This is a genomic window from Burkholderia humptydooensis, assembly GCF_001513745.1.
GTDB classification, from domain to species: Bacteria; Pseudomonadota; Gammaproteobacteria; order Burkholderiales; family Burkholderiaceae; genus Burkholderia; species Burkholderia humptydooensis.
The window spans coordinates 2,226,798-2,454,920 of sequence record NZ_CP013380.1 but is presented as its reverse complement, the minus strand read 5'-3'; the positions used below and the strand labels follow the sequence as shown (position 1 = coordinate 2,454,920).

Below are 228,123 nucleotides of genomic sequence, written 5' to 3'. Positions count from 1 at the left end.
GGCCGCCGGTTCTTCCATTGGTTCTTCCGTCGATTCGACGCCGGCGTCGCCCGGCCAGTCCACCTGGATCAAGCCCTTGAAATCGAGCATCACGCGCTCGCACGCGGCGATCGAATGCGAGAGCGCCGCCGCGTCGCTGCCGAACAGCTCGAAGTCGCTCCAGAGCGTCGTGCCGAGCACGCGAAAACGCCCGGCCGGATCGACGTAGACGTCGTTGTTCAGGTAATGGACGTGGTCGAGCGCGGCGGCGGCGTCGCGCATCGCGGCTTCGAGCGCGCCGAACTCGCCGTCGTAGTACTCGTGATTGCCGGGCACGTAGACGACGGGCACGGCCGGATCGAACGTCTGCGCCGCCCAGCGCAAGCCCTCCGCATGATTGTGGATGTCGCCCGCGAGCACGACGAGATCCGCCTGCGCGTGCGGGATCGCATCGGGCTCGTTGCATTCGAGATGCAGGTCGGACAGCACGCGAATCCTCACGGGCGGCTCCTCCTCCTTCATGTCTCGGTCATCGGCGTCAGTGCAGCACCTTGCCGGGGTTCATCAGGTTGAGCGGATCGAGCGCCGTCTTCAGCGCGCGCATCAGCCCGATTTCGACGGCGGCCTTGTAGCGCTGCGCATCGTCGATTTTCAACTGGCCGATGCCGTGCTCGGCGCTGATCGTGCCGCGATGCTTGTGGACGCTGTCGTAGACGATCCGGTTGATGGGCGCCTGGTGCGCGGCGAGGAACGCCTTCGGATCGCCGCCTTCGGGCATCTGCACGTTGTAGTGCAGGTTGCCGTCGCCGAGATGCCCGAACGTCACCATCCGCGCGCCGGGCGCGGCCGCCTGGATCGCCGCGTCGGTCTCGTCGATGAAGTGCGCGATCGACGAGATCGGCACCGCGATGTCGTGCTTGATGTTGAGCCCTTCGTCCGCCTGCGCGAGCGGGATGTGCTCGCGCAGATCCCAGAACGCGCGCGACTGCGCGAGGTTCCCGGCGACGACCGCATCGACGACGAGCCCCGCCTCGAACGCTTCCTCCATCATCTTTTCGAAGAGCGCGCGCGCGTGCGCCTCGCTTTCGTTGTCCGACAATTCGAGCAGCACGGTCTGCGCGTGCGCGGCGTCGAACGGGTAGCGCAATTGCGGATAGTGCTTGCCGACGAGCTTCATGCAGAAATCCGACATCAGCTCGAAGCCGGTCAGCAGCGGGCCGGCCGCGCGCTGCGCGAGCGCGAGGAAATCGAGCGCCGCGTGCGGCGATTCGAGCGCGGCGAGCGCCGTGACCTTCGCGGCGGGACGCGGATGCAGCTTCATGACCGCGGCCGTGATGATGCCGAGCGTGCCTTCGGCGCCGATGAAGAGGTCGCGCAGGTCGTAGCCGGTGTTGTCCTTGCGCAGCCCGCGCAGGCCGTCCCAGATCTCGCCTTGCGGCGTGACGACCTCGAGCCCGAGACACAGCTCGCGCGCATTGCCGTAGCGCAGCACCGCGGTGCCGCCAGCGTTCGTCGCGAGATTGCCGCCGATCGTGCAACTGCCTTCGGCGGCGAGGCTGAGCGGGAAGAGCCGGTCGGCTTCCAGCGCGCGCGCCTGCACGTCGGCGAGGATCACGCCCGCCTCGACGGTGATCGTGTTGTTGTGCGGATCGAGCGCGCGCACGCGGTTCAGGCGCGCGAGGCTCAGCACTGCCTGCGCGCCGCTCGCGTCGGGCGTCGCGCCGCCCGCGAGGCCCGTGTTGCCGCCTTGCGGCACGAGCGCGACGCGATGCTCGAGCGCGAGCTTCACGAGCACCGCGACCTCTTCGGTGTTCGCGGGCCTGAGCACGGCGCACGCGGCGCCCTGGTAGCGGCGGCGCCAGTCGGTCAGGAACGGGGCGGTATCGTGGGGATCGGTCAGCACGTGGTCGGCGCCGATCGCTTGGCGGCACGCGTCGACGAAAGCGGAAGAGGATGTCATGGCGTTCGTTCGGAGGTCAGGCAATCGAAATAATCAGGAGCGGGAGCGCTCGGATGCGCTCGCGCGGTCTTGCGGGTGCTTTGTCGCCTGCTTCGCCGCTTGTTTCGCCGCTTGTTTCGCGGCGCGCTTGTACGGCGCGACATAGGCGAGCGCGGCGCAGAAGAAGCCGAGCGCGAGCGCGGCCTCGATCCAGCCGAGCCGCGCGGACGGCCCGCCGTCCGTCATGCCGCGCACGATGCCTTCTGCAAGATAAATCAAAATCAGCATCGACGCCCACTGCAGCGTGTACACGCTGCGCCGCCATACGCCGGGCAGCGCGAGCGCGAGCGGCACGGCCTTCAGGATCAGCGCGGAGCCGCCCGGCCGCAGCGGCGCGAGCCAGGTCTCCCACGCGGCGCACAGCGCGATCAGCGCGACGAGGCAAAGCGCGGCCGCGCGCGCGGCGAGCGGCTTCGCGGCAACGGGTGCGCTCATGCGGATGCGGCGCCGAGCAGCGACGCGGTGTGCGCGAGCCGCGCGCCGAGCGCGTGCGCGAGCATCTTCTCGTCGGCGGAAATGCGCTCGTGCGCGGCGTCGGCCGTGCGCGCGAAGTGCGACGCGCCGTATGGCGTGCCGCCCGTCTGCGTGACGGACAGCGCGGTCTCGGTGTAAGGAATGCCGACGATCAGCATGCCGTGGTGCAGCAGCGGCAGCATCATCGACAGCAACGTCGACTCCTGGCCGCCGTGCAGGCTGCCCGTCGACGTGAACACGCACGCGGGCTTGCCGGCGAGCGCGCCCGACAGCCATTGCGGCGTCGTGCCGTCGAGGAAGTACTTGAGCGGCGCGGCCATGTTGCCGAAACGGGTGGGCGAGCCGAGCGCGAGCCCCGCGCATTCGTCGAGGTCGCGCGGCTCCGCGTACGGCGGGCCGTCGTCGGGGATGTCGGGCTGCGTCGCCTCGCAGACGGTGGACACGGGCGGCACCGTGCGGATGCGCGCCTGCATGCCGGGCACGCTGTCGACGCCCGCCGCGATCGCGAGCGCGAGTTCGCGCGTCGCGCCGTGGCGGCTGTAGTAGAGCACGAGGATGTCTTTCATAGGCCTCTTGAGTGAGCGGCTATTATAGGGGCTGAAGCCGCCGCGAAGCGTCGCGGCTCGGCCCGTCGCGCCGCGCCGCGCGCGCGGCGCGCGCAGCAAAAGGAGAAAGCCGTTGCCGAAGTTGAGCGTCGATCTCGACACCATCAAGCGCCTCGCGCGCTTCGCCGCGAAGCGCAGCGCGGAAGACCGCATCCCGCAGGTCGCGGGCAGCCTCACGTTCACGACGATGCTCGCGCTCGTGCCGCTCGTGACGGTCGCCTTCGCGCTTTTCACCGCGTTCCCGATGTTCGCTTCGTTCCAGAACTCGCTGCAGGGTTTTCTCGCCGATCACCTGATGCCCGCGCAGTTCAACAGCCAGATCTTCAAGTACCTGAACCAGTTCGCGTCGAAGGCGAAGGGACTGACCACGGCGGGCCTCATCGTGCTCGTCGTCACCGCGGTGATGATGATGATGACGATCGAATCCGCGTTCAACCTGATCTGGCGCGTGCGCAAGCCGCGCCCGTTCGCGCAGCGCGTGCTCGCGTACTGGGCGCTCATCACGCTCGGGCCGCTGCTGTTCGGCGTGAGCCTGTCGATTTCGTCGTATCTGTTCACGAAATCGCTCGCGTTCACCGGGTCGACGAGCATGCCGCCGATCTTCGAATGGCTGCTCGCGGCCGCATCGCTGCCGCTCACGGTGCTCGCGTTCACGCTGCTCTACGTGTATCTGCCGAATTGCACGGTTGCGTGGCGCGACGCGGTGGTGGGCGGCGTGTGCGCGGCGGTCGCGTTCGAGCTCGCAAAGCGCGGCTTCGGCTATTACGTGCGGCGCATTCCGACCTATACGGCGGTGTACGGCGCGTTCGCGACCGTGCCGATGTTCCTGCTGTGGCTGTATCTGAGCTGGTTCGTCACGCTCGCGGGCGCGATGATCGCGTCGGCGCTGCCGGCGATCCGGGTCGGGCAGTTCCACAGGATCCACTATCCGGGCAGCGACCTGCTCGATTCGCTCGAACTGCTCGCGCGGCTCGCCGACGCGCAGCAGGCGGGCAAGCCGGGCCATACGGCCGCGCGGCTCGCGCTGATGGCGCGCTGCGACATGGAGACCGCGCAGCGGCTCCTGTCGACGCTCGAGGAGCGCGAATGGGTCGCGCGGCTGCAAAGCGGCAGCGACGCCGCGCCGCGCTACGTGATGCTCGCGAACCCGGAGCGCCTGACGGTCGCGAATCTGTTCGACGTGCTCGTGATCGACCGCTCGGAGCTCGTCTACCAGGCGCAGCGCGGCAAGACCGAGGTCGACTGCGCGGCGCTCCTCGACGCGTTCGTGAGCGAGAAGCTCGATCTGTCGCTCGCGGAGCTGATCGCGCGCGGCAGGAAGCGCACGTCGCGCGGCGCGCAGGACGCGGCGCGTTCGACGTCCGCGCTGCCGCCGCGCACCGCGTGACGCGAGGACGAGGCGGACGAGGGCCGTGCCGTCACGGCGTTACGCGCGAGAAGGGCGCGGGCCTTGCCTGCGGCGCTCATTCTGCGCCCCGCCCGAGCGGGTCAGATCGAAATCTTGCCGGTGCAGATGTCCTTGAACATCACCCAGTCGCCCATCAGGCTGTAGATCGGGTGCCGGAACGTTGCGGGCCGGTTCTTCTCGAAGAAGAAGTGCCCGGTCCACGCGAAGCCGTAGCCGCAGACGACGGCGGCGGGCAGCCACCACCAGAGGCCGGTGGCGAGCGCCATCGCGATGCAGCCGATCACGCCGAGCGAGCCGACGAAATGCAGCCGCCGCGACACGAGGTTGCGGTGCTCTTCCAGATAGAATGGGTAGAACTCGGCGAAGCTCGCGAAATGCTCGGTGTGCGCGGAATGTGCCATGACAGTCTCCTTGAGCGCCGGCGGCGGCCGCGCGGCGCGTCACGCCCTTCATTGTGCGGCGGGCCGCCGCCCGCCGCAACCGCGGCAGCCGCCGTCACCGCAGGCCGCCGCGCGCTTTCCTTTTGCGGGGCTTTCCGTTAGGATCGAAAGCCGATTATGCACAGGTTGCAATAGGGGACAACGATGCGCGTCAGCGATATTCTGAAAGTCAAAGGCAATACGCTGTTCACCGTGACGCCCGATACGCCGCTGCGCAGTGCGGTCGACACGATGGCGGAACACGACATCGGCTCGCTCGTCGTGATGGAGTACGGCGATCTCGTCGGGATCCTGACGTTCCGCGAGATCATCCTGCGCCTGAAGGCGAACGGCGGCAGCATCGGCGATGTGCTCGTGCGCACCGTGATGGACGAGCCGCTCACGTGCACGCCGGAGACCGACATCGACGAAGTGCGCCGGATGATGCTCGAGCGGCACGCGCGCTACATGCCGGTGCTCGACAAGAAGGTGCTGATGGGCGTCATTTCGTTCTACGACGTCGCGAAGACGGTCGTCGAGGCGCAAAGCTTCGAGAACCGGATGCTGAAGGCGTACATCCGAGACTGGCCGGAACCCGACAGCGAAGAACGCAAGCCGCTCGCAAGCTGAGCCCGCGCGCGGCTGCGCGCACGCCGCCGGGCGTGCCGCGTCCGTCACGGCGCTCTCCGTCAACTCTTCCTTCGCCTGCGTGCGCGATCGTGCCGACGCGACACGCGGGCGCACTCACGCATGAGCGACCCATCCATTACGTCGACCTCGCGGCGCGAGAAGCGCCACGCCCATCCGTCGCAGTTCGATCTGCTGCGCGAGCGCCGCTTCGCGCCGTTCTTCGCGACGCAGTTCATGGGCGCGCTGAACGACAACGTCTTCAAGATCGGCTTCACGTCGCTCGTCACCTACCAGACGGCGAAATTCAGCGGCGTCGATCCGAAGACGGCGGCGTTCCTGATCTCGGCGATCTTCATCCTGCCGTTCGTGCTGTTCTCGGCGACGGCCGGACAGATCGCCGACAAGTACGACAAGGCGCGCCTCACGCGCTTCGTGAAGAGCTTCGAGATCGCGCTGATGGCGGTCGGCGCGGCGGGCTTCGTCACGCACGGCGCGCCGCTGCTCTATCTGTGCACGTTCATGATGGGCATGCACTCGACCCTCTTCGGGCCCGTCAAGTATTCGTACCTGCCGCAGCATCTGAACGACCATGAGCTCGTCGGCGGCAACGGGCTCGTCGAGATGGGCACGTTCGTCGCGATCCTGATCGGCACGATCGTCGGCGGCGCGGCGGCGGGCATCTCGGGGCGCGGCGAGCTGCTGCTCGCCGTCTGCTGCGTCGGCATCGCGCTCGTCGGGCGCGTCGCCGCGGCGGGCGTGCCGGCGACGCCCGCGCCGCAGCCGAATCTCGCGATCAACTGGAATCCGTTTTCCGAGACGCGGCGCAACCTGAAGCTCGCGCGCGAGAACCGGACGGTGTTCCTGAGCCTCCTCGGCATTTCGTGGCTGTGGTTCGTCGGCGCGACGTTCCTCACGTCGTTCTTCGGTTTCGCGAAGGACGTGCTGTCGGCGAATCCGGACGTCGTTACCGTGCTGCTCGCGACGTTCTCGTTCGGCATCGGCCTCGGGTCGCTGCTGTGCGAGCGGCTGTCGCGGCGGCGCGTCGAGATCGGGCTCGTGCCGCTCGGCTCGCTCGGCATCAGCGCATTCGCGATCGAGCTGTACTTCGCGAGCCACGCGCTGCCCGCGCAGACGCATCTGCTGACGGTCGGCGAATTCCTCGGCCATGCGGCGCACTGGCGGATCCTTGCCGACCTGTTCCTGCTCGCCATGTTCGGCGGCTTCTACAGCGTACCGCTCTACGCCCTGATCCAGAGCCGCAGCGCGCCCACGCACCGCGCGCGGATCATCGCCGCGAACAACATCCTGAACGCGCTCTTCATGATCGTGTCAGCGCTGATGGCGATGCTGCTCACGAAGACGGGCGTCAGCATTCCGGGGATCTTCCTCGTGACGGCGCTGCTGAACGCCGTCGTCGCGACGTACATCTACTCGCTCGTGCCCGAGTTCCTGCTGCGCTTCATCGCATGGGCGCTCGTGCACACGCTCTACCGGGTCCGCCTCGTGCACGCGGAGCGGATTCCGGACGAGGGCGCGGCGCTCCTCGTCTGCAACCACGTGAGCTATGTCGATGCGCTCGTGCTCGCGGCGGCGAGCCCGCGGCCGATCCGCTTCGTGATGGATCATCGGATCTTCAACACGCGCTTCGCGAGCTGGGCGTTCCGCCACGCGAAGGCGATCCCGATCGCGCCGCGCCACGAAGATCCCGAGATGCTCGCGCGCGCGTACGACGCGTGCGAGGCCGCGCTGCGCGAAGGCGAGCTCGTCTGCATCTTCCCGGAAGGCAAGCTGACGAAGACGGGCGACGTCAACACGTTCCATCACGGCGTCACCGAGATCCTCACGCGCGCAAGCGTGCCCGTCGTGCCGATGGCGCTGCGCGGACTGTGGGGCAGCGTGTTCTCGCGGCACGAGGATGCGCGCTGGCCGCGCCCCGTGAAGCGCGGCGTGATGAGCCGCCTGACGCTCGCGGTCGGCGAGCCGATCCCGGCCGTGGCGGCGACGCCGGAGGCACTGCAGGCCGTCGTCACCGAGCTGCGCGGCGCGCGCAAGTAGGCGGCGCGGGCAGAGTGGCGCGCTCCGACCCTGCGGCATCGGACGGAGCATGGGGCGGCCCGCTTGCCGGCGAGCTGGATCTGCGCCGATCGTCTCGCGCGCCGCATCGCCGCATCGCCCGAAACGGGCTGGCATAATGTCGGTTTCCCCCGACTGACTTCTCTTTTGGACGGCCCTATGTCCGGCAACACCCTCGGCACGCTTTTCACTGTCACGACCTTCGGCGAATCGCACGGCCCCGCGATCGGCTGCGTGATCGACGGCTGCCCGCCGGGCATGGCGCTCACGGAGGCGGACGTCCAGCTCGAGCTCGACCGCCGCAAGCCCGGCACGTCGCGCCACGTCACGCAGCGTCAGGAGCCCGACCAGGTCGAGATCCTGTCCGGCGTGTTCGAGGGCGTGACGACGGGCGCGCCGATCGCGCTCCTGATCCGCAACACCGATCAGCGCAGCAAGGACTACGGCAACATCGCCGAAACCTTCCGTCCGGGCCACGCCGACTACACGTACTGGCAGAAGTACGGCGTGCGCGACTATCGGGGCGGCGGCCGGTCGTCGGCGCGGCTGACGGCGCCCGTCGTGGGCGCCGGCGCGATCGCGAAGAAGTGGTTGCGCGAGCGCTTCGGCGTCGAGGTGCGCGGCTACATGAGCGCGCTCGGCGAAATCGAAATTCCGTTCGTCGACTGGTCGCACGTGCGCGAGAACCCGTTCTTCGCGCCGAACGCCGACATCGTGCCGCAGCTCGAGGGCTACATGGACGCGCTGCGCAAGGACGGCGATTCGATCGGCGCGCGGATCGACGTCGTCGCGTCGGGCGTGCCGGTCGGCTGGGGCGAGCCGCTCTTCGACCGTCTCGACGCGGACATCGCGCACGCGATGATGGGGATCAACGCGGTGAAGGGCGTCGAGATCGGCGCGGGCTTCGCCAGCGTCGCGCAGCGCGGTTCGGTGCACGGCGACGAGCTGACGCCGGACGGCTTCGTCGGCAACCACGCGGGCGGCGTGCTCGGCGGCATCTCGACGGGGCAGGACATCACGGTGTCGATCGCGATCAAGCCGACGTCGAGCATCCGCACCCCGCGCCGCTCGATCACGACGGCGGGCGCGCCCGCCGTCGTCGAAACGTTCGGCCGTCACGACCCATGCGTCGGGATTCGCGCGACGCCGATCGCCGAATCGATGCTCGCGCTCGTCCTGATCGATCACGCGTTGCGGCATCGCGCGCAGTGCGGCGACGTGTCGACCGCGACGCCGAAGATCGCCGCGCGCGCGCCGGGAGCGGAATGAGCCCTGCCTGAGGGCGTCGCGCGGCCGATACTCAGGCGGGCGCGACGCGCCGAAATCGAAACGGGATCGAAACGGAAACGGGCGCCGAGGCGCCCGTTTCGCTTTGTCGCGCGGCAGTGCGTCGCGCGGCGCGACTGGTCCGCGCGATGCGCGGATGCCCGGTCACATGTTCGGATAGTTCGGCCCGCCGCCGCCTTCCGGCGTGATCCACACGATGTTCTGGGTCGGGTCCTTGATGTCGCAGGTCTTGCAGTGCACGCAGTTCTGCGCGTTGATCACGAGGCGGTCGCTGCCGTCGTCGTTCTTCACGAACTCGTAGACGGCGGCCGGGCAGAAGCGCGCTTCCGGCCCCGCATACGTGCGCAGATTGACGTTCACCGGCACGCTCGCGTCCTTCAGCGTCAGGTGCGCGGGCTGGTTCTCCTCGTGGTTCGTGTTCGAGATGAACACCGACGACAGACGGTCGAACGTCAGCTTGCCGTCCGGCTTCGGATAGTCGATGGGCTGGCACTGCGACGCGGGCTTCAGCATCTCGTGGTCGCCGTGCTGATGATGCAGCGTCCACGGCACGTTGCCGTTCATCAGCTTCTGCTCGACGCCGACCATCAGCGTGCCGAGATACAGCCCCTTGCTCATCCACTGCTTGAAGTTGCGCGCGCGGTAGAGCTCGGTGTGCAGCCACGACGTCTTGAACGCGTCCGGGTACGCGGTCAGCTCGTCGGCCTGGCGGCCCGCCTGCACCGCATCGAACGCGGCTTCGGCGGCGAGCATGCCGGTCTTGATCGCCGCATGGCTGCCCTTGATCCGCGACGCATTCAGGAAGCCCGCGTCGTCGCCGACGAGCGCGCCGCCCGGGAACACGGTCTTCGGCAGCGACAGCAGGCCGCCCGCCGCGATCGCGCGCGCGCCGTACGACACGCGCTTGCCGCCTTCGAGGAACGGCCGGATCGCCGGATGCGTCTTGTAGCGCTGGAACTCCTCGAACGGCGACAGGTACGGGTTCGAGTACGCGAGGCCGACGACGAAGCCGACGACGACCTGGTTGTTGTCCATGTGATACAGGAACGAGCCGCCGTACGTGTCCGACGACAGCGGCCAGCCGGCCGTGTGGATCACGAGGCCCGGCTTGTGCTTGACGGGATCGATCTCCCACAGCTCCTTGATGCCGATCCCGTACGTCTGCGGATCGCTGTTCGCGGCGAGCTTGAACTTGTCCATCAACTGGCGGCCGAGGTGGCCGCGCGCGCCTTCGCAGAAGAGCGTGTACTTCGCGTGCAACTCCATGCCGAGCTGAAAGTTCTCGGTCGGCTCGCCGTCGCGGCCGATGCCCATGTTGCCCGTCGCGACGCCCTTGACCGAGCCGTCGTCGTTGTAGAGGATTTCGGCGGCCGGGAAGCCGGGGAAGATCTCGACGCCCAGGGCTTCCGCCTGCTGGCCGAGCCAGCGCGTGACGTTGCCGAGGCTGATCACGTAGTTGCCGTGGTTCTTGAAGTTGTCCGGCAGCGCCCAGTTCGGCACCTGGAACGCGCTCTTCTCGGTCAGGAACAGGAAGCGGTCTTCGGTGACGCCGACGGTGAGCGGCGCTCCCTTTTCCTTCCAGTCGGGGAACAGTTCGGTGATCGCGCGCGGGTCCATCACGGCGCCCGACAGGATGTGCGCGCCGATCTCCGAGCCCTTCTCGAGCACGCAGACGCCGATTTCCGTGCCTTTCTCGGCGGCGAGCTGCTTGAGCCGGATGGCCGCCGACAGGCCTGCAGGGCCGCCGCCGACGATCACGACGTCGTATTCCATCGATTCGCGCGGGCCGTATTGCTCGATGAGGCTTGCGGGGGTCATGGACGCTCCTCTAACCATTAGAATGCTTATATTCGGGACCGTATTGTCGGCGAAATAAAACGCTTGCCGCAACTGCGGGACCCTAGATTAGCACGATCGTTCTATTTTTGGGATTGGGTCGCACGCGGGAACGGTTCATACTGGTGCGGCATGTTGCCATCGGAATAAAGAGGAGTCGGCATGGGCCGTTCGATCAATCTGGAGGGCAAGGTCGCGTTCGTCACGGGCGCGTCGAGCGGTCTCGGGCAGCGCTTCGCGCAGGTGCTGTCGCAGGCGGGCGCGAAGGTCGTGCTCGCGAGCCGGCGCGTCGAGCGCCTGAAGGAACTGCGCGCGGAAATCGAGGCGGCGGGCGGCGCCGCGCACGTGGTGTCGCTCGACGTCACCGATTATCAGAGCATCAAGGCGGCCGTCGCGCACGCGGAAACGGAAGCGGGCACGATCGACATCCTGGTCAACAATTCGGGCGTGTCGACGATGCAGAAGCTCGTCGACGTGACGCCCGCCGATTTCGAATACGTATTCGATACGAACACGCGCGGCGCGTTCTTCGTCGCGCAGGAAGTCGCGAAGCGGATGATGATGCGTGCGGGCAACGGCAACGCGAAGCCGGCCTGCCGGATCATCAACATCGCGTCGGTCGCCGGGCTGCGGCCGTTCTCGCAGATCGGCCTCTACGCGATGAGCAAGGCGGCCGTCGTCCACATGACGCGGGCGATGGCGCTCGAATGGGGCCGCCACGGCATCAATGTCAATGCGATCTGCCCCGGCTACATCGATACCGAGATCAATCACTATCTATGGGAAACCGAGCAGGGCCAGAAGCTGCAGGCGATGTTGCCGCGCCGGCGCGTCGGCAAGCCGCAGGATCTCGACGGGCTGCTGCTGCTCCTTGCCGCCGACGAGTCGCAGTTCATCAACGGCTCGGTCGTGTCGGCCGACGACGGCCTCGGCCTCGCGTGAGCGGCCGCGCCGAACGGTTTCACCTTGCAGAAAAGATGAGTGCGATGAGCGATTACACCCCTGTTTTCGAAATGTCGATGCCGATCCGCTGGGGCGACATGGATGCGTTCGGCCACGTGAACAACACCGTCTACTTCCGCTACATGGAGGAAGCACGCGTCACGTGGTTCGGCAAGCTCGGCATCGCGGGCGGCAACGGCGAGGGGCAGGGGCCCGTCGTCGTCAACGCGTCGATGGAATTCCTGCGCCAGTTGCACTATCCGGGCGACGTGATCGCGCGTCTGTCGGCCGCGAAGCCGGGCCGCAGCAGCTTCGACACGGCGTTCGAGCTGACCCGCTCGGACGACCCCGAGCACGTGTACGCGCGCGGCGCCGCGCGCTGCGTGTGGGTCGACTACGCGCTCGGCAAGTCGGCGCCGCTGCCGGACCTGCTTCGGAGCACGATCGAAAGCGCGCTGCAAGCGAAGATCGATTAAGTGGCGACACGCGTCACGAACGTCCCTGATTCCATCCCTTTTTGCGCAGACTGATGGTTTTTTGCGGAAGTAGGCAATGCAGTGCTTGACGGACACTGCATTGCCGGATTTCGTCTTGAGAAATTGATCAAGTATTCAGGCCGTTTTTTCTCTGCGCCTTCGTATGGCCGACCGAAGTCGCATCGGTCGGCCGTTCCTGGACGCGTCTCATCTTGCGAGAACCCGGCCCGGATGCGGTCATCATCCAATTGAAATCGGCCCGTTCCAGTTGCCGGCGCCGACCACCCAGGCAACGTGCAGGATGCCGTCGCTGTCGACGACAAACACGTCGGTCTGATTCGGAATGCCGAACTGGTTCGACGCTGCGACCGCCGCGCCGGGAGGGAAAAGGTTGGTCGAGCTGATCGACGCGGGTCCGTTCCAATTGCCGGCGCTGACCACCCACGCTACGCGCAGGGCGCCGTCGCGGCCGACGGCAAACACGTCGGTCTGATTCGGAATGCCGAACTGGTTCGACGTGGCGATTGCCGCGCCGGGAGGGAAGAGCCCAGGGGGGCTGATCGGAACCGGTCCGTTCCAGCGATCCGCGCTGACGACCCACGCGACGTTCAACGCGCCATCGTTGCCGACGACAAACACGTCGGTCTGATTCGGGATGCCGAACTGGTTCGACGTGGCGATCGCCGCACCTGGAGGGAACAGGCCGGCCGCGCTGATCGGAGTCGGGCCGTTCCAACTGCCGGCGCTGACGACCCACGCGACGTTCAACGCGCCGTCGTTGCCGACGACAAACACGTCGGTCTGATTCGGGATGCCGAACTGGTTCGATGTGGCAATCGGCGCGCCCGCAGGGAAAAGGCCCGTCGCGCTGATCGGAATCGGTCCGTTCCAACGATCGGCGCTGACGACCCACGCAACATTCAAGGCGCCGCTGTTGCTGACGGCAAATACGTCGGTCTGGTTCGGGATGCCGAACTGGTTTGACGTCGCGACCGCCGCACCCGCAGGGAACAGGCCCGCCGCGCTGATCGGGGTCGGTCCGTTCCAGCGATCGGCGCTGACGACCCAAGCAACGTTCAACGCGCCGTTGCTGCCGACGGCAAACACGTCGGTCTGATTCGGGATGCCGAATTGGTTCGACGCCGCAACGGCCGCGCGGGGAGGAAAGAGCGCGGCCGGGCTGATCTGAGCGGGGCCGTTCCAGGCTCCGGCGCTGACTACCCAGGAAACGCGCAGCGAGCCGCCGCCGTCGACGGAAAATACATCAGTCTGATTGGGAATGCCGAATTGATTTGAAGTTGCTAATTTTGCCATTTTGTTTCACCTTTTCAATGGATGGAAAGGATTTTCTTGAAACCGGAAGCATGGTTCTTATTAAATGATTGGCGATTTGGCCTCCTTTGTAATGTTCGATGAACAAGGAGCCGAATATCAACGGCCTGTAATCTTGATGTGGCGGAATTCGCGGGTCGAGAACATGTTCCTGCTTTCAAAGGGTGCTGAAAGTCGTTCAGTCACGGCGGGCGCCGCCATGACAATGTGGTTATGTCCGGCAACCCGGCAGCCGCATGAACCCGTTCCGCAGGGCGATCGAATGCGCGCGTGCGCGTTGCATGTGCGGTGCGTGCGTGGCCATCTTCCACTCTTCCAGTGACGGCGGAGATGCGCGTGATGTTTATTCCGCCTGACTGGAATCGGTTTCTCGATCGAGGTTTGTTGCTTTAGGGCAGCCTTGGTATGTCTCGTTTGATTCCATTTATACAAGCAGCATAGTAGGTAAACAGGTTGGAAATTGGCTGAAAACTCGATGAATTATTTTTGATGCGCTCGCCGGGCATCGCGATGTCGGGTAGTCAGTGTTTTGTTCACGACAAGTGACTTCATCGCTGCTTGCGACGCAAGTTTTGATTCGCTGAGCGAAACCGTTGCCGGATTTTGAATTTGCAGGGGTGTGGCTCAGGGCAAGCTCTGGATTCGCCGCGGGCATCCCGCGCCGAATCGGCTCCTCTTGCGACTGAGCCGCCACAGTCGGGCTGTTTCCGTCAAGAAAGTCCCCGCGTTGTTCGACGCAACGGCTGCGGTGCTTCCCGGCTGCTTGCCCGATGCGTCACCAGCCGGGGCCGACGGGCGCATAGCCTGGCGTCTGATTGGCCGCCGCGGCGGCGGCCACGCCGAAGTTGGGCCAGGCCGGGTAGTACTGCCCCGACGGGGCCTGATACGTGCCGGCGATCTTGGGCGCGCCCACCGTGCCGGAGGATCCCGTCGACGCGGTGATCGTCACCAGGCCGAAGTACGGCTCGTAGATGTTCGCGCTATACGGCGACGCCAGCGCCATGTCCGAGTAACAGTACGCGTAAACCGGTCCGTATTGGCCATAGGGCTGGTTGGCGATCCATGCGATCAGCGCCTTGTACTCACGTTCCTGATTCGCCTGCGTCAGGTACGCTGGCGCGATCGTCTGAAAATTGGCGTTCGCGTACTGCTGCGCGCTGCCGCCCAACTGGCCAGTGAAATCGGTTGCGCCGTCCGACGTGGTCGTCGCGACGCCGAACTCGGTGATCACGATCGGCTTTCCTCCGTCGCCGTTCGCGTTCATCTGGTCGCGCAGGCTCGTTCCCGTGTAGCTGGCGAATGTCTTGCCGGTCGGGGACGGCCAGCCGTACGAAGGCGACGCAAACGTGTGCCACATGATGTTGAACGGATTCGAGTAATCCGGGTATGCGGAGTTGACTGTCGTGCTCGGGCATTGGTCGCCTGGCAGTTGCCAGTCGTCGCTGTGGCAGTGGGGGTGGTGCGCGAGGCCGTCGAAATATCCCCGTGCGCCGTTCGCGTACATCACGGCCAGCCAGTCGCGCGGCTCCCATTGCGTGGGCGCGGGGTATCGGGCGTCCGTCGAATTCACGAGGCCGGCCACGCCGGTCGTCGGGAGCGCGCCGGTTCCATTGTTCGGGGACGTGAGGCACCCCGAACTGCCGCCCGCATAGACGAGCGCCGACGGATTGGCCTGCTTGATCGCCGGATAGGCGCTCTTCAGGAGCCGCGTATAAAGGACCGGATCGTGAGGCATGAAGTTCGGGCCGCAATTCGGCTCGTTCCAGATTTCCCACGCGTCGATTTTCCCGCCGTAGCTGTCGTTGCCGTAATGCTTGGCGGCGGCTCGCGCGAAGTTCGTGTATGACGTGAGATTCGGCGCGCACAGCGTGTAGGCGTCGCCATTCGATTGCCGGTAGTTGCTCGGGCATTGCGAATTGACCGCCCAGCGCGGCGTCGACGTGATCACGCCGAGAATTCGTATTCCATAATTTCTGGCCGCCCGAACGACGATGTCCGTCGCGCCCCAGGTGAGGCCGCTGCTCTGGCCGGGATTGGGGTCGCTCGTGAAGATCCACGTCGACGCCGGCTGGATGGCCGACCAGTCGAGATGAATGCGCACCCAGCGCACGTTCATCGCGGCGACGCCCGACATGTAGTTGTTGATCGCTTGTGTCGGATTTTGCGGATTCTGCTTGATGATTTCGATGATTTCTCCGCCCAGATCGATGCCGGTTACCGGTGTATTGGTTTGAGCGAATGTCGGCCGGCATCCGGTCAGGCCGATCATGAAAATGAAAAATAAAAATCCTGCTCTTGCGTTAATCATGATTCAACTTGGCCTGATGGATTGAATGGGCGATTTGACAGGCTGACGGCGCAGCCGGCGCGGGGCGGGCTGCGCGACGGCCCGCCGTCAGATCTTTCGGATTCCTGATGCATGTGCCGGAAACGGCTGCGTTCTCGTAGTCGGTTTCATGAAGCTGTCGCGATACGGCGTCGATCGATCGAGGCGCGGCGCGAAATCGCGCGATCATCCCGATTCGATCAGGGCGACATGGGGGCGTCCGGACGAGATGCCGATATTCTCGTTGCGGAGGTGAGTTTTATTGCTTGGTAAAATGCGGATGTACTGCTTTTTGCGCGATATTGCCGATTTCCTGAATTGAGTTGGATGGTGTTGCTCAAGGGTAAATAATTTTCCCGAAAAAGTGTAGGGCTGAAATTCGATCTAATCGGTATCGGGAAATGGAATTTGTTGAGTTTTGGGCGGCAATGATTCGGCTTGGGCGGCAAGCGCCCGGTTCATTGTCGTGCCCGGTTTCCCTGCTGCCGCCGCGATGCGCGTTTTCACTGCCCGAGCAGGCGCTGCAGCAGTTCGGCCGTGTTGCCCGTCCCGTATTTGCGCATCAGTCGCGCGCGGTAGATATCGACCGTGCGCGAGCTGATGTCGAGCACGCGGCCGATCTGCTTGCTCGTCTTGCCCGTCACGAGCTGCGCGGCGATTTCGCGTTCGCGCGGCGTCAGCTCGACCGCGACGCGCCGCGTCGCGCTCAGGTCCTCGAACGTCCACACGCCCGCCGCGAGCGGTGCCGTGCGGTCGAGCGCGCGGCCCGTCACGTGGCACCAGAACAGCTCGCCGCCCGCGCGCTTCATGATGCGGTCGTCCGCATAGCTGCCGTGCGCGATCATCACGGGCGAGATCCGCTCGCCGATCCTCTCGAATTCGTCCGACGACGGATAGAGCACCTCGAAAGACCGGCCGATCAGATCGATGCGCGCGCAGCGGAAGATCGCGGCGAGCTCGTCGTTGCAATCCTCGATGACGCGGTCGCGCGACAGCACGAGGCCGATCGGCGCGAGATGGAAGGCGGTCTTGTAGTCGATGGCGGGCATGGATGCTGGCGGGCGGTGATCGGGCGCCGCGCAAGCGGCGGCGAATGCTTATGTAGTTTTGCGTATTGTGCCGCATTCGGCGCGCATCGTACCCTTTCGCACGTGTCGCGGCTCATGCCGCGAACGGACAATAGAAAAAAGTGCGGCGTCGCGGCAGCATTCGCGGCGCGTGCTTAGAATGGTGCGACGGGTTCGTCGCGCGCGCGAGCCGCGCGGACCGTCGAGCCGGTTTCCATTGAGGAAGGGACATTCAGATGAACAAAGTCTACCCAAGCGCGGCTGCCGCGCTCGAGGGCGTCGTCCATGACGGACAGACCTTCGCGGTCGGCGGCTTCGGCCTGTGCGGCATTCCGGAAGCGCTCATCGCGGCGCTGCGCGACTCGGGCGTGAAGGACATCACCTGCATCAGCAACAACGCGGGCGTCGACGGCTTCGGCCTCGGCCTTCTGCTCGAATCCCGGCAGATCAAGAAGATGATTTCGTCGTACGTCGGCGAGAACAAGGAGTTCGAGCGCCAGTATCTGTCGGGCGAGCTCGAGCTCGAGTTTACGCCGCAAGGCACGCTCGCCGAAAAGCTGCGCGCGGGCGGCGCGGGCATTCCGGCGTTCTTCACGCAGACGGGCTACGGCACCGTGATCGCCGAAGGCAAGGAGACGCGCGAGTTCGACGGCAAGCATTACGTGCTCGAGCCGTCGCTCACGGCCGACGTCGCGCTCGTGAAGGCGTGGAAGGCCGACAAGTCCGGCAACCTGATCTACCGCCGCACCGCGCGCAACTTCAATCCGATGTGCGCGATGGCGGGCCGGATCACGGTCGCCGAGGTCGAGGAGATCGTCGAGAACGGCGAGCTCGATCCGGATGCGATCCACACGCCCGGCATCTTCGTGCAGCGGCTCGTGCTCAATGCGACGCCGGAGAAACGCATCGAACAACGCGTCGTGCGCGCGAAAGGAGACTGAGATGGCTTGGAATCGTGACCAGATGGCCGCGCGCGCGGCGAAGGAATTGCAGGATGGCTTCTACGTGAACCTCGGCATCGGGCTGCCGACGCTCGTCGCGAATCACGTGCCGGAGGGCATCGAAGTGTGGCTGCAATCGGAGAACGGCCTGCTCGGGATTGGCCCGTCGCCGACCGAGGACGAAGTCGACGCGGATCTCATCAACGCCGGCAAGCAAACTGTGACGACGCTGCCGGGCTCGTCGATCTTCTCGTCGGCCGATTCGTTCGCGATGATCCGCGGCGGGCACATCAATCTCGCGATCCTCGGCGCGATGCAGGTCAGCAAGAACGGCGACCTCGCGAACTGGATGATCCCCGGCAAGATGATCAAGGGGATGGGCGGCGCGATGGATCTCGTCGCGGGCGTGAAGCGCGTCGTCGTGCTGATGGAGCACGTCGCGAAGGGCGATCAGCACAAGATCCTCGAAGAATGCGCGCTGCCGCTGACGGGCGTCGGCGTCGTCGACCTGATCATCACCGATCTCGGCGTGATCGAAGTGACGCCGGAAGGCCTGAAGGTGCTCGAGCTTGCCGATGGCGTCACCGTCGACGAGATCAAGGCGAAGACGGGCGCGCCGCTCGACGTGAGCGCGGTCGTGTAACGCGGCGCGAAGGCGCGCGGGCGGCGGGGCGCACGGCTGCCGCGCTGCGTCGGCTGGGGGAATCCGATGCGGGTTCCGCGCGCGATGCGCATGCGGCAGTGAAAGAGAATGCCCCGCGTTTGCGAAGACGCGGGGCGTTTTGATTGGTTGTGTCGGGCATCGGGGCGAGATGCGTCGCGCGAGCGGAAAGGGCGGCGATTCGTCGAACGCACGCAACGCCGATCGATCTGGTGCGAATCTGACTTTCCTGGCGTGCGATTGCCGGAACGGATCGATCGACCGTTTCTGTCTTGACATAGATCGCACGGGCCGTCTTGCGTCGCGCGACCGTCCGTTTGGCCGACCGGCCGCCTGTAACAAAGCGGTTTACAATCGCTTCATCTGTTCGGCGCGTCGTCGCAACCGGAGCGCCGAGCGCTCGACCGTGCCGATCGATCGTTCGTCAGGAGCGCCGATGTCATCGAACCTTGCCACTTCCGTCTCCCCGCGCGAGCGTCGCGTGCAATGCGCGAGTCCGCTGGGCCTGCATCACGTCGCGTACACCGAATGGGGCGATCCCGCGAATCCGCGCGTGCTCGTCTGCGTGCATGGCTTGACGCGCTCGGGCCGCGATTTCGACCGTCTCGCGGCCGCGCTGTCCGACGTCTATCGCGTCGTCTGCCCCGACGTGGCCGGACGCGGCCGGTCGGACTGGCTGCTGGATCCGAAGTTCTACGGGGTGCCGCAATACGTTTCCGACGTCGTCACGCTGATTGCGCGTCTTGACGTCGAGCGCGTCGACTGGTTCGGCACGTCGATGGGCGGCCTGATCGGCCTCGCGCTCGGCGGGCTGCCGGGCACGCCGATCGGCAGGATGCTCGTCAACGACGTCGGGCCGCGCATCGAGCCCGCCGCGCTCGAGCGCATCGGCGAGTACGTCGGGCTCGACAAGCGCTTCGCGACCGAGCAGGAGGGCGTCGATTACCTGACGTCGCTGTCGCTGTCGTTCGGCCCACTCACGCCGGACGAGTGGCGCGCGTTGAACCGGCCGCTCCTCGTGCAGGATGCGGACGGCTCGTGGCGCGCACGCTACGACCCGCGGATCGCGGAGCCGTTCAAGGCTGCCACGCCGGAGACGAACGCGCAGGGCGAGGCGTGGCTTTGGCATGCGCTCGAGGCGTTCTCGGGGCCGTTGCTTGTCGTGCGCGGTGCGCAGTCGGACCTGCTGTCGCGCGAAACGCTCGATGCGATGAAGGCGCGCGGGCGGGCGGTGTCGAGCGTCGAGATCCCCGAGGCCGGCCACGCGCCCGCGTTCGTGAGCGTCGAGCAGATCGCGATCGCTCGCCAATTTTTCGTCAGGGATGCGCCGCTCGCGTCATAATACGCGGTTCGGCACCGTGCGTTCGCCGCGTGCGGCGCCGCCCACCGATCAACCATTCAACCGGGAATTCTCATGGCAGTTACTCGTCACCACGTCGGTCCCCGCCTTTCCGAAATCGCGATTCACAACGGCACCGTCTACCTCGCGGGCCAGATCGCCGAGGACACGGCGCAGGACATCAAGGGCCAGACGCGCGAAGTGCTCGCCCACATCGACCGCCTGCTCGGCGAGGCGGGCAGCGACAAGTCGCATCTGCTGTCGGTGCAGATCTTCATCTCCGACATGGCGAACTTCCCGGGCATGAACGAAGTGTGGGACACATGGGTCGCACAGGGCGCTACGCCGCCGCGCGCGACCGTTGAGGCGAAGCTCGCGAATCCCGCTTGCCTCGTCGAAGTGGTGGTGGTCGCCGCGCAACGCAACTGAGCCGACGCACGACACGTTTTTTCAGGCAGCCTGCAATACCCGACGATGACAGCCGGTTCCGCATCCTCCGCTACCGCCGCGGCGCCGTCGCTCGACGACGTCCTCGCGTTCGTGCGCGAGCACGCGGGCGACGCGCGCTTGTCGTCGGGAGAATTGCTCGCCGATCATGCGACGGGCACGTCGGCGATCATGCAGCGGCTGAACGTCGATCCGCCCGCGACGCAGGCGGCGGCGCTGTTCGCACTCGCGCCGTATCTGAGCGACCCCGAAAAGCAGATCGCCGGGCGCTTCGGCGACGAGGTCGCGCGCCTCGTCACCGACGTGCGCAAGCTGCTGCGTCTCGGCACCGTGAGCCTGCGCGCCGCGCAGAGCGCGCCCGCCGATGCGAGCCGCGACGCGCAGGCGGAGCGGCGCGCGCAGATCGAGGCGCTGCGCAAGATGCTGCTCGCGTTCGCGCAGGACATCCGCGTCGTGCTGATCAGGCTTGCGTCGCGGCTGCAATCGTTGCGCTACTATGCGGCCGCGAAAATCGAGCCGCCGCCCGATGTCGCGCGCGAGACGCTCGAAATCTACGCGCCGCTCGCGAACCGGCTCGGCATCTGGCAACTGAAGTGGGAACTCGAGGATCTCGCGTTCCGCTTCGAGGATCCCGTCACCTACAAGCGCATCGCGAAGCTGCTCGACGAGAAGCGCGTCGAGCGCGAGGCTTACGTCGCCGACGCGATCGAGCGGCTGCAACGCGAGCTGGCGGCCGTGCACATCCCGGCCGAAGTGAGCGGCCGGCCGAAGCACATCTACAGCATCTGGCGCAAGATGCGCGGCAAGGAGCTCGACTTTTCCGAGCTCTACGACGTGCGCGCGTTTCGCGTGATCGTGCCGGACATCAGGGATTGCTACACGGTGCTCGGCATCGTTCACCACCTATGGCAGCCGGTGCCGAAGGAATTCGACGATTACATCTCGCGGCCGAAGCCGAACGGCTACAAGTCGCTGCATACGGTCGTGATCGGCGACGACGGCCGCGCGTTCGAAGTGCAGATCCGCACGCAGGAAATGCACCGCTTCGCCGAATACGGCGTCGCCGCGCACTGGCGGTACAAGGAGGCGGGCGCGCGCGGCTACGGCGGCCAGTTCGCCGCGAGCGAGAAATACGACGAGAAGATCGCGTGGCTGCGTCAGTTGCTCGCGTGGAAGGACGAGATCGCGGACAGCGGCGGCTCGGACGTGAGCGGCCATGAAGCGTGGGCGCAATTGCGCGAGACGACGCTCGACGACGATCACATCTACGTGCTGACGCCGCAGGCGCGCGTGATCGCGCTGCCGCAGGGCGCGACGCCAGTCGATTTCGCGTACCACCTGCACAGCGAACTCGGCCATCGCTGCCGGGGGGCGCGCGTCGACGGCGCGATGGTGCCGCTCAACACGCCGCTCGCGAACGGTCAGACGGTGGAGATCGTCGCGGTGAAGGAGGGCGGCCCGTCGCGCGACTGGCTCAATCCGCAGCTCGGCTATCTGCGCAGCTCGCGCGCGCGCCAGAAGGTGCGCGCGTGGTTCAACGCGGTCGATCAGCAGGAGAACGTCGCGCACGGCCGCGCGCTCGTCGAAAAGACGCTGCAGCGCGAAGGCAAGACGTCGGTGAATCTCGAGCACCTCGCGGCGAAGCTCGGCTTCAAGTCGCCGGACGATCTGTTTTCGGTCGTCGGCAAGGAAGAGTTCAGCCTGCGCAACGTCGAGCAGGCGTTATCCGACGCGCCGGCGCCCGAGCCCGAGCCGGAGGCGCCCGCGAACTTCGAGAAGCGCGCGAGCGGCGCGAACGTCGCGCGCGGCGCGTCGACGGGTGTGCTCGTCGTCGGCGTCGACGCGCTCCTCACGCAACTCGCCCGCTGCTGCCGCCCGGCGCCGCCCGATCCGATCAGCGGCTTCGTCACGCGCGGCAAGGGGATGTCGATCCACCGCAGCGATTGCGCGACATTCCGCCGGATGGCCGAGCGCGCGCCCGAGCGCGTGCTGCAAACCACCTGGTCCGCCGACGTGCTGGGCGGGCGGGGCGCGTCCGTCTATCCGGTCGATCTGATGATCGAGGCGTCCGACAGGCAGGGGCTGTTGCGCGACATCTCCGAAGTATTCGCGCGCGAGAAGATGAATGTGATCGGCGTGAAGACGCAAAGTCGCCGCAACGCGGCCTTCATGCAATTCACGGTCGAGGTGTCGAGCGCGTCGCAGGTGCAGCGCGCGTGCACGCTGCTCGGCGAGGTTCAGGGCGTCGTCCGGGCGGCCCGCAAGGCGTGAGCGCCGCCTGCGGGCGGCGATGCGGCAACGGCTTGCGAACTTCCCCGAACAATATGCACGAAAACACTTGCCAAGACGAAAAGAGCTCCATATAATTTCAGCTTCTTCAGGCTCGTAGCTCAGTTGGTTAGAGCACCACCTTGACATGGTGGGGGTCGTTGGTTCGAATCCAATCGAGCCTACCAACGACATTCGGCTGAATGCCTGGTTCGCCGGGCATCGGCGGCAGTAGAAAATTTCTACGCAAAAGGCGAATACGGTTATGACACCGCGAACGTTGACCGAAACCTATTCGGAGCGACGCTAGTCGAGGAACGTTTTCGCCTTGTGGTTTTGGAGTATCGGAATGCGGCCCCTCGAAAGCGGGGCCGCATTTTTTTTGTCGCGCGTTTTCATTGCCGCGTTCGCGCGTTGATAGTCTGCCGGTCACTGACGGCATCACGGAGATTGCTATATGGTTTCGATACGCTTGCCCGACGGCTCGGTTCGCCAATACGAGCATCCGGTGACGGTCGCCGAAGTGGCGGCGTCGATCGGCCCCGGTCTTGCGAAGGCTGCGCTCGGCGGCAAGCTCGACGGCGAACTCGTCGATACGTCCGCGCTGATCGATCGCGATGCGTCGCTTGCGATCGTCACCGACAAGGACGCCGACGGTCTCGACATCATTCGCCACTCGACCGCCCACCTGCTCGCCTACGCCGTGAAGGAACTGCATCCGGACGCGCAGGTGACGATCGGGCCTGTGATCGACAACGGCTTCTATTACGATTTCTCCTACCATCGCCCGTTTACGCCCGAGGATCTGGAGCAGATCGAAAAGCGCATGCAGGAGCTCGCGAAGCGGGACGAGCCCGTCACGCGCCGCGTCGTGTCGCGCGACGAGGCCGTGTCGTACTTCCGCAGCATCGGCGAGAAGTACAAGGCGGAGATCATCGAATCGATTCCCGTGAGCGACGAGATCAAGCTGTATTCGCACGGCGGCTTCACTGATCTGTGCCGCGGCCCGCACGTGCCGTCGACGGGCAAGCTGAAGGTCTTCAAGCTGATGAAGGTCGCGGGTGCGTACTGGCGCGGCGACTCGAAGAACGAGCAACTGCAGCGGATCTATGGCACCGCCTGGACGAAGAAGGAAGACCAGGACGCGTATCTGCACATGCTCGAAGAGGCGGAGAAGCGCGATCACCGCAAGCTCGGCAAGCAGCTCGACCTGTTCCACCTTCAGGAAGAGTCGCCCGGCATGGTGTTCTGGCATCCGAAGGGCTGGACGCTCTGGCAGCAGGTCGAGCAGTACATGCGCCGACGTCTCGATGCGGCCGGCTATCTCGAGATCAAGACGCCGATGATCATGGATCGTTCGCTGTGGGAAGCGTCCGGTCACTGGCAGAACTATCGCGAGAACATGTTCACGACGGAATCGGAGAAGCGCGACTACGCGATCAAGCCGATGAACTGTCCGGGCCATGTGCAGGTGTTCAAGCACGGGCTGCGCTCGTATCGCGACCTGCCGCTGCGGTACGCCGAATTCGGCTCGTGCCACCGCAACGAGGCGTCGGGTGCGCTGCACGGGCTGATGCGCGTGCGCGGCTTCGTGCAGGACGACGCGCACATCTTCTGCACGGAAGACCAGATCAACTCCGAGGCGATCGCGTTCAACAAGCTCGCGATGAGCGTCTACGCGGATTTCGGCTTCGATCGCATCGACATTAAGCTGTCGCTGCGTCCCGAGCAGCGGATGGGTTCGGACGAGACGTGGGATCACGCGGAGGAAGGGCTGCGCAACGCGTTGAAGGCATGCGGCCTCGAGTGGGAGGAGTTGCCGGGTGAGGGTGCGTTCTACGGTCCGAAGATCGAATACCACATCAAGGATGCGCTCGGCCGCTCGTGGCAGTGCGGCACGCTGCAGCTCGACATGATGCTGCCGGAGCGGCTCGGCGCCGAGTACGTCGCCGAGGACAACAGCCGCCGCCGGCCGGTGATGCTTCACCGGGCGATCGTCGGTTCGATGGAGCGTTTCCTCGGGATTCTGATCGAGCACCACGCTGGTGCAATGCCGGTCTGGCTCGCGCCGGCGCACGCGGTTGTGCTGAATATCGCCGAAAGTCAGGCTGAATATGCTCAGACTGTTGCTCAATCGTTGCAAAAACAAGGGCTTAGAGTATCGGCCGATTTGCGCAACGAGAAAATTAGCTATAAAATACGCGAGCACACGCTCGAAAAAGTTCCCTACCTGCTCGTCGTAGGCGACAAGGAGCGTGAAGCACAAACGGTAGCCGTGCGTGCCCGTGGCGGCGTCGATCTGGGTGTCATGCCCGTCGAAGCCTTCGTTGAGCGTCTGCGTGAGGACATCCAGGCGTTCAAGTAACCGCCCTGGCAGCGCGGCTCGTTTTTTTAATTTTTAGAGGAAACGTAACATCGCTACTGATAAGTCGTCGCATCGCATCAACGGTGAAATCACTGCGCCGGAAGTGCGTCTGGTCGGGGTCGATGGTGAGCCCATCGGCATCGTGAAACTCGCCGAGGCTTTCCGTAAATCGGAAGAACTGGATGTTGACCTGGTGGAAATCGCGCCGCAGGCGTCTCCGCCGGTTTGCCGTCTGATGGATTACGGCAAGTTCAAATACCAGGAAGCCAAGAAGCAGCACGAGGCGAAGCTCAAGCAAAAGGTCATCCAGGTCAAGGAAGTGAAATTCCGCCCGGGGACCGATGACGGCGATTACAACGTCAAGCTTCGCAATCTGATGCGCTTCCTCGAGGAAGGCGACAAGACGAAGATCACGTTGCGTTTCCGCGGCCGTGAAATGGCTCACCAGGAAATCGGCATGCGGATGCTCGAGCGTCTGCGCGGCGATCTCGACGAAGTCGGTCAGGTCGAGCAGATGCCGAAGATGGAAGGGCGCCAGATGATCATGGTGCTCTCGCCGAAGAAAAAGAAGTAACGAGCGTGCCGCGCGAGCGCGGCGGTTCGATGAAGTGGTTCGGCGCGTCGCCCGGTCAGGGCGGCCGCCCGAAACAGCGGCGGTCGCGCGAGCGCACGCGCCGTACACAAGTGGACTGGGTTCCGAAGGGCGGGTTGAGGGCGCAAGCCAACCGCACACCCACCTCCATCAAATAAACTGGAGTTGTTCGTCATGCCTAAGATGAAGACCAAGAAGAGCGCTGCGAAGCGCTTCGTGGTGCGTCCGGGCGGCACCGTCAAGCGCGGTCAAGCCTTCAAGCGCCACATCCTGACCAAGAAAACCACGAAGAACAAGCGTCACCTGCGCGGCGCCACGGCAGTTCATGATTCCGATCTGAACTCCGTCCGCGCGATGCTCCCGTTCGCGTAACCCCTCAACCGATACTCACAGGAGAGAAACATGCCTCGAGTCAAACGTGGGGTAACCGCACGGGCCCGTCACAAGAAGATCATCAACCTGGCCAAGGGTTATCGCGGCCGTCGCAATAACGTCTACCGCATCGCCAAGCAGGCGGTGATGCGCGCCGGTCAGTATGCGTACCGCGACCGCCGCAACAAGAAGCGTGTGTTCCGCGCATTGTGGATCACGCGTATCAACGCGGCCGTGCGTCAGCACGACATGACCTACAGCGTGTTCATCAACGGCCTGAAGAAGGCGTCGATCGAACTCGACCGCAAGGTGCTGGCCGACATGGCGGTGTTCGACAAGGCAGCCTTTGCCGCGATCGTGAAGCAGGTGAAGGCCGCCGTTGCAGCCTAATTGCGAAATTAGCACTGCGTGGTGAGCTGCAGCGATGTTCCGGTAGTCGCGGCCGCTGCAGCGAAAACGGGGCTCTTCCGAGCCCCTTTTTTGTTGGGTCGGGCGTTTCGCCCGACGTGCACAACTGACGTTGGAAGTGATGGGATCAATGGATCTGGACCAGATTGTCGCCGACGCGCAGCAGTCGTTCGAAGGGGCTGCGGATATCACCACGCTCGAGAACGAGAAGGCGCGGTTTCTCGGTAAGTCGGGCGCACTGACCGAGCTGCTGAAGGGCCTCGGCAAGCTCGATCCCGAAGCGCGCAAGACGGAAGGCGCGCGCATCAATGTCGCGAAGCAGCAGGTCGAAGCCGCGCTCAGCGCGCGCCGTCAGGCGCTCGCCGACGCGCTCCTGAACCAGCGTCTCGCCGCCGAGGCGATCGACGTCACGCTGCCCGGCCGCGGAGCGGGGACAGGCAGCCTCCATCCCGTGATGCGCACGTGGGAGCGCGTCGAACAGATTTTCCGCTCGATCGGCTTCGACGTGGCCGACGGCCCGGAGATCGAAACCGACTGGTACAACTTCACCGCATTGAACAGCCCGGAGAACCATCCGGCGCGCTCGATGCAGGATACGTTCTACGTCGACGGCAAGGACGCGGACGGCCGTCCGCTGTTGCTGCGCACGCATACGAGCCCGATGCAGGTTCGCTACGCGCGGATGAACCGGCCACCCATCAAGGTGATCGCCCCCGGCCGCACGTACCGCGTCGACAGCGACGCGACGCACTCGCCGATGTTCAACCAGGTCGAAGGCCTGTGGATCGACGAGAACGTGAGCTTCGCGGATCTGAAGGGCGTCTATACCGATTTCCTGAAGAAATTCTTCGAGCGCGACGACATCCTCGTGCGCTTCCGTCCGTCGTATTTCCCGTTCACCGAGCCGTCGGCGGAAATCGACATGATGTTCGAGCACGGCAAGAACGCCGGCAAGTGGCTCGAGATTTCCGGCTCCGGCCAGGTGCACCCGACCGTGATCCGCAACATGGGGCTCGATCCCGAGCGCTATATCGGCTTCGCGTTCGGCAGCGGCCTCGAGCGGCTGACGATGCTGCGCTACGGCGTGCAGGACCTGCGTCTGTTCTTCGAGAACGACCTGCGCTTCCTGCGGCAGTTCGCGTAACGGCGCGACCGTCTCGCTCCGCGCCCGGCCGGCCCGTCGAGGCGGCGCGCCGGGCCTCGATCTAACCTGTTTCGAACGTGGATATCCATGCAATTCCCTGAATCCTGGTTGAGAACCTTTGTCGATCCGCAACTGACGACGGACGAGCTGTCGCACGCGCTGACGATGGCGGGGCTCGAGGTCGAGTCGCTGCGCCCGGCCGCGCCGCCGACCGAGAAGATCGTCGTCGGCCGCGTGCTCGAGGTGGTCAAGCATCCGGATGCCGACAAGCTCAACGTCTGCCAGGTCGACGCCGGCACCGGCGCGACGCTGCAGATCGTCTGCGGCGCGCCGAATGTCGCGCCGGGCATCAAGGTGCCGGTCGCGCTCGTCGGCGCGAAGCTGCCGCCCGCCGAAGAAGGCGGCGCGCCGTTCGCGATCAAGCTCTCGAAGCTGCGCGGCGTCGAGAGCCAGGGGATGCTCTGCTCGGCGCGCGAGCTGAAGCTTTCCGAAGATCACAGCGGCCTCATGATCCTGCCGGAAGACACGCCCGTCGGCCAGGACATCCGTGACGCGCTGAATCTCGACGACACGGTCTTCGAAATCAAGCTGACGCCGAACAAGGCCGATTGCCTGTCCGTGTTCGGCATCGCGCGCGAGACGGCCGCGATCACGGGCGCGCCGCTTGTCGCGCCCGACATCCGGCCGGTCCTTGCCGAACTCACCGAGACGCTGCCCGTGAGGATTTCCGCGCCCGATCTGTGCGGGCGCTTTTCCGGCCGCGTGATCCGCGGCGTGAACGCGCGCGCGAAGGCGCCGCGATGGATGGTCGAGCGCCTCGAGCGCGCGGGCCAGCGCAGCGTGTCGGCGCTCGTCGACATCTCGAACTACGTGATGTTCGAGCTGGGCCGCCCGTCGCACGTGTTCGATCTCGACAAGATCCACGGCGGCATCGACGTGCGCTGGGGCAAGCGCGGCGAGTCGCTCAAGCTCCTGAACGGCAACACGGTCGAGCTCGACGAGACGGTGGGCGTGATTTCCGACGATGCCCAGGTCGAGAGTCTCGCGGGCATCATGGGCGGCGACAGCACGGCCGTGACCCTCGACACGACCAACATCTATCTCGAAGCGGCGTTCTGGTGGCCGGACAGCATCCGCGGCCGCGCGCGCCAGTACAACTTCTCGACCGACGCGGCGCATCGCTTCGAGCGCGGCGTCGATTATTCGACGACGGTCGAGCACGTCGAGCGGATCACGCAGTTGATCCTCGACATCTGCGGCGGCCAGGCGGGCCCCGTCGACGATCAGGTCGTGAACCTGCCGCAGCGCGCGGCGGTCACGATGCGCGTGTCGCGCGCGAACCGGATCATCGGTGTCGAGATCGGCGAGGACGAAGTCGCGCAGATCTTCACGCGGCTCGGCCTCGCGTTCGAGCGCGACGGCGACGTGTTCCGCGTGACGCCGCCGCCGCATCGCTTCGACATCGAGATCGAAGAGGATCTGATCGAGGAAGTCGCGCGGATTCACGGCTTCGAGAAGATTCCCGCGCGTCCGCCCGTTGCGAAAAGCGAGATGCGCGCGACCGACGAGACGCGCCGCTCGATTCACGCGATCCGTCACGCGCTCGCCGCGCGCGACTACGCGGAAACGGTCAACTTCAGTTTCGTCGATGCCGAGTGGGAGCGCGATTTCGCCGGCAACGACAACCCGGTGCGCCTGCTGAACCCGATCGCGAGCCAGTTGTCGGTGATGCGCACGACGCTGTTCGGCAGCCTCGTCGGCGTGCTGCGCCATAACCTGAACCGCCGCGCCGATCGCGTGCGCGTATTCGAGACGGGGCGCGTGTTCATCGCCGACCCGGCGGTGAAGGCGGGCGAGCTCGCGGTCGAGGGCTATGCGCAGCCGAAGCGCGTCGGCGCGCTCGCGTACGGGCCCGCCGTCGACGAGCAATGGGCGGCGGCGACGCGCCAGGTCGATTATTTCGACGTGAAGGGCGACCTCGAGGCGCTGCTCGCGCCCGTCGTCGCGCGCTTCGTGAAGGCCGAGCATCCGGCGCTGCACCCGGGCCGCAGTGCGCAGATCGAGGTCGACGGCCGCGCGGTCGGCTGGATCGGCGAGCTGCATCCGCGCCTGATGCAGCAGTACGAACTGCCGCACGCGCCCGTGATGTTCGAGATCGACGCGGATGCGCTCGTCGCGCGCGCGCTGCCTGCGCCGTCGGAGGTGTCGAAGTTCCCGCCGGTGCGTCGCGACATCGCGGTTGTCGTCGATCAGAAGGTCGAAGTGCAGGCGCTTTTCGACGAAATGAAGAAGGCGCTCGCCGAGGACGCGTGCAAATTCGTCCAGAAAGTTGCGCTCTTCGACGAATTTCGTGCAAAATCAAATACTTCCGGTGGGTTGTCAGCCCACGAGAAAAGCCTTGCGTTCCGCGTCACGCTGCAGGATGCGGCCGGAACCTTGCAGGACGAGACGGTCGATCAGGCGATTCAGACCCTCGTGGACCGCATGGCTCGAGTCTATGGCGCGCGTTTGCGCGGATAGGGCGCAAAAGCGGTGGAAGCCGCCGCTTTTGTCAGTGTTTTTGTCCAAGTTTGACGCGCTGGTTTTGCAGATATGAACGACATGAACTCGAGTGAATTTGAAGCCCTTCTGACGGCGCAGCGCAGCGCCATGTCCCGCGACGTTCCGGCGTCGTCGCCCGCCGGCGATACGCCGACGCTCACGAAGGCCGAATTGGCCGAACTGCTGTTCGACAGTGTCGGCCTCAACAAGCGCGAGGCGAAGGACATGGTCGAGGCGTTTTTCGAGGTGATCCGGGACGCGCTCGAAAATGGCGAGAGCGTGAAGCTCTCGGGCTTCGGCAATTTCCAGCTACGCGACAAGCCGCAGCGGCCGGGGCGCAATCCGAAGACGGGCGAGGCGATTCCGATCGCCGCGCGCCGTGTCGTGACGTTCCATGCGAGCCAGAAGCTGAAGGCGCTCGTCGAAAACGGCGCCGAGCAGGATCTCGTGCGTTAAGCCGGCGCTTCGCTTCTGCGCGCAGCGCCCGCGCCCCTTACCGACGGTTAACTGACGATGGCGTCGACGGTTGAGAAAGTCGTGTTGCCCCCGATTCCCGCGAAGCGCTATTTCACGATCGGGGAAGTGAGCGAACTGTGTGGCGTGAAACCTCACGTGCTGCGGTATTGGGAGCAGGAGTTCACGCAGTTGCGCCCGGTGAAGCGGCGGGGGAACCGCCGCTACTATCAGCACCACGAGGTGCTGCTGATCCGGCGGATCCGCGAGCTGCTGTACGAGCAGGGGTTCACGATCAACGGCGCCCGCAACCGGCTCGACGCAGTCGGCAGCGAGCGGAGCGCGCCTCCCGAGCCCCATGAGCTCGAGCAGCAAGCGGCCGAGCCGGCCGCACGCGAGACGGTCGATGTCGCGCAATTGCGCCAGGCGCTGATCGACGTGATCGACGGACTCAAGCGCGGCTGAGCGCCGGGCCGGGCCGAGTGCTGTTCGACTGGCAGGCAGGCTGAAAAGCGTGGACAAAGCCGGGCGAACCCTTGGTTCGCCCGGGCTTTTTTCGGACTGCTCCGCCCTTCGCTGCGGGGCGGCCGTGCGCGCGCGGCGAGGATCACGGCGCGAGCGGGTCCTTCTTGCCGACGTCGACGTACAGCGTGCCGTCATGCACCATCCGCACCGAGCCGCGCGAGACCACGTCGCGGTAGTCGTAGAGGTCGAAGCGCACCCGTTGCTTCGCCGTGTCCAGAACGAGAATGCGCATGTTCAGCACGAGTACGTTGAACATCTTCGTGTCGCCGCCTTCGAGCCACAGGTAGCTGTCCGGGAGGTTCGCGGGCGGCCGCGGCGCGGGCGAATTCGGCGCGGGACGGAACGTCAGGCGCAGACCGTCCGGTTCGACCGTCGCCTGCGACATGTGGCCGATCAGCACAGGCGGCGGGAACACTGTGTGCTGGTCGAGCACGAGCGAATCGCCGCGCAACTCGGCGCCGCGGCGCTTGAGCGGCGCGAGCGACGACAGCTCGATGCCGAGCGCGCGCAGCAGCTTCGCCTGCGGTATGCCGAGCACCGATACCTGCGTCGGCGTGAACGCGAGATGGCGGTCGTCCAGCAGCGTGAGCGAACCCTTCATGTCGGCCGGCAGCCAGACGCCGGGCGGCACCTGGTTCCACAGCTTGATGCCGCCCTGCACGCGCAGCGCGTTGCCGTCGGGGCTCAGCTTCAGATCGTTCAGCGAGCGCGGCGAATAGTCGAGCAGATGGCGATTGAAGAGGTCGGACATCGCGTTCCAGGGCGCGAGCACCGAGCCGCTCAGGATGCGGATGTCGTACTGGTTCGGATCGTCGAGATCGACGGGCTCGCCCGCGCGCTTCGAGACGAGCTGGACGACGAGATCGTCGACGCGAAAGCCGATGTTGCCCGCGATGTAGAAGTCCGCGTTGTGCAGGTGGATCGTCGTCGTGCCGTTCGAAATATGGCGCGGGCTGAACGCCGATACGTCGCCGCCACGCTTGGCGGCCACCTTGCGGAAGTTCGACTGCGGCATGCCGTTGTTCGGCACGATCGCGAACGCCTCCCACTGGCGGCGCGCTTCGTTGAGGCTCGACTGCTGCGCGTCGATCAGGCTGTCGTTCAAGCGCGCGGATGCGCTGCCGACGCTCGCCGCGACGGGGCGGGCGACCTGCCGATACGACGGCATCAGGATCGACAGCGCGCCGCTCGGCTCGAAGTTGAAATAGCCGGCGACGAGCTGATCGCGATAGTGATACATGTCGAATATGAACGCGTCGTCCGGGGACGCCTCGCGCGGCGGATAGATCACGATGTCCGCGTTCATCGGCATCGTCCGCATGAATTTCACGTCGCCGCCGCGCAGATACATCGCATGCTTCGGCGCGCTCTCCGGCATCGTGAAACCCGCCTTCGTGCCGTCGTCGAGCACGAGATCGAGCCCGGCGGGCGTCAGCTTCAGCGAGACGATGCTGATCTTCAGATGGGGCGGCGGCAGCAGCTTGTCGACGTTGAGCACGAGATCGTTGCCGTTCAGCCGCACGATCGGCGTGTCGATCTTCAGCAGATCCGACACCTGCACCTTCGCGGCCCGCATCACGGGGCCCGCGTCGATGCCCGATACGTGCACGTCGGTCGGGCGGAACACGAGCGTCGAGCCGCCGCGGATCTCCAGCTTGCCCCTCAGCGAGAACGGCACCCAGCCGTCGCGCTGCATCTCGCCGCGGATGTCGAGGACGCCGTCGCCCGCCGTCACGCGCACGTTGCGCAGCGGCGCGTTGCGATAGCCGAAGATGTAGCCGCCGAACAGCGCGTTGAGCTTCGTGTTGTCGAGCGTCACGGTGCCGTGGTGCACGGCGATGTCGAAGCTCGTCGGGTCGTCGAACACGGCGGGGGCGCCGGGATGCGTCGGCACGAGCGTCGCCGACAGCTCGTGGACGAGGAAACCGAGATCGCCGACGATGCGGAAATCGACTTCACGCAGGAACGCGAGCGTGCCGCTCTGGCCGGAATCGCGCAGCGTGAGCGGGCGCGGCTGGTCGACCTTGATCGACGCGAGCGTCGGCACGGTCCGCGCGATCTGCTGTTCGCGCGCGAGGCGCTCGGCTTTCGTGCGCTCGATCGTCGTCGATGCGCCGCCGCCGGTGTCGGATTGGGGTGTCGATTCCGCGCATCCCGCGCTCAGAACGGCGAGCGTGACCGCCATTCCCGCGCACGAGCGCAAGAACCAGCGCGAAGCCGAAACGGCCGTGCGCATGGCGCGCCATGCGCCGGGCGCGCGATGAGATGGCGTGCAATGGACGCGCTGGACCGGTGTCCACATCGTTGATGTCTCCCTATCTTTGTCGTGACTGGCGCGCGAGCGCGCGCGTCGGCTGGCGCCGATGTTTGGGGGCAGTGTGGCATAGCCGCGCTAGAGGGACGGCACCAAACGTCGGCACATCGTGCTGCGGTGCGAGAACGCATATCGCAGTGCGGATGTCGCGATGTCGATGATACGAATCAAACGCCTGTATGACGGGGCGCGGCGAGCCGGGAGGCGGAAAATTGGCGGATGGTTTCGTCCTGGCGCGGTGCTCGTCGATATCGGAGGCGATTCATGTGGACGCCGTGTGCTGCATGGGGCGGCCGCCGGGGGGGCCACGTCGTGGCTGAAAGATCGCGTCGTATGTCAACGCTCGGGAGGTGCGATGAATTCGGGATGCGATCGACGCAGGAGCGTTCGTATCGACGTCGATGGGGGCTCGCCGCCGCGCGGGATGGCGTCGCTCGCCGGCACGTACGAGCGGCCGGCTAAGCAGGACCATCGTACTGCCGGTCGCGGCATCGGTTGCGCGGACGGCGGGCGACTTTGTCGAGGCGTTTGCGGACGGGGCCGGTTGCAGTCGACGCGGGATGCCGACGCGGAGGCCACGTCGATACCAGCCCGTGGCGCGGGCTGGCATCGGTGATCGGGCACGGTTGCGACGAAGACGCCTTAGCAGAACGGGCACGGCGCCGATTCGCAAGCGATCGGCGATTCGATCATGTGGGCGATGCGCGATGCGGCGATCGGCAAGACGAAGATCGAACGTGTTTCCTGTCGACTCGTCGCTTCGCGCGAATTCAAGAAAACAGCTTCTTGATCGATCCAAACAAGCCATTACGCTGCGTCGCGTTTTTCGCCTCTTTTGCGCTTTGAAATGCACTGACCGGGAACGATTCCTTGTGCGCAAAGTTGACTTCGTCATGGATTACGCGATATGCACCGTCAACTTTTTCGTACCGCCACGGTGCGTCGATCGCTGCTTCACCGCGAGGGTTGAAGAATTTGTCCTGGTGATATACCGGAACGCCGACTGGCGTGGTGTGCATCACGAAACTGAAACGGCTTTTCGAGATGTCCGCGATCGGCCCACCGCCGTGTGGCAGTTGCGGGTGCCAGATTACCGTGTCGCCTGCCTCGACGCACAGGGACTGCAATGTCAGTCCTGCTTCCTTGCATTGACGTTCGACTTCGTTCTGGTAGTCGATCCAAAGATCGTTGGACGTGGGTGGGATATCGTCGAGCGAGCCAAACCGCTTGAGCGCGATGCTTTCACGGTCCAGTTCCGGAAATTTGTGGCCTCCCGGGTAAACCTGAAGTGCGCCGTTTTGCAAATTGGCATTTTCGAGGGCAACCCATACCCCAAAGTAGAAATACTCAGGGCGCGTGGAAAACACTGGAGTATCTCGATGCGGTGTTTGTGCCGATCCTCGCTCGTAAAACAATGATGTATAGAGGCAAGGCGTGGCCTCGAAGAGGGTCTACTGTACGCGGTGGCCGATATGGTTTTTCGAGAATAAGTCGAAAAGATCGGTAAATGCAGCGTGCAGATTGACGATGCGAGGATAATGTCCATCAGCATCGATGAATCTCTTGAATTTGTCGGAATTCTTGTCGGCGAATTGCTCGAATTTTTCAATTAAATTTGAGCAATGCGATTTTGGTATCGAGTTTTTGATGACGGTGAATCCGTTTTCGATGATGTTATGGGCATGAATTCTTATGTCATCATCCAGTGCAGCCAGTTTGCTCGGAATTCGAGCGTCATCCATGAACCACGGGCGAGGTTGTTTTTTACGGAGTTCTCGATTTTCATGATGTATGATTGAGTGAATTGCGGCTTACAGTTGATGGTATTGGGCGGCGGCGATGTGAGGTAGTTGTGACTATATCAAATCATCGTCTGGACTGTGGTAGGAAATTTCTATTAAACAAAGCTTCGTCGCAGCGGGAGAGAATGGAGAGCAATCTTTTCGTGGCGCTTAGGCAACCGACTGGCGCTCATGGGAGGACTCGAAGTCGATCGATCGTGATTTCAATTGTCTAAGGAAATGGCAGCCGCTGCCAATCTGCGTGCGCACATGCCGTTCGGTCGGACATCGAGTGGCGAGGTGTGGCGGCGGGAGGCAGTGACGAACTGCTACATGGCACCTGACTGGTTAGGTGAGACGGCGATCTTTTATCCTGGGGGTTGCCATCGCACCTGAAGTCATGCGAGCACGCAACACGTCGAAAATGCGTGCCTTACCATGAGTGATCGTATGCCGGCCTGCCGACGACCAATACGTCTTGATGATCCGCCCAACCTCTTTCACGGTAAGAGAAAATGCGAATTCCTTTGACTGACTCAATGTCTTTTAATATCTCGGATGCGGTTGTTAACGACACGCCATAGCTTCCGGATATATAGTCATGATTCTCGGATGGATTGTAATCATGATAACCGTACCCAGTTTCCTGATATTCACGAAGGATTTTTTTCCAGGATTCTACATTGATGTAGGGGGATTTCTTGGCAACTGTTTCGCACCATCTGCCATGTACCGTTGCGACGATGATCCCGTTTTCTGTCAAGAATTTTGCGAGATGTTCCAGCCACTTTCTCGTTACTGTGCGCGATGTGTGAGTGAAAAGTGAGCCAACCCATATCAGATCGAACGTTGTGTCGAAATCTACGGCTGTCATATCTTCATTTGAATATATGCCAATTGCTCCGAGTGTATCTCGGCAAAAATCCACGCCGGATCTGTCTATGTCGGATGCGTAAATTTCGGCATCGGGGAAGAGGTTGACTAGATGACGAAGCACTCGACCGTGCCCGCAAGGAATATCGAGCACGCGTTCGATTCTGCCGGTCCAGCTATTGTGTAGCGATTGAATGATGACGTCCGCTGCGCTACATCCGACGTCCATATACCACTGATCGGCCATCGTCTCGTATGGAGAAATTGTGGAATTGAGTGGGGTCGAATAATAATGATCCAGACACTTCGTTAGATATTGTATGCGACTACTTTTTTCTTTCCAGGAACGATATTCTTTGCGCTCCAGCATGTCCATGTTGCATATTTTCATATGTTGCTCCAGAATGGATTATTTTGATGCGGCTGGGCTTCATGATGCTGGTGCAGTTGGTCCGGGGCATTGTACTGTTTCTGGGGTGGATTTGAGAGGGTGGGGCCGAATTATTGGCGGATATGTGTGCATCAACCGGCATGTATTGTTTTGTCTGATGAATGCGAACGAGAATCATATGTGAGTCGATGGCGGTGAGATGATGCGTTGGCGTTGGGTTTTTTTGCGACTAAATAAACGATAGGGTTTTGCGATTTGAATTTGTTTTCAATGTGGCACATAATTTCAAAAAATGAATTCGTAATCGTAAGTGTTTGCCTCGCGATTCAGCGATGCCCTGAAGTCTTTCAGTCCGGGCCGGCAGCGTGCGTACGCTTTCTGCGCGAAAGTCGCGGGGAGGACGGCGGCATGTCGGATCGCAGACGGGTTGGCCCTGGTCGCCTTCGCCGTTGGGGTGGTGGCCGTTGCATGGGCGCTTCTGCATTATTCGGGAGAGTGGTTCTTCCCTGTTGCGGCGCTGATCGCGCCCCGCGTTACTCGCCATGCAGAACGGGAAGTTGAAGAAGCGCCTGAAGGAGCGCGGCGACGGCGGCGGCCGACAGAAATAGGTGGAAGGCGTGCAGGGCGCGCGAAGGTCAATTTTTGGATGGGATCGCCGAATAGGCCCCACGAGTTTTCGCACTCGCGGGGCTTTTCTTTTTCAGCATGCGGGGAAGAATGCATATGCTGACGTTACGCCGAATTCCGCGTGCGTCCGGAGTCAAATATTGGACAGTGTCTAATATGGTGTCCAATTTGCCCAAAAAATGAGCGCCAGTTAAAAAACCCGCACAGCCTCACGCCATGCGGGTTTTGATCTGGTCGGGGCGAGAGGATTTGAACCTCCGACCACCTGCACCCCATGCAGGTACGCTACCAGGCTGCGCTACGCCCCGAAAGCGTGAAAGTATAACAGACACTTTTCGTAAATAGAACTGCCCCGATGCAAATTCTGTTCGGCGCTCATGTGCCGCTCGTTTCGGCGGGACGCTGTCCGCCGCGGATCGACACCGTCGAAACGCGGATCAACGCGAATCAGTCAACGCAGATCAACACGAGTCAACACGAGTCAACACTTCGCGCGCCGCCGAACTTTGCGCTGCCTCCTTCACCGGGTCATCACACATTCCGCTCGTTCGTTTAGTAGTCGGCCCTGAACAATTCGTTTTGCTCAGCGAGGCGTTATGCCGTCGCTAGCGCGACCATCCCGCGATTGAGCAGCGCGGCAAGAATCGGGGCGTAAAAGCGCCGCAGTTTCCGGAGGATCATCCGCAGGTTATGCCCGGCGCCGCACAGCACTGCGTGGATGGCATCGCCCAGCGCACCCTTGAGCCAGTTGCGATCCAGTTTGCCGTCCGCCTTCATGTGACCGATGGCCGGCTCGATTGCGCTGCGGCGCCGGATCATCGCGCGCAGTCCTCGCGTGATGCCGCGTCGCAACCCTGGGTGATAGACCTTTACGCCGTCGATGGCGACACCCTTGTAGCCGCGATCGACGACGGCTATCTCTGGTTGAACGTCGCTCAGGATCGCCGCCTGCTCCAACGCTTCGGCCAACGTGTGACCGTCGTACGGGCTGCCCGGCATCGAGCGCGCACCCACCACCAGGCCTTCCTTGTGCGTCGTCGTAATCGACACCTTCACTCCCAACTCGTACGGCTTGCGCGCCTTGCCCTTGGCCAGGCATTCGACTTCCGGCGCGTGCAGTGCGTACAGCTTGTTCTTGTCCTTTTGCTTCTGCGACAGAATTCGTTTCGTGCGGCCAATCAGGTCTTCCAACGCCACGCGACTTTGCTGAGCGACGCCGTCAAGCTGCCGCTCGACGTCACGCATCACGCGACCTACGCGCGAACGCAAGGTCCGCAACGCCTTCCTCATCCGCTTGTATTGCTTTGCATGCGCGTAACGACCGATCTGATTCGCCAGCCTCGGCGCTTCGCGGTTGTAGTTCTGCCGCAGCTTCAGGCCGTGCCGGGCCGCCGCCTTCACCAGATGCTCCCGACAGCGTTCGAGCAGGCGCGAATCGGTGGGATGCGCAATTGCCTTTTCCATCACCGTCGTATCGACGATCACCCGCTTCAGGCTCGCGCGCTTGATGACGTTGGCACGCTTGGCCGCTTCGATCGTCTCGGCCAGCAGTTCTTCAACGCCGGCTTCGCCCAGCCGCTTGCGCCAACGCGTCAGGCTCGACGGATCGATCGGCGGCTCCGTCTGCAAGTACGTCTCGCCGGTGAAGACCTGCCAGTACGGATTCTCGAGCCATTGCCAGACCACGTCTTCGTCCGACAGGTCGAAGGCGTGCTGCAAGTACAGCAGCCCCGCGATCAGCCGCGGCGAGGTCGCCGGCCGGCCTCTGTTCGACACGAAGCTCGCGCTCATCGCCGCGTCCAACCGATCCCAGTCGATCAGATCGGCCAACCGCACCAGTGGATGCTTCAAGTTGATCTGCTCACGCAGCGGTTGGCGGAAGAAATCTCCCTCTGGCGCCGGTGTCTTCGGTCCCATCCAGACCTCATCGAAATTTGCAGGAAACTCGCACCAATATGCCTGTGCCTTGCAAATCCCACAACACCATTTCGACCTCACAGCCTTGCTGCACAAGCTACTCCGGATTGTTCAGGGCCGACTTAGTACGCATAGTATGGTCCCGGTCCCAGCGGCGTCGCTCTTCCTTCGATCGCGGTATAGACGCTGCGTCCATAGAAGAACGGCAGTCCGAGATCGACGACGTTGCCGATCGGGCCGGCAAGGTCGTTGAATGCAAAGTTGAACGTCGAGAACAGCACTTGCGAACTCGCGACCTGGAACGTCGTCGCTTTTGTCGATGCGCCGTCGCCGCCGCTCAGCGAGAGGCCGAACGTCTGTGTGCTCGCCGGGCAGAACCACGAGCCGCACTGCGGCAGCGACGCATCAGCGAAGAAGATTCCGTTCGAGCCGCTGTCGAAGAACGTGCGCGCGTTGGTGTTGCCGTTGAGCACGCTCGTCACGTAGGCGCCCGATGCGATCGTTGCGAGCGGCGTCGCGGCGCCGAGCCCGTTGTTCGCCTGTGTGCCGATGCCGAAGACCAGCGAGCCGTTGACCGTCGCAGAACCCGTTGCCGGAATCGCGGGCAGCATGATTGCCGCGCCGTTGTTGTCGCTAGAGAATGCGCCGACCGGATTCGCGATCTGTTGCGCGATCGGCTGCGATGTGCTCGCGCACGCCCCGCCCGCCGTGCATCCGTAATACCAGCCGGGCAGCGCGTTGTTCGCGCACGCGGCGCCGCAGTCGGTGACGAAGAGGCCGATGCCGAGAATGCCGTTCGCGCGCAGCGCCCCTTGCGTTTGCATCGGCCCGGCGCTCTGCGTGCAGCCGGCGGGCGCGCTCGGCGTGCTGGGATCGGCGATCACCTGGATCGGGATGTTCGCCGCCACTTCGCCTGCGATCTTCACGTCGGCGCGACGCACCGCGCCCCATGTGAAGCCCGTGCCGAATATCGCGCAGGCGCCCGTGATCGGCGCATTCGCGGCCGGCACGACGGGCAGCGCGACGCTCGACGGCAGCGCGGCCGCGAGGATGCGCAAGCCGTCCGAGCCGGTATCGACCTGCACGTTGTCGATCGTCTGGCATTGGCTCGTATTCGGGGCGCAGACAGTGACGGTCGTCATCAGCATGTTCGCGGCGCCGGTGATGCCCTCGGATACCGTAACGGACTGCACGTTCGCCGCATTGGACGGTGTGACGCCAGTGCCGTTCGAGTTCGATGTCGTCGAGCCGCCGCCGCCGCATGCGGCGAGCGTCGCGGCGAGCGCGGCGACACACCACGCGATCTTGAGGGTCATGGCCGCCTCCTTACCGCAAGTCGTCGATCGACACGCCGGACGGCACCGCGCCGGGCAGCCATGCGCGGCCGACATACGCGCGCATGCGACCGCCGGCATCGACGACGAAGTCGGATTGCGCGACGCGTCCGGCATGGAGTCCCGCGCGGGTGCGCGCGTCCGTCGAGACAGCGTGGCTCTGGTAGGTCGAGAAGCGTTCGCCGAGCAACTGCCGCAGGTTGGGCGATGTCGGGCCGTCCCACGTGTAAGCGAAGACGAGTCCGGCGCGTGTCGCGTACTCGCGAATCGTCGTGCCGCCCGCATCGATATAGCTTCGCATCGTGACGGCGCCGTCGAGCAGCGTGGCCGACGTTTGCGCGAGCGCGCGCGCCGGCGAATTCGTGACGGTGCCGCCGAGCTGCGAGTGTGCGGTAACGGGGGCGAGGGTGACGGCGGCGGCAACGAGAAGGGCGTGCGCCGGGCGGCGCCGTGTCAGGGGGAATGATTTCTTGTCGTTCATGCGACTGCCCTCCGCAGGTGGATACGGGTGGGGTCACTGTTCAATCAATGATAGTGAGTCCCGGTGCGTGCCGCGCCCGAAATCGAGGGAAGCGGATGCTCGTTATCCCTTATCCCTAGTCGGCGGCGCGGGGGCGCGGGGCATCGCGCTGACGTTTCGGGCGCAGCGCGGCCCGCGCGCGAACAAACGGGAATGCGGGCGGGCAAACGAGCGCGAATGAGACTGTGCGCTTTTTGCACGGTCTGCCGCCGGACCGGTAAAATAGAAAGTTGACTCACGGAAAAGTCGCCGTGACCTAGTCTAGTGGAAGGATTCCCAGAACATGACTGATCTTCGTCTTACCAAGCGGTTCGCAGCACTGCTTGCAACCGGCGCGTTCGTGGCCGGCTGCAGTTCGCCGTCGCCTACGAAAATCGACTACAAGAGCGATTCGAAATCGAAGGGGGTGTCGCTCGCGGTGCCGCCCAACATGCTCGACGAGACGCCGGATCAACGTTCGCTGCCGCCGCAGGGCGGTGCGACGTCGCTTTCCAGCCTGCAGCAGGTGCAGCAGGCCGCGCCGCCCACCGATGCGGTCGCGCCCGCCGTGCCGGGCATGCGCATCCAGCGCGACGGCACCGAGAGCTGGCTCGTGATCGACGACAAGGCGCCCGCGCAAATCTGGCCCCAGGTGCGCCGCTTCTGGCAGGAGCAGGGCTTCCTGCTCGTCGTCGAGCAGCGTGACAAGGGCGTGATGGAAACCGACTGGAACGAAACCCATCCGCAGATCAACGATGGCCTGATTCGCGGGGTGATCTCGAAGGCGATGGGCAACTCGTACGTGACGGCGGAGCGCAACAAGTACCGCACGCGCCTCGACACCGCGCCGAATGGCGGCACGTACGTGTTCATCAGTCAGAAGGGGATGCGCGAGGCGCTGACGGGCGCGAACAACGATTCGAGCAAGTGGGAGCCGAAGCCGAACGATCCCGGTCTCGAAACCGAATACCTGAAGCGCCTGATGGCCGTGATCGCACAGAACGACGCGCGCGTGAAGGCGGGCGGCGTGCCGATCGTCGACGATGCGGCGCCGTCGCGCGCGAAGGCGTCGAGCAGCAAGAGCAAGGAGGCGGCCGCGGCGATCGCTGCGAAGAACGTCGCGAGCGCGTCGACGTCGAGCACTCCGAGCGAAGCGGCCGTGCCGGACGTGCCGCCTGAAGTGACGCTTGCCGAGCCGTACGATCGTTCGTGGCTGCATGTCGGCCTGGCGCTCGATCGCGCGAACTTCACGGTCGACGATCGCGATCGCACGAAGGGGCTGTACTACGTCCGCTACGTCGATCCGAAGGACCTGAGCGTCGAGGAGCAGGGCTTCTGGAGCCAGCTTTTCCACGGCAAGAAGGAAAAGAAGGCGAAGCAATACGTCGTCAACGTGAAGGCGGTGACGGAAGGTGAGACGCGCATCGCGGTCGTCGACGACAAGGGCAACGTCGATGCGTCGGCGCCCGCGCGGCAGATCATGTCGCTTCTCGTCAATCAGTTGCGCTGAGGTTGCTGCGCGCGGCACTTCGCCGCCGAACCAGCGAAGCCCGCCTTTCGGCGGGCTTTTTTTATCTGCGTCGGACGTCAATGCCGGCCCGGGCGCACGCGCGTGCGCCCGTCACACGCCCGTCGTGTTACGTAACGTCACCTCGTAACGACTGGAATGAATGCGCATTTCTGCCCGCCATTTGAGAATTAATCGTTAAAAATCAATCGCTTGATAATTCACTTCTGGCTGGCACGGAAGCTGCTCCTTCTATCGTCAACAAGCAATCAGGGAGGACGCCCAAAAACAGCCAGGTTCGATTACGCGTGCCTCCCGCCTAGTGTGGATATCGACGTTTCGGGCAGTCGCCGTTGCCGGCGAAGCTGCCGTACTGGACGATGACCCGCGCGTTCGCGCGGGTCTCGGTGGCCCCGTCGCCTATCCTCGTAGGGCGACGGTTTTGCCCGCGCTTCCCGTGAAGCGCGGGCTATTTTTTTGAGGCGGGTGAGCGTCGAAACGCGAAAGCCTGCTTGCTTCGATTCGCGTATGCTGACCCCTTTGTCACGAAGCAAAGGAGATCTGCATGTCCGAAGTCGCCGTGGTCGCGCTCATCGTCGCCAAGCCTGGCGCAGAAGCGGAACTGTTGGAACAACTCGAGGGGATTGTCGGGCCGACGCGCAACGAAGAGGGCGCGCTGCAATACGATCTGCATCGCGACTTACAGGAGCCGCGCCGTTTCATTTTCATCGAGCGGTGGGCCAGCGAAGCCGCGCTTGCCGCCCATGCGCGCTCCGCGCATATCGACGCGTACAAGCGCGCCGCAGCGGATTGGATCGAGCATTCGGAAATTCGCGTCGCGTCGAAGATCGCGTAGCGAAGCGAGGGGCCGTGCGCGGCCCGGCCCAGCCCAGTAAGTGCAACGACGGTCAGTGCGATGCGTTCGGAACGTCGAGGATCAGGATGATCGTCCAGTCGGCGTCGCCGTCGTGGTGGTATTGCCGCTCCGCGACGATGAACGGCTGCTGTTTGCCTTGCGGGCCGAGGAAAAGCACGTCGCCTTCCATCGGCAGGCATTCGATCGGCGGCAGCGCGAGGAACGCGTCATCGGAGCCGCGCGGCATCAATTGCTTGATCTTGCGCGTCGCGGCTTCGGTCCATTCGATGTCCAGTTGGATGTTGCTCATTCAGTCCTCCGCACCGGAGTGCGCACGGTTGGAAAAGTCGGTGCGCGACTTTAGCACAATGCGCTGCGTGCTCATTCGGGCGCGCCAATGAAAAAGCCGAACCCGGCAGGCCGGATTCGGCTTTCGCGCAAGCGGGACGTGCCGTGCTTTATTGGCTGGCGGCGTCTGCCGGAGCCGCCTTGGCTGCCTTCTTCGCGCCCTTGTGAGCCTTCTTCATGTGATGCTTGTGCTGCTCGTGCATCGGCTTCGCCTCGGCGGCCGGTTCGGCTGCCTGCTGTTGTTGCAGCGCTTGCGCGCGTTGCTCGATTTCAGCGATCTTCGCCGGATCGGTGATCGTCTTGATTTCCGTGCTCTCTTGCGCATGGGCCGCGCCAGCCAGAGCCGACATCGAAACCAGGATGGCCATGGTCATCTTCTTCATTGCTTACCTCCGCTAAGTGGTGATGGACCCGAGTGTTGCCGATTTGTCTGGCGTCTGCAATCGAGTGAGCCGAGTTTATCAAAAGTGACGGATCAGTGCATTCGATTGCGTCTTGGCGCTGCGTCGCGTGGATCGAGCGCAACAGTGGAGCAATCCGTCATCGCTGCGCCATTCGCGCGGTTGCGGCGACCATCGGCGGCACCGAGGCCGCGACGATCCGGCGCGGACAAAGTGGCGTGCGCCGCTAAAACCAGCCGAGGCGGCGGTACACATGAAATTGCGCGACACCGACGATCTCGTGCAGCGCCAGCTCGGCGTTGACGAGGTTGGCCGCGCGCGGCAGCCAGCCGAGCTGCGCGTCCCTGCGGTTCGCGTAGACGGGTTGCGGCACGATCCCGAACCGCTCGAAATCGAGGAGCGCGCGTTTCATCTGATATGACGAAGTGACGAGAATCAGATCATCGTAATGTTGGGCGCGTAATATGGGAACGGTGAAGCGCGCGTTTTCATAGGTCGTGTGGCTGCTTCTCTCGCGGATCAGGTCGGCGTGCGCAACGCCGCGCGCGAGTAGATAGGGCGCATACGTGTCCGCTTCGGTGATGCCGCGCATCTGCGGATCGCCGCCCGACACGACGACCGTGCAGCGCTTCGCCGTTCGTTGGCATGCCGAATAGAGTTCGGCGGTCTTGTCGATGCGGGCGAGTGCGTCGCGCGGCGGCACTGCGGCGCCGTCGCGGCGCCTGATGCCCGCGCCGAGCATCACGATCGTCGTGTCGCCCGTCATCGCCGGATGCGCGACCGGCCGCACGCCGGCTTCCGCGAGCGCGACGAGCGGCGCGGCGAGCCAGCCGGAAGCGATCAGCCACAAGAGTGCGGCGCCGGCCGCGAGTATCGCGAACGCGGCGCGCCTTTTGCGGCAGAGCAGGAAAACGACGAAGAGAAGTCCAAATGAGTTAAACAGAATCAATTTGATTGGGGTAAGGTAGCTTTTTGCGGAAGCGATTGTTGATCTGTCCCCGTAAGGCGCGAACGAAGCGCCAGGGATCGGGTCGGATGGGGTGGAGGGATTATAAGGACCCCTCTTGAGCTGCGTGGCGGCGCCGGTGGGCGGAGACCTCGCTCGGCGGGGCTGCTTTGCAATGTCGCCGCACTTTAAGAAAGAATCGAGATGGCCACGTATTCCAACGAAGCAGTGCTCGACGCGCTCAGGCGCGTCCAGTACCGTCAGGTTCCGTGGGCGAGGCGTCCGGGTGTATTCGAATACCTGCGTGCGCTCGGCTTGATGGATACGGTTCGGCAGAAGACTGTCGCGCCCGCGCCCGGTTTCCACGCGCCCGTCGATATTGCCGTTTTGACGGATAACGGGCGAGTCGAATTCGCTCGGCTCGAACGAGACGAGAGGCAGCCCGATTGGGAGGCTCGCCGAATCGAAGACTACGCGCTCAGCGAAGCGAGCGCCGTGTCGATTCTCGAAAGCCGCTTATAGCACTGCCGCGCACCGCCTCTTTCGCGCGAAAAAAAGCCCGTATCGCGAGGATACGGGCGGTACCGGGTACATTGCTGCTGCCACGCTGTGCTCATGGCAACCATCTGACTCGGCGTGCGTCGCGCAGTTCCCGGGCGCGCGGATTTTTCCTGGCGCGGCGTCAGTGATGGTTCGAATCGTTGGGCGGGCGTTGCGCGTCGTTGTGCGCGCGTGCGTTGCTCACGATGTCACCGCGCAGATCGCCGCGCGGCGCATTGGGTCGCGCACTTGGCGCGGCCGCACGGGCCTGCGAGCGGGTGACTTGCTCCTGCTGACCGTGTTGTCTGGGTGGAAATGAGTCGGCGCGTGAAGGAGCGGCGAGCGCCAGCGAAACGACAACGCCGCATGCCGTGAGCAGTGACATGGGTTTCATCGTTGGAAGCTCCCTTTCAAGCCGTCGAACGGCTCGTTCATATATCGCTAAGTTAAGCGGGGGAGCGAAGGCGCGCTGTAAATATTAGTAAATAGATGTTTCGCAGGATCGCGTCGTCAGGAGTCCGAGCGAACAGGCGGCCGTGTGCCGAAGGGGCGCCGAAAACGATTCTGGGCGGCCAGTGCCGCCCAGAAATAGAATTCATGCCATCTTGACGGGAGCGCGCCAGGATTCCGGATTGGTCCAGAAGGCGCCGCGCAGTCGATCGCGGCTCGGCGGCGCGGGCGGCTTGACCGCGCTTGCGCCGATGCGTCCGCGCAGCGAGATCTGGCGGCCGCTCGTCCCGAGGCGCTTCACCACTTCGGCGAGCGTGCCGTCGGCCTGCCATTCGTCGAAGCGTCGACGGCAAGTCGGCGGCGACGGATAGCGGCCGGGCAGCTTCGACCAGCCTTCGCCCGTCGACAGCACCCAGAGAACGGCGTTCACCACCGAGCGGGCTTCCACGCGGGGACGACCGCGGCGCTCACTGCGTGCGGGCTCGGAGCAGAACAGTCCCTCGAGCAGCGCCCATTCGTTGTCTCTCAAATCGTCGAACAGCATCATGTCCTCACCTCAGCGAAGCTAACTCCGGTGCGCCGCCCTGCGCCGCGCACTCGTCGAGCACTCGTCCAGCGAGTGCCGGGTGAGGGCATCGGCTCCATGAGGCGGCGGATGTTGCGCGATCCGCCGCGAGAAGTCCGAACGCCCGCAGCCCTGTGCGCCTGCTAATGCAGGAAGCGTGCCATGTTGGCGACGACCGTCCCAAAGCCGCCTGGCAGCTAGCTGACAGCCGCGTCAGCTAGGGGCGTATAAGACGCCAAAATGACCGTCGAGCAAATAAGGACAATCACCAATCTTGTGCAGTCCGGCCCGTGAGACGTGCGTTTCAGCCGAGTGCTGCACCGCACCGACACACGGCACGAGATAGTCAGGACGCAATACAATCGCGCATCGATGCGTCCGATTGATGAGGGAATCCCATGAATATCACGCTCAGGCAGTTGCGCGTGTTCATCGAGGTCGCGCGGCTCAAGAGCTTCAGCCGGGCGGGCGACGAGATCGGTCTCACGCAGTCGGCCGTGAGCCGCTCGGTGCGCGAGCTGGAAGGCGAGATCGGACTCAAGCTGATCGACCGAACCACGCGCGACGTGCAACTGACCGACGTCGGCGCCAATCTGATCGCGAGCGTGTCGCGTCTGCTCGGCGACCTCGACGATACGCTGCGCGAGATCCGCGAGATCGGCGAGCAGCGTCGCGGGCGCGTGATCGTCGCGGCAAGCCCGACGATAGCGTGCCGGCTGATGCCGCGCATCGTCGCCGCGTGCGAGCGACGCTTTCCGTTCGTCACGCTCGGTCTGCGCGACGACGTGCAGAGCGACGTGCTGCGCAAGGTGAAATCGGGCGAGGTCGATTTCGGCGTCGTGATCGGGCCGCTCGCGACGAACGATTTGATCAGCGAGCCGTTGATGACCGATTCGTTTTGCCTCGTCGCGCGCGCCGATCATCCGCTCGCCGCGCGCGATCGCGTGCCGTGGACGGCGCTCGCGGGCGAGCGGCTCGTATTGCTCGACTACGCATCGGGCAGCCGGCCGCTGATCGACGCGGCGCTCGCGGCGCATCGGGTTGCGGCGAGCGTCGTGCAGGAGCTCGGCCATTCGGCGACGGTGTTCGGCCTCATCGAGGCGGGCGTCGGCGTGAGCGTGCTGCCGTGGCTGTCGCTGCCGCTGCCGGCCGGCTCGTCGCTCGTCGCGCGGCCGCTGACGCCTCGCGCCGAGCGCACCGTCGAGCTCGTTCGGCGGCGCGACCGCTCGCTGTCGCCGGCGGCGGACGCGGTCTGGGGGCTCGTGAAGGAAATGCCGGCGCGTGTCGAGGATCTGGGCTGACGATGTGTCGCACACAGACTTTCCGGCGTCTCGACGCGTCGTTCGCGCGGGGCGCCCGGTTTCGGGGCGGATCGCCGTTTGCCGGCGTGGAGCGGCGATTCGCGGGCGCGGCAAAGGCGGCGCCCGCGGCCGTTTTCGTGGCCGGCGGCGCGCCGGGGATATGTCTTTTGCCGTACGTTCTTTGTCTTTACGCACCGGTCAATTTTGCGTAAGATGGCGCTCAGTCACGCGGTTCCGGCATGGTTCCGCGCTGTTCCGTCCGGTTCGGGTTGGGCTTGAGAGTTGGTTCGCCGCCCCCGGTTCGTGCTCCCATCAATATGACCGATCAGAATCGGGCGAGCGCGTCTTCCGTTCCTTTCGTCTGTTCGATTGATCCGGTTCGTTTGACCACAGGGTCTGACCTAGCTGCATGAATACCCAAGAGGCGAAAATCGTCCTCGAGACTGCTTTGATCTGCGCGCAGGAGCCGCTGAAACTCGGCGATTTGCGCAAGCTCTTTGCCGACGGCGTGTCGGCGGACACAGTCCGAACACTGCTCGAAGATCTGAAACAGGAATGGACCGGACGTGGGGTCGAACTCGTCGCGCTCGCTTCGGGCTGGCGCTTCCAGAGCAAGCCGGCGATGCGCGCGTATCTCGACCGGCTGCATCCGGAGAAGCCGCCGAAATATTCGCGGGCCGTGCTGGAGACGCTTGCGATCATTGCGTACCGGCAGCCGGTCACGCGCGGTGACATCGAGGAAATTCGCGGCGTCACGGTGAACACGCAGGTCGTCAAGCAGCTCGAGGACCGCGGCTGGATCGAGGTGATCGGTCATCGCGACGTGCCGGGCCGTCCGGCGCTCTATGCAACGACGAAGCAGTTTCTCGACGACCTCGGCCTGAAGGCGCTCGACGATCTGCCGGCGCTCGAGGAGCCGGCCGCGCATCTGGAGGCGAGCCTCCTCGCGCAGCAGGCGATCGACTTTCCCGATGATGTGCGCGGCGTCGGCGAGGTGCTTGCCGACGTGCCCGGCGCGGAAGCGGGCGAGCTCGCTGGGCTGGCAGCCGATCCGACGGTTTCGCCGCGCGAAGGCGCGACGCGGGCCGGCGATGAGCCGGCGCAAGCGGATGCCGCATCGACGAGCGCGGGCGCTGCGCGATCCGGAGGGATGGACGGTTCGGCAGCACGGATCGTCGATCCGGCCGATAATGACGACCGAGCCGGCGCCGATGCGGACGTCGATGCGCCGTGCGGCGACAGCGCATCCGGGCAGGCGGCCGGCCACGCCGCTCGCGAGATCGAATCGGGCGGAATGACCGAGCCGGCGTCGGCGGGCAGTGAAGCAGCCGACACGACTGCGTCGCACGAGCACGCGGTCGCACAGGATGATGCGCAGGATGCAGCGGACGCCGTCATGGCGCCGCATGCCGAAGAAGCGGCCGGCGTTGCCGCCGGCGGCGGCGAGCGCACCGAATCGCCCGCACGGGCGAACGAAAGCGCAAACCCCGTCGCGCGGCCGGGCGCGGAGCTTGCCGACGCGGCACACGCAGCAACCCGCGAGGCGGCCGCCGACCCGGCGGCGGGCCGAGCGACGAAGGAAGACCACGGCGCGATCGGCGGCATCCCGCACGATGCCGAGCCGGTCCGGGCGCACGCGGAGGAGGCGTTGGACGACACGTCCGGCAGTCTCGCCGACGCCGTGCGCAGTGCAAGCGAGGCGATCCCCGAGCGCGCGCAGCAGGACGAAGAAGAAGAGCCTGCGAAGCGTCGCGCCTGAGACGGGCGGCCGAACCCCAGCCGTGCCCGCGACGGGCGCGAGACCTGACATTTTGAGGTTGTTTTGACTGATACCCACGACATCGATTCGTCCGAATCTGCGCATGCCGTTGCGACGGCGCGCGCCGACGGCGCACCCGAGCAGTCCGCTGCGGACGGGGGCGGCGAAGACCGCCCGCGCCGCGGCTTGCGGCGCGGGCCGCGCAGCTTGATCGCGCGCCGCCGAGCGGCCGCGAAGTCGAAGAATACCGACGCGGCGGAAAGCGCTGAAGCGGCGCCGGCGGCCGACGCCGGCGCGGGCGCGGGCGTCGACGCAGCGAAAGCGCCGGCTCGCGCGCCGCGCAGCAAGGACGCCGCGGCGAAGGCGCCGCGCAAGGCGGCAGGCAAGCGCGAAGGCGCGGCGCGGCAAGGCGGCCAGGCGAAGCGGGGCGCGCCGGCTGCGCCGGCCCCGTCGTCCGCCGAGGCGGCCCAGGACGATGTATTTGCCTACGTGATTTCACCCGCGTTCGACGCCGACAACAACGCGTCGGGCGGTGGCGTGCGCGCGCCGATGCTGCGCCGGGGCCGCCAGAATCAGCCGAAGCGCGTGCTGTCGCCGGAAGACGACGCGCCGAAGCTGCACAAGGTGCTCGCGGAAGCCGGCATGGGCTCGCGCCGCGAGATGGAAGAGCTCATCGTCGCCGGCCGCGTGTCGGTGAACGGCGAGCCGGCGCACATCGGCCAGCGGATCATGCCGACCGATCAGGTCCGGATCAACGGCAAGCCGGTCAAGCGCAAGCTGCCGAACAAGCCGCCGCGCGTGCTGCTGTACCACAAGCCGACGGGCGAGATCGTGAGCCACGCGGATCCGGAGGGCCGCCCGTCGGTGTTCGACCGGCTGCCGCCGATGAAGACCGCGAAATGGCTCGCGGTCGGCCGCCTCGACTTCAATACCGAGGGCCTGCTGATGCTGACGACGTCGGGCGACCTCGCGAACCGCTTCATGCACCCGCGCTACAGCGTCGAGCGCGAGTATGCGGTGCGCGTCGTCGGCGAGCTGTCCGAGGCGTCGCGCCAGAAGCTGCTGCACGGCGTCGAGCTCGATGACGGCCCGGCGAACTTCCTGCGCATCCGCGACGGCGGCGGCGAAGGCACGAATCACTGGTATCACGTCGCGCTCGCCGAAGGCCGCAACCGCGAGGTGCGGCGGATGTTCGATGCGGTCGGCTTGATGGTGAGCCGCCTGATCCGCACGCGCCACGGCCCGATTCCGCTGCCGCGCGGGCTGAAGCGCGGCCGCTGGGAGGAGCTCGACGAGGCGCAGGTGCGGCGCCTGATGTCGACGGTCGGCCTGAAAGCGCCGACCGAGGAGAAGGGCAAGCGCGGCGGCGCGACCGAGCGCCGCCAGCCCGATCCGATGCAGACGTCGATGGGCTTCATCAATCGCGAACCCGTGCTGACGACTCACGGCCAGCTCGACCAGCCGCGGCGCGGCCGCCGCGGCCCGGCGGGCGGCGGCTTCGGCGCGGGGCTGGGCGGCTACGCGGGCCTGCCGGGCTACGGCGGCGGCGCGCCGCGCCAGGGCGGCCGCGACGTCGACGGCAACCGCGCGTCCTACGGCGGCGCGGGCGCCAACAAGCGCGGCGCCGGCAAGGGCGGCCGCAACCCGAACGGCAATCGCGCCGAAGGCGGCGCACGCGGCGGCCAGCGTACGCCGCAGCAGCGCAATCGTTCGCGCAGCCGCTGAGCGGGTGAGAACGGCATTCGCAACCGCGGCGAGCGTTGCGAGTGCCCCGCCAAATCGCCGTTTTCGGCTGATTTTGCGGGGCCGAGCTTTGCGTTCGGGCCAAAAATCGCTATAATCGCGGAGTCGCTGGGCGTACGGATTCGATGTGTAGCTCAGGTGCGACCACCGGTAACAAGATGGGCGTTGCGCCCATTTTTTTTTGCCGAAACGGTTGGGCATCTCGGGTAGCGCTTCCTGCGCCGGCTAAGGCGCGCGTTCAGCGGGTGAATCGCGAGGGGCGGGCGCGGACACCTGAGAGGACACTGTGCAACTGACGGAACTGATAGAAACTACGGTCACGGGGCTCGGCTACGAGCTCGTCGATCTCGAGCGCACCGGGCGCGGCATGGTCTGCGTCTACATCGATCAGCCCGCCGGCATTACGATCGACGATTGCGAAAAGGTCACGCGTCAGCTCCAGCACGTACTGACGGTCGAAAACATCGATTACGAACGGCTCGAGGTCTCGTCACCGGGGCTCGACCGGCCGTTGAAGAAGCTGGCTGACTTCACGCGTTTCGCGGGCAGCGAGGCCGTCATCACCTTGAAAAAGCCGTTGGACGGGCGCAAGACGTACCGGGGCATTCTGCACGCGCCGAACGGCGAGACGATCGGTTTGGAATTTGAGAGGAAGAAGGGCGAGGCGGCCATGCTGGATTTCACGCTGGCGGACATCGACAAAGCCCGCCTGATTCCGCACGTTGACTTTAGGAGCCGCAAACAATGAGTCGCGAAGTGTTGATGTTGGTGGATGCGCTGGCGCGCGAGAAGAACGTCGACAAGGACGTCGTGCTGGGCGCGCTCGAAGCGGCCCTCGCGTCGGCTTCCAAGAAACTGTTCGACGAAGGCGCCGAGATCCGCGTGCATATCGATCGCGAGAGCGGTGAACACGAGACGTTCCGTCGCTGGCTCGTCGTGCCAGACGAGGCGGGCCTGCAGGAGCCGGATCGCGAGATCCTGCTGTTCGAGGCGCGCGAGCAGAAGCCCGAAGTCGAGGTGGGCGACTACATCGAGGAGCCGGTGCCGTCGATCGAGTTCGGCCGGATCGGCGCGCAGGCCGCGAAGCAGGTGATCCTGCAGAAGGTGCGCGACGCGGAGCGCGAGCAGATCCTGAACGACTACCTCGAGCGCGGCGAGAAGATCATGACGGGCACGGTGAAGCGCCTCGACAAGGGCAACTTCATCGTCGAGTCGGGCCGCGTCGAGGCGCTGTTGCGCCGCGACCAGCTCATTCCGAAGGAAAACCTGCGCGTGGGTGACCGCGTGCGCGCGTACATCGCGAAGGTCGACCGCACCGCCCGCGGCCCGCAGATCGAGCTGTCGCGCACCGCGCCCGAATTCCTGATGAAGCTCTTCGAGATGGAAGTGCCGGAAATCGAGCAGGGGCTTCTGGAGATCAAGGCGGCGGCCCGCGATCCGGGCGTGCGCGCGAAGATCGGCGTCGTCGCGTACGACAAGCGGATCGATCCGATCGGCACGTGCGTCGGCATCCGCGGCTCGCGCGTGCAGGCCGTGCGCAACGAGCTCGGTGGCGAAAACATCGACATCGTGCTATGGTCGGAGGATCCTGCCCAGTTCGTGATCGGCGCGCTCGCGCCGGCGGCCGTCCAGTCGATCGTCGTCGATGAAGAAAAGCATTCGATGGACGTCGTCGTCGACGAGAACGAACTGGCTGTCGCGATCGGCCGCAGCGGCCAGAACGTGCGTCTTGCCAGCGAACTGACCGGCTGGCAGATCAACATCATGACGCCGGACGAATCCGCCCAGAAGCAGAATGAAGAGCGCGACGCGCTGCGCGGCCTGTTCATGGCGCGCCTCGACGTCGACGAGGAAGTCGCGGACATCCTCGTCGACGAAGGCTTCACGAGCCTCGAAGAGATCGCCTACGTGCCGCTCAACGAAATGCTCGAAATCGAGGCATTCGACGAGGATACCGTCCACGAGCTGCGCAACCGCTCGCGCGACGCGCTGCTCACGATGGCGATCGCGAACGAGGAGAAGGTCGAGACGGCTGCCCTCGATCTGAAGAGCCTCGACGGCGTCACGGCCGAACTGCTCACGAAGCTGGCCGAGCAGGGCGTGCAGACGCGCGACGATCTCGCGGAGCTCGCCGTGGACGAGCTGGTCGACATGACCGGCATGGAAGAGGAAGCCGCGAAGGCGCTGATCATGAAGGCGCGCGAACACTGGTTCCAGTGAGAAATGACCATGGCGCACTGATTTGCTGGCGGCCGGAAGGCCTGACCCGATGCTAACCGCAAGGAATCGGTCCTTGCACTAAGAGGAATGAATGGCGAGTAACAACGTAGCCCAATTTGCCGCGGAACTGAAAATGCCTGCTGGTGTGCTGCTCGAACAACTGCAGGCAGCGGGCGTCCAGAAAGCGAGCGAGGACGATGCGCTGTCGGAGACGGACAAGGCGCGTCTGCTCGATCATTTGCGCAAGTCGCACGGTGCGTCCGATGGCGACAAGCGCAAGATCACGCTGACTCGCCGGCACACGTCGGAGATCAAGCAGGCCGACGCAACGGGTAAGGCTCGTACCATTCAGGTCGAGGTGCGCAAGAAGCGCACGTTCGTCAAGCGCGACGACGTGAGCGAGACGGGCGCCGACCAGGCTCAGGCGCAGACCGACGAGCAGGCGGAAGCCGAGCTGAAGCGCCGCGAGGAAGAAGCGCGCCGCGAGGCCGAGCTGCTCACGAAGCAGGCGCAGGAACTGCGCGAGCGCCAGGAGCGTCTCGAGCGCGAGGAAGCCGAGCGCCGCGCGCGCGAGGAAGCGGCCGAGGCTGAGCGCCGCCGCGCGGAAGAAGAGGCTGCGGCGAAGCGCGCGGCGGCAGCGCAGGCGGAAGCCGCGCAGCAGGCCGCGGCGGCTCGCGAGGAAGCGCAGCGCGAGCAGAGCGAGCAGACCGCTCAGGACGAAGCGCGCGCGGCTGCCGAGCGCGCTGCACAGCGCGAAGCGGCGAAGAAGGCCGAGGACGCTGCGCGCGAAGCGGCCGACAAGGCGCGCGCCGAGCAGGAAGAGATTCGCAAGCGCCGCGAAGCTGCCGAGGCCGAAGCGCGCGCGATCCGCGAAATGATGAACACGCCGCGCCGCGCGCAGGTCAAGGCGGTCGAGCCGCCGAAGCCGGCCGAGCAGCCGGCTGCGAAGGCGGCCGAGGCGAAGGGCACGCTGCACAAGCCGGCGAAGCCCGCCGGCGAGGCGGCTGCGGCCCGTCCTGCGGCGAAGAAGCCGGCAAGCGGCGCGGCGGCGCCCGCCACCGCGCCCGCGGGCGACCGCAACAAGAAGCCGGGCGCAGGCAAGGGCCCCTGGCAGGACGACGCTGCGAAGCGCCGCGGCATCAAGACGCGCGGCGATTCGAGCGGCGGCGTCGACCGTGGCTGGCGCGGCGGCCCGAAGGGGCGCGGCAAGCATCAGGACAACGGGTCGTCGTTCCAGGCGCCGACCGAGCCGATCGTGCGTGAAGTGCACGTGCCGGAGACCATCTCCGTCGCGGATCTCGCGCACAAGATGGCGATCAAGGCATCGGAAGTCATCAAGGTGATGATGAAGATGGGCCAGATGGTCACGATCAACCAGGTGCTGGACCAGGAAACGGCGATGATCGTCGTCGAGGAACTGGGCCACCGCGCGCTCGCCGCGAAGCTCGACGATCCGGAGGCGCTGCTCGTCGAAGGCGAAGTCGGCAGCGATGCGGAGCAACTGCCGCGGCCGCCCGTCGTCACCGTCATGGGTCACGTCGACCACGGCAAGACGTCGCTGCTCGACTACATCCGCCGCGCGAAGGTCGCGGCGGGCGAAGCGGGCGGAATCACGCAGCACATCGGCGCGTATCACGTCGAAACGCCGCGCGGCGTCGTCACGTTCCTCGATACGCCGGGTCACGAAGCGTTCACGGCCATGCGTGCGCGCGGCGCGAAGGCGACCGACATCGTCATTCTGGTGGTGGCGGCCGACGACGGCGTGATGCCGCAGACGAAGGAAGCGATCTCGCACGCGAAGGCGGGCGGGGTGCCGATCGTCGTCGCGATCAACAAGATCGACAAGCCGGACGCGAACCCCGATCGCGTCAAGCAGGAACTCGTCGCGGAAGGCGTCGTGCCGGAAGAGTACGGCGGCGATTCGCCGTTCGTGCCGGTGTCGGCGAAGACGGGCGCGGGCATCGACGAGCTGCTCGAGAACGTGCTGCTGCAAGCGGAAGTGCTGGAGCTGAAGGCGCCCGTCGATTCGCCGGCGAAGGGCATCGTGATCGAAGCGAAGCTCGACAAGGGCAAGGGCCCGGTCGCGACGGTGCTCGTGCAGTCCGGCACGCTGAACCGCGGCGACGTCGTGCTCGCTGGCACGGCCTACGGCCGCGTGCGCGCGATGCTCGACGAAAACGGCAAGCCGACGAAGGAAGCCGGCCCGTCGATTCCGGTCGAGATCCAGGGCCTGTCCGAAGTGCCGGGCGCGGGCGAGGAAGTCATCGTGCTGCCGGACGAGCGCAAGGCGCGCGAAATCGCGCTGTTCCGTCAGGGCAAGTTCCGCGACGTCAAGCTCGCGAAGCAGCAGGCGGCGAAGCTCGAAAGCATGCTCGAGCAGATGGGCGAAGGCGAAGTGCAGAACCTGCCGCTCATCATCAAGGCGGACGTACAGGGCTCGCAGGAAGCGCTCGTGCAATCGTTGCTCAAGCTGTCGACCAGCGAAGTGCGCGTGCAGATCGTGCACAGCGCGGTGGGCGGCATCAGCGAAAGCGACGTCAATCTCGCGACCGCGTCGAAGGCCGTCATCATCGGCTTCAACACGCGTGCGGACGCCCAGGCGCGCAAGCTCGCCGAGGCGAACGGCATCGACATCCGCTACTACAACATCATCTACGACGCGGTGGATGAGGTGAAGGCGGCGATGTCGGGCATGCTCGCGCCGGAGAAGCGCGAAGTCGTGACGGGCATGGTCGAGGTGCGCCAGGTGTTCAAGGTGCCGAAGGTCGGCGCGGTCGCCGGCTGTATGGTCACGGACGGCATCGTCAAGCGCTCGTCGTCGGTGCGCGTGCTGCGCAACAACGTCGTGATCTTCACGGGCGAGCTCGATTCGCTGAAGCGCTTCAAGGACGACGTCAAGGAAGTGAAGCAGGGTTTCGAATGCGGTATGTCGATCAAGAACTTCAACGATATTGTCGAAGGCGACCAGTTCGAGGTGTTCGAAGTCACGGAAGTCGCGCGTACGCTGTAACGCCGGCGTGACGGCTTGAATGGGCGGGTCGGGCTTGGGCCCGCCCCGCCCATTTTCATGAACGGTGTCGCGCGCTTCGCCGATCAACCGGATGACGGATTTATCATGTCGAAAAAACGCAGTTCTCCCAATCGCAACGTGCAGATCGCCGATCAGATCCAGCGGGATCTGTCCGAGCTCATCATGCGCGAGGTCAAGGACCCGCGCATCGGGATCGTGACGATCCAGTCGGTCGAGCTCACGCCCGACTACGCGCACGCCAAGGTCTACTTCACCGCGCTCACGGGCAATCCCGCGGACACGCAGGAAGCGCTCAACCATGCGGCCGGCCATCTGCACAATCTGCTTTTCAAGCGCCTGCACATTCATACGGTGCCGACGCTGCATTTCCACTACGACCAGACGATCGAGAAGGCCGTCGCGATGTCGCGCCTCATCGACGAGGCGAACGCGACGCGCGCGAAGGACGACTGAGCATCGCACGAGCCATTGCGCGCTGACCATGACGACTGTTTCGCCCCGCCCCCGGATTGCCCGCCGCGCGCTCGACGGCGTGCTGCTGCTCGACAAGCCGGTCGGGCTTTCGAGCAACGACGCGCTGATGCGCGCGAAGCGTTTGTATCTTGCGAAGAAGGCGGGCCATACGGGCACGCTCGACCCGCTCGCATCGGGGCTGCTGCCGCTTTGCTTCGGTGAAGCGACGAAGTTCTCGCAGGATCTGCTCGACGCCGACAAGACCTATGAAGCGACGATGCGGCTCGGCGTGCGCACGACGACGGGCGACGCCGAAGGCGACGTGCTCGACACGCGCGACATCACCTGCGACGAAGCAGCGGTCGGCGCGGCGCTCGCGCGCTTCGTCGGCGACATCGTGCAGGTGCCGCCGATGTATTCGGCGCTCAAACGCGACGGCAAGCCGCTTTACGAATACGCGCGCGCCGGCCAGACGGTCGAGCGCGAAGGGCGCACGGTGACGATCCGCTCGCTCGAGCTCCTGTCGTGCGCGCTGCCCGACGTCACGTTTCGCGTGACGTGCAGCAAGGGCACATACGTGCGCACGCTCGCGGAGGACATCGGCGCGGCGCTCGGTTGCGGCGCGCATCTGACGATGTTGCGGCGGACGGGCGTCGGCTCGCTGACGCTCGAGCATGCGGTGACGCTCGATGCGCTCGACGCCGCGACGCAGGACGAGCGCGACGCGCGGCTCGCGCCCGTCGACGCGCTGCTGTCGACGTTCCCGTTCGTGACGCTCGACGCGGCGCTCGCGAAGCGTTTTCTGCACGGCCAGCGGCTGAAGCTCTCCGAGCTCGCGGCGCGACCCGAGGCGAACGAAGGCGAGCGCGTGCGCGTCTATGATGCCGATGACCGGCTGCTCGGCGTCGCGCGCGCGTCGGAAGGCGTGCTTGCGCCGGAGCGGCTCGTCGTGACGGGCGCGTAGCCGCGCATTCGCGCCGCGTATCGCATCGCGTCGCATCGCGTCGACACAACGAAAACGCCCGGCTCGAAAGCCGGGCGTTTCGCTTCGCGCGCCGCGAACGGCGCGGGACGCTGCTCAGTGCGCGGCCGACGCCGCCGCGCTCGAGTTGCCGCCGCCCGCGCGCTCGGGCTTCGTGATCCAGATGAGCGCGATCAGCAGCACGAAGATCGCGGCCGAGATGTAGAACAGATCGTTCACGCCCAGTTGCGCGGCCTGCTGCGTCGCCATGTTGTTGATGAGCCCGTGCGCCTGGTCCCGCGTGAGCCCGAGCTGCCCCATCTGCGTGACCGCCTGGTTGAAGGTCGGGTTGTACGGGGTCGCCTGCTCGACGAGCTGCGCGTGGTGGAAGTTGTTCCGATGGTCCCACGCGGTCTGGAAGATCGACGTCCCGATGCCGCCGCACATGATCCGCACGAAGTTCGACAGGCCCGACGCCGCCGGAATCCGGTGGCCTGGGAGGCCGGACAGCGTGATCGACACGAGCGGGATGAAGAAGCCCGCCATCGCGATCCCCTGCACGAAGGTCGGCGCCATCAGCGACCATTCGTCGACGCCCGTCGTATAGCGCGAGCGCATCCAGAAGCACAGCGCGAACGTGAGGAACGCGGCCGTGGCGATGTAGCGCGGATCGGTGCGCGACAGGTACTTGCCCGTGAGCGGCGACAGCAGGATCGCGAAGAAGCCGACGGGCGCCATCACGAGCCCCGCGTCGGTGGCCGTGTAGCCGATCTGCGTCTGCAGCCAGAGCGGCAGCAGCACGAGGTTGCCGAAGTAGAGGCCGTAGCCGACCGACAGCGCGATCGTGCCGCCGGAGAAGTTGCGCATCCGGAACAGCGACAGGTCGACGACCGGGTGCTCGGCCGTCAATTCCCAGACGACGAAGAACGCGAACGCGATCAGCGCGGTGAGCGCGAGCACGACGATCGTCGTCGACGCGAACCAGTCGAGGTCCTTGCCCTTGTCGAGCATGATCTGCAGCGAGCCGACCCAGATCACGAGGAGCGCGAGCCCGACGCCGTCGATCGGCGCGCGGCGCACGGCCGACTCGCGGCTGCGATAGATCATCCACGTGACGGCCGCGGCGGCGATGCCGACCGGAATGTTCACGTAGAAGATCCACGGCCACGAGTAATTGTCCGAGATCCAGCCGCCGAGAATCGGGCCTGCCACGGGCGCGATCAGCGTCGTCATCGACCAGAGCGCGAGCGCCATCGGCGCTTTCGCGCGCGGATAGCTCGACAGCAGCAGCGCTTGCGACAGCGGGATCATCGGTCCGGCGACTGCGCCCTGCAGCACGCGCGATGCTAGCAGGAACGGCAGCGTCGGCGCGAGGCCGCACATCCACGACGAGATCACGAACAGCATGATCGACGCGAGGAAGAGGCGCACCTGGCCGATGCGATCGGTGAGCCAGCCCGTGAGCGGCACCGAGATCGCGTTGGCGACCGCGAACGACGTGATGACCCAGGTGCCCTGGTCGGACGATACGCCGAGGTCGCCCGAGATCGTCGGGATAGCGACGTTGGCGATCGACGTATCGAGCACGTTCATGAACACGGCGAGCGATACCGCGATCGTGCCGAGTATCAGTTGTCCGCCCTTGAGCGGAGGAAGGGGAGCGTGTGGCTGTGCCATGCTGGTTCGGCCGGGGGGCGCTTACATCAGGTTCGATGCGCGGCCGCTGACGACCTTCGCCGCCGGCGTCGGCGCAACTGCGCCGGCCGGCGCGCCGCTGCCCGCGTTCTGCGCGATGATGCGCGCGATCTCCGCGTTCGCATCGTCGCCGTACTTCGCGAACACGTCGGTCTCGTAGACGGTGTTCTGCACGTTGCCGAGCTGGTTGCCGCTTTCGTCCTTGATGTCGACGTCGACCTGCATCGACAGGCCGATGCGCAGCGGATGCTCCTTCAGCTCCTTCGGATCGAGCTCGACGCGCACCGGCAGGCGCTGGACGACCTTGATCCAGTTGCCCGTCGCGTTCTGCGCCGGCAGCAGCGAGAACGCCGCGCCCGTGCCCGCCGAGAAGCCGACGACCTTGCCGTGGTACTTGACCGACGAGCCGTAGATGTCGGCCGTCAGCTCGACCGGCTGGCCGATCCGCATGTGCTTCAGTTGCACTTCCTTGAAGTTCGCGTCGACCCACACGGCGGAGAGCGGCACGACCGACATCAGCGGCGTGCCCGGCGACACGCGCTGGCCGACCTGCACCGAGCGCTTCGCGACGTAGCCCGTGACGGGCGCGGGCAGCATGTTGCGCGCGTTGTTCAGGTACGCGTCGCGGACCTTCGCGGCGGCGGCGAGCACGTTCGGGTGATCGGCGACAGTCGTGTTCGCGGTGAGCGCGCGGTTCGACGCGAGCTGCTGGTCGGCGGCGTCGAGCGATGCCTGCGCGGCCTTCACCGCGTCGCGCGCGTGCGAGATTTCCTCCTGCGACACGGCGCCCGTCTGCGCGACGGCGAGCCGGCGGCGCAAGTCGTCCTGCGCCTTCGACAGATCCGACTGGCGCAGCGCGACCTGCGCGCGGTACTGGTCGTCGTTCACGTAGAGGCCGCGCACCTGGCGCACCGTCTGCGCGAGATTCGCCTCGGCCTGCTGCAACGCGACCTGCGAATCGGCCGGATCGAGCACGACGAGCGGATCGCCCGCCTTCACGGTCTGCGTGTCGTCCGCCTTCACCGCGATCACGGTGCCCGTCACCTGCGGCGTGATCTGCACGACGTTGCCGTTCACGTATGCGTCATCGGTGGTTTCGTGGAAGCGCGCGACGAGCAGGTAATAGAGGCCGTACGCGATCGCGGCGATCGCGATCACCACGAAGAGCAGCGTCATCATTCGCTTGCGCTTGCCGTTGTTCTGCGGCTGCGCGGGCGCTGCGTTTTGTTGAGGGTCGCTCATGGCGAGTTTCTCCGTCTTGTATCTAGGCGATTAAAGCGATATCCGGCGGCGTGCCGGGAATGATTCGGTTCAGTTCGACGCGTGCTGCGCGGCCGCGGCCGGCGCCGATGCGGGCGCGGGCGCGGCGAGCGGCGTGCCGGTGGCGTCGAAGCCGCCGCCGAGCGCCTTCACGAGGCCGATCTGCAGGTCGCGGCGGCGCATCTTCAGGTTCGTCACCGTCTGCTCGGCGGCGAGCCGGTTGCTGTCCGCGTTCAGCACCTGCAACTGCGGCGACAGGCCCGCCTTGTAGCGGATCACCGCGAGCTCGTATGCGCGCGTCGATGCGTCGAGCGCGCGCTGCGCGTCGCCCATCTGCGTGTCGACCGAGCGGATCGACGCGACTTGCGTCGCGACGTCGTTCAGCGCATTGACGAGCGTCTGGTTGTAGTTCGCGACCGACAGATCGAAGTCCGCGTAGCGGCCCTTCAACTGCGCGCGCAGCGCGCCGCCGTCGAAGATCGGCAGATGGATCGCCGGGCCGAACTGCGCCTGGCGGCTCGCGAAGTTCAGGAATCGCCCCCAGCCGAACGCGTCGAAGCCAAAGCCCGCCGCGAGGTTGATGTCCGGGAAGAACTCGGCTTTCGCTTCCTTCACGTCGTGCATCGCCGCCTCGACCTGCCAGCGCGCGGCGACGAGGTCCGGGCGGCGCGACACGAGATCGGCGGGCAGGCTGTCCGGCAGCGCGACGGCGCCGCCCGGGCTCAGCACGGGCGCGGCGATCTGCAGCCCGCGGTCCGGGCCCTTGCCGAGCAGCGCGGCGAGCTGATAACGGACGTTCGTGATCTGGCCGTCGAGATCGGACAGCGTCGACTGGCTCGTCGCGATGTTGCCGCGCGCGGTCTGGCGCTCGACATTCGTGTCGAGACCCGCGCCGACGCGGCCGTCGGTGATCTTGCCGACCGTCTGCCGGTTCGAGATCTCGTGCTCGGCGATGTCGCGCAGCGCGTATAGCTGCGCGAGCTGGTTGTACGTGCGCGCGACCGACGTCGCGAGGGTCACGCGCGCCTGCTGCATGTCGGCTTCGGCGGCCTTTTCCTGCGACACGGCCGCATGGAGGCGCGCGCGGTTCTTGCCCCACAGGTCAAGTTCCCACGACGCGCTCGCGAGCGCGTTGTTCTCGCTGTACCACTGGCCGCCAAAGGGCGGCGGAACGAGGGCGTTGCCGGAATACAGCTCGCGGGTCCACGAGTATTGAGCGTCCGCCTTCGGCAGGAGCGTCGAGCGCGACGACTCGATGTACGACGACGCCTTCGCGAGGCGCGCCTGCGCCTGCGCGATCGTCGGATTGCCTTCGAGCGCCTCGTCGATCAGCTTCGGCAACTGCGGATCGCCGAACTGGCTCGCCCAGTCGAGCGACGGCCACTGGCCGCCCTGCGCGGGCAGGCTCTGCGCGCTTTCGAACTGCGCCGCGGGCGCGATCGTCTTGTCGCTCTTGATGCCGAAATAGTTCGCGCATCCCGCGAGCGCCAGCGCGGCGACCGCGACGGCCGTGGCGGTCCGGCAAGCGGATAACGGGAAGGTTTTCATCGCTGGGTTTCCTGACTCGGAATCTGACTCGGAATGAATAATGGACACTGCAAGGATTTCCTTACATTTATCTGTCTAAATTGATTGTTGCGGCAATATTTATGACGGGCTTCCGGTCGCGCCAGGGCATTCGCCCGAATTCACGAGAATGCGGCGCAGCATGCTCTTGAGGAAGCCGACTTCCTCGGGCGTGAGGCCGTCGAGCACCTGATCGAGCACGCTGCGGAAGATCACCGGCATGCGCTTCGTGAGTTCGCGTCCCTCGTCGGTCAGCTCGAGCCGCACGACGCGCCGGTCTTCGCTGCTGCGCACTCGCTGCAGCAAGCCGCGCTTCTCGACGCGATCGAGCAGCCGCGTGATCGCGCTCGCGTCGATGCCGTACTCGCGCGCCAGCTCGGCCGCCGTCGAGCATTTGCCGACGGCAAGCATGAACAGCATCGTCGCCTGCGTGCCGGTGATGCCGAGCTCGGTTTGCGTGCGCTGCGTGACCATGTTCGTCATCAGCGATTTCACGCGCGACATCAGGTAGCCGACGCTGTCGTTGATCTGGTACAGGGCCAGATCCTGATCGGGCCGCGGGGAAGAGGGATCCGACATAAATTCTCTGAGGCTGCAATAGTTGACTAGGCAGCAGTATAACGCGAATAGTTGCTGCGGCAAATGTTAATTGAAGCGCGATTTGGTTGCAGAGTTGCAAAAATGGCCCTGACGCGAGTGGGCTCATCGATGGCCTCGCGCGCAGGGTGGCGTCGATGCCGCGCTGCAACGGAGTGCGCCGCTCGCGACATCTTGGCGTGCTATAATTTCAGGCTTTCCAAGCTGCAAATCGCGCGCGCATCGGGCAAAACGGTGCGCGCGCGCTTGCGCGTTCCATCCGTTTTCAGGTTTCTATGACCCGCGCCCTTCGCAACATCGCCATCATCGCCCACGTCGACCACGGCAAGACGACGCTCGTCGACCAACTGCTTCGCCAGTCCGGCACCTTCCGCGAGAACCAGCAGGTCGCAGAACGGGTGATGGACTCGAACGACATCGAAAAGGAGCGCGGGATCACGATCCTCGCGAAGAACTGCGCGGTCGAGTACGAAGGCACGCACATCAACATCGTCGACACGCCCGGGCACGCGGACTTCGGCGGCGAAGTGGAGCGCGTGCTGTCGATGGTCGACTCGGTGCTGCTGCTCGTCGACGCGGTCGAGGGCCCGATGCCGCAGACCCGCTTCGTGACGAAGAAGGCGCTCGCGCTCGGCCTGAAGCCGATCGTCGTCGTCAACAAGGTCGACCGCCCGGGCGCGCGGATCGACTGGGTGATCAACCAGACCTTCGACCTGTTCGACAAGCTCGGCGCAACCGAGGAGCAGCTCGACTTCCCCGTAGTCTACGCGTCGGGCCTGAACGGCTACGCGTCGCTCGATCCGGCCGCGCGCGACGGCGACATGCGTCCGCTGTTCGAGGCGATCCTCCAGCACGTGCCGGTGCGTCCGGCCGATCCGGAGGCGCCGCTGCAACTGCAGATCACGTCGCTCGACTATTCGACGTACGTCGGCCGGATCGGCGTCGGCCGCATCACGCGCGGGCGCATCAAGCCGGGCCAGCCGGTCGTGATGCGCTTCGGCCCGGAAGGCGAGGTGCTCAACCGCAAGATCAACCAGGTGCTGTCGTTCAAGGGGCTCGAGCGCGTGCAGGTCGAGTCGGCCGAGGCGGGCGACATCGTTCTCATCAACGGGATCGAGGACGTCGGCATTGGCGCGACGATCTGCGCGGTCGAAGCGCCTGAAGCGCTGCCGATGATCACGGTCGACGAGCCGACGCTGACGATGAACTTCCTCGTCAATTCGTCGCCGCTCGCCGGCCGCGAAGGCAAATTCGTGACGAGCCGCCAGATCCGCGATCGCCTGATGAAGGAGCTGAACCACAACGTCGCGCTGCGCGTGAAGGATACGGGCGACGAAACCGTGTTCGAAGTGTCGGGCCGCGGCGAGCTGCACCTGACGATCCTCGTCGAGAACATGCGCCGCGAAGGCTACGAGCTCGCGGTGTCGCGTCCGCGCGTCGTGATGCAGGAGGTCGACGGCGTCAAGCACGAGCCGTACGAGCTGCTGACGGTCGACCTCGAGGACGAGCATCAGGGCGGCGTGATGGAGGAGTTGGGGCGCCGCAAGGGTGAAATGCTCGACATGGTGTCGGACGGGCGCGGCCGCACGCGTCTCGAGTACCGGATTCCGGCGCGCGGCCTGATTGGCTTCCAGAGCGAATTCCTGACGCTTACGCGCGGCACGGGCCTGATGAGCCATATCTTCGATTCGTACGCGCCTGTCAGGGAAGGCTCGGTCGGCGAGCGCCGCAACGGCGTGCTGATCTCGCAGGACGACGGCGCGGCGGTGGCGTACGCGCTCTGGAAGCTGCAGGATCGCGGCCGCATGTTCGTGAAGCCGGGCGACGCGCTTTACGAGGGCATGATCATCGGCATTCACAGCCGCGACAACGACCTCGTCGTGAACCCGATCAAGGGCAAGCAACTGACCAACGTGCGCGCGTCGGGCACCGATGAAGCGGTGCGTCTCGTGCCGCCGATCCAGATGTCGCTCGAATACGCGGTCGAATTCATCGATGACGACGAGCTCGTCGAAGTGACGCCGCAGTCGATCCGCCTGCGCAAGCGCCACCTGAAGGAGCACGAGCGCCGCCGCGCGAGCCGCGAGGCCGAGGCCGGCTGAGCGTGCGCCGGGCATCGTCCGGGCGTCGCGCCGCATTCGCCGCGCATCTCGAAAGCCGCCTTCGGGCGGCTTTTTTGCATGCGCCGACGGGTGGCGGGCGCGCCGGTTGAAAAACTGTGTTTCATGCGTGCTCGGGAATGCGCGCGATGCCCGCGAAAGCCCGTCGCAGCGGGCTTTCAGGGCGCTATCGCCGCGCTCGCCGCAGGGTTTTCTGTGCTATGCTGCGCGCACGCAAGTTTTAGGTCCTTCCAAGCAAGACTTGATTCGCGCAATCCGCTAAACGGTCAGGCCGTGTCGCGGAAGGTTGAGTAACCCGCTATTTCTCGAGAAGCTCGAAGAAAGGTGAGCGTCAAATGTCAGATGTAATGAAGCAATTCCAGCTGAACTCGTATCTGTTCGGCGGCAATGCTTCGTATGTTGAAGAACTGTACGAAGCCTATTTGGATAACCCGGCGTCGGTGCCGGACAACTGGCGCGAATATTTCGACGCGCTGCAAAACGTCCCCGCAACCGATGGTTCGAGCGCGAGCGACGTGGCCCACAACCCGATCGTAGAGTCGTTCGCCCAGCGCGCGAAAGCCAACGCTTTCATCCCGCGCGAAAGCGGCGGCAACCTCGCCACCGCCCGCAAGCAAGTCCACGTTCAGTCCCTCATCAGCGCGTATCGCTTCCTCGGCTCGCAATGGGCCAACCTCGATCCCCTGAAGCGCCGCGAACGCCCCGCGATTCCCGAGCTGGAACCCGCGTTCTACGATTTCTCCGAAGCCGACCTCGACCAGACGTTCAGCGCGAGCAACCTGTATTTCGGGTTCGAGCAGGCGTCGCTGCGCGACATCGTCAAGGGGCTGCGCGACACGTACTGCGGCACGATCGGCGTCGAATTCATGTACATCAGCGATCCCGAGCAGAAGCGCTGGTGGCAGGAGCGCCTCGAGTCGAGCCGCGCGACGCCGAACTTCTCGGCCGACAAGAAGAAGCACATCCTGAACCGCCTGACGGCCGCCGAAGGCCTCGAGCGCTATCTGCACACGAAGTACGTCGGCCAGAAGCGCTTCTCGCTCGAAGGCGGCGAGAGCTTCATCGCGTCGATGGACGAAGTCGTCCAGCGCGCAGGCTCGAAGGGCGTGCAGGAAATCGTCATCGGCATGGCGCACCGCGGCCGTCTGAACGTGCTCGTGAACACGCTCGGCAAGATGCCGGCGGATCTCTTCGCCGAATTCGAGGGCAAGCACGTCGACGACCTGCCGGCAGGCGACGTGAAGTACCACAAGGGCTTCTCGTCCGACATCGCGACGGAAGGCGGCCCGGTCCACCTGTCGCTCGCGTTCAACCCGTCGCACCTCGAAATCGTGAACCCGGTGGTCGAGGGCTCCGCGAAGGCGCGGATGGACCGCCGCGGCGACGCCGACGGCCTGCAGGTGCTGCCCGTGCAGATCCACGGCGACGCGGCGTTCGCCGGCCAGGGCGTCGTGATGGAAACGCTGAACCTCGCGCAGACGCGCGGCTACGGCACGCACGGCACGCTGCACATCGTCATCAACAACCAGATCGGCTTCACGACGTCGGACCCGCGCGACGCGCGCTCGACGCTGTACTGCACGGACGTCGTCAAGATGATCGAGGCGCCGGTGCTGCACGTGAACGGCGACGATCCGGAAGCGGTCGTGCTCGCGACGCAGATCGCGATCGACTACCGGATGCAGTTCCACAAGGATGTCGTGATCGACATCGTCTGCTTCCGCAAGCTCGGGCACAACGAGCAGGACACGCCGGCCGTCACGCAGCCGCTGATGTACAAGAAGATCGCTCAGCACCCAGGCACCCGCGCGCTGTACGCGGAGAAGCTTGCGCAGCAGGGCGTGATCAGCGCCGAGGACGCCGACGGCTTCGTGAAGGCGTACCGCAAGGCGATGGACGACGGCCACCACACGGTCGATCCGGTGCTGTCGAACTACAAGAGCAAGTACGCGGTCGACTGGATGCCGTTCCTGAACCGCAAGTGGACGGACGCCGCCGACACCGCGGTGCCGCTCGCCGAGCTGAAGCGCCTCGGCGAACGCATCACGACGGTGCCGCAAAACTTCAAGGTCCACCCGCTCGTCGAGCGCGTGATCAACGACCGCCGCAACATGGCGCGCGGCGATCAGCCCCTCGACTGGGGCATGGGCGAGCACCTCGCGTACGCATCGCTCGTCGCGTCCGGCTACGCCGTGCGCCTGACGGGCCAGGATTCGGGCCGCGGCACGTTCACGCACCGTCATGCGGTGCTGCACGACCAGAACCGCGAGCGCTGGAACGACGGCACGTACGTGCCGCTGCAGAACATCTCGGAAGGCCAAGCGAAGTTCAACGTGATCGACTCGGTGCTGTCCGAAGAGGCGGTGCTCGGCTTCGAATACGGCTACTCGACCGCCGAGCCGAACACGCTCGTGCTGTGGGAAGCGCAGTTCGGCGATTTCGCGAACGGCGCGCAGGTGGTGATCGACCAGTTCATCTCGTCGGGCGAAGTGAAGTGGGGCCGCGTGTCGGGCCTCACGATGCTGCTGCCGCACGGCTATGAAGGCCAGGGTCCGGAGCACTCGTCGGCGCGCATCGAGCGCTATCTGCAGTTGTGCGCGGAGCACAACATGCAGGTCGTCCAGCCGACGACGCCCGCGCAGATCTTCCACCTGCTGCGCCGCCAGATGATCCGCCTGTTCCGCAAGCCGCTCATCGTCGCGACGCCGAAGTCGCTGCTGCGCCACAAGGAAGCTGTGTCGGATCTGTCGGAGCTCGCGAAGGGTTCGTTCCAGCCGGTGCTCGGCGAAGTCGACGGCGGCATCGACGCGAAGAAGGTCAAGCGCGTGATCGCGTGCTCGGGCCGCGTGTACTACGACCTCGTCGCGCATCGCCGTGAAGCGAAGGCGAACGACGCCGCGATCGTGCGGATCGAGCAGCTCTATCCGTTCGCGCACAAGCAGTTCGAAGCGGAAATGAAGAAGTACGAGAACGCGACGGAAGTGGTCTGGGTGCAGGACGAGCCGCAAAATCAGGGGCCGTGGTTCTATGTCGAACACCACCTGAAGGAAGGCATGAAGGAAGGGCAGAAGCTCGCGTACAGCGGCCGCCCGGCTTCCGCCTCGCCGGCCGTCGGCTATTACGCGAAGCACTACGAGCAGCAGAAGGCCCTCATCGAAGGCGCATTCGGCCGCTTGAAGAGCGCATCGGTCGCGAAATAAAGAGACGTAGCGAAGCGGGAAGGCGCGGCGCGCTTTCCTGCGCACGACGCGCGCCGCAATACCCGGCAGCGCATGCGGACGTCTCGTCATTACCCAGATTAAGCATCCAGGAAATTCACATGGCTATCGTAGAAGTCAAAGTCCCCCAGCTTTCGGAGTCGGTTTCGGAAGCGACCATGCTGCAGTGGAAGAAGAAGCCCGGCGAAGCCGTCGCGCAAGACGAAATCCTGATCGAGCTCGAGACCGACAAGGTCGTCCTCGAAGTGCCGGCGCCCGCCGCGGGCGTGCTCGCGCAAGTGCTGCAGAACGACGGTGACACGGTCGTCGCCGACCAGGTGATCGCGACGATCGACACCGAAGCGAAGGCGGGCGCGGCCGAAGCCGCGGCAGGCGCCGCCGAAGTCAAGCCGGCCGCCGCTCCCGCCGCCGCGCCGGCGCCCGCCGCGCAGCCGGCTGCCGCCGCCGCATCGCCCGCCGCATCGAAGCTGATGGCCGAGAAGGGCATCGGCGCGGCCGACGTCGCAGGCTCGGGCCGCGACGGCCGCATCACGAAGGGCGACGTGCTGTCCGCGGGCAGCGCGCCGAAGGCCGCGGCGGCCCCCGCGCAGGCGTTGGCCGCGGCGAAGCCGTCGCTGCCGGAAGTGAAGGTGCCGGCGTCGGCGACGACGTGGCTCAACGACCGTCCGGAGCAGCGCGTGCCGATGTCGCGCCTGCGCGCGCGTATCGCCGAGCGTCTGCTCGAATCGCAGCAGACCAACGCGATCCTGACGACGTTCAACGAAGTGAACATGCAGCCCGTGATGGATCTGCGCGCGAAGTACAAGGACAAGTTCGAGAAGGAACACGGCGTGAAGCTCGGCTTCATGTCGTTCTTCGTGAAGGCGGCCGTCCACGCGCTGAAGAAGTTCCCGCTCGTGAACGCGTCGATCGACGGCAACGACATCGTCTATCACGGCTATTTCGACATCGGCATCGCGGTCGGTTCGCCGCGCGGCCTCGTCGTGCCGATCCTGCGCAACGCGGATCAGATGAGCCTCGCCGACATCGAGAAGAAGATCGCCGAATTCGGCCAGAAGGCGAAGGACGGCAAGCTGTCGATCGAGGAAATGACGGGCGGCACGTTCTCGATCTCGAACGGCGGCGTGTTCGGCTCGATGCTGTCGACCCCGATCATCAACCCGCCGCAGTCGGCCATCCTCGGCGTGCATGCGACGAAGGAACGTCCGGTCGTCGAGAACGGCCAGATCGTGATCCGTCCGATCAACTATCTCGCGCTGTCGTATGACCACCGGATCATCGACGGCCGCGAAGCGGTGCTGTCGCTCGTCGCGATGAAGGACGCGCTCGAAGATCCGGCGCGCCTGCTGCTCGACCTGTAAGCACGCTTTTCTCACCGTATCGAACCGCTTCGGCGGGCCGCGCGGGCGCCCATCGCGAGGCGCCTGCTCGGCTTGCCGGAGCCAAATCAAAGGATTGTCATGTCGAAGGAATTTGACGTCGTCGTGATCGGCGCGGGCCCGGGCGGCTATATCGCCGCGATCCGCGCCGCTCAACTGGGCAAAACGGTTGCCTGCATCGAAAAATGGAAGAACCCGGCCGGCGCGCTGAAGCTGGGCGGCACGTGCCTGAACGTCGGCTGCATCCCGTCGAAGGCGCTGCTCGCGTCGTCGGAGGAATTCGAGAACGCGCAGCACCATCTCGCCGACCACGGCATCAGCGTCGACGGCGTGAAGATGGACGTCGCGAAGATGCTCGCGCGCAAGGACGGGATCGTCGAGAAGATGACGGGCGGGATCGAGTTCCTGTTCAAGAAGAACAAGATCACGTGGCTCAAGGGCCACGGCAAGTTCACCGGCAAGACCGACGCCGGCGTCACGATCGAAGTGAGCGGCGAAGGCGAGACCGAAGTCGTCACCGCGAAGAACGTGATCATCGCGACGGGCTCGAAGGCGCGTCACCTGCCGAACGTGCCGGTCGACAACAAGATCGTCGCGGACAACGAAGGCGCGCTGACGTTCGACACGGTGCCGAAGAAGCTCGCCGTGATCGGCGCGGGCGTGATCGGCCTGGAGCTCGGCTCGGTGTGGCGGCGCCTCGGCGCCGAAGTGACGGTGCTCGAAGCGCTGCCGGCGTTCCTCGGCGCGGCCGACGAGGCGCTCGCGAAGGAAGCGGCGAAGCTGTTCAAGAAGCAGGGCCTCGACATCCACCTCGGCGTGAAGATCGACGAAGTGAAGACGGGCGCGAACGGCGTGTCGATCGCTTACACGGACAAGGACGGCAACGCGAAGACGCTCGACGCCGACCGCCTGATCGTGTCGGTCGGCCGCGTGCCGAACACCGAGAACCTCGGCCTCGAGGCGATCGGCCTGAAGGCGAACGAGCGCGGCTTCATCGACGTCGACGATCACTGCCGCACCGCGGTGACGAACGTGTACGCGATCGGCGACGTCGTGCGCGGCCCGATGCTCGCGCACAAGGCGGAAGACGAAGGCGTGCTGGTCGCGGAAGTGATCGACGGCCAGAAGCCGCACATCGACTACAACTGCATTCCGTGGGTGATCTACACGTATCCGGAAATCGCGTGGGTCGGCAAGACGGAGCAGCAACTGAAGGCCGAGGGCCGCGAGATCAAGTCGGGCCGGTTCCCGTTCTCGATCAACGGCCGCGCGCTCGGCATGAACGCGCCGGACGGCTTCGTGAAGATGATCGCGGACGTGAAGACGGACGAGCTGCTCGGCGTGCACGTGATCGCCGCGAACGCGTCGGATCTGATCGCCGAAGCCGTCGTCGCGATGGAGTTCAAGGCGGCGTCGGAAGACGTTGCCCGCATCTGCCATCCGCACCCGTCGATGTCCGAAGTGATGCGCGAAGCGGCGCTCGCCGTCGACAAGCGCTCGCTCAACAGCTAAGCGCGACGGCGCAGCACCGCGCGCCGGCCTTCGCGGCCGGCCGCGCAGTTTCTCGGCGAAGGCGGGCGGGATTTTCCGCTCGCCTTCGTTTTTTGCCGGCTTGCATGATGAATGTCACCGAATACTACGAGCACGAGCTGAAGACGCGCGGCTATCAGTCCGATGCCGCGCAGCGCGCCGCGGTCGAACGCCTGCAGCGCTGCTACGGCGAATGGGTCGCCTACAAGGCGCGCCGCTCGAACGCGTTCAAGAAACTCGTCATCCGCCCGGATCTGCCGCGCGGCGTCTACATGTGGGGCGGCGTCGGGCGCGGCAAGAGCTTCCTGATGGACAGCTTCTACGCGGTCGTGCCGGTGCAGCGCAAGACGCGGCTGCACTTCCACGAGTTCATGCGCGAAGTGCATCGCGAGCTCGAGGAGCTGAAAGGGCAGGCCGATCCGCTCGACGAACTCGCGCGCCGGATCGCGAAACGCTACCGGCTCATCTGCTTCGACGAATTCCATGTGTCGGACATCGCCGACGCGATGATCCTGTACCGGCTGCTCGACCGGCTGTTCTCGAACGGCGTGCAGTTCGTGATGACGTCCAACTACGATCCGGACGATCTGTATCCGGACGGCCTGCATCGCGACCGGATGCTGCCCGCGATCGCGCTTCTGAAGGAGCGGCTCGACGTGCTGAACGTCGACGCGGGCGTCGACTATCGGCAGCGCACGCTCACGCAGGTGCGGATGTATCACACGCCGCTCGGCGCGCAAGCCGACCGCGAGTTGCGCCACGCGTTCGCGCAGCTCGCCGCGGTGCCGGACGAGAACCCGATCCTGCACATCGAGAAGCGCGAGATCAAGGCGCTGCGCCGTGCGGACGGTGTCGTCTGGTTCGATTTCGCGACGCTCTGCGGCGGTCCGCGCTCGCAGAACGACTATCTCGAGCTCGCGAGCCGCTTCCATGCGATCGTGCTGTCCGACGTGCCGCAGATGTCGCCGCGGATGGCGTCCGAGGCGCGCCGCTTCACGTGGCTCATCGACGTGCTGTACGACCACAAGGTGAAGCTGCTGATGTCGGCCGCGGTGGCGGCCGATGATCTGTACGTCGAAGGACCGATGGCGAACGAATTCAGCCGCACGGTCTCGCGGATCGTCGAGATGCAGTCGAAGGAATATCTCGAGGCGCCGCGGCGCCTGATCGATACGTCGCTGACCTGATCCGGTTCGCGCGCCATGCGCCGCGAACGACCCGACCCGAATTCGAAAACGCGCGCAGACGGTTAACTTCGGTTAATTCGGTATTAACTATTCTTAAATCGGCGCGCGTCGTGTATCCAATGCCGGTTCGTCTCGATATCGTTGCGGTCATGTTCTTCATGAACGGAGAAGCACATGACGCCGTATCGCGATATTACCGATGAGGAGTGGCAGCGCGTCGCTCCATTGCTGCCCGAGCTGCGTCCGCGCAAGGAATTGCGCGGCAGGCCGCTCGCGGACACGCGCGCGGTGCTGAATGGCGTGCTGTGGGTGATCTACAGCGGTGCGAACTGGTCGGCGATGCCGCGCCGCTTTCCCGCGTATCAGACTTGCCATCGCCGCTTCAAGGCGTGGCACGAATCCGGCGCGTTGAAGCGCGTGCTCGTCGAGCTGTTCGGCACGCAGAGCGATGATCTGTGCGAGCTGATGGCGATGCGCATGCGCACGCATGCGCGCTCGAAGGCCGCGCAGGCGCGCAGCGGCGCGGCATCGACGGCGACCTCGCCCGCGCCGCGTCACGAACACTCGCTCGAGCACGTCGCCTGACACGGCGCGCGGCGTCTCGCACGCATGAAAAAACCGGCCTCGCGCAGATGCGCGAGGCCGGTTTTGTTTTTGCCGCTTTTGCCGCCTGGCGTTCGCGGGACGCGGCGCGCAAGCGGCGACCGGTGCATCGGGAGACGGGCGCTTGGCTTATTGAGCGCGCATCCACGTCTGCGAGCGGCCGAGCAGCGATACGCCGATGTAGCCGCGCACGATGAGCTTCTGGCCGCCTTCCTCGAGCTTCATCTTGCACTTGTAGACCTTGCCGTTTTCCGGGTCGAGGATGTTGCCGCCGTCCCAGCCTTCGCCGTCCTTCTTCATCGCCTTGATGATCGTCATGCCCTTGATGAGCTGATCCTTGCGCTCGTCGGTGCACGCGGTGCAGCGGCGGTCCGGCGTGTCGTTCTCGCCGAGGCCCTTGAGGACCTTGCCGGACAACTCGCCGGCCGAGTCTGCGGTGATCTGCACGAGCGCCTTCGGCTTGCCCGTGTGATCGTCGATCGTCTGCCACGTGCCGATCGGGCTGTCCGCCTGAGCGAACGCGCTCGCGGCGCATGCGAGAAGTGCGCCTGCCACGGTGATCGAGCGCAGTGAACGAGTCATTTGAAACATGTCTTCCTCCTTGGATCGCACGATGTCGTTTTCGTCAGCCCGCGGGCCGTCTGCGTCGGACGGCGGTGGATGCGAGCTTTGCGCAGAATACGTGAATCCGCGCGCGGCGTTTGATACAAGTGCTTCTAATCGAAGTGGCGACGTGCGATGCAAAAATGAAAAAATGCAAACGCGCGCGGCCCGGCGTGCGACGGGCCGCGAAGCGCAAACGAGCGGGGCGGGCGGACGTCAGTAGAGCTGATACGAGAACGATGCGTTCACGCGCGGGCTGCGCGACGCGCTTTCGATCGGCGCGTCGCCGACGGGTTTCGCGATCGACACGTCGAGATTGTAGAAACGGCTATCGGTCAGGCGCACGCCGAGCCCGACCGACGACAGGCGGCGCGGCACCGGCGTGCCCGAATGCAGATACACGCGGGCCATGTCGTACGCGATGTACGGCGTGATGTTCTTCAGGTACGTGAAGCCCGGCGTGAATGCGCGATTGAGTTCGAACGACGCGCCCCATCCCGAATCGCCCGACGTCTCGCCCGGCTGATAGCCGAGCGCGAAACGCTGCGCGCCGAACGAGATCTGCTCGGTGGTCGGCAGCGAATCGGGGCTGTACTGGCCCGTGAGCTGCACGGTCGAGCCGATCTTGAACGGCCACTCGTTCGTCTGCGCGAACGTCGCGCCCGTGCGCACGAACGTCGTCGAGGCGGGGTTCGTCGTGGTGACGCCCGGCAGGTTCGTGAAGCCCGACTTCGACGCGCCGAGAATGTCGAACGCCTTCGCCACATTGAAGCTCAGCTTCTGCACCTGCTTCGGCTGCACGCTCGTGTAGTCGAGCTGCATCTGCAGCACGCGCACCTGCGAGCGCAGGCCGATCATCGCGCCCGTGCTCCGGTTCTGGTAGCGGTCTTCGTTGTGCGACGCGTAGCCCGACACCGTGCCGAGCAGGCTGCGCTGGTTGCTCAGCATCAGCGGATACGACGCGGACAGGCCGAGCTTGTCGTTGATCACGGTGCGCTGCACGTTGGGCAGCACGGTCTGGTCGACGGACGGATTACCGCGGTAGTGGCTCGCGTCGAGGCGCGTGACGAGGCCGTTGCTGCCGATCGGCACGGCACCGCTGAACGATACGTACGTCTGATTGTTCGGCCCCTTCGGGAACAGCGCGGAGATGCTCATCTGCTCGCCGAGCGACGTGAGGCCGTTCTCGGTCACGGTGAAAAGCCCTTGCACGCCCGGGTTGTTCGTATTGAGGCCCGCGCTCACGTTGATCGGCTTGCGATCGACGTTGAGCTCAAGCGTCGTCGCGCCGTCGGTGTTCTGCGGCGGCGGCACGTTCGCCTTCACCGTCACGCCGGGCAGCAGGCCGAACGTGTTCACGTAGCGCTCGAACGTCGCGCGGCGCAGCGGGCGGTCGTCCATGATGTGCGCGGCGATCGCGCGCACCTTCGGCTCCATCGCGCCGGGCCGGCCGGTGATCTTCAGGTTCGCGACATAGCCCTCGACGACCGTCACGCGCACGACGCCGCCTTCGAACGTCTGCGCGGGAACGAACGCGAACGACAGCGCATAGCCGCGCTCCTGATACAGCTTCGTCACGCCGTTCGCCGTCTCGATCAACTGGCCGATCGTGATGTCCTTGCCGACGAGCGGCGTGAAGCGCTGCGAGATCTCTTCGAACGGAATCGACTTGACGCCCTCGACCTGGAACGAGGTCGGCGTCAGATGGCGCGCGAGGAGCGCCTGCACCTGGACTTCCTGCGGCGCGACCTGCACGGTCACGCTCGGCTTGCTCGGCGTGTTGATCTGCGGCAGCGCTTCGAGCGGATTGCCGCCCGAGCGGCTTTGCGCATGCGCGGCACCGGCGGCCGCGACGAGCGCGAGCAGCAGCATCCAAGAATCGTGTCTGGATTTCATTGTGATTCCTCGTGGGCCTCTTTGTGCTTGTGATCTTCTAATGCCGTTGCGCGGCGCCTGGCGGGCCGCGCAACGTGGTCTTCCGTTGTTCTATGCGACTGCCACTGCGCCGCGCGCTCCTTGCCGGAAGGCGCGCGCGGTATTTCGCATCACTTGCCGAAACTGCCCAGCGTGCCGAGCGTACCCGTCACAGGGGCGAGGAGCCCCGTCGCGCCGCCCGTTGACGACGTCGAACCGGACAGCGTGCCCGTGAGAGGATTGAGCAAACCGGTGACGGGCGCGAGCGGGTTCGCACCAGCGCTCGTGCCGCCGCTCGCGAGGCTCGTGATCGGCGCGAGCGGGTTGCTCGCGCCGCCCGACACCGCGCTGCCGCCGAGTGAGCCGGTCGGCAGCGCGCCGCCGCCGAGGCTCGACAGCAGGCCGCTCAGCGGGCTGCCGAGCGTGGAGCCCGAGCTCGTGCCCGAGCCGGTTGCGACCGTTGCCGTCGAGCCGCCGACGAGGCTCGTGATGAGGCCCGGGATCGGCGCCGCGCCGTTCGGTGCGGCCGGGTTCACGAGGCCGCCCGCGTTCGTCACGGTGTTGCCGACCGCCGACACGAGCTGGCCGACGTCGCCGACGAGCGGCTGCGACGGGGACGTGCCCGCGATCTGCTTGCCGGCCGAGCTGATCGCGCCGCCGACTTGCTGCAGCAGGCCCGACACCGGCTGGCCGACGCCCGTCGTCGTGCCGACCGTCTGCGTGACCTGGCCCGCCGTGATGACGAGCGGCGTGACCGCGGAGCTGATCGGCTGCGTGATCTGCTGGACAGGCCCCGTCGACAGCGCGTTGCCGAGCATCGTGCCGGCCGCGTTCACGCCGTTCGCGGCCGTCGCGAGCGCGCCCGCGACAGGCGTCGTGACGGGCGAGAGCGGGGCGAGCGGGCCCGTGCCGAGCGCCTGCACGGTCTGGCTGAGGCCCTGCACGGTGTTGCTCGCCGCGCTCACGACGTTGCCGAGGCCCGCGACTGTCGTGCCGACCGGATTCTGCGTGGAGCCGATCTGGCCGAGGCCGTTGCTGAGCGCATCCGCCGCGGCGTTGACGATGCCGCCCGTGCTGCCGACCGTCGCGCCGACGCCCTGGGTGACGCCGCTGCCGAGGCCCGGCACGCTCGTCGAGCCGATCGTGTTGCCGAGATCGGTCGCGGTCTTGCCGAGCGTGTTGACGACGCCCGACGTGCCCGCCGTGCCGCTGGTGCCGCTCGTACCACTGGTTCCGCTCGTGCCGCTGGTCCCGCTGGTGCCGCCGCCGGCGGACGGCGGCGCGGTGACGTCGCTGCCGCCGCACGCGGCGAGCACGCACGCGGTTGCGAGCGCGGTGAGCGGAACGCGCCAGGCCGCGAGCGCGAATGACGGGACGAAACGTTGCTGGTTCATGATGCTGCTCCTCGCTGTCTTCTCTGATGCTGGATGGGCGCCGGCCCTTTTACTTCTTGATGCCGCCGAGCAGGCCGCCGACGAGCGACGTGACGGGCGACAGCAGGTTGGTCGAGCCGCCCGTGCCGCTGCTCGCGCCGGTCAGCGGCGCGGTGAGGCTCGCGACCGGGTTCGTCGCGGTCGTCGTCGAACCCGTCGCCGGCGCGGCGGTTGCACCGCCGAGCGCGCCCGTCGCGGTCGAGACGAGGTTCGTGACGGGGGCGAGCGGGCTCGTCGACGTCGCGCCGCCGGTGGCGCCCGAGAGTGCGCCCGTGACGGTCGACACGAGGCCCGTGACGGGCGCGAGCGGGCTGCTGCCGCCTGTACTGCCCGCGGCGCTCGTGAGCGCGCCCGTGACCGTCGACACGATGTTCGTGAGCGGCGCGAGCGGCGAGCTCGAGCCTGCGCTGCCCGCGGCGCCCGAGAGCGCACCCGTGACCGTCGACACGACGTTCGTGAGCGGCGCGAGCGGGGTGCCCGAGGTTGCGCCGCCGACGCCGCTCAGCGTGCCCGTCAGGCCGCCGACGGCGGCCGTGATCGGCGCGAGCGGATTCGTGGAGCCGGTGCCGCCCGTCAGCAGGCCGCCGACCGACGTGATCGTGTTGCCGGTTGCCGACACCGTCTGGCCGAGGCCCGTCGTGACCGGGTTGTTGCCCGTCTTCGTGATCAGCGCGCCGGCCTGGTTCAGGCCTCCGCCGATCGTGCCGAGCAGCGTGTTGGCGGGCGCACCGAGGCCCGTCACGTTGCCGACCGTCTGCGTCGTGCCCGTGACCATCGACGTGATCGGCGTGATCGCCGAGCTGACCGTCTGCGTCAGTTGCTGGACGGGGCCCGTCGACAGCGCGGTGGTGAGCGTCGTGCCGCCCGCGGTGATCGTGTTGCCGAGCGTGCTGACCGCGCCGCCGAGCGGCGACGTGAGCGCCGACAGCGGCGCGAGCGGGCCGCTGCCGAGGCTCGTCACGAGGTTGCCCGTCTGCGTGACGGCGCCGCCCAACTGGCTGACCACGCCGCCCGTGCTTGCGACGGTCGTGCCGATCGGGTTGGTTGACGAGCCGAGCTGGCCGATGCCGCTCGTCACGCCGGAGCCGAGCGCGCTGACCGCGCCGCCGAGGCTCTGAACGACGCCGCCGAGCGCCTGCGTCGTCTGCGGGTTCACGCCGGGCAGCGTCTGGCTGCCGACGACGGTGCCGAGACCCGACACGGTCGAGCCGGCGCCGCTGACGATGCCGCCCGTGTTGCCGGCGATCGTGCCGAGCGCGTTGATGCTCGACGTCGTCGAGCCGCCGCCTGACGTGGAGCCGCCGCCCGAGGTCGAACCGCCGCCCGACGTGGAGCCGCCGCCGGAGGTCGAGCCGCCGCCGCCCGACAGGCCGCCCGTCGAGCCGGAACCGCCGGAGCCGCCGGAGCCGCCCGAACCCGAGCCGCTCGTGCCGCCCGAGCCGGAGCCGCCGTCCCCCGTCGTGGAAATCGCGTTGCCGCTGCTGCTGCCCGAGCCCGAGCCGTCGAGCCCCTTGCTGATCGAGCCGGAGCCGCCGCACGCGGAAAGGGAGAGCATGGCTGCCACGGTGGCCGCGATCAAAGTCGTCCGGAGCGTGCCATGGGAAATCGTGCTGATGTTCATCATCGTCCTCGCATTGGTGTGTTGTCTGTTGCTTGATTTGCCGCACTTGCGCACGACTACTCTGCAACTGGCGTGCCATTTCGTTGGACGATCTTTTCGGTGTGCGCGGCGAGATCCGGCAAACCCTTGTCAGACAAGGGTTTTGGCGGAGCGGGATGGCGCGGGAAAAACGATGGGGCGGGTGCGGCGAGGGCGTGTTTTTATGCGTTCGTAACGTAACGCCGCATGGCGCGCGTTACGGATGCGGCGTAACGTGCGACAGAAACGCGTCGCGCGCCGTCGACATTTGAACTCTGCGTTTTACTGATGAATTAGGTATGTAGATCTAACCTATCGTAAGTCCTTATGTGTAAGGACTACCGACAGATCGTAAAAATAAGCGTGCGCACGGTCATAGTGTCTGATCAAAATCGATGAAAAATGTGGAACAAAAAAGGGTTCGGATATAAGATGCGCTCGTGCGCTATTTGTACGACCTGGTACATCAGGGAATACGAGGGGGACGCCGCCGACATAAATGTTAACTTGTATCAAATTGTTAGAAACTCTTGAAAAAAGGAGTTATAACGAAACCGCCCGAGCCGGCATTAAAGTCGGACTGGCGGGGGCAAGGTCGGCCGATAGCGAAACGCAAGGCCAATGAAGACTCAAGGCACGAGGATCAACATGAAACAACTGATGCATCGCTTCTTCAAGGAAGAGGCCGGGGTGACCGCGATCGAATACGGGTTGATCGCAGGTCTTATCGCGGTGGCCATCGCGACGACGGTCGGCACGGTCGGTACCGATCTGAGCTCGCTCTTCAGCACGATCGCCAGCAAATTGCCGGCGGCCTGACTTTCACATCCAATTACGCATGACCACGAATTGCGGATTGCTTCGGCAATCCGCAAACGTCGCTGGGCGGCTGGGGCTGAGATGATTCGTCTCTTCAGTATTGGATTCTTTTTCGCCTGGGCTGCGGCCGTTGCAATTGCAGATTGTCGCAATCGCCGTATTCCCAACGAATTGGTGTTCGCCGGTTTCGCCGCCGTTATCATTTTTACATTCTGCCGACAAAATCCGTTCGAAACGACATTGACCGGCGCATTGGTCGGCGCAACAGTCGGTCTCGTTTCCCTTTTTCCGTTTTTCGCGCTGCGCGTGATGGGTGCCGCCGACGTGAAGGTATTCGCGGTGCTCGGCGCGTGGTGCGGGCTGCCGGCGTTGCCGCGGCTATGGATCGTCGCGAGCGTCGCGGCGGGCATCCACGCGCTCGGCCTGATGCTCGTGACCCGCACGCCGCTCGGCTCGCTCGGGCGCAACGGCGCGCCCGCGTTCGCGTTCGCGCTCGGCGCGCGCCGCTCCGCGCCTTATGCGGCGTTTCTCGTCGCGCCCGCCGCCGCGTGGCTCGCCTATCTGATTCATACCGGAGGCACGCGATGATGCGCGCGCTCGGCCGATTCCGCTCGCCGCGCCGCCAGCGCGGCGCGACCGCGATCGAATTCGCGATCCTGTTTCCGCTGTTCTTTCTGATCCTCTACGGGATCGTGACATACGGCATGATCTTCGCCGCGCAGCAGAGCCTGACGCTCGCCGCGACGGAGGGCGCGCGCGCCGCGCTCAACTATCAGGTCGCGCAGACCCAGGCGGCGGCGCTCGGCCTGCGCGCGGCGGCCGCGTGCACGGCCGCGAACAATCTGACGGGCTGGCTGTCGGGCGCGACGTGCACGACTTCGTCGAACTACACGTGCTCGTACGATTCGACGATGTTCTGCATCCAGGTCACGGTCACGTATCCGTACGCGGCCAATCCGCTCGTGCCGGCGGTCGCGCTGTTCGACGCGGTGCTGCCGACCACGCTGACGAGCCGGGCGACGGTGCAGATCAATCCGACGAACATCATATGAAGAACACGATCGACTAGGCCGGACCGACGCGCCGCGCGCCACCGGTTTTCTCCAACGTTTTTCCTTGCCGCTGCACTGATAACAATCATGGCCAACCATCTGACCAAGATAATCGCGGTGTTGCTGATCGGGATCGCGATCCTGCTCGGCCTATACGCGTGGGTGCTCGGGCGCAAGCCGGCGCCCGTCGCGCCTGCCGCCGCGCCCGCTGCCGCGACGGCGATGGTGCCCGTCGTCGTCGCGGCGCGCGCGCTGCCCGCCGGGCAGCCCATTCCCGCCGATGCGCTGAAAGTGCAGCAGACGCCGACGCCGATCGCCGGCGCCTTCCCGAATCCGACGCTCGTCACGGGGCGCATCCCGGCGAGCGACATCGTCGCGCAGGCGCCGGTGCTCGAGAGCGAGCTGATGTCGGGCCTCGCCGATCAGATCGCGCCCGGCGAGCGCGCGGTCGCGATCAAGGTCGACGACACGAACGCGGTCGGCAACCGGCTGCGTCCCGGCAATTTCGTCGATGTATTCGTGAACCTGAAGCGCGAAGGCGGCTTCGGCGCGACCGGCGCCGAGATCGCGCAAACGCAGGCGCGGCTGCTGCTGTCGCGGGTGCGCGTGCTGTCGTTCGGCGACGCGACGGCCGATCGCGACGGCACGCCGGGCCCGACGGGCGCGGGCGCGCGCACCGCGGTGCTCGCCGTGCCGACCGCGCAGGTCGACGCGCTGACGCTCGCCGAGGCGAGCGGCCGGCTCGTGCTCGCGCTGCGCAGCCCGCGCGACGAGGATGTCGCCGCCCAGACGGTGGCGATCCGCGCGCCGGGCGGCGCGGGGGCATCGAACCAGGCGGCGGCGGGGCTCGTGCTAAGCGCGCTGTCGGGCGGCGGCGCGTCGGCGCAGACGGCGCGCGCGGCGCCCGCGCCCGCGCGGGTGACGGCGGCGGCCGCGCCGCGTGCGGGAGGCGGCATCGAGGTAATCCGGGGTGGGCGGGCCGAGACGGTCGCCTATTGATCGACGAGCAGTTTCGAACAGTGACGGCAGGGGGAAGGCCGGCTCGCGCCGGTCTCCGACACGATGAAAAATAAACTGATTGCATGGGCGATGGCGTTTGGCGTGTTGCTGTCGTTCGCCGCGCAGGCGGCCGAGATGGGGGCGATCGAGCTCACGACGGGCGCGCAGCGGCAGATTGCCGTCGGGCGCGGCGTGCAGCGGGTCGCGATCGGCGATCCGAACGTCGCCGACGTGCTCGTCATCAAGGGCGGGCGCGGCGGCGTGCTGCTCGTCGCGAAGGCGGCCGGCTCGACGAGCCTGATGGTGTGGGAGCGCGGCCGCGACGAGCCCGCGGTCTACACGGTCGACGTCGTGAGCGGCGCGGCGCGCGCGCTCCTCGACGGCGGCGCGCCGGGCGTGAGGGCGTATGACGGCACGGCGGTCGTGTCCGGCTCGGCCGCGACGCTCGATGCGCATGCGCGCGCGCTCGCCGTCGGCAAGGGAATGGCGGGCAAGGGCGGCGGCGTCGTCGACGCATCGACGGTCGGCGGCAAGAACGTCGTGCAGGTCGACGTGCGCGTCGTCGAGTTCAGCCGCTCGGTGCTCAAGCAGGCGGGCCTGAACTTCTTCAAGCAGAACAACGGCTTCACGTTCGGCTCGTTCGCGCCCGCCGGCCTCGCGTCGGTGACGGGCGGCGGCACGTCGTCGATGTCGGTGTCGGCGAACATTCCGATCGCGTCCGCGTTCAATCTCGTCGTCGGCTCTGCGACGCGCGGCCTCTTCGCCGATCTGTCGATCCTCGAGGCGAACAACCTCGCGCGCGTGCTCGCGCAGCCGACGCTCGTCGCGCTGTCCGGGCAGAGCGCGAGCTTCCTCGCGGGCGGCGAGATCCCGGTGCCGGTGCCGCAGTCGCTCGGCACGATCTCGATCGACTGGAAGCCGTACGGCGTCGGCCTCACGCTCACGCCGACCGTGCTGAGCCCGCGCCGGATCGCGCTGAAGGTCGCGCCGGAATCGAGCCAGCTCGACTTCGTCCATTCGATCACGATCAACGGCGTGACGGTGCCCGCGCTCACGACGCGCCGCGCGGACACGACGGTCGAGCTCGGCGACGGCGAGAGCTTCGTGATCGGCGGCCTGATCGACCGCGAGACGACGTCGAACGTCGACAAGGTGCCGTTCCTCGGCGATCTGCCGATCATCGGCACGTTCTTCAAGCACCTCAGTTATCAGCAGAACGACAAGGAGCTCGTGATCATCGTGACGCCGCATCTCGTCGCGCCGATCGCGAAGAACGCGTCGCTGCCCGCGACGCCCGGTGAACTGTCCGAGCAGCGCGACGGGCCGGTGTGGCGGTCGTATCTCGGCGGCGCGCTGTCGCCGGACGCAGGGCCGGGGTTCTCGAAATGAGCGCGCGACGCCACGACAGCGCACGCGCGAGCGCCGCGATGCGGCGCGCAACCGGGATGCATCACCATGAACGCGAGAACACAATCCTTGGCTGAGCCCGCCGTCACCGACTACTTCGTCTGCGCGTCGCCTCACGGCGAGCACGTGCGCTGGCTCGCGCAGACGCTCGTCTCGGCGGGCGCGGTCGAGTCCGCGCCGCTCGAGCCGGCGGCGCTCGCGCAGCGGATCGCCGGGCTCAACCCGGTGCTCGTCTTCGTCGATTTCTCGGGCGGCCGCGCGCAGGCGGCGAGCGCCGCGGCGGCCGCGGTGCGGGTGTCGCATCCGGGGCTGCCGGTCGTCGCGCTCGGCTCGCTCGGCGAGCCGGAAAGCGCGCTCGCCGCGCTGCGCGCGGGCGTGCGCGACTTCATCGATTTCTCCGCGCCCGCCGAGGACGCGCTCAGGATCACGCGCGGGCTGCTCGATCACGTCGGCGATCAGCCGAGCCGCCATGGCCGGCTGATCGCGCTGCTCGGCGCGCGCGCCGGAATGGGCGCGAGCACGCTCGCCGCGAACCTGTCGGTGCTGGTGCAAAAGCGCTCGGCCGCGCTCGGCCGCCAGACGGCGCTCGTCGATCTCGGGCTGCCGGCGGGCGACGGCGCGCTGTTCCTGAACACGCGCTGCGAATTCGATTTCGTCGAGGCGGTGCGCAACCTGCGCCGCTTCGACCGGACCTTCGTGAACACGGCGCTCGCGCGCCATGCGAGCGGCGTCGCGCTGACGTCGCTGCCGCCGAACCTGGCCGGGCTGCGCGATGTGTCGTACGCGTCGTGCGTCGGCCTGCTGAACCGCCTGCGCGCGTTCTTCGACTGCCAGATCGTCGACCTGGGCGGCTTCTCGAACCGCGACTTCGTCGCGCAGACCGCGAACGCGGCCGACGAATCGTGGCTCTTGTGCGACCAGGGCGTCGCGTCCGTCGTGTCGGCCGCCGAGCTGCTGGAATCGCTGCGCGACGCGGGCGTCGACACGGACAACGTGCGCCTCGTCGTGAACCAGTACGATCCGGCGCTCGGTCTCGCGCCCGCGCAGATCGCCGAGCGCCTCGGCCTCGCGCTCGCCGCGACGCTGCCGTCGCGGCGCGTGCCGATCGGGCATGCGGCCAATCAAGGCAAGCTGATCGTCGACGCGGCCGAGCGCGATCCCTACGTGCGCGCGCTCGAGCCGCTCGTCGAACGCGCGACGGGCGGCACGGGGGCCGCCGCGCCGCGCCCGGCGGGCGGCTTTTCCGCGCTCAGGCGCTTCATTCAACCCACCTCCAAGCGGTCGTAAGAGATGGCACACGACATTCAATTTGCCGACGGGGCGACGCCGTTCTCGCAAACGCAGCAGTTTCACGACATCAAGAACGCCGCGCACGAGCACCTTCTGACGCGCATCGAGGAGCTGGGCGCGGAGTTCGGGCGCTGGTCGCGGCAGGCGATCAACCAGTTCGTCGATCTCGAGATCGACAGCTTCGTGCGGCTGCGCCGCATTCCGCTCAACGAGAACGAAGTGCGTGCGGTCGCGCAGGCGCTGACGAAGGAGCTCGCGGGCTTCGGCCCGATCGAGGACCTGCTCGCCGATCCGCACGTCGAGGACATCCTGATCAACGGCTACAGCGACGTCTACGTGTCGAAGCACGGAATCCTGACGAAGCTGCCCGTGCGCTTCACCGACAACGCACACCTGCTGCGCATCGTGCGGCGCATTCTCGCGCCGATCGGCCGCCGGCTCGACGAGTCGAATCCGATGGTCGACGCGCGGCTGCCGGACGGCGGGCGCGTGAACGTCGTGATCGAGCCGCTGTCGATCGACGGCCCGGTCGTGTCGATCCGCAAGTTCCGCAAGGACCCGCTGAAGCCCGCCGATCTGCTCGCGAACGGCACGTTCAACGACGAGATCGGCGCGCTGCTCGAAGCCGCGGTCGCCGCGCGCTGCAACATCCTCGTGTCGGGCGGCACGAGCTCCGGCAAGACGTCGCTTCTGAACGCGCTCGCGTTCCACATTCCCGAAGTCGAGCGCGTCGTGACGATCGAGGACACGGCCGAGCTGTCGCTCAACCACCCGCATGTGGTGCGGCTCGAGAGCCGGCCGGGCGGCTTCGACGGCACGGGCGTCGTGTCGATCCGCGACCTGCTGCGCAACACGCTGCGGATGCGCCCGGACCGGATCATCGTCGGCGAAGTGCGCGGCGGCGAAGTGCTCGAGATGATGCAGGCGATGAATACCGGTCACGACGGCTCGATGGGCACGATCCACGCGAGCTCGCCGCGCGAGTGCCTGTACCGCCTCGAGATGCTCGCCGGCTTCGCGGGCTTCCAGGGCACCGAATCGAGCCTGCGCCGGCAGATCGCGAACGCGGTCGATTTCATCGTGCAGATCGGGCGGCTGTCGAACGGGCGGCGGCGCATCCTGTCGGTCACCGAGGTGACGGGGCTGTCCGACAACATCATCGCGACGCAGGAGCTCTATCGCTACGAGCCGCGCGTGAACGCGGACGGCGACGAGACCGACGCGTGGGAATCGCTCGGCATCCATCCGCATTCGCCGAAGCTCGCGCGCTTCAGGCAGGCGCTCGCGGGCGGCGGCTTCGGCGGCGAGCCGTACGGCCGCGGCGGGGGCTTCAATGTCTAGCGCGGCGCTCTGGGCGCTCGCGCTCGCGCTGCTGTGCGTCGCCGGGGCGCTCGCACTGTGGCGGCGCGGCGCGGCGAACAAGGGGCGCGCGCACGCGGCGCGCTACATCGACAGCCGGCTCGAGCCCGGCGCGCGCCCGGGCGCGCCGCCGAAGATGCCGGCCGCAGCCGAGCCGAAGCGCGCGGCGGCGGTGCCGGCGGCGGGCGCGCCCGCGGCGAAGCCCGCCGAGGGCCTCGCGCGCTGGCGCGAACGCGCGGCCGATGCGTGGCTGAACGTGTCGAACCGCGCGGGCGTGTCCGAGATTCGCACGCCGCTCATCGCGCTCGTTGCGGCGACGGCCGTCGCGACGCTGTGGGCGGGCCTGCGCGGCGGGCTGCTCGCCGCCGTCGCGGCGTTCGTCGCGGGCGCGACGCTCGTGGTCTTCTGGCTCGTGTCGCGGATGCAGAAGCGGCGGCTGCGGATCGTTCGCCAGTTGCCGTCGTTCCTCGACGGCATCGTGCGCCTCGTCACGCTCGGCAACAGCGTGCCTGCGGCGTTCCAGGCGACGCTGCAGACGACCGAGGCGCCGCTGCGCGGCTGCCTCGACCACGTGTCGCGGATGCTGCGCTCGGGCGTCGAGATCGATCGCGCGATGGTCTATGTCGCAACGCTCTACCGGATCAAGGAGTTCGAGCTCGTCGGTTCGGTGCTGCGGCTGTCCGTCAAGTACGGCGGCCGCGCCGACGTGATGCTCGACCGGATGGCCGTCTTCATGCGCGACCTCGAGCAGGCAGAGCGTGAGCTCGTCGCGATGTCGGCGGAGACGCGGCTGTCGGCGTGGGTGCTCGGCGCGCTGCCCGTGGGCATCGGCAGCTTCGTGATCGCGACGAATCCGAAGTATTTCAGCGCGATGTGGCTCGATCCGATGGGCCGCCAGCTCGTGTATCTCGCGTTCATCCTGCAAGTCGCCGGCGGCTACTGGCTGTACCGGCTCGCCCGATTGAGGTGATCACGATGGACCCCAGCCGTCTTGGCGCAATCGCGCTCGTCCTCGGCTCAATCGGCGTGCTGATGCTCGCCGGGCTCGCGATCATGCAGGCCGTGCTCGCGCGGCGCACCGGCCGCACGCTCGCGGACGCGCTCGACCAGCGCGCCGCTGCGCTCGAGGCGGCCGCCGCGCGTGCGGCGGCGGGTGCGGCGTCGGCTGTCGGCGCGGCGCGCGCGAGCGCCGCGGACGCGGCGCCGGACGAGTGCCGTCCGCGCTTCGCGACGCTGCTCGATCGCGCCGGCAAGTTCGGGATGCGCCTGCTCGACACGCGGCTCGGCAAGCAGATCGTCGCCGAAGAAGACCGGATGCTGCTCGAGCAGTGCGGCTACGTCGACGCGCACACGCGCGGCGTCTTCCTGAGCGCGCGGATCGCGTGCGCGATCGCGCTGCCCGCCGCCGTCGCGCTCGCCGGCGGCGAGACGGTCCGCACGCATCTGACCGCCTGGGTCGCGCTCTGCGTCATCGCCGGCTTCATGCTGCCGAAGATCTACGTGCGCCGCCGCGCGGCGGCGCGCCGCCAGTCCGTCGTCGACGAGATGCCGCTGCTCGTCGACATGCTGCGGCTGTTGCAGGGCGTCGGGCTGTCGCTCGACCAGAGCATCCAGGTCGTCACGAACGACTTCAAGGGGATGCTGCCCGTGCTGTCGTCGGAGCTCGGGATCGCGCAGCGGCAGTTCGTCGCGGGGCGCACGCGCGAGCAGTCGCTGCAGCGCCTCGCGACGAGCTTTGACAACGAGGATCTGCGCGCGATCGTGCGCCTGCTGATCCAGGTCGACAAGCACGGCGGCGCGGTGCAGGAGCCGCTCAAGCAGTTCGGCGACCGGCTGCGCGAAGTGCGTCGCGCGATGCTGCGCGAGCGGATCGGCCGCCTCACGGTGAAGATGACGGGCGTGATGATTCTCACGCTGCTGCCCGCGCTCTTCATCGTGACCGCGGGGCCGGGGATGCTCGCCGTCACGCACGCGCTCACGGCCGCGCGCCGCTAGCCGCGTTTGCCGCCGCGCAACGAAGGAAGGAACGACATGAGACGAAGCAGCTTTTCACCGATGACGACGGCGGCGCTCGCGGCGCTTGCGCTGTCGCTCGCCGCGTGCGGGGCGTTCAAGGAGTCGGGCTACGGGATCGGCGCGCAGGCCGAGCGCGCGGCGCTGATGCAGGCCGCGGCCGACAGGAACGCGACGCCCGACACGCCCGGCATGTATCTCGGCCTCATCGGCCGGATGCAGTCGCAGGGGCTCCATTACGCGTCGCTCGCGCACATCGACGCTTACGAGAAGCAGTACGGCGCGTCGCCGGACACGATCCTGCTGCGCGCGGACGCGCTGCGCGCAACCGACCAGCCGGCCGCGAGCACGGTCGCGTACAGGCAGTTGCTCGGCACGCCGCTTGCCGCGCGCGGCTATCGCGGGCTCGGTTTGCTGGCCGGCGCGTCGGGCGATTTCGACGCCGCGTCGCAGGCGCTCGCGCAGGCGAGCGCGCTCGCGCCGACCGATTCGCTGACGCTGTCCGATCTCGCGTATGCGCGGATGCGCAGCGGCGATGTCGGGGGCGCGCGCGTGCCGTTGATGAAGGCGGCGGAGCTCGACCAGAACAATCCGAAGATCCTCAGCAATCTCGCGCTCTTTCTGCTCGCGACGGGGCAGACGCGCGACGCGCTCGGCCTGATGAACCAACTGAAGCTCGCGCCCGCGGTACGCACGGAAATTCGCAACGACGCGACGAAGATCGCGGCCGCGTCGCGCGCGCGGCAGCGGGCGCTCGCGCGCCCGGGCGCGCCGGGCGCGGCCGCTGCCGCGGGCATGGCGATCGCCGCGAACGCGGCGGCGGGCGGCGCGGCGGGTTCGAGCGGCGAGGCGGCGGCCAGCAGGGGCGCCGTGGCCGTCGCGGCCGCGCCCGCGCCCGTCGCGGCCGCCACGGCGCCGGCGTTCGAGCCGACGGTGCCGCTCTTGCAGCGATTTTCGCAATGACAGACGTGATACGGAGTCGACATGACGACGCATGACCATACCCAGACCGCCGCTGCCCGCTCCGGGCGCGGCCGCGCGCTTTGCGCGGCGACGCTCGCGCTCGCGGCCGTGCTCGCGTGCGCGGCGGGCGCCGCCCGCGCGCAATCGTCGCAGCCGCAGCCGCAACACGACGCGCCGCCCGCATCGGAAATCGGCCACGCGTCACAGACATGGTTTGCGTTGCAGGCCAGCAACCGCGAGGCGGCGCCGGCGCAGCCGATGATCGGCGAGGCGGCGTCGCTCGCGTACGCGCGCTATCTCGAGTCGTTCAAGACGAAGATCCCGGCGTTCTACGGATCGGCCGCGGGCATGAGCGGAGGAGGAGGTGGTGGCGCGGACTATCTCCTCACGCCGGCGTCGCGTTCGCAGTGAGCGATCGCATGCCATTGGCCCGCCGTCGCGCCGAGCATCGGCCTTCCGCCCGCGGACGCGCGGCGATCGCGCGCGAGCGCGGCTCGTTCGCGGTCGTCGCGGCGATCTGGATGCTCGTCGCGATCGCCGCGCTCGGCGCGGTCGACATCGGCAACGTGTTCTTCGTGCGCCGCGACTTGCAGCGGGTCGCCGACGTGGCCGCGCTCGCCGGCGCGCAGAGAATGGACGATCGATGCGCGCAGCCGAACGCGGCCGCCGCCGCGAACGCGAGCTCGAACGGCTTCGATCCGTCGGCGGGCGGCAACACGCTGACGGTCGCGTGCGGGCGCTGGGACACGCAAAGCAACGCGGGGCCGAGCTACTTCAACACGGCGTCGACGCCGCTCAACGCGGTGCAGGTGACGGCGACGCAGACCGTGCCGTATTTCTTCCTCGGCCCGTCGCGCACGGTGAGCGCGACGTCGACCGCGAAGGCGACCAACGTCGACCAGTTCACGATCGGCACGACGCTCGCGAGCTTGCAGGGCGGCCTCGTGAACGGCGTGCTCAATGCGCTGCTCGGCACGAATCTGGGCCTGAGCGCGCTGTCGTACCAGGCGCTCGCGTCGACGCAGATCAAGGTCGGCGACCTGATGGCGGCCGCGAACGTGCTGACCGTCAACGAACTGCTCGCGACGCGGGTGACGGCGGGGCAGTTCGTCGATCTGATGCTGACCGCGCTGTCGCGCACGCAAGTCGTGAACGCGAACCTGCAGGCGAGCGTCGCCGCGCTGCAGGCGATCGCCGGCGCGAATCCCGGCGGCGGGAAATTCAGCCTCGGCGGCCAGTCGGGCGGGCCCGGCGTGTTCGCGCTCGGGCTGTCCGACACGCAGGCGGCCGCCGACGCGAAGATCGACGTGCTCGATGCGCTGATGGTCGCGGCCGAGGTGGCGGCGGCGGGCAAGCCGGCCGTCGACGTCGCGACGAAGCTGCAGCTCGCGGCGGGCCAGGGTGCGACGCTGAAGCTGCAGGTCATCGAGCCGCCGACGATCGTGATCGGCGAGGCGGGAACGGACCCGAAGACGGGGGCGTGGCGCACGCAGGCGAACAATGCGCAGATCCGGTTGTATGTGAAAGTGAGTCTCGGCACCACGGGGCTGTCGCCCACCGGCGCGCTGTTGCCGCTTGCGCCGCTCGTGAGCCTCGTGCAGAACCTGATACAGGTCGATCTGAGCCTGCCGATCGCGCTGCAGGTCGCGACGGGCTCCGCGTGGCTGCAGTCGACGAGTTGCGCTGCAACCGCCGCAGCGAGCCGCGCGACGATCGTCGTGCAGCCGGGCCTCGCGAACCTGTGCGTGGGCAACCCGCCGACGGATCTTTCCGCGCAGCAGACGTTCGCCTGCGACGCGCCTGCGACGATTGCATCGATCGGCCTGGCGAACGCGCCGCTCCTGCAGGTCAAGTCGGCCGTCGCGCTGCCGGCGGTCGTGCCGAAGGCCAGCGCCGCGACGCTCACGTTCAACGGCGTGACGGGCGACGCCGACGATTATCAGACGACGAATTCGAACGCGGTGGGCTCGGTGATCTCGAACGCGCTGTCGGGCGCCGCGCAATCGCTGACGGGGCCGAACGGCCTCACGCTCTATGTGCTGCAAATGCCGGTGCCCGTCGGCGATGCGCTGGGGCCGGTGGTCTCCGTGCTGCTGAACCTGCTCGGCCCCGTGCTGGGCTCGCTCGACCAGGTCGTCGTGCCGCTTTTGAACCTGCTCGGCGTGCAGCTCGGCGCGGCGACGGTTCACAACCTGGCGCTGACCTGCGGCGCCGCGCAAACGGTTTATTGAAGATTCACGCATAACGATGAGAAACACGAACGCAATCGAAGGACTCGACCTGTACGTCTGGGAGGGCAAGGCCGACATCGTCGACCGGGTCGCGCGCTGCATGTCGAGCTTCGACGTCGAAGTGATCCGCGCGGACAACGAGGCGCTGTCGCCCGATCGAACCGCGATGCGGCCGTCGCTCGCGATCATCAGCGTGTCGATGATCGAGAGCGGCGCGGCGTTCCTGCGCACCTGGCAGGCGGACATCGGCATGCCGGTGGTCTGGGTCGGCGCGGCGCGCGATCACGATCCGTCGCAGTATCCGCCCGAGTATTCGCACATCCTGCCGCTCGATTTCACGTGCGCGGAACTGCGCGGCATGATCTCGAAGCTCGCGGTGCAACTGCGCGCGCATGCGGCGAAAACGCTCGAGCCGAGCACGCTCGTCGCGCATTCGGACTGCATGCAGGCGCTGCTGCAGGAAGTCGACACGTTTGCCGACTGCGACACGAACGTGCTGCTGCACGGCGAGACGGGCGTCGGCAAGGAGCGGGTCGCGCAACTGCTGCACGAGAAGCACTCGCGCTATTGCATGGGGGAGTTCGTGCCCGTCAACTGCGGCGCGATTCCGGACGGCCTGTTCGAGTCGCTCTTCTTCGGGCACGCGAAGGGCTCGTTCACGGGCGCGGTCGGCACGCACAAGGGCTACTTCGAGCAGGCGGCGGGCGGCACGCTCTTTCTCGACGAAGTGGGCGACCTGCCGCTCTACCAGCAGGTGAAGCTGCTGCGCGTGCTCGAGGACGGCGCGGTGCTGCGCATCGGCGCAACCGCGCCCGTCAAGGTGGACTTCCGGCTCGTCGCGGCGAGCAACAAGAAACTGCCGCTGCTCGTCAAGGACGGCTTGTTCAGGGCGGACCTGTATTACCGGCTCGCGGTGATCGAGTTGAGCATTCCGTCGCTCGAGGAGCGCGGGCCCGTCGACAAGATCGCGCTCTTCAAATCGTTCGTCGCGTCGGTCGTCGGCGAGGATCGGCTCGCCGCGCTGCCGGAGCTGCCTTACTGGCTTGCCGAGGCGGTCGCCGATTCGTACTTCCCGGGCAACGTGCGCGAGCTGCGCAACCTGGCCGAGCGCGTCGGCGTGACGGTGCGGCAGACGGGCGGCTGGGACACGGCGCGGCTGCAGCGGCTCGTCGCGCGCGCGCGCAGCGCCGCGCAGCCGGTGCCGGCGGAGAGCGCGCCCGACGTGTTCGCCGATCGCAGCAAGTGGGACATGGCCGAGCGCAACCGCGTGATCGCCGCGCTTGACGCCAACGGTTGGCGTCGGCAGGATACCGCGCAGCATCTCGGGATCAGCCGCAAGGTGCTGTGGGAAAAGATGCGCAAATACCAGATTTTCGACGAGGAGCCTGAGGCACGGGAAAGCGAATGAAAAAGGGCTGCGACGCAGCCGACGAACATGCATTCGAAAAACTACAACACTTCGAAGCAGGAAAAACAGAATGAGCCACATACGGGGAATGGGGCGCCTCTTCGTCGCGATCGCGGCGGCGGGCGGCCTCTGCGGCGCGCATGCGCAGGCATTGGAAGGCGAAGGCGGCGCTGCGTCGCCGGCGTTGACGGCATCCGCGGCGGCGGCGCCGGGCGTCTCGGCGCCGGCCGTCGTCAATCTGTCGGCGCCCGGCGGCGCGCCGGCGGCGGCCGCGAGCGCGGATGCGAACGGCAGGAGCACGATCGACGAGCTGCAGCGCCAGATTCAGGCGCGCGAGCTGACCGAAATGCGCACGACGTACAACGGGAGCTACGGCGCGAGCTTGCTGCTCAACATCCAGGAAGGCACGTATTTTGTCGCGCTGTTCCAGCAAAGGGCGTTCTGGCGCGTGATCAGGACGGCGAGCGAGGCGCGCGCGGAAGCGGTCTACCGCGATTTCGCGAAGCAATCCGAGACGCTCGCGGTCAATGAACTGCAGGCCGCGAAGCTCGAATCGCAGAAAGTGCAGACCGATCGGCAGATCGCCGCCGTGCAGGAGCGGGCGAGCCGGCTGCAGGCGGATCTGAGCATCGCGCGCGAGCAGCGCGAGGCCGTCGCGAGCCGGCAGAAGGACAAGCTCGACGAGGCGGCCGCGCTGCGGGAGCAGAAGAGCGAGCGGCAGGATCAACTGCGCAAGCTGCAGCAGCAGGTTCGTTCGTTGCAGCGGCAAGCCGACGCAGGATTGCCGAAGATGCGGTGATCGCACCACGGATGGGGCGGGATCGGACGGTCCCGCTTCGCGCAGGCCCCGGGATTCGCCGTGGCGCGGGCTCGCGAGGCTGGGGCCTGTTCACGCCGGAACGGGCCTGAGACAAAAAAGGGCAAGCCGGTGATGGCTTGCCCTTTCGATTTGGCGGGGCCGGTTTATTGGCCGTCGGTCGGACCGAGCGAACGGCGGCGGCGCGTGACGATCACGGGGCCGTTGCCGTTGCGCTCCTGCGTGCCGGAGGGCGCCGATGCGCCTTCTTGCGGCGCGCCGTAAGACTCGCGGGGCTCGCGCGGTTCGCGCGCGCCATAGCCGCCGTCGCCGCGGGGTTCGCGCGAGCCGTAGCCGCCGTCGCCGCGCGGTTCGCGGGAGCCATAGCCGCCATCGCCGCGCGATTCGCGAGCGCCATAGCCGCCGCCTTCGCCGCGCGGGCCGCCGTGCGAGCCGTACGGACCGTGACCGCCACCTTCGCGGCCGCCGGGGCGACCGCCGCCGCCGTGGGGGCCGCCCGCGCGCGGGCCGCGGCCGCCGCCCGGACGGGAGCCGCCCGTGTCGAGCTGGATCGTCGAGATGGCGCGTTTATAGATGCCTTGCAGGCCGACGGGCGTGCGCAGCATCACCAGGTACTGGTCGAACGACTCGATGCATCCCGTCAGGCGAATACCGTTGACGAGATAAATTTCGACGCGCTTGCGTTCCTTGCGCGCGGCATTGATGAAGTCGTTTTGCGGATGGGATTCTGCAGGATTGGCCATTAAAAAGCGGCAGGTGCCGGCGTCAATTAAGAGTTATGCGTTTCGCCGCATGCGAACTTACACAGCGTTTGGCGGGATTTTACCCTGTTCGAACCCGATGCGCGCGCGAGCGTTTGTGTCCAACCGTTACCCACTATAGACGGTCCCGCGCGTTTGCGCGATCCGTCCGATCGGCCAATGCGCGTTGGCGCGCATTTTCGTTACGTCGGGTTACAGGTCTCGCACGGCCGTTGCACCTGCCGCCGCGCAGGTCCGATAGAGTGCGTGCAGAAGGCCGGCCATGCCGGCGAAACGAGGTGAGGTGACGAACATGAAAAAGTTACTGACGAGCACGATGCTGGGCGTCGCGGCGCTCATGGCATCGGGCGCCGCGACGGCGGGCGGTGTCGATCTGTCGATCGGCGTCGGCGTGCCTGTCGCGCCGGTGTATGTGGCGCCGGAACCCGTCTATGTCGCGCCGCAGCCCGCGGTCGTCGGCTACCCGGCGTACTACGGCGGCTGGCGCGGCGACGATGACGAAGACTACTGGAAGCACTATCGCAAGCACTGGCGCAAGTGGCACCGCCATCACGACGACGATGACGATTGACCACGCGATCCGGCCTGCCGCCGCGGCGGGCCCGTCGCGCCGCCGCAACGAAAAAAACGCCGCGCGGGCCGTGATGGTCCGCGCGGCGTTTTTCATCGCAGCCCGCCGCCGCCGTTCATGACACGGCGATGACGAATCAGAATGTGTAATCGGGATTCTTCGGATCGAACGCCGTTTCGTCGAGCGATTTCGGCGTGATCTTCTCGAACACGACCTTCTCGAACAGGCGCCCGTCGTTGTCGTACGATTCGACGGTTCGGAAGTACGGCTGCCGCAAGTCGAGCCCGAGCGTTTCCTTCTTCGCGTAGAACTGCGGCCGGCCGCCGGGCGTCTCGTAGGTGAGGGCGACGACGCGCACGCCCTTGATCGTCTTCGCCTCGACGTGCGTCGGCTTCAGCACGCCCGCGTCGCGGTACTTCTTCGCCTCGCTCAGGAACAGGTTCGCGACGAACTCGGTGCCGAGATCGCGCACCTGGTGATTCGATTGCGCGCGCGCGAGCGTGCCGTCGACGGCCGTCCACATCGGCAGCTTGCCGAGCAGGCCGCCCAGGTGGCCGTACATTTCGTCGGCGCGCTTCGTCGAATCGTAGATCACTTCCTGGCCCGAATGCGCGCCGTCCGGCAGCCACTTCGCGTAGACGCGCAGCGGGCCGCGCGTCACCTTGACGAACATGTGGTCGGGCGTATCCGGCCATTTGCCGCTGATGCGCTCCTGGCGCAGCATCGTGAATTGGTACGACGGATGGCCGATCGGTCCCGCCGCGACGTAATCCGGCACGGTCTGCGGATCGAGCGACTCGAAGAGCGCTGTGAGCGTCGCGTCGTCGAGCTTTTCGAGCGTGCCCTGACGCGCGGCCGTGCGCAGCCAGCGCGCCTGCTGGTCGGCGGGCAGCTTCGCGACCTTCGCGAGCTCGGGCGGCAGCGCCGCGCCCGGCGCGCCGGGTTCGACGGCGGCGCTCGCCTCGGCGTCGGCCTGCGCGTGCGCGGCGCCTTGGCCGAGCACGAGCACGGGCACGAGCGAGAGCGCGGCCACGGCCGACGCGGCGGCGAGACGGCGCCGTGCGAATCGTGTTCGCGACGACGAAGACGGGTGTTGTGGTGACGCGTACGACATGCATTCCTCCCAGAACGCGATCAAGAATCCTGTTGAGGGGCTTTCGCGGTCCGCCCGGATCAGTGCTTCGCCGACGGATCGGCAGGCGCGTTCGCGAGCTTCGCGAGTTCCTCGTCGCGCAGCGCGCGGCGCAGGATCTTGCCGACGTTGGTCTGCGGCAGCGCGTCGCGGAACTCGACGGCCCTCGGCATCTTGTAGCCCGTCAGGTTCTTCCGGCAGTGCGCGAGCACGTCCTCGACCGTCAGCGACGCATCGCGAGGCACGACGAACACCTTGATGCGCTCGCCATGCACGGGATCGGGAATGCCGATCGCCGCCGCTTCGCGGATGCCCGGATGCGACACGAGCACGTCTTCGATCTCGTTCGGATACACGTTGAAGCCCGACACGAGGATCATGTCCTTCTTGCGGTCGATCAGGCGGATGAAGCCCTGCTCGTCCATCACGCCGATGTCGCCCGTCGCGAGCCAGCCGTCGGCGTCGATCACCTTCGCGGTCTCGTCGGGGCGCTGCCAGTAGCCGCGCATCACCTGCGGGCCGTGCACGCACAGCTCGCCCGGCTCGCCGACGTTCGCCCATGCGCCGTCCTCCTTGCGAAAGCGCACGATCGTCGAAGGCGCGGGCAGCCCGATCGAGCCGCTGAACGCGCGCTTCTCGTTCGCGTCGTATGGGTTCATCGTGACGATCGGCGAGCACTCGGTGAGCCCGTAGCCTTCGACGATCGGGCAGCCGGTCACCTGCTCGAAGCGCTCGGCGACCGCGCGCTGCATCGCCATGCCGCCCGCCATCGCGAGCTTGAGCTTCGAGAAGTCGCGCTTGCGGAATTCCTCGTTGTCGAGGAACGCGTTGTAGAGCGTGTTGATGCCGGTGATGCCCGTGAAGGTCTCGTGACGCAGGATCTTCATCATCATCTTCGTGTCGCGCGGGTTCGCGATCAGGATGTTGCGCCCGCCGAGGCCGAGGAAGATGAACGCGTTCACCGTCAGCGAATAGATGTGATAGAGCGGCAGCGGCGTGAGCACCGTCTCGACGTCGCCCGTCAGTTGATCCTCGATCCACGTCTTCGCCTGCAGCAGGTTCGCGATCAGGTTGCCGTGCGTGAGCATCGCGCCTTTCGCGACGCCTGTCGTGCCGCCCGTGTATTGCAGGAACGCGAGATCATCGCGCTTGATCGCAACGGGCGCGGGCGCCTTCCTCGCGCCGGCCGCGAGCGCCGCGCGCAGGCGCACGGCCTGGGGCAGCCGATACGCCGGCACGAGCTTCTTCACGTGCTTGAGCACGAAGTTGATCAGCCGGCCTTTCGGATTGAGGCCGTCGGCGAGCAGATCGCCGAGCGCGGTCACGACGACGTGCTTGATCTGCGTCTCGGGCAGCGCGTCCTGCAGCGTCTTCGCGAAGTTCTCGAACACGACGATCGTCTGCGCGCCGCTGTCCTTCAGTTGATGCGCAAGCTCGCGCACCGTGTAGAGCGGATTCACGTTGACGACGATCGCGCCCGTCTTCAGCGTGCCGAACAGCGTGACCGGATACTGGAACGTGTTCGGCAGCATGATCGCGACGCGGTCGCCCGGCTTCACGCCGAGGCTCTGCAGATACGACGCGAACGCGGCCGCCTTGTGCGCGAGCGCCGCATAGGTCATCCGCGCGCCCGCGCTGATGAAGGCGATGCGCTGCGCATAGCGCGTCGTGCATTCGTCGAAGTACTGAGCAAGCGATTCGTACTGCGTGACGTCGATGTCGTGCGGCACGCCTTTCGGGTACGACGCGTACCAGATGCCGTCGGTGTTCGGCGCTTGCGTGTGGGCGTGGGCGGGCGCAACGGGGGCGGTCATCGCTTGTCTCCTGAATCGTTGGTATGGGCCGGCGCGCGGGCGTCGGCGGCGCGTTGCGCGAACTCGCCGCGCGATGCGCGTGCCGGGGTGGGCGCCGAAAAGGCGGGCGCCGGGTCGCGATATGTCAGCGCCGCCCCGTGCAGTCGCGCACCGCGCGGCCGGCGTTCGCGGTGCGCGAGCCTTCTCAGGTCGCGTGCGTCTCGTGCGCGGCCGCGCCGACCGGCTCGGCCGCGAACGCCTCGGTGCGGGGTGACGCCGGCGCCGCGGGGGCCGCCGGCATCGGCGCGGCGGACGCCGGCGCGACCGGAGCCGGCGGCGCGGCGCTTGGCGCGAGCGCCGACACGGCGGCGGCCGGCACGAGTGCGGGCGCTGCGGACGGCGCGGCGGCGGGCGCGGGCGCAAGCGGTCCGGCAGGCTGCATCGTCGCGCTGGCCGAGGCCGCCGCGCCGTCGAGCACCGATGCGAAGATCGCGAGCTGCGTCGCGTCGGGCATCGGCGCGTTCAGCGCCGCGACGATCAGCGCGGACAGCCGCGCGATCATCTGCACGTCGTTCATCGTGCGGCCTTGCGTGAATTCGTCGATGAGGCTCTCCGTCTCCGCGCCCGCGAGCGCGCCGGACAGCGCGCCGATCGCGTAGTGCAGCCGCCAGCCGAGCTCCGCGCGCGGCAGGTTCGGCAGCGCGCGCTGGAATGCGTCGAAGAAGCGGCCGGCGACGGTTGCGTAGTGCGCGGTCAGGAAGTTGCGCACGAACGCCGACGGATCGGTGTACGCGCGGCCGATGAGCCTCAGGAACGCGCGGCCGCCGCGCTGCGGATCGCGCGACGCCTGCAGCGCCGGAATGAACATCGCGCCCAGCACGTGCTCGCAGGTGACGTGCGGGCCGAGTTGCGCGTCGAACCGATCGAGGATGCGCAGGCGCTCCTCGTTCAGTTGATCGAGGCGTCGCGACAGCATCGCGTGGATGAGCGCTTCCTTGCTGCCGAAGTGATAGTTGACCGCGGCGAGATTCACCGCGGCGCGCGATGTGATTTGCCGCATCGACATCGCTTCGAAGCCATGCTCGATGAAAAGATCTTCGGCCGCATCCAGGATGCGCGCCTTCGTCCCGCCGGATTGCCGGCTGGCTTGTCGAACTGCCATGTTCCGCCTCCCTTGCCGGTTTCCCGGTACGCGAACAAGCGATTCAAATCTGTAATTGAAACAGCCGTTTTCATTAAGATAAAAAGCGGCGCGGGGCGGCGGCAAGCGTTCTTTATGGACAAAATCCTCTAGAGCATACAGTGCGATGCAGCATGAACGGTGCGCCGCGCGCAGCGCGACGCGCGCTTGCGCGATGGTGCGCCGCCGCGCGCGAGGTCATCCGGTCGTCGAGCCCATCGCGGCCGTTTGCGTCATGTCGATCCCGCGTCGTTCGCGGCTGAACACAATTAAAACGCAGATGACGACGGCGACGATGCCCGCGACCGTCGCGAGCGCCATGCTGTAGTCGTTGCCGTGATCGACCGCGAGCTGCGCCTGCATCGTCGCGTTGCCCGACGCGAGCAGATTGCCGAGCTGATAGACGAAGCCGGGGAACGTCGCGCGAATCTCGTCCGGCGAGATCTCGTTCAGGTGCACGGGGATCACGCCCCATGCGCCCTGCACCGAGATCTGCATCAGGAACGCGCCCGCGGCGAGCGCGAGCGTGCCCGCCGAGAACGCCCACAGCGGCAGCACGGGCAGCGCGATCAGCGCGGCGATGAAGATCGCGCGGCGGCGGCCGATGCGTTCGGACAACCAGCCGAACGTGAGGCCGCCCACGATCGCGCCGATGTTCAGCACGATCGTGATCCATGACACCGTATGCGGATCGAAGTGATGCTGCTCGCGCAGGAAGGTCGGGTAGAGATCCTGCGTGCCGTGCGAGAAGAAGTTGAACGCGGTCATCAGCACCACCGCGTAGATCGACAGCTTCCAGTTCTGCTTGAGCGTCGCGACGAGGCTCGGGCGCGCGCGCTTTTCCATTTGCCGCCACGCGGGCGACTCGGGCACTTTCGCGCGCACGTACAGCACGAGCAGCGCGGGCAGCACGCCGATCATGAACATCCCGCGCCAGCCGATGTACTGGTAGAAGAGGCCGAAGACGACCGACGCGAGCAGATAGCCGCTCGGATAACCCGCCTGCAGCAGGCCCGACACGGCGCCGCGCGCGCGCGGCGGAATCGTCTCCATCGTCAGCGCGGAGCCGACGCCCCATTCGCCGCCCATCGCGACGCCGAACAGCGTGCGCAGCGCGAGCAGCGCGGCGAGGCTCGGCGCGAAACCGGACGCGAGCTCGAGCAGCGAGTAGCACGCGATGTTGATCATCAGCGTCGGCCGGCGGCCGAAGTGGTCGGCGAGGCGGCCGAAGATCAGCGCGCCGATCGGGCGCGCGGCGAGCGTCAGCGTGATCGCGAACGCGACGGCGGGAATCTTCGTGTTGAATTCGGCGGCGATGTCTTTCAGCACGAAGACCATCAGGAAGAAATCGAATGCGTCGAGCGTCCAGCCGAGGTAGGCGGCGATCGTGACGTTGCGTTGTTCCCGGGTCCAGCTTATGGCCATGACGCAGTCTCCTCGAGAGGGAAGCGCCGTCGTGCCCCGCACCGCCCGGCTGGCGCGGCGCGCGGGCGGTAACGCGAGTGTACGCCGCTCGCCGCGCGCGTGAAGGCCCCGAGCGGGCCGATCCGGATTTATCCCTATGAAATGGATTGTTGCGCGTCCCGCAATCGCAGGGCGCTGCGATGCGCGTGCGCCGCGCGCCGCATGCGAGTCGCGCGATACCGGGGCGAAGTCGCACGCGCATCGAGCGGATCGCACGCGACTCGGCGGGACTCAACGGGATTCGACAGGACAGGATTCGCACCGGTTTTCGCGATGCGGCAAGCGGTGCTAAGGTAGCGCCGTTTTCCTTCTTTCATGTGCTTACAGGTTGACGGATGGATCCGGATACGCAAGCTCACCCGGCGCTGCCGACACTCGAAACCGACCGCCTGTGGCTGCGTCCGCGCGTGCTCGCCGATCTCGACGCATGCCTCGCGATGGATCGCGATCTGGACGTGACGCGCCACATCGCCGGCCCGTGGGACGACCCCGTCGAGCACCGCCGCTTCGTCGAGCATCGGATCACGTGCGCGTATCCGCCGGGGCTCGGCTACTGGTCGATCTTCGAGAAGGCGCAGCCCGCCCGGTTCGTCGGCTGGATGCTGCTGATCCCCGACTACGTCGAAGGCGGCCGCGACATCGAGATCGGCTGGCGGCTCGTGCGCGCCTCATGGGGGCGCGGGATCGCGAGCGAAGCTGCGCGGCGCGTCGTCCGGCATGCGTTCGAGACGGTCAGGCTGCCGCGCGTCGTCGCGGACATCGCCGCGGCCAACGGCGCGTCGCTGAACGTCGCGCGCAAGCTCGGGATGCGGCGCGTCGGCATCGTGCGGGACGGCATCCCGTACGTTCGCCACCGGCTCGAGCGCGCGGATCTGGCCGCACGCGGCTGAGCGCGCGGGCGGAAGGCGCGCACCGCCGGCCGCGCAGCGTGCGGCAGTGCGCTTTGCGCAAACTTCGAGGGCAACGCGGTATTAACGCGAACGCCGATCCCATGTATCGTTGCCGACATCCTATTCGGGAGCCCCATCATGACGATCGGCCAGGACGTGCATCTCATTCCCGCGAAGCTCGATGCGCTGCGCCCGACGCAGATCACGGTCGGCTATCGCGAAGTGAAGGCAAAGCGCAAGCATTGGAAGTCGCTCGGCAAGAAGGCGCGCCGCGCGGCGATCGAGTCGCACTGGTTCCCGGCCGTGCTCGGGCCGGGCGGCGAATACTTCATCACCGATCACCATCATCTCGGGCTCGCGCTCATCGAGGAGGGCGTGACCCAGGTGAAGGCGATGCTGCTGAAGGATCTGTCGTGGCTCGACGAGACGATCTTCTGGCGGATGATGGAGCACAACCAATGGGTGCATCCGTTCGGCGCGAACGGCGCGCGCCACGACTACGCCCGCCTGCCGACGTCGCTCGTCGGCCTGAAGGACGATCCCTACCGCAGCCTCGCGGGCGAGCTGCGCACGGCGGGCGGCTACGCGAAGGACGCGACGCCGTTCAGCGAGTTCCTGTGGGCCGATTTCCTGCGCCCGAAAATCGCGCTGACGCAGATCCGCAAGGATTTCGCGAAGGCGCTCGAAGCGGCGCTCGGCTACGCGCACACGCAGGAGGCGCGCTATCTGCCGGGCTGGTCCGGCGTGATCGCGGCGCCGCGCTGAGCGCCGCGTTCTCGTGTGCACGACGGGCAACGACCACGGAACGCGCATGGACCTCCGCTCGAAGCACATCGACGCGCCGCCGCAGCAGGCCGCGCATTTCGCGCCGCTCGACGAGCCGCCTGCGCCGCGAGGGCGCCGCGCGGCGCTCGACGCGCTCGCGGGGCTGTCGATCGCGGGCCTCCTGATACCCGAGGCGGTCGCATACGCGGGGCTCGCGAACCTGCCGCCGCAGGCGGGGCTCATCGCGCTCGTCGCCGGGCTCGTCGTCTATGCGATCGCGGGCAGCAGCCGCTTCGCGATCGTGTCGGCGACGTCGTCGTCGGCCGTCGTGCTCGCGGCCACCGTGATCTCCGAGGCCGGGCCGGGCGCCGGCACGCAGTTGATGCTCGCCGCGGCGCTCGTCGCGACGACGGGCATCGTGTTCATCCTCGCGGGCGCCGCGCGTCTCGGCGGCATGTCGGATTTCATCGCGCGGCCGGTGCTGCGCGGGTTTACGTTCGGCCTTGCGCTCACGATCGTGATCAAGCAGTTGCCGAAGATGCTCGACGTGCCGATCCGTCACGGCGACACGCTGCGCGTCGCGCTCGACCTGGTGCTCGGGATACCGAACTCCAACGTTCACAGCGCGGCGCTTGGCGCGACGGCGCTTGCGATCCTGTTCGCGCTCGGCAGGCGCACGCGCGTGCCGGCGACGCTCGTCGTGATCGTGCTCGGGATCGCGGCCGGCTACTGGATCGACTGGCATCGCTACGGCATCGCCGTCGTCGGCACGATCGATCTGGAAAATCTCGCGTTCGGCATGCCGGTGCTCGGCCGCTCCGACTGGATGCAGACGGCCGAGTTCGGCTTCGCGCTGATGCTGATCCTGTACGCGGAATCGTATGGATCGATTCGCAATTTCGCGCTCAAGCACGGCGACACGATTTCGCCGAACCGCGATCTCGTCGCGCTCGGCTGCGCGAATCTCGTATCGGGGCTGCTGCACGGAATGCCCGTCGGCGCCGGCTATTCGGCGACGTCGGCGAACGAGGCGGCGGGCGCGCAGACGCGCATGGCGGGCTTGTTCGCGGCCGCCGTGATCGCGCTGATCGTCTGGCTGCTGCTGCCGCAGCTTGCGCGCATCCCCGAGCCCGTGCTCGCGGCGATCGTGATCTTCGCGGTCAGTCATTCGCTGCACCCCGAAGTGTTCAGGCCGTACTGGAGCTGGCATCGCGACCGGATCGTCGTGATCGCCGCGCTCGCGGCCGTGATCGTGCTCGGCGTGCTGCACGGCCTGCTCGCCGCGATCGGCGTGAGCCTGCTGCTGACGCTGCGACAGTTGTCCGAGCCGAACGTGAGCGTGCTCGGGCGGCTGCGCGAGAGCCACGATTTCGTCGACGTGTCGATGCACGAGGATGCAAAGCCGATTTCCGGCGTGCTGATCGTGCGGCCGGAAGCGCAGCTCTTCTTCGCGAACGCGGAGCGCGTGCTGACCATGACGCGGCATCTCGCGCGCGACGCGCAGCCGCCCGTGCACACGGTGATGCTGAGTCTCGAGGAGTCGCCCGACGTCGACGGCACGACGATCGAAGCGCTGAAGACGTTCGGCGCCGAGTGCGGCGCGCGCGGCTGGCGCCTCGTGCTCGTGCGCCTGAAGCCGAACGTGCTGCGCGTGCTGCAGCGCGCGGCGGACGGGGCGCTGCGGGCGGACGCGCTGTCGGAGTTGAGCGTCGACGAAAGCCTGCAGTCGCTGGCGGCGGGCGAGCTGTCGCGCGCGTGACGTATCGATGTCGAGCCGCTTCGTTTCTCGCATCGTCGATATCGGCGGCTGCCGGGTTCGCCCGCGGTCGTGCAGCTCGGTTTGCGCCACCGCGCCGGGGAGGCGGGGTGCGCGCGGCGCGCGCGTCACGGCGTCGCTGCGCGCATCGCCGGCTGCACCGCGCGCAGCGCGGCGAACGGCACCCGCGACAGATCGAGCAGCGCCTGCGCCGTCGCCGCGATTTCGCGACGCAGGCGCGCATAGTCGATCTTGTCCGCCGTCGTCACGCCGTAGTTGAGCAGATACGTGGGGCCCGTGATCAGATTGATCGTCGGCACGCGCGCGCGGCCCCAGAAGTACTGCCCCTCGCCGGGCCAGACCGCGTCGTCCGCGCTGCCGTCTCCGTTCGGATTCAGCGGCGGCATCGCGAATGCGGGCGCCGCGTTTGCGCGGCGCACGAGTGCGTCGGCCGCATCGACGAGCGCCGGCACGGACGGCATGAAGAGCGCGGTCGGCTCCGCGCGGCCCGTCGGCGCGAGCGCGCCGTGCGCGTTCGGCAGCCATTCCTGCGCGCCGAGATGCTCGATCGTCACGATGCACGCGATGCGCGCGAGGAGCCCGTCGCGCGCATGTCGCGCGATGAAATCCTCGGCGCCGACACCGCCCGCGAAATGCCCGCTCGACAGCAGGATCATGACCGTGCGCGGCAGCGCCGCGCGGGGCAGGCGGCTCAGGTATTGCGCGATCGCGACGATCGCGTTCGGGCCGTTGTCCTCGATTCCGTTCGGGCCGTCCGTGTGGCTGTTGACGACGGTCAGCTCGTCGCTCATGCCGGGGATGATGCCGATCAGGTTGCGGGTCTGCACGCGCTCGACGCTCGCGTCGAGCGACAGCCGCAGCGTCGCGCGGCGCTCCGCGAGCGAGACGAGCTTCGCGCCCGTCGCACGATCGACGAAGAGGCCGGGCACGCGCCGCAGCCGGCCGTCGTACGGCGCGTACAGATCGGTCGCCTCGGCGCTCGACGTATCGGCGATCATCACGACGCCCGCCGCGCCCGCTGCTTGCAGCCTGTCGAGCATCGCGGTGAGCGTGCCGAGCATGAAGCTCGTGCGGACATAGGGCGCCGACGGCGGAAACGCGTTGTCCGGATCGAACACGCGCAGCGCGCGCTCGTGGAAGAACGCGCCCGATAGCGGCGATGCCGGCCATTCGACGACGGCGATCTTGCCGGCCACGTCCGCATCGGGCATCTGTCCGGCTGAGAGATAGCGGATCGGCGCGACGACGCCGTCGCGGCCGGTGTCGCCGGAATAGGGCAGGTAGCCCGTGACGTCGATGCGTTCGCGCGGCGCGCCGTCGGCGACGTCGAGCCGCCAGTGCCGCGCGGTCCAGCGCGTGAGCGTCGCCGCCTCGGTATGGAGCTGTGGCACGCCGGCTCGCGCGAGGCGGCGGCGCAGCACGTCGATGTAGCGTTCGTGCGCGGGCGAGCCGGTCGATCTCAGGCCGCGGCGATCGAGGTCGATCTGCCATTGCACGAGCTGCGGCGTCGGCAGCAACTGCGACGCGTCCACGTCGACGGCGGCGCGATCGGGCAGCGCGGCGCTCGGCCATGCGCCGCTCGGCGATGCGTCGGGCTCGGAATCCGCATGCGCCGCGTCGAGCGCCGACAGCGCGAGCAACAGCGCGCATCCCGAAGCGCCGAACAAGCGGCGCGTCCATGATTTGAGCTGGGCCATTCGTGTTTCCTCGAGAGCGGTGCGCGGGGCGGTCAGGCGGGGAGCGCCGGCCGAATCCGGTGATACGTTGTCAGGCGCTCGGCAGCGCGGGCGACGCGTTCCGCCGCCCGCGCATTTCAGCGCCGCCGCTTGCGCGGCGGCTGTTGCCGTTGCTGCAACCGCTGCTGCTGCCGCTGGCGATGCTGGCTCCATGCGGCGCTGCGGTCGCGAATGAAGTTCGACAGCTCGGCGGTTGACGCGAGCGGCGCGTCGGCCTCCTCGTAATGGCCTTTCTCGTTGCGCAGCGGCAGCGCCGCGATGCGGGCCGCGTGGATCTTGTCGAGCTTCGACGGCTTCGCCGCATTCGGATGGGACAGGTCCGACACGGGCACGGTCACGCCGGCGAGCGGATCGTCGCTCGCGGCGCGCGGGCTCGCGAGCGTGAGCACGTCGCCGAGCGACGGCGCATCGCGGTCGCGCGCCGTCAGCGGCGTCGTCCCGAAGCGTTCGCTGATCGTCTTCAGCACCGACGTGTGATCGATCGTGCCTGTCGCGCTGCGGAACACGGTGCCCGCCGCGATCAGCGGCGAGACGAGCACCGCGGGCACGCGCACGCCGAAGCGCGTGAAGTCGAAGCCGAATTCGCCGACGGTGCCGTCGCCGGGCGGCGTCGCGCCGGATGGCGGCGCGACATGATCGTAGTTGCCGCCGTGCTCGTCGTACGTGACGATGAAAAGCGTGCCGTTCCAGCCGGGACCGTTGCGCAGCGCGTAGTAGACGTCGTGAATCAACTGCTCGCCCGCGGTGACGTCGTAGTTCGGATGCTGGCTGTTGCCGCTCGCGTCCCAGCTCGGCTCGAGGAACGTGAACGCGGGCAGCGTGCCGTTCGCCGCGCGCGTCTGGAAGTCGCGAAAGTGGCCGAAGTGGCTGTCGTCGGCGTTCTGCGTGTCGGGGAAATCGTGGCGCGTGAGCGGATCGCGGTTGTAACCGAAGATCGCCCAGTCGGCGCCCTGGTCCGACAGCCGCCCGAAGATGCTCGGGCACGTGAAGATCTTCACGTGATCGTCGAGATGGCCCTGCGACGTGCCGGCGAGCGCGAACGCGCGGTTCGGCATCGTCATTGTCGGCGCCGACGCGAACCAGCGGTCGCACACCGCATAGCCTTTCGCGAGCCCGGACAGCACGGGCAGCAGCTCGGGCGTGTACATGCCCATGATCTGCGCGGGCGTCGTGCCGGGCAGCGCGTCCTTGTCGTGCCGCGACTGATCGGTCGCGATCGCCGACTTGAAGCTGACGACGAAGCCCTGATTCGTCGGCACGGCGCCGGGGGCGGGGTTGTCGTCGGAGAACAACTGGTAGTTGGTGTTCTGAAAGCCTTCGCCGGGATCGGCGCCCGGCATCAGATACGGATGCGGATCGGTTGCGCGAATCCGGTAGACGCCGACCGGGCGGCCGAGATCGTCGGGATTCGATTCGCTGCCGGTGAGGCCGTCGAACGGCTGGCCGGTGGGGGAGCGGTTGCCGTCGTCAGCATAGAGAAAGCCGAGCATCTGATCGAACGAACGATTTTCGAGCATCAGATAGACGACATGTTCGATCCTGGAGAGTGGATTCGCCACGAGTGGACTCCGTTCGGGGGCCTCCGGCGTGCATTCGGGCGGTTGCGCATGACGGGGGGCGGTGGGCTTCCCGGCTTGCGCCGGGCCTCGGATTCGTGTGCTGAAAATACGCCGGGCATGTGATCGTTATACGAATGCCGGTGCAGGAGATCAAATGCAATGCGCAGGAAAGGCGATCGAGCGCGCGCCGACCACTCGCGCGCGGCGGGCCGCAACGCCGTCGCCGCATGGCTGCGGTACGCCGCCTCGAACAGCGTCGTGCTCAGCGCCATCGCGGCCAGCACGTGATCTACCGGCTGTTCCGATTGACCGTGGCGCAGGCGACGGCCATCGCCATCAGAAGCAGCAGCAATGCACGACATCCTGCTGCCCATGCCGCGTATTGCTTATGCATCGCGGTGATGCTCATCAGATGTGGCGCGCGCATCGACTGCGTTGCGCTGGCGCCGCCAGTCGGATGGCGTGATGCCGAAGCGTTCGCGAAAGGCCGTCGCGAAATTGCCCGGCGTGGAAAAGCCGATTTCCTCGGCAATATCGCCGATTCCCATCGACGTCTCCGCGAGAAAGTGCATCGCGGCGCGCAGGCGCGTGTCGCGCAGATACTCGAACACGGTCTGGCCGAGATGGTCGCGGAACACGCGCGACAGGCGCTTTTCGTGCGTGCCGACCTGCCGGGCGAGATCCTCGAGCGCGGGCGGATAGCGCAGGTCGCGCAGCAGGACCTCGCTCGCCGCGCGCACCAGCGCGGCGTCGGGATGGTCGGGAAGCTCGGGCAGATGCGCAAAGGGCTGGCTGCGGCGCGCGCGCTTCAGGTGATTGCGGATTCGTGCAATCACTTCAGCCGGTTCGAACGGCTTGACGATGTAGTCGATCGCGCCGGTTTCGAGCCCCGCGATGCGGTCCTCGAGATCGCCCGCGGCGGTCAGGATGATCACGGGTATCGACTGCGTGGACGGCGTCGACGCCAGCAGCCTGCACGCGGCGAAACCGTCCATGCGCGGCATGCGGACATCCATCAGGATCAGGTCGGGAGAGATCGCCTGCGCACGGTGATAGGCCTGCAGGCCGTCGAACGCGACGCTGATCCGGCACCGCGCGGCACGCAGGATCTCGGTCAGGAGCCGCAGGTCGTTCGGGCGATCGTCGGCGACAAGAATATGTGCGCCAACGAGATCCGGCGTGGTGCGAAGCGACACCGGACTGGACGAGCGGGATGACATGGTTGCGAACGCGTGGGGGGGATGGCCTGTTGGACAGAAAGCATCGCAATGTGCACGATTGTTGCGAAAAATTATATGCCGACAACAGCGCCGTTTGTGTGGATTCCGTGCGACCGGTGGGGGCATGGCGGACGGGATATGGCTGCGTCATCGCGGCAGGTGGCCGGGCGACGGAAAAGAGGTGGAAAAATCTGCCGGATGGCGCTTTGATCTTCGGTCGTTATTCCCGGTTAATTCGCGAAAACTCGAATTGGCATGGACGACGAATTCACGCGTACGGCATCTGAGTGCCATATGAAATTTGATGTTGATCGAATGGGGGCAATTCATTGCCCATCTGATTGAGATTTTTGGGTGGGCGGCCAAAATTTTCTTCATGTTTAAATAAAATATTCAGCCGGATCGTATGAATGTAAATGTCGTCCGCTCTGGAAAATATTTTTTCCGCTCTGGAAAAGGTTTGTTTGGACGAATGCCTGCACACTAGGCCAGGTGAGGTTGGAATCGGTTCTTTCAGATCCGAGGGCATGGCGACAGGCTGGTGGCCAGCGCGAAGGTAACGAAAGCTTCATATTTTCTCGAATGTGTTGATATATAAGGCAAGCTGGGAATTATGAGGCCTGTAAAGATATGGGGCGTCTAGCAAGAAGAAATCGTCGAGGAAATTCAAGCAATTAATTCGGTGCAGGGGTCGTTCGGCAAGCCATCGATTTTTCCGGAAATCCGGAAAGTTCGTCCGGTAGCCGAACGGAAAGAGTGAGTGACTTCGCGTTGGCCGCCGGCAGTTCGATCCATTCGGGGGCGGTCGCGCGTGGCGCTCTATCGAATCAGGCGGGCACGATAAATATGAGCACGACAAGCATGGCAGGTCAGGGCACCGGTTCGATCGAACCGGGGTCGGCTGTCAGCGTCAGCGATCCGGCGACGCATGCTTCAGCCCCCGGGACTGAACGACTTCATCCTCCTCCCGAATGAAACATGACGGGCCGCCTGCGGTGCGGGCCGGCAACCGTCCATCCGGCGTCAGAACGCCGCTTTCCCATGAGATTCGAGGTCGCCCTTCGTTCGGCGCGACGGCGCACGCGCGCGTCTTTTTGCGGCGCGCGGCGCATCGCGCCGCCGTTTCGGCGGCGACGTCGACTTCCATGATCCGATAACCGGCGATCGCCGTCGCGCATCGTGCCGAAGGGCACGGGCGGCGTGCGGTCGCGTGATCGCGATATTCATCGTGAGTGTCGGGCAGCGCTGTTCGTCAGTTTCATTGGTAATGCGAATCAAATAACGGGGCGTCGCGAGGCGGGCGAAAACGGAAAGGGTGCGTTTTTCGCCGGCCGCCGCGTTCGCTGTTGCGTCATCCAGCACATGGGAACCGAGGGAAGACAAGATGAACAAGTCGTTCAAGTCGATCTGGAACGAAGCATTGGGGGCCTGGGTTGCAGCGTCGGAGCATGATCGGGCACGCGGCAAGCGTGTCGCATCGTCGCGGAGCGCGTCGACGCCCGCCACGAACACGGGGACCGGGGCAAGCGCGGGAACGCCTTCGCTGATGTCGCGGCGGCGGCTGGCCGTGCTGACGGCGTCTGCGTATCTCGGGTTGTTCCAGACAGGCGCTCATGCGCAGTATTCGCAGGATGGCGGTTCCGCCACTGGCGGCCCCAGTTCCATATCGATCGGCCTCGGTTCGATTGCCACGCAGGAGAATGCCACCGCGTTTGGCAACCTGTCGACGGCGACGGGTGTTTCCGCCACGGCGTTGGGCCCAGGTGCGCACGCGACAGGCAGCGGGTCTACCGCTGTCGGTATCAACGCGCAGGCGAACGGCGTTAATAGCGCGTCGCTCGGCGTGCAGGCTATCGCTAACGGCGACTACTCGGTTTCCATCGGCAACCTTACGAGTGCGACCCAAAGCGGCACGGTGGCGATCGGCAGCGGCGCTTCCGCGACCGGCGTTTCCGCCATCGGGCTCGGGAACAATGCGCTGGCCTCCGGCCAATATGCAGCCGCGCTCGGTCTCGGGTCGATTGCGTCCGGAGCTCAAAGCGTCGCGCTCGGCTATGCGTCGCATGCCACCGATACCGGAACGGTCGCGCTCGGCAACCAGGCGACGAGTTCCGGCGCGGCCGGCGTGGCGGTCGGCAGCGGCGCGCTGGCTTCCGGGAATTCCGGCGTCGCGATGGGCGTCAACAGCGGCGCGAAGGGCACGTCGTCGATCGCGATCGGCTGGGGCGGCACCGCCGGCGTGCCCGGATCGGGCACGCAGTCGCTCGGCATCAGTTCGATCGCACTGGGTTCGAGCACGACGGCCAGTGCCGATCAGGCGATGGCATACGGCCTGGGCGCGAACGCGTCGGGCATCAGTTCGATCGCGATGGGCGTGCAGTCGAACGCGACACAGGAGTTCGGCGTCGCGCTCGGCAATCTCGCGCTCGCGACCGGCATATCGGGGACCGCGCTGGGTTCCGGTGCGACCGCATCGGCCGTGAATGCGACGGCGATCGGCATCAACAGCGTGGCGGCGGCGGGCTCCACCGTCGCCATCGGCGACACCAACTCGGTCGCCGCCGCAGCAGGCGCCGGCTCGATCGCCGGCGGCAACAACTCGAAGGTGCTGAGCGGCACCGGCGCCGTCGCGCTCGGCGAAGGTCAGACGGCGAGCGGCAACGGCGCGGTGGCGATCGGCGATCCGAGCACCGCGATCGGCACCGGCGCGGTCACCGCCGGCTCGAACAACACGGCGAACGGCGACGGCGCGGTGGCGATCGGCAATACGAACAACGCGCAAGGCACCGGCTCGATCGCGCTCGGCAATACGTCGACGGCGGCGGCGGCGGGCGCGGTGGCGTTCGGCGCGTCGGCTGTGGCGAACAACGCGGGCGATGTCGCGCTTGGCTCCGGTTCGACGACCGCCGCGCCGAATCCGACGGCAAGCGCGATGATCGGCGGCGTCACGTACAACTTCAAGGGCACGACGCCGACGAGCGTCGTCAGCGTCGGCGCGTCGGGCACCGAGCGCCAGATCACCAACGTCGCGGCCGGGCGCATCAGTTCGGCGAGCACGGACGCGATCAACGGTTCGCAGCTCGATGCGACGAACCAGGCGGTCAACTCGCTGTCGACGTCGACGGCGTCGAGCATCACGTCGTTGTCGACCGGCGTGTCGTCGTTGTCGACGGGGCTGAGCTCGACCAACAGCACGATCACCTCGCTGTCCACGGCGACGTCGACGGTCGTCGGCTCGTTGTCGACGGGCCTGAGTTCGACGAACAGTTCAGTGACGTCGCTGTCCACGTCCACGTCGACGGTCGTCGGCTCGCTGTCGACCAGTTTGAGCTCGACCAACAGCACGATCACCTCGCTGTCCACGGCGACGTCGACGGGCATCATCTCGCTGTCCACCGGCCTGTCGAGCACGAACAGTTCGATCACGTCGCTGTCGACGTCGACGTCGACGATCGTCGGTTCGCTGTCCACCGGCGTCGTTTCGCTGTCGACGGGCCTGAGCACGACGAACAGCAGTGTGACGTCGCTGTCGACCGCGACGTCGACGATCGTCGGTTCGCTGTCCACCGGCGTCGTTTCGCTGTCGACGGGCCTGAGCACGACGAACAGCAGTGTGACGTCGCTGTCGACCGCGACGTCGACGAGCATCGGTTCGCTGTCCACCGGCCTCAGCTCGACGACGAGTTCGATCACGTCGCTGTCGACCGCGACGTCGACGATCGTCGGCTCGCTGTCCACCGGCCTGTCGAGCACGAACAGCAACCTGACGTCGCTGTCCTCCGCGACGTCGACGGGCATCAGTTCGCTGTCGACCGGTCTCAGCTCGATCGCGACGAACAACAACAATCTGGGCAACAGCACGGCGGGCGCGATCGGCGGCGGGGCCGCCTACGATCCGACGACCGGAGCGATTTCGGCGCCGTCGTACGTGACGTACAACGGCGACGGCTCGACGACGATCAACAACAACGTCGGTTCGGCGATCGACAACATCAACGCACACGGAATCAAGTATTTTCATGCGAACTCGACCGCGCCGGACAGCCAGGCGATGGGCGTCGACAGTGTCGCGATCGGCCCGAACGCGGTATCGAAGGTGGATGGCAGCATCGCACTCGGCGCCGGTTCGGTGGCCGACCGCGCGACGGTGCCCGCCTCGGGCATCATCCGCAACGGCAGCGCGTCGATTCCGTTCGACACGACCGACCAGACGCTGCTCGGCGCGGTATCGGTCGGCGACGCGACCAGCAAGACCTATCGCCAGATCACCAACGTCGCGGACGGCACCGGGCAGCAGGATGCAGTGACCGTGCGGCAACTGGCCGGCGCGTTACAGTCGTTCGCGGTGACGGGCCAGAAGTATTTCCATGCGAACTCGACGTCCGGGGATTCGCTCGCGGTCGGCGCGGAATCGGTTGCGGTGGGGCCCACGACGGTCGTCAACGGCGATAACGGCGTGGGCATCGGCAACGGCGCGATCGTCGATGCGACCGCGCCGGGCGGCGTCGCGATCGGCCAGGCCGCGAGTTCCGCGCAGGCCGACGCGATCGCGCTCGGCAGCGGCGCGACGGCGACGGGCGCGCAGTCGGTCGCGCAGGGCGCCAACGCGGTCGCGGTCAGTGTGGGCAGCGTCGCGCTCGGCTCGGGTGCGCGCAGCAATGCGACCGACGCGCTTGCGCTCGGCGCAGGCGCATCGGCGACGTTCGCGAACAGCGTCGCGCTCGGCGCGGGTTCGCTGACCACGGTCGGCGCGCTGACGAACTACATCGCGTACGGCCTGAGCAGCCCGCAGTCCTCGGCCGGCGAGGTCAACGTCGGCAACCGGCAGATCACAGGTCTCGCCGCAGGGAAAAACGGCACCGATGCGGTAAACGTGTCGCAGCTCGATTCGGTCGCCAGCCAACTGACGACGTTGATCAACCAGCGCACGTCGAACCTCGGCGGTTCGTACACGACGAATCCGAGCGGCACGAACGTGCCGCCGGGCTCGACCGGGTCGAACTCGTCGGCGGGCGGCTCGGGCGCGGTCGCATCGGGTTCGAACAGCACGGCGGTCGGCAACGGGGCGCTGGCGTCCGGCAACGGATCGACCGCGATCGGCGTCGGGTCCACCGCGACGGGCAGCAATTCGGCCGCGATCGGCACGGGCAGTAACGACGGCGGGCGGTCGGACGTCGTCGCGGTCGGCTCGGCGAATTCGGCGCGCCAGGTCGTCAACGTCGCGGCCGGTACGCAGGGGACCGATGCGGTCAACGTGAACCAGTTGAACGCCAGCGTCGCCAATACGCTGGCGCAGGCGAACAGCTATACGGACGGCCAGGTCGCCAGCCTGCGCAACAGCCTCGACAGCTACCGCCGCGATGCGGACGGCGGCACGGCGACGGCGATGGCCGTGGCCGGCCTGCCGCAACCGTCCGGCCCCGGCAAGAGCATGGTCGCGCTGGCCGGCAGCGTGTATCGCGGCCAGTCGGGACAGGCGCTGGGCATTTCGACGATTTCGGAGAACAACCACTGGATCTACAAGGCGGCCGTCTCGACCAACACGCGCGGCACGTACGGCGCGGTGGTCGGTGCCGGATATCAGTGGTGAGCCGCGGCCCGCGCCGTTTCCCTTCCATTCAGACAATGGCAAACATGAACGCAAATCTTGCAAAGTTCGCAGCCGCGGCCCTGCTCGCCGCCGGCCTGACCGGATGCGCCACGCAGCAGGGCGATCCGCCGTTCCCGTCGCCCGATGCGGCCACGCTGCCCGAGGGCACGTATCCGAATCTCGCGAACCTCGCGCAGGTCCAGCCGGGCGTGACGAAGAACCAGTTGTACGAACTGCTCGGGCCGCCGCATTTCCACGAGTGGATTTTCCATGTGCGGACGTGGAACTACCTGTTCCAGTTCCGTCATGCTGGAAAGGTCGAGACCTGCCGGTATCAGGTTCAGTTCGATTCGGACAACCGCGTCGTGAAGACGCGGTGGGACAAGGCGGAGTGTGAGGCGTTCGGCGGAAAGGGAGCATGAAGGCCGACGCCGTCTGACCGGCCTTCGGGCCGCTTGCGGGCGCCGATGTCCTGAGTCCATCGGCGCCCGCCGCCGCTTTACCGCGCCGGGCCGGCGTCGCCGCCCGGCACCGCGGCGCCTGCCGGGCGGCTTCAACCCCGCGCCGCACCCGTCGACTCCCGCACGACCAGCTCCGGCGCACCGATCGTATGCACGGCCGCGGCCGGCTCGAAGCCGTCGATCATGTCGAGCGTCAGTGCAATCGCGCGCGCGGCGATCAGTGACGTCGGGAATCGGACCGTCGTCAGCGCGGGGCGGAACTGGTGCGCGAGCTGGATATCCGTCATGCCGACGACCGACAGGTCGGCCGGCACGCGCCGGCCGAGATCGGCGGCCGCCTGCATCGCGCCGATCGCCATCAGGTCGTTGGTCGCGAACAGCGCGGTGAGGTCGGGCTTCGCCCGGAGCAGCGCGGCGGCCGCTTCGTAACCGCCTTCGATCGAATCGTGCGTCGACACGGTCGTCAGCGCATCCACCGGATGGCCGCGAGCTGCGAGTTCGTCGGCAAAACCGCGCAGCCGCAACGACTGCGGGCCGCCCGAGCCCTTGCCGACGAGTGCGCCGAATGCGCGATGCCGCAGCTCGGACAGGTGCGCGGCGGCGAGCGCACCCGCCGCCGCGAAATCGACGGTCACGCAGGGCAGTGTGCGCGACGCGTGCACATGCTCCCACATGCACAGCACGATCGCCGCCCCGCGGCGCGCGATGTCGGCGAGTTCGGCCTCGGCGAGGTCGGTGTTCATCACGATCGCGCCGGCCGCCAGCGTGCCGGCGATCCGCTCGAGATAATTGCGCGTGATCGCCGGATCGTCGTCGGTGTTGGACACCAGCAGATAATGGCCGCGTTTGCGCGCCTCGCGCTCCGCGGCGAGCACGAACTCCGGATAGAACGGGTTCGTGATGTTCGACAGCATCAGCGCGAGTGTCGACGTGCGGCCCTCGGCGAGCGCGCGCGCGGTGAGGTTCGGTCGATAGCCGAGTTCGCGAATCGCCGCCATCACGCGTTCGACGGTCGCCGGCTTCACCTTCTGCGGATTCCGCAGCACGTTCGAAACTGTCGCCGCGGTGACGTTCGCGCGCCGCGCGACTTGCGCGAGCGTCACCATGCGAGGCCTCCGGTCGGTCGGGCAGCGTCGTGCGGGAAGGGTGAAGAGGGGGCGTGTTTGCTCATATTCTGGGAGTGCGTCCCACAAGTTGCGCAGAAACAGGCGATACGCTAATTTCTGAACGCATCACATGAAGGAGACGACATGGTACGGCGAAGCGGGCTGATCGCACCATCAAAATTTAAGCGTTTAAATCTATGGATTCGACGCGTGTGATTCAGGAGAGGAGAGTGCGATGACCGCCATTTCATTGAAGGATGTCTCGAAGCGCTACGGCGACCATGCGCCGGTGCTGCGCAACGTGAACCTCGAGATCGCGTCGCACGAGTTCTGCGTGTTTCTCGGTCCGTCGGGCTGCGGCAAATCCACGCTGTTGCGGATGATTGCCGGGCTCGAGGACGTGAGCGAAGGCGAACTGCAGATCGGCGGCACACGAATGAACGACACGCCGCCTGCCGAGCGTGGCGTCGCGATGGTGTTCCAGAGCTATGCGCTGTTTCCGCACATGACCGTGTTCGACAACATCGGTTTCGGGTTGCGCATCGCCGGCGTGCCGAAGGACGAGATCCGCCGCCGCGTGACCGAGGCCGCGCGCGTGCTGCAGCTCGACACGGTGCTCGAGCGCAAGCCGAAGGCACTGTCGGGCGGCCAGAGGCAGCGCGTCGCGATCGGCCGCGCGATCGTGCGCGAGCCACGTGTGTTCCTGTTCGACGAGCCGCTGTCGAATCTCGACGCGACGCTGCGCGGGCAGACGCGTGTCGAGATCGCGCGCCTGCATGCACGCTTCACGCAATCGAGCTCCGTCTACGTGACGCACGACCAGATCGAGGCGATGACGCTGGCCGACCGGATCGTGCTGCTGCACGCGGGCGACGACGTCGCGCGCTTCGGCAGCATCGCGCAGGCCGGCGCGCCGCTCGAGCTGTATCACCGGCCGGCCAACCGCTTCGTCGCGGGCTTTATCGGCTCGCCGCGGATGAATTTCCTGCCGGCGGCCGTCGTATCGAGCGATGCACACGGATGCCGCCTGCGTCTGGACAGCACCGGCGAGACGCTGACGTTGCGCGATCGTCCATTGCCGCGCCATACCGGCAGCGGCGCGCGCGTGACGCTGGGGGTCCGTCCCGAGCATCTTGCGGTCGCGCCGTCCGGCGACACCGATATGCCCGCGATCGTCCGCGACGTCGCGCTCGTCGAGCAACTGGGCGAAGCGGCGTACGTGCATCTCGACCAGCCGGACGGCGTACCGCTGCTCTCGAAATTGCCGGGCCAGGTCGCGTTGCGGCGCGGCGAGCGCCGCGCGTTCCGCGTGCCGCCGTCGTGCTGCCACCTGTTCGACGAGGCCGGCATCGCGTTGCCGGCCGCACACGCCGAAGCGGCGTTCGCGTAGCGGCGCCGCGCCGATCCGCCGCGCGCGGCGCGGCACCCATCACGCCAATACCAGGAGACAACGATGAGACTTCGTGCGAGCCGACTGCTGCTTGCCCTGACGACTGCCGCCGCGTTCGCCGCGGCAACGGCCGACGCGGGCACGTTGAAGGTGAACGTCGCCGCGCGCGGCAACCAGCGCGCGACGTGGCAAGCGGTGTTCGACCAGTTCCACAAGGCGAATCCGGACATCGACCTGAAGGTCAGCTACGTCGGCGAGGAGGCGTACAAGGTGCAGATGTCCGGCTGGCTCGCGACCGATCCGCCCGACGTGCTGAGCTGGAACAACGGCGAGCGGCTCGCGTATTTCGCGAAGCGCGGGCTGATCGAGGACCTGAGCGCGGACTGGCAGAAGAACGGCTGGAACGACACGTATGCGGCCGTGAAGCAGTCGTCGACATACGGCGGCAAGCTCTACAGTCTGCCGCTCGGCTATGACGCGTACGGCCTGTTCTACCGCAAGGATCTGTTCGAGAAGGCGGGCATTCATGGCGAGCCGGCCGACTGGGCGCAGTTTCTCGACGCCTGTCGCAAGCTGAGGGCGGCGGGCATTGCACCGATCGCGGTGGCTGCGCGCGATGCATGGACGCTGGCCGCGTGGTTCGACTACCTCGACTTGCGGATCAACGGCTATGCGTTCCATCAGAAGCTGATGGCGGGCGACGTCGCTTATACCGATCCGCGCGTGCGCGCCGTGTACGCGGCATGGAAGAAGCTGATCGACGACAAGTATTTCATCGACAACGCGCTGTCCTACGACGTCGATTCGCTGAGCCCGCTGATCGTCAACGGTCAGGCCGCGATGACGCTGATGGGCACCTGGTATTCGGCCGGCCTGCTGAGCGCAACGCGCAACCCGATCAGCTTTTTCCGCTTCCCGGTGCTCGACGCGTCGGTGCCGCTTGCCGAGGACGGCCCGGTCAATGTGCTGATCGTTCCGGCGAAGGCCCGCAACAAGACGGATGCGCGCCGCCTGCTCGCGTTCATGGGGCAACCCGCGATCAATGGCGAGTTCGCGAAGGGCATGGGACAGTTGCCGTCGAACAACAAGGCGCCCGAGCCGCAGGACCCGATCTCGAAGATCGGCTTCCGCACGTTCGCGGCGACGCCGGGCGGCATCGCGCAGTTCTACGATCGCGACATGACGAAGGAAATGGCGGACGAGGGGATGAAGGCGATGCAGCAGTTCCTGTCCGACCCGACGCAGCTCGATGCGATCCTGCAGCGTCTCGAGCAGACCCGCAAGCGCATCTACCGGAAGTAGCGCAGCAGGGCCGGGCCGGCTGCGCCGGTCCGGTGCTTCGTTGTCACCGTCACGCCCGTTGCGCCCGTTTCGTCCGTTTCGTCCGTTTCGTCGAAGGTCATCTCATGTCAACCAGCCTGTCCGAAAGTGCCGCGCGCTGCGAGGCCGGTCCGCGGCGGCATGCACGTGCGTCGCTCGCGCGCCGGCGCCACCGCGCGGCGCTGCTGTTCGTGCTGCCGGGTTTCGCGCTCTTCACCATGTTCGTGCTGTATCCGATCGTCAGCAGCATCTGGCTGAGCTTTCATCACTGGGACGGGATGACGCCGATGACGTACGCGGGGCTCGACAACTATCGCGAGCTGCTGCAGTCCGATACGTTCTACGTCGCGCTGAAGAACAACGTGCTGTGGCTCGCGCTGTTCCTCGCCGCGCCGCCGCTCGGCCTCGCGCTCGCGCTGTACCTGAACCAGAACGTGTTCGGGATCCGGCTCGTCAAGTCGCTGTTCTTCGCGCCGTTCGTGCTGCCGGGCGTGGTCGTCGGCCTCGTGTTCTCGTGGTTCTACGACCCGACCTTCGGGCTGCTCAAGCTCATCGTCGGGCACGGCATTCCGGTGCTCGGCGATCCGCGCTATGCAACCTACGGCGTGATCGCCGCCGCGCTGTGGCCGCAGGTTCCATTCTGCATGATCCTCTATCTGACCGGGCTGACCGGCATCAACGGCGAAATCGTCGAGGCGGCTCGGATGGAAGGCGCGCGCGGCTTCACGCTGCTGTGGCACGTGATCCTGCCGCAGTTGCGGCCCGCCACCTTCATGGCGGTGGTGCTGACCGTGATCGGCGCACTGCGCAGCTTCGACCTGATCTCCGTGATGACGGGCGGCGGCCCGTTCGACAGCTCGACCGTGCTCGCGTACTTCATGGTCGACCAGGCGATCAAGTATTACCGCGAAGGATATTCGGCCGCGATCGCGGTCGTGCTGTTCGCGATCATGCTCGTCTATATCGTGTGGCAACTGCGCAAGCTGGTGCGCGTGGAATCATAAGGATCGCCAACATGTACCCGATGCCCGTGTCCCGCTGGGGACGTCCTGCCCGCTGGCTGTACCGGTTGTCGCTGCCGTGCGCGCTCGCGCTGTGGCTCGTGCCGCTGCTCGCGGTGCTCGTCACGTCGGTCCGCTCGACCGACGAGATCATGGCCGGTCATTACTGGAGCTGGCCGAAGCAGTTCGCATTGGTCGACAACTACGGCACCGCGCTCACGCAGACGCCGATGCTCCACTACTTCGCGAACAGCATCCTGATCACGGTGCCGTCGGTCGCCGCGTCGATCCTGCTTGCGTCGCTGGCGGGTCATGCGCTCGCGAACTACCGGTTCCGCGGCAACCTCGTGCTGCTCGGGTTGTTCGTCGCCGGCAATTTCGTGCCGATCCAGATCCTGATGATTCCGGTGCGGCAGATCATGCTAGGCGTCGGCCTCTACAACACCGTGTGGGCGCTCGTGCTGTTCCATACCGCGTTCCAGACCGGCTTCTGCACGCTGTTCCTGCGCAACTTCATCCGCGAGCTGCCGTTCGAGCTGATCGAGGCCGCGCGCGTCGAAGGCGCGTCCGAGTGGGCGATCTACCGGCGCGTCGTGCTGCCGCTCGTGCGGCCGGCGCTCGCGGCACTCGCGATCCTCGTCTTCACGTTCGTGTGGAACGACTACTTCTGGGCACTGTGCCTCACGCAAGGCGACGACGCGGCGCCGATCACCGTCGGCGTCGCCGCGCTCAAGGGGCAGTGGACGACCGCCTGGAACATCGTGTCGGCCGGCTCGGTGCTCGCCGCGCTGCCGTCGGTCCTGATGTTCTTCGCGATGCAGAAGCACTTCGTCGCGGGGCTCACGTTCGGCGCGACCAAGGGCTGATCCGTCCAATCCTCTTTCTTCCTGCAGGGAATCCATGATGCACCTCGGCGTTTGCTACTACCCCGAACACTGGCCGCGCGAACAATGGGACAGCGATGCTCGGCGGATGGCCGAACTGGGCCTGAGCCGCGTGCGAATCGCCGAATTCGCGTGGAGCCGGATGGAGCCGGAGCCCGGCCGCTACGACTGGGCGTGGCTCGACGAAGCGATCGACACGCTCGCGCGCCGGCAGTTGAAGATCGTGCTCGGCACGCCGACGGCCGCGCCGCCGAAATGGCTCGTCGACCGTCATCCGGAGATCCTGCCGGTCGGCGCGGACGGCGCCGCCTGGCAGTTCGGTTCGCGTCGCCACTACGACATCTCGAGCCCCGTCTATCGCGAGCATTGCGTGCGGATCGTCGGCGCGATGGCGCGGCGCTACGGCACGCATCCGGCCGTGATCGCGTGGCAGACCGACAACGAGCTCGGCTGCCACAACACGCTGCCGAGCTATACGCGCGCGGCGCTGGCGGGTTTTCGCGCGTGGCTCGCCGCGCGCTACGGCGACGTCGGCGCGTTGAACCGCGCGTGGGGCAACGTGTTCTGGAGCATGGAATATCGCAGCTTCGACGAGATCGAACTGCCGCGCCATACGCCGACCGACGCGAATCCCGCGCACGTGCTCGACTTCCGGCGCTTTCAGTCGGACGAGGTCGCGCGTTTTCATGCGGTGCAGGTCGATGCGATCCGCGCGCATGCGCCGGGGCGCGACGTGCTGCACAACTTCATGGGCTTTTTCACCGAATTCGATCACTATGCGTTCGCGCGCGGCGGCCTCGATGTCGCCGCGTGGGACAGCTACCCGGTGCCGCGCACCGAAGTGCTGCCACTCGACGAGCAGGACAAGCATCGCTGGGCCCGCACGGGCCACCCCGACGTGTCGGCGTTTTCGCACGACCTGTATCGCGGGGTCGGCAACGGCCGGATGTGGGTGATGGAGCAACAGGCGGGGCCCGTCAACTGGGGGCCGCACAATCCGGTACCGCATGCCGGCGCGGTGCGGCTGTGGACGTGGGAAGCGTTCGCGCACGGCGCGGAGCTTGTATCGTATTTCCGCTGGCGGCAGTATCCGCACGCGCAGGAGCAACTGCATTCGGGCCTGAACGCACCCGACGACCGGCTGTCGGCGGGCGGGCATGAAGCGGCGCGCGTTGCGCGCGAGCTTGCGGCATTCGACCGCGCGCTGGTCGAGGGCGCAGCCGCTCCGGCGCGCGTCGCGCTGCTGTTCGACTACGAGGCCGACTGGATGATCCGGATCCAGCCGCACGGCGTCGATTTCGACTATCAACAGCACGCGTTCGACTGGTATCGCGCGCTGCGTGAGCTGGGGCTCGACGTCGACATCGTCGCGGCCGATGCCGACGTGTCGCGTTATGCGCTGGCGGTCGCGCCGACGCTGCCGGTCGTTCCGGACCGTGTTGCCGCCCAGGTCGCGCGCGGCGGCACGCACTGGCTGTTCGGGCCGCGCACGGGCTCGCGCACGGCCGACTTCTCGATCGTGCCGGGACTTGCGCCCGGCAAGCTGCGCGACGTGCTGCCGATGCGGATCGCACAGGTCGAATCGTTGCGGCCGTCGCTTGCGCCGCGTGTCGCGTTCGACGGCGTCGATGGCCACGCGGTGAAATGGCGCGATCACGTCGACGCGGATGCGGCGGCCGGAGTCGACGTGCTCGCGACGTTCGACGACGGCGTGCCGGCGCTGGTGCGGCGTGCTCACGTGACGATGGCGACCGCGTGCTTCGATCGTGCGTTGTTGCGTACGATCGTCGGCCGCTGCGCGCGCGACGCCGGATTGCCGGCGGCGGCGCTGCCCGACGGCCTGAGACTGCGCCGCCGCGGGCGCGTCGTGTTCGCGCTCAACTACGGCGACGCGCCGTGCACGCTGTCCGCGCCGGCCGGTGCGCGCTTCGTGGTCGGCGGGCCGGAGCTCGGCGCGGTCGATGTCGCCGCATGGGTCGAGCCGGACTGACGCGATGCGGGCGCTGCGATCGCGTTTCGCGGGGCTGGCCGGGATTGCGCATTTTGTTCCGCTGTCCGCCGCGGCGCTGATGCTGGGCGTCGCGATGTCGTTTACCGCGCCGTACCTGTCGCTGTTCGGCGTCGAGGCGGCCGCAATGTCGCCGTTCCTCGCGGGCGTGTTCATGACGCTGATCGCGGCGAGCGGAGTCGTCGCGAGTACGTGGGCCGGCCGCTGGTCCGATCGCCGCGATCGCCACCGGCCGCTGCTCGTCGTGTCGCTCGCGGCCGCCGCGCTCGGGTTCGCGCTGCTGTGCGTGCTGCGCGCGCCCATGCCCGTGATCGCAGCCGGCACGATCCTGCTCGGCGCGGGCGCCGTGTCGCTGTCGCAGATCTTCTCGTTCGCGCGTGCGGTGCTGCCGGCCGACAGCGACGCGCAGCGCGAGCTGGCCTTGGCCGCGCTGCGTACGATGTTGTCGGCCGCCTGGGTGTTCGGCCCGGCGCTCGGCGCGCTGATGCTCGCGCAGACGGGCTTCACCGGGCTCTTTCTCGCGGCCTCCGCCGGGTTTGTCGCGTGCGCGGTGATCGTCGCGCGCATTCCGGAGCCCACGCGCCGCCCGGCGGCGGCCGAAGCGGGCGGGTCCGCCATGACGAGCGCAGCCGGCGGCGATCCGGCGCAGTCGGTCGATGCGGCACCGGGCGCGGTCGCGCCGCGTGCGGTCGTGCTGCGCACGCTCGCCGCGCTCATGCTGATCGGCCTCGCGGCGAACGCGACGATGATCGTGCTGCCGCTATATATCGTGCGCGGGCTGGGCGGCACGCCGACGAACGTGTCGGCTGCGCTCGGCCTCGCTGCGCTGCTCGAGATCCCGATGATGCTGTGGCTCGGCGTCCGCTCCACGCGGCTGGACAAGGCGCGCTGGCTGACGGGTTGCGCGGCCGTGCATGCGGCGTATTTCGCGGGGCTCGCGGCGGTGACGCGCGTCGAGGCGATCCTGCCGCTGCAACTGCTGAGCGCGTGCGTGGTCGCGATCACGTCGTGCCTCGGCATGACGCGCGTGTGCGACCTGATGCCGACACGTTCCGGCACCGCGACCGCGATGTTCTTCAGTACGGCACGTGTCGGCTCGATCGTCGCGGGTGTGCTGTCGGGCGCATTCGTCGACCTGTGCGGCTATCGCGCGACGTTCGCGGGTTGCGGCGCGCTCGCACTCGTGGCGCTCGCGCTGCTCGGTTACGATGCGCGCGATCCGCGGGCCGGCGCGACACGTGAGACAAGTGCGACGGATGCGTCGGAGCGGCCGCGCAGCCGCTTCGACGCACCGCACTGACGCGCAGCGCGCGCCAGTGCGGCGGCAGGTCAGCGTCGCCGGAATGCGTCGAGCGACGACAGCGCATGGCCGTGGAAGTCGAACAGCGTGTTGTTGTCCCATTGATCGCTGGCGCCGAGCTTCCACCCGACGCCCGGCGTCGGAATCCATTCCGGCTCCCACCAGAACACGCCCGAGCCGCGATTACCCGGCACGCCCTTGACGATGTCGACCACGGCTGCGAGGAACTGCGCCTGACCGGCCGGCGACGGCTGGAAGGCCGTCGATCCGGTATTCGTCATCGAGTTCGGCTCCGAATCGCCATCGCTCGTGGTCCACGGATACGCGGTCTCCACGACGATCAGCTCCTTGTCGTAGCGCACCGCGAGATCGTTCGCGTTGTTGCGCAGGTCGTCGAGCGAGCCTTGCCATTGCGGGTAGTACGACAGGCCGATCACGTCGAACGCGACGCCGTGCTGCGCCGCGCTGTCGAACCACCAGCGGCTTTTCCCGTTGTCGCCGCCGCTGTCGATGTGCAGCATCACCTTGATGCGCGGATCGACGGCCTTCACCGCGTCGTGGCCCGTCTTCAGCAATTGCGCGAGGTTGTCCCACTGATCGTACCGGCCGAGCGGCCACAGCATGCCGCCCGTGATCTCGTTGCCGATCTGCACCCACTCGGGCCGCACGCCGGCGCGTGCAAGCCGGCGCAGCACGTCGGTCGTGTATGCGGACAGCAGCGCGCAGGTGTCCGCGAGGTTCTTGCCGGCCCACGCATGCGGCGGGTATTGCTTGCCCGGATCGGCCCACCAGTCGCTGTAGTGGAAGTCGATCAGGATGCGCATCCCGAGCGCGGCCGCGCGTCGCGCGAGCGCGATGGCGTGCGCCGCATCGTTGTAGCCGGCCGCGGCGCTCTGGTTCGCGGGGAAGAAGTCCGGGTTGCCGGGATCGTTCCAGACCTTGATGCGGATCGCGTCGACGCCGTGCGCGCGCAGGATCTTCAGGCAGTCGCGCGAGGCGCCGCCGCGGTCGAAGAAACTCGCGCCGTGGGCTTCGAGTTCCGGCAGCGTCGAGACGTCGGCGCCTATCGCGAACGAGCTCGCTGCCGCACCGCGCGCAGTGCGTTGCGCGAAGGCCGGCAGCGGGCCGGCCAGGTCGAGGCACGCGAGCGCCGCGGTTGTAACGCTCCAGCGCAGCATCGATCGTCTGTTCATCGTCATCCTCCATGTGATGGACCCCGTCGGGCAAGGGGGTGTCGTCTTCAAGACTTTAAGCGCTTAAATTTCAAGCCTCGATACGAGGCCGGATCGAGCGTAGCGCACCCGCTGTCGCGCACGCAAAGAACGCATGCGTTGCCTACTATCTGGCGAAGCACGATAGGGCGTGCATTCCCGGCGTGATTTCGAACTTTCGATGTCGATGTACTCAAAAACGTACTCGTCTGCGCCTGGCTTGCCGTGTTCCGGGTTGGGCGGCAATAAAAAAACCCCGCAAATTCAATGATTTACGGGGTCTTCTGGACTTCTCTGTACTACCTTGAACAGCCTTATGGTGCCCAGGAGAGGACTCGAACCTCCACGGTGTTGCCACCGCTAGGACCTGAACCTAGTGCGTCTACCAATTCCGCCACCTGGGCACTGCTGCATCGAGCAAGATGCGCTATTTTAGACGTCTTATGAAATCTGTCAACAGAAATTTGGGGAGAGACCAAAATTTCTTGAAGACGGTGTTCACGGGACGCATGTCGCCTCACACATAAAAGAAAAAAGCCAGCTTGCGCTGGCTTTTGAATCTGGTGCCCAAGAGAGGACTCGAACCTCCACAGTGTTGCCACCGCTAGGACCTGAACCTAGTGCGTCTACCAATTTCGCCACCTGGGCAGGTGTGTGCCGCAAAGATCGCTATTATAGACGGCCGAACGATCCTGTCAACACTTCCCATCGGCCGCGCAGGGCTTCCGCATGAAGAGGCATGTCAGGCAAGGCCGAGGATGGAGTCACGCATAGCGGTATCCCATGCGGCGAGGTTACGGATGTTCTTCAGGCTCACCTTCTTGGGCTGCCGACTCTGAGCCAGCCGGGCGAGATTGAGTGTGATCTTGCGCAGACTGGCCATGTTGCGGGCGGCCAGGGTGTCGCGGATCAGGCTGGCATCCTCGCCCCACGAGACATCGAGGACCCAGTGCAGTTGGTTTTCGATGCCCCAATGAGCACGGATGATCGGAGCCATCTCAGTTGCTTTCACCGCTTTCGAGCTGATGTAGTAACAGCGCTCGGTCGTCACTTTCTCGCCAATCTGGCGTGTGCGCTCAAGCATCACCAGCCGCTGGAGACCCGCCCAGTGCTGTCCTGTCCCGCTCAGCCACGCCACATCATCGCTGACCCGGCAAACCCGGGTCTCCAGCCGCCCGTGGCCTTTGTCATGTTCGGTGTGCTCCCAGTACGAGCTTTCGAGCTTGCCGTCCTGGGCAGCCGCAAACCACTGGCGCACGCCTTCGGCCAGTCGCGGCTGATTGTCCTTGACCGCCAGAACGTAGTCGGCCCCGGCCTCCACGATCGTGCGTGCGATCTCGTGCTGCGTGCCGATCGCGTCGATCGTTATCGTCGCGCCCTGCAAATCGAGCGCGGCCAGCAATTCCGGGATCGCCGTGATCTCATTGCTCTTATCGGCCGTGCTCACTTGCCCGAGGCTCAAGCCGTTGTTCGAGCACCATGCCGACACCAAATGCAGCGCCGCATGCGTGCCGCTACGGTTGCCGCGCACCGCCTTGCCGTCAATCGCCACATGCTGGCCAGCCAGCGCCGGACACAGTTGCCCGACCCAGTCGATGAAGCAGCGCTCAAACGCTTTCGCACTGAGCGCGCCGAATACCCGGCGAAACGTATCGGGCGACGGCACGCCGTTCTCATACGCCAGATGGCTACGCAGCCAAGCAAGCTGCGTGCGGCCCCACAGTGTCATCGTTTCCCAGTCCTCCACGCCGCATAAAACCGCGCACAGGGCGGCAAACAGGATTTCCTGCAACGGATAACGGCAGGCGCGGCAGCGCGGGTCCCGCAGTTCGGCAAACGCGTCCATGATCGTTGGCATCTCTCGTCCGGCAAAAATCGAGAGTAAACCTGAGACGCCAAATGTTTACAACAACCTTTTCCGCTCTCAGCCTTGATTCATGGGGGCCTTCATGCGGAAGCCCTGATCGGCCGCGCGTATCGCGGCGCATGCGGCGCAATACGCGGCGCGCGGTCCGTTCGCCGCAGCGGCGGGTGTTAGAATGGGGCGGCATGAGCGGCGCGCCCGTTCGGCTCCGCTTGCCGCGGTCGCGCAAGCCAAACGCAACGAGAAAAATCATCGACAAGCCCTTGAGCAAGTATCCGTATCCCATCCCGAGCCGCGAAGAGATTCTCGGCGTGCTGCGCACGAGCGACACGCCGCTTGCCGCGAATGATATCGCCGAAGCGCTGTCGATCAAGCGTCAGGAGCGCGAAGGATTTTTCCGTCGCGTCGCCGCGATGGAGCGCGACGGCCAGATCCGTCTCGACAAGCGCGGCCATTATCAGTTGACGCATCCGTCCAACTTCGTCGCGGGCCGCGTGCAAGGCCATCGCGACGGCTACGGCTTCGTGATCCGCGACGATGGCCAGGACGACCTGTTCCTGCCGAACGCCGAAATGCAGAAGGTCATGCACAACGATCGCGTGCTCGCGCGGATCGTCGGCTATGACCGGCGCGGGCGGCCGGAAGGGCACGTCGTCGAGGTGACCGAGCGCGCGAACAAGCGCGTGATCGGGCGTCTGCTGAACGAGAACGGCGCGCTCATCGTCGCGCCCGAGGACAAGCGGATCAGCCACGACATCCTCGTCACGCAGAACGTGAAGAAGGCGAAGGTCGGGCAGGTCGTCGTCGTCGAGCTTACCGATTTCCCGAGCCGTCATTCGCAGCCGCTCGGCCGCGTCGCCGAGGTGCTCGGCGACATCGACGATCCCGGCATGGAGATCGAGATCGCGGTGCGCAAGTACGGCGTGCCGCACGAATTCGGCGCGGCGGCGCTCGGCGAGGCCACGGCGCTGCCGGACAAGGTGCGGCCCGCGGATCTGCGCTATCGCGTCGACCTGCGCGACGTGCCGCTCGTCACGATCGACGGCGAGGACGCGCGCGACTTCGACGACGCCGTGTACTGCGAGCCCGTCGCGGTCGGCCGCGGCGAGGGCTTCCGGCTCATCGTCGCGATCGCGGACGTGTCGCACTACGTGCAGCCCGGCAGCCCGCTCGACGTCGACGCGGTCGAGCGCAGCACGTCGGTCTATTTCCCGCGCCGCGTGATTCCGATGCTGCCGGAGAAGCTGTCGAACGGGCTCTGCTCGCTGAATCCGCAGGTCGACCGCTGCGTGCTCGCGTGCGACATGATCATCAACGCGCGCGGCGACATCAAGGCATACCAGTTCTATCCGGCCGTGATCCATTCGGCCGCGCGGCTCACGTATACCGAAGTGGCCGCGGTGCTCGCGAACACGAAGGGGCCGGAGGCCGCGCGCCGCGCCGAGCTGATGCCGCACCTGCAGAACCTGTACGGCGTCTACAAGGCGCTCTTCGCCGCGCGGCAGAAGCGCGGCGCGATCGATTTCGATACGACCGAGACGTACATCGTCTGCAATACGCAAGGCAAGATCGAGCAGATCCTGCCGCGCCAGCGCAACGACGCGCATCGGCTGATCGAGGAATGCATGCTTGCCGCGAACGTGTGCGCGGCCGATTTCCTCAAGCGCAACAAGCACCCGGGCCTCTACCGCGTGCACGCGGGCCCGACGCCCGAGAAGCTCGAGAACCTGCGCGCGTTCCTGCGCGACATGGGGCTCACGCTGGGCGGCGGCGACACGCCGCATGCGAGCGACTACGCGGCGCTGATGGCGCACATCCGCGACCGGCCCGACGCGCAGATGCTGCAGCCGATGCTGCTGCGCTCGATGCAGCAGGCGGTCTACAGCCCGGAAAACATCGGTCACTTCGGCCTCGCGTACGACGCGTATGCGCACTTCACGAGCCCGATCCGCCGCTATCCCGATCTGCTCACGCATCGCGCGATCTACGCGATCCTGTCCGGCAGGAAGTACACGCCGAAGTCGCCGGAAGGCGTCGAGCTGAACACCGCGCTGTCGCCGCGCGCGCGCGCGATGCAGCGCGAGGAAGACGAGGCGCGCGGGCGCGCGCGGTCGAACGCGGCGATCTGGGAGGAGCTCGGGCTTCACTGCTCGGCGAACGAGCGGCGCGCGGATGAAGCGTCGCGCGACGTCGAGGCGTGGCTCAAGTGCTATTTCATGCGCGACAAGCTCGGCGAGGAATACGGCGGGATGGTGAACGGCGTCACGTCGTTCGGCATCTTCGTGCAGCTCGATGCGCTCTTCATCGAAGGCCTCGTGCACGTGACAGAGCTCGGCGCCGACTACTTCCAGTACGACGAGGTCAAGAACGAGTTGCGCGGCGAGCGCACGGGCATCCGCTACCGGTTGTCCGATCGCGTGCGCGTGCAGGTGAGCCGCGTCGATCTCGACGCGCGCAAGATCGATTTCCGCCTCGTGCGCGAGACGCCCGTGAAGGCGCCGCGTCCGGCGGCGTCGGCGGCCGCGGCCGAATCGGGCGGGCCGCGCGTGCGTGCGCTGTCGCCCGCCGAAGGGCCTGCGCGGCGCAAGAAGGCCGCGAGCGCGCCGAGCGCGGCGGTGAAGGAAGCGCGGGCCGCCCGCAAGAAGGGCGCCGCATCGAAGCCGGCCGCGAAGAAGGCGCATTCGCGCAAGAAGTACTGATCGAGCGCGTCGCCGGCATGCGGCGACGCCGATCGAAACGCCGTGCACCCGCAAGGGCGCGCGGCGCTTTCCGTTTTCCATGCGGTGCGCGCACCGCGCGTTTTGATCGAAGGTTGTTCCAGCCATGTCACGTCTGAAGGTTCTCTACGGTTTTCATGCTGTGACCGCGCGCATGCGGCACGATGCGTCGACGGTCGCGGAGGTGTTCTACGATTCGACGCGCCGCGATCGCCGGATGCAGGATTTCCTGCATGCGGCGAAGGAAGCGGGCGTGCGCCTCATCGCCGCCGACGAGACGCGGCTCTGGGGGCTCGCGCATACCGAGCGCCATCAGGGTGTCGTCGCGCGCGTCGAGGATCTGCCGCTCGCGCAGAACCTTGCCGAGCTGCTCGACGGGATCGAAGGGCCCGCGCTGTTGCTCGTGCTCGACGGCGTGACCGATCCGCACAACCTCGGCGCATGCCTGCGCGTGGCCGACGCGGCGGGCGCGCACGCGATCATCGCGCCGCGCGACCGCGCGGCCGGCCTGAATGCGACCGCGGCGAAGGTCGCGAGCGGCGCGGCCGACACGGTGCCGTACATCACGGTGACGAATCTCGCGCGGGCGCTGCGCGAGCTGAAGGACGCGGGCGTGTGGGTGATCGGCACGTCGGACGACGCGACGGCGAGCCTGTACGACACGAAGCTCGACGGCCCCGTCGCGCTCGTGATGGGCGCGGAAGGCGAGGGCATGCGGCGCCTGACGCGCGACACGTGCGACGAAGTGATGTTCATTCCGATGGCGGGGAGCGTCGAGAGCCTGAACGTGTCGGTCGCGAGCGGCGTGTGCCTGTACGAAGCGGTGCGCCAGCGGCGCGCGAAGCAGTGAGCGCGCGCCGCTTTCGCAAAAGAGACACGAAACGCGCAGGAATGGGATCGACGCAGCGTCTAGAATGAAGCGCTCGTGCCGGGACGCCCGTCCCGGCGACCGTCGATTCACCGAGCCGCCGTCATCATGAAATTTCCTCTGCGTCATACGCTCCTCGCGAGCCTCAGCGTGCTCGCCACTGCCTGTACGACGCCCACGCTCGTCAATCACGGCGACTACTACGCCGACACGAGCCTTCCCGCGCGCAGTGTCGATTCGCGCATCCGCTTCCTCGTCATGCACTACACCGAGATCGGCGAGGCGCAGTCGCTGCGCGTGCTGACGCAGGAAAACGTCAGCGCCCATTACGTCGTGCCCGACGCGCCACGCACCGAGCGGGGCGCGCCCGTCGTCTATCAGCTCGTGCCGGAAAGCGAGCGCGCGTGGCACGCGGGCGTGAGCGCGTGGCAGGGCACGACCGAGCTGAACGGTGTGTCGATCGGCATCGAGAACGTGAACCGCGGCCCGATCGATACGCCGCACGGCCGCATGTGGGCGCCGTATCCGCCCGCGCAGGTCGACGCGATCGTTCGGCTTGCGAAGGATATCGTCACCCGCTACCAGATTCCGCCGACGCGCGTCGTCGGTCACAGCGACATTGCGCCGCAGCGCAAGATCGATCCAGGCCCGCTGTTCCCGTGGCGCGCGCTCGCGAAGGCGGGCGTCGGCGCGTGGCCGGACGACGAGACGGTGGCCGCGCGCCTCGCCGGCCGCCCGCCGAAGTCGCTCGTCGACGTGCGCGAACTGCAGTTGAAGCTCGCGCGCTACGGCTACGACATCGCGACGGACGGCGTGCTCGACGACCGCACGCAGCGCGTGTTCGCCGCGTTCCAGATGCATTTCCGGCCGACGGATTACGCGGGCAATCCGGATGCGGAAACCGACGCGATCGCGCAAGCGCTGCTCGACAAGTACATGCCGTCGCAGCCGGCGCCCGAGCGCGACGCGGCGGCGGTCGATGCGGCGAGCGGCGTGGCCGCGCGGTGAGCGCGTCGGGCGCTCGGAAAGTCGAACGGCGGTGCGGCTGAACGATTCTCAATCTGAACAACGGCAGCGGCGCCGCCGCCGCAACGAAAATATCCGTCGGACGGAGCGACTCCGGTAAACTTGCGTTTTCCGTACTTCGATTGCTTGACGCTTCCCATGACACAAGACGAACTCAAACGCCTCGTCGGCGAGGCCGCTGCCCGATACGTGACCGACAACGTGCCGCAAGGCGCGGTGATCGGCGTCGGCACGGGCTCGACCGCCAACTGCTTCATCGACGCGCTCGCGGCCGTCAAGGACCGCTATCGCGGCGCGGTGTCGAGTTCGGTGGCGACGACCGAGCGTCTGAAGTCGCACGGCATCAAGGTGTTCGATCTGAACGAGATCGAATCGCTGCAGGTGTATGTCGACGGCGCCGACGAGATCGACGAAAGCGGCGCGATGATCAAGGGCGGCGGCGGCGCGCTCACGCGCGAGAAGATCGTCGCTTCGGTCGCCGAAACGTTCGTCTGCATCGCCGACGCGAGCAAGCGCGTCGCGGTGCTCGGCCAGTTCCCGCTGCCCGTCGAGGTCGTGCCGATGGCGCGCACCGCGATCGGCCGCCGGCTCGCCGCGCTGGGCGGCGTGCCCGTGCTGCGCGTGAAGCAGGACGGCGCGCCGTACGTCACCGACAACGGCAACGAGATCCTCGACGTGAAGGGCCTGCGGATCGACGATCCGCGCGCGCTGGAAGCGACGGTCAACGGCTGGCCCGGCGTCGTGACGGTCGGCCTGTTCGCGCAACGCGGCGCGGATCTCTGCCTGCTCGGCACCGAGCATGGCGTAGAGACGCTCCGTTATGCGACGCGTTAAATAAATCATTCAAGAATGAATTCGATGCGCTAAAGCAATAAAGTCGGTTAAATCCAATCATAAAAAAAGTGGATTGCCGACGCTTTCGCGTACCGTTCGATCCGAGGTCCAGCAAGCTTGCAACAAGCTTGCTGGACCTATTTTTTTAGGGCTGTTTTTTCTGGATATAGTAAGAGGGATTACCCTGTCAGGTGTTTACCAGATAGCGGAATTGCGACGAACTCAGCAACGTATCGTTCATAAGAACAAAGGCTGATAGTCGTGTCATTTCGATACAGAGGGCCGGCGAGACTGCGAGGGCATTGTGCCAACACAGGTGATGTTCGGGGAGAGGTCTCATGGAGCAGGGAAAGGACCGGTCACTGGTCAGTAAAGTGATGGATGGGCTTGTCACGGGAATTGTCGAGGACAAGTATGGCGGCGTGCTGCCGCCGCAGGACGTATTGTCGAAAGAGTTCGACGTCAGCCGCACCGTGATGCGCGAAGCGCTCTCGATGTTGCTTGCGCGCGACATGCTGGACGTGCGTCCGAAGGTCGGCACGCGCGTGCGGCCGATGAGCCACTGGAGGATGATCGACGAAGATGTCGTGAACTGGCGTTTCCGGGCGAAGCCCGATCGGCAGTTCATCCGCGACGTGATCGAATTCCGGACGCTGATCGAGCCGCGTGCGACCGCGCAGGCGGCGAGTCGCGCAACGGCGGCGGAAATCGCCGGCATCAGGGAGGCATACGAGCTGTTCAAATTGGCCGAGCCGGGAACACCGGCCTACGACGAGGCGGATGAACTGCTGCATACGCGGATCGTGCATGCGAGCGGCAATCAGTTCTTCCAGCAAATGGCGGCGATCATCCGCGGCGCGCTGCGTGTCGTGAATCCGCGGATGAGCCAGCGCAACGACATTCGCGCGCTCGCGCTCAAGTCGCACGGGCGCGTCGTCGACGCGATCGAGCGGCGCGACGCGCGCGACGCGGAAGCGGCCGCGCTCGAGCTGATCGACTACACGGCGGAGGAGATGCGCGACTTCGCGGTCGACGTGCCCGAACGCAATTGAGCGCTGCGCCGTGTCGCACGCCGCTGGCCGGCCGTTTATCATGACGGCCGGCCGGGCCGCGAGCCCGACGCCGGACTCTCTCAGCGACACGGAATGGATTCGATGACCGATTATCAACCGACGCCGATTCGCTTCGGCATCGTCGGCGCGGGCAGCATCGCGCGCCGGTTCGCCCAGAGCCTCGCGCACGTGCGCGGCGCCGAGCTGTCGCGCATCTGGGCGCGTCGCGCCGATGCGGCCGCCGCGTTCTGCGCGGCGCATGGCGGCGCGCCGTGCGATAGCGTCGACGCGCTCCTCGCGTCCGACATCGATGCCGTCTACATCGCGACGCTGAACGACAGCCACGCGCATTACGCGCTCGCGGCGTTCGCGGCCGGCAAGGCGGTGCTCTGCGAAAAGCCCGCGACCGTCAACGCGCGCGAGCTCGAGGCGGTGCTCGCCGCCGCGCACGCGGGCAAGCGCCTGTTCATGGAGGCGATGAAGCCGCCGTTCTATCCGCTATACCGGAAGCTGCGCGCGCATCTCGAACGCGATCCGATCGGCGAGGTCGCGCTCGTGCGCGCGGGCTGCGCGTCGTCGACGGTGCCGGCCGATCATCCTGTCTACCGTTTCGAGCAGGCGGGCGGCGCGCTGCTCGACATCGGCATCTACGAGATGTTTCTTGCGGTCGACTGGCTCGGCGCGCCGCTCGACGTGCAGACGCTGGGCCGCGTCGGCGCGACGGGCGTCGACGTGTTCGCGAGCGTCAACGCGCGGCACGAGCGCGGCGTGTCGCAACTGTTCTGCGGGCTCGACGTGATGGGGCGCGGCGACGCGCTGCTCGCGGCGGCGGGCGGCTATGTGACGATTCACGAGAACTGGTGGAATCCGGCGCGCGCGACGATCCGCTACGCGGATGGCCGCATCGTCGAGCTCGACGAGCCGTTCGACGGCGGCGGCCTCAATTACGAGATCGCGCACTTCTGCGATCTGCTGCGTGCGGGCGAGCTCGAAAGCCCGGTGATGACGCACGATCATTCGCGGCGGATGATCGCGATGACGGACGCTGCGCGTGCGGCGCTCGGCGTGCGCTATCCGATGGATTGATGGGCGCTGCGCTTAGCGCGTGGCGTGTGCCGCCGCCCGCCACGCCCGCAGCGCCGAGCAATGCGCGATCCCGCTCAATGCCGGCTCGGCAGCGTGAGCCGCTGCTCGTACCAGCGCTGCACCCATTCGAGGATCTGGCACAGCACCCAGTAGACGCCCGCCGCGGCGAGATAGAGCGGCAGCGGCTGATAGGTCGACGCGATGATCTCCTGCGCGCTGCGCAGCAGCTCGGTGACGGTGATCACCGACACGAGCGACGTGTCCTTGATCAGGCTGATGAGGCTGTTCGACAGGCTCGGCACGGCGATCCGCAGCGCCTGCGGGCCGATCACGTAGTGCAGCGTCTGCCGCCACGACAGCCCGAGGCTGTACGCGGCGAGCCACTGCCCCTTGTCGATCCCGTTGATCGCGCCGCGCATGCTTTCGGACATGTAAGCGGCGACGTTCGCGGACAGCGCGATCACGCCGGCGGGCGTCGGATCGAGCGACACGCCGAGGCTTGGCAGTCCGTAATAGACGACGAAGATCTGCACGAGGAGCGGCGTGCCGCGCATCACGCTCACGTACGCGCGCGCGAGGCCGGCCAGCGCCCGGTTGCCGCCGATGCCCATCAGCGCGAGCACGACGGCGCCGACGAGCCCGAACAGCATCGACAGCACGGCGAACTTGACGGTCAGCAGCGCGCCCTGGAGCAGAACCGGGAGCGATTGGGCGAGGAGGGAAGTGATCGGCATGTGAAGCGGAGACGAGGCGTGAGCGAAAGCGCAATCATGAAAGCGCAATCATAAACCGGGCGCGCAATGCAAAGGGCGGCACCGTTGCGAATGCCGCCCTCGTTCGCCGCCGGATGAGGCGGTGAGGCTACGAATTACACGCTCACTTGACGGGCTTCGTCACGTCGATGCCGAACCACTTGTCGGAGATCTTCGTGAACGTGCCGTCGGCCTCGAGCTGCGTCATCGCGTCGGCGATCGCCTTCGCGAACTTCGGATTGCCCTTCTTGAACGGAATGCCGGACGGGTTCGCCGAGCCGACGTTCGCGCCCGGGCGCAGCGGCAACTGCGAGTTCTTCGTCAGGTACGCGAGCATCAGGCGATCGTTGAGCGCCGCGTCGAGCCGGCCCGCCGCGAGGTCGCGCAGGTATTCGGGCGCGCCCGGATACGTCTTCACGTCGACGCCGGGCACCGATTTCGCCATGTCCATGTAGTTCGTGCCGAGCGCGACGCCGAGCTTCTTGCCCTTCAGGTCCTCGAGCGATGTGAACTGGCGCGTGTCGTCCTTGCGCTGGATGAGCTGCGCGGACGAGAACGTGTACGCCGGCGAGAAGTCGAGCGTCTGCTTGCGCTGGTCGGTGATGCCGACCTGGTTGACGATCACGTCGAACTTGCCCGCCTGCAGGCCCGCGATGATGCCGCTCCATTCGGTCGTGACGAATTCGGGCTTCACGCCGAGCTTCGCGGCGACCGCCTTCGCGATGTCGACGTCGAAGCCGACGAGCTCGCCTTGCGGGTTCTTCGAGTTGAACGGCGGGAACGTGCCTTCGAGGCCGATCCGCAGCGTGCCGCGTTGCTTGACTTCGTCGAGCAGATCCGCCGCGTGCGCGGTGGCGGCGACGAACGACGCGCCGATCAGGCCGGCGACCAGAAGCTTCTTCAGCGATGCAATTTTCATCGTGTTGTTTCCTTGCCTGGGAGAGGGCCTTCGACGAGGCCTTGAAATCGATCGCCCGATGATAGCGAAATAACAATCGATATCTAAATATTGTTTGTTTATTTCTATATCACCGCGTTTGCCCGAGAGCGATCGCCTTCACGCATTCGGCGACGAGCGCCGGACCGCGATAGATGAAGCCCGTGTACAACTGGACGAGCGACGCGCCCGCCGCGAGTTTCGCACGCGCGTCGTCGCCCGAGAAGATGCCGCCCACGCCGATGATCGGCACGGCGTCGCCGAGCTCCGCGCGCAGCTTGCGGATCACCGCGTTCGACGCGTCGAACACGGGCCGCCCGGACAGCCCGCCTGCTTCGTCGGCGTGCGGCAGGCCCTTCACCGCGTCGCGCGACAGCGTGGTGTTGGTTGCGATCACGCCCTCGATGTCGTGGCGAAGCAGCGTCGCGGCGATTTCCTTCACCTGCTCGTCGTCGAGATCGGGCGCGATCTTCAGCGCGAGCGGCACGAGCTTGCCGTGCAGATCGGCGAGGCGCTGCTGCTTGTGCTTCAGCGCGGCAAGCAGCGCGTCCAGCTCGCCCGCGCCTTGAAGCTGGCGCAGATTCTTCGTGTTCGGCGACGAGATGTTGATCGTCACGTAGCTCGCGAACGGGTAGACGCGCTCGAGGCAGTACAGATAATCGTCGGCCGCGCGCTCGATCGGCGTGTCGGCGTTCTTGCCGATGTTCAGGCCGAGCACCCCGCGGTAGCGCGCCGCCTGCACGTTCTTCACGAACTGGTCGACGCCGCTGTTGTTGAAGCCCATCCGGTTGATGATCGCGCCGGCCTCGGGCAGCCGGAACATCCGCGGGCGCGGGTTGCCGGGCTGCGCGCGCGGCGTGACCGTGCCGACCTCGATGAAGCCGAAGCCGAGCGCGGCGAAGCCGTCGATCGCCGCGCCGTCCTTGTCGAGGCCGGCCGCGAGCCCGACCGGATTGCGGAACGTGAGCCCCATCACGGTGCGCGGCGCGTCGGGCACGCGAGGCGACAGTGCGCACGCGAGACCGGTGCGGCCCGCGGCGCCGAGCATGCGCAGGGTCAGATGATGAGCATCTTCCGCATCCATCTTGAAGAGGGACGCGCGGGCAAGCGGATAGAGGGAGCTGAACACGAAAAGGGGCGGCGGCAGCCGAAAAATTGACAACCGGTCATTTTAGCCGAGAAGCGCCGGCGCGCCTTCGTCGGGCGGTGCGGCGGCGGATGCGGCCGCGCGGCTTTCAGCGCGTGCCCGAATGGCCGCCCGGCAACGGCGCGCGCGCGAAGGCGGCGTCGACGGGCGGCAGATCGGCGAGCGTCGGGTCGAGCACTTTCCAGCGGCCGTCGATGAGCCCTTCGAGCGGATGGAAGTTCGCCTTGTAAGCCATCTTCGGGCTTTCGCGGATCCAGTAGCCGAGATAGACGTATGGCAGGCGCAGGCTCTTCGCCTGCTCGATCTGCCAGAGGATGTTGTAGGTGCCGTAGCTCGCGTGCGGCTCGTCCGGATCGAAGAACGTGTAGACGGACGACAGGCCGTCGCCGAGGATGTCGATCATGCTGACCATTCGCAGCGCGCTCGCGCCGTCCTCGGCTGGATCGAGATCGCGGAATTCGACGAGCCGCGAGTTGATCCGGCTCTGCAGCAGGAATTGTTCGTATTGATCGCGGCTGTCGCGGTCCATGCCGCCGCCCGCGTGGCGCGCCGATTGATAGCGCATGTAGAGCGCGTAGTGCTCTTCGTCGTAGTGGAGCGGCGACACCGTCGCGACGAGCGCGCGGTGGCGCTTCCATGCGCGCCGCTGCGCGCGGTTCGGCGCGAATGCGTCGACGGGCACGCGCACCGGCACGCACGCGCGGCAGCCGTCGCAGTACGGGCGGTACGTGAACACGCCGGAGCGGCGAAAGCCCGCCTTCACGAGCTCGGTGTAGATGTCGGAATTGATCAGATGGCTCGGCGTCGCGACTTGCGAGCGCGCAATGCGCCCGTCCAGATAACTGCACGGGTAGGGGGCCGTTGCATAGAATTGCAACGCCGAAAGCGGTGAAAGCGGCAGCTCAGTGGGATGAGTCATGGGCAGCTCTCGATGTATTGATGTTTTGCCGCGCTAACGATCGAACGCTTCCGCTGCCGTCGCCGAAGCGGCCTGGCCGAGCAATCCGGCGACGACGGTCTTGTCGAACCGCCAGGGTATCGGCGGCTCGGCGACGGCGCGGCGCACGTGCGCGACGAACGCCTTGCGCGCGATCTCGCGGCCGCCGAGCGACGCCAGATGCGACGTGTTCTGCTGGCAGTCTATCATTTCCACCCGGTGCTCGCGCAGGTGCGCGACGAGCGCGGCGAGCGCGATTTTCGACGCGTCGCTGACATCCGCGTACATCGATTCGCCGAAGAACATCCGGCCGAACGACACGCCGTAGAGGCCGCCCACGCGGCGGCCGTCGAGCCAGGCTTCGATGCTGTGCGCGTCGCCCGCACGGTGCAGCGACGAATACGCGTCGATGATCTCCGCGGTGATCCACGTGCCGCGCTGCCCGCGCCGCGGCGCCTGCGCGCAGGCGCGCATCACGCCGGCGAAGTCGCAGTCCACGCGGATTTCCCAGCGCGGCTCGCGCAGCACGCGCTTGAGCGTCTTCCTGAAGGTCGCCGAAACCCTGAATTCGGCGGGCACGAGGATCATTCGCGGATCGGGGCTCCACCAGAGCACCGGCTGGCCGTCCGAATACCACGGGAAGATTCCGCGCCGGTACGCGTCGATGAGGCGCGACGGCAGCAGGTCCGCGCTCGCGGCGAGCAGGCCGGGCGCGCCGCTCGCCGCGCCGAGCGCGCGCTCGACGCTCGGAAACGGATCGTCTGGGCCGAGCCAGGGGACCATGCGCGTGCCTAGCCGTTGCGCAGCGAGCGGAAGATGTCGCCAGTGTGGACGCCGTAGTCGCCCGCCTCGCGGTCGGCGAAGAAGAACCGCAGCGTCTGGCTGACGGTCGGGAACGCGATCTCGTCCCACGGAATGTCCGCCTCGTCGAAGAGCCGCACCTCGAGGCTTTCCTCGCCCGCCTCGAACGACGGATCGACAAGGCGCGCCAGGTAGAAGAGATGCACCTGATGGACGTGCGGCACGTTCAGCAGCGTGAAGAGGTTCTGCACCTCGACGCGCGCGCCCGCTTCCTCGAGCGTTTCGCGCGCGGCGGCCTCGGCTGTCGTCTCGCCCATCTCCATGAAGCCCGCGGGCAGCGTCCAGTAGCCGTAGCGCGGCTCGATCGCGCGCCGGCACAGCAGCACCTGATCGCCCCAGACGGGAATCGTGCCCACGACGTTGCGCGGGTTCTGATAGTGGATCGTGCCGCACTGGTCGCAGACGAAGCGCTCGCGATTGTCTCCCGGCGGGATGCGCGCGACGACTTCGTGACCGCAAACGGAACAGAATTTCATAGAAAGGGGATGGGAAATGGTGATGCGAGTGTATCACCGGGCGAGGGCATTCTCGTGCGCGCGAAGTCGAGCGGCGCCAAGCGGGCGGGCGCGGCGGCGCGGCCGGTTCGCGGGGCCGAGTGCGATCGCGATTTTTGTTTCGCGCTTTTCGTATCGCATTTTCGCGCCGCCTCCCGCATCGTCTTTCGCTCGTATCGCAGCTCGTCTTGTGCCGGTCGCATGCGATGGCGCGCGGATGCAGATCGGCGACGCAATCGCGCAGGCGTTGGAAAAGCAAAAAGCCCACCGTGGAGGGCGGGCTTTCTGATCGGTTTCGACGCGGATTCATCCGTTTTCGCATGCTCGCGATTGGGGCTTGCCTGCGAAAAAACTGGCTTGGTTGCGGGGGTAGGATTTGAACCTACGACCTTCGGGTTATGAGCCCGACGAGCTGCCAGACTGCTCCACCCCGCGTCCGTCGAAAAATGAAATTATAGGGAGTTACCCGGACAAATGCAACACCTTCCTGATGATTTCCGTTTGCCGACTCGCCCGAGCGGCTCGCCGAACAGCTCGCAGGCAGTGCTGCGCTAGAATCGGACCGTTTATCGGACCGTTATCGGGCCGCTTTACCGGTCGCTTCACCGGCCGCGCCGCAAGGGCCGCGCAGTGCGCATGCCATCCGGGACGGCGCGCGCCTTTTCCTTCCGTATTCCCGCTTTCGTTCGCCTATACGCTTCATGGATATCGCTCTCGATCTGCAGTCGATCGCCGTACAGGAAAAGACCCTCGTGTTCCCGCAGTTCGACGCCGCGCGCGCATGGGCGCTCGGCTCGCAACTGCGCGAACTCGCGCTCGCGCGCGGCCACGCGGTCGCAATCGACGTGCGCACGTTCGGTCAGCCGCTCTTCTTCGCGCTGCTCGACGGCGCGACGCCCGACAACGTCGACTGGGCGCGCCGCAAGGGCAACGTCGCCGCGCACTTCAGGCGCAGCTCGTATGCGGTCGGGCTGCGGATGCAGCAGGCGGGCGCGACGCTCGCCGACAAGCACGGGCTGCCTGTCGCCGAATATGCGTCGCACGGCGGCGCGTTTCCGCTGACGGTCGCGGGCGCGGGCGTGATCGGCTCGGTCACGGTGTCGGGGCTGCCGCAGCGCGGCGACCACGAGCTCGTCGTCGAGGCGCTGTGCGCGCAGCTCGGCCACGCGTACGAGACGCTCGCGCTCGCGAGGAGCTGACGCGATGCAACTGCCCGCTTACGCATGGCTCGCGATCGCGATCGTCGCCGAGGTGATCGGCACGTCGGCGCTGCGCGCGGCTGAAGGCTTCACGCGGCTCGGGCCGACGCTCGTCGTCGCCGCGGGCTACGGCACCGCGTTCTATTGCCTGTCGCTGACGCTCAGGAGCATGCCGGTCGGCATCGTGTACGCGATCTGGTCGGGCGCGGGCATCGTGCTCATCACGCTCGTCGCGGTCGTGCTCTATCGGCAGGTGCCGGACTGGCCCGCGATCGTCGGGCTCGCGCTCATCATCTCGGGCGTCGCGGTGCTCAACCTGTTTTCGAACATGCAGGCGCATTGACGGCCGCGCCCGCCCACTTCTCAATGTATGAACGCATTCCATTCCGATTCGCCCAAGTCCGACGTCCGCGCGCACGTCGCGAACCGCATCGGCTTTCTCGAGCTGAACCGCCCGCAGGCGCTCAACGCGCTGTCGACCGGCATGATCCGTGCGCTGCATCGCGCGCTCGACGCGTGGCGCGACGATGCCGACGTGCTCGCGGTCGTGATCCACAGCCCGCATCCGCGCGCGTTCTGCGCGGGCGGCGACGTGCGCTTCTTCCATGACGCGCACCGGCGTGGCGATCAAGCATCGATCGACACGTTCTTCATCGAAGAGTATTCGCTGAATCACGCGATCTTCACGTACCCGAAGCCGTATATCGCGCTGATGCACGGCGTCGTGATGGGCGGCGGGATGGGCATCTCGCAGGCGGCGAAGCGCACGGGCGGGCTGCGCGTCGTCACCGATTCGACGAAGATGGCGATGCCGGAAACGCGCATCGGGCTCTTTCCGGACGTCGGCATGAGCTGGTTTCTCGCGCGCACGCCGGGCGCGCTCGGCCGCTATCTCGCCGTCACGGGCGCGACGCTCGACGCGGCGAGCGCACTGTACGCGGGGCTCGCCGACGCCTATCTGCCGGATGCGGCGCTGCCGGCACTCGTCGACGCGCTGCGCGCCGAGCGCTTCGGCGACGGCGCGGCGGTGACGGCGCGCGTCGCGGCCGAAGCCGCGCGGCACGCGCCGGCGCCCGCGCCCGATGCGTCGGCGCTCGCGGCCGCGCGTGCGTCGATCGACCGGCATTTCGCGCAAGCGGACGTCGCCGCGATTGCGGCGTCGCTCGACGCCGAGCACGACGATGCGGTGCGCGCCGCGTGGGCCGACAAGGCGCGCGCGGCAATGCGCGGCGGCTCGCTGTCGCCGCTGTCGATGGCGGTGTCGCTCGAAGTCGTCGAGCGCGCGCGCGGCGCGACGATGGCCGACTGCCTGCGCCGCGATCTCGATCTGACGCGCTCGACGTTCGCGCGCGGCGACGTGATCGAAGGCGTGCGCGCGGTGATCGTCGACAAGGATCACGCGCCGAAGTGGCGCTATCCTGCGATCGCCGACGTGACGACGGAGGCGGTCGCGGCGATGTTCGAGAGCCCGTGGCGCGCGGACGAGCATCCGCTCAGGAATTTGCACGACTGACGATTTTGCGGATCGCGCGCGACATCGCGTGTGCGGCATCGCGTGATCGCTTCGCATTGTTCGAGCGGCGCTCGACAGGCGCGAGCCGAATCGATCCGGACGGTCGCTTCGAACGATCTATTCGCAGAAAAACGATGATCGGTTGGCGCGATGCGGGAGCGTCGATCCGTCGGCGTGCGCGCCGATCGACGCCGACGATCGCGCGATCGTCGGCGCGGATGGCGAGCGATCGCCGCTCCGCGCGGGGCGGCCGGCCGCGCAGCCGAGCGCCGCATCGCGCGCGCCGGGCCGGCGGTGCTCACGCGTCGCCGCCGCCGTCATCGTCCGACATGAACGCGCGCATGAACACGAGCGTGCCCCAGCCCCAGACCGCATTCGCGACGAAGCCGACGACGAGGGGCGGCAGCATGTTGCCGGCGGGCCAGATGCCGCGCAGCGGATCGATCGCGAACACGCGCGCGGCGGTCAGCACGATGCCGCCGAACACGAGCGACGGCACCCACGGCGCCGCGCGCTCGGGCGACACGCGCAACAGCCACGCCATCAGGATCGCCCAGCACGCGCTCATGATCGCGTTCGCGACGAATTCAGGAATGCCGAGCGGTGCGAACGGCGCGGTCGAGAAGCCCGTCGCGTCGATGAGGCCCGCCGTGTGCAAGAGCGCGAGCGTCGCTTCGCGGAAGAAGAGAGCGGCGAGAAAGCCGGACAGAAACGGCAGGATCACTTTCTGCATCGAGAGCGCCACGTGAAGGCGCGGCGCCATGCGGCGCGCGCCGGGTTGTCAGGGACCTGGTGCGACATTATAGGGGCCCGTGCGCGCATATTCGCTGCAGCAGCACGCTATGCACGAAAGCGGAAAACCTAAGCTCAAAAAAATCGTTCCTATACGAAACCGCGCTCCCTAGACTGATTCCCCGAGAGACGGCCCGGCCGCCCACCGCGCGACGGCGCGCGCGCATCGCGCGATCCGCCGCGACGCGTGTTTCCCGGCTCATCCGCGAGCGATGCGCGTGCCGCGTCGTGTCGCCGTTGCCCTTTTTTGCACGATCAGTCAGGCAGGAGCTTCGCATGAATGTGTTCTGGTTCATTCCCACGCACGGCGACAGCCGCTATCTCGGCACGGCCGAGGGCGCGCGCGCCGCGGACTACGACTACTTCCGGCAGGTCGCCGTCGCGGCCGATACGCTCGGCTACGACGGCGTGCTGCTGCCGACGGGCCGTTCGTGCGAGGATGCGTGGGTCGTCGCGTCGAGCCTGATTCCGGCGACGAAGCGCCTGAAATTCCTCGTCGCGATCCGGCCGGGCCTGTCGTCGCCGGGGCTGTCCGCGCGGATGGCGTCGACGTTCGACCGGCTCTCCGACGGGCGTCTGCTGATCAACGTCGTGACGGGCGGCGATTCGGCCGAGCTCGAAGGCGACGGCCTCTTTGCCGATCACGACACGCGCTACGCGATCACCGACGACTTCCTGCACATCTGGCGCAAGCTGCTCGCCGAATCGCACGAGAACGGCCGCGTCGATTTCGACGGCGAGCATCTGAGCGCGAAGGGCGGCAAGCTGCTGTACCCGCCCGTTCAGCGCCCGCATCCGCCGCTGTGGTTCGGCGGCTCGTCGCACGCCGCGCATGCAATCGCGGCCGATCACATCGATACTTATCTGACCTGGGGCGAGCCGCCCGCGGCGGTCGAGAGGAAGATCGCCGACATCCGCGCGCGCGCGGCCGAGCGCGGGCGCGAGATCAAGTTCGGGATTCGCCTGCACGTGATCGTGCGCGAGACCGAAGAAGAGGCATGGCGCGACGCCGACCGCCTCATCAGCCGGCTCGACGACGACACGATCGCGCGCGCGCAACAGGCGTTCGCGAAGATGGACTCCGAAGGGCAGCGCCGGATGGCCGCGCTGCACGGCGGCAAGCGCGGCTCGCGCCAGGAGCTCGAGATCTATCCGAACCTGTGGGCGGGCGTCGGGCTCGTGCGCGGCGGCGCGGGGACGGCGCTCGTCGGGAATCCCGAACAAGTCGCCGCGCGGATGCGCGAGTATGCGGCGCTCGGCATCGAGACGTTCATCCTGTCCGGTTATCCGCACCTCGAGGAGTCGTACCGCTTCGCCGAGCTCGTGTTCCCGCTCGTCAAGGGCGGTGGCGGCGCGCGGCGCGCGGGGCCGCTGTCGGGGCCGTTCGGCGAAGTCGTCGGCAATCAGTATCTGCCGAAGGCGAGCCAGAGCTGAGCGAGGAGGGCACCGACATGGCGATGACGCATCCAGGCGCGGGTTTCGCGGCTCGCCGCGCCGGCCAGGCCGCGCGCGCGATCGCGCCGTGGCTCGTGCCGCTTGCGCTCGTGCTCGCGTGGGAATTCGCCGCGCGCTCGGGGGCGCTGTCGAATCGCGTGCTGCCCGAGCCGTTCGCCGTCGCGCGCGCCGCGTGGACGCTCGTCGAATCGGGCGACATGTGGGCGAACGTGAAAGTCAGCACGTGGCGCGCGCTCGTCGGCTTTGCGATCGGCGGCGGCGTCGGGCTCGCGCTCGGCCTCGCGACCGGGCTTTCGAAGACGGCCGAGGTCGCGCTCGACTCGACGATCCAGATGATCCGCAACATCCCCGCGCTCGCGATGATCCCGCTCGTGATCCTGTGGTTCGGCATCGACGAGAACGCGAAGCTCTTCCTCGTCGCGCTCGGCGTGTTCTTCCCCGTCTACATCAACACGTATCACGGGATACGCTCGGTCGACGCGGACCTCGTCGAGATGGCGAGGAGCTACGGCGTGAGGGGCTTCGCGCTCTATCGCGACGTGATCCTGCCGGGCGCGCTGCCGTCGATTCTCGTCGGCGTGCGGTTCGCGCTCGGGCTGATGTGGGTGATGCTGATCGTCGCCGAAACGATCTCCGCGCAATCGGGCATCGGCTACATGACGATGAACGCGCGCGAATTCTTGCAAACGGACGTGGTGGTGGTCGGCATCCTGCTGTACGCGGTACTCGGCAAGCTCGCCGACGTGCTCGCGAAGTGGCTCGAGCGCGCGACGCTGCGCTGGCACCCCGCGTATCAACCGGGAGCCGACGCATGACTGGAACCACGCTGGCCGCCACATACGGCCCGATCGCGGGAGCGGATCTCGAAGCCGAGCTCGCGCAGGCGCGCACCGCCGACGGCGATGCGCAGGACGCCGCGGTGCTCGAACGCGACAGCGGCGCGCACGTGCTGCCGTTCGCGTCGGGCGGCGCATTTGGCCGTGCGCCGCGCGACGACGCTGACGCGCGGCGCGTCGCCGGCGACGGCGACGCATCGGTGCGCCTGACGCGCGTGAGCAAGCGCTACGGCGAGCGGGCCGTGCTCGCCGATGTCGATCTGGCGATCGAGCGAGGCAGCTTCGTCTCGATCGTCGGCCGCAGCGGCTGCGGGAAATCGACGCTGCTGCGTCTCGTCGCGGAGCTCGAGACGCCGAGCGCCGGCGCGCTCGTCAAGCGTGGCGAAGGCGGCGGCGCGCTCGATACGCGGATCATGTATCAGGACGCGCGCCTGCTGCCGTGGAAGACCGTGCTGCAGAACGTGATGCTCGGTCTCGGGCGACGCGCGAAAGACGACGCGCGCGCGGTGCTCGACGAAGTCGGGCTGCTCGCGCGCGCGAACGACTGGCCCGCGCAATTGTCGGGCGGGCAGCGGCAGCGCGTCGCGCTCGCGCGGGCGCTCGTCCACCGCCCGCAACTGCTGTTGCTCGACGAGCCGCTCGGCGCGCTCGATGCGCTCACGCGCATCGAAATGCATGCGCTGATCGAGCGCCTGTGGCGCGAGCATCGCTTCACCGCGCTGCTTGTCACGCACGACGTACAGGAGGCGGTCGCGCTCGCCGACCGGATTCTGCTCATCGAAGCGGGCCGGATCGCATTCGATCAGCGGGTGCCGCTCGAGCGGCCGCGCGCGCGGGCGTCGGCGGCGTTCGCCGCGTTCGAGGATCGCGTGCTGCAACGCGTGTTGACGGGCGCGGAGCCGGCGGATGCAACGCCGGCCGCCGCGATTCCGGACGGCGCTCCGCGCGGCCGCGCGGCGGCGGCGAGCGGATTGCGCTGGGCGGTATGACGGGCGGGCGACGACGCGCCGCCGCCCGCGCGATCGGACCGATCGCCACGATCAATCAGACGAACCATTCGGAGCGAATACCCGATGAGCATCACGGCAATCAACGTACGAAATCAATTCCGAGGCAAGGTGAAGGAGATCATCCGCGGGCCTGTCGTGTCCGAGGTCGACGTCGACACGCCGTTCGGCATCGTCACGTCGGTCATCACGACCCGCTCGATCGACGAACTGGAGCTGAAGGTCGGCACCGAGGTGGTGGCGCTCGTCAAGTCGACCGAAGTATCGATCGCCCGCCTCTGAGCGAGCGGCCGCCGCCCGCGCGCGCCCGGCCCGCGCGGGGCGACGCTTTGCGCCCGCCGGCGCCGGCTTCGCCGTTTTTCCGCGCATGAACGAAAGTGCTAGGATGGAACGAAACCGACGGCGGAGGCGGGCCATGTTTCCTACCCTGAGTCCCGAAGCGATCGAAGCGCTGAAATGGATCGACCAGTTCGGCGCTGGCCGCCCGCTGCCGGCGGGCTTCCGGCTTGCGCTTGAGGAGCTTCTGAACGACGGCTTCGTCTATCAGAGCGGCCCGGACCGGGTCGACATCACCGACGACGGCAAGGCTTACCTGTCTGAAGCGTACGATTGACGGGGATGGCGGACGCCGGGCGGAGCTTGCCTGTGCCGGCGTCGGCACGGCCGTCCGGATCGGGAGGCGACGAAATGGAACCGAAAGGCAGGGACATCGGCGACTTCGGCGAGGCCTACAAGGGCTACGACATCGAAGTGAAGACCGAGCAGGTCTGGGCGGGCGAGAAGGCGCATTACCGGGTGCTGCAGGGCGGCGCGGTGATGATCGACTGGCGGCTCGTGCACGTTGACGGGCTGTTGCTCAGTGAACGCCGGGTGATCGAGCAGACGCTCGCCGTCGCGCGATCGGCGATCGACCGGGAATTGCTGGGCGCTGGCGTCGTCTGACGACGCTTGCCTGGGAACTGGCCGGCATGCCGGCGATCCGATCGGCGGATCGCGGGGTGCGGATGTGGGTGTGGTGTCGGCGCGCAGCGGTCGCGCTGCGGGGGCCGAACGGGTATCGGCGCCGCACGCCGGTTGCCGTCTTGCATCGATCCGATCGAGCGAATCGGTTTTCACGAAAGCGCTTAACTCGCGATACAAATATTCACAAAGAATCGACATGTCGCGCGGCGCGCGTCGAATATACTGCAAAAGCATCTTCTCCTCGTGCCAAAGGATCTGATGCAAAAGAAAGCCCCGGCTGCGTAATGCGGTTGGGGCTTTCGCGTTTTGGGCGTCGAACATCCGGAGTGTCGGCGCAAAAGCGGCGCGCGAAACGGTGTGGCGTAGGGCCTGCGGCGATCAGGAGGATCGACGGTGGCTCATGAAGTGGAAATGGGCGCCGCGGGCGGGGAGGCCCAGGAAGCTTCTGCGTGCCGAGTGCGCGGCAGTGCGATCCCGGTGAAGTTTCGAATATCGTTTGATTGGCGCTGAAGATTTCGCGTTGTTTGCGAATCGCGGCAAGACATGCGCGTCGTTTCCGAATTCCTGTCGCGGAAAGCAAAACAGGCGCCGAAGCGCCTGTTTTGCAATGAAACTTTGGGGTGGCTGATGGGACTCGAACCCACGACGACAGGAATCACAATCCTGGACTCTACCAACTGAGCTACAGCCACCACTATTTTCTCTCCGTTTGATTCGCTGCAGCAGCGGCATCAATGAAGAAGCGAGATTATACAAAGGCCGTTTAGCTTTGCAAAGCCTTTTTTTCAAAAAGTTCTTCCGGGTTCGCCAGGTGTGTGCGTGCCTCGTCGAAGATCGATAGATCGCCACGCGCGAGACGCTTGTTGTCCGACAGGACGCGGCGCCAGCCGCGCGCACCCGCGACGCCTCGATACAGGCCGAGCGCATGCCGCACGATCGCGCCGAGATAGGTGCCGCGCGCGAGCTCGGTCGCGCAGTATTCGACGAGCTTCGCCTCCACCGCTTCGCGCGTCGGCGCCGGCGCGGTCGCGCCGTAGAAGCGTGCGTCGACGCCGGCGAGCACGTACGGATTGTGATACGCCTCGCGGCCGAGCATCACGCCGTCGACATGCCGCAGATGCTGCTCGACTTCGTCGAGCGTCGTGACGCCGCCGTTGATGACGATTTCGAGCTGCGGAAAGTCGCGCTTGAGCCGATACGCGTAGTCGTACTTGAGCGGCGGGATCTCGCGGTTTTCCTTCGGCGACAAGCCCTTCAGGATCGCGTTGCGCGCATGCACGACGAACACCTCGCAGCCGGCCGCGGCGACCGTGCCGACGAAGTCGCGCACGAACGCGTAGTCGTCGACCGAGTCGACGCCGATTCGATGCTTGACCGTCACCGGAATCGACACCGCGTCGCGCATCGCCTTCACGCAATCCGCAACGAGCCGAGGCTCGTTCATCAGGCACGCGCCGAACGCGCCGCGCTGCACGCGCTCGGACGGGCAGCCGCAATTCAGATTGATTTCGTCGTAGCCCCAGCGCTCGCCGAGTTTCGCGGCGTGCGCGAGATCGGCGGGCTCGCTGCCGCCCAGTTGCAGCGCGACGGGCGCTTCGTCGGGCGTAAACGCCAGATGGCGCGCGACGTCGCCGTGGATCAACGCGCCCGTCGTCACCATTTCGGTATAGAGCCACGCATGGCGCGAGATCGTGCGATGAAACGAACGGCAGTGGCGATCGGTCCAATCCATCATCGGGGCGACGGACACCCGGCGAGGACTGAGGGCAGGCGAAGCGGACATAGGCGGTACGGAAAAGCGCCGGGGCGCATGAATAACCGCATATTTTACCGCAAGGCGGCCGTCGGGCCCGCGCATGCGAATGCCGCGCGCTACACGCGCTCCGTGATCCGCGGCGCTTCGCGCGACGCGTCGTCGCTGTCGGAGTCGACATCGTCGCGCGGGTCGTCGAGCTGGCCTTCCCACTTCGCGACAACGGCGGCCGCGATCGAATTGCCGACCGCATTGGTCGCCGAGCGGCCCATGTCGAGGAACATGTCGACGCCCATGATCAGCAGCAGGCCGGCTTCGGGCAGGTGGAACTGGTTGAGCGTCGCCGCGATCACGACGAGCGACGCGCGCGGCACGCCCGCCATGCCCTTCGACGTCAGCATCAGCAGAAGCAGCATCGTGATCTGCGTGCCGAGCGGCAGGTGGACGCCGTACACCTGCGCGATGAACAGCACCGCGAACGTGCAGTACATCATCGAGCCGTCGAGATTGAACGAATAGCCGATCGGCAGCACGAAGCTCGAAATCTTGCGGTTCACGCCGAAGCGGTCGAGCGCGTCGAGCAGCTTCGGATACGCGGCCTCCGAGCTCGCGGTCGCGAACGACAGCAGGAACGGCTCGCGGATCAGGCGGATCAGCGTGAACGTGCGCTTGCCGAGGAACACGAGCCCCGCGAGCGTGAGCACGCCCCACAGCAGCGCGAGCGCGATATAGAAGCTGCCCATGAACTTCGCGAACGTGAGCAGGATGCCGAGTCCTTCCGTCGTGATCGTCGACGCGAGCGCCGCGAACACCGCGACGGGCGCAAACCACATCACGGCGCCCGTGACCTTCAGCATCACTTGCGCGAGATCCTCGATCACGCCGGTCAGACGCTTGCCGGCGTCGCCGAGCGCGGACAGCGCGGTGCCGAAGAAGATCGAGAACACGACGATCTGCAGGATCTCGTTGTTCGCCATCGCTTCGGCGATCGATTTCGGCACCAGGTGGGTCACGAAGTCCTTCAGCGTGAACGAGCTGGTATTCAGGTTGACGGCGGCATCGGTGGCGGGCAGCGGCAGGCTCAGATGACTGCCCGGCTGCAGGACCGTGGCGGCCAGCAGGCCGAGCAGCAGCGACGTGAGCGACGCGACGAAGAACCAGCCTAGCGCCTTCACGCCGACCCGGCCGACCGCTCCGGTGTCGCCCATGTGCGCGATGCCGACTGTCAGCGTCGCGAACACGAGCGGCGCGATGATCATCTTGATGAGACGCAGGAACACGTCGGACAGCAACGAGACGTAGCCGGCGATTTCCTTAGCGATCGCCGGGTCCGGAAACGCGCTGTGGCAGCCATAGCCGACCGCGATGCCGAGGATCATCGCAATCACGATGTACGAGGTGATGTTGCGTCTTTTCTTCATGAGGAGTCCAAATGCACGGCAGGTAATGCAGATGACGGCGCGGCTCGCCGGCGTGCAAGCAGTGGACTGGGAATCTGAGCTGTTCGCGCGCCTTCCGGTACGGCACGCACCAGACAATGCTCGCGGGAGACGGGTGGCGGACGCTCGACGCAAGCGGGCGCTATGGTACCTCAATTGACCGGGCCGCTTTCAAAAATGACAGCCGTTCGCTCGGGACATCGCGTCGCACGTGTGTCGCGCGGCCGTCGCCGCGCACGCCCCTGCGGATCGGCGGCGGCGGTGCGGTGCGCGCTGTTGCGGCGGCTCGTGATCGCGTTCGGGTGAGGCTGCCGAATGCGGTTTCGCCGGCTCGCATGTCACGAGGGCTTGCCGCATCGACCGGAGAAGAGCCGTGCGTCATACGTTTGGCTGCACGAACGGTTCGCGATCCAAAGTTTTTCCGGCATGCGGAAAACCGCCGCCAGATCGGCCGCGGCTGAATTCGTGCCGCGGTGAGCGGGCCGCCTCGCGCTCGCATGTCTACGCTCACGCGGGTTCCGGATCGCGGCGCGATCGTCGCCGTTGCGGGCGGCGGCCCGCGCCGTCACTCGACCTTGTCCGCCTGTCGCTCGGCCCAGCCCGGCCCCGGCATGGGCTCGACTTCCCGTGGATCGATCGGCTCGCCGCATTCGGAGCACACCATCACCGGATGCATCACGTGAGCGCATCGACGGTGGCGAAGCACGACGGGCGGCCCGTTGCCGTCGTCCTTCCAGCGGTCTCCCCACGCGGCGAGCGCGAGCAGCACCGGATACAGGTCGAGGCCTTTCTGCGACAGACGGTACTCGAAGCGCGGCGGCCGGTCCTGATACGCGCGCTTCGTGAAGATGCCCTCATCGACGAGCCGCGCGAGCCGCTCCGCGAGCACGTGGCGGGTGAGTCCCAGTTGCGTCTGGAACGCTTCGAAGCGGCGATGGCCGAGAAACGCATTGCGCAGGATCAGCATCGTCCAGCGGTCGCCGAGCACGGCAAGCGTGCGAGCGACCGAACATGGCATCGAGCCGACGTCGTCCCATTTCATGATCGGATTCCGTGAGAGCAGGGAAAGTGCGTTCGATTATAGAACGCACGCTCGAATCGGCCGCGCCCTTGTGTATTGACAGCCGATGAGCGTCTGCCAATAATGAGCGCCAATATAAGTTCTTTTTGGGAACTGATGGCGCGTCGCGCCGCGTTCCGCATCCCTGCGAGGAGTGTCGTCGATGAATCCGCTTTCCCTGTCCGGTCTCGAACTGTTGCGCGCCGCGGCGGCGGGCGACTTGCCCTCCGCGTCGATCGCCGAGACGATCCCGATGCGGCCCGAGAGCGTCGAGCTCGGCTACGTGAAGATGACCGCGCGCGCCGACGGCCGCCATCTGAATCCGCTCGGCGGCGTGCACGGCGGCTTCGCCGCCACGGTGCTCGATTCGGTCACGGGGTGCGCGGTGCATACGATACTCGATCCGGGCGTCGGCTACGGCACCGTCGATCTGCACGTGAAAATGCTGCGCCCGGTGCCTCGCGACGTCGATCTCGTCGCCGAAGGGCGTGTGATCCATCTCTCGAAGAGTCTCGGCGTCGCCGAGGGCACGTTGAAGACGCCGGACGACAAGGTGGTCGCGCACGCGTCGGCGACGTGCTTCATCCAGCGGCCGGCGTAAGCGGCATGCGTGGCGCGCCGGCGTCGAGGCGATGCCCTGAAGCAATTGTTCCGATGTGTTAGCTTTGGGTCTTTGCATTCGAAGCGACAGGAACCTTGGCATGGAATACCGCACACTCGGCGATTCAGGCGTCAAAGTTAGCCTGATCGGTCTCGGGACGATGACCTGGGGCGAGCAGAACACCGAAAGCGATGCGCATGCGCAGCTCGACTATGCGTTCGACCGGGGCGTCACGCTGATCGACGCCGCCGAGATGTATCCGGTGCCGCCGAAGGCGGAAACGCAGGGCCGCACGGAGACGTATCTCGGCACGTGGCTCGCGAAGCGCCCGGCGCTGCGCGAGAAGCTGACGATCGCAACGAAGATCGCCGGCCCTGCGCGCCAGCCGCACAACCCGACGCACATTCGCGGCGCGGGCAACCAGTTCGACCGCAGGAACCTGACCGAGGCGCTCGACGGCAGCCTGAAGCGCCTGCGCACCGATTACGTCGACCTGTACCAGTTGCACTGGCCGGATCGCAGCACGACGACGTTCGGCCGCCCCGCGTATCCGTGGATCGACGATCCGTACACGGTGCCGATCGAAGAGACGCTCGCCGTTCTCGGCGATTTCGTGAAAGCGGGCAAGGTGCGTCACGTCGGCGTGTCGAACGAGACGCCGTGGGGTGTCGCGCAATTTCTCCGCGCGGCCGAGAAGCTCGGCCTGCCGCGCATCGTCAGCATCCAGAATCCGTATAGCCTGCTGAACCGCACGTTCGAGAACGGCTTGTCGGAGTTCAGCCATCGCGAGCGCATCGGACTGCTCGCGTATTCGCCGCTCGCGTTCGGCTGGCTGTCGGGCAAGTACGAAGGGGGCGCGCGTCCCGAGGGCGCCCGCATCACGCGGTTCGAGCGCTTTCAGCGCTACAGCAGGCCGCATGCGGTGCAGGCGACGTCGCGCTATGTCGCGCTCGCGAGGCGGCACGGATTGTCGCCCGCGCAGTTCGCGCTCGCGTTCGTCAACAGCCGGCCGTTCGTGACGAGCAACCTGATCGGCGCGACGTCGCTCGAGCAATTGCGCGAAAACATCGCGAGCGTCGATGTGAAGCTGTCGCCCGAGATCCTCGCCGAAATCGACGCGCTCCATGAGCAGCAGCCGAATCCTGCGCCGTAACGGCTGACGGTCGGCGGCGCAGTCCTGCGGCCTGCCGAGATGGTGGCCTGTCGGCTTCGCGGATGCGCTGACGGCCCACCGGACGCCGTTCGGCAGGACGCCAGGCGCCGCCGCCTCGAATGCCCCAATCGGAGAATCGCGCGCCGCGTGCGATAATTGCCGCTTTCCGTTGGCTGTCCGGCTCGTCAGGCCGGACGCGTCATCCCGCATCCGAAACCGAGGCGCCGATGAGCCGCCGTCCGTCGCGTCATGACGCGACGCGGCATTCGTCCGTCTTCGGCTTTCTGCGTCGATGCGCCATAACGTTCAATCACACGCATTCACGGCGACCAGCATGAGCAGTTCCCGTTCCTACACACAGCATCCGGCGCTCGGCCTCGCGACGTTCGTCGTGCTGGCCGTCGCGGGCCTCTTCTACGTGAAGTGGTTTCCGTACTATCACAAGGCGTTCGTCGCGGCCGAGCATCATTCGATCGGCCAGTCGATCCTGATGGGCGCCGCGGCGCACGCGCCGGGGCCGTCGCTGCAGGCGGCGCTCGATTACGCGTGGGCATACGGCAAGGCGATCTGGCAGGCGATGGTGCTCGGCCTGCTGCTCGGCTCGGCGGTGCAGGCGCTCCTGCCCGCGCACTGGGTCGCGCGCGCGCTCGGCGGCACGGGCTTCGGCAGCGTCGCAGCGGGGGGCTTGCTCGCGCTGCCGGGCATGATGTGCACGTGCTGCGCGGCGCCCGTCGTCGCGGGCCTGCGCGAGCGCGACGCGTCGCCGGGCGGCGCACTCGCGTTCTGGCTCGGCAACACCGTGCTCAATCCCGCCGCGCTCGTGTTCATGGGCTTCGTGCTCGGCTGGCACTGGAGTGCGCTGCGGCTCGTGCTTGGCGTCGCGATGGTGTTCGGCATCGGTTATCTGATCAATCGTCTCGCCGGCGCGCAAACGCGCGTCGTCGACGATGCGCTGCGCGCGAAGCTCGTCGCCGAGCAGGCGGCGGCCGGCAACGCGTTCGTGCGGTGGATGAAGATTTTCGCGCGGATGACCGTGCGCCTCGTGCCCGAATACCTGGTGCTCGTGCTGCTGCTCGGCGCGGCGCGTGCGTGGCTGTTTCCGCACATCGGGCCGGACATCGGCAACGGGATCGGCTGGATCCTCGCATTTGCGATCGCGGGCATGCTGTTCGTGATTCCGACCGCGGGCGAGGTGCCGATCATTCAGGCGATGCTGTCGCTCGGCATGGGCGTCGGCCCCGCGGGCGCGCTGCTGATGACGCTGCCGCCCGTCAGCGTGCCGTCGCTCGCGATGCTGGCGCGCTCGTTCAAGCCGACGACGCTCGCGCTCGTCGCGGCGCTCGTCGTCGCGTTCGGGGTGGTCGGCGGGCTGGCGGCGGTCGCGCTCGGGTTCTGAGCGAGGTTGGCCGAACCGCGGGCCGAGTGACCGGACGGGGAAATCTGCTCGGCGGTTAGATGGTTCGGCGGTTCGGCGGGTGTGTGGTCGGTGCGGCCGGGGTGTCGGCGCATCGGCCGTCCGCATGCGGTGCACTCGATCGGGCCGGTCTCGGAGTCGAGGCCGGCCGTCATTTTTCAGAAGCAGAAGCAATCAGGAAAACGCATGACGCAACACAAGGTACATCCCCGCCTCGAACAGGCACTGACGCGCGGCGATCTCGCGATTCGCCAGGCCAACTCCACGCGCGCGACCGCGGTGCTGAGCGCGCTTGGCAAGATGATCGTCGAGGCGTCGGCGACGATCGGCGTCGACGCGAGCATCGACATTCCGCAGGGCGAGCGCGTCTACGATCCGGTCAACGGCGTGTGGCCACAGAAGATGCTCGTGTCGTTCGACGGCCCGGTCGGGGACGCCGATCCGGAGGAATTGCGTACCGTGTACCTGCTCGCCGACGATCCGGGCACGATGTTCCGGGTCGAATGGCACCGCGCGGACGGCAAGCTCGGCCGGCAGGAAGGCGGGCCGCTCGCGACCGTCGCGTTTCTGACCGATGTCGAGATGCCGTGGAGCGACGACGACGAGTGAGCGCAGCGCCGGAGGCCGCGCGGCGCATCGGCGCGGCGCGGTCCGAACGGCTCGCTCGTCCGGCATTCGGCGCGGCGCGCCGTCGCGGCGGCGCGCCGGCCGGGGCCGGCGCGGCCCGGTTGGTCAGCGCATCATCCGGCGCCTGAACAGGCGCGCGCAGACGAAGAATCCGCCGACCGCATACGCGGCGAGCATGGCGACGTGGAGCGCGACGTCGGTTGCCGGACGGTCGAGCATCGCCGGGCGGATCAGGTCGACTGCATTTGCGAGCGGCAGCGCGTGCGCGATGTGCTGCGCGAATTCGGGCAATTGCGTGAGCGGGAAAAACACGCCCGACAGCAGCAGCATCGGTGTCAGCACGAGCGTCTGATAGAACATGAAGAAATCGTAGGACGGCGCGAGCGCGGTGACGATCATCGCGAGGCTCGCGAACGCGACGCCGGCGAGCGCGATCACCGGCAGCGCGACGAGCATCGACGGAAACTTCGCATAGCCGAGGACGCCGGCGACGAGCATGATCGCCGCGCCCGACAGCATCGCCTTGCTCGCGGCCCAGACGATCTCGCCGAGCACGATGTCGCCGAGCGACAGCGGTGTGTGCATGATCGCTTCCCACGTGCGCTGCACGTGCATCCGCGAGAAGCCCGAGTACATCGACTCGAAGCTCGCCGATATCATCACGCTCGAGCCGACCGTTCCGGCCGCGAGGAACGCGATGTACGACACGCCCTCGACGTGCCCGACCATCAGCCCGAGCCCGAGCCCGAGGCCGAACAGATAGATCATCGGATCGGCGAGATTGCCGAACATCGACGCGATCGCCAGCTTTTGCCAGACGAGATAGTTGCGTCGCCAGACGGCGATCCAGTTGGTGGCGTTCGCGGGCAGCGCGAGTGCGAACGCCGATTCGCGCCGGCGGGGGGCGAGCGCCTGCGACGGCGTGTAGTGGCGTGTATCCATCGTGTCAATCCAGCATCTCGCGGCCCGTCAGCCGCAGGAATACGTCTTCGAGATTCGCGGGGCGGTGCAGATAGCGCAGGCCGGCGCGGCCCTTCAGGCGCGCGTTGATCGGCTCCGGGTCGCTGACGTAGCAAAAGAGCGTTTCGCCGCTGATCTCGGTGCGCTCGGCGAACGGCGCGAGCTCGTCGCGAAGCTGCGCGGGATCGGGCCCGTAGATTTCGATCACGTCGCAGCCGATTTCCGATTCGATCAGCGTGCGCGGCGCGCCTTCCGCAATCTTGCGCCCTTCCTCGATCACGCACAGGCGGTGGCACAGGCGCTCGGCCTCTTCCATGAAGTGCGTGGTGAGCAGAATCGTCTTGCCGCGCGCGAGGAGCGAGCGCAGCCGCTCCCACATCAGATGCCGGGCTTGCGGGTCGAGGCCCGTCGTCGGTTCGTCGAGCACGAGCACGTCGGGATTGTTGACGAGCGCGCGCGCGAGCGTGAGCCGCCGCTTCATCCCGCCCGACAGCTCGCCCACCTTCGCATCCGCCTTGTTTTCGAGTTTCGCAAACTCGAGCAGCGGCGGCACGAGCGCGCGCGCCTCGTGCGCGGCGAGCCCGAAGTAGCGGGCGAACACGAGCAGGTTCTCGCGAACGGTGAAGTCGGGGTCGAGGTTGTCGAATTGCGGCACGACGCCGACGCGCCGCCGCGCATGCCGCGCGCGGGACGGCACGGGCTCGCCGCACAGGCTGATCGAGCCTGCGTTCGGATGCGTGATGCCGAGCAGCATCTTGAGCGTCGTCGTCTTGCCGGCGCCGTTCGGGCCGAGCAGGCCGAAGCATTCGCCGGGCTGCACATGAAACGACAAGCCGTTGACGACGAGCTTGTCGTCATAGCGTTTCTCGACTTGTTGAAAATCGATCGGTGCGACAGACATGGGCAAGTGACTTTCAATTGGAATCGTGCGACACGAACGGGCCATTCTAGTGCATCGGCCGTATCGCTTCAGCGCGTTTGCATTGTCCCGGCGCAGATGTCGCTGCTTCCTGCGTCGCATCATCGCGCTTTCGCGGTGCAACGCGAATCAGCGTTTTCCAGCGCTTGCATCTGGAATTGCGGCGCAGCATGATGAATCCGTGCGCGAGTCGCGCATTGGGGAGGCCGAAATGGCTAGCTACAAGAAGATTCTGCTGTGCTACGACGGCACGCTCGAAGGCCGCAAGGCGTTGCGATGCGGCGCCGATCTGGCGCTCGATCTGAAGGCGGAGACGCACCTGCTGTCGGTCGTCGACATGCGCTCGAGCATTGCGCAAAGCGCCGGCCTGCTGACCGACGTCGCGTGCAGCCGCTTCGAGGAAACCGCGCGGGAGATCCTGCAAGAGGGCGTCGACTGGCTGACCGAGCGTGGCGTGCACGCGCAGGGGCATTTCGCGTTCGGTTATCCGATCGACGAGATCGCGAATCTCGCGACGAAGCTGAACGTCGATCTCGTCGTGGTCGGCCATCGTTGCCGCAGCGGCTTGTCGCGGTGGTGGATGGGCTCCGGCAGTACGCAACTGCTCGACCGCGTGTCGTGCAGCATTCTGGTGGCGTGTTCGTCGCCTGCCGAGCAGAAAGCGGAAAGCGCGAAGGACGCGGCCGCGACGACCGGACACTGACGAGCCGCCGGCGCGGCGGTGGGCGAACAGGAATTGACGGATCGAGGGGGCGGCCGAGCGGTCGGGGCCGGCGTTGGCGGTTCTTCTTGGCCGCTGACGCTCGGGATTGGCTCGATCGGGTAAACGGCCCGCGCCGGTTCCGGCCCGTTCTCAGTGAAGGGCCCGCGGGCGGGTATCCCGGCGGTTTGCCGCGTGGCCGTTTGCTTCGCGCGGCGGTTTGTAGCGGTTTGCTTTGATGCGCGGCGCAAGTCGCCGTCAGATCGCGCGCGGCCGACACGCTCGCGCCCCGAGTCGGATTCAATCGTCGTGTAAATCGACTGCCGACAATTTCCAGCCCAAGACCCCGCTGCGACGAAAGACCGCAGCATAACGCGCGCTGCCGTCGTCGCGGCGATACGTGACGACGAATTCGTCGAAGCTTCGATAGCCGGCGCTTGTTTGCGGCGATGGGCCGGACGGCGAGCCCGACGCGGCGGCCGGCATATCGGGCGCGGGCGCCGATGCGGTTTGCGCCGCCGCGCCGCTTGCCGCAGGAGACGGGCTGCGCGCCGCGTCGGCGTTGCCTGCGCTGCCCGGCGGCGCGCCTGCGCCGGCTGAGGCCGTCACGGCCTGGCTGGCCGCTTGATCGCCGGGCCGATTCAACTCGGGCGGCCGTTGTCCGGGCCGCGCGCGCGGCGGCAGGCCGCTCATCAGCGCGGCGACGCCTTCAGGCGTCGCATAGGCGTCGACCAGCGGGCCAACGAGCGCCGAGCCGATCATCGCGCCGATGATCGCGAGCGGGTTGTCGCGCTTTTGCGCGTCGATGCGCCGCATCAATTCATCGGTCAGTTGCTGCTTCAGGCTGATCCGCAGCGCGGGGAAATCGACATAGGCGCTGATCGCCTGCGCGTCGCGCGCGTCGATTGCCTGCCTCATCTGCCTGAGCGCGAGATAAGGCGACGCGTACGCATACACCACCGCGGCAGCGGCGACGATCAGCGCCACGACGACCGACGCCGGCTTCAGGAAACGCCCTCGCAGGCGTGCAGTGGAATTCAAGCGGTCTCCCCCGACGAAACGAACGGGCCCTGGTCCGTTACAGACCTTGCTGCGTCAGCGAACGTTCCTCGGCGATGCATCGATCGATCATTCGGCAGATCGCGTCGACCGTGCCGACCATGATGAATCGCGACGGCCCGTGATAGACGCGAACCGGCGCACGCCGCGCGGGCTCCGCATGATGGAGCGAGCCGTTCAGCGACACACGTGCGAACGCCGGGAGCGCGGACGGCAGCAGCGACGGCTGGGCGTTCGCATTGTCGCGCGAATGAGCGGCGACGAGCGGCGCGCACGGCGTGCGACCGCGCAGATGGCGCAGACGGCCGAATTGGCGGAAGGGCAGCAGGCGGGCGAGGCGTTCCATGAGGTTCTCCAGATCCAGTCGAATGGCGGATAGACGGGCGGGGCCGCGGCTGGCCGAAAGGCGGTCAGAACTCGCCCGGGCGGATCAGCCCGACGGCGATGCCTTCGAGCGCGAATTCCGCGCTGCCGGCCTTCACGAAGATGTTCTCGTAGTCGGGGTTCTCGGCGATCAGCTCGATGCCGCCCGGCCGGCGCTTCAGGCGCTTGACCGTGACGTCGTCGCCGAGCCGCGCGACGATGATCTGGCCGTCCTTCGCCTCGGTGCGCTTCTGCACGGCGAGCAGATCGCCGTCGAGGATGCCGGCGTCGCGCATCGACAGGCCGCGCACCTTCAGCAGGTAATCCGGCTTGCTCGAGAAGAGCGCGGGATCGCAAGCGTAGTGCTGCGAGATGTGTTCCTGCGCGAGGATCGGGCTGCCCGCCGCGACACGGCCGACGAGCGGCAGCGACAACTGCATCAGCGCCGCGTGCGGCAGCGTTAGCTGATGCGGCGCATCGTCGATGCCGAGCAGGCGGATGCCGCGCGACGCGCCCGCCGCCAGTTCGATCACGCCCTTGCGCGCGAGCGCCCGCAAGTGCTCCTCGGCCGCGTTCGGCGAGCTGAAGCCCAGCTCGGCGGCGATTTCCGCGCGCGTCGGAGGAAAGCCCGAGCGCTCGATCGCGCGACGAATCAAGTCGAACACTTGCTGCTGGCGGGCGGTGAGTTTGATCATGGCATGACTGTATGGATAGACAGTGAGCTGTATTTTTATACAGTATCGCGGGAAATTCAAGCGTTACTTGAAGTTCGGCGCTATCGCGGCGATTCCGCCGCGATCCGGCTGCGTCGAAGCGGCGCTTCGGACGCGATAGTCGTCGATTGGGCGCCCCTTACCACTTTTGAGTATTAAAAAATGAGGAACGATTATTTTTAATGATGAAACCTGTTCGTTAGACTGGCCCGGCATCGCAAACAAACCGCAACGAACGACCCACGCATTTGGAGAACAACGGATGGTCAAGCGCAACACGGGGCTGGCAGGCGGCGCGCGCCGTCTCATCGCATCATTCGCGCTCGGCGCGGCGGCGGCGCTTGGCGCGCTCACGCCGGCGCTCGCGGAAACGACGTTCCTGAACGTCTCGTACGACCCGACGCGCGAGCTCTACCAGGACGTCAATCAGGCGTTCGGCAAGGCGTGGAAGGCGAAGACGGGCGAGACGGTGAACTTCAAGCAGTCGCACGGCGGCTCGGGCGCGCAGGCGCGCTCGGTGCTCGACGGCCTGCAGGCCGACGTGGTCACGCTCGCGCTCGCGTATGACATCGACGCGCTCGCGAACAAGGGCCTCATCGACAAGGACTGGCAGAAGCGCCTGCCGGACAACGCGTCGCCATACACGTCGACGATCGTGTTTCTCGTGCGCAAGGGCAATCCGAAGGGGATCAAGGACTGGGACGACCTCGTGAAGCCGGGCGTGTCGATCGTCACGCCGAACCCGAAGACCTCGGGCGGCGCGCGCTGGAACTACCTCGCCGCGTGGGCGTACGCGCAGCACAAGCCGGGCGGCAGCGCGCAGACGGCGAAGGATTTCGTCACGAAGCTGTACAAGAATGCGGGCGTGCTCGATTCGGGCGCGCGCGGCGCGACGACGAGCTTCGTGCAGCGCGGCATCGGCGACGTGCTGATCGCGTGGGAGAACGAGGCGTTCCTGTCGATCAAGGAATTCGGCGCCGACAAGTTCGAGATCGTCGTGCCGTCCGCGAGCATTCTCGCGGAGCCGCCCGTGGCGGTCGTCGACAAGGTCGTCGACAAGAAGGGCACGCGCAAGCTCGCCGACGCGTACCTGAATTTCCTGTACAGCAAGGAAGGGCAGGAGATTGCCGCGCGCAACTACTACCGGCCGCGCTCGAAGGACGTGCCGGCGGCGCTCACGAAGCAGTTCCCGAAGCTGAAGCTGTACACGGTCGACGACACGTTCGGCGGCTGGACCCACGCGCAGAAGACGCATTTCGCCGACGGCGGCGTGTTCGATTCGATCTACAAGCCGCAATGAGCGAGGGCGGGCGGCGCGCCGCACGGGCGCGCCGTTTCGCGACAACACGATATCGGGCCGGCGGACGCGCGTTGCAGCGCGTCCGCCGAGCCGTTGGACCCATGTGCATCACCCTGGAAGAGCATTCCGCATGACGACGTTCACCTTCCGCAAGCCGAGCGCGCTGCCCGGATTCGGCGTGACGCTCGGCATCACGCTGGCCTACCTGAGCCTCGTGGTGCTGATTCCGCTCGCCGCCACCTTTCTGAAGACGGCCACGCTCACGTGGGACCAGTTCGTCGCCGCGACGACGTCGCCGCGCGTGCTCGCGTCGTACCGGCTGACGTTCGCGGCCGCGCTGGGCGGCGCGCTCGTCAACGCGGTGTTCGGCTTTCTCGTCGCGTGGGTGCTGGTGCGCTACACGTTTCCGCTCAAGCGGCTCGTCGACGCGATCGTCGATTTGCCGTTCGCGCTGCCGACGTCGGTCGCGGGCATCTCGCTCGCGGCCGTCTACGCGCAGAACGGCTGGATCGGCGGCCACCTCGCGCCGCTCGGCGTCAAGATCGCGTTCACGCCGCTCGGCGTGCTCGTCGCGCTGACGTTCATCGGCCTGCCGTTCGTCGTGCGCACCGTGCAGCCCGTGCTCGAGGACTTCGAGCGCGAGCAGGAGGAGGCGGCCGCGTGCCTCGGCGCGCCGCGCTGGCTCACGTTCCGCCGCGTCGTGCTGCCCGCCGTGACGCCCGCGCTGCTGACGGGCTTCGCGCTCGCGTTCGCGCGCGCGCTCGGCGAATACGGCTCGGTGATCTTCATCGCCGGCAACGTGCCGATGAAGTCGGAAATCACGTCGCTCCTCATCATCACGAAGCTCGAGCAGTACGACTACGCAGGCGCGACCGCGCTCGCCGTCGTGATGCTCGTCGTGTCGTTCGTGATGCTGCTCCTCATCAACACGCTGCAGTGGTATCTGCAGCGCCGCACGAGCCGCGGCGCGAGCGGCCCGGCGCCGGCGGCGCACGCGGCGACGGCACTCGGAGGCGCGCAATGAGCCACGATACCGTTCGATCCCGCGCGGCCGCCGCGCGCGCCGATGCCGGCCGCGACGCAAGCCTCGACTCCCGCCGCGCCGCCGGCGCGCCAGCGCGAGCGCGCCGCCTCGATCCCGTCAGCGAGCCGCGCGCGGTGCGCTGGCTGCTCACGGGCGCGGCGCTCGCGTTCCTCGCGCTCTTTCTCGTCGTGCCGCTCGCCGCAGTGTTCTTCGAGGCGCTGCGCAAGGGCGTCGATTTCTATCTCGAATCGCTCGCCGATCCGGATGCGTGGTCGGCGATCACGCTCACGCTGACCGTCGCCGCGATCGCCGTGCCGCTCAATCTCGTGTTCGGCGTGTGCGCGTCGTGGGCGATCGCGAAGTTCGAGTTCAAGGGCCGCGCGCTGCTGACGACGCTCATCGACCTGCCGTTCTCGGTGTCGCCCGTGATCTCGGGCCTCGTCTACGTGCTGCTGTTCGGCGCGCAGGGCTGGCTCGGCCCGTGGCTGCAGGCGCACGACGTGCAGATCATCTTCGCCGTGCCGGGCATCGTGCTCGCGACGATCTTCGTCACGTTCCCGTTCGTCGCGCGCGAGCTGATTCCGCTGATGCAGGCGCAGGGCTCCGACGAGGAAGAGGCCGCGCGCGTGCTCGGCGCGTCCGGCTGGCAGATATTCAGGCGCGTTACGCTGCCGAACGTGAAGTGGGGCCTGCTGTACGGCGTGATTCTCTGCAACGCGCGCGCGATGGGCGAGTTCGGCGCGGTGTCGGTCGTGTCCGGCCACATCCGCGGCCAGACAGACACGATGCCGCTGCACGTCGAGATTCTCTACAACGAGTACAACTTCGCGGCCGCGTTCGCGGTGGCGTCGGTGCTCGCGCTGCTCGCGCTCGTCACGCTCGCGCTCAAGCTCTTCGCCGAGCGGCGGCTGTCCGCCGAACTCGGGGACGGCCGCGACGGCGCGCCCGCCGCCGCCGCGCACCCGGGCGCCGCCGTCACTTCGTCGATTTCGTAAAGAGGCAAACCAGATGGGCATCACCGTTCGTAATCTGCACAAGCGGTTCGGCGACTTCACCGCGCTCGACGACGTCACGCTCGATTTCCCCGCGGGCGAGCTCGTCGCGCTCCTCGGCCCCTCCGGCTGCGGCAAGACGACGCTGTTGCGCGTGATCGCGGGCCTCGAGCACGCGGATTCGGGGCAGGTCGTGCTGCAGGGGCTCGACGTCGCGTCGGTCGGCGCGCGCGAGCGGCAGGTCGGCTTCGTGTTCCAGCATTACGCGCTCTTCCGGCACATGACGGTGTTCGAGAACGTCGCGTTCGGGCTGCGCGTGAAGCCGCGCCGCGAGCGGCCGAGCGAAGCCGCGATCCGCGCGAAGGTGCATGAGCTGCTGTCGCTCGTGCAGCTCGACTGGCTCGCGCAGCGCTATCCGTCCGAGCTGTCGGGCGGCCAGCGGCAGCGGATCGCGCTCGCGCGCGCGCTCGCCGTCGAGCCGAAAGTGCTGCTGCTCGACGAGCCGTTCGGCGCGCTCGACGCGAAGGTGCGCAAGGAGCTGCGCGGCTGGCTGCGCCGGCTGCACGACGATCTGCACATCTCGACGATCTTCGTCACGCACGATCAGGAGGAGGCGCTCGAGGTGGCCGACCGGATCGTCGTGCTCAATCACGGCCGCATCGAGCAGGTCGGCAGCCCGCAGGACGTCTACGATCATCCGCGAAGCGCGTTCGTCTACGAGTTCCTCGGCGCGGCGAACCGGCTCGACGGCACCGTGAGCGGCCAGGGCTTCGTCGCGCACGGCGCGGCGCAGGCGATCGCCGTCGATGCCGATTTCGCGGGCCCGGCGCGCGCGTACGTGCGCCCGCACGATCTCGAGCTCGTCGCGCCGCTCGCGCGCGCGGACGGCATCGCGGCCGACGTGCGGCGCGTCGTGCCGCTCGGCGGCTCGGTGCGCGTCGAACTCGCCGCGCGCACGGGCGGCGTGCTCGAGGCGGAGCTCGATCGCAACGCGTGGCGCGCGCTCGCGCTCGACGTCGGCGACGCGCTGACCGTCGTGCCGCGCGCGGTACGCGTGTTTCCGGTGCGCTGACGGCGGGCCGGCGAGCGCTTCGCGCATGCGGATTTCACAGACCAACAAGGACATCGCCCGAGAGGCTACCCATGAATTTCCAACAGTTGCGCTTCGTGCGCGAAGCGGTGCGGCAGAACATGAACCTGACGGAGGTCGCGAACGTGCTGTACACGTCGCAGTCGGGCGTGTCGAAGCAGATCAAGGATCTGGAGGACGAGCTCGGCGTGGACATCTTCATCCGCCGCGGCAAGCGCCTGACGGGGCTGACCGAGCCCGGCAAGGCGGTCCATCAACTGATCGAGCGGATGCTGCTCGACGCGGAGAACCTGCGCCGCGTCGCGCGCCAGTTCGCGGATCAGGACAGCGGCCACCTCGTCGTCGCGACGACGCATACGCAGGCGCGCTACGCGCTGCCGAAGGTGGTCCGCCAGTTCACGGAGGTCTATCCGAAGGTGCATCTCGCGCTGCGCCAGGGCAGCCCACAGCAGATCGCGCAGATGATCCTGAACGGCGAGGCGGATCTCGGCATCTCGACCGAGGCGCTCGACCGCTATCCGGACATCGCCACGTTCCCGTGCTATTCGTGGCATCACGTCGTCGTCGTGCCGAAGGGGCATCCGCTCGTCGGCCGCGAGAACGTGTCGCTCGACGACATCGCCGAGTATCCGATCATCACGTACGACCAGGACTTCACCGGCCGCTCGCACATCGACCAGGCGTTCGCGAATGCGGGCGCGGTGCCGGACGTCGTGCTGACGGCGATCGACGCGGACGTGATCAAGACCTACGTCGAGCTCGGGATGGGGATCGGCGTCGTCGCCGCGATGGCGTATGACGCGCAGCGGGACACGGGGCTCGTCGCGCTCGACACGCAGCACCTGTTCGAAGCGAGCACGACGCGCGTCGGCCTGCGGCGCGGCGCGTTCCTGCGCGCGTACGCGTACCGGTTGATCGAGATGTTCGCGCCGCATCTGTCCGAAAGCGAGATCGCCGGGCAATTGCGGGAAGCGGCGGCCTGAGCGCCGGGCGCGGGCGGCGGCGGGGCCGCGCCGACTGTCGTTTTCCTGTCCGGGTCGGCTCCGCACAAACCCTTAAATGCCCGAATCGGCGTTGCGTAATGCGAAGAAAAGGCTGACGATAGGCGCTCCCGATATCAAGAAAAAGGACCGGGATGCGCAGTTTGCGCGGCCGACCGTACGCAGGCAGTCTCTTCCGACGTATTCCCTTCGTGGCGCAGATGCTTGAAACGCCTTGTCGGTTTGGTCTGAGCAAACGTTTGCTCGTCGTGAAAACGACACTCGATCCGTCCGGGACCACAACCACTGCCAGGAGAGTCGCATGGATGTCAGCCTCCGCCGCCGCGTGCTAGCCGCCGCGGCCGTTTGCGTCGCCGTCGCCGCTGCCGGACCGTTCTCGGTCGCGCGCGCCGAGACCGCGCACAAACCGAAGGTCGCCCTCGTGATGAAGTCGCTCGCCAACGAGTTCTTCCTCACGATGGAGAACGGCGCGAAGGAATACCAGAAACACAACGCGAGCCAGTTCGATCTCGTCACGAACGGCATCAAGGACGAAACGGACACCGCGAGCCAGATCCGCATCGTCGAGCAGATGATCGTGTCGAAGGTCGACGCGATCGTGCTCGCGCCCGCCGATTCGAAGGCGCTCGTGCCCGTCGTCAAGAAGGCCGTCGACGCGGGCATCGTCGTCGTCAACATCGACAACCGGCTCGATCCGGACGTGCTCAAGTCGAAGAGCCTGAACGTGCCGTTCGTCGGCCCGGACAACCGCAAGGGCGCGCGGATGGTCGGCGACCACCTTGCGAAGCGGCTGAAGGCGGGCGACCAGGTCGGCATCGTCGAGGGCGTGCCGACGACCACCAACGCACAGCAGCGCACCGCAGGCTTCCAGGACGCGATGAAGGCGGCGGGCGCGAAGGTCGTGTCGGTGCAGTCGGGCGAATGGGAGATCGACAAGGGCAATGCGGTCGCGTCCGCGATGCTCAACGAATACCCGAACCTGAAGGCGCTCCTCTGCGGCAACGACAACATGGCGATCGGCGCCGTGTCCGCGGTGCGCGCGGCGGGCCGCCAGGGCAAGGTGTACGTCGTCGGCTACGACAACATCAACGCGATCAAGCCGATGCTCAAGGACGGCCGCGTGCTCGCGACCGCCGACCAGTACGCGGCGAAGCAGGCCGTGTTCGGCATCGACACGGCGCTCAAGGCGCTCGCCGAGCATCGTAAGCAGGCCGACATGACGGGGGTCGTCGCGACGCCCGTCGATCTCGTGACGAAGCCGTAATCCGGCGCGGCGGCGCGCGCCGCGCCGCTCAAGAACGCCGCGAGGCGGCCGATATCAGGTCAGAGCGTGACCGCGGCCGCTTCGCGTCCACGTCCGCGCGGCTCGCGCGGATCGCGACGACCGTTTTTCACCAGGATCGCGATGGATTCGACCGACCCAGATTCGACGCCTGATACGCCGCCTACGTCGACTATGCCGACGCTCGTCGTGACCGGCATCGGCAAGACCTACGCCGAGCCCGTGCTCGCCGACGTGTCGCTCACGCTCCATCCGGGCGAGGCGCTCGCGCTGACGGGCGAGAACGGCGCGGGCAAGAGCACGCTGTCGAAGATCGTCGCCGGGCTCGTCGAGCCGACGACGGGCGCGATGCGGCTCGCGGGCGCCGCGTACGCGCCGCAAAGCCGCGCGCATGCGGAGGCGCTCGGCGTGCGGATGGTGATGCAGGAGCTCAACCTCGTGCCGACGCTCACCGTCGCCGAGAACCTGTTTCTCGACCGCCTGCCGCACCGGTTAGGCGTGATCGACCGCCGGCGGCTCGCGGCCGACGCGCGCACGGCGATGGCGCGCGTCGGGCTCGATTCGCTCGATCCCGACACGCCCGTCGGCGCGCTCGGGATCGGTCATCAGCAGATGGTCGAGATCGCGCGGAGCCTCGCGGGCGACTGCCGCGTGCTGATCCTCGACGAGCCGACCGCGATGCTGACCGCGCGCGAAGTCGAGCTGCTGTTCGACCAGATCGCGCGGCTGAAGGCCGACGGCGTCGCGCTCGTCTACATCTCGCACCGGCTCGAGGAGCTCGCGCGCGTCGCGCAGCGGGTGGCGGTGCTGCGCGACGGCCGGCTCGTGCATGTCGACCGGATCGACGCGCAGCCGGTCGAGCGGCTCGTCGCGCTGATGGCCGGGCGCGAGATCGCCGAGCAGGCGGTGCACGGCGCGCGAGCACCGGGCGCGCCGCGCCTGAGGATCGAGCGGCTGTCGCGCGGCGACGCGGTGCGCGATGTGTCGTTCGACGTGCGCGCGGGCGAGATCTTCGGCATTTCCGGGCTGATCGGCGCGGGGCGCACCGAGCTGCTGCGGCTCATCTACGGCGCGGACGCGGCGGATGGCGGCGCCGTGTCGGTCGGCGACCCGCCTCGGCCCGCGGCGATCCGCTCGCCCGCCGACGCGGTGCGCCACGGCATTGCGCTCGTCAGCGAGGACCGCAAGGGCGAGGGGCTGCTGCTGCCGCAGTCGATCGCGGCGAACCTGTCGCTCGGGCAGCTTGCGCGCGTCGCGCGCGGCGGCGTCGTCGACGGCGAGCGGGAAAGCGCGCTCGCCGCGCGGCGGATCGATACGCTGCGCATCCGCGCGCGCGGCCCCGCGCAGCCGGTGGCGGAGCTGTCGGGCGGCAATCAGCAGAAGGTCGCGATCGGCCGCTGGCTCGGCCGCGACATGGGCGTGCTGCTGTTCGACGAGCCGACGCGCGGGATCGACGTCGGCGCGAAGTTCGACATCTACGCGCTCCTCGACGCGCTCGCGCGCGAGGGCCGAGCGATCGTCGTCGTGTCGAGCGACCTGCGCGAGCTGATGCTGATCTGCGACCGGATCGGCGTAATGTCGGCGGGGCGGATGCACGCCGTGTTCGAGCGCGGCGCGTGGACGCAGGACGCGCTCCTCGCCGCCGCGTTCGCCGGCTACGCGCGCCGCGACGCGGCATTGCAGCCGCCCGGCGACGCGCGAAGCGCCGCGTAGCGGCCGCGCCCGACGCGGCTCCGAAGCCGCCGCGCGGCCCACTCCCTCATCCATAATCGAGACAGCAACACCCAGGATTTTCACGATGAACGACCGATCCATCGACCGACACGCCGATAGCCCGTCCGGGCAGGCGGCGGCCGTCACGGCGAAGCCGGCCGGCGTGCGGCTCGGCCTGTCGAACTATGTCGGGCTCGCGCTCGCGCTTCTCGCGCTGATCGCGCTCTTCTCGATGCTCAGCTCGCATTTCCTCACGTACGACACGTTCAGCACGATCGCGAATCAGATTCCCGATCTCGTCGTGCTGTCGGTCGGCATGACCTTCGTCCTCATCATCGCGGGAATCGACCTGTCGGTCGGCTCCGTGCTCGCGCTCGCGGCGTCGGTCGTGAGCGTCGCCGCGCTGCGCTGGCAGTGGCCGCCGCTGCCCGCCGCGCTCGCCGGCGTCGCGGCCGCCGCCGCGACGGGCACGCTCACGGGCGCGGTGACGGTCGGCTGGCGGATTCCGTCGTTCATCGTGTCGCTCGGCGTGCTCGAGGCGGCGCGCGGCGTCGCGTATCAATTGACGAATTCGCGCACCGCTTACATCGGCGACGCATTCGATTTCCTGTCGAACCCGATCGCGCTCGGCATCTCGCCCGCGTTCCTGATCGCGGTGGCGGTGATGGCCGTCGCCCAGTTCGTGCTCGCGCGCACGGTGTTCGGCCGCTATCTCGTCGGCATCGGCACGAACGAGGAAGCGGTGCGACTGGCCGGGGTTAACCCGAGGCCGTATAAAATCATCGTTTTCGCGCTGATGGGCGCGCTCGCGGGGCTCGCCGCGCTGTTCCAGATCTCCCGGCTCGAAGCCGCCGATCCGAACGCGGGCGCGGGCCTCGAGCTGCAGGTGATCGCGGCCGTCGTGATCGGCGGCACGAGCCTGATGGGCGGTCGCGGCTCGGTCGTCAGCACGTTCTTCGGCGTGTTGATCATCTCGGTGCTCGCGGCAGGGCTCGCGCAGATCGGCGCGAACGAACCGACCAAGCGCATCATCACCGGCGCCGTGATCGTCGTGGCCGTCGTGCTCGACACGTATCGCAGCCGGCGCGCGCGGGGATAGCAAAGAACAACGAACCAGAGAGAATCGGAATGGCGACGATCAAGGATGTGGCGGCCATCGCCGGCGTATCGTTCACGACGGTATCGCACGTGGTCAACAACTCGCGGCCCGTGTCGGCCGACGTGCGGGCCAAGGTCGAGCGGGCGATCCGCGAGCTCAACTACGTGCCGTCGGCCGTCGCGCGCTCGCTGAAGGCGCGCTCGACGGCCACCATCGGCCTCGTGGTGCCGAACAGCACGAACCCGTACTTCGCCGAGCTCGCGCGCGGCATCGAAGACCAGTGCGCGCTGTCCGGCTATTGCGTGTTCCTGTGCAACTCGGACGACGATCCCGAGAAGCAGCGCAACTACCTGCGCGTGCTGCAGGAAAAGCGCATCGACGGGCTCATCATCGCGTCGGCGGGCGACGACGCGGTGCTCGCGCAGTCGCTTGCCGACACGCGCGAGCCGCTCGTCGTCGTCGACCGGAACATCGAGGGGCTCGCGGCCGATCTCGTGCAGATCGACCACGAGCGCGGCGCGTATCTCGCCACGCGCCACCTGCTCGAGCTCGGCCACGCGAAGATCGGCTGCATCACGGGCGCCGTGTCGACCGCGGTGAGCGCGATGCGCGTGCACGGCTTCATCCGCGCGATGGCCGAGCGCGGGATCGACATCGTGCCGGGCGCGATCGCCGAAAGCGACTTTTCGTGCATCGGCGGCTATCACGCGGCCGTGCGCCTCTTCGACACCGTGCGCCCGAGCGCGATCTTCGCAGGCAACGACCTGATGGGGCTCGGCGCGCTGCGCGCGGCCGCCGAGCGCGGCATTCGCGTGCCGTCGGACTGCTCGATCATCGGCTTCGACGACATCGAGCTGTCGCGCTACACGTATCCGGCGCTGTCGACGGTCGGCCAGTCGGTGCGCGCGCTGGGCGAGATGGCCGCGCAGACGCTGATCGAGCGGATCGGCTGCGGCGCGTCGGGCGCGCCGCAGCGCCGGCGCGTCGTATCGCCGCGCCTCGTGCTGCGCGAATCGACGACCGTCTACGTGGAGCCGGCCGACGCCGGATATCGAGGATGACGGCCGCCGTCGAACGCGCCGCCGGGCGGGCCGCGCCCGCGCGCGCCGGCAGGGTGATGGTGATCGGCAGCCTCAACATGGACCTCGTCGTGCGCGCGCCGCGGCTGCCGCAGCCGGGCGAGACGCTCGCCGGCCGCTCGTTCGCGCAGGCGGCGGGCGGCAAGGGCGGCAACCAGGCGGTCGCGGCCGCGCGGCTCGGCGCGCAGGTCGCGATGCTCGGCCGGGTCGGCGCGGACGCGCACGGCGCCGCGCTGCGCGCGGGGCTCGTCGCCGAGGGGATCGACTGCGACGCGCTGTCGGTCAGCACGACGGCGACGACGGGCGTCGCGCTCATCGTCGTCGACGATGCGAGCCAGAACGCGATCGTGATCGTTGCCGGCAGCAACGGCGAGGTGACGCCCGAATCGATCGCCGAGCACGGCGCGGCGCTCGCCGCGGCCGACGTGCTGATCTGCCAGCTCGAGACGCCCGACGCCGCGGTCCGCGCGGCGCTCGCCGCCGGCCGCCGGCTCGGCAAGACGGTCGTGCTGAATCCGGCGCCCGCCGTCGGGCCGCTGCCCGCCGACTGGCTGCCGCTCGTCGACTATCTGATCCCGAACGAGATCGAGGCCGCCGCGCTGACCGGGCTGCCGGTGCGCGACCCGGCGGGCGCCGAGGCCGCCGCGCGCGCGCTCGCGGCGGCGGGCGCGCGCAACGTGATCGTCACGCTGGGCGGCCAGGGCGTGCTCGCGCTGACGGCGGACGGCGCCGCGCGCCATTACCCGGCGCCGCGCGTCGCGCCCGTCGACACGACGGCCGCGGGCGACACGTTCATCGGCGGCTTCGCCGCACGGCTCGCGGCGGGCGACGCGCCGCACGACGCAATCCGGTTCGCGCAGCGCGCGGCTGCGCTGTCGGTCACGCGCGCGGGCGCGCAGCCGTCGATTCCGACGCTCGCCGAGCTCGACGCGTTCGCGCCGGACCCGTCCTGACGCGCGCCACGCCGCACCGGGCTTCGTCAGGAAAAAGAAAGAAAAATGTCGAACCCGGTGGCCGTGGCGAACGAGATTTTCTTCACACGGACGCCCGCCCGGATCAAGTCTTCCTGTCGAAAGCCGTAAACCAGGCGTAGCCGAGCAAGCGTTTCGCCATTGCGGGCCGCCGCCTTCGTCTTTGCGACGCATCACAGGAAGAACCATGCTGCTGAAGAACATCTCGATCAGGACGCGTCTCGCCGTCACGATGGCGCTCCTTTCCGTCCTGCTGTGCGTCGTCGGCGCACTGGGCCTCATCGGCATGAGCCAGGCCAACGACGCGAACGAGCAAACCTCGTCGAACCAGTTGCCGAGCGCGATCGACGTCGCGAGCGCCGAGCTGTTCGCCGCGCGCGAGCGCCTCGTGCTCGACCGCGCGGCGCTCCTCGCGGGCACGCCGGACGCCGCGCCGACGATCGAGCGCGCGCGCAACATGCGCGGCGTCTCCGATTCATGGTGGAAAAAGTACCTCGACTTGCCGCGCAACGGGGAGGAGGACCGCTTCGCGCAGGACGTCGCGTCGAAACGGCAGATCCTGCAGCGCGAGCTCGACGGGTTCGTCGAGCTCATCAACGCGAACGATCACGACAGGATCATCGTGTCCGCGAAGCGGATGCAGAGCGTGTTCAACGATTTCTCGCTCGCGAGCGAGGCGCTGCGCACGTTTCAGCTCAAGCAGGCGGGCCTCAATTTCAGCGCTGCGCAGAGCGTATATGCGGCGAGCCGGATCGCCAGCATCGTCGCGCTCGTGCTCGGCCTCGCGATCTCGCTCTATTGCTTCCTGAGCCTGCGCGCGGCGATCGCACGGCCGCTCGCCGACGCGCTCGGCCACTTCGACGCGATCGCCGCGGGCGAACTGCGCCGCCCGATCGTCGTCGCGCGGCGCGACGAGATGGGGCTGCTGCTCGAAGGGCTCGCGAAGATGCAGGCGAGCCTCGCCAACACCGTGCGCTCGGTGCGCGTCGGCAGCGAGTCGATCGCGACGGCGGCGAGGCAGATCGCGGCGGGCAACGTCGATCTGTCCTCGCGCACCGAGCAGCAGGCGGCGGCGCTCGAAGAGACGGCGTCGAGCATGGAGGAGCTGACGGGCACGGTGCGGCGCAACGCGGACAACGCGCGGCAGGCGAGCGCGCTTGCCGCGAGCGCGTCGGAGATCGCGAACAAGGGCAATGCGGTCGTCGGCCAGGTCGTCGGCACGATGGGCGACATCAACCAGAGCTCCGCGAAGATCGCCGACATCATCACGATCATCGAGGGGATCGCGTTCCAGACCAACATTCTCGCGCTGAACGCAGCCGTCGAGGCGGCGCGCGCGGGCGAGGAGGGGCGCGGCTTCGCGGTCGTCGCGGGCGAGGTGCGCAGCCTCGCGCAGCGCTCGTCGACGGCCGCCAAGGAGATCAAGGAGCTGATCGATACGTCGGTCGAGCGCGTGCGCGCGGGCTCGACGCTCGTCGACGACGCAGGCCGCACGATGAGCGAGGTGATCGGCGCGGTGCAACGCGTGACCGACATCATGGGCGAGATCGCGGCGGCGTCGGACGAGCAGAGCACCGGCATCGACCAGGTGTCGCGCGCCGTGTCGCAGATGGACGAAGTCACGCAGCAGAACGCGGCGCTCGTCGAGGAGGCCGCGGCGGCCGCGCAATCGCTCGACGAGCAGGCCGCGCGGCTGCGCGCGACCGTCTCGGTGTTCCGCGTCGATGACGGCGATGCGCGCGATGATGCGCCGCATGCGCCGGCGCGGGCAGCGGCCGGCGTCGCGCACGTCGCGCACAGGGCGGCGGTGAGCGCGGCTGCGCCGGCGCGTGCCGCCGCGTCTTCCGGCGCGCCGGCCGTGGCGGCGGCGCACGCGGCGCTCAAGCCCGCGCCGTCCGCACCGTCCGCTTCGGCCGCGAAGGCTGCGCCCGAGCCCACGGCCGCGGCGGCGGCCAAGCCGAAACCCGCGCCTGCGCCGCGCGCCGCGCCGGTTGCCGCGGCGTCCGCCGTGAGCGACGGCGATTGGGAGACCTTCTGACATGAACGGGAAAACGTATCGGACACCGATCTATCCCCAATTTGATTGAACGACGACGCCCGCCACCAGCGGGCGTTTTCGCATCGCGACCGGCCGCTCGCGGATTCGTCGCGCGAAACGCAGCAGGCGTTGCGCGATGCGCGAGGAGGTCGGCATCGTTATCTCGATATTCGGCGCCGAGAAGCGTCGCGATGTCCGCCGATTCGCGATGTCGCCTACGCGCACGTCGCCTACGCGCACGTCGCCTACGCGCGTCCACCGCGCGCAATCGTCCGCATCGACGTCACGGGCATCACGCTGTTGCGCGCACCGCAAAAAAATTTGTAACGGCGCGTTCACGCTGTCGTCGCAATCGGCGTGTCGTGCGTGTATGGAAAGAAGCGGTGGAAAGAAGCGGGGAGGGGTTCGGCGAGCGCCGGAACGTCAACGGACGAGACGATTCGCTGCCTGAATGGAGAGCGCCGATGCAGTGTTGGTGCGAAGCGGGAGAACCATTCTAGGGCAGCGGAAAGTGCTTTCCAAGCAGCGTTTTCCGCAATGTTGAAAACCGCTGCGAGGCCGTTGAAGTAGTTCGTGAAAAAAAAAGTAAATGGGTTTAGGATGAAATCGAACGGTCCTGCTTCGACACGATCTATACGAAGGCAAGATCGTCTTCAGACTCAGGCGAGGAGGTAGCATGGATATTTATAGCAGCTTCGCGAACCGCTTCGAAAAAACGCGAGAGGAAGAGTTCTCGCTGGAGGAGTATCTCGCGCTCTGCAAGAACGATCCATCGGCGTACGCCGCTGCCGGCGAACGCATGCTGGCGGCCATCGGGGAGCCGGAACAGATCGACACGCGCAACGATCCGCGCTTGTCGCGGATTTTCGCGAACAAGGTCATCAAGGTGTACCCTGCGTTCCGCGAATTCTATGGCATGGAAGAGGTGATCGAGCAGGTGGTCGCCTATTTCCGCCACGCGGCGCAGGGGCTCGAGGAGAAGAAGCAGATTCTCTACCTGCTCGGTCCGGTGGGCGGCGGCAAGTCGTCGATCGCCGAGCGCCTGAAGCAACTGATGGAGCGCGTGCCGTTCTACGCGCTCAAGGGCTCGCCCGTCAACGAATCGCCGCTCGGCCTGTTCGACTACGACGAAGACGGCCCGATCCTCGAAGAGCAATACGGCATTCCGCGCCGCTACCTGAAGAGCATCCTGAGTCCGTGGGCGGTCAAGCGCCTGCACGAATACAACGGCGACATCCGGCGCTTTCGCGTCGTGCGTCGCTATCCGTCCATCCTGCGGCAGGTCGGCATCGCGAAGACCGAGCCCGGCGACGAGAACAATCAGGACATCTCGTCGCTCGTCGGCAAGGTCGACATCCGCAAGCTCGAGCAATACGCGCAGGACGACGCCGACGCATACAGCTACTCGGGCGGCTTGTGCCTCGCGAACCAGGGCCTGCTCGAGTTCGTCGAAATGTTCAAGGCGCCGATCAAGGTGCTGCACCCGCTCCTCACCGCGACTCAGGAAGGCAACTTCAAGGGCACGGAAGGCTTCGGCGCGATCCCGTTCGACGGCATCATCCTCGCGCACTCGAACGAGTCCGAATGGAAGGCGTTCCGCAACAACCGCAACAACGAGGCGCTGCTCGACCGGATCTTCGTGGTCAAGGTGCCATACTGCCTGCGCGTGTCGGAGGAGATCAAGATCTACGAGAAGCTGATCCGCAACTCGTCGCTCGCCGAGGCCGTGTGCGCGCCCGGCACGCTGAAGATGATGGCGCAGCTCTCGGTGCTCACGCGCCTGCACGAGCCGGAGAACTCGAGCCTCTTTTCGAAGATGCAGGTGTATGACGGCGAGAATCTGAAGGACACCGATCCGAAGGCGAAGTCGTACCAGGAGTATCGCGATTACGCGGGCGTCGACGAAGGGATGACGGGCGTGTCCACGCGCTTCGCGTTCAAGATCCTGTCGCGCGTGTTCAACTTCGATTCGACGGAAGTCGCGGCGAACCCGGTGCACCTGATGTACGTGCTCGAGCAGCAGATCGAGCGCGAGCAGTTCCCGCCGGAAACCGAGCAGAAATATCTGTCGTTCGTGAAGGACCTGCTCGCGTCGCGCTACGCGGAGTTCATCGGCAAGGAGATCCAGACGGCGTACCTCGAATCGTATTCGGAATACGGCCAGAACATCTTCGACCGCTATGTTACGTACGCGGACTTCTGGATCCAGGATCAGGAATTCCGCGATCACGACACGGGCGAGAGCTTCGACCGCGCGGCGCTCAACGCGGAGCTCGAGAAGATCGAGAAGCCGGCGGGCATCAGCAATCCGAAGGATTTCCGCAACGAGATCGTGAATTTCGTGCTGCGCGCGCGGGCGGCGAACGGCGGCAAGAACCCGGCGTGGGTCAGCTACGAGAAGCTGCGCGTCGTGATCGAAAAGAAGATGTTCTCGAACACGGAGGAATTGTTGCCGGTCATTTCGTTCAACGCGAAGGGCTCGGCGGAGGAACAGCGCAAGCACGAAGACTTTGTGAACCGGATGGTCGCGAAGGGCTATACGCCCAAGCAGGTGCGGCTCCTGTGCGACTGGTATCTGCGCGTGCGCAAGTCGTCATGACGCGCGCAACGCGACGCCCGCGCGGCCGCGCGCGGGCACCTTGAGAGACGCCGCCCGCATTGCGGCAGCCCCGCGTGCGCGGCGTGCGTCCCGGCGTATCGACATTCGAGCGGGAGACCGGGCGTGCTTCATCAAATCATCGACCGCAGACTGGCCGGCAAGAACAAGAGCATTGCAAACCGCGAGCGCTTCCTGCGCCGCGTCAAGAACTACATTCGTCGTGCAGTGTCCGACGCGGTGCGCGATCGCAGCATCAAGGACATCCAGGGCACGCAGAGCATCACGATTCCCCGCAAGGACATCGCGGAGCCGACGTTCCGGCACGGGCCGGGCGGCAAGCGCGAGCTCGTGCATCCGGGCAACGCCGATTACGTGCGCGGCGACAAGATCCCGCGTCCGCCCGGCGGCGCCGGAGGCGGCGGCAGCCAGGCGAGCAACGAAGGCGAAGGTCAGGACGACTTCGTGTTCGAGTTGTCCCGCGAGGAATTCATGCAGTACTTCTTCGACGATCTCGAACTGCCGCGCCTCGTCAAGACCCACCTGCTGACCGTGCCGAGCTGGAAGAGCGTTCGCGCGGGCTGGGCGGCGGAGGGCACGCCGAACAACATCGACGTCGTGCGCTCGCTGAGAAGCGCGCTCGGCCGCCGCATCGCGCTCGGCTCGCCGCTCGTCAACGAGCTGCACGAGCTCGAGGAGAAACTCGCCGCGCTGAAGGAAGAGCCGGGCGATCACCGTGTCGAGATCGCGCAGCTCGAGGATGCGATCCATCATCTGAAGGGCCGCATCTGGCGCATCCCGTTCATCGATCCGTTCGACCTGCGCTACGTGAATCGCGTGAAGATGCCGCAGCCGTCGAGCCAGGCGGTGATGTTCTGCCTGATGGACGTGTCGGGCTCGATGGACGAGCAGCGCAAGGATCTCGCGAAGCGCTTCTTCATCCTGCTGTACCTGTTCCTGAAGCGCAACTACGAGCGGATCGAAGTCGTGTTCATCCGTCATCACACGCGCGCGGAGGAAGTCGACGAGGACACGTTCTTCCATTCGACCGAAAGCGGCGGCACGGTCGTATCGAGCGCGCTCGAGCTGATGCGCAAGGTGATGGAGGAGCGCTATTCGCCGACCGAATGGAACATCTACGGCGCGCAGGCGTCGGACGGCGACAACTGGACCGACGATTCGCCGAAGTGCCGCAAGATCCTCGACGAGGACATCCTGACGAAGGTGCGCTACTTCGCGTACATCCAGGTGACGCCCGAGGAGCAGAACCTGTGGCTCGAATACGCGCAACTGGCGTTGTCACAGCCGCATCTCGCGATGAAGAAAGTGGAATCGGCGGCCGACATTTATCCCGTGTTCCGGGAGCTCTTTGAAAAGCACGTGGAAACCTGATGACGACACGCCACTTGCACAACGAAGCGCGCGGCTACGAGCCGCGGCGCAAGAGCGACGAAGCGTCGGGACGCGCCGCGCGCGAGCGCGGCGCATCGCCCGAAGCGGCGGCGCAGCACCCAGAGGCAGAGGCGCCCGCGAGCGGGCTCAAGGAAGCGCGTATGAACGTTGCCGACCGCAAACCGTTGCCGTGCCCGTCCGACTGGACCTTCGAGCTGATCGAGGAGTACGACACCCACATCTCGCAGGTCGCGGAGCAGTACGAGCTCGACATCTACCCGATCCAGCTCGAGCTGATCAGCGCCGAGCAGATGATGGACGCGTATGCGTCGGTCGGGATGCCCGTCAACTACCGTCACTGGTCGTTCGGCAAGCACTTCCTCTCGACCGAGAAGAGCTACCGCCGCGGGCAGATGGGGCTCGCGTACGAGATCGTCATCAATTCGAACCCGTGCATCGCGTATCTGATGGAAGAGAACACGATGACGATGCAGGCGCTCGTCATCGCGCACGCGGCATACGGGCACAACTCGTTCTTCAAGGGCAACTACCTGTTCCGCCTGTGGACCGACGCGCACGCGATCATCGATTATCTCGTCTACGCGAAGAACTACGTCGCCGAATGCGAGGAGCGCTACGGGCTCGACCGCGTCGAGGAACTGCTCGACTCGTGCCACGCGCTGATGAATTACGGCGTGGACCGCTACAAGCGGCCGCAGAAGCCGTCGCTTGCGAAGGAATCCGAGCTCAGGCGCGAGCGCGAGGCGTATCTGCAGTCGCAGGTCAACGAGCTGTGGCGCACGCTGCCCGCGAAGAAGCCCGAGTTCGCCGACGAGGAGCAGGAAGGCCGCTTTCCGTCCGAGCCGCAGGAAAACCTGCTGTACTTCGCGGAGAAGAACGCGCCGTTCCTCGAGCCGTGGGAGCGCGAGGTGATCCGGATCGTGCGCAAGATCGGCCAGTACTTCTATCCGCAGCGGCAGACGCAGGTGATGAACGAAGGCTGGGCGACGTTCTGGCATTACACGCTGCTCAACACGATGTACAACCAGGGCAAGCTCGCGGACGGCTTCATGATGGAGTTCCTCCATTCGCACAGCAACGTGATCTACCAGCCGCCCGTGACGAAGCCGTACTACAGCGGAATCAATCCGTACGCGCTCGGCTTTTCGATGATGAGCGACATTCGCCGGATCTGCGAGGCGCCGACCGACGAGGACTACGCGTGGTTCCCCGAGCTCGCGGGCAGCCCGTGGCTGCCCGCGCTCCACTATGCGATGCGCAACTTCAAGGACGAGAGCTTCATCGCGCAGTATCTGTCGCCGCATCTGATCCGCGAGATGCGTCTGTTCTCGGTGCTCGACGACGACATGCGCGACGCGCTCGAAGTGTCGGCGATCCACGACGAATCCGGCTACCAGTACGTGCGGCAGGCGCTGTCGCGGCAGTACGACATCCATCACCGCGAGCCGAACATCCAGGTGTGGTCGGTCAATACGCGCGGCGACCGCAGCCTCACGCTGCGTCACTTCATGACCGACAACCGCCATCTGTCGAACGACAGCGACGAGGTGCTCAAGCACATGGCGCGGCTCTGGCAGTTCGACGTGTTCCTCGAGAGCGTCGACGAGACGGGGACGGTCCGCAAGCGCTACGAGTGCCGCTACTCGGCGCCCGAAATACGGCTCTGACGGCGGCGGGGCGAGTCGCAGCGATCGCGGCAGTCGCCCTGGTGCCGAAGTCGACGGCGCCCATGCCGATGCGCTCGGCGTCGCGAGCGTCGTCCGTGGTCCGCCGCCGCTTGCGCGGCGCGCCGCCTTGCACGAAACGCGAGCCCTCGGGCTCGCGTTTTCATTGGATGACCGGTCGAGCGGAAATTATTTTTCGACATCGGGGCGTTCCCGGGCATCCAGAGACATTACATTTCGCTAAAATCGCCGCCACGCCAAGGTGGAACCGGTATCACCGCGCGTGTTGAACAAGAAGGCGGCAACTGTCACCGCCAGCCATCCAGAGAACTTCAAGGAACAGACCATCCATGAATGACCAGACCGCCTTCGCCGCCGTCGCGCGGCAAGACGTACGGCGCCGCGTGCTTGCGATCGTCGGCGCATCGTCGGGCAACCTCGTCGAGTGGTTCGACTTCTACATCTACTCGTTCTGCGCGCTGTACTTCGCGCCGGCATTCTTCCCGAGCGGCAACACGACGACGCAATTGCTCAACACGGCGGGCGTGTTCGCCGCCGGCTTCCTGATGCGGCCGATCGGCGGCTGGCTGTTCGGCCGCATCGCCGACAAGCACGGCCGCCGCACCGCGATGATGATCTCGGTGCTGATGATGTGCGGCGGCTCGCTCGTGATCGCGGTGCTGCCGACGTACGCGCAGATCGGCGCGCTCGCGCCGTTGCTGCTGCTCGTCGCGCGGCTGTTCCAGGGCCTGTCGGTGGGCGGCGAGTATGGCACGAGCGCGACGTACATGAGCGAGGTCGCGCTGGAGGGCCGTCGCGGCTTCTTCGCGTCGTTCCAGTACGTGACGTTGATCGGCGGCCAGCTCTGCGCGCTCCTCGTGCTCGTGATCCTGCAGCAGACGCTCTCGAGCGCGGAGCTGAAGGCATGGGGCTGGCGGATTCCGTTCGTCGTCGGCGCGGCGGCCGCGCTGGTCTCGCTGTATCTGCGCAAGTCGCTCGACGAGACGTCGACAAGCGAATCGCGCAAGGCGAAGGACGCCGGCACGATACGCGGCGTGTGGCAGCACAAGGGCGCGTTCCTGACAGTCGTCGGCTTCACGGCCGGCGGCTCGCTGATCTTCTACACGTTCACGACGTACATGCAGAAGTACCTCGTCAACACGGCCGGCATGCACGCGAAGACGGCGAGCAACGTGATGACGGCCGCGCTCTTCGTCTACATGCTGATGCAGCCGGTGTTCGGCGCGCTGTCGGACAAGATCGGCCGACGGATGTCGATGATCCTGTTCGGCACGGGCGCCGTGATCGGCACGGTGCCGCTGATGCATGCGCTCGGCGGCGCGACGAGCCCGTTCGCGGCGTTCGGCCTCATCGTCGTCGCGCTCGCGATCGTGAGCTTCTACACGTCGATCAGCGGCCTCATCAAGGCCGAGATGTTTCCGCCCGAGGTGCGCGCGATGGGCGTCGGCCTGTCGTATGCGGTCGCGAACGCGATCTTCGGCGGCTCGGCCGAATATGTCGCGCTGTGGTTCAAGTCGGTCGGCAGCGAATCGAGCTTCTACTGGTACGTGACCGCGCTGTGCGCGATCTCGCTCGTCGTGTCGTGGCGGATGCGCGATCCGAGCAAGGACGGCTACCTGCGCAACGAGCCCTGAGCGCGGCCTGGCCGCGCGGCGGGCGGCGTCCGGTTCGGCGCGCGCCGCGCGATGCCGGTCGGGCGCGGCGGGGCGCCCGCGCCGCATGATGCAGAACGGCGTTTCGCGTGATCCGCGAAGCGCCGTTTTTTCATGGCGCGCGCCGTTATCGCCGCGGCCGACAAGCGTAGCGGAATTGCTTCGTTGACCTGCGCGCGCGCACCCCTAGATTCGCTGTCTCGACGCAATTCATGGAGTCGTCATGACACGCGCATCGTCTTTCGGGCGACGCTCGCTCGCGGCCGCGCTGGCAGCCGCGCTCTCCGCCGCATCGTTCGTCGCCGCGCTGAGGCAGGCGGCGCGCTATGTGCAGGCGAACCCGGAAGGCGCGGTCGACACGTATCTGCGCGTGAACCGCTCGAAGGCCGATCGCGCGCTGCTGCTGAAGATCGTCAAGAATCCGCAGGTGCAGTTCAGGATCGCGCCGCAGAACACGTTTGCGCTCGCGACGTTCATGCATCGCGTCGGCGCGATCCGCCACGAGCCGAAGACCTGGCGCGATTATTTCTTCGACGACCCCGCGACTGCGCAGGGCAGTTGATGCGCGCGCCGTCCCGTTTCGCGAGGCGGGCTGCGTTCGGCACGGGAGTCGCCCCGACATCGACGCGGCATCGACGTGCCGTCAATGCGGCGCGCACGATATCGATATCGAAAATGCTTCGTTGTGCACAGCGGCGGCGAGTCTTAATCTGAATCCGTAGTTCGTGTGACACCTCCTTGACTGGGATTCTCGCCCGCTCTCGCAGCGGGCTTTTTTTTGGGTGCGCCCGGCAGGGCGCACTCACTGGGAGGTGAAAGTCCTCTACTCGCCCGGCAAGGGGAAGAGTTAGCCGAAGGCAAGGGTTTCCCGGGTGACTGGGAGTCTGAAGGAAGCTGGGAGGCAAAGCGCTGGCCTGACGAACAGGAAGCGGATATGAGGCGTAGCGACTGGGTAAGGTGTCCCAATTCACCGAAGCCCGAAACTTGCACCGACGTTGTTACGTAGATCCGACAGGCATAAGCGTGAAGGTGAGTGCGCAATACCCGGGGAGATCTGTTTCTGTGCTGGCGCGGTAAGGCCAGCTACCGAGGTCGAGAGGCGGCGGGACGCGGAAGCAGAAGTCAGCAGAAGGCATAGTAGGTCAAGGCGAAGGCGGAGAGCCGAAGAGGACCGGGACCGAAGGCCGGAACAGTGAATGCCGAGAGTAGGACGGATGATCTCGAAGCCTGTTATGGATGCAGAAGCGCTGGAGACAGTGGCCGAGCACGCGAGGGGTGGCCGGAAGCCACCGGGCTGCGTGCGGGGTGCGGAGACGGGCACGGCGACATCTGGGCAAACGAAATCGGAGGGCGACGCGCTGATGGAGCGCGTCGTGGAACGCGGCAACATGAGGCGAGCATACCGCCGGGTGCTGAGGAACCAGGGTTCAGCCGGGGTAGATGGGCTGAGCGTGGAAGGCCTTGGTGACTGGCTCAAGATGCACTGGCCGAGTGTGAAGCAGGCGCTGCTGGAAGGGCGGTACGTACCGCAGGCGGTACGCCGGGCGGACATACCGAAGCCGCAAGGCGGGGTGAGGACGCTGGGCGTGCCAAGCGTGGTGGACCGACTGATCCAGCAAGCGCTGCACCAAGTATTGCAACCGATCTTGGAGCCGACGTTCTCGGCGAGTAGTTACGGATTCCGACCGGGCAAGAGTGCGTTGGACGCGGTGCGTCAGGCGCAAGCCTATGTTCAGGGTGGTCGGCATTGGGTGGTCGATATCGATTTGGAGAAGTTCTTCGATCGAGTCAACCATGATGTGCTGATGGGCCGGGTTGCGAGGCATGTAAAAGACAAAGTGACGCTGAAGCTGATTCGCCGCTTCCTCGAAGCGGGGATGATGGCGCACGGCGTGACGCGTGCGAGGACGGAGGGCACGCCGCAAGGCGGCCCGCTGTCCCCGCTACTGTCGAATATATTGCTGAGTGATCTGGATCGGAGGCTGGAGAGCCGAGGGCTGGCGTTCTGCCGGTACGCTGACGACTGCAACATTTACGTTGGCAGCCAACAAGCAGGACAGCGCGTCATGGCGAGAATCAGGGCCTATCTCGAGAAGGTCTTGAAGCTGCGCGTGAACGAGGCCAAGAGTGCGGTGGCGCGGCCGAGCACGCGGAAGTTCCTGGGATACCGGGTGGCGGTGAGGTTGGGTCAAGCACAGATCCGGATTGCACCGGAAAGCATCAAGCGATTGATGACGCGGGTGCGGGATCTGACGTTGAAGGGAAGAAGCGGGTCCCTTGAGCAGACGATCCGGAAGCTCAACCCGGTCCTACGGGGGTGGGCAAATTACTTCCGGCTCAGCCAGCAGCACAAGCGGCTGGAGGGGCTGGACGGATGGTTGCGAAGGCGTTTGCGCTGCCTGATCTGGCGGCAGTGGAAGCGCCCCCGAACCCGAGAGCGCAACATGATCGCACTGGGCCTACGCCCGGAGCGGGCATGGAAATCGAGCGTGAACGGGCGAGGACCTTGGTGGAACGCCGGTTCTCACCATTTGAAGCAGGCGTTACCCAATGCCTACTTCGATGCACGGGGACTGGTCTCGATCCGTCGGACGGTGGATCGCCTCCAGAGCATTAACTGAACCGCCGTATGCGGAACCGCACGTACGGTGGTGTGAGAGGGCTGAGGGGGTAACCCCTCACCCTACTCGATTTCATCGCAGAAAACCGTGGAGCCTTGTAGGGCGATTGCGTAACCTGACGCGTGACTTTATGGAGGTCAGGAGGAAGAATTGCTCGATCGCAAGGCACTTCAGGCACTGGGTTGCTGGACAGGCTATCGGCTGGAGCGGGTGGAGTGGCCGCAGGGCGATAGCCGCACGCTGTCGCTGTACTTGAGGCCGGTCAGCAAGGTGATGTACTGCGAGCAATGCGCAGCGCGTTGCCAGCAGATTCATGAAACGACGGTGCGGCGGGTGCGCGATCTGCCGCTGTTCGAGTATCGGGTGGTACTGCATGTCCCCCGTCGCCGGGTCTGGTGCAAACGCTGCGGCAGGCCGAGGCAGGAGAAGCTTGACTGGCTGGGCCGCTACCAGCGAGCGGCGGTGCTCGCGCGCCTTCGCGGTATGCACCGCCTGCGCGACGCGCAGTGGCTGCGCAAGACATCGGTCGCGCTCGCGCTGATCGCCGCATGGGAAATCGCCGCGCGCGCGATCGACAACGATCTGCTACTGCCGCTCGCGTTGCTGTGAGCTCGCGTTCGGCGCGAGCGCGGGCGGCGGCGGGCTCGGCTGGTACATCTTCCAGAACCGCAACGAGCTCTACACGGACCGCGTGTTCGCCGGCCTGGCCGCGGTGATCGTGATCGGGCTCGTCGTCGAGCACGGCGTGTTCGACGCGCTTGAACGCGCGACCGTCAGGCGCTGGGGCGTGCACGCGCAGTAGAGCGATCGGCCGAATCCCGCCATTCATTCCGGATACCGAACGATCAACCGCGGATCACCCGCCGTTCGCCCGCGCGTTTCTTCATTCGATTGAGCGGGCAACGATGAAACCTGACGGGTGCATTTCGCCTTGCCTTCGAGGCTTTCATCGGATCCCAAAGCAAATTGAGGGAACGAGGGTTAGCCCCACTGTGGAACGTTTGCGTCGCGCCCGTTAAGCGGTACGGAAAGTCAAGCTTTCCAGCGTCGTGCCCACGGCGCTTCGATCATGCAGCCGTTCTTTCAGGAGACTCTCATGCTGCGTTTCATTCAATCGCTTTTGCGCGACGAGCGCGGGGTCAGCGCACTCGAATATTCAGTGCTGGCCGGCATCGTGGTGGTGGCAGTCGCTGCGGCAGGTGCCATCTTCGGCGGCAATTCCGGCTTGCCGAACCTGTTCCAGAACATGATCACCAAGGTGACGAGCGTACAAACCAACGGCCATTGACGACGAACCGGCCGGCGCCGCTCGCTGTGGCGCGCCGGCCGCGTTCCCCGATTTCACGAACGCCCATGATTCTCTCGCTCAAGCTCGTCGCCAGTTGGACGCTCGCGTCGCTCGCGCTCGCCGATCTGCGCGCGCGGCGGCTCGCGACGTTCGCGGTCGCGATCGTCGGCGCGCTGTATGGCGCGCTGGCGCTCGCGGGCGCGCCGGGCGACGGCGGCTTCGCCGCGCATGCGGCGCTCGGTGTGGCCGCGTTCGCGCTCGGTGCGGCGATGTTCCGCATCGGCTGGATCGCTGGCGGCGACGTCAAGCTCGCGGCCGTGGTGTTTCTGTGGGCAGGTCCCGCGCATGCGGGGCCGGTCGCGTTCGCGATCGGCGTCGGCGGTCTCGCCGTCGGCGCCGTCTGCATCGCGGCCGCGCGCGCGCCGCGCGCGCTCGCGTGGTTCGCGCCGGCGCGCGGCGTCCCGTACGGGGTCGCGCTCGCGGCGGGCGGCCTTTTCGCCGTGTGGGCGCCGGCCGCTTGCCGGCTGCCCGCATGTCTTGGATGACAGGCGGCCGACATGTCCCATTTTCTCAAGCTCGCCGGCCTGATGCTCGTCGCGGTGGTCGGCGCGTTCCTGTTTCGCGCGCTATATGTGGCGGCGTCGCAGCCGCGCCCGGCCGCGCCGCCGCAACAGGTGCGCGTGCGCGTCGCGGCCGCCGATCTGCCGGCGGGCCTGCTGCTGCGCGACGCCGATCTCGGCTGGAAGACGATGGCGCGCGGCGACGCGCCCGCCGGCGCGTTGATCGAAGGCGATGTGCGCAGCGACGCCAAGACCGCGAACGTGGCCATCGACGCGAGCGTTGCCGCAGCCGGCGATCTGAAGGGCGACCTGCTGCGCCATCCGGTGCGCGCGGGCGCACCGCTCGGCCCGGCCGACGTGATCCTGCCGAGCGCGCCCGGCTTTCTCGCGGCCGCGCTCAAGCCCGGCATGCGTGCGATCTCGGTCGCGATCGACGACGTATCCGGCAATGCCGGCCTCATTGAGCCGGGCGACTACGTTGACGTGCTGCTCACGCAGCAGCTCGCCGCGCCGGGCGGCGCGCCGGCCGACCCGGAGCGCGCGGTCGAATCGGAGACGATCGCCGCGCGCGTGCGCGTGCTCGCGGTCGGCTCCGCGTTCCAGCGGCCGAAGGAGGACGCCGCGCAGCCGAACACGCGCGCGCGCACGGTGACGTTCGAGGTGAGCTCGCACGATGCGCAGGTGATCACGGTCGGCGCGCATCTGGGCGCGCTGTCGCTCGCGCTGCGCAGCTTCGCGACGAGCGATCGCGGCGCGGGCGGCGTGGCGTTTGCGGAGCCGCCCGCGCCGCCGGTATGGGCGGGCGACGTGTCGCGCGCGCTGCGCGCGGAGGCGCCGGCCGCGCCGCCGCGCCGCGGAGGCGCCGCGCGTGCGGGGGCCGAGCGGCGCGTGATCGTCTATCACGGCTCGAAGCAGGACGACGCGGTGGGCGCGGGCGCCGGCGCGCCGCTGCCGGGCGGCGTGCCGCCGATTCCGACGCTGCCGCCGTTGCCGGGAGCGGCGACGCCGCCGGCCGGCGGCGCGCGGCCGGCGGCGTGACGGATGGCGATCGATCAGGAGGACGAGTCGAAATGGGGAGCGTGATTGGCGCGATCGGCGTGCGGCAAGCGGCGTCGGCATCGGCATCGCCGCACGCGGTGCGCTCACGCGCGCGTGCGAGCGGGCGGCGCGCGGCGGCGGCCGCGCTGGGGTGGCTCGCGGTTGCGCTGAGCGCGATGACGGTCGCGCCGCGGCTCGCGCGTGCGGCCGAGCCCGCGCCGGTGCTCGCCGTGCCCGCCGGCGGCGGCGAGATGGTGAAGCTGCCGGAGCCCGCGGTCGCGGTGTTCGTCGCGGACCCGGACGTCGCCGACGTGCACGTGCCGACGCCGCAGGCCGTGTTCGTGCTCGGCAAGAAAGCCGGCACGACGACGCTGTTCGCGCTCGGCGCGAACAACCGGACGATTCTGCGCGAGACCGTCGTCGTCGACGTCGACACGCCGTCGCTGCAGCGCATCCTCGACGCGCGCTTCCCTCAACTGCATCTGACGCTCGCGGGCGCGCCGGGCTCGCTGATGGTGAGCGGGCGCGTGCCGAGCGCCGCGGACGCGGACGCCGTTGCGCAGACGCTCAAGCCTTACCTGCGCCAGCAGGAATCGCTCGTCAACCGGCTCACGCTCGCGCGGCCGATCCAGGTGCATCTGCGCGTGCGCATCACCGAGGTCGACCGCAACATCACGCAGCAGCTCGGCATCAACTGGAGCGCGCTCGGCGCGAGCGGCAATTTCGTCGGCGGGCTGTTCAACGGGCGCACGCTGTTCGATACGGCGTCGAAGGCGTTCGATCTGTCGCCGTCGGGCGCATTCTCGGTGCTGGGCGGCTTTCACACGTCGCGCTACTCGATCGACGGCGTGCTCGACGCGCTCGATCAGGAAGGCCTCATCACGATGCTCGCCGAGCCGAACCTCACCGCGATCTCCGGCCAGACCGCGAGCTTTCTCGCGGGCGGCGAGTTTCCGATTCCGGTCGCGCAGGACACGACGGGCGCGATCACGATCCAGTTCAAGCCTTACGGCGTGTCGCTCGATTTCACGCCGACCGTGCTCGCCGACAACCGGATCAGCCTCAAGGTGCGCCCGGAGGTGAGCGAGATCGATCCCACCAACAGCGTGACGACGGGCAGCATCAAGGTGCCGGCGCTGACGGTGCGGCGCGTCGACACGACGGTCGAGCTGTCGAGCGGGCAGAGCTTCGCGATCGGCGGCCTCCTGCAGAGCAAGAGCAGCGACGTGCTCGCCGAGCTGCCGGGGCTCGCGCGGCTGCCCGTGCTCGGCAAGCTGTTCTCGTCGCGCAATTACCTGAACGACAAGACCGAGGTCGTCGTGATCGTCACGCCGTACATCGTGCAGCCGGCGAATCCGGGCGAGCTGCACGACGCGCTCGACGACGTCACGCGCCCGAGCAGCGACATCGAGTTCGTGCTGCAGCGCTCGCTCGGCATCGATCCGCTCGGCGGCGATGCGCCGCGGCTCGCGGGCCCGGCGGGCTTCGTCTACTGACGACGGAAGGCAAGAGGAACACGGAGGCATGCGATGGCGATTCGATTGGAACACACGCTGCGCCGGCGCGCATCGCGCGCGGTGGCCGCGTGCGCGTGGACGGCGCTCGCCGCGCTCGGCGGCTGCATGGCCGGCCATCCGCCGTACGGGATGCCCGATGCGTCGGTGATCGGCTACGACGCGCGCACGGGGCTCGCGCGCGCGCCCGACTGCGCGGCGCTCGAGCAGCGCTCGCAGATGATCGACGCGGGCCGCGCGCGGCCCGGCGTGAGCTTCGGCTGCGCGACCTACGGCAATCTCGCGGCGATGCTCGCGCGGCCCGCCGATCTCGTCGCGCCGCTGCCTTACGCGGGCGCGGACGCGGCGCTCGGCGCGAGCGCGGTGCGCCGTTACGACGAGGGCCGCACGACGCCGCTCAACCCGACGTCGACGACGACGTCCGTCACGCATTAGCGGAGGCGAGATGGGAGCACTCGATCTGATGGGCGGCGCGCGGCGCGCGAAGGACCTGCGCGAGGCGGCGGGCGGCGCGCGCCTGATCGCGATCGTTGCCGACACGGCGAGCGACGAAGCGATCCGCAACCTGATCGTCGATCAGGCGATGACGGGCGCGCACGTCGCGCGCGGCGCGATCGACGACGCGATCGCGCTGATGCGCGATCTGCCGCACGGGCCGCAGCATCTGCTCGTCGACGTGTCGGGCGCGGCGATGCCGCTGTCCGATCTCGCGCGGCTCGCCGACGTCTGCGATCCGTCGGTGAACGTGATCGTGATCGGCGAGCAGAACGACGTCGGCCTGTTCCGCAACATGCTGCGCATCGGCGTGCGCGACTATCTCGTCAAGCCGCTGACCGTCGAGCTCGTGCACCGCGCGCTGTCCGCGGCCGATCCGGGCGCGGCCGCGCGCACCGGCAAGGCGATCGGCTTCGTCGGCGCGCGCGGCGGCGTCGGCGTGACGAGCATCGCGGTCGCGCTCGCGCGCCATCTCGCGGACCGCGTCCGCCGCCGCGTCGCGTATGTCGATTTCGATTGCCACGGCGGCGCGGCGTGCTCGATGCTCGGCGTCGTGAGCAATCAGGGGCTCGTCGAGCTGCTGCAGAATCCGCAGCGGCTCGACGCGCAGTTGATCAAGCACGCGATGGTCGCGCAGAGCGACCGGCTCTCGGTGCTGTCGGCCGAGCTGCCGTACGACAGCGAGGCGCCGTTGCGCGCGGGCGCGGTGGCGGGGCTCGTCGGCGCGCTCCGGCATCAGTTCCATTACGTGCTGCTCGATCTGCCCGAGCGCGCGGGCCGGCTCGCCGACGAAGCGCTCGCCGCGTGCGCGAGCGTCTACATCGTCGCCGACCGCTCGGTGCATGCGGCGCGCGAGGTGGCGCGGCTGCTGCATCATGCGGAGACGCTCGACGGCGACGCGCACGTGTCGCTGATCCTCAACAACGCGCAGCAGCCGGTGCGCGGCCGCGTCGAGCCGGCCGACTTCGCGCGCGCGGTCGGGCGTGCGTCGGCGCTCGAGCTGCCGTACGAGCCGCTCACGCTCGCCGTCGCCGAGAATCTCGGCGCGGCGCTCGACGCGCCGCGCGGCGGCTTCGCGGCCGGCATCGCCGCGCTCGCGCAAGGGCTGACGGGTGCCGACGCGGCGAGCGCGCCGCGCCGGCCGTGGTACGCGCGGCTTGCCGGCGCGCGGGGCGCGCAATGATGTTCGGCCGCCGCCCGTCGTCTTCGTTCGCGCCCGGCGCCGACGTCGGCGTGCGCGAGTTCGCGAACGACGCCGCGTTGCCGGGCGCGACGCCCGCCGTTGGCCACGCGTCGGCGCCCGATGCGCCCGATGCGCCCAATGCGGGCGGCGCGTCGCGCGCGCGCGATCCGGCGGACGCCTCGCGCGCGAATCCGCCCGCGGGCGCCCGGCGGGAAAGCGGCGCACCCGACGGCCATCCGCGCGCGCCGCGCGACGCTCGGGACGATCGCGACGCTCGGGACAATCGCGACAATCACGACGATCGAAACGACCCTGACGGCTCCGGCCACGCGCAAGACCACCACGAGGCGCTGATCCGCTCGGAGACGTTCAGGACGATCCGCGCGGTCGTGTTCTCGTCGATGAACATGTCGGCCGCGCTGATGATGTCGCGCGCCGAGGTGCGCGAAGGCATCGAGCAGACGGCCGCCGACATGATCGCGCGCGAGCGCCTGACGGTGACGCTCGCCGAGCAGGCGCTCATCGTCGACGAGATCCTCAACGACATGTTCGGCGTCGGCCCGATCGAGCCGCTCCTCGCGGACGAGCGCGTGACCGACATCCTCGTCAACGGCCCCGACCAGGTGTACGTCGAGCGCGCGGGCAAGCTCGAGCTCACGCCGCTGAAGTTCCGCGACAACGCGCACGTGATCAACGTCGCGCAGCGGATCGCGGCGGCGGTCGGGCGGCGCGTCGACGAGAGCAGCCCGATGGTCGACGCGCGGCTCGCGGACGGCAGCCGCGTGAACGTCGTGCTGCCGCCGATCGCGATCCGCGGCGCGTCGATCTCGATCCGCAAGTTCGCGAAGCGCAACATCACGCTCGCGCGGATGGCGCAGCAGGGCAACCTGTCGCAGGCGATGGTCGAGGTGCTGAAGATCGCGAGCGCGTGCCGGCTGAACATCGTGATCTCGGGCGGCACGGGCTCCGGCAAGACGACGCTGCTGAACGCGCTGTCGCACTTCATCGATTCGCACGAGCGCGTCGTGACGATCGAGGACGCGGCCGAGCTGCAACTGCAGCAGCCGCACGTGGTGAGCCTCGAGACCCGTCCGGAGAACAGCGAGGGGCTGGGCGGCGTGTCGCAGCGCGATCTCGTGCGCAACGCGCTGCGCATGCGCCCCGACCGGATCATCCTCGGCGAGACGCGCGGCCCGGAGGCGTTCGACGTGCTGCAGGCGATGAACACCGGGCACGACGGCTCGATGACGACGATCCACGCGAACACGCCGCGCGATGCGATCACGCGCCTCGAGAGCATGGTGATGATGGCCAACGGCAACCTGCCGCTCGTGTCGATCCGCCGGCAGATCGCGAGCGCGGTGCACATGATCCTGCAGATCGAGCGGATGCGCGACGGCGTGCGGCGCGTCACGCGCGTGACCGAGATCGCGGGCATGGAGGGCGACGTCGTGATCACGCAGGATCTGTTCGCGTTCCGCTACGACGCGAGCGCGTTCCAGGAGCAGGTGCACGGGATGTTCGAATCGTCTTCGCTGCGGCCGGCGTTCGCGCAGCGCGCCGCGTATTACGGCCTCGAGGGCGCGCTGCTCGGCGCGTTGCAGCCGTGAGCGCCGCGGACGTCGTTGCCGTCGGCGCGTTCTTCGCGATCGTCGTCGCGGGCTTCGTCGTGCGCGCGCTGCACGATCTCGCGCGTCGGCGGCCCGCCGCGCGCGTGCGGGCGCGCGTCGGCGCGCTGCGCGCCGCGGGACGCAGCGCGCCGCCCGCGCGCGCGTCGCGCGTCGGCCAGCAATTGTTCACCCGCCCGCACGGCGAAGGCGAAGACGGCGCGCTGCGCGCATGGCTGCGCGCGCGCGGCGAGCGCGTGCGCACGGCGGCGGGCGCGGGCGGCGCGCGCGCGATCGCGTTCGCCTCCGCGCTCGCGGCGCTCGCGGGCTTCGTCGGCGCGTCGTTCGCGGGCGTCGCGCCGTGGCTGCGGATCGCGCTCGCGGCGGCGCTTGCGGCCGGCGCGGCGCGCGCCGTCTACCGGATTCTGATCGCGCGCTTCAAGCAACGCTTTCTCGGCGTGTTCCCGGACGCGCTCGATCTGATCATCCGCGCGGTGCGCGCGGGCATCCCCGTCGCACAGGCGATCGGCACCGCGGGCCGCGAAAGCGAGGAGCCCGTGCGCGCGACGTTTCGCGCGATGGGCGATGCGCTGCGCGTCGGCGCGGACCTGAAGGACGTGCTCGAGCAGCAGGCCGAGCGCCTGCAGCTCGCCGATTTCTCGTTCTTCGGCGTGTGCCTCGTGTTGCAGCGCGAGACGGGCGGCAATCTGACGGAGACGCTCGAGAACCTCTCGGGCATCATCCGCACGCGTCGCGACATCCGGATGAAGACGCGCGCGCTGACGGCGGAAGGGCGCATCGCGAGCAAGATCATCGCGGCCGTGCCGTTCGCGATCGCCGCGTTCCTGTTCGTCGTGAACCGGCCGTACATCGACCTGCTGTTCCGCACGCGCGCGGGGCACAAGATGCTGATCCTCGCCGCGGTGCTGCTCACGATCGGCCTCGCGATGATTCGCAAGATCGCCAACCTGGACACGTCGCGATGAACCCGGCCGCGCTGTCGATCGCCATCATGCTCGTGCTCGCCGCTGTCGTGGCGCTTGCGTGGCTGCTCGCGCGCGACGTCGCGGCGCGCCGGCGCGTCGCGCAGCGTGCGCGCGCGAGCGCCGCGCGCGCAGCGGCCGTCTACGCGCCCGTGGACGACGGCGCGCGCAGCGTGCCGCGGCGCGTCGCGCAGCGGGTGGCGTCGCTCGGCGAGCGGGTGCCCGTCGTCGACGCGACGCAGCGGATGAAGCTCGCCGCGCGGCTCGCGAGCGCGGGCTTTCGCGAGTGCCACGCGGTGTCGGTGATGGTGGGGCTCAAGCTCGTCGTCGGCGCGTGCGCGGGGCTCGCCGCGCTCGTCGTCGGCGCGCACGTGCCGCGCGCCGGCGATTATGTCGTGCTGCGCGTGCTGATGATGGCGGGCGCGTTCGTGATCGGCATGATGCTGCCCGAGCACGCGCTCGGCTTCGCGGTCGCGCGCCGCCAGAAGACGATCGCCGCGTACCTGCCCGACGCGCTCGATCTGCTCGTCATCTGCACGAACGCGGGCAACAGCCTCTCGGTCGCGATCCGGCGCGTCGCGTCCGAGCTGAAGACGATCTGCCCGCCGCTCGCCGACGAATTCTCCGTCTGCGCGAACGAGCTGCAGATCGGCGGCGAGCCCGCGTTCGCGCTCAACGCGATGGCTGCGCGCATCGGCCTGCCGTCGATGCGCGCGCTCGTGACGACGCTCGTCCAGTCGCAGCAGTACGGCACGCCGATCACGCAGTCGCTGCGGATGCTGTCGCGCACGGAGCGCGCGATGCAGATGATCGCGCTCGAGGAAAAGGCGGCGAAGCTCGCGCCGAAGATGACGCTGCCGATGATGCTGTTCGTGATGCCGACCGTCGCGTTGATCGCGGCGGGGCCGGCGGTGATTCGACTGATAGCGGTGTTCCACAAATGAACGAGCCACATTTCGACGACGCATGCGATCGCGCATGCACGGCGCGGCGCATCGGCCGCGAGGGGCATGCAGGGCGGGCAGGGCGCGTGGGGCGCCTGCGCCGCGCGACGCCGGCCGCGCGGGTGTTCTCCCCGTTGTTCTCCCCGTTGTTCTCCTTGCTGTTCTCCCTGTCGTTCGTCGCGCTGCTCACGGGCTGCGCGAGCCACGGCGCGTTTCAGCCGCGGCCAGTGCTGTCGCAGCGCGGCACGGTCGGCGACAGCGATCTGACCGTCGCCGAGAGCGCGCTCGCGGCCGGCAACGCGGAGCTCGCGGCGACGCTCTTCGAGCGCGCGCTGAAGGCCGACCCGCGGTCGCTGCCCGCGCAGGTCGGGCTCGGCGATGCGATGTACCAGACGGGCGAACTTGCGCGCGCGGGTGTCTTGTATGTGCAGGCGGCGACCGCCGCGCCGGACGATCCGCGCGCGCAGTTGGGCCTCGCGCGCGTCGCGCTGCGCGAGCGGCATCTCGACGACGCGCTCGCGCGTTACGCGAAGCTGAACGCCGCGCATCCGGAGAACATCGCGGCGGCGGCCGGCCTTGGCACGGTGCTGGATCTGCTCGGGCGGCACGACGACGCGCAGAGCGTGTATCGCGCGGCGCTCGCGCGCCATCCGGACGCGCACGCGCTCACGACCGATCTCGGCCTGTCGCTCGTGCTCGCGAATCGCGCGCGCGAGGGCGCGAACGTGCTGCTCGACGTCGCGGGGCTGTCGAACGCGCCGGCGCAGGCGCGCGAGGACCTTGCGCTCGCATACGGGATGCTCGGCAACGACGATGCCGCGAAGCGCATCCTCATTCACGATCTGCCGGCGGCGTCGGCGGAGGACAACCTGCGTTTCTACCGGAACGTGCGCGAGCGAAGGGCGGCGGGGGCGGGCAGTCCGGGCGGCGCGCCGAATGTGACGAGTGCGGCAGGCAAGGCGAACGCGGCGCATGCAGCGGCGGCAGCGGGCGCGACCGCCGGCGCCGGCCCCGCGCCCGTGCGCGCGGAGATTGTCAAATGAAACGCGTCTCCCGGCTGGTGCGCGACGAGCGCGGCGTGGTGTCGCTCGAATTCGTGCTCGTGTTTCCGTTCATGATGCTCGTGCTGTTCGGCATCGTCGACACGAGCCTGCTGCTCTGCGACAAGGCGGTGATCACCAACGCGAGCCGAGAGGCCGCGCGCGCGGGCGTCGTCGTGCGCGTGCCGCAACTGGCCGCGACCGACATCGCGAACGTTGCGCTGTCGTACGCGCAGGGCAGCCTCGTGAGCGGCGGCACGGTCGGCGCGCCCGTCGTCAACGTCGACCAGTCGGCCGGCACGTCGCCCGGCAGCCCGTTGAAAGTGACCGTCAGCTACACGTATCAGGGCCTCGTGCTCGGCTCCGCGCTGAGCGCGCTGACGGGCCCGATCACGCTGACGGCCGTGACGGTGATGAACTATGAATGAGCGTCGCGCCGCCGCCGCGCGCCGCCGTGAGCGCGGCTCCGTCGTGCTGTGGTTCCTGCTGTTCCTGCCGGTGCTGCTGCTCTTCGGCGCGTTCGCGATCGACTTGCCGCACGTCGCCACCGCGCGCAACGAACTGCAGAACGCGGCGGATGCCGCCGCGCTCGCCGGCGCCGCGTCGCTCGAGTCGAGCCCGGGCGCGCCCGTGTGGGCGGCGGCCGCGAGCGCGGCAAGCGCCGCGCTGTCGCTGAACGCGGCCGACGGCGCGACGCTGTCGAGCGGCACGGTGCAGACGGGCTACTGGAACGTGACGGGCGCGCCCGCCGGCCTCGAGCCGACGACGCTCGTGCCCGGCGCATACGACGTGCCGGCCGTGCAGGCAACCGTCACGCGCGCGACGAACCGCAACGGCGGGCCGCTTGCGCTGCTGATGGGCGGCTTCCTCGGCCTCGTCGGCGCGCCCGCGGCGGCGACGGCGGTCGCGGTTGCCGCCGCGCCGTCGACGCTCGGCGCGGGCGGGCTTTTTCCGATGGTCATCGATCAATGCGTGCTCGACCAGTACTGGGACGCGCAGGCGGGCGCGCCGCGCGTCGATCCGGCGACGGGCGCGCCCTACGAGTTCCAGGTCGGCAACGGCCAGACTTACGGCGGCACATGCTATGCCGGCCAGTGGACGACGTTTCTCGTCAACGCGAACGACGTGCCGACCGTGCGCGGACTGATCGCGAACGGCAACCCGACGCCGCTCTCGATCGGCGACAGCATCTGGATCGAGCCCGGCATGAAGACTGCGATCTACTACGACGTGCCGGTCGGCGTGACGGTCGTCGTGCCGGTCGCCACGCAGATCAGCAGCAAGACCTATGTGCCGGTCGTCGCGTTCGCCGCGTTTCATATCGACGCGTCCAACGGCGCGAACATCAAGGCGATCACCGGCCACTTCGTCGGCGGTTACCGGATTCCCGCGAGCGCGGGCGGCGTCGGGCCCGCGTACGGCGCGTACGTCGCGCCGCGTCTCGCGTATTGAGCGCGGACGCACGCCTGCGGCCACGCGCATGATCGCGGCGCGCGCCGACGCGAACGCGCCGCGCCGCATCGCACGCCGCCCGCGCACGCGATAGCATGAAAACTGCTGAGTTCAGCAGCATTTCTTGGTTCGAAAACGGTGCATGCACTGATACGGTGACGAATTCGCGGCGCATCGCGCGCCGCGTCGCTCATCAGCCGGACGCGCCGGCGTCACCTAGAACAAGAGAAACGCACCAATGAAACTCAAGCCATTCGCTACCTGGCTCATCGGTCTGTCGCTCGTCGCCGCGCATGCGGCCGCGCACGCGGACCGCCTCGACGACATCAAGAAGTCCGGCGTGCTGCGCGTCGCGACGTTCGACAGCAATCCGCCATTCGGCTTCGTCGATCGGAAGACGAACCGGATCGTCGGCCTCGACGTCGACTATGCGCAGGCGCTCGCCGACAGGCTCGGCGTCAGGCTGAAGCTGCAGCCCACCAATCCCGCGAACCGCATTCCGTTCCTGACCTCGGGCAAGGTCGATCTCGTGCTGGCGAACTTCACGATCACCGACGAGCGCGCGAAGCAGATCGACTTCAGCATTCCGTATTTCGCGTCCGGCCAGCAGTTCCTCGCGAAGAAGGGCGTGCTGAAATCGGCCGACCAACTGAACGGCCTGCGCATCGGCGCCGACAAGGGCACGACGAACGAAGTCACGCTGCGCGAGAAATTCCCGAAGGCGACGATCGTCGCGTACGACGACACGCCGTTCGCGTTCGCCGCGCTGCGCGCGGGCAACGTGCAGGCGATCACGCAGGACGGCCCGAAGCTGATCGGCCTGCTCGCGAACGTGCCGGACAAGCAGAACTACGAAGTGCCCGCGTTTTCGATCTCGAACGATTACATGGGCGTCGGCGTGCCGAAGGGCGAGACGCGGCTCGTCGCGTTCGTCAACGATACGCTGACGAATCTCGAAGCGAACGGCCGCGCGGGCCGGATCTACGATGCATGGTTCGGGCCGAACACGAAGACGCCGCTCGCGCGGATCTTCCGGATCGGCGACAAGCGCTGAACGCAGCGCCGAGCCCGCTGAACCCGCGCGGGCCGCCTGCACGCCGCATGCGGCCCGCATTCGCGCGTGATGCGAGCGCGTGCGCGATCGAGGCGCGCGACACGCAATCGCGCGACACGCAACCTGCGGCCGCCCGCCCCGACGGCCCGAAGCAACGAGATGGACGCCTGGCTCGCTCCCAAATATCTGATGTGGTTATGGCAGGGCTTCCTGCTGACGCTCGGCCTGTCGTTCGCGGCGGCCGTCGCGGCGACGCTCGCGGGCTTCGCGCTCGCGATCGCGCGGCATGCGAAGCGCGCATGGCCGAGGCGCGCGGCGGCCGCGTACGTCGTCGCGTTTCGCAACACGCCGCTCGTCGTGCAATTGCTGTTCTGGTATTTCGGCGTCGCGTCGCTGCTGCCCGAGCCCGTGATGGCGTGGCTCAACGCGCGCCATGCGGCGGCCCTGGGCGGCGTCGAGCTGCATTGGCCGTCGTTCGAGTTCGTCGCGGGCTGGGTCGGCCTGAGCTGCTACACGAGCGCGTTCGTCGCCGAGGAGTTCCAGGCGGGGCTGCGCGGCGTGCCCGCCGCGCAGCATCACGCGGCGAGCGCGCTCGGCCTGTCGCCGCTGCAGACGTTCCGGTTCGTCGTGCTGCCGCAGGCGGTGCGGATCGCGCTGCCGCCGCTCTTCGGCCAATACATGAATCTGATCAAGAACTCGTCGCTGACGATGGCGATCGGCGTCGCCGAGCTGTCGTATGCGTCGCGCCAGGTCGAGACCGAGACGTTCCGGACCTTCGCCGCGTTCGGCGTGTCGACCGTGCTGTACATCGCGGCGGTCGCGGCCGTCGAAGCGTTCGCGCAATGGACGGTGCGGCGCCGCGATCGCACGTTCGCGGGGCGCTGACGATGGATCTGTCGATACTCGCGGACAACCTGCCGTACCTGCTCGTCGGCGCGTTTCCCGACGGCCCGCTCGGCGGCGCCGCGCTGTCGCTCGTGCTCGCGCTCGCGTCGGCGCTCGCATCGGCCGTGCTGGGCGTCGCGCTTGGCGTCGCGCTCACGCTCGCGACGGGCGCGCGGCGCGGCGCGCTCGTTGTCGTGATCGGCTTTTTCCGCGCGATTCCGGTGCTGATGCTGATTTTCTGGACCTACTTCCTGCTGCCCGTGCTGCTGCACGCGGACGTGCCGGGGCTCGCGGCCGTCGTGTGCGCGCTGTCGCTCGTCGGCGGCGCGTATCTCGCGCATTCGGTGCACGCGGGCATCCGGGCGGCGGGCGACGGGCAGTGGCAGGCCGGGCTGTCGCTCGGGCTCACGCGCTGGCAGACGGTGCGCCACGTGCTGCTGCCGCAGGCGGTGAAGATCATGACGCCGTCGTTCGTCAACCAGTGGGTGTCGCTCGTGAAGGATACGTCGCTCGCGTACATCGTCGGCGTGCCGGAGCTGTCGTTCGTCGCGACGCAGGTCAACAATCGGCTGATGGTGTATCCCGCGCAGATCTTCCTGTTCGTCGGCGTGATCTACCTGATTCTCTGCACCGCGCTCGACGTCGCGGCGACGTGGCTGCTCGCGGGCCGTCGGCGCGGCTCGCCGCGCGGCGACGAGGCGTCGCGCGCAACTGCCGCGCAGCCGGCGTCGGGCGGGCCGCGATAGCGTCGCGGCGTCACGACGACGCGTAATGCGTGTTGAAGATCGCGCGCAGCGTCGACGTATCGGTCGCGAACTCGGCCCACAGCGGCGCGTCGACCTGCGCGAAGCCGAGCGGCCGCGCGCCGCCCGATGCGAGCCGGAAGCGCGCCTCGCTCGCGACGCGCCTGAACGCGTCGAGCTGCATCGCCGACAGCGTGTTCTGCGCGTTGGCGAGCGCGACGAGCGGATCGACCGGCCGATCGTCGACGCGCACCTCGAAATGCAGATGCGGGCCCGTCGCCGCGCCCGTCGCGCCGACCGAGCCGATCCGCTGGCCCTGCGCGACCGTCATCCCGACGTCGAGCCCCGGCGCGAACGCCGACAGATGCGCGTAGTAAGTCGACGTGCGGTCCGGATGGTCGATGACGACATACTTGCCGTAGCCGAGCGCATCGTAGCCGACGAACGACACGACGCCCGCCGCCGCCGCGTCGACGCGCGTGCCGGCCGGCGCGGCGAGATCGACGCCCGTGTGCATTTGCAGGATGTGCGACAGCGGATGCACGCGCTCGCCGAAGTACGAGCTGATGCGCGTGCTGACGACGGGCATCGTGAGCGCGGGCGCGTCGAGCGGCGCGCCGTCGAACGCGTAGTACGCGCCGCCCGCCGCGCCCGGCGGCTTGAACCAGACCGCGCCGAACCGGCGGCCCGCGACGCGCAGCTCGAGCGCGGTCACGCGCGGCTTGCCCGATGCGGCGTCGAACGCGATCCGGTAGCGGTCGCCCTGTTGCGCGTTTGCGTGCGACTGCACGCGGTCGGCGATCAGGTCGCCGATCTGGATGCGTACTTCGGGCGGGATGTCGATCCGGTTCAGCGTGTCGGCGAGCGTGTCGTCGATCGGCCCGGCGCGCACGCCGCCGTCCGTGAGCGCGAGCACGGAATCGGCGAGCGAGAACGCGCGGCCGTCGTAGCCGAGCAGTTGGTTGCGGTGCGCGGCGAGCGACGCGAAGAGTCCGGGGCTCGCGCCGGGCCGCGCGAGTCCCGGCTGCGCCGGGCCGGGCTGCGTGACGTCCGCCTGCGCGTCGCCGAGCGTCGGGCCCGCCGACTCTTGGCGACGCGCGGCGAGCGTTCGCAGCGGCGCGGCAGGCGGGTTCTGCTCGGCGATCAGGCGCTCGAGCTCGCCCGTGACGAAGCGCTGCGCGCTCGGAAACGGCGCGTCGGCGAACACGCGCTGCGGCGTGCGCGCGGCGTTCGCGCCCGACGCATCGGGCGACTTCGACACGGCCGGCAGCGCCGCGAGGCCGCAGGCGATCAGCGCGCCGAGCGCGCCCGCCGCGGGCAGCTTGCGCCTGAACGAACGAGGAGGGGCCGAGCGAGCCGCCGATCCGGCGACGGACGCGGGATCGGCGAAAGAGACGGAAGAAACGGAAACGGATTGCGCGATTGGCTTGGCCAAGAGTGCCACATCCTTGAAAAGGGCGGTTCGAACGAAAAAGGGTGTGGGCGGCGACTGCGTCGGAGCCCGCGTCGGGGCGGGCCGGCAGCGCCTGGGCGTCAACGCGGCGAGGCGCGCTCGCGAACGGAACGCGCCCCGCTGCGCGCCGCTCGGCCCAACGACGCGGACGATGTCCGCTCCGAACGGCGATTCGGTTTCCGAGGGTTCAAACCCAGATGAAGCATCGACGCCATCCAGGATGACCGCGCGGCGCGCGCAAATGTTCCGGGCAATTTGACGATTTTATGTAGGGGCGGATACGCAAAGCCTGCGATGCGCGCTCAGCGCGCGTTTGCGCGCGACAAAGCGCGCGGCGCGCAATCTTCTGCCATCCGTAGAGCGGGCGACGCGCGCAGCGCATCGACGCCCGCGTCGAGCATCGCTTCGGCGTCGCGCCAGCGATCTCCGCGCAGCCGCGTCGTCCAGATCATCGAGCCGAAGATGCCTTCGAGCAGCGACAGCAGAAAGACGCCCGCCAGATGCACGTCGAGCGACGCGTCGAGTTCGCCCGCGGCGACCGCGCGGCGCAGCAGCGCCTTCGCGATGCGCAGCGTCTGCAATTCGTAGAGCGTGCGCCGGCGCATCAGCGGCGCGTTTTCTTCGCTCTGCTCACATTTCATGTAGAGGATCTCGAGCACGCGCTGCATCGAGCCGGGCTCGCCGCATTGGTGCAGATAGTGCGACGCGGCGAGCCGCAGCGTCGCGAGCGTGGGCCGCTCGTCGGACAGATCGAAGCCCTCGGCCGCGCGCGAGAACGCGCGGTCGCACACCGCGACGCACACCTCGATCTTGCCGTTGAAGTGCCCGTAGACCGCGCCGCGCGACATGCCGGCCGCCTCCGCGATGTCCGCCATCGCGGTCTGGCCGACGCCCTTTTCCAGCAGCACGAGCTCGGCGGCGTCGAGGATCCGGTTCTTCGTGTTCAGCGATTCTTCGCGCGTCTTGCGGGCCATATGGGTGTTGCTCCCTTTCGAATGCTTGTCGCTTTCTTACGACAATATGTCGGGCGACACTATTTAATCAATCGTGACTGATTATAATCGATCGCCCCGACCGGCCCCGAATTCGTCCCGGTCGAGCGACTTGCGAGGAAAAAATGAAATACGAATGGGCACGCATGCGCCGCTTGTCGGCGGCGCTCGCGGTCGCGGCGTTCGTCGCGGCCGGCTGCGGCAAGCACGAAAGCGAGCACGACGCCGCCGCGCCGCGCGAGGCGAGCGTCGTCACGGTGAAGAAGACATCGGTGCCGCTGTCGGTTGAATTGCCGGGCCGGCTCGACGCCTACCGGCAGGCCGAGGTGCGCGCGCGGGTCGCGGGCATCGTGACCGCGCGCACCTACGAGGAAGGGCAGGAAGTCAAGCGCGGCGCGGTGCTGTTCAGGATCGATCCCGCGCCGTTCAAGGCGGCGCGCGATGCGGCCGCGGGCGCGCTCGAGAAGGCGCAGGCCGCGTATCTCGCGGCGCTCGACAAGCGCCAACGCTACGACGAGCTCGTGCGCGACCGCGCGGTCAGCGAGCGCGACCACACCGAGGCGCTCGCCGACGAGCGGCAGGCGAAGGCGGCCGCCGCGTCGGCGCGCGCGGAGCTCGCGCGCGCGCAACTGCAGCTCGACTATGCAACCGTCACGTCGCCGATCGACGGCCGCGCGCGCCGCGCGCTCGTGACGGAAGGCGCGCTCGTCGGCCAGGATCAGGCGACGCCGCTCACGACCGTCGAGCAGCTCGATCCGATCTACGTGAACTTCTCGCAGCCCGCCGCCGAGGTGGAATCGCTGCGGCGCGCGGTGAAGAGCGGGCGCGCGGCGGGCATCGCGCAGCAGGATATCGAGGTGACGCTCGTGCGTCCGGACGGCAGCACGTACGCGCGCAAGGGCAAGCTGCTGTTCGCGGATCTCGCGGTCGATCCGTCGACCGACACGGTCGCGATGCGCGCGCTCTTTCCGAATCCGGAGCGCGAGCTGCTGCCGGGCGCGTACGTGCGGATCGCGCTCGATCGCGCGATCGCGCGCGACGCGATCCTCGTGCCGCGCGACGCGCTCCTGCGCACGGCCGACGGCGCGACCGTCAAGGTTGTCGGCCAGAACGGCAAGATACGCGACGTGACGGTCGAGGCCGCGCAGATGAAAGGCCGCGACTGGATCGTCACGCGCGGGCTCGCGGGCGGCGAGCGTGTCGTCGTCGACGACGCCGCGCAATTCGAAGCGGGCGCGACCGTGAAGGCGGTCGAGCGCGGCGGCGCCGCGCAACCGGCCTCCGGTTCCGCCGTGGCCGCCGCGCCCGACAAGCGCCAAACCTGACAAGCACAATTCGATCATGGCTCGTTTCTTCATCGATCGCCCGGTGTTCGCGTGGGTGATCTCTTTATTCATCATGCTGGGCGGCATCTTCGCGATCCGCGCGTTGCCCGTCGCGCAGTATCCGGACATCGCGCCGCCCGTCGTCAGCCTCTACGCGACGTATCCGGGTGCATCCGCGCAGGTCGTCGAGGAATCGGTCACGGCCGTGATCGAGCGCGAGATGAACGGCGTGCCCGGCCTGCTGTACACGTCGGCGACGAGCAGCGCCGGCCAGGCGTCGCTGTCGCTCACGTTCAAGCAGGGCGTGAGCGCCGATCTCGCGGCCGTCGACGTGCAGAACCGCCTGAAGACCGTCGAGGCGCGGCTGCCCGAGCCCGTGCGGCGCGACGGCATCTCGATCGAGAAGGCGGCCGACAACGCGCAGATCATCGTGTCGCTCACGTCGGAGGACGGGCGGCTGTCGGGCGTGGAGCTTGGCGAATACGCGTCGGCGAACGTGCTGCAGGCGCTGCGGCGCGTCGAGGGCGTCGGCAAGGTGCAGTTCTGGGGCGCCGAGTATGCGATGCGGATCTGGCCGGACCCCGTCAAGATGGCGGCGCTCGGCCTGACGGCGTCCGACATCGCGTCGGCCGTGCGCGCGCACAACGCGCGCGTGACGATCGGCGACGTCGGCCGCAGCGCGGTGCCGGACAGCGCGCCGATCGCGGCGACCGTGCTCGCGGACGCGCCGCTCACGACGCCCGACGCGTTCGGCGCGATCGCGCTGCGCGCGCGCGCCGACGGCTCGACGCTCTTTTTGCGCGACGTCGCGAGAATCGAATTCGGCGGCAACGACTACAACTACCCGTCGCTCGTGAACGGCAAGACGGCGACCGGCATGGGCATCAAGCTCGCGCCCGGCTCCAACGCGGTCGCGACCGAGAAGCGCGTGCGCGCGACGATGGACGAGCTCGCGAAGTTCTTCCCGCCGGGCGTGAAATACCAGATTCCGTACGAGACGGCGTCGTTCGTGCGCGTATCGATGAGCAAGGTCGTGACGACGCTCGTCGAGGCGGGCGTGCTCGTGTTCGCGGTGATGTTCCTCTTCATGCAGAACTTCCGCGCGACGCTGATTCCGACGCTCGTCGTGCCCGTGGCTCTCCTCGGCACGTTCGGCGCGATGCTCGCCGCGGGCTTCTCGATCAACGTGCTGACGATGTTCGGGATGGTGCTCGCGATCGGCATCCTCGTCGACGACGCGATCGTCGTCGTCGAGAACGTCGAGCGGCTGATGGTCGAGGAGAAGCTGCCGCCGTACGAGGCCACCGTGAAGGCGATGAAGCAGATCAGCGGCGCGATCGTCGGGATCACCGTCGTGCTGACGTCGGTGTTCGTGCCGATGGCGTTCTTCGGCGGCGCGGTCGGCAACATCTACCGGCAGTTCGCGTTCGCGCTCGCGGTGTCGATCGGCTTCTCGGCGTTCCTCGCGCTGTCGCTCACGCCGGCGCTCTGCGCGACGCTGCTCAGGCCCGTCGCCGACGACCATCACGAGAAGGACGGCTTCTTCGGCTGGTTCAACCGCTTCGTCGCGCGCTCGACGCAGCGCTACACGCGGCGCGTCGGGCGGGTGCTCGCGCGCCCGCTGCGCTGGCTCGCCGTCTACGGCGCGCTGACGGCCGCCGCCGCGCTGCTGATCACGAAGCTGCCGGCCGCGTTCCTGCCCGACGAGGATCAGGGCAACTTCATGGTGATGGTGATCCGCCCGCAGGGCACGCCGCTCGCCGAGACGATGCAGAGCGTGCGGCGCGTGGAGGAATACGTGCGCACGCATTCGCCGAGCGCGTACACGTTCGCGCTCGGCGGCTACAACCTGTACGGCGAGGGGCCGAACGGGGGGATGATCTTCGTCACGATGAAGGACTGGAAGGCGCGCAAGCAGGCGCAGGATCAGGTGCAGGCGATCATCGCGGGGATCAACGCGCGTTTCGCGGGCACGCCGAACACGATGGTGTTCGCGATCAACATGCCTGCGCTGCCCGACCTCGGCTTGACGGGCGGCTTCGACTTCCGGCTGCAGGACCGCGGCGGGCTCGGCTACGGCGCGTTCGTCGCCGCGCGCGAGAAGCTGCTCGCCGACGGGCGCAAGGACCCCGTCCTCACCGATCTGATGTTCGCCGGCACGCAGGACGCGCCGCAACTGAAGCTCGACATCGATCGCGCGAAGGCGTCGGCGCTCGGCGTGCCGATGGAGGAGATCAACGCGACGCTCGCGGTGATGTTCGGCTCCGACTACATCGGCGATTTCATGCACGGCTCGCAGGTGCGCCGCGTGATCGTGCAGGCGGACGGGCTGCACCGGCTCGATCCGGGCGACGTGACGAAGCTGCGGGTGCGCAACGCGAAGGGCGAGATGGTGCCGCTCTCCGCGTTCGCGACGCTGCACTGGACGATGGGCCCGCCGCAGTTGACGCGCTACAACGGCTTCCCGTCGTTCACGATCAACGGCGCGGCGTCGGCCGGGCACAGCAGCGGCGAGGCGATGGCCGCGATCGAGCGGATCGCGTCTGCGCTGCCCGCGGGCATCGGCTACGCGTGGTCGGGCCAGTCGTACGAGGAGCGGCTCTCGGGCGCGCAGGCGCCGATGCTGTTCGCGCTGTCGGTGCTCGTCGTGTTTCTCGCGCTCGCGGCGCTGTACGAGAGCTGGTCGATTCCGTTCGCGGTGATGCTCGTCGTGCCGCTCGGCGTGATCGGCGCGGTGGCGGGCGTCACGCTGCGCGGGATGCCGAACGACATCTATTTCAAGGTGGGACTGATCGCGACGATCGGGCTGTCCGCGAAGAACGCGATCCTGATCGTCGAGGTCGCGAAGGATCTGGTCGCGCAGGGCATGTCGCTCGCCGATGCGGCGCTCGAGGCGGCGCGCCTGCGGCTGCGGCCGATCGTGATGACGTCGCTCGCGTTCGGCGTCGGCGTGCTGCCGCTCGCGTTCGCGACGGGCGCCGCGTCCGGCGCGCAGATCGCGATCGGCACGGGCGTGCTTGGCGGCGTGATCAGCGCGACGCTGTTCGCGATCTTCCTCGTCCCGCTCTTTTTCGTGTGCGTCGGCCGCGTGTTCGACGTCGTTCCGCGCCGCCGCGGCGGCGCGCACGCGGCACTGGAGATCAAGTGAAAGCGATGATGAAACCCCTGGCCCGGCGGCGCGGGCCGCGCGCATGGCCGGTCGCGCTCGCGGCGGCGCTCGTCGCGGGCTGCACGCTCGCGCCGCGCTACGAGCGGCCGGCCGCGCCCGTGCCGGTGAGCTATCCGTTGGCGGCGAGCGCGCCGCACGGAGCGAGCGCCGTGCGCCCGGCGGCGGTGGACGGCGGCTCGCGCGATGCCGCGAACGCGTCCGGCGGCGCGCACCAGGTGCGCGAGGCGTCCGAGGCGCACGACGTGCGCCTCGACGACTGGCGTGCGTACTTCACCGATCCGGCGCTGCGCGCGCTGATCGACGCGGCGCTCATGAACAATCGCGACCTGCGGATCGCGACGCTGCGCATCCAGGAAGCGCGCGGCCTTTACGGCGTCGCGCGCGCGGACCGGCTGCCGTCGATCGACGGCAGTCTCGGCTACGAGCGCACGCGGCTTTACGACCCGGTGCTGCGCGAGAGCGCGACGAGCTCGCTGTATCGCGCGAGCGTCGGCTTGAGCGCGTTCGAGATCGACCTGTTCGGCCGCGTGAAGAGCCTGTCGGACGCGGCGCTCGCCGAATACTTCGCGACCGCCGAAGCGCAGCGCGCGGCGCGCCTCAGCCTGATCGCCGAAGTCGCGTCCGCGTATGTGACCGAGCGCGCGCTCGTCGATCAAGTGAAGCTCGCGGAACGCACGCTCGCCGCGCGCGACGCGACTTACGCGCTCACGCAGCGCCGTTACGCGGCCGGCACGAGCACGGCGATCGAGCTGCGCACGGCCGAGATGCTCGTCGCGGCCGCGCGCGCGTCGAAGGCGGCGCTCGAGCGCGAGCACACGCAGGCTGCGAGCGCGCTGAAGCTGCTCGCGGGCGACTTCTCGGCGGCGCTGCCCGCCGATGCGCCCGCGCTCGACGAGCTCGCGGTCGCGCGGGTGTCGCCGGGGCTGTCGTCGGATCTGCTGGAGCAGCGGCCGGACATCCGGCAGGCCGAGCAGCGGCTCGTCGCGGCGAACGCGAACATCGGCGCCGCGCGCGCGGCATTCTTCCCGCGCATCGCGCTCACGACCGACGTCGGCTCGGTCAGCGACGCATTCTCGGGGCTCTTCTCGGCCGGCTCGAGCGTGTGGACGTTCGCGCCGCGGCTCACGCTGCCGATTTTCGCGGGCGGGCGCAATCGCGCGAATCTCGAGCTTGCCGACGCGCGCAAGCATATCGCGGTCGCCGAATACGAGAAGACGATTCAGACGGCGTTCCGCGAAGTCGCCGACGCGCTCGTCGCGCGCGATCAGATCGACGCGCAGCTCGCCGCGCAGCAGGCGGTCTACGGCGCGGACGCCGAGCGGCTGCGGCTCGCGGAGCGGCGCTACGGCAGCGGCGTCGCGAGCTATCTCGAACTGCTCGACGCGCAGCGCAGCACGTTCGAGTCCGGGCAGGAGCTGATTCGCCTGAAGCAGTTGCGGCTCACGAATGCGATCGCGCTGTATCGCGCGCTCGGCGGCGGCTGGTCGCGCGCCGCGTGCGACGGCGAAGACGCGTGTGCGTGAACGCGTCGACGCGCGTGTTCATCGACGGCGATCGCCTGCCGGTCGTCCTGGTTCGCATGAAATGACGAAGCGGTCGGCCGGCGCCGCCGGATCGCGCGGACGGCCGCGCGTCATGCCTTCGCGTCGGCGTGCTCGGGCTGGCGGCGCCAGAACGTCCGGTATTCGTCGCACGTATCGATGAGGCGCCGGTGCGGGCCCGCCGCGACGAGCCGGCCTCCGGACAGGAACAGCACCTGGTCGGCCGCCTCGACGTTCGCGATCCGGTGGGTGATCAGCACGAGCGTCGTCCGCTTGCCGAGGCGCTCGCGCAGCATCGCGATGCCGAGCGTGTCGCTGTGCGGGTCGAGCCCCGACGTCGTTTCGTCGAGGACGATCGCGGGAACGTCGACGCCCATCAGCCGGACGAGCTCGACCTTCTGCACCTGGCCGCCCGACAGGCGCGCGCCGCCTTCGCCGACGTCGCCGTCGAGATCGACGCGCCGGCCGTCCTTGTGGAACGCGAGGCGCTCGAGCAGCCGGGTTGCGTCGATGTCGGTGAGCGTCGACGGGTGGTAGCGGACGTTTTCCCGCAGCGAGCGGTTCAGGAGCGCGACGTCCTGCGGGACGTACAGCGCGAAGCGGCGGCGCGCGTCGTCGCCGACGCTGTACAGGTCGACGCCGTCATACGCGACGGCGCCGTCGTCGGGCGGCAGCAGCCCGGCGACGATCTTCGCGAGCGTGGACTTGCCCGAGCCGTTGTGCCCGACGATCGCCGTGTAGCTGCCCGCCGGCAGATCGAACGACATCGGCTCGATCGAGAAGCGCCCCGCCCGGGCAAACGCGAGCCGGCGCACCGCGATGTGCGCGGCCGAGCCGCCCGGGCGCGCAAGCGCGCGCGCGCCGCCGTCGCCGCCGCCGCCGCCGCCGCCCGCGCGCGGCGCGATCGCGAGCGCTTCGCGCACGTTCGCGAGCGCCGCGCCCGCCTGGCGAAGCACGAATCCGTACGCGCCGAGCGGCAGCGCGAACTGCAGCACGTACGTCTGCAGCAGCATGAAATCGCCGAGCGTGATCCGGTGGGCGGCGATGTCGCGCACGCACAGCACGAACATCGCCGCCATGCCGAGCGCGATGATGCCGTACTGACAGGCGGCCGCGCGCGTGAGCAGCCACGACCGGCGCCAGTCGACATCGAGGCGCGCGACGGCGCGCGTCGCGACGTAGTCGATTTCCTGCGGCACCGCGCCGTTGTAGACGACGCGCGGCGCATTCGCCAGCACGTCGCCGAGCGCGGCCGACAGCGCGCCCGCCGCCTCGTTCGTCGCCGCCGCGCTGTTCTCGTACTGCTCGGCCGACAAGTGAGAAAACACGAAGTAGGCGGCCAGCACGGCAAACAGGATCGCCGCGTACCGGAGCGGCACGAGCAGCGCGATCAGCACGATCGCGACGACGAGCTGGATCGCCACGGGCGCGATCTTCCACAGCACGCCTTCGATGATCACCTGCAGGCTGTACGGCAGGCGCTCGAGAAGGCCCTGCACGTAGCCGCTGTCGCTCGACGCGCGGCTCGCGAGCGCCGGCAGTTGCGCATGCAGCGCGCGGCGCAGCAGCGTATTCGACGTGGCGTGGACGATCTTGCCGGTGTATGCGAGCAGCGCGACCGACGAGACCGCGGACGCGGACCAGAGCACGGCGAACAGCACGATATCGACGGAAGCCTTCGCCGCGTCGAACTGCGCGCGCGACATCTCGTCGACCGCGAGCTTCAGCGCAACCGGGCCGAGCAGCATGAAGGCCGATGTCAGCGCCTCGATCAGCACGCCGGCGACGATCAGCTTTCTCGCCTTCGTTTCCTTGTCGACCATCAGGCGGACGACGTCCGCCAACGAGCGTAGCGCAGCAAGCTTCATGTCGATTCGCGATCGGGCCGGCAAGCCGGCGTTTCGAATGGGGAGGGCCCGGTTCCGGCGCGCGGCGGGACCGGATGCGGCCGCACGCGCGCCGTCGGGAGGGCGGCGAGACGGTTCGTCAGCATACCGCGGCGCGCCGGTTCGTCACGAAATTCTGCCAGGACGCGCAAAAAATCTCCACGCATCCGACGAGCGCTAGACTGATCGCGGCCGCGTTCTGTCCGACGCGCACCGCCTTGAGCGCGCGCGCGAGCTCGGCTTCGTCGAGCTTGCCGCTTCGCATCAGCACGCCGTCGCGGATCAGCTCGCGGAATGCGTCGTAGTGCGACACGATACCCTTCACGAAGCCGATGCCGAACGATCCCTTGGTCCTGCGCCACAGCACGTCGACGGGGGTGTGCGCCGACGCGATCTCGCGCAGCACGATCCGGTCGTTGCGGTGATCGAAGCTGTCGTAGCTGCGCAGGCCGAACGTCGCCTCGACGACCGGTTGCGCGAGATACGGATTGAGCCGGCGCGTGTACGCGGCGTCGGTGACGGGCGTCATGATCGACACGAACCGGTCGAGCACCGAGATCGACTCGTCGAGCGGCGCGCGCCGGCGCGGGATCTCGGCCGCCGCGCGCGGCGCGTGCGACGCGAACAGCCCGGACAGCGCCCGCTCCGACGCCGACGTGTCCTGTCCGAACAGCCGCCTTCTCAGCGCGATCTTCGCCGCCATCAGCAGGATGCGCGGAATCGAATCGTTGTGAAGCACCGCGAGCTTTTCCGCCGTGCGCAGCGCGAACGACCATCCCTTGGCGCGAAGCGCGTCGAGCACCGCGTTCGCGTCGGGCACCGCCTTGAACAGCAGATCGCCGCCCTGGCCCTCGAGCAGCACCGACGACGGACCGATCGCGTTTGACACCGCCCGGTCGATGCCGAGAAACAGCATGTCCTGGCTCAGCGCGGCGGGCGGAGTCTGCACGATCCGCTCGGAGAACGGCAAATGACGATCGATGTCGAGGCAGATGAGCGCCGCGCCGATCGAATCGGCGACGCGCGCCGCCATGTCCCGCTCGTAGCAGTCGGGCGACGACGTGGAGAACAGATGGACGGCGGCGAGCGGCGCGTTCGCGCCGAGCGCCTTGCGCAGGAAGATCGCGCCCGCGGACGAATCGACGCCGCCCGACAGCGCGGCGCACACGCTCGGGTGGCTGCGCGCGATGCTCGAATAGACGTCGTCGAGCGCCGCCGCGCACGATGCGCGGATGTCGTCCGCGGCCGGCGCGCGCGGCAGCCACGCGCGCTCGATCGCGCATCGTCCGTCGGCGTCGACGATAAGCGCGCATCCGGGCGGCACGACGCGGATCGACGCGAACGGCGTTTCGTCGAGCGGACCGAACTGCGTGCACGCGAATTCGATCAGGTAATCGAGGTTCCAGTCGATCGGCCCGCGATCGAGCAGGTTCGCCGCCTGTGGATCGACGTCGACGCGCCCGTGCTCGCCCGTCCGGTAATAGAGCCGGACCGAATGCAGCGGATCGGGCATGAACAGGCGGCGGCCGGTCGCCGCCTCGTCGAGCACGAGAAGGTACGCGCCCCAGACGGAGCGTGTGACGGCGTCGCGCGCGTCCGGCAACGTGCGGGCGCGCGCGAGCGAGCGCACGAGGCTCGAGTGCGCGTCGCGCAGGTACGCGCGGCCGGGGCCGTCGGCTTCGAGCAGCGTCACGCCGATCGGCCGGTCGGGGCCGGCCGCGCAGGACAGCCATTCGCGATACCCGTGCGCGTTCGTCCAAGCGCGACGTTCAAGCCGCCAGCCCGAACGGGGCGGCGCGTTCGTCATGTCGAGGCGTCCGATAGATTTCGCCATAGCTCTTTTTCAGCTCCGGTTCGTCGCCGCACACGCGCCCGTCGACCTCGACCCATGCATGGGCGACGAACGGCATCGGCCTCACGCCGATCACCAGTTGAGCGGGCACGTTCTCCCGTCTCAGGTGTGTGGCGAGCGCGAACGACATTTGCAGGCACGTGATGCGAATGGGCGACCAGATCGACGCGCGCAGATAGCGCTCGATCGTGCGAGACGGGGCGTCGCCGGCACGCGCGCCTTGCCCGGCGCGCGCATCAAGCCGATCGAGCAACGAGAGCGCGTGAAAGCCGCGGATCTTGAGCGACACCGCGCTTCGCACGATGCGCCAGAACGGCAGCCACTCGAAGCCGGACGCGCTTCGTTCGCCGAGCGTGCGGCTTCCCCAGACGCCCGAATCGAACGTGTCGAACGCCCACCCGCGGTAATCGGCAATGCGGCCCGGGGCGGACGCCGGCGATTCGGCGGCGACGATCCGGTCGGATATCAACGGCTTCAATGCATGCGGCGCATCGAGCGGCTTGAAATCCAGATAATGGTCGGCAAAAGCCTTCGCGCATGCCTCGTCATAAAGAAAATAACGCGACCGTTGCATATCGAGCGCGACGATCGCCTGATCGAATACTGCAATATGGCAATGGTTGGCTGGTGTCATGACTATTTATTCTGGTGGGGCAAAATGCCCCACCAGCTTCATGAAGCGCTACTCAGTCGGGCACGAGGCGCGACTTAATTGAACCCGAAACGCGAAATCACGCGGGCATCCGGGGTTTGGAAACCCGGGGTGCCGTGCGTCGAGGAAACCGCGTCCAGGCTGACGCCGTTGGAGCCGTGGATCGTCGAACGAAGCAGCTTCGCCAAAAGTCGAACCATTTCAATCTCCTAAAAAATATCGAGTGAGCCAACCGCCTTTCATGATAGTAAGGTAGCCGGCGTTAGGTTTATAGCATCGCCCGGAAAGAAATTCAATCGGAATATTCTTTTCTCGCCGTGGGTAATTTTATATCCCGGCATTGCGGAATTTATCTTGAATGAACGATTTATCTTTATCGAAAAAGTGAAATCGTGATTTGTCGGCTTGATTCATGAATTTGGAAGCGGAATAAATCCCGCATTGCCCGCATCGGGTTCCGCTGATCGCGCCGCCGGATGCGCGCAGGACCTGCTGCTTCGCACCAAATTTGACGCATCCGGCCTCCGCATTCGTCCGGATTCAAAAAAATACCAGCCCGGTGTCTGATTTTTAGTGGCCGGCCGGATGGCCGGCGACTATCGTTCGCACTACACAAAACGAACGGCGGAGCGCGTTGCCGAGCGCCCCGCCGCATCGAAGGAGCGGCGCGCGCGCCGTGGTCTGGAGAACAGGAGGAGCGTGTGCAGCCCGATCTCGAAGTCGTCGACGTGCGCCGTGGCGAGTCGTTCAAGGCGTGGTCGCATGGCTATCCGTACCGCACCGTGCGGTGGCACTTCCATCCGGAGTTCGAAGTGCATCTGATCGTCGAGACGACGGGCCAGATGTTCGTCGGCGATTACGTCGGCGGCTTCGGCCCCGGCAACCTCGTGTTGATGGGACCGAACCTGCCGCACAACTGGGTGAGCGACGTGCCGGAAGGCAAGACGATCGCCGAGCGCAATCTCGTCGTGCAGTTCGACCAGGCGTTCGTGTCGCGCTGCGCGGACAGCTTCACCGAATGGCGGCACATCGAGGGGCTTCTCGCGGACGCGCGCCGCGGCGTGCAGTTCGGCGCGCGCACGAGCGAGGCGATCCGGCCGCTTTTCGCCGAGCTGATCCACGCGCGCGGGCTGCGTCGCATCGTGCTGTTCCTGTCGATGCTGCAGATCCTCGTCGACGCGACCGACCGCGAGCTGCTCGCGAGCCCCGCGTATGAAGCCGATGCGTCGACCTTCGCGTCGACCCGCATCAACCACGTGCTTGCGTACATCGGCAAGAACCTCGCGAACGAATTGCGCGAGACCGACCTCGCGCGGCTCGCCGGGCAGAGCGTGAGCGCGTTCTCGCATTACTTCCGCCGGCACACCGGCTTGCCGTTCGTCCAGTACGTGAACCGGATGCGGATCAATCTCGCGTGCCAGTTGCTGATGGACGGCGACGCGAGCATCACCGACATCTGCTTCAGGAGCGGCTTCAACAATCTGTCGAACTTCAATCGTCAGTTCCTCGCGGTGAAGGGCATGTCGCCGTCGCGCTTTCGCCGCTATCAGGCGCTGAACGACGCGAGCCGCGATGCGTCGGAGGCGGCCGCGAAGCGCGGCGCGGGCATCGCCGGCGCGCCGGCGATCGTGCCCGCCGCGCAGGCGCGCGGCAACGCTCGGCCGCCCCCCGAAATCCTGCTGTCCGGCTGAAGCCGGCCCGCGTTCCCGAGCAACCCAGCCCAAAACGCGTCACGCCGCGCGCCGCTCTCGCGGCGCGCGGGGCGCGCTCATACCTAGAAAACGGAGACAACCATGATGGACACCGCTTTGTCGACGCCGGCTTCCGGCAACCGGGCCGCCCGCGCGCTGCGCGCCGCGGCGCTTTCGATCGCGCTCGGCGCCGCAGGCATCGCGCATGCGGCGCCGCTGAAGATCGGCATGACGTTCCAGGAGCTGAACAACCCGTACTTCGTGACGATGCAAAAGGCGCTCAACGAAGCGGCCGCGTCGATCGGCGCGCAGGTGATCGTCACCGACGCGCATCACGACGTCAGCAAGCAGGTGAGCGACGTCGAGGACATGCTGCAGAAGAAGATCGACATCCTGCTCGTGAATCCGACCGATTCGACGGGCATCCAGTCGGCCGTGGTGTCGGCGAAGAAAGCGGGCGCGGTCGTCGTCGCGGTGGACGCGAACGCGAACGGCCCGGTCGATGCGTTCGTCGGCTCGAAGAATTTCGACGCGGGCGCGATGTCGTGCGACTACCTCGCGAAGGCGATCGGCGGCAGCGGCGAAGTCGCGATCCTCGACGGCATTGCCGTCGTGCCGATTCTCGAGCGCGTGCGCGGCTGCCGCGCGGCGCTCGCGAAATTCCCGAACGTGAAGATCGTCGACGTGCAGAACGGCAAGCAGGAGCGCGCGAGCGCGCTCACCGTCACCGAGAACATGATCCAGGCGCATCCGTTGCTCAAGGGCGTCTTCAGCGTCAACGACGGCGGCTCGATGGGCGCGCTGTCCGCGATCGAGGCGTCGGGCAAGGACATCCGGCTCACGAGCGTCGACGGCGCGCCGGAGGCGATCGCCGCGATGCGGAAGCCGAACTCGAAGTTCATCGAAACGTCCGCGCAGTTCCCGCGCGACCAGATTCGCCTCGCGATCGGCATCGGGCTCGCGAAGAAGTGGGGCGCCAATGTGCCGAAGGCGATTCCGGTCGACGTGAAGCTGATCGACAAGGACAACGCGAAGACCTTCAGTTGGTGAGCCGGCGCGGCCGCGAGGCCGACGGCATGAACGAAGCGGGCGACGCGCGCCGCGCCGCGATGGAGGCGGTGGCGGGCGCGGCGCGCGCGAGCGAGGAAGCAATGGACACGATACTGGCGCTCACCGGCATCACGAAGCGGTTTCCGGGCGTCGTCGCGCTGCAAGGGATCGATCTGCGCGTCGCGCGCGGCGAGATTCACGCGCTGCTCGGCGAGAACGGCGCGGGCAAGTCGACGCTGATGAAGATTCTCTGCGGCATCCATCAGCCCGACGAAGGCACGATCACGATCGACGGCGAGCCGCGGCGCTTCGCGAACTATCACGACGCGATCGCGGCGGGCGTCGGCATCGTGTTTCAGGAGTTCAGCCTGATTCCGGACCTGAACGCGGTCGACAACCTGTTCCTCGGCCGCGAGTGGCGCGGCCGGCTCGGGCTGCGCGAGCGCGCGCGGATGCGCCGCGCCGCGGCGGACATCTTCGCGCGGCTTCGCGTGGCGATCGATCTGGCGGCGCCGGTGCGCGAGCTGTCGGTCGCGCAGCAGCAGTTCGTCGAGATCGGCAAGGCGCTGTCGCTCGACGCGCGGGTCCTGATCCTCGACGAGCCGACCGCGACGCTCACGCCCGCCGAGGCCGCGCACCTGTTCGGCGTGATGCGCGAGTTGAAGCGCCAGGGCGTCGCGATGATCTTCATCTCGCACCATCTCGACGAGATCTTCGAGGTGTGCGACCGGATCACCGTGCTGCGCGACGGGCAGTACGTCGGCGCGACCGACGTCGCGCGCACCGACGTCGGCGCGCTCGTCGAGATGATGGTGGGCCGGCGCATCGAGAACAGCTTTCCGCCGAAGCCGCGTCTCGCGCGCGATGCCGCGCCCGTGCTCGAAGTGGACGCGCTGCAGGTGCGCGAGAACGGGCCCGTGAACCGCTTCACGCTGCGCGAAGGCGAGATTCTCGGCTTCGCGGGCCTCGTCGGCTCCGGGCGCACGTCGAGCGCGCTCGCGCTGATCGGCGCGAAGCCCGCGCGCGTGCGGCGCATGCGCGTGCGCGGCCGCGCGGTGCGCTTCGCCGACCCCGCCGACGCGCTCGCCGCGGGCATCGGCCTCCTGCCGGAGAGCCGCAAGACGGAAGGGCTCATCACCGGGTTCTCGATCCGGCACAACGTCGCGATCAACAATCTCGGCAAGCACCGCAGCCTGCGCTGGCTCGTCGACGCGGCGGCCGAGACGCGCACGACGCTCGAGCTGATGCGGCGGCTCGGCGTGAAGGCGCCGACGCCGCAGACGCGCGTCGACACGCTGTCGGGCGGCAACCAGCAGAAGGTCGTCATCGCGCGCTGGCTCAATCACCACACGCGGATCCTGATCTTCGACGAGCCGACGCGCGGCATCGACATCGGCGCGAAGGCGGAGATCTACCAATTGATGCGCGAGCTGACCGCGCGCGGCTATTCGATCGTGCTGATCTCGAGCGAGCTGCCGGAGATCGTCGGCATGTGCGACCGCGTCGCGGTGTTCCGGCAGGGGCGCATCGAGGCGGTGCTCGACGGCGGCGCGATCGAGCCGAGCACGGTGATGACTTATGCGACTTCAGACGTACGCGGAGCGAATCATGAACATGCATGACCGGACGGCGACGCCGTCGTCTTCCTCTCCCGCGTCCGCCGCCGCCGGCGCGCGCGCGCGGCACGCGTTCGCCGCGCTCAGGCGCACGACGACGTTCTATCCGCTTGTCGGGCTCGTCGCCGTGTGCGTTGCGATGATGTTCGCGAGCGACAGCTTCCTGAGCGCGGCGAACCTCGAGAACGTGCTGCGGTAGGTATCGATCAACGCGATCATCGGCGTCGGGATGACCTGCGTGATCCTGACGGGCGGCATCGACTTGTCGGTCGGCTCGGTGATGGCGCTGTCCGGCACGCTGACGGCGGGGCTTCTCGTCGCGGGCGCGAACGGCGCGGCGGCGCTTGCCGCGGGCGTCGGCGTCGGGGTCGCGCTCGGCGCGGCGAACGGCCTGTTCGTCGCGTTCGCCGGGATGCCGCCCATCATCGTCACGCTCGCGACGATGGGCATCGCGCGCGGCCTCGCGCTCATCTATACGGGCGGCTATCCGATCGACGGGCTGCCCGACTGGATCCGCTTCTTCGGCAGCGGCAAGGTGCTCGGCGTGCAGATGCCCGTGCTGACGATGCTCGCGGTCTACGCGCTCGCCTGGCTGATGCTCGAGCGCATGCCGTTCGGCCGCTACGTGTACGCGATCGGCGGCAACGAGCACGCGACGCGGCTCTCGGGCGTGCGCGTCTCGCGCGTGAAGCTCGCCGTCTACACGTTCGCGGGGCTCACGTCGGCGCTCGCCGCGATCGTGCTGACGGGCCGCCTGATGAGCGGGCAGCCGAACGCGGGCGTCGGCTTCGAGCTCGACGCGATCGCCGCCGTCGTGATGGGCGGCACGTCGATCGCGGGCGGCCGCGGCTCGATCGTCGGCACGCTCGTCGGCGCGCTGCTGCTCGGCGTGCTGAACAACGGCCTGAACATGATCGGCGTGAATCCCTACGTGCAGAACGTGATCAAGGGGGCAATCATCCTGCTCGCGATCTACATCGGGCGCGAGCGGCGCAAGTGAGCTGCGCGGCGCATGCGACGCCGATATGCGCGGCGTGTGTCGCGTGCGTCGGGCACTTCGGGCACGCCGCGCACGGCGTCGCGGCGAGCGGCCGCACGGCCGGCATTCCACTTCTTCGAACCCAGCCAGGCAAACCGAAACCATGACGAATCGAAACGACGAAACGCAGCAGATGACGGCAGTCGTCTGCCACGCCCCCGAGGACTACCGCGTCGAGCGCGTCGCGAAGCCGCGCGCGAACGCGCGCGAGCTCGTGATCCGCATCGGCGCGTGCGGGATCTGCGCGAGCGACTGCAAGTGCCATTCCGGCGCGAAGATGTTCTGGGGTGGCCCGAGCCCGTGGGTCAAGGCGCCCGTGATTCCCGGCCACGAGTTCTTCGGCCATGTCGAGGAGCTGGGCGAGGGCGCGGCCGAGCACTTCGGCGTCGCGCTCGGCGATCGCGTGATCGCCGAGCAGATCGTGCCGTGCGGCAAGTGCCGCTACTGCAAGTCGGGCCAGTACTGGATGTGCGAGGTGCACAACATCTTCGGCTTTCAGCGCGAGGTCGCCGACGGCGGGATGGCCGAGTACATGCGCATTCCGCCCACCGCGATCGTCCACCGGATTCCGCTCGGCATCTCGCTCGAGGACGCGGCGATCATCGAGCCGCTCGCGTGCGCGATCCACACGGTCAATCGCGGCGACATCCAGCTCGACGACGTCGTCGTGATCGCGGGCGCGGGGCCGCTCGGCCTGATGATGACGCAGGTCGCGAAGCTGAAGACGCCGAAGCGGCTCGTCGTGATCGATCTCGTCGAGGAACGGCTCGCGCTCGCGCGCGAGTACGGCGCCGACGTGACGATCGACCCGACGCGCGAGGACGCGCCCGCGATCGTCCGGGCGCTGACGGGCGGCTACGGCTGCGACGTCTACATCGAGACGACCGGCGCGCCGGCGGGCGTCACGCAGGGGATGGACCTGATCCGCAAGCTCGGCCGCTTCGTCGAGTTCTCGGTGTTCGGCAAGGACACGACGCTCGACTGGTCGATCATCGGCGACCGCAAGGAGCTCGACGTGCGCGGCGCGCATCTCGGCCCGTATTGCTATCCTGTCGCGATCGATCTGCTCGCGCGCGGGCTCGTCACGTCGAAAGGCATCGTCACGCACGGCTTCTCGCTCGAGGAGTGGGACGAGGCGATCCGGGTCGCGAACTCGCTCGACTCGATCAAGGTGCTGATGAAGCCGCGCGGCTGACCGCGTGCCGCTCACCGAATCGCGGAGGCGACATGGAATGCGTGATTGGTGTCGACATCGGCACCCAGAGCACGAAGGCGGTTCTCGCCGGCATCGACGGCGCGATCGTCGCGCAGCACGCGGTGGCGTACCGGCCGGACACGCCGAAGCCGCTGTGGGCCGAGCAGTGGCCGCACGTGTGGTTCGACGCGGTGCGCGAATGCATCGCGCGCGTCGCGGCCGACGCGCGCGCGGCCGGCATCGGCGCGGCGTCGATCGGGGCGCTGTGCGTGAGCAGCCTGTACGGCGGCTCGGGGATTCCGGTCGATCGCGAGATGCGGCCGCTGCATCCGTGCCTCATCTGGATGGACCGGCGCGCGACCGACGAAGTCGACTGGGTGCGCGCGCACGTCGACGTCGCGCGGCTTCGCGCGATCACGGGCAACGGCGTCGACAGCTACTACGGCTACACGAAGATGCTGTGGCTGCGCGAGAAGCGCCCCGACGTGTGGGCGAACATCCGCTATTTCGTGCCGCCGAACGCGTATGTCGCGTATCGGCTGACGGGCGAGCTCGCGGTCGATCACAGCGCGGCGGGCAACATCGGCGGCGTCTACGATCTGAGCCGCCGCGACTGGTCCGACGAAGCGCTCGACATGCTCGGCATCCCGGCGACGATGATGCCCGAGCGGCTCGTCGATTCGGATGCGGTGGTGGGCGGGCTCCTCCCGCAATGGGCGGACGCGCTCGGCCTTGCGGCGGGCACGCCTGTCGTCGCGGGCGGCGTGGACGCGGCCGTCGCGACGTTCGCGGCGGGCGCGGCGCGCCGCGGCCAGCACGTCGCGATGATCGGCACGAGCATGTGCTGGGGCTACATCGCGGAGACGACCGACGCGCGGCACGGGCTCGTCAGCATGCCGCACGTGTTCGACGGCCGGCGCGACCTGTACGTGTTCGGCGGCGCGCTCACGGCGGGCGCGTCGGTATCTTGGTTCCGCGAGCAGTTCTGCCACGCGGAGCTCGAGGCCGCGCGCGCGAGCCCGGGCGGCGACGCGCACCGCCTGCTCGAAGCCGCCGCCGCGCAGGTGAGCGCGGGCAGCGACGGCGTGCTGTTCCTGCCGTACCTGATGGGCGAGCGCAGCCCCATGTGGGACCCGAAGGCGAGCGGCGCGTTCGTCGGCCTGTCGCTGTATCACACGCGCGCGCATCTGTATCGCGCGGTGCTCGAAGGGCTCGCGTACGCGCTCAGGCACAACATCGCGGCGGGCGCGGCCGGCGCGCGCGCGCTCGACGACCGGCTCGTCGTGGTCGGCGGCGCCGCGCATTCGGATCTGTGGATGCAGAGCATCGCCGACATCACCGGCTACCCGGTGTGGACGATCGCCGAGGACGTCGAGGCGGCGATGGGCGCGGCGCTGCTCGCCGCGCTCGGCGCGGGGCTTGTGTCGCGCGAGGCCGCGCGGCGCGGCTGGGTCACGCTCGCCGAGCGCGCACGCCCCGACGCGCGGCACGCGGCGCTGCACGACGCGCGCTTTGCGCTGTACGCCGGGCTCTATCCGGCGCTCCAACCCTTCATGCACGGATTGCAGACATCATGAGCGTCGCTTTCGATTTCAACGGCCGGTCGTTCCTCGTGACGGGCGCCTCGAGCGGGATCGGTCGCGCCACGGCCGTCGCGCTGCGCGGCTGCGGCGCGCGCGTCGTCGCGGCCGCGCGCAACGTGCGTGAGCTCGCGCGGCTTGCCGGCGAGACGGGCTGCGAGCCGCTCGAACTCGACGTCGGCGACGACGCATCGGTGAGCGCGGCGTTCTCCGGCGAGCGGATGCGCGGCGCGTTCGACGGGCTCGTCAACTGCGCGGGCGTGACGAGCCTCGCCGCGGCGACCGACACGACGGCCGCCGAGTTCGACCGCGTGATGGCCGTCAACGCGCGCGGCGCGATGCTGGTCGCGCGGCACGTCGCGCGCGCGATGATCGGCGCGGGGCGGGGCGGCAGCATCGTCAACGTGTCGAGCCAGGCGGCGCTCGTCGCGCTGCCGTCGCATCTCGCGTATTGCGCGTCGAAGGCCGCGCTCGACGCGATGACGCGCGTGCAGTGCGTCGAGCTCGGGCCGCACGGGATCCGCGTGAACAGCGTCAATCCGACCGTCACGCTCACGCCGATGGCCGAGCGCGCGTGGAGCGACCCGCAGGCGAGCGGGCCGATGCTCGCGGCGATTCCGCTCGGGCGCTTCGCGCGCGTCGCGGATGTCGTCGCGCCGATCCTGTTCCTGTTGAGCGACGCGGCCGCGATGGTGAGCGGCGTCGCGCTGCCCGTCGACGGCGGCTACACCGCGCGATAGCGCGCACGCGGTTCGCGGGCGTCGCGCTCGGGCCTCGGGCGCGCTCGCGGCGTGCCGTGGCCGCACCGGAGATCGCGAGCCGGCGATCCGCGAGCCGGCGATCGCGCTCGCCGCCCGCCCGCTCGCTCGCTCGCGTCACGCCCGCAAGAGGCGCGCGAGCGCGGCGCGGGGCACCGTGAGCGGCGGCGGCCCGAGCGTCACGTCGGGCGCGGCGATCGCCATCGACGTTTGCGCGAACGCGACGACATCGAAGCCTTGCGCATACGCGGCGTCGGCCGCCCGCGCGAGCCGCGCGCGATAGCCGGCCGCGTCGCCCGCATGGAATCGCGCCCACGCATCCGGAACGATCCGCACCTGCAGACGCGCGCCCGTCGCGCGCGCTTCCTCTTCGAACAACGCGCGGGTCGGCCGCTCGCTGCTTGGCGCCGCGCACAGCACGGCGATCCGCGCGCCGGCGTGCGCGCACGCACGGGCGAGCGCCGCGTCCGCGCGCACGACCGGCTTCGGTGGCGCGGCGAGCGCGTCGACGCTCGGCCCGAGCGGCGAGCACGTGAGGATCACCGCGTCGGCATCGCGCGCGAGCGCGACGAGCGCCGCGCGGGTTTGCTCGACGATCGGCTCGGGCAGCGCGAAAGCGGCGGCGCCGGCGGCCGCGGCCGCGCGCTCGGCGGCGGCGAGCAGGTCGGCACGCACGCCGTGCGCGAGCGAACCGGGGGCGAAACCGAGCGCGGCGGCGGCCTGTTCGAAGAGCGGCACGTTGCTGTCGGCGGTGTGCAGGCAGGCGATGACGGGCATCGGTCGAATGGCGATCAAAAGGTATTCAAAAAGGGCATTCGAAGGTCGCCGGAGCGGGGCGAACGCGGGATCGTACCGCCATCGTTGCGCGGGGGGGAACGAAGCGCCGCCGAAGTGCCGCAAAACGGCAAATCCCGCGAGATGATTTGGGTATCAATAAATAATATTGAGAACGATTCGCGTTTACGTTAAATTGCCTGCCATTGGGCAAACATCTGGAGAATGCATGGCGGAAGCGCTCGCCCGGCCGGCGCCGGCAAAACCGTTACCGATCCTCGATCCGAACGCGGCGTTTGCGCCCGGCCCGCGCGCGCCGTCGCGCGCCGCGGCGCGCGCGTCCGCGCATGGCGTGCTCGTCGACGTGCTGGTCGCGAACCGGCCGATGCTCGTCAAGCTCGCGCGCGGCTTCGTCGGCTGCGCGAGCCGCGCCGAGGACGTCGTGCACGACGTGTTCGTCAAGCTCGTCGATTTCCCGAACCAGGACGCGATCCGGCAGCCCGTCGCGTACGTGACGCGGATGGTCCGCAACGCGTCGATCGACGCGTGCCGCCGCCAGACGCTCGAGAACGCCTATCACGCGGACGAGGACGACGGCCTCGACGTGCCGTCGAACGAGCTGTCGCCGGAAGCGGCGCTCGCCGTGCGCGACACGCTGCGCCATGTGTACGACGCGCTCGCGCAACTGCCCGCGCGCAGCCGCGCCGCATTCGAGATGGTGCGGCTGCGCGAGGAGACGCTGCAGAGCGCCGCGCGCGCGCTGAACGTGTCGCAGACGCTCGTGCATTTCATGGTCCGCGACGCCGAGCGGCACTGCGCCGCGTGCGTCGACGCGTCCGAGCGCGGGCTCGCGTGCCCGGCGTTTTGCGGCGGCCGCGCGCGGCCGGTAAAAAAATGCGTGCGCGATTCGTCTATCGAGTAGACGCCCACGCGGCGCGCCCGGCGCGCCGTCCCTCGAACCTTTCCAGCGAGCTTTCACGATCATGACGCAAGCCCAGCAACCTGCGAGCGCGCCCGCCGAGGCCGACGACGTCGTCTACGCGGTCGTCGTCAACGACGAAGAGCAGTACTCGATCTGGCCGACGTTCCGCGCGCTGCCGGCCGGCTGGCGCGAAGCCGGCGTGCGCGGCCCGAAGGCCGACTGCCTCGCGCACATCGAGGCCGTGTGGACCGACATGCGCCCCGCGAGCCTGCGCCGCCATCTGGACGCGGCGAACGCGTCGTGATCCGGCGCGCGCCCTGTTCGCATCGTTCGTATCGCCAGAGCAAGAGGATTTCCGGATGACCCAGCTTTCGATGCCGGCCGCGGCGGCCCGCCCGACGCTCGGCGATCTGCGCGTCGAGCCCGGCCTGCCGACCGTCGTGTCGCCGCGCGCGGGCGCGGACATCGCGCTCCACGACGCCGCGCCGCTGTTGCGCGAGATCGCGAACGACGTCCTCGAGCGTGCGGGCGGCGTACTTTTCACCGGCTTTCGCGTCGCGTCGATCGAGACGTTCCAGCGCTTCGCCGCCGATTTCGGCGATCCGCTGATCGGCTACGAGTTCGCGTCGACGCCGCGCAGCCAGGTCGAGGGCGCCGTCTACACGTCGACCGAATACCCGCCGCACCGTTCGATCCCGCTGCACAACGAGCAGTCGTACACGCGCGAATGGCCGCTGCGGATCTGGTTCCACTGCGCGCTCGCCGCGCGCACGGGCGGCGCGACGCCGATTGCCGACAGCCGCGCCGTTTATCGCGCGCTCGATCCGGCGCTCGTCGCGCGCTTCGCCGAGCGCGAGCTGCTGTACGTGCGCAATTTCGGGCAGGGGCTCGATCTGCCGTGGCAGCAGGCGTTCGGCGCCGACGATCCGCGCGAAGTGGAGCGCATCTGCGCGGCGCGCGGGATCGACTGCGAATGGCGCGAGAGCGATGACGGCGAGCCGCTCTTGCGCACGCGCGAGCGCTGCCAGGCGGTGGCGCGCCATCCGCGCACGGGCGAGCCCGTGTGGTTCAACCAGGCGAACCTCTTTCACCTGTCGGCGCTCGACGAGGACATGCAGGAAGCGCTCGTCGACGCGGTCGGCATCGAGAACGTGCCGCGCAACGTCTATTATGGCGACGGCGCGCCGCTCGAGCCGGACGCGCTCGCCGAGATCCGCGCGGTGCTCGACGGCCAGCGGATCGTGTTCCCGTGGCGGACGGGCGACGTGCTGATGCTCGACAACATGCTGAGCGCGCACGCGCGCGATCCGTTCGAGGGGCCGCGCAAGGTGGTGGTGGCGATGGCGCGAAGCCACCGCGAAAGGAACGGCGCTTAGCGGATTGGGCGGATGACGAAACGATGAACAATAAAGCGGTGCCGGCGCTCGCGGCGCGCGCGTTGAGCGTCGGCTACCGGGATCACCGGGTGCTCGACGGCCTCGATCTGTCGATCGCGGCGGGGCGCGTGAGCGCGCTGTGCGGCCCGAACGGCTGCGGCAAGAGCACGCTGCTGCGCACGCTCGCGGGGCTGCAGCCCGCGCTGTCGGGCACGGTCGAAGTCAACGGCGCGCCGCTCGGTTCATACCGGCGGCGCGCGCTCGCGCGCACGCTGACGATGCTCGCGCAGTTCAACCAGATTCCCGCGGGGCTCACGGTGCGCGAGCTCGTCGCGTACGGCCGCTACGCGCACGGCGGCTGGCTGCGCGGGCTGTCGCGCGCGGACCGCGACGCGATCGACGAGGCGCTCGCGGCGACGGGCCTCGAGCGCGACGCGGCGCGTGATGTCGCCGCGCTGTCGGGCGGCGAGCGGCAGCGCGCGTGGATCGCGATGGCGCTCGCGCAGCAGGCGCCCATCGTGCTGCTCGACGAGCCGACCACCTATCTCGACATCCATCACCAGCTCGACATCCTGCGCGAGCTGCGGCGGCTCAATCGCGAGCGCGGCCTCACGATCGTCTGGGTGCTGCACGACCTCAACCAGGCGGCCGCGTACAGCGACGAGATCGTGCTGATGCGCGCGGGGCGGATCGTCGCGCAGGGCACGCCCGATGCGATGCTCGAGCCGCATCACCTGCAGGCCGCGTTCGGCGTGACGATGCTCAAGACCGCGCATCCGCTCACGGGCGCGCCGATGTGCGTGCCGGCATACGAGGGCGTGCTCGATGCCGATCCGGCGGACGCGCGCGGCGCGTCATGTGCGTCCGGTACGTCCGACGCGGTATGCGGCGCGTCCGGCGAGCGCCGCGCCGGCGCCCGCCCGCAACGGGATCTCGTCGCATGACGACGCTCGCGGTTCGCAAGCGGCTGCGCCGCGCCGCGCGCGCGCCGGACACGCCGCCGGCGTCGCGAGCCTCGCGCTCACCGGCGTTCGGGCGCGTCGGCGCGATTGCCGGCGCGCTCGTCGCGCTCGTCGTCGTCACGGCCGCGATGCGGCTCGCGCCCGAGCTGCGCGCGTGGCTCGCCGCGCCGGCGGGCAGCGACGCCGCGCAGCTCGCGCACGTCATGCTGTTCGATCTCGCCGCGCCGCGCGCCGCGGCGGCGCTCGTCGCGGGCGGCTGCCTCGCCGTCGCGGGCGCGCTGTTCCAGTCGCTCACGCGCAATCCGCTCGCCGCGCCTGATCTGCTCGGCATCACGGGCGGCGCGCAGCTCGGCCTGATCGCCGCGATGCTCGCGCCGGCGCTCGCCGGTCAGGCGTCGGTGCCGCTGCTGTTCGTCTGCGGGCTCGCCGCGGCCGCCTGCGTGTCGGCCGCCGCGGGCGGCTGGCGCGCGACGCCGCTGCGCCTCATTCTCGCGGGCAGCGTCTGCATGCTGCTGTTCTCGGCGGTCACGACGCTGTTGCTCGCGTTCTTCGAGGAGACGGTGGTCGGCGCATCGCTGTGGGCGAGCGGCAGCCTGTATCAGCCGGGCGCGGCCGGGCTGCGCGACGCGCTGCTGTGGCTCGTCGCGCCGCTCGTCGCGCTGCCGCTCGTGATCCGGCCGCTCGATCCGCTCGCGCTCGGCGACGACGCGGCGGCCGCGGCCGGCGTGCGCGTCGACGCGACGCGCCTCGCGGCCACCGTCGTCGCGGTCGGCTTCGCGAGCGTCGCGGTCAGCATCGCGGGGCCGCTGTCGTACATCGGCCTGATCGCGCCGAACCTGATCCGGCCGATGCGCGGCGCGAGGGCGTCGAGGCTCGGCGCGCTCGTGCCGCTCGCCGCGCTCGCGGGCGGCGCGCTCGTGCTCGTCACCGACAGCGCGGTGCTCGCGCTCGGCCTCGATGCGACGCTGTCGACGGGCGTCGCGATCGCGTTCGTCGGCACGCCGCTGATGCTCGCGATGATCCGGCGCGGCGCGGCGTGGTCGGGCGCGGCGCAGCAGGCGGCGGCGCACGCGCAGCCGGGCATGCGCGGCTGCGCGCGCGTCGTCCGCGCGCTCGCCGCGCTGCCGTGGCCCGCCGTCGCGGCGCTGCTGTTGTCGGCCGCCGCCGTGCTGCTCGCGCTCGGCGTGTCGTTCGGCCCGGTGTGGATCGGCCCCGGACGCTGGCTCGCGGCGCTCGCGCAGCGCGACGACGTCGCGCGGATGGTGCTCGACCTGCGCGCGCCGCGGCTCCTGTGCGCGTTGCTCGCGGGCGCGCTGCTCGGCGCGTCCGGCGTGCTGATGCAGAGCATCGTGCGCAATCCGCTCGCCGGGCCCGAGGTGCTCGGCGTCACGCAGGGCGCGGGGCTCGCGACGCTTGCCACGCTCGTCGCATGGCCGCTCGCCGCGCACGGCGCGCTCGTCGCCGCGTCGCTCGCGGGCGGCGGCGCGACGCTTGCGCTCACGCTCGCGCTCAATCGCCGGCATCGCTATGCGCCGCTCGCCGTCGCGCTGACGGGCATCGTGATCGGCACGCTGTGGACGACGCTCGCGCAATGGCTGATCACGCAGGAGAGCGTGCAGCCCGCGCGCTTCGTCGTCTGGCTCGTCGGCGGCACTTACGGGCGCAGTTGGGGCGAGGTCGTCGCGCTGCTGCCGTGGTGCGCGCTCGCGGCGCCGGCGCTCGTGCTGCTCGCGAAGCCGCTCGATCTGCTCGCGCTCGGCGACGATCAGGCGGCCGCGCTCGGCCTGCCGATCGCCGCGCTGCGCCCGCTCGTGCTGACGATCGCGACGCTCGCCGCATGCGCGGCGGTCGCGGCGGTCGGCCCGGTCGGCTTCATCGGGCTGATGGCGCCGCATCTCGCGGCGATGCTCGGCGCGCGCGCGCACGCGACGCGCCTGTGGGTGGCCGCCGCGTGCGGCGCGCTGGTGCTCGCCGCGGCGGACGTCGTCGCGCGCACGCTGCTCGCGCCGCGCGAGATTCCGGCGGGCGTGCTGACCGCGCTGATCGGCGCGCCGTACCTGCTCGCGCTGCTGATCGCCGAAGCGCGGCGCGAGCGGCGCGGCGGCCGATGAGCGCGAGCCTGCGCGCGACGCGCTTTTCGACGTTCGCGCCGGCCGCGATCGCGCATTATCTCGAGCACGTGTGGCTCGGCGCACCCGACGCGCGCGACGAGCCCGCGCTCGCGGCCGACGGCGGCGAGCCGCCGGACCTGATCCCGGCCGCGGCGCTCGCGCTCAGGCGCGATGCGCTCGTCGACGCGATGGCCGCGCTGTACGGCGGCGATCCGTGCACGCATGCGCGCGCGCTCTTGTCGCAATGGAGCAAGCACTACTTCAATCTGGCCGCGTCGGCGGGCTTCGCGGCCGCGCTGCTGCTCGGCCGGCCGCTCGACATGACGCCGTCGCGGATGCGCGTCGCGCTGCGCGCCGGGATGCCGGTCGCGCTGATCTTCGAGGCCGACGCGCTGCGGCCCGCGCAAGCCGAGCCGGCGTCGCGCTATGCGGCACTCGTCGACCATCTGCGGGCGACGATCGATGCGCTCGCCGCGCTCGCGAAGCTGTCGCCGCGCGTGCTGTGGGCGAACGCGGGCAACCTGCTCGACTACCTGTTCGAGCAATGCGCGGATGCGCCGCGCGCGGCGGCCGACGCCGCATGGCTGTTCGGCCCCGTCGACGCGCGCGGCGAAGCGAATCCGCTGCGGCTGCCGGTGCGCCGCGTGAAGCCGTGCTCGGCGCGGCTGCCCGATCCGTTCCGCGCGCGCCGCGTGTGCTGCCTGCGCAATGAAATTCCTGGGGAAGACCAACTGTGTGGAAGCTGTCCGCTGTTGTTGACGATGTGCGACGAAGCGCTCGCGAAGCAGGACGCCGCGCATTGACGGCGCGAGTGGGGCAAGGGCGATGCGCGGCGGGGCGACTGTCCGTTGCGCGGGCGATCGTGTCTGCGGCGGCTGCGCAGGTGGCGCTGGCCGCGTGCGTCGCGCACGCGGCGCCGCTCGCGCAGGCGGGCGAGCCGCCCGGCGTCTGCCGGCCGCTCGCCGCCGATCCGACCGTGTCGCAGTTCAGCCGAGGGCTGCCCGCGCGGCCGATGCGCATCGTCGTGCTCGAATTCATGTTCGCCGAGGATCTCGTCGCGCTCGGCATCACGCCGGCCGGCATGGCCGATCCCGCGTACTACCCGGTCTGGATCGGCTACGAGGACGCGCGGCTCGCGCATGTGCAGGACGTCGGCACGCGGCAGGAGCCGAGCCTCGAGGCGATCGCGGCCGCGAAGCCGGACCTGATCCTCGGCGTCGGGCTGCGGCATGCGCCCGTCTTCGGCGCGCTGTCGCGGATCGCGCCGACCGTGCTGTTCAAGTACAGCCCGAACTACGTCGAGGACGGACGGCAGGTCACGCAGTACGACTGGGCGCGCGCGATCCTGCGCACGATCGGCTGCCTGACGGGGCGCGAGCGCGACGCGCGCGCGGTTCAGGCGCGCGTCGACGCGGGGCTCGCGCGCGACGCGGGGCGGATCGCGGCGGCGGGGCGCGCCGGCGAGCGCGTTGCGTGGCTGCAGGAACTGGGCTTGCCGGATCGCTACTGGGCGTTCACGGGCAACAGCGCGCCGGCGGGCATCGCGCGTGCGCTCGGCCTCGAGCCTTGGCCGGGCGAGCCGACGCGCGAAGGCACCGCATACGTGACGTCGGAGGATCTGCTGAAGCAGCCGGGTCTCGCGGTGCTGTTCGTCAGCGCAACCGGGCCGGGCGTGCCGCTCGACGCGAAGCTCGATTCGAGAATCTGGCGGTTCGTGCCGGCGCGCAAGGCGGGCAGGGTCGCGCTCGTCGAGCGGAACATCTGGGGGTTCGGCGGGCCGATGTCGGCGTTGAGGCTCGCCGACGAGATGACGGAGCGGGTGCTGGCGTTGCCGAAGCCGGGGGCGGACGCGCCGCCGCGGTGACGCAGGCCGGCCGCGCCGCCGCCGATTGCTGCCGATCGCCGCCGATCGCCCTTGGATTGTCCCCCGCGTTCGCCCGATGCGCCGCGCTATCGCTCCCGCGGCATCGTTGCGGGCCGAAGGTACGCGAACATGTGCGAGACGCAGTCCGGCTTGCCCAGCGCGACGCCGTGATTGCGCAGAATCGCATAGGCGGCGATCGCGTGAAAGTAGAACTGCGGCAGCGCCCAATCGCGCCCAATCGCGGACGTATTGCTCGCCCGTCATGTCGAACACCGCGCCGTCGGGCAGTTCGAGCGCGATCGGCCGTTCGGCGCCTTCGTCGAGCGCGTGCGGTGCGAGCGCGCCGAGGAATGCGAGTGCATCGGCGATGCAGGTCTGCGCATCGTGCAACGAGCCGGGCGCCGCATCCGCATTCCATCCCGCGCGGCGCAGCGCGAGCAGCGACTCGGGAAGCGCGTCGCCGCGCAGGCGGTAGACCGGCTCCTGCGCCTGAAAGGCCGTGAAGCGGACCTGGGCGGCGAGCGCAAACATGTCGGCGGCGAGCCGTTTCGACAGCAAATCACCCGGTTCGCCGCGCCGATCACGCCGCGCGCCGCGCCATCACCCCTCGGTCCCGTTCGCGAGCGCCGCGCGCCGCGCGCCGTGCGTTTCGCTAACGATCTTCCCGTTATCGAGCTTCAGCACCCGGTCCGCGATCGGGAAGTAGCGGTCGTCATGGCTGATCACGATCACCGTCTTGCCGCGCGCGCGCAGCTCCGGCAGCAGTTGCTCGTAGAACACCCCCTTGAACGCCGGGTCCTGGTCGGCCGCCCATTCGTCGAACAGATAGAGCGGCCGGTCCTCGAGATACGCGACGACGAGCGCGAGCCGCTTGCGCTGCCCGGTCGACAGCGCGCGCGTCGAGAACGCGCCGTCGACGACCTGC

196 protein-coding genes, 6 tRNA genes and 6 pseudogenes (2 of these 208 running past the window's edge) are annotated in these 228,123 nt (G+C 67.5%); 135 read left to right on the top strand and 73 right to left on the bottom strand.

Annotation, left to right across the window (positions count from 1 at the left end; genetic code table 11):
• The 4 genes in view from AQ610_RS11020 to wrbA are tightly spaced (at most 37 nt apart) and all read right to left on the bottom strand, a layout consistent with a single transcriptional unit that may run on beyond the window.
• Positions 1-480, bottom strand: the 5' portion of a protein-coding gene (locus AQ610_RS11020) for a metallophosphoesterase (RefSeq protein WP_009912678.1). Its footprint begins 405 nt before the window's first position; only the first 480 of its 885 coding nucleotides appear in the window; its start codon is at positions 478-480; the stop codon falls past the left edge of the window.
• 37 nt (positions 481-517) lie between these two features.
• Complete coding sequence (locus tag AQ610_RS11015; RefSeq protein WP_006026491.1) at positions 518-1,939, bottom strand: FAD-binding oxidoreductase; 1,422 nt, start codon at positions 1,937-1,939, stop codon at positions 518-520.
• 33 nt (positions 1,940-1,972) lie between these two features.
• On the bottom strand, positions 1,973-2,413 hold the full coding sequence (locus AQ610_RS11010; RefSeq protein WP_006026492.1) for a DUF2069 domain-containing protein: 441 nt from the start codon (positions 2,411-2,413) through the stop codon (positions 1,973-1,975).
• Positions 2,410-3,018: an NAD(P)H:quinone oxidoreductase gene (wrbA, locus tag AQ610_RS11005; RefSeq protein WP_006026493.1), complete on the bottom strand. Its 609-nt coding sequence runs from the start codon at positions 3,016-3,018 to the stop codon at positions 2,410-2,412. Before wrbA ends, AQ610_RS11010 begins: the two co-directional genes overlap by 4 nt.
• Before the next feature lie 112 nt (positions 3,019-3,130).
• Between wrbA and AQ610_RS11000 the strand changes: the two genes are divergently transcribed.
• The gene (locus tag AQ610_RS11000; RefSeq protein WP_006026494.1) at positions 3,131-4,444 is read left to right on the top strand and encodes a YihY family inner membrane protein; all 1,314 of its coding nucleotides are present in this window, start codon (positions 3,131-3,133) and stop codon (positions 4,442-4,444) included.
• A 101-nt stretch (positions 4,445-4,545) separates the two neighbouring features.
• Here the strand turns inward: AQ610_RS11000 and AQ610_RS10995 are convergent, their stop codons facing one another.
• On the bottom strand, positions 4,546-4,866 hold the full coding sequence (locus AQ610_RS10995; RefSeq protein ID WP_006026495.1) for an Mpo1-like protein: 321 nt from the start codon (positions 4,864-4,866) through the stop codon (positions 4,546-4,548).
• A gap of 183 nt (positions 4,867-5,049) precedes the next feature.
• On the opposite strand from AQ610_RS10995, the gene AQ610_RS10990 reads away from it, so the two are divergent.
• The 3 genes from AQ610_RS10990 to aroC all read left to right on the top strand — a co-directional run bounded on the left by AQ610_RS10990 (position 5,050) and on the right by aroC (position 8,856).
• Positions 5,050-5,514, top strand: coding sequence for a CBS domain-containing protein (locus AQ610_RS10990; protein ID WP_006026496.1), 465 nt, complete (start codon positions 5,050-5,052; stop codon positions 5,512-5,514).
• A 120-nt stretch (positions 5,515-5,634) separates the two neighbouring features.
• On the top strand, positions 5,635-7,569 hold the full coding sequence (locus AQ610_RS10985) for an MFS transporter (protein WP_006026497.1): 1,935 nt from the start codon (positions 5,635-5,637) through the stop codon (positions 7,567-7,569).
• Between the two features lie 177 nt (positions 7,570-7,746).
• Positions 7,747-8,856, top strand: a complete 1,110-nt coding sequence (gene aroC, locus AQ610_RS10980; RefSeq protein WP_006026498.1) for a chorismate synthase — start codon at positions 7,747-7,749, stop codon at positions 8,854-8,856.
• 162 nt (positions 8,857-9,018) lie between these two features.
• On the opposite strand, the gene AQ610_RS10975 is transcribed toward aroC, so the two are convergent.
• Positions 9,019-10,710, bottom strand: a complete 1,692-nt coding sequence (locus tag AQ610_RS10975; RefSeq protein WP_374189323.1) for an electron transfer flavoprotein-ubiquinone oxidoreductase — start codon at positions 10,708-10,710, stop codon at positions 9,019-9,021.
• Between the two features lie 162 nt (positions 10,711-10,872).
• Between AQ610_RS10975 and AQ610_RS10970 the strand changes: the two genes are divergently transcribed.
• Both AQ610_RS10970 and AQ610_RS10965 read left to right on the top strand, forming a co-directional pair.
• Positions 10,873-11,652, top strand: coding sequence for an SDR family oxidoreductase (locus AQ610_RS10970; protein ID WP_006026500.1), 780 nt, complete (start codon positions 10,873-10,875; stop codon positions 11,650-11,652).
• A gap of 44 nt (positions 11,653-11,696) precedes the next feature.
• Positions 11,697-12,128, top strand: a complete 432-nt coding sequence (locus AQ610_RS10965; RefSeq protein ID WP_009912676.1) for an acyl-CoA thioesterase — start codon at positions 11,697-11,699, stop codon at positions 12,126-12,128.
• Between the two features lie 240 nt (positions 12,129-12,368).
• On the opposite strand, the gene AQ610_RS10960 is transcribed toward AQ610_RS10965, so the two are convergent.
• The 3 genes from AQ610_RS10960 to AQ610_RS10950 all read right to left on the bottom strand — a co-directional run bounded on the left by AQ610_RS10960 (position 12,369) and on the right by AQ610_RS10950 (position 16,835).
• Positions 12,369-13,442, bottom strand: a complete 1,074-nt coding sequence (locus AQ610_RS10960) for a BP39L family lectin (RefSeq protein WP_006026502.1) — start codon at positions 13,440-13,442, stop codon at positions 12,369-12,371.
• A gap of 793 nt (positions 13,443-14,235) precedes the next feature.
• The gene (locus AQ610_RS10955) at positions 14,236-15,768 is read right to left on the bottom strand and encodes a cellulase family glycosylhydrolase (RefSeq protein WP_006026503.1); all 1,533 of its coding nucleotides are present in this window, start codon (positions 15,766-15,768) and stop codon (positions 14,236-14,238) included.
• Between the two features lie 521 nt (positions 15,769-16,289).
• Positions 16,290-16,835: a LuxR C-terminal-related transcriptional regulator gene (locus AQ610_RS10950; RefSeq protein WP_006026504.1), complete on the bottom strand. Its 546-nt coding sequence runs from the start codon at positions 16,833-16,835 to the stop codon at positions 16,290-16,292.
• A gap of 254 nt (positions 16,836-17,089) precedes the next feature.
• Between AQ610_RS10950 and AQ610_RS10945 the strand changes: the two genes are divergently transcribed.
• The 14 genes from AQ610_RS10945 (at position 17,090) to AQ610_RS10880 (ending at position 30,849) form a co-directional block, all read left to right on the top strand.
• Complete coding sequence (locus AQ610_RS10945; RefSeq protein WP_006026505.1) at positions 17,090-17,794, top strand: CoA transferase subunit A; 705 nt, start codon at positions 17,090-17,092, stop codon at positions 17,792-17,794.
• A gap of 1 nt (position 17,795) precedes the next feature.
• Positions 17,796-18,437 carry a CoA transferase subunit B gene (locus AQ610_RS10940; protein ID WP_009912671.1) on the top strand — a complete coding sequence of 214 codons (642 nt, stop codon included), beginning with the start codon at positions 17,796-17,798 and terminating at the stop codon, positions 18,435-18,437.
• Between the two features lie 169 nt (positions 18,438-18,606).
• Positions 18,607-19,797, top strand: a complete 1,191-nt coding sequence (locus AQ610_RS10935) for an alpha/beta fold hydrolase (RefSeq protein ID WP_006026507.1) — start codon at positions 18,607-18,609, stop codon at positions 19,795-19,797.
• A gap of 72 nt (positions 19,798-19,869) precedes the next feature.
• The gene (locus AQ610_RS10930) at positions 19,870-20,223 is read left to right on the top strand and encodes a RidA family protein (RefSeq protein ID WP_006026508.1); all 354 of its coding nucleotides are present in this window, start codon (positions 19,870-19,872) and stop codon (positions 20,221-20,223) included.
• Between the two features lie 45 nt (positions 20,224-20,268).
• Positions 20,269-22,512, top strand: coding sequence for a RelA/SpoT family protein (locus AQ610_RS10925; RefSeq protein ID WP_006026509.1), 2,244 nt, complete (start codon positions 20,269-20,271; stop codon positions 22,510-22,512).
• 108 nt (positions 22,513-22,620) lie between these two features.
• Positions 22,621-22,697 (top strand) — tRNA-Val (locus AQ610_RS10920).
• 269 nt (positions 22,698-22,966) lie between these two features.
• Positions 22,967-24,874 (top strand): threonine--tRNA ligase, encoded by a 1,908-nt coding sequence (gene thrS / locus AQ610_RS10915; RefSeq protein ID WP_009912669.1) that lies wholly within the window; start codon positions 22,967-22,969, stop codon positions 24,872-24,874.
• A 49-nt stretch (positions 24,875-24,923) separates the two neighbouring features.
• The gene (infC, locus tag AQ610_RS10910) at positions 24,924-25,448 is read left to right on the top strand and encodes a translation initiation factor IF-3 (protein WP_075644849.1); all 525 of its coding nucleotides are present in this window, start codon (positions 24,924-24,926) and stop codon (positions 25,446-25,448) included.
• A 192-nt stretch (positions 25,449-25,640) separates the two neighbouring features.
• Positions 25,641-25,838: a 50S ribosomal protein L35 gene (gene rpmI, locus AQ610_RS10905; protein WP_004191477.1), complete on the top strand. Its 198-nt coding sequence runs from the start codon at positions 25,641-25,643 to the stop codon at positions 25,836-25,838.
• Between the two features lie 30 nt (positions 25,839-25,868).
• The gene (gene rplT, locus AQ610_RS10900; RefSeq protein WP_004192938.1) at positions 25,869-26,228 is read left to right on the top strand and encodes a 50S ribosomal protein L20; all 360 of its coding nucleotides are present in this window, start codon (positions 25,869-25,871) and stop codon (positions 26,226-26,228) included.
• Between the two features lie 148 nt (positions 26,229-26,376).
• Positions 26,377-27,390 (top strand): phenylalanine--tRNA ligase subunit alpha, encoded by a 1,014-nt coding sequence (gene pheS / locus AQ610_RS10895; RefSeq protein ID WP_043282660.1) that lies wholly within the window; start codon positions 26,377-26,379, stop codon positions 27,388-27,390.
• Between the two features lie 87 nt (positions 27,391-27,477).
• The gene (gene pheT / locus AQ610_RS10890; RefSeq protein WP_006026514.1) at positions 27,478-29,910 is read left to right on the top strand and encodes a phenylalanine--tRNA ligase subunit beta; all 2,433 of its coding nucleotides are present in this window, start codon (positions 27,478-27,480) and stop codon (positions 29,908-29,910) included.
• 72 nt (positions 29,911-29,982) lie between these two features.
• Positions 29,983-30,387, top strand: coding sequence for an integration host factor subunit alpha (locus AQ610_RS10885; RefSeq protein WP_006026515.1), 405 nt, complete (start codon positions 29,983-29,985; stop codon positions 30,385-30,387).
• Between the two features lie 57 nt (positions 30,388-30,444).
• A complete protein-coding gene (locus tag AQ610_RS10880; RefSeq protein WP_006026516.1) occupies positions 30,445-30,849 on the top strand; it encodes a MerR family transcriptional regulator in 405 nt (134 codons plus the stop codon).
• Between the two features lie 142 nt (positions 30,850-30,991).
• On the opposite strand, the gene AQ610_RS10875 is transcribed toward AQ610_RS10880, so the two are convergent.
• The 8 genes from AQ610_RS10875 to AQ610_RS10845 all read right to left on the bottom strand — a co-directional run bounded on the left by AQ610_RS10875 (position 30,992) and on the right by AQ610_RS10845 (position 40,627).
• Positions 30,992-33,145, bottom strand: a complete 2,154-nt coding sequence (locus AQ610_RS10875) for a hypothetical protein (RefSeq protein WP_009912666.1) — start codon at positions 33,143-33,145, stop codon at positions 30,992-30,994.
• A gap of 848 nt (positions 33,146-33,993) precedes the next feature.
• On the bottom strand, positions 33,994-34,590 hold the full coding sequence (locus AQ610_RS10870; protein WP_009912662.1) for a phytanoyl-CoA dioxygenase family protein: 597 nt from the start codon (positions 34,588-34,590) through the stop codon (positions 33,994-33,996).
• Positions 34,591-34,674: 84 nt separating this feature from the next.
• Complete coding sequence (locus AQ610_RS35960; RefSeq protein WP_006026519.1) at positions 34,675-34,965, bottom strand: hypothetical protein; 291 nt, start codon at positions 34,963-34,965, stop codon at positions 34,675-34,677.
• Between the two features lie 472 nt (positions 34,966-35,437).
• A complete protein-coding gene (locus AQ610_RS33275) occupies positions 35,438-36,253 on the bottom strand; it encodes a class I SAM-dependent methyltransferase (RefSeq protein ID WP_157225882.1) in 816 nt (271 codons plus the stop codon).
• Between the two features lie 873 nt (positions 36,254-37,126).
• A tRNA-Pro gene (locus AQ610_RS10865) sits at positions 37,127-37,203 on the bottom strand.
• 286 nt (positions 37,204-37,489) lie between these two features.
• Positions 37,490-38,812: an IS5 family transposase gene (locus AQ610_RS10855; RefSeq protein ID WP_045554852.1), complete on the bottom strand. Its 1,323-nt coding sequence runs from the start codon at positions 38,810-38,812 to the stop codon at positions 37,490-37,492.
• Between the two features lie 122 nt (positions 38,813-38,934).
• The gene (locus AQ610_RS10850) at positions 38,935-40,128 is read right to left on the bottom strand and encodes a DUF3443 domain-containing protein (protein WP_006026521.1); all 1,194 of its coding nucleotides are present in this window, start codon (positions 40,126-40,128) and stop codon (positions 38,935-38,937) included.
• A gap of 10 nt (positions 40,129-40,138) precedes the next feature.
• Positions 40,139-40,627, bottom strand: coding sequence for a DUF2844 domain-containing protein (locus AQ610_RS10845; RefSeq protein WP_006026522.1), 489 nt, complete (start codon positions 40,625-40,627; stop codon positions 40,139-40,141).
• A 322-nt stretch (positions 40,628-40,949) separates the two neighbouring features.
• On the opposite strand from AQ610_RS10845, the gene bamC reads away from it, so the two are divergent.
• Positions 40,950-42,155 carry an NlpB/DapX family lipoprotein gene (gene bamC / locus AQ610_RS10840; RefSeq protein WP_006026523.1) on the top strand — a complete coding sequence of 402 codons (1,206 nt, stop codon included), beginning with the start codon at positions 40,950-40,952 and terminating at the stop codon, positions 42,153-42,155.
• Positions 42,156-42,717: 562 nt separating this feature from the next.
• Entirely contained in the window at positions 42,718-43,008 is a 291-nt protein-coding gene (locus tag AQ610_RS10835) for a putative quinol monooxygenase (protein ID WP_006026524.1), read from the top strand.
• Between the two features lie 52 nt (positions 43,009-43,060).
• Here AQ610_RS10835 and AQ610_RS10830 read toward each other — a convergent pair whose 3' ends face one another.
• The 3 genes from AQ610_RS10830 to AQ610_RS10820 form a co-directional block, all read right to left on the bottom strand.
• Positions 43,061-43,318 (bottom strand): hypothetical protein, encoded by a 258-nt coding sequence (locus AQ610_RS10830; protein WP_004191628.1) that lies wholly within the window; start codon positions 43,316-43,318, stop codon positions 43,061-43,063.
• 148 nt (positions 43,319-43,466) lie between these two features.
• Positions 43,467-43,739 (bottom strand): hypothetical protein, encoded by a 273-nt coding sequence (locus tag AQ610_RS10825; RefSeq protein WP_006026525.1) that lies wholly within the window; start codon positions 43,737-43,739, stop codon positions 43,467-43,469.
• A gap of 244 nt (positions 43,740-43,983) precedes the next feature.
• Positions 43,984-44,706: a YdcF family protein gene (locus AQ610_RS10820; protein ID WP_006026527.1), complete on the bottom strand. Its 723-nt coding sequence runs from the start codon at positions 44,704-44,706 to the stop codon at positions 43,984-43,986.
• A gap of 201 nt (positions 44,707-44,907) precedes the next feature.
• On the opposite strand from AQ610_RS10820, the gene AQ610_RS10815 reads away from it, so the two are divergent.
• Entirely contained in the window at positions 44,908-45,225 is a 318-nt protein-coding gene (locus AQ610_RS10815; protein WP_009912654.1) for a hypothetical protein, read from the top strand.
• 160 nt (positions 45,226-45,385) lie between these two features.
• On the opposite strand, the gene AQ610_RS31785 is transcribed toward AQ610_RS10815, so the two are convergent.
• Both AQ610_RS31785 and AQ610_RS10810 read right to left on the bottom strand, forming a co-directional pair.
• Positions 45,386-45,637, bottom strand: coding sequence for a hypothetical protein (locus AQ610_RS31785; RefSeq protein WP_009912653.1), 252 nt, complete (start codon positions 45,635-45,637; stop codon positions 45,386-45,388).
• Between the two features lie 204 nt (positions 45,638-45,841).
• Positions 45,842-46,237: pseudogene (locus AQ610_RS10810) on the bottom strand (transposase); the annotation flags it as partial.
• A gap of 419 nt (positions 46,238-46,656) precedes the next feature.
• On the opposite strand from AQ610_RS10810, the gene AQ610_RS10805 reads away from it, so the two are divergent.
• From AQ610_RS10805 to truB, 8 genes are all read left to right on the top strand, one after another.
• Positions 46,657-47,559, top strand: coding sequence for a LysR family transcriptional regulator (locus AQ610_RS10805; protein WP_006026529.1), 903 nt, complete (start codon positions 46,657-46,659; stop codon positions 47,557-47,559).
• Positions 47,560-47,968: 409 nt separating this feature from the next.
• The gene (scpB, locus tag AQ610_RS10800) at positions 47,969-49,318 is read left to right on the top strand and encodes an SMC-Scp complex subunit ScpB (RefSeq protein ID WP_043282575.1); all 1,350 of its coding nucleotides are present in this window, start codon (positions 47,969-47,971) and stop codon (positions 49,316-49,318) included.
• Positions 49,319-49,381: 63 nt separating this feature from the next.
• Positions 49,382-51,043 (top strand): 23S rRNA pseudouridine(2605) synthase RluB, encoded by a 1,662-nt coding sequence (rluB, locus tag AQ610_RS10795; RefSeq protein WP_043282576.1) that lies wholly within the window; start codon positions 49,382-49,384, stop codon positions 51,041-51,043.
• A gap of 304 nt (positions 51,044-51,347) precedes the next feature.
• Entirely contained in the window at positions 51,348-51,809 is a 462-nt protein-coding gene (rimP, locus tag AQ610_RS10790) for a ribosome maturation factor RimP (protein ID WP_004193908.1), read from the top strand.
• The gene (gene nusA, locus AQ610_RS10785; RefSeq protein ID WP_009912647.1) at positions 51,806-53,281 is read left to right on the top strand and encodes a transcription termination factor NusA; all 1,476 of its coding nucleotides are present in this window, start codon (positions 51,806-51,808) and stop codon (positions 53,279-53,281) included. Before rimP ends, nusA begins: the two co-directional genes overlap by 4 nt.
• A gap of 91 nt (positions 53,282-53,372) precedes the next feature.
• Positions 53,373-56,291 carry a translation initiation factor IF-2 gene (infB, locus tag AQ610_RS10780; protein ID WP_043282578.1) on the top strand — a complete coding sequence of 973 codons (2,919 nt, stop codon included), beginning with the start codon at positions 53,373-53,375 and terminating at the stop codon, positions 56,289-56,291.
• A 105-nt stretch (positions 56,292-56,396) separates the two neighbouring features.
• The gene (gene rbfA, locus AQ610_RS10775; RefSeq protein ID WP_009891499.1) at positions 56,397-56,765 is read left to right on the top strand and encodes a 30S ribosome-binding factor RbfA; all 369 of its coding nucleotides are present in this window, start codon (positions 56,397-56,399) and stop codon (positions 56,763-56,765) included.
• A gap of 55 nt (positions 56,766-56,820) precedes the next feature.
• Positions 56,821-57,729, top strand: a complete 909-nt coding sequence (gene truB / locus AQ610_RS10770; protein WP_231748965.1) for a tRNA pseudouridine(55) synthase TruB — start codon at positions 56,821-56,823, stop codon at positions 57,727-57,729.
• A gap of 114 nt (positions 57,730-57,843) precedes the next feature.
• Here the strand turns inward: truB and AQ610_RS10765 are convergent, their stop codons facing one another.
• The 5 genes from AQ610_RS10765 to AQ610_RS37290 all read right to left on the bottom strand — a co-directional run bounded on the left by AQ610_RS10765 (position 57,844) and on the right by AQ610_RS37290 (position 63,167).
• Positions 57,844-59,403 (bottom strand): DHA2 family efflux MFS transporter permease subunit, encoded by a 1,560-nt coding sequence (locus tag AQ610_RS10765; RefSeq protein ID WP_015602236.1) that lies wholly within the window; start codon positions 59,401-59,403, stop codon positions 57,844-57,846.
• Between the two features lie 21 nt (positions 59,404-59,424).
• The gene (locus AQ610_RS10760) at positions 59,425-60,663 is read right to left on the bottom strand and encodes an HlyD family secretion protein (protein ID WP_006026537.1); all 1,239 of its coding nucleotides are present in this window, start codon (positions 60,661-60,663) and stop codon (positions 59,425-59,427) included.
• Between the two features lie 69 nt (positions 60,664-60,732).
• Positions 60,733-62,229, bottom strand: a complete 1,497-nt coding sequence (locus AQ610_RS10755) for an efflux transporter outer membrane subunit (protein ID WP_006026538.1) — start codon at positions 62,227-62,229, stop codon at positions 60,733-60,735.
• A gap of 99 nt (positions 62,230-62,328) precedes the next feature.
• Complete coding sequence (locus AQ610_RS10750) at positions 62,329-62,826, bottom strand: MarR family winged helix-turn-helix transcriptional regulator (protein ID WP_009912638.1); 498 nt, start codon at positions 62,824-62,826, stop codon at positions 62,329-62,331.
• Positions 62,827-63,026: 200 nt separating this feature from the next.
• Positions 63,027-63,167, bottom strand: coding sequence for a pyridoxal-dependent decarboxylase (locus AQ610_RS37290; protein ID WP_162486747.1), 141 nt, complete (start codon positions 63,165-63,167; stop codon positions 63,027-63,029).
• On the opposite strand from AQ610_RS37290, the gene typA reads away from it, so the two are divergent.
• The 6 genes from typA (at position 63,120) to AQ610_RS10720 (ending at position 72,863) form a co-directional block, all read left to right on the top strand.
• A complete protein-coding gene (typA, locus tag AQ610_RS10745) occupies positions 63,120-64,946 on the top strand; it encodes a translational GTPase TypA (RefSeq protein WP_006026540.1) in 1,827 nt (608 codons plus the stop codon). The genes AQ610_RS37290 and typA overlap by 48 nt on opposite strands.
• Positions 64,947-65,299: 353 nt before the next feature.
• Positions 65,300-68,164 carry a 2-oxoglutarate dehydrogenase E1 component gene (locus AQ610_RS10740; protein ID WP_009912636.1) on the top strand — a complete coding sequence of 955 codons (2,865 nt, stop codon included), beginning with the start codon at positions 65,300-65,302 and terminating at the stop codon, positions 68,162-68,164.
• A 119-nt stretch (positions 68,165-68,283) separates the two neighbouring features.
• A complete protein-coding gene (gene odhB / locus AQ610_RS10735; protein ID WP_043282579.1) occupies positions 68,284-69,543 on the top strand; it encodes a 2-oxoglutarate dehydrogenase complex dihydrolipoyllysine-residue succinyltransferase in 1,260 nt (419 codons plus the stop codon).
• Between the two features lie 99 nt (positions 69,544-69,642).
• Positions 69,643-71,073, top strand: coding sequence for a dihydrolipoyl dehydrogenase (gene lpdA / locus AQ610_RS10730; RefSeq protein ID WP_006026543.1), 1,431 nt, complete (start codon positions 69,643-69,645; stop codon positions 71,071-71,073).
• Positions 71,074-71,180: 107 nt separating this feature from the next.
• Positions 71,181-72,278 carry a cell division protein ZapE gene (gene zapE, locus AQ610_RS10725; protein WP_006026544.1) on the top strand — a complete coding sequence of 366 codons (1,098 nt, stop codon included), beginning with the start codon at positions 71,181-71,183 and terminating at the stop codon, positions 72,276-72,278.
• A 174-nt stretch (positions 72,279-72,452) separates the two neighbouring features.
• Positions 72,453-72,863 (top strand): transposase, encoded by a 411-nt coding sequence (locus tag AQ610_RS10720; protein ID WP_006026545.1) that lies wholly within the window; start codon positions 72,453-72,455, stop codon positions 72,861-72,863.
• A gap of 147 nt (positions 72,864-73,010) precedes the next feature.
• On the opposite strand, the gene AQ610_RS10715 is transcribed toward AQ610_RS10720, so the two are convergent.
• The 4 genes from AQ610_RS10715 to AQ610_RS10700 form a co-directional block, all read right to left on the bottom strand.
• The gene (locus tag AQ610_RS10715) at positions 73,011-73,472 is read right to left on the bottom strand and encodes a DUF2147 domain-containing protein (RefSeq protein ID WP_009912631.1); all 462 of its coding nucleotides are present in this window, start codon (positions 73,470-73,472) and stop codon (positions 73,011-73,013) included.
• Positions 73,473-73,700: 228 nt separating this feature from the next.
• Positions 73,701-75,356 (bottom strand): ShlB/FhaC/HecB family hemolysin secretion/activation protein, encoded by a 1,656-nt coding sequence (locus AQ610_RS10710; protein ID WP_006026547.1) that lies wholly within the window; start codon positions 75,354-75,356, stop codon positions 73,701-73,703.
• A gap of 173 nt (positions 75,357-75,529) precedes the next feature.
• Positions 75,530-76,792, bottom strand: a complete 1,263-nt coding sequence (locus AQ610_RS10705) for a collagen-like triple helix repeat-containing protein (protein ID WP_006026548.1) — start codon at positions 76,790-76,792, stop codon at positions 75,530-75,532.
• Positions 76,793-76,841: 49 nt separating this feature from the next.
• Complete coding sequence (locus tag AQ610_RS10700; RefSeq protein ID WP_009912624.1) at positions 76,842-78,452, bottom strand: collagen-like triple helix repeat-containing protein; 1,611 nt, start codon at positions 78,450-78,452, stop codon at positions 76,842-76,844.
• Between the two features lie 639 nt (positions 78,453-79,091).
• Here AQ610_RS10700 and AQ610_RS10695 point away from each other — a divergent pair.
• From AQ610_RS10695 to AQ610_RS10630, 14 genes are all read left to right on the top strand, one after another.
• Complete coding sequence (locus tag AQ610_RS10695; protein WP_006026550.1) at positions 79,092-79,289, top strand: Flp family type IVb pilin; 198 nt, start codon at positions 79,092-79,094, stop codon at positions 79,287-79,289.
• An 81-nt stretch (positions 79,290-79,370) separates the two neighbouring features.
• Positions 79,371-79,877, top strand: a complete 507-nt coding sequence (locus AQ610_RS10690) for an A24 family peptidase (RefSeq protein ID WP_041861706.1) — start codon at positions 79,371-79,373, stop codon at positions 79,875-79,877.
• Positions 79,874-80,341, top strand: coding sequence for a TadE/TadG family type IV pilus assembly protein (locus AQ610_RS10685; RefSeq protein WP_006026552.1), 468 nt, complete (start codon positions 79,874-79,876; stop codon positions 80,339-80,341). Before AQ610_RS10690 ends, AQ610_RS10685 begins: the two co-directional genes overlap by 4 nt.
• Before the next feature lie 87 nt (positions 80,342-80,428).
• Positions 80,429-81,340 carry a Flp pilus assembly protein CpaB gene (gene cpaB / locus AQ610_RS10680; RefSeq protein ID WP_015602285.1) on the top strand — a complete coding sequence of 304 codons (912 nt, stop codon included), beginning with the start codon at positions 80,429-80,431 and terminating at the stop codon, positions 81,338-81,340.
• Positions 81,341-81,403: 63 nt separating this feature from the next.
• Positions 81,404-82,729 (top strand): type II and III secretion system protein family protein, encoded by a 1,326-nt coding sequence (locus AQ610_RS10675; protein WP_006026554.1) that lies wholly within the window; start codon positions 81,404-81,406, stop codon positions 82,727-82,729.
• A gap of 66 nt (positions 82,730-82,795) precedes the next feature.
• Complete coding sequence (locus tag AQ610_RS10670; RefSeq protein WP_043282581.1) at positions 82,796-84,034, top strand: fimbrial protein; 1,239 nt, start codon at positions 82,796-82,798, stop codon at positions 84,032-84,034.
• 3 nt (positions 84,035-84,037) lie between these two features.
• Complete coding sequence (locus AQ610_RS10665) at positions 84,038-85,378, top strand: TadA family conjugal transfer-associated ATPase (RefSeq protein WP_006026556.1); 1,341 nt, start codon at positions 84,038-84,040, stop codon at positions 85,376-85,378.
• Complete coding sequence (locus tag AQ610_RS10660) at positions 85,371-86,366, top strand: type II secretion system F family protein (protein WP_059213566.1); 996 nt, start codon at positions 85,371-85,373, stop codon at positions 86,364-86,366. The genes AQ610_RS10665 and AQ610_RS10660 overlap by 8 nt, the downstream gene beginning before the upstream one ends.
• Before the next feature lie 5 nt (positions 86,367-86,371).
• Positions 86,372-87,391 (top strand): type II secretion system F family protein, encoded by a 1,020-nt coding sequence (locus AQ610_RS10655; protein ID WP_043282663.1) that lies wholly within the window; start codon positions 86,372-86,374, stop codon positions 87,389-87,391.
• Between the two features lie 36 nt (positions 87,392-87,427).
• The gene (locus AQ610_RS10650; protein ID WP_043282582.1) at positions 87,428-88,372 is read left to right on the top strand and encodes a tetratricopeptide repeat protein; all 945 of its coding nucleotides are present in this window, start codon (positions 87,428-87,430) and stop codon (positions 88,370-88,372) included.
• A 21-nt stretch (positions 88,373-88,393) separates the two neighbouring features.
• The gene (locus AQ610_RS10645; RefSeq protein ID WP_006026560.1) at positions 88,394-88,783 is read left to right on the top strand and encodes a DUF3613 domain-containing protein; all 390 of its coding nucleotides are present in this window, start codon (positions 88,394-88,396) and stop codon (positions 88,781-88,783) included.
• Between the two features lie 8 nt (positions 88,784-88,791).
• Positions 88,792-90,603: a TadG family pilus assembly protein gene (locus AQ610_RS10640; protein ID WP_043282664.1), complete on the top strand. Its 1,812-nt coding sequence runs from the start codon at positions 88,792-88,794 to the stop codon at positions 90,601-90,603.
• Positions 90,604-90,619: 16 nt separating this feature from the next.
• On the top strand, positions 90,620-92,011 hold the full coding sequence (locus tag AQ610_RS10635; RefSeq protein WP_006026562.1) for a sigma 54-interacting transcriptional regulator: 1,392 nt from the start codon (positions 90,620-90,622) through the stop codon (positions 92,009-92,011).
• Between the two features lie 88 nt (positions 92,012-92,099).
• Positions 92,100-92,810, top strand: coding sequence for a DUF2968 domain-containing protein (locus AQ610_RS10630; RefSeq protein WP_006026563.1), 711 nt, complete (start codon positions 92,100-92,102; stop codon positions 92,808-92,810).
• Positions 92,811-92,974: 164 nt separating this feature from the next.
• Here the strand turns inward: AQ610_RS10630 and hfq are convergent, their stop codons facing one another.
• Complete coding sequence (gene hfq, locus AQ610_RS10625; RefSeq protein ID WP_006026564.1) at positions 92,975-93,571, bottom strand: RNA chaperone Hfq; 597 nt, start codon at positions 93,569-93,571, stop codon at positions 92,975-92,977.
• Positions 93,572-93,881: 310 nt separating this feature from the next.
• Between hfq and AQ610_RS10620 the strand changes: the two genes are divergently transcribed.
• Positions 93,882-94,160, top strand: a complete 279-nt coding sequence (locus AQ610_RS10620; protein WP_015600364.1) for a PXPV repeat protein — start codon at positions 93,882-93,884, stop codon at positions 94,158-94,160.
• Between the two features lie 136 nt (positions 94,161-94,296).
• Here AQ610_RS10620 and AQ610_RS10615 read toward each other — a convergent pair whose 3' ends face one another.
• The 4 genes from AQ610_RS10615 to AQ610_RS10600 form a co-directional block, all read right to left on the bottom strand.
• Positions 94,297-95,274 (bottom strand): DUF1571 domain-containing protein, encoded by a 978-nt coding sequence (locus AQ610_RS10615; protein WP_043282666.1) that lies wholly within the window; start codon positions 95,272-95,274, stop codon positions 94,297-94,299.
• Between the two features lie 59 nt (positions 95,275-95,333).
• Entirely contained in the window at positions 95,334-97,106 is a 1,773-nt protein-coding gene (locus AQ610_RS10610) for an AMP-binding protein (protein ID WP_006026567.1), read from the bottom strand.
• 184 nt (positions 97,107-97,290) lie between these two features.
• Positions 97,291-98,247, bottom strand: a complete 957-nt coding sequence (locus AQ610_RS10605) for a TetR/AcrR family transcriptional regulator (protein WP_006026568.1) — start codon at positions 98,245-98,247, stop codon at positions 97,291-97,293.
• A 216-nt stretch (positions 98,248-98,463) separates the two neighbouring features.
• Positions 98,464-99,690 carry an MFS transporter gene (locus tag AQ610_RS10600; protein WP_006026569.1) on the bottom strand — a complete coding sequence of 409 codons (1,227 nt, stop codon included), beginning with the start codon at positions 99,688-99,690 and terminating at the stop codon, positions 98,464-98,466.
• Between the two features lie 374 nt (positions 99,691-100,064).
• Between AQ610_RS10600 and AQ610_RS10595 the strand changes: the two genes are divergently transcribed.
• The 3 genes from AQ610_RS10595 (at position 100,065) to AQ610_RS10585 (ending at position 103,143) form a co-directional block, all read left to right on the top strand.
• A complete protein-coding gene (locus AQ610_RS10595) occupies positions 100,065-100,619 on the top strand; it encodes a GNAT family N-acetyltransferase (protein WP_006026570.1) in 555 nt (184 codons plus the stop codon).
• Positions 100,620-100,757: 138 nt separating this feature from the next.
• A complete protein-coding gene (locus tag AQ610_RS10590) occupies positions 100,758-101,384 on the top strand; it encodes a ParB-like protein (protein ID WP_006026571.1) in 627 nt (208 codons plus the stop codon).
• Between the two features lie 46 nt (positions 101,385-101,430).
• Positions 101,431-103,143: a SulP family inorganic anion transporter gene (locus AQ610_RS10585; RefSeq protein WP_009912573.1), complete on the top strand. Its 1,713-nt coding sequence runs from the start codon at positions 101,431-101,433 to the stop codon at positions 103,141-103,143.
• A 125-nt stretch (positions 103,144-103,268) separates the two neighbouring features.
• Here AQ610_RS10585 and AQ610_RS10580 read toward each other — a convergent pair whose 3' ends face one another.
• From AQ610_RS10580 to AQ610_RS37285, 5 genes are all read right to left on the bottom strand, one after another.
• Positions 103,269-104,858 carry a zinc-binding metallopeptidase family protein gene (locus AQ610_RS10580; protein WP_006026573.1) on the bottom strand — a complete coding sequence of 530 codons (1,590 nt, stop codon included), beginning with the start codon at positions 104,856-104,858 and terminating at the stop codon, positions 103,269-103,271.
• A 116-nt stretch (positions 104,859-104,974) separates the two neighbouring features.
• Positions 104,975-106,456, bottom strand: coding sequence for an alkaline phosphatase family protein (locus AQ610_RS10575; RefSeq protein WP_043282584.1), 1,482 nt, complete (start codon positions 106,454-106,456; stop codon positions 104,975-104,977).
• On the bottom strand, positions 106,414-106,830 hold the full coding sequence (locus AQ610_RS36800; protein WP_162486739.1) for a hypothetical protein: 417 nt from the start codon (positions 106,828-106,830) through the stop codon (positions 106,414-106,416). Before AQ610_RS36800 ends, AQ610_RS10575 begins: the two co-directional genes overlap by 43 nt.
• A 12-nt stretch (positions 106,831-106,842) precedes the next feature.
• Positions 106,843-107,676 carry a response regulator transcription factor gene (locus AQ610_RS10570; RefSeq protein WP_043282585.1) on the bottom strand — a complete coding sequence of 278 codons (834 nt, stop codon included), beginning with the start codon at positions 107,674-107,676 and terminating at the stop codon, positions 106,843-106,845.
• A 1,023-nt stretch (positions 107,677-108,699) separates the two neighbouring features.
• Positions 108,700-109,077 carry a hypothetical protein gene (locus AQ610_RS37285; protein ID WP_231748910.1) on the bottom strand — a complete coding sequence of 126 codons (378 nt, stop codon included), beginning with the start codon at positions 109,075-109,077 and terminating at the stop codon, positions 108,700-108,702.
• On the opposite strand from AQ610_RS37285, the gene AQ610_RS10565 reads away from it, so the two are divergent.
• Both AQ610_RS10565 and AQ610_RS10560 read left to right on the top strand, forming a co-directional pair.
• Positions 109,061-113,266 (top strand): YadA-like family protein, encoded by a 4,206-nt coding sequence (locus AQ610_RS10565; protein ID WP_059213564.1) that lies wholly within the window; start codon positions 109,061-109,063, stop codon positions 113,264-113,266. The genes AQ610_RS37285 and AQ610_RS10565 overlap by 17 nt on opposite strands.
• A gap of 44 nt (positions 113,267-113,310) precedes the next feature.
• Complete coding sequence (locus tag AQ610_RS10560; protein WP_006026578.1) at positions 113,311-113,688, top strand: outer membrane protein assembly factor BamE; 378 nt, start codon at positions 113,311-113,313, stop codon at positions 113,686-113,688.
• Positions 113,689-113,819: 131 nt separating this feature from the next.
• Here the strand turns inward: AQ610_RS10560 and AQ610_RS10555 are convergent, their stop codons facing one another.
• Entirely contained in the window at positions 113,820-114,833 is a 1,014-nt protein-coding gene (locus AQ610_RS10555; protein WP_009917110.1) for a LacI family DNA-binding transcriptional regulator, read from the bottom strand.
• Between the two features lie 235 nt (positions 114,834-115,068).
• Between AQ610_RS10555 and AQ610_RS10550 the strand changes: the two genes are divergently transcribed.
• The 6 genes from AQ610_RS10550 to AQ610_RS10525 all read left to right on the top strand — a co-directional run bounded on the left by AQ610_RS10550 (position 115,069) and on the right by AQ610_RS10525 (position 122,736).
• Positions 115,069-116,223: an ABC transporter ATP-binding protein gene (locus AQ610_RS10550; protein ID WP_009917109.1), complete on the top strand. Its 1,155-nt coding sequence runs from the start codon at positions 115,069-115,071 to the stop codon at positions 116,221-116,223.
• A gap of 63 nt (positions 116,224-116,286) precedes the next feature.
• Positions 116,287-117,525, top strand: coding sequence for an ABC transporter substrate-binding protein (locus AQ610_RS10545; RefSeq protein ID WP_006026581.1), 1,239 nt, complete (start codon positions 116,287-116,289; stop codon positions 117,523-117,525).
• Positions 117,526-117,629: 104 nt separating this feature from the next.
• Positions 117,630-118,547 (top strand): carbohydrate ABC transporter permease, encoded by a 918-nt coding sequence (locus AQ610_RS10540; protein ID WP_006026582.1) that lies wholly within the window; start codon positions 117,630-117,632, stop codon positions 118,545-118,547.
• A gap of 11 nt (positions 118,548-118,558) precedes the next feature.
• On the top strand, positions 118,559-119,410 hold the full coding sequence (locus tag AQ610_RS10535; RefSeq protein ID WP_006026583.1) for a carbohydrate ABC transporter permease: 852 nt from the start codon (positions 118,559-118,561) through the stop codon (positions 119,408-119,410).
• Positions 119,411-119,447: 37 nt separating this feature from the next.
• Positions 119,448-121,418 (top strand): beta-galactosidase, encoded by a 1,971-nt coding sequence (locus AQ610_RS10530; protein ID WP_043282667.1) that lies wholly within the window; start codon positions 119,448-119,450, stop codon positions 121,416-121,418.
• A gap of 4 nt (positions 121,419-121,422) precedes the next feature.
• On the top strand, positions 121,423-122,736 hold the full coding sequence (locus AQ610_RS10525; RefSeq protein WP_006026585.1) for a sugar efflux transporter: 1,314 nt from the start codon (positions 121,423-121,425) through the stop codon (positions 122,734-122,736).
• Between the two features lie 29 nt (positions 122,737-122,765).
• Here the strand turns inward: AQ610_RS10525 and AQ610_RS10520 are convergent, their stop codons facing one another.
• The 4 genes from AQ610_RS10520 to AQ610_RS10505 form a co-directional block, all read right to left on the bottom strand.
• A complete protein-coding gene (locus AQ610_RS10520; RefSeq protein WP_043282668.1) occupies positions 122,766-123,929 on the bottom strand; it encodes a glycoside hydrolase family 53 protein in 1,164 nt (387 codons plus the stop codon).
• Between the two features lie 335 nt (positions 123,930-124,264).
• Positions 124,265-124,351 (bottom strand) — tRNA-Leu (locus AQ610_RS10515).
• Positions 124,352-124,508: 157 nt separating this feature from the next.
• Positions 124,509-124,595 (bottom strand) — tRNA-Leu (locus tag AQ610_RS10510).
• A 94-nt stretch (positions 124,596-124,689) separates the two neighbouring features.
• Positions 124,690-125,805 carry an ISAs1 family transposase gene (locus tag AQ610_RS10505; protein WP_006029871.1) on the bottom strand — a complete coding sequence of 372 codons (1,116 nt, stop codon included), beginning with the start codon at positions 125,803-125,805 and terminating at the stop codon, positions 124,690-124,692.
• 269 nt (positions 125,806-126,074) lie between these two features.
• Here AQ610_RS10505 and rnr point away from each other — a divergent pair, with 269 nt between their 5' ends.
• From rnr to AQ610_RS10475, 6 genes are all read left to right on the top strand, one after another.
• Positions 126,075-128,510, top strand: coding sequence for a ribonuclease R (gene rnr, locus AQ610_RS10500; protein ID WP_006026587.1), 2,436 nt, complete (start codon positions 126,075-126,077; stop codon positions 128,508-128,510).
• Between the two features lie 124 nt (positions 128,511-128,634).
• Positions 128,635-129,378 carry a 23S rRNA (guanosine(2251)-2'-O)-methyltransferase RlmB gene (gene rlmB / locus AQ610_RS10495; RefSeq protein WP_006026588.1) on the top strand — a complete coding sequence of 248 codons (744 nt, stop codon included), beginning with the start codon at positions 128,635-128,637 and terminating at the stop codon, positions 129,376-129,378.
• Between the two features lie 126 nt (positions 129,379-129,504).
• A complete protein-coding gene (locus AQ610_RS10490) occupies positions 129,505-130,404 on the top strand; it encodes an N-acetylmuramoyl-L-alanine amidase (protein WP_006026589.1) in 900 nt (299 codons plus the stop codon).
• 156 nt (positions 130,405-130,560) lie between these two features.
• Positions 130,561-131,256 (top strand): ribose-5-phosphate isomerase RpiA, encoded by a 696-nt coding sequence (gene rpiA / locus AQ610_RS10485; protein WP_006026590.1) that lies wholly within the window; start codon positions 130,561-130,563, stop codon positions 131,254-131,256.
• A gap of 338 nt (positions 131,257-131,594) precedes the next feature.
• A complete protein-coding gene (locus tag AQ610_RS10480) occupies positions 131,595-132,308 on the top strand; it encodes a FadR/GntR family transcriptional regulator (protein WP_009912568.1) in 714 nt (237 codons plus the stop codon).
• Positions 132,309-132,410: 102 nt separating this feature from the next.
• Positions 132,411-133,394: a Gfo/Idh/MocA family protein gene (locus AQ610_RS10475; protein WP_009912567.1), complete on the top strand. Its 984-nt coding sequence runs from the start codon at positions 132,411-132,413 to the stop codon at positions 133,392-133,394.
• A gap of 74 nt (positions 133,395-133,468) precedes the next feature.
• On the opposite strand, the gene AQ610_RS10470 is transcribed toward AQ610_RS10475, so the two are convergent.
• The 7 genes from AQ610_RS10470 to AQ610_RS10440 form a co-directional block, all read right to left on the bottom strand.
• Entirely contained in the window at positions 133,469-134,128 is a 660-nt protein-coding gene (locus AQ610_RS10470) for an amino acid ABC transporter permease (protein ID WP_006026593.1), read from the bottom strand.
• A gap of 142 nt (positions 134,129-134,270) precedes the next feature.
• Complete coding sequence (locus tag AQ610_RS10465; protein ID WP_006026594.1) at positions 134,271-135,065, bottom strand: cystine ABC transporter substrate-binding protein; 795 nt, start codon at positions 135,063-135,065, stop codon at positions 134,271-134,273.
• A 109-nt stretch (positions 135,066-135,174) separates the two neighbouring features.
• Complete coding sequence (locus AQ610_RS10460; protein ID WP_009912565.1) at positions 135,175-136,212, bottom strand: quinone-dependent dihydroorotate dehydrogenase; 1,038 nt, start codon at positions 136,210-136,212, stop codon at positions 135,175-135,177.
• Between the two features lie 106 nt (positions 136,213-136,318).
• Entirely contained in the window at positions 136,319-137,149 is an 831-nt protein-coding gene (locus AQ610_RS10455; RefSeq protein ID WP_006026596.1) for an arginyltransferase, read from the bottom strand.
• A gap of 33 nt (positions 137,150-137,182) precedes the next feature.
• Positions 137,183-137,950, bottom strand: a complete 768-nt coding sequence (gene aat / locus AQ610_RS10450) for a leucyl/phenylalanyl-tRNA--protein transferase (protein WP_006026597.1) — start codon at positions 137,948-137,950, stop codon at positions 137,183-137,185.
• Positions 137,951-137,958: 8 nt separating this feature from the next.
• Positions 137,959-138,504 (bottom strand): NUDIX hydrolase, encoded by a 546-nt coding sequence (locus tag AQ610_RS10445; RefSeq protein WP_006026598.1) that lies wholly within the window; start codon positions 138,502-138,504, stop codon positions 137,959-137,961.
• Positions 138,505-138,880: 376 nt separating this feature from the next.
• Positions 138,881-138,957: transfer RNA gene (locus AQ610_RS10440), tRNA-Met, on the bottom strand.
• A gap of 266 nt (positions 138,958-139,223) precedes the next feature.
• Here AQ610_RS10440 and AQ610_RS10435 point away from each other — a divergent pair.
• Genes AQ610_RS10435 through AQ610_RS10425 form a run of 3 tightly spaced genes read left to right on the top strand, consistent with a single transcriptional unit; the run spans position 139,224 to position 141,234 of the window.
• Complete coding sequence (locus AQ610_RS10435) at positions 139,224-139,721, top strand: heme-degrading domain-containing protein (RefSeq protein ID WP_006026599.1); 498 nt, start codon at positions 139,224-139,226, stop codon at positions 139,719-139,721.
• A gap of 10 nt (positions 139,722-139,731) precedes the next feature.
• On the top strand, positions 139,732-140,064 hold the full coding sequence (locus tag AQ610_RS10430) for a DMT family transporter (protein ID WP_373281660.1): 333 nt from the start codon (positions 139,732-139,734) through the stop codon (positions 140,062-140,064).
• Between the two features lie 27 nt (positions 140,065-140,091).
• Positions 140,092-141,234, top strand: coding sequence for an enoyl-CoA hydratase/isomerase family protein (locus AQ610_RS10425; protein WP_006026601.1), 1,143 nt, complete (start codon positions 140,092-140,094; stop codon positions 141,232-141,234).
• Positions 141,235-141,532: 298 nt separating this feature from the next.
• On the opposite strand, the gene AQ610_RS10415 is transcribed toward AQ610_RS10425, so the two are convergent.
• Positions 141,533-141,997: a hypothetical protein gene (locus tag AQ610_RS10415; protein WP_006026602.1), complete on the bottom strand. Its 465-nt coding sequence runs from the start codon at positions 141,995-141,997 to the stop codon at positions 141,533-141,535.
• A gap of 305 nt (positions 141,998-142,302) precedes the next feature.
• Here AQ610_RS10415 and ssuD point away from each other — a divergent pair, with 305 nt between their 5' ends.
• The 6 genes from ssuD (at position 142,303) to AQ610_RS10385 (ending at position 146,266) form a co-directional block, all read left to right on the top strand.
• The gene (gene ssuD / locus AQ610_RS10410) at positions 142,303-143,460 is read left to right on the top strand and encodes an FMNH2-dependent alkanesulfonate monooxygenase (RefSeq protein WP_009912551.1); all 1,158 of its coding nucleotides are present in this window, start codon (positions 142,303-142,305) and stop codon (positions 143,458-143,460) included.
• A 17-nt stretch (positions 143,461-143,477) separates the two neighbouring features.
• A complete protein-coding gene (gene ssuC, locus AQ610_RS10405; RefSeq protein ID WP_006026604.1) occupies positions 143,478-144,296 on the top strand; it encodes an aliphatic sulfonate ABC transporter permease SsuC in 819 nt (272 codons plus the stop codon).
• Positions 144,293-145,306, top strand: coding sequence for an ATP-binding cassette domain-containing protein (locus tag AQ610_RS10400; RefSeq protein ID WP_006026605.1), 1,014 nt, complete (start codon positions 144,293-144,295; stop codon positions 145,304-145,306). Before ssuC ends, AQ610_RS10400 begins: the two co-directional genes overlap by 4 nt.
• A gap of 84 nt (positions 145,307-145,390) precedes the next feature.
• Entirely contained in the window at positions 145,391-145,606 is a 216-nt protein-coding gene (locus AQ610_RS10395; RefSeq protein WP_006026606.1) for a TOBE domain-containing protein, read from the top strand.
• A 133-nt stretch (positions 145,607-145,739) separates the two neighbouring features.
• Positions 145,740-145,937, top strand: a complete 198-nt coding sequence (locus AQ610_RS10390; protein WP_006026607.1) for a hypothetical protein — start codon at positions 145,740-145,742, stop codon at positions 145,935-145,937.
• 74 nt (positions 145,938-146,011) lie between these two features.
• Positions 146,012-146,266: a hypothetical protein gene (locus AQ610_RS10385; RefSeq protein ID WP_009912545.1), complete on the top strand. Its 255-nt coding sequence runs from the start codon at positions 146,012-146,014 to the stop codon at positions 146,264-146,266.
• 637 nt (positions 146,267-146,903) lie between these two features.
• On the opposite strand, the gene AQ610_RS10380 is transcribed toward AQ610_RS10385, so the two are convergent.
• The 4 genes from AQ610_RS10380 to AQ610_RS10365 all read right to left on the bottom strand — a co-directional run bounded on the left by AQ610_RS10380 (position 146,904) and on the right by AQ610_RS10365 (position 150,521).
• Positions 146,904-146,979, bottom strand: a tRNA-His gene (locus AQ610_RS10380).
• A 71-nt stretch (positions 146,980-147,050) separates the two neighbouring features.
• Positions 147,051-148,070 (bottom strand): tRNA dihydrouridine(20/20a) synthase DusA, encoded by a 1,020-nt coding sequence (gene dusA, locus AQ610_RS10375; RefSeq protein WP_009912543.1) that lies wholly within the window; start codon positions 148,068-148,070, stop codon positions 147,051-147,053.
• Positions 148,071-148,159: 89 nt separating this feature from the next.
• Positions 148,160-149,461 (bottom strand): dicarboxylate/amino acid:cation symporter, encoded by a 1,302-nt coding sequence (locus AQ610_RS10370; RefSeq protein ID WP_006026610.1) that lies wholly within the window; start codon positions 149,459-149,461, stop codon positions 148,160-148,162.
• Positions 149,462-150,044: 583 nt separating this feature from the next.
• The gene (locus AQ610_RS10365) at positions 150,045-150,521 is read right to left on the bottom strand and encodes a winged helix-turn-helix transcriptional regulator (RefSeq protein ID WP_006026611.1); all 477 of its coding nucleotides are present in this window, start codon (positions 150,519-150,521) and stop codon (positions 150,045-150,047) included.
• A 181-nt stretch (positions 150,522-150,702) separates the two neighbouring features.
• Between AQ610_RS10365 and AQ610_RS10360 the strand changes: the two genes are divergently transcribed.
• From AQ610_RS10360 to AQ610_RS10345, 4 genes are all read left to right on the top strand, one after another.
• A complete protein-coding gene (locus AQ610_RS10360; RefSeq protein WP_009912540.1) occupies positions 150,703-151,140 on the top strand; it encodes a PaaI family thioesterase in 438 nt (145 codons plus the stop codon).
• Between the two features lie 100 nt (positions 151,141-151,240).
• Entirely contained in the window at positions 151,241-152,293 is a 1,053-nt protein-coding gene (locus AQ610_RS10355; RefSeq protein ID WP_009912539.1) for an NADP(H)-dependent aldo-keto reductase, read from the top strand.
• Between the two features lie 334 nt (positions 152,294-152,627).
• Positions 152,628-153,689 carry a permease gene (locus AQ610_RS10350; protein ID WP_006026614.1) on the top strand — a complete coding sequence of 354 codons (1,062 nt, stop codon included), beginning with the start codon at positions 152,628-152,630 and terminating at the stop codon, positions 153,687-153,689.
• A gap of 204 nt (positions 153,690-153,893) precedes the next feature.
• Entirely contained in the window at positions 153,894-154,316 is a 423-nt protein-coding gene (locus AQ610_RS10345; protein WP_009912533.1) for a hypothetical protein, read from the top strand.
• 123 nt (positions 154,317-154,439) lie between these two features.
• Here the strand turns inward: AQ610_RS10345 and nodJ are convergent, their stop codons facing one another.
• Together nodJ and nodI are read right to left on the bottom strand one after the other, a co-directional pair.
• Positions 154,440-155,276 (bottom strand): nodulation factor ABC transporter permease subunit NodJ, encoded by an 837-nt coding sequence (gene nodJ / locus AQ610_RS10340; RefSeq protein WP_006026616.1) that lies wholly within the window; start codon positions 155,274-155,276, stop codon positions 154,440-154,442.
• A gap of 4 nt (positions 155,277-155,280) precedes the next feature.
• Positions 155,281-156,195, bottom strand: coding sequence for a nodulation factor ABC transporter ATP-binding protein NodI (gene nodI, locus AQ610_RS10335; protein ID WP_006026617.1), 915 nt, complete (start codon positions 156,193-156,195; stop codon positions 155,281-155,283).
• A gap of 229 nt (positions 156,196-156,424) precedes the next feature.
• On the opposite strand from nodI, the gene AQ610_RS10330 reads away from it, so the two are divergent.
• Positions 156,425-156,916 carry a universal stress protein gene (locus AQ610_RS10330; protein ID WP_006026618.1) on the top strand — a complete coding sequence of 164 codons (492 nt, stop codon included), beginning with the start codon at positions 156,425-156,427 and terminating at the stop codon, positions 156,914-156,916.
• Between the two features lie 297 nt (positions 156,917-157,213).
• On the opposite strand, the gene AQ610_RS10325 is transcribed toward AQ610_RS10330, so the two are convergent.
• From AQ610_RS10325 to lexA, 3 genes are all read right to left on the bottom strand, one after another.
• Positions 157,214-157,954, bottom strand: coding sequence for a DUF2939 domain-containing protein (locus tag AQ610_RS10325; protein ID WP_043282588.1), 741 nt, complete (start codon positions 157,952-157,954; stop codon positions 157,214-157,216).
• A 37-nt stretch (positions 157,955-157,991) separates the two neighbouring features.
• Positions 157,992-158,318, bottom strand: a complete 327-nt coding sequence (locus AQ610_RS10320) for a hypothetical protein (protein WP_006026620.1) — start codon at positions 158,316-158,318, stop codon at positions 157,992-157,994.
• Between the two features lie 64 nt (positions 158,319-158,382).
• Entirely contained in the window at positions 158,383-159,030 is a 648-nt protein-coding gene (gene lexA / locus AQ610_RS10315) for a transcriptional repressor LexA (RefSeq protein ID WP_009912524.1), read from the bottom strand.
• Positions 159,031-159,033: 3 nt separating this feature from the next.
• Between lexA and AQ610_RS38100 the strand changes: the two genes are divergently transcribed.
• From AQ610_RS38100 to AQ610_RS10260, 12 genes are all read left to right on the top strand, one after another.
• Positions 159,034-159,207, top strand: coding sequence for a hypothetical protein (locus tag AQ610_RS38100; protein WP_009912523.1), 174 nt, complete (start codon positions 159,034-159,036; stop codon positions 159,205-159,207).
• A 103-nt stretch (positions 159,208-159,310) separates the two neighbouring features.
• Complete coding sequence (locus tag AQ610_RS10310; protein ID WP_006026622.1) at positions 159,311-160,348, top strand: sulfate ABC transporter substrate-binding protein; 1,038 nt, start codon at positions 159,311-159,313, stop codon at positions 160,346-160,348.
• 130 nt (positions 160,349-160,478) lie between these two features.
• A complete protein-coding gene (cysT, locus tag AQ610_RS10305) occupies positions 160,479-161,372 on the top strand; it encodes a sulfate ABC transporter permease subunit CysT (protein WP_006026623.1) in 894 nt (297 codons plus the stop codon).
• Positions 161,369-162,367 carry a sulfate ABC transporter permease subunit CysW gene (gene cysW / locus AQ610_RS10300; RefSeq protein WP_006026624.1) on the top strand — a complete coding sequence of 333 codons (999 nt, stop codon included), beginning with the start codon at positions 161,369-161,371 and terminating at the stop codon, positions 162,365-162,367. Before cysT ends, cysW begins: the two co-directional genes overlap by 4 nt.
• A 13-nt stretch (positions 162,368-162,380) precedes the next feature.
• A complete protein-coding gene (locus AQ610_RS10295) occupies positions 162,381-163,436 on the top strand; it encodes a sulfate/molybdate ABC transporter ATP-binding protein (protein ID WP_006026625.1) in 1,056 nt (351 codons plus the stop codon).
• A gap of 71 nt (positions 163,437-163,507) precedes the next feature.
• Positions 163,508-164,437, top strand: a complete 930-nt coding sequence (locus AQ610_RS10290; RefSeq protein WP_006026626.1) for a CysB family HTH-type transcriptional regulator — start codon at positions 163,508-163,510, stop codon at positions 164,435-164,437.
• Between the two features lie 319 nt (positions 164,438-164,756).
• Complete coding sequence (locus tag AQ610_RS10285) at positions 164,757-165,719, top strand: sugar ABC transporter substrate-binding protein (protein WP_009912513.1); 963 nt, start codon at positions 164,757-164,759, stop codon at positions 165,717-165,719.
• Between the two features lie 141 nt (positions 165,720-165,860).
• Positions 165,861-167,450: a sugar ABC transporter ATP-binding protein gene (locus tag AQ610_RS10280; protein ID WP_043282589.1), complete on the top strand. Its 1,590-nt coding sequence runs from the start codon at positions 165,861-165,863 to the stop codon at positions 167,448-167,450.
• Between the two features lie 85 nt (positions 167,451-167,535).
• On the top strand, positions 167,536-168,549 hold the full coding sequence (locus tag AQ610_RS10275) for an ABC transporter permease (RefSeq protein ID WP_006026629.1): 1,014 nt from the start codon (positions 167,536-167,538) through the stop codon (positions 168,547-168,549).
• A gap of 29 nt (positions 168,550-168,578) precedes the next feature.
• Positions 168,579-169,610: a LacI family DNA-binding transcriptional regulator gene (locus tag AQ610_RS10270; RefSeq protein ID WP_009912507.1), complete on the top strand. Its 1,032-nt coding sequence runs from the start codon at positions 168,579-168,581 to the stop codon at positions 169,608-169,610.
• Complete coding sequence (gene rbsK / locus AQ610_RS10265) at positions 169,607-170,581, top strand: ribokinase (RefSeq protein ID WP_006026631.1); 975 nt, start codon at positions 169,607-169,609, stop codon at positions 170,579-170,581. The genes AQ610_RS10270 and rbsK overlap by 4 nt, the downstream gene beginning before the upstream one ends.
• A gap of 205 nt (positions 170,582-170,786) precedes the next feature.
• Positions 170,787-172,637, top strand: a complete 1,851-nt coding sequence (locus tag AQ610_RS10260; protein ID WP_006026632.1) for a methyl-accepting chemotaxis protein — start codon at positions 170,787-170,789, stop codon at positions 172,635-172,637.
• 30 nt (positions 172,638-172,667) lie between these two features.
• Here AQ610_RS10260 and AQ610_RS35950 read toward each other — a convergent pair whose 3' ends face one another.
• Positions 172,668-172,976, bottom strand: a complete 309-nt coding sequence (locus tag AQ610_RS35950; protein ID WP_156436721.1) for a hypothetical protein — start codon at positions 172,974-172,976, stop codon at positions 172,668-172,670.
• Between the two features lie 337 nt (positions 172,977-173,313).
• Between AQ610_RS35950 and AQ610_RS10250 the strand changes: the two genes are divergently transcribed.
• The 23 genes and pseudogenes from AQ610_RS10250 to AQ610_RS10145 all read left to right on the top strand — a co-directional run bounded on the left by AQ610_RS10250 (position 173,314) and on the right by AQ610_RS10145 (position 197,393).
• Positions 173,314-175,236, top strand: a complete 1,923-nt coding sequence (locus AQ610_RS10250) for a PrkA family serine protein kinase (protein ID WP_006026634.1) — start codon at positions 173,314-173,316, stop codon at positions 175,234-175,236.
• A gap of 123 nt (positions 175,237-175,359) precedes the next feature.
• Positions 175,360-176,625 (top strand): YeaH/YhbH family protein, encoded by a 1,266-nt coding sequence (locus tag AQ610_RS10245; protein ID WP_006026635.1) that lies wholly within the window; start codon positions 175,360-175,362, stop codon positions 176,623-176,625.
• Complete coding sequence (locus AQ610_RS10240) at positions 176,625-178,313, top strand: SpoVR family protein (protein ID WP_009912496.1); 1,689 nt, start codon at positions 176,625-176,627, stop codon at positions 178,311-178,313. The genes AQ610_RS10245 and AQ610_RS10240 overlap by 1 nt, the downstream gene beginning before the upstream one ends.
• A 347-nt stretch (positions 178,314-178,660) precedes the next feature.
• Entirely contained in the window at positions 178,661-179,965 is a 1,305-nt protein-coding gene (locus AQ610_RS10235; protein ID WP_006026638.1) for an MFS family transporter, read from the top strand.
• Between the two features lie 310 nt (positions 179,966-180,275).
• A pseudogene (locus AQ610_RS10230) lies at positions 180,276-180,545 on the top strand (ABC transporter substrate-binding protein); the annotation flags it as partial.
• A 652-nt stretch (positions 180,546-181,197) separates the two neighbouring features.
• On the top strand, positions 181,198-182,604 hold the full coding sequence (ltrA, locus tag AQ610_RS10225; RefSeq protein ID WP_082262312.1) for a group II intron reverse transcriptase/maturase: 1,407 nt from the start codon (positions 181,198-181,200) through the stop codon (positions 182,602-182,604).
• A 150-nt stretch (positions 182,605-182,754) separates the two neighbouring features.
• Positions 182,755-183,060 (top strand): annotated as a pseudogene (locus AQ610_RS35945) (transposase family protein); the annotation flags it as partial.
• Positions 183,061-183,211: 151 nt separating this feature from the next.
• Positions 183,212-183,406, top strand: a pseudogene (locus AQ610_RS38095) (ABC transporter permease); the annotation flags it as partial.
• Positions 183,407-183,700: 294 nt separating this feature from the next.
• Positions 183,701-183,892, top strand: a complete 192-nt coding sequence (locus AQ610_RS10215; protein WP_015601974.1) for a Flp family type IVb pilin — start codon at positions 183,701-183,703, stop codon at positions 183,890-183,892.
• A gap of 65 nt (positions 183,893-183,957) precedes the next feature.
• Positions 183,958-184,437 (top strand): A24 family peptidase, encoded by a 480-nt coding sequence (locus AQ610_RS10210; protein ID WP_006026642.1) that lies wholly within the window; start codon positions 183,958-183,960, stop codon positions 184,435-184,437.
• A 12-nt stretch (positions 184,438-184,449) separates the two neighbouring features.
• Positions 184,450-185,490: a Flp pilus assembly protein CpaB gene (gene cpaB, locus AQ610_RS10205; protein ID WP_006026643.1), complete on the top strand. Its 1,041-nt coding sequence runs from the start codon at positions 184,450-184,452 to the stop codon at positions 185,488-185,490.
• Positions 185,491-185,522: 32 nt separating this feature from the next.
• Positions 185,523-186,986 (top strand): type II and III secretion system protein family protein, encoded by a 1,464-nt coding sequence (locus AQ610_RS10200; RefSeq protein WP_041861688.1) that lies wholly within the window; start codon positions 185,523-185,525, stop codon positions 186,984-186,986.
• 33 nt (positions 186,987-187,019) lie between these two features.
• Entirely contained in the window at positions 187,020-187,439 is a 420-nt protein-coding gene (locus AQ610_RS10195) for a CpaD family pilus assembly lipoprotein (protein ID WP_006026645.1), read from the top strand.
• Positions 187,440-187,449: 10 nt separating this feature from the next.
• Positions 187,450-188,682, top strand: a complete 1,233-nt coding sequence (locus AQ610_RS10190; RefSeq protein ID WP_043282590.1) for a CpaE/TadZ family protein — start codon at positions 187,450-187,452, stop codon at positions 188,680-188,682.
• Entirely contained in the window at positions 188,682-190,292 is a 1,611-nt protein-coding gene (locus AQ610_RS10185) for a TadA family conjugal transfer-associated ATPase (protein WP_006026647.1), read from the top strand. Before AQ610_RS10190 ends, AQ610_RS10185 begins: the two co-directional genes overlap by 1 nt.
• Entirely contained in the window at positions 190,289-191,275 is a 987-nt protein-coding gene (locus tag AQ610_RS10180) for a type II secretion system F family protein (protein ID WP_006026648.1), read from the top strand. The genes AQ610_RS10185 and AQ610_RS10180 overlap by 4 nt, the downstream gene beginning before the upstream one ends.
• Positions 191,272-192,216, top strand: coding sequence for a type II secretion system F family protein (locus AQ610_RS10175; RefSeq protein ID WP_006026649.1), 945 nt, complete (start codon positions 191,272-191,274; stop codon positions 192,214-192,216). The genes AQ610_RS10180 and AQ610_RS10175 overlap by 4 nt, the downstream gene beginning before the upstream one ends.
• A complete protein-coding gene (locus tag AQ610_RS10170) occupies positions 192,213-193,259 on the top strand; it encodes a tetratricopeptide repeat protein (RefSeq protein ID WP_009917530.1) in 1,047 nt (348 codons plus the stop codon). Before AQ610_RS10175 ends, AQ610_RS10170 begins: the two co-directional genes overlap by 4 nt.
• Positions 193,256-193,684, top strand: coding sequence for a TadE/TadG family type IV pilus assembly protein (locus AQ610_RS10165; RefSeq protein WP_009917531.1), 429 nt, complete (start codon positions 193,256-193,258; stop codon positions 193,682-193,684). The genes AQ610_RS10170 and AQ610_RS10165 overlap by 4 nt, the downstream gene beginning before the upstream one ends.
• Positions 193,677-194,708: a TadG family pilus assembly protein gene (locus AQ610_RS10160; RefSeq protein WP_006026652.1), complete on the top strand. Its 1,032-nt coding sequence runs from the start codon at positions 193,677-193,679 to the stop codon at positions 194,706-194,708. The genes AQ610_RS10165 and AQ610_RS10160 overlap by 8 nt, the downstream gene beginning before the upstream one ends.
• A gap of 238 nt (positions 194,709-194,946) precedes the next feature.
• Entirely contained in the window at positions 194,947-195,762 is an 816-nt protein-coding gene (locus AQ610_RS10155; RefSeq protein WP_006026653.1) for an ABC transporter substrate-binding protein, read from the top strand.
• Between the two features lie 159 nt (positions 195,763-195,921).
• Complete coding sequence (locus AQ610_RS10150) at positions 195,922-196,647, top strand: amino acid ABC transporter permease (RefSeq protein ID WP_009912467.1); 726 nt, start codon at positions 195,922-195,924, stop codon at positions 196,645-196,647.
• A 2-nt stretch (positions 196,648-196,649) separates the two neighbouring features.
• Entirely contained in the window at positions 196,650-197,393 is a 744-nt protein-coding gene (locus tag AQ610_RS10145) for an amino acid ABC transporter permease (RefSeq protein ID WP_006026655.1), read from the top strand.
• A 10-nt stretch (positions 197,394-197,403) separates the two neighbouring features.
• Here the strand turns inward: AQ610_RS10145 and AQ610_RS10140 are convergent, their stop codons facing one another.
• Together AQ610_RS10140 and AQ610_RS10135 are read right to left on the bottom strand one after the other, a co-directional pair.
• Entirely contained in the window at positions 197,404-198,825 is a 1,422-nt protein-coding gene (locus AQ610_RS10140) for a peptidoglycan DD-metalloendopeptidase family protein (protein ID WP_006026656.1), read from the bottom strand.
• A gap of 320 nt (positions 198,826-199,145) precedes the next feature.
• Entirely contained in the window at positions 199,146-199,817 is a 672-nt protein-coding gene (locus tag AQ610_RS10135; protein ID WP_006026657.1) for a TetR family transcriptional regulator, read from the bottom strand.
• A 143-nt stretch (positions 199,818-199,960) separates the two neighbouring features.
• Here AQ610_RS10135 and AQ610_RS10130 point away from each other — a divergent pair, with 143 nt between their 5' ends.
• The 3 genes from AQ610_RS10130 to AQ610_RS10120 are packed head-to-tail and all read left to right on the top strand — an operon-like array spanning position 199,961 to position 205,852.
• Positions 199,961-201,160, top strand: coding sequence for a MexX/AxyX family multidrug efflux RND transporter periplasmic adaptor subunit (locus AQ610_RS10130; RefSeq protein ID WP_006026658.1), 1,200 nt, complete (start codon positions 199,961-199,963; stop codon positions 201,158-201,160).
• Between the two features lie 16 nt (positions 201,161-201,176).
• The gene (locus AQ610_RS10125; protein WP_006026659.1) at positions 201,177-204,308 is read left to right on the top strand and encodes a multidrug efflux RND transporter permease subunit; all 3,132 of its coding nucleotides are present in this window, start codon (positions 201,177-201,179) and stop codon (positions 204,306-204,308) included.
• 5 nt (positions 204,309-204,313) lie between these two features.
• Positions 204,314-205,852 carry an efflux transporter outer membrane subunit gene (locus AQ610_RS10120; RefSeq protein ID WP_006026660.1) on the top strand — a complete coding sequence of 513 codons (1,539 nt, stop codon included), beginning with the start codon at positions 204,314-204,316 and terminating at the stop codon, positions 205,850-205,852.
• A 110-nt stretch (positions 205,853-205,962) separates the two neighbouring features.
• Here the strand turns inward: AQ610_RS10120 and AQ610_RS10115 are convergent, their stop codons facing one another.
• The 4 genes from AQ610_RS10115 to capA all read right to left on the bottom strand — a co-directional run bounded on the left by AQ610_RS10115 (position 205,963) and on the right by capA (position 210,460).
• A complete protein-coding gene (locus tag AQ610_RS10115) occupies positions 205,963-207,738 on the bottom strand; it encodes an ATP-binding cassette domain-containing protein (RefSeq protein ID WP_043282591.1) in 1,776 nt (591 codons plus the stop codon).
• 118 nt (positions 207,739-207,856) lie between these two features.
• A complete protein-coding gene (locus AQ610_RS10110; RefSeq protein WP_144411940.1) occupies positions 207,857-209,590 on the bottom strand; it encodes a lasso peptide isopeptide bond-forming cyclase in 1,734 nt (577 codons plus the stop codon).
• Positions 209,526-210,242 carry a lasso peptide biosynthesis B2 protein gene (locus AQ610_RS10105; protein WP_006026663.1) on the bottom strand — a complete coding sequence of 239 codons (717 nt, stop codon included), beginning with the start codon at positions 210,240-210,242 and terminating at the stop codon, positions 209,526-209,528. The genes AQ610_RS10110 and AQ610_RS10105 overlap by 65 nt, the downstream gene beginning before the upstream one ends.
• Before the next feature lie 74 nt (positions 210,243-210,316).
• Complete coding sequence (gene capA, locus AQ610_RS35935) at positions 210,317-210,460, bottom strand: capistruin family lasso peptide (protein ID WP_009905508.1); 144 nt, start codon at positions 210,458-210,460, stop codon at positions 210,317-210,319.
• A gap of 501 nt (positions 210,461-210,961) precedes the next feature.
• Here capA and AQ610_RS10100 point away from each other — a divergent pair.
• The 7 genes and pseudogenes from AQ610_RS10100 (at position 210,962) to AQ610_RS10070 (ending at position 219,171) form a co-directional block, all read left to right on the top strand.
• Positions 210,962-211,951, top strand: a complete 990-nt coding sequence (locus AQ610_RS10100; RefSeq protein ID WP_006026664.1) for an AraC family transcriptional regulator — start codon at positions 210,962-210,964, stop codon at positions 211,949-211,951.
• A gap of 102 nt (positions 211,952-212,053) precedes the next feature.
• Entirely contained in the window at positions 212,054-213,001 is a 948-nt protein-coding gene (locus tag AQ610_RS10095; protein ID WP_043282592.1) for a substrate-binding domain-containing protein, read from the top strand.
• 59 nt (positions 213,002-213,060) lie between these two features.
• A complete protein-coding gene (locus AQ610_RS10090) occupies positions 213,061-214,623 on the top strand; it encodes a sugar ABC transporter ATP-binding protein (RefSeq protein ID WP_231748964.1) in 1,563 nt (520 codons plus the stop codon).
• Positions 214,616-215,617 (top strand): annotated as a pseudogene (locus AQ610_RS10085) (ABC transporter permease). The gene AQ610_RS10090 and the pseudogene AQ610_RS10085 overlap by 8 nt, the downstream one beginning before the upstream one ends.
• Before the next feature lie 142 nt (positions 215,618-215,759).
• Entirely contained in the window at positions 215,760-216,851 is a 1,092-nt protein-coding gene (locus AQ610_RS10080) for an erythritol/L-threitol dehydrogenase (RefSeq protein ID WP_006026669.1), read from the top strand.
• A gap of 32 nt (positions 216,852-216,883) precedes the next feature.
• On the top strand, positions 216,884-218,428 hold the full coding sequence (locus tag AQ610_RS10075; RefSeq protein ID WP_006026670.1) for an FGGY-family carbohydrate kinase: 1,545 nt from the start codon (positions 216,884-216,886) through the stop codon (positions 218,426-218,428).
• The gene (locus AQ610_RS10070; RefSeq protein WP_006026671.1) at positions 218,425-219,171 is read left to right on the top strand and encodes an SDR family oxidoreductase; all 747 of its coding nucleotides are present in this window, start codon (positions 218,425-218,427) and stop codon (positions 219,169-219,171) included. Before AQ610_RS10075 ends, AQ610_RS10070 begins: the two co-directional genes overlap by 4 nt.
• 135 nt (positions 219,172-219,306) lie before the next feature.
• On the opposite strand, the gene AQ610_RS10065 is transcribed toward AQ610_RS10070, so the two are convergent.
• Positions 219,307-219,966 (bottom strand): aspartate/glutamate racemase family protein, encoded by a 660-nt coding sequence (locus AQ610_RS10065; protein WP_006026672.1) that lies wholly within the window; start codon positions 219,964-219,966, stop codon positions 219,307-219,309.
• Positions 219,967-220,192: 226 nt separating this feature from the next.
• On the opposite strand from AQ610_RS10065, the gene AQ610_RS10060 reads away from it, so the two are divergent.
• The 7 genes from AQ610_RS10060 (at position 220,193) to AQ610_RS10030 (ending at position 227,198) form a co-directional block, all read left to right on the top strand.
• Complete coding sequence (locus tag AQ610_RS10060) at positions 220,193-220,885, top strand: RNA polymerase factor sigma-70 (RefSeq protein ID WP_006026673.1); 693 nt, start codon at positions 220,193-220,195, stop codon at positions 220,883-220,885.
• A 61-nt stretch (positions 220,886-220,946) separates the two neighbouring features.
• Positions 220,947-221,189, top strand: coding sequence for an MbtH family protein (locus AQ610_RS10055; RefSeq protein ID WP_006026674.1), 243 nt, complete (start codon positions 220,947-220,949; stop codon positions 221,187-221,189).
• Positions 221,190-221,244: 55 nt separating this feature from the next.
• Entirely contained in the window at positions 221,245-222,261 is a 1,017-nt protein-coding gene (locus AQ610_RS10050; protein ID WP_006026675.1) for a TauD/TfdA family dioxygenase, read from the top strand.
• Positions 222,262-222,284: 23 nt separating this feature from the next.
• Positions 222,285-223,205: an ABC transporter ATP-binding protein gene (locus tag AQ610_RS10045; RefSeq protein WP_006026676.1), complete on the top strand. Its 921-nt coding sequence runs from the start codon at positions 222,285-222,287 to the stop codon at positions 223,203-223,205.
• Entirely contained in the window at positions 223,202-225,334 is a 2,133-nt protein-coding gene (fhuB, locus tag AQ610_RS10040; protein ID WP_059213561.1) for a Fe(3+)-hydroxamate ABC transporter permease FhuB, read from the top strand. The genes AQ610_RS10045 and fhuB overlap by 4 nt, the downstream gene beginning before the upstream one ends.
• Positions 225,331-226,137 carry a siderophore-iron reductase FhuF gene (gene fhuF / locus AQ610_RS10035; protein WP_006026678.1) on the top strand — a complete coding sequence of 269 codons (807 nt, stop codon included), beginning with the start codon at positions 225,331-225,333 and terminating at the stop codon, positions 226,135-226,137. The genes fhuB and fhuF overlap by 4 nt, the downstream gene beginning before the upstream one ends.
• Positions 226,068-227,198, top strand: a complete 1,131-nt coding sequence (locus AQ610_RS10030; RefSeq protein ID WP_374189324.1) for an ABC transporter substrate-binding protein — start codon at positions 226,068-226,070, stop codon at positions 227,196-227,198. The genes fhuF and AQ610_RS10030 overlap by 70 nt, the downstream gene beginning before the upstream one ends.
• An 86-nt stretch (positions 227,199-227,284) precedes the next feature.
• Here AQ610_RS10030 and AQ610_RS31770 read toward each other — a convergent pair.
• Positions 227,285-227,768: pseudogene (locus tag AQ610_RS31770) on the bottom strand (DUF1993 family protein); the annotation flags it as partial.
• A 30-nt stretch (positions 227,769-227,798) separates the two neighbouring features.
• Positions 227,799-228,123, bottom strand: partial view of a cyclic peptide export ABC transporter gene (locus AQ610_RS10020; RefSeq protein ID WP_006026681.1) — the final stretch only. 1,364 nt of this gene lie beyond the right edge of the window; 325 of the gene's 1,689 nt are visible here — the last part of the coding sequence; its start codon lies beyond the right edge, outside the window; the stop codon is at positions 227,799-227,801.

What these genes read in the sequence shown, in the direction of transcription:
- odhB (WP_043282579.1), top strand. Translation starts at nt 68,284, where the DNA reads ATGGCTATCGTAGAAGTCAAAGTCCCCCAGCTTTCGGAGTCGGTTTCG.
- AQ610_RS10270 (WP_009912507.1), top strand. Translation starts at nt 168,579, where the DNA reads ATGGCGACGATCAAGGATGTGGCGGCCATCGCCGGCGTATCGTTCACG.
- AQ610_RS10945 (WP_006026505.1), top strand. Translation starts at nt 17,090, where the DNA reads ATGAACAAAGTCTACCCAAGCGCGGCTGCCGCGCTCGAGGGCGTCGTC.
- AQ610_RS10955 (WP_006026503.1), bottom strand. Translation starts at nt 15,768, where the DNA reads ATGATTAACGCAAGAGCAGGATTTTTATTTTTCATTTTCATGATCGGC.
- AQ610_RS10925 (WP_006026509.1), top strand. Translation starts at nt 20,269, where the DNA reads ATGACAGCCGGTTCCGCATCCTCCGCTACCGCCGCGGCGCCGTCGCTC.
- nusA (WP_009912647.1), top strand. Translation starts at nt 51,806, where the DNA reads ATGAGTCGCGAAGTGTTGATGTTGGTGGATGCGCTGGCGCGCGAGAAG.
- AQ610_RS10070 (WP_006026671.1), top strand. Translation starts at nt 218,425, where the DNA reads ATGAGCGTCGCTTTCGATTTCAACGGCCGGTCGTTCCTCGTGACGGGC.
- AQ610_RS10610 (WP_006026567.1), bottom strand. Translation starts at nt 97,106, where the DNA reads ATGACCGCCCCCGTTGCGCCCGCCCACGCCCACACGCAAGCGCCGAAC.
- AQ610_RS10080 (WP_006026669.1), top strand. Translation starts at nt 215,760, where the DNA reads ATGACGAATCGAAACGACGAAACGCAGCAGATGACGGCAGTCGTCTGC.
- rbfA (WP_009891499.1), top strand. Translation starts at nt 56,397, where the DNA reads ATGTCGAAAAAACGCAGTTCTCCCAATCGCAACGTGCAGATCGCCGAT.
- aroC (WP_006026498.1), top strand. Translation starts at nt 7,747, where the DNA reads ATGTCCGGCAACACCCTCGGCACGCTTTTCACTGTCACGACCTTCGGC.
- AQ610_RS10045 (WP_006026676.1), top strand. Translation starts at nt 222,285, where the DNA reads ATGAACAATAAAGCGGTGCCGGCGCTCGCGGCGCGCGCGTTGAGCGTC.
- AQ610_RS38100 (WP_009912523.1), top strand. Translation starts at nt 159,034, where the DNA reads ATGACTGTATGGATAGACAGTGAGCTGTATTTTTATACAGTATCGCGG.
- AQ610_RS10580 (WP_006026573.1), bottom strand. Translation starts at nt 104,858, where the DNA reads ATGGCCCAGCTCAAATCATGGACGCGCCGCTTGTTCGGCGCTTCGGGA.
- AQ610_RS10165 (WP_009917531.1), top strand. Translation starts at nt 193,256, where the DNA reads ATGAAACGCGTCTCCCGGCTGGTGCGCGACGAGCGCGGCGTGGTGTCG.
- cpaB (WP_015602285.1), top strand. Translation starts at nt 80,429, where the DNA reads ATGGCCAACCATCTGACCAAGATAATCGCGGTGTTGCTGATCGGGATC.
- AQ610_RS10490 (WP_006026589.1), top strand. Translation starts at nt 129,505, where the DNA reads ATGAAATTTCCTCTGCGTCATACGCTCCTCGCGAGCCTCAGCGTGCTC.
- AQ610_RS10475 (WP_009912567.1), top strand. Translation starts at nt 132,411, where the DNA reads ATGACCGATTATCAACCGACGCCGATTCGCTTCGGCATCGTCGGCGCG.
- AQ610_RS10650 (WP_043282582.1), top strand. Translation starts at nt 87,428, where the DNA reads ATGAGACGAAGCAGCTTTTCACCGATGACGACGGCGGCGCTCGCGGCG.
- lexA (WP_009912524.1), bottom strand. Translation starts at nt 159,030, where the DNA reads ATGATCAAACTCACCGCCCGCCAGCAGCAAGTGTTCGACTTGATTCGT.
- cysT (WP_006026623.1), top strand. Translation starts at nt 160,479, where the DNA reads ATGACGACGTTCACCTTCCGCAAGCCGAGCGCGCTGCCCGGATTCGGC.
- AQ610_RS10210 (WP_006026642.1), top strand. Translation starts at nt 183,958, where the DNA reads ATGATTCTCTCGCTCAAGCTCGTCGCCAGTTGGACGCTCGCGTCGCTC.
- AQ610_RS10200 (WP_041861688.1), top strand. Translation starts at nt 185,523, where the DNA reads ATGGGGAGCGTGATTGGCGCGATCGGCGTGCGGCAAGCGGCGTCGGCA.
- AQ610_RS10760 (WP_006026537.1), bottom strand. Translation starts at nt 60,663, where the DNA reads ATGAGCGACCCTCAACAAAACGCAGCGCCCGCGCAGCCGCAGAACAAC.
- AQ610_RS10050 (WP_006026675.1), top strand. Translation starts at nt 221,245, where the DNA reads ATGACCCAGCTTTCGATGCCGGCCGCGGCGGCCCGCCCGACGCTCGGC.
- AQ610_RS10295 (WP_006026625.1), top strand. Translation starts at nt 162,381, where the DNA reads ATGGGCATCACCGTTCGTAATCTGCACAAGCGGTTCGGCGACTTCACC.
- AQ610_RS10710 (WP_006026547.1), bottom strand. Translation starts at nt 75,356, where the DNA reads ATGCTGCTGCTCGCGCTCGTCGCGGCCGCCGGTGCCGCGCATGCGCAA.
- AQ610_RS10155 (WP_006026653.1), top strand. Translation starts at nt 194,947, where the DNA reads ATGAAACTCAAGCCATTCGCTACCTGGCTCATCGGTCTGTCGCTCGTC.
- AQ610_RS10690 (WP_041861706.1), top strand. Translation starts at nt 79,371, where the DNA reads ATGATTCGTCTCTTCAGTATTGGATTCTTTTTCGCCTGGGCTGCGGCC.
- AQ610_RS10695 (WP_006026550.1), top strand. Translation starts at nt 79,092, where the DNA reads ATGAAGACTCAAGGCACGAGGATCAACATGAAACAACTGATGCATCGC.
- AQ610_RS10740 (WP_009912636.1), top strand. Translation starts at nt 65,300, where the DNA reads ATGTCAGATGTAATGAAGCAATTCCAGCTGAACTCGTATCTGTTCGGC.
- AQ610_RS35960 (WP_006026519.1), bottom strand. Translation starts at nt 34,965, where the DNA reads ATGGATGACGCTCGAATTCCGAGCAAACTGGCTGCACTGGATGATGAC.
- AQ610_RS10075 (WP_006026670.1), top strand. Translation starts at nt 216,884, where the DNA reads ATGGAATGCGTGATTGGTGTCGACATCGGCACCCAGAGCACGAAGGCG.
- AQ610_RS31785 (WP_009912653.1), bottom strand. Translation starts at nt 45,637, where the DNA reads ATGAAACCCATGTCACTGCTCACGGCATGCGGCGTTGTCGTTTCGCTG.
- AQ610_RS10280 (WP_043282589.1), top strand. Translation starts at nt 165,861, where the DNA reads ATGGATTCGACCGACCCAGATTCGACGCCTGATACGCCGCCTACGTCG.
- nodJ (WP_006026616.1), bottom strand. Translation starts at nt 155,276, where the DNA reads ATGGATACACGCCACTACACGCCGTCGCAGGCGCTCGCCCCCCGCCGG.
- typA (WP_006026540.1), top strand. Translation starts at nt 63,120, where the DNA reads ATGACCCGCGCCCTTCGCAACATCGCCATCATCGCCCACGTCGACCAC.
- bamC (WP_006026523.1), top strand. Translation starts at nt 40,950, where the DNA reads ATGACTGATCTTCGTCTTACCAAGCGGTTCGCAGCACTGCTTGCAACC.
- AQ610_RS10505 (WP_006029871.1), bottom strand. Translation starts at nt 125,805, where the DNA reads ATGCCAACGATCATGGACGCGTTTGCCGAACTGCGGGACCCGCGCTGC.
- AQ610_RS10670 (WP_043282581.1), top strand. Translation starts at nt 82,796, where the DNA reads ATGAACGCGAGAACACAATCCTTGGCTGAGCCCGCCGTCACCGACTAC.
- AQ610_RS10350 (WP_006026614.1), top strand. Translation starts at nt 152,628, where the DNA reads ATGAGCAGTTCCCGTTCCTACACACAGCATCCGGCGCTCGGCCTCGCG.
- pheS (WP_043282660.1), top strand. Translation starts at nt 26,377, where the DNA reads ATGGATCTGGACCAGATTGTCGCCGACGCGCAGCAGTCGTTCGAAGGG.
- AQ610_RS10880 (WP_006026516.1), top strand. Translation starts at nt 30,445, where the DNA reads ATGGCGTCGACGGTTGAGAAAGTCGTGTTGCCCCCGATTCCCGCGAAG.
- AQ610_RS10645 (WP_006026560.1), top strand. Translation starts at nt 88,394, where the DNA reads ATGACGACGCATGACCATACCCAGACCGCCGCTGCCCGCTCCGGGCGC.
- AQ610_RS10990 (WP_006026496.1), top strand. Translation starts at nt 5,050, where the DNA reads ATGCGCGTCAGCGATATTCTGAAAGTCAAAGGCAATACGCTGTTCACC.
- AQ610_RS10555 (WP_009917110.1), bottom strand. Translation starts at nt 114,833, where the DNA reads ATGGTGACGCTCGCGCAAGTCGCGCGGCGCGCGAACGTCACCGCGGCG.
- AQ610_RS10675 (WP_006026554.1), top strand. Translation starts at nt 81,404, where the DNA reads ATGAAAAATAAACTGATTGCATGGGCGATGGCGTTTGGCGTGTTGCTG.
- AQ610_RS10940 (WP_009912671.1), top strand. Translation starts at nt 17,796, where the DNA reads ATGGCTTGGAATCGTGACCAGATGGCCGCGCGCGCGGCGAAGGAATTG.
- AQ610_RS10590 (WP_006026571.1), top strand. Translation starts at nt 100,758, where the DNA reads ATGACGATCGGCCAGGACGTGCATCTCATTCCCGCGAAGCTCGATGCG.
- AQ610_RS10845 (WP_006026522.1), bottom strand. Translation starts at nt 40,627, where the DNA reads ATGAACGACAAGAAATCATTCCCCCTGACACGGCGCCGCCCGGCGCAC.
- AQ610_RS10720 (WP_006026545.1), top strand. Translation starts at nt 72,453, where the DNA reads ATGACGCCGTATCGCGATATTACCGATGAGGAGTGGCAGCGCGTCGCT.
- AQ610_RS10565 (WP_059213564.1), top strand. Translation starts at nt 109,061, where the DNA reads ATGAACAAGTCGTTCAAGTCGATCTGGAACGAAGCATTGGGGGCCTGG.
- hfq (WP_006026564.1), bottom strand. Translation starts at nt 93,571, where the DNA reads ATGGCCAATCCTGCAGAATCCCATCCGCAAAACGACTTCATCAATGCC.
- AQ610_RS10160 (WP_006026652.1), top strand. Translation starts at nt 193,677, where the DNA reads ATGAATGAGCGTCGCGCCGCCGCCGCGCGCCGCCGTGAGCGCGGCTCC.
- AQ610_RS10320 (WP_006026620.1), bottom strand. Translation starts at nt 158,318, where the DNA reads ATGGAACGCCTCGCCCGCCTGCTGCCCTTCCGCCAATTCGGCCGTCTG.
- AQ610_RS10965 (WP_009912676.1), top strand. Translation starts at nt 11,697, where the DNA reads ATGAGCGATTACACCCCTGTTTTCGAAATGTCGATGCCGATCCGCTGG.
- AQ610_RS10570 (WP_043282585.1), bottom strand. Translation starts at nt 107,676, where the DNA reads ATGTCATCCCGCTCGTCCAGTCCGGTGTCGCTTCGCACCACGCCGGAT.
- AQ610_RS10365 (WP_006026611.1), bottom strand. Translation starts at nt 150,521, where the DNA reads ATGAAATGGGACGACGTCGGCTCGATGCCATGTTCGGTCGCTCGCACG.
- AQ610_RS10750 (WP_009912638.1), bottom strand. Translation starts at nt 62,826, where the DNA reads ATGTCGGATCCCTCTTCCCCGCGGCCCGATCAGGATCTGGCCCTGTAC.
- AQ610_RS10345 (WP_009912533.1), top strand. Translation starts at nt 153,894, where the DNA reads ATGACGCAACACAAGGTACATCCCCGCCTCGAACAGGCACTGACGCGC.
- AQ610_RS10755 (WP_006026538.1), bottom strand. Translation starts at nt 62,229, where the DNA reads ATGAAAACCTTCCCGTTATCCGCTTGCCGGACCGCCACGGCCGTCGCG.
- AQ610_RS10885 (WP_006026515.1), top strand. Translation starts at nt 29,983, where the DNA reads ATGAACGACATGAACTCGAGTGAATTTGAAGCCCTTCTGACGGCGCAG.
- AQ610_RS10195 (WP_006026645.1), top strand. Translation starts at nt 187,020, where the DNA reads ATGGCGATTCGATTGGAACACACGCTGCGCCGGCGCGCATCGCGCGCG.
- AQ610_RS10525 (WP_006026585.1), top strand. Translation starts at nt 121,423, where the DNA reads ATGCGGGCGCTGCGATCGCGTTTCGCGGGGCTGGCCGGGATTGCGCAT.
- AQ610_RS10135 (WP_006026657.1), bottom strand. Translation starts at nt 199,817, where the DNA reads ATGGCCCGCAAGACGCGCGAAGAATCGCTGAACACGAAGAACCGGATC.
- AQ610_RS10095 (WP_043282592.1), top strand. Translation starts at nt 212,054, where the DNA reads ATGATGGACACCGCTTTGTCGACGCCGGCTTCCGGCAACCGGGCCGCC.
- AQ610_RS10660 (WP_059213566.1), top strand. Translation starts at nt 85,371, where the DNA reads ATGTCTAGCGCGGCGCTCTGGGCGCTCGCGCTCGCGCTGCTGTGCGTC.
- AQ610_RS10400 (WP_006026605.1), top strand. Translation starts at nt 144,293, where the DNA reads ATGACTGGAACCACGCTGGCCGCCACATACGGCCCGATCGCGGGAGCG.
- rpmI (WP_004191477.1), top strand. Translation starts at nt 25,641, where the DNA reads ATGCCTAAGATGAAGACCAAGAAGAGCGCTGCGAAGCGCTTCGTGGTG.
- AQ610_RS10360 (WP_009912540.1), top strand. Translation starts at nt 150,703, where the DNA reads ATGAATCCGCTTTCCCTGTCCGGTCTCGAACTGTTGCGCGCCGCGGCG.
- AQ610_RS10605 (WP_006026568.1), bottom strand. Translation starts at nt 98,247, where the DNA reads ATGGCAGTTCGACAAGCCAGCCGGCAATCCGGCGGGACGAAGGCGCGC.
- AQ610_RS10855 (WP_045554852.1), bottom strand. Translation starts at nt 38,812, where the DNA reads ATGGGACCGAAGACACCGGCGCCAGAGGGAGATTTCTTCCGCCAACCG.
- AQ610_RS11010 (WP_006026492.1), bottom strand. Translation starts at nt 2,413, where the DNA reads ATGAGCGCACCCGTTGCCGCGAAGCCGCTCGCCGCGCGCGCGGCCGCG.
- AQ610_RS10250 (WP_006026634.1), top strand. Translation starts at nt 173,314, where the DNA reads ATGGATATTTATAGCAGCTTCGCGAACCGCTTCGAAAAAACGCGAGAG.
- AQ610_RS10850 (WP_006026521.1), bottom strand. Translation starts at nt 40,128, where the DNA reads ATGACCCTCAAGATCGCGTGGTGTGTCGCCGCGCTCGCCGCGACGCTC.
- fhuB (WP_059213561.1), top strand. Translation starts at nt 223,202, where the DNA reads ATGACGACGCTCGCGGTTCGCAAGCGGCTGCGCCGCGCCGCGCGCGCG.
- AQ610_RS10480 (WP_009912568.1), top strand. Translation starts at nt 131,595, where the DNA reads ATGGAGCAGGGAAAGGACCGGTCACTGGTCAGTAAAGTGATGGATGGG.
- AQ610_RS10060 (WP_006026673.1), top strand. Translation starts at nt 220,193, where the DNA reads ATGGCGGAAGCGCTCGCCCGGCCGGCGCCGGCAAAACCGTTACCGATC.
- AQ610_RS10470 (WP_006026593.1), bottom strand. Translation starts at nt 134,128, where the DNA reads ATGCCGATCACTTCCCTCCTCGCCCAATCGCTCCCGGTTCTGCTCCAG.
- AQ610_RS10550 (WP_009917109.1), top strand. Translation starts at nt 115,069, where the DNA reads ATGACCGCCATTTCATTGAAGGATGTCTCGAAGCGCTACGGCGACCAT.
- AQ610_RS10150 (WP_009912467.1), top strand. Translation starts at nt 195,922, where the DNA reads ATGGACGCCTGGCTCGCTCCCAAATATCTGATGTGGTTATGGCAGGGC.
- AQ610_RS10145 (WP_006026655.1), top strand. Translation starts at nt 196,650, where the DNA reads ATGGATCTGTCGATACTCGCGGACAACCTGCCGTACCTGCTCGTCGGC.
- AQ610_RS10585 (WP_009912573.1), top strand. Translation starts at nt 101,431, where the DNA reads ATGGACCTCCGCTCGAAGCACATCGACGCGCCGCCGCAGCAGGCCGCG.
- AQ610_RS10090 (WP_231748964.1), top strand. Translation starts at nt 213,061, where the DNA reads ATGGAGGCGGTGGCGGGCGCGGCGCGCGCGAGCGAGGAAGCAATGGAC.
- AQ610_RS10815 (WP_009912654.1), top strand. Translation starts at nt 44,908, where the DNA reads ATGGCCACGTATTCCAACGAAGCAGTGCTCGACGCGCTCAGGCGCGTC.
- AQ610_RS10700 (WP_009912624.1), bottom strand. Translation starts at nt 78,452, where the DNA reads ATGAACATCAGCACGATTTCCCATGGCACGCTCCGGACGACTTTGATC.
- AQ610_RS10190 (WP_043282590.1), top strand. Translation starts at nt 187,450, where the DNA reads ATGGGAGCACTCGATCTGATGGGCGGCGCGCGGCGCGCGAAGGACCTG.
- AQ610_RS10595 (WP_006026570.1), top strand. Translation starts at nt 100,065, where the DNA reads ATGGATCCGGATACGCAAGCTCACCCGGCGCTGCCGACACTCGAAACC.
- pheT (WP_006026514.1), top strand. Translation starts at nt 27,478, where the DNA reads ATGCAATTCCCTGAATCCTGGTTGAGAACCTTTGTCGATCCGCAACTG.
- AQ610_RS10825 (WP_006026525.1), bottom strand. Translation starts at nt 43,739, where the DNA reads ATGAAGAAGATGACCATGGCCATCCTGGTTTCGATGTCGGCTCTGGCT.
- AQ610_RS10115 (WP_043282591.1), bottom strand. Translation starts at nt 207,738, where the DNA reads ATGAAGCTTGCTGCGCTACGCTCGTTGGCGGACGTCGTCCGCCTGATG.
- AQ610_RS10935 (WP_006026507.1), top strand. Translation starts at nt 18,607, where the DNA reads ATGCGTCGCGCGAGCGGAAAGGGCGGCGATTCGTCGAACGCACGCAAC.
- AQ610_RS10545 (WP_006026581.1), top strand. Translation starts at nt 116,287, where the DNA reads ATGAGACTTCGTGCGAGCCGACTGCTGCTTGCCCTGACGACTGCCGCC.
- AQ610_RS10615 (WP_043282666.1), bottom strand. Translation starts at nt 95,274, where the DNA reads ATGTCGTACGCGTCACCACAACACCCGTCTTCGTCGTCGCGAACACGA.
- AQ610_RS10235 (WP_006026638.1), top strand. Translation starts at nt 178,661, where the DNA reads ATGAATGACCAGACCGCCTTCGCCGCCGTCGCGCGGCAAGACGTACGG.
- infB (WP_043282578.1), top strand. Translation starts at nt 53,373, where the DNA reads ATGGCGAGTAACAACGTAGCCCAATTTGCCGCGGAACTGAAAATGCCT.
- ssuD (WP_009912551.1), top strand. Translation starts at nt 142,303, where the DNA reads ATGAATGTGTTCTGGTTCATTCCCACGCACGGCGACAGCCGCTATCTC.
- AQ610_RS10185 (WP_006026647.1), top strand. Translation starts at nt 188,682, where the DNA reads ATGTTCGGCCGCCGCCCGTCGTCTTCGTTCGCGCCCGGCGCCGACGTC.
- AQ610_RS10465 (WP_006026594.1), bottom strand. Translation starts at nt 135,065, where the DNA reads ATGAAAATTGCATCGCTGAAGAAGCTTCTGGTCGCCGGCCTGATCGGC.
- AQ610_RS33275 (WP_157225882.1), bottom strand. Translation starts at nt 36,253, where the DNA reads ATGGACATGCTGGAGCGCAAAGAATATCGTTCCTGGAAAGAAAAAAGT.
- dusA (WP_009912543.1), bottom strand. Translation starts at nt 148,070, where the DNA reads ATGTCCGCTTCGCCTGCCCTCAGTCCTCGCCGGGTGTCCGTCGCCCCG.
- AQ610_RS10875 (WP_009912666.1), bottom strand. Translation starts at nt 33,145, where the DNA reads ATGCGCACGGCCGTTTCGGCTTCGCGCTGGTTCTTGCGCTCGTGCGCG.
- ssuC (WP_006026604.1), top strand. Translation starts at nt 143,478, where the DNA reads ATGGCGATGACGCATCCAGGCGCGGGTTTCGCGGCTCGCCGCGCCGGC.
- AQ610_RS10805 (WP_006026529.1), top strand. Translation starts at nt 46,657, where the DNA reads ATGAATATCACGCTCAGGCAGTTGCGCGTGTTCATCGAGGTCGCGCGG.
- rlmB (WP_006026588.1), top strand. Translation starts at nt 128,635, where the DNA reads ATGTCACGTCTGAAGGTTCTCTACGGTTTTCATGCTGTGACCGCGCGC.
- fhuF (WP_006026678.1), top strand. Translation starts at nt 225,331, where the DNA reads ATGAGCGCGAGCCTGCGCGCGACGCGCTTTTCGACGTTCGCGCCGGCC.
- AQ610_RS10415 (WP_006026602.1), bottom strand. Translation starts at nt 141,997, where the DNA reads ATGGCGCCGCGCCTTCACGTGGCGCTCTCGATGCAGAAAGTGATCCTG.
- AQ610_RS10260 (WP_006026632.1), top strand. Translation starts at nt 170,787, where the DNA reads ATGCTGCTGAAGAACATCTCGATCAGGACGCGTCTCGCCGTCACGATG.
- AQ610_RS10215 (WP_015601974.1), top strand. Translation starts at nt 183,701, where the DNA reads ATGCTGCGTTTCATTCAATCGCTTTTGCGCGACGAGCGCGGGGTCAGC.
- AQ610_RS10765 (WP_015602236.1), bottom strand. Translation starts at nt 59,403, where the DNA reads ATGGCACAGCCACACGCTCCCCTTCCTCCGCTCAAGGGCGGACAACTG.
- AQ610_RS10055 (WP_006026674.1), top strand. Translation starts at nt 220,947, where the DNA reads ATGACGCAAGCCCAGCAACCTGCGAGCGCGCCCGCCGAGGCCGACGAC.
- AQ610_RS10310 (WP_006026622.1), top strand. Translation starts at nt 159,311, where the DNA reads ATGGTCAAGCGCAACACGGGGCTGGCAGGCGGCGCGCGCCGTCTCATC.
- AQ610_RS10290 (WP_006026626.1), top strand. Translation starts at nt 163,508, where the DNA reads ATGAATTTCCAACAGTTGCGCTTCGTGCGCGAAGCGGTGCGGCAGAAC.
- ltrA (WP_082262312.1), top strand. Translation starts at nt 181,198, where the DNA reads ATGATCTCGAAGCCTGTTATGGATGCAGAAGCGCTGGAGACAGTGGCC.
- AQ610_RS10930 (WP_006026508.1), top strand. Translation starts at nt 19,870, where the DNA reads ATGGCAGTTACTCGTCACCACGTCGGTCCCCGCCTTTCCGAAATCGCG.
- AQ610_RS10120 (WP_006026660.1), top strand. Translation starts at nt 204,314, where the DNA reads ATGATGAAACCCCTGGCCCGGCGGCGCGGGCCGCGCGCATGGCCGGTC.
- aat (WP_006026597.1), bottom strand. Translation starts at nt 137,950, where the DNA reads ATGGTCCCCTGGCTCGGCCCAGACGATCCGTTTCCGAGCGTCGAGCGC.
- AQ610_RS10830 (WP_004191628.1), bottom strand. Translation starts at nt 43,318, where the DNA reads ATGAGCAACATCCAACTGGACATCGAATGGACCGAAGCCGCGACGCGC.
- AQ610_RS10975 (WP_374189323.1), bottom strand. Translation starts at nt 10,710, where the DNA reads ATGGTTAGAGGAGCGTCCATGACCCCCGCAAGCCTCATCGAGCAATAC.
- capA (WP_009905508.1), bottom strand. Translation starts at nt 210,460, where the DNA reads ATGGTTCGACTTTTGGCGAAGCTGCTTCGTTCGACGATCCACGGCTCC.
- AQ610_RS10535 (WP_006026583.1), top strand. Translation starts at nt 118,559, where the DNA reads ATGTACCCGATGCCCGTGTCCCGCTGGGGACGTCCTGCCCGCTGGCTG.
- AQ610_RS10995 (WP_006026495.1), bottom strand. Translation starts at nt 4,866, where the DNA reads ATGGCACATTCCGCGCACACCGAGCATTTCGCGAGCTTCGCCGAGTTC.
- thrS (WP_009912669.1), top strand. Translation starts at nt 22,967, where the DNA reads ATGGTTTCGATACGCTTGCCCGACGGCTCGGTTCGCCAATACGAGCAT.
- AQ610_RS36800 (WP_162486739.1), bottom strand. Translation starts at nt 106,830, where the DNA reads ATGGGCAGCAGGATGTCGTGCATTGCTGCTGCTTCTGATGGCGATGGC.
- cysW (WP_006026624.1), top strand. Translation starts at nt 161,369, where the DNA reads ATGAGCCACGATACCGTTCGATCCCGCGCGGCCGCCGCGCGCGCCGAT.
- AQ610_RS10520 (WP_043282668.1), bottom strand. Translation starts at nt 123,929, where the DNA reads ATGAACAGACGATCGATGCTGCGCTGGAGCGTTACAACCGCGGCGCTC.
- AQ610_RS10110 (WP_144411940.1), bottom strand. Translation starts at nt 209,590, where the DNA reads ATGGCGAAATCTATCGGACGCCTCGACATGACGAACGCGCCGCCCCGT.
- AQ610_RS10395 (WP_006026606.1), top strand. Translation starts at nt 145,391, where the DNA reads ATGAGCATCACGGCAATCAACGTACGAAATCAATTCCGAGGCAAGGTG.
- AQ610_RS11015 (WP_006026491.1), bottom strand. Translation starts at nt 1,939, where the DNA reads ATGACATCCTCTTCCGCTTTCGTCGACGCGTGCCGCCAAGCGATCGGC.
- lpdA (WP_006026543.1), top strand. Translation starts at nt 69,643, where the DNA reads ATGTCGAAGGAATTTGACGTCGTCGTGATCGGCGCGGGCCCGGGCGGC.
- AQ610_RS10125 (WP_006026659.1), top strand. Translation starts at nt 201,177, where the DNA reads ATGGCTCGTTTCTTCATCGATCGCCCGGTGTTCGCGTGGGTGATCTCT.
- AQ610_RS10370 (WP_006026610.1), bottom strand. Translation starts at nt 149,461, where the DNA reads ATGAAGAAAAGACGCAACATCACCTCGTACATCGTGATTGCGATGATC.
- AQ610_RS10540 (WP_006026582.1), top strand. Translation starts at nt 117,630, where the DNA reads ATGTCAACCAGCCTGTCCGAAAGTGCCGCGCGCTGCGAGGCCGGTCCG.
- AQ610_RS10355 (WP_009912539.1), top strand. Translation starts at nt 151,241, where the DNA reads ATGGAATACCGCACACTCGGCGATTCAGGCGTCAAAGTTAGCCTGATC.
- AQ610_RS10600 (WP_006026569.1), bottom strand. Translation starts at nt 99,690, where the DNA reads ATGGCCATAAGCTGGACCCGGGAACAACGCAACGTCACGATCGCCGCC.
- AQ610_RS10530 (WP_043282667.1), top strand. Translation starts at nt 119,448, where the DNA reads ATGCACCTCGGCGTTTGCTACTACCCCGAACACTGGCCGCGCGAACAA.
- AQ610_RS10985 (WP_006026497.1), top strand. Translation starts at nt 5,635, where the DNA reads ATGAGCGACCCATCCATTACGTCGACCTCGCGGCGCGAGAAGCGCCAC.
- nodI (WP_006026617.1), bottom strand. Translation starts at nt 156,195, where the DNA reads ATGTCTGTCGCACCGATCGATTTTCAACAAGTCGAGAAACGCTATGAC.
- AQ610_RS10275 (WP_006026629.1), top strand. Translation starts at nt 167,536, where the DNA reads ATGAACGACCGATCCATCGACCGACACGCCGATAGCCCGTCCGGGCAG.
- rplT (WP_004192938.1), top strand. Translation starts at nt 25,869, where the DNA reads ATGCCTCGAGTCAAACGTGGGGTAACCGCACGGGCCCGTCACAAGAAG.
- AQ610_RS10170 (WP_009917530.1), top strand. Translation starts at nt 192,213, where the DNA reads ATGAACGAGCCACATTTCGACGACGCATGCGATCGCGCATGCACGGCG.
- scpB (WP_043282575.1), top strand. Translation starts at nt 47,969, where the DNA reads ATGAATACCCAAGAGGCGAAAATCGTCCTCGAGACTGCTTTGATCTGC.
- AQ610_RS10640 (WP_043282664.1), top strand. Translation starts at nt 88,792, where the DNA reads ATGCCATTGGCCCGCCGTCGCGCCGAGCATCGGCCTTCCGCCCGCGGA.
- AQ610_RS10435 (WP_006026599.1), top strand. Translation starts at nt 139,224, where the DNA reads ATGGATATCGCTCTCGATCTGCAGTCGATCGCCGTACAGGAAAAGACC.
- AQ610_RS10655 (WP_043282663.1), top strand. Translation starts at nt 86,372, where the DNA reads ATGGACCCCAGCCGTCTTGGCGCAATCGCGCTCGTCCTCGGCTCAATC.
- AQ610_RS10445 (WP_006026598.1), bottom strand. Translation starts at nt 138,504, where the DNA reads ATGAAATTCTGTTCCGTTTGCGGTCACGAAGTCGTCGCGCGCATCCCG.
- AQ610_RS10950 (WP_006026504.1), bottom strand. Translation starts at nt 16,835, where the DNA reads ATGCCCGCCATCGACTACAAGACCGCCTTCCATCTCGCGCCGATCGGC.
- AQ610_RS10425 (WP_006026601.1), top strand. Translation starts at nt 140,092, where the DNA reads ATGAACGCATTCCATTCCGATTCGCCCAAGTCCGACGTCCGCGCGCAC.
- AQ610_RS10105 (WP_006026663.1), bottom strand. Translation starts at nt 210,242, where the DNA reads ATGACACCAGCCAACCATTGCCATATTGCAGTATTCGATCAGGCGATC.
- AQ610_RS10285 (WP_009912513.1), top strand. Translation starts at nt 164,757, where the DNA reads ATGGATGTCAGCCTCCGCCGCCGCGTGCTAGCCGCCGCGGCCGTTTGC.
- AQ610_RS10455 (WP_006026596.1), bottom strand. Translation starts at nt 137,149, where the DNA reads ATGACTCATCCCACTGAGCTGCCGCTTTCACCGCTTTCGGCGTTGCAA.
- AQ610_RS10390 (WP_006026607.1), top strand. Translation starts at nt 145,740, where the DNA reads ATGTTTCCTACCCTGAGTCCCGAAGCGATCGAAGCGCTGAAATGGATC.
- rbsK (WP_006026631.1), top strand. Translation starts at nt 169,607, where the DNA reads ATGACGGCCGCCGTCGAACGCGCCGCCGGGCGGGCCGCGCCCGCGCGC.
- AQ610_RS10705 (WP_006026548.1), bottom strand. Translation starts at nt 76,792, where the DNA reads ATGAACCAGCAACGTTTCGTCCCGTCATTCGCGCTCGCGGCCTGGCGC.
- AQ610_RS10385 (WP_009912545.1), top strand. Translation starts at nt 146,012, where the DNA reads ATGGAACCGAAAGGCAGGGACATCGGCGACTTCGGCGAGGCCTACAAG.
- AQ610_RS10240 (WP_009912496.1), top strand. Translation starts at nt 176,625, where the DNA reads ATGACGACACGCCACTTGCACAACGAAGCGCGCGGCTACGAGCCGCGG.
- AQ610_RS10065 (WP_006026672.1), bottom strand. Translation starts at nt 219,966, where the DNA reads ATGCCCGTCATCGCCTGCCTGCACACCGCCGACAGCAACGTGCCGCTC.
- zapE (WP_006026544.1), top strand. Translation starts at nt 71,181, where the DNA reads ATGAATGTCACCGAATACTACGAGCACGAGCTGAAGACGCGCGGCTAT.
- wrbA (WP_006026493.1), bottom strand. Translation starts at nt 3,018, where the DNA reads ATGAAAGACATCCTCGTGCTCTACTACAGCCGCCACGGCGCGACGCGC.
- AQ610_RS10685 (WP_006026552.1), top strand. Translation starts at nt 79,874, where the DNA reads ATGATGCGCGCGCTCGGCCGATTCCGCTCGCCGCGCCGCCAGCGCGGC.
- cpaB (WP_006026643.1), top strand. Translation starts at nt 184,450, where the DNA reads ATGTCCCATTTTCTCAAGCTCGCCGGCCTGATGCTCGTCGCGGTGGTC.
- AQ610_RS10620 (WP_015600364.1), top strand. Translation starts at nt 93,882, where the DNA reads ATGAAAAAGTTACTGACGAGCACGATGCTGGGCGTCGCGGCGCTCATG.
- AQ610_RS10130 (WP_006026658.1), top strand. Translation starts at nt 199,961, where the DNA reads ATGAAATACGAATGGGCACGCATGCGCCGCTTGTCGGCGGCGCTCGCG.
- AQ610_RS10665 (WP_006026556.1), top strand. Translation starts at nt 84,038, where the DNA reads ATGGCACACGACATTCAATTTGCCGACGGGGCGACGCCGTTCTCGCAA.
- AQ610_RS10960 (WP_006026502.1), bottom strand. Translation starts at nt 13,442, where the DNA reads ATGGCAAAATTAGCAACTTCAAATCAATTCGGCATTCCCAATCAGACT.
- AQ610_RS10630 (WP_006026563.1), top strand. Translation starts at nt 92,100, where the DNA reads ATGGGGCGCCTCTTCGTCGCGATCGCGGCGGCGGGCGGCCTCTGCGGC.
- AQ610_RS10635 (WP_006026562.1), top strand. Translation starts at nt 90,620, where the DNA reads ATGAGAAACACGAACGCAATCGAAGGACTCGACCTGTACGTCTGGGAG.
- AQ610_RS10175 (WP_006026649.1), top strand. Translation starts at nt 191,272, where the DNA reads ATGAACCCGGCCGCGCTGTCGATCGCCATCATGCTCGTGCTCGCCGCT.
- rpiA (WP_006026590.1), top strand. Translation starts at nt 130,561, where the DNA reads ATGACACAAGACGAACTCAAACGCCTCGTCGGCGAGGCCGCTGCCCGA.
- AQ610_RS10330 (WP_006026618.1), top strand. Translation starts at nt 156,425, where the DNA reads ATGGCTAGCTACAAGAAGATTCTGCTGTGCTACGACGGCACGCTCGAA.
- AQ610_RS10715 (WP_009912631.1), bottom strand. Translation starts at nt 73,472, where the DNA reads ATGTTTCAAATGACTCGTTCACTGCGCTCGATCACCGTGGCAGGCGCA.
- AQ610_RS10835 (WP_006026524.1), top strand. Translation starts at nt 42,718, where the DNA reads ATGTCCGAAGTCGCCGTGGTCGCGCTCATCGTCGCCAAGCCTGGCGCA.
- AQ610_RS10970 (WP_006026500.1), top strand. Translation starts at nt 10,873, where the DNA reads ATGGGCCGTTCGATCAATCTGGAGGGCAAGGTCGCGTTCGTCACGGGC.
- AQ610_RS10560 (WP_006026578.1), top strand. Translation starts at nt 113,311, where the DNA reads ATGAACGCAAATCTTGCAAAGTTCGCAGCCGCGGCCCTGCTCGCCGCC.